216 protein-coding genes, 2 tRNA genes and 1 pseudogene (1 of these 219 running past the window's edge) are annotated in these 226,054 nt (G+C 58.8%); 116 read left to right on the plus strand and 103 right to left on the minus strand.

The features are described 5' to 3' along the window. The 3 genes from AB2L51_RS00515 to AB2L51_RS00525 all read left to right on the plus strand — a co-directional run. On the plus strand, window positions 1-135 hold the end of the coding sequence (locus AB2L51_RS00515) for a hypothetical protein (RefSeq protein WP_395580656.1). The gene continues 396 nt to the left of window position 1, outside the view; only the last 135 of its 531 coding nucleotides appear in the window; its start codon lies off the left edge, out of view; the stop codon is at window positions 133-135. A gap of 1,260 nt (window positions 136-1,395) precedes the next feature. Next, the gene (locus AB2L51_RS00520; protein WP_395580657.1) at window positions 1,396-3,420 is read left to right on the plus strand and encodes an autotransporter outer membrane beta-barrel domain-containing protein; all 2,025 of its coding nucleotides are present in this window, start codon (window positions 1,396-1,398) and stop codon (window positions 3,418-3,420) included. Further along, window positions 3,414-3,959: an autotransporter outer membrane beta-barrel domain-containing protein gene (locus tag AB2L51_RS00525; RefSeq protein WP_395580658.1), complete on the plus strand. Its 546-nt coding sequence runs from the start codon at window positions 3,414-3,416 to the stop codon at window positions 3,957-3,959. Before AB2L51_RS00520 ends, AB2L51_RS00525 begins: the two co-directional genes overlap by 7 nt. A 265-nt stretch (window positions 3,960-4,224) precedes the next feature. Here the strand turns inward: AB2L51_RS00525 and AB2L51_RS00530 are convergent, their stop codons facing one another. Genes AB2L51_RS00530 through AB2L51_RS00540 form a run of 3 tightly spaced genes read right to left on the minus strand, consistent with a single transcriptional unit; the run spans window position 4,225 to window position 6,457 of the window. Continuing rightward, entirely contained in the window at window positions 4,225-4,821 is a 597-nt protein-coding gene (locus AB2L51_RS00530) for a YdcF family protein (protein ID WP_400920314.1), read from the minus strand. Between the two features lie 11 nt (window positions 4,822-4,832). Then, the gene (locus AB2L51_RS00535) at window positions 4,833-5,780 is read right to left on the minus strand and encodes a cell division protein FtsX (RefSeq protein WP_395580660.1); all 948 of its coding nucleotides are present in this window, start codon (window positions 5,778-5,780) and stop codon (window positions 4,833-4,835) included. Next, entirely contained in the window at window positions 5,777-6,457 is a 681-nt protein-coding gene (locus tag AB2L51_RS00540) for a cell division ATP-binding protein FtsE (protein WP_395580661.1), read from the minus strand. Before AB2L51_RS00540 ends, AB2L51_RS00535 begins: the two co-directional genes overlap by 4 nt. Window positions 6,458-6,723: 266 nt before the next feature. Here AB2L51_RS00540 and AB2L51_RS00545 point away from each other — a divergent pair, with 266 nt between their 5' ends. Continuing rightward, on the plus strand, window positions 6,724-7,779 hold the full coding sequence (locus tag AB2L51_RS00545; protein ID WP_395580662.1) for a zinc-ribbon domain-containing protein: 1,056 nt from the start codon (window positions 6,724-6,726) through the stop codon (window positions 7,777-7,779). Between the two features lie 54 nt (window positions 7,780-7,833). Here AB2L51_RS00545 and AB2L51_RS00550 read toward each other — a convergent pair whose 3' ends face one another. After that, on the minus strand, window positions 7,834-8,247 hold the full coding sequence (locus AB2L51_RS00550) for a hypothetical protein (RefSeq protein WP_395580663.1): 414 nt from the start codon (window positions 8,245-8,247) through the stop codon (window positions 7,834-7,836). Window positions 8,248-8,503: 256 nt separating this feature from the next. Between AB2L51_RS00550 and AB2L51_RS00555 the strand changes: the two genes are divergently transcribed. The 5 genes from AB2L51_RS00555 to AB2L51_RS00575 are packed head-to-tail and all read left to right on the plus strand — an operon-like array spanning window position 8,504 to window position 14,676. Then, window positions 8,504-10,300, plus strand: a complete 1,797-nt coding sequence (locus tag AB2L51_RS00555; protein WP_395580664.1) for an ATP-binding protein — start codon at window positions 8,504-8,506, stop codon at window positions 10,298-10,300. Continuing rightward, window positions 10,284-12,278: a response regulator gene (locus AB2L51_RS00560; protein ID WP_395580665.1), complete on the plus strand. Its 1,995-nt coding sequence runs from the start codon at window positions 10,284-10,286 to the stop codon at window positions 12,276-12,278. Before AB2L51_RS00555 ends, AB2L51_RS00560 begins: the two co-directional genes overlap by 17 nt. Before the next feature lie 45 nt (window positions 12,279-12,323). Next, complete coding sequence (gene hslV, locus AB2L51_RS00565) at window positions 12,324-12,923, plus strand: ATP-dependent protease subunit HslV (protein WP_395580666.1); 600 nt, start codon at window positions 12,324-12,326, stop codon at window positions 12,921-12,923. Beyond that, complete coding sequence (hslU, locus tag AB2L51_RS00570; RefSeq protein ID WP_395580667.1) at window positions 12,923-14,236, plus strand: ATP-dependent protease ATPase subunit HslU; 1,314 nt, start codon at window positions 12,923-12,925, stop codon at window positions 14,234-14,236. The genes hslV and hslU overlap by 1 nt, the downstream gene beginning before the upstream one ends. Beyond that, on the plus strand, window positions 14,236-14,676 hold the full coding sequence (locus AB2L51_RS00575; protein ID WP_395580668.1) for a SufE family protein: 441 nt from the start codon (window positions 14,236-14,238) through the stop codon (window positions 14,674-14,676). Before hslU ends, AB2L51_RS00575 begins: the two co-directional genes overlap by 1 nt. 74 nt (window positions 14,677-14,750) lie before the next feature. On the opposite strand, the gene AB2L51_RS00580 is transcribed toward AB2L51_RS00575, so the two are convergent. The 4 genes from AB2L51_RS00580 to AB2L51_RS00595 form a co-directional block, all read right to left on the minus strand. Further along, entirely contained in the window at window positions 14,751-15,263 is a 513-nt protein-coding gene (locus tag AB2L51_RS00580; protein ID WP_395580669.1) for a hypothetical protein, read from the minus strand. A gap of 143 nt (window positions 15,264-15,406) precedes the next feature. After that, entirely contained in the window at window positions 15,407-17,737 is a 2,331-nt protein-coding gene (locus AB2L51_RS00585; RefSeq protein ID WP_395580670.1) for a xanthine dehydrogenase family protein molybdopterin-binding subunit, read from the minus strand. Next, window positions 17,730-18,206: a (2Fe-2S)-binding protein gene (locus AB2L51_RS00590; RefSeq protein ID WP_395580671.1), complete on the minus strand. Its 477-nt coding sequence runs from the start codon at window positions 18,204-18,206 to the stop codon at window positions 17,730-17,732. Before AB2L51_RS00590 ends, AB2L51_RS00585 begins: the two co-directional genes overlap by 8 nt. A gap of 20 nt (window positions 18,207-18,226) precedes the next feature. Then, window positions 18,227-19,555 carry a c-type cytochrome gene (locus AB2L51_RS00595; RefSeq protein WP_395580672.1) on the minus strand — a complete coding sequence of 443 codons (1,329 nt, stop codon included), beginning with the start codon at window positions 19,553-19,555 and terminating at the stop codon, window positions 18,227-18,229. 545 nt (window positions 19,556-20,100) lie between these two features. Between AB2L51_RS00595 and rpmI the strand changes: the two genes are divergently transcribed. From rpmI to pstS, 5 genes are all read left to right on the plus strand, one after another. Then, complete coding sequence (gene rpmI / locus AB2L51_RS00600) at window positions 20,101-20,301, plus strand: 50S ribosomal protein L35 (RefSeq protein ID WP_048853984.1); 201 nt, start codon at window positions 20,101-20,103, stop codon at window positions 20,299-20,301. Window positions 20,302-20,315: 14 nt separating this feature from the next. Further along, a complete protein-coding gene (rplT, locus tag AB2L51_RS00605; protein WP_166110272.1) occupies window positions 20,316-20,675 on the plus strand; it encodes a 50S ribosomal protein L20 in 360 nt (119 codons plus the stop codon). A 154-nt stretch (window positions 20,676-20,829) separates the two neighbouring features. After that, on the plus strand, window positions 20,830-21,900 hold the full coding sequence (gene pheS / locus AB2L51_RS00610; protein ID WP_395580673.1) for a phenylalanine--tRNA ligase subunit alpha: 1,071 nt from the start codon (window positions 20,830-20,832) through the stop codon (window positions 21,898-21,900). Between the two features lie 4 nt (window positions 21,901-21,904). Then, the gene (pheT, locus tag AB2L51_RS00615) at window positions 21,905-24,364 is read left to right on the plus strand and encodes a phenylalanine--tRNA ligase subunit beta (protein ID WP_395580674.1); all 2,460 of its coding nucleotides are present in this window, start codon (window positions 21,905-21,907) and stop codon (window positions 24,362-24,364) included. A gap of 28 nt (window positions 24,365-24,392) precedes the next feature. Continuing rightward, window positions 24,393-25,430 (plus strand): phosphate ABC transporter substrate-binding protein PstS, encoded by a 1,038-nt coding sequence (pstS, locus tag AB2L51_RS00620; RefSeq protein WP_395580675.1) that lies wholly within the window; start codon window positions 24,393-24,395, stop codon window positions 25,428-25,430. A gap of 83 nt (window positions 25,431-25,513) precedes the next feature. Here the strand turns inward: pstS and AB2L51_RS00625 are convergent, their stop codons facing one another. From AB2L51_RS00625 to AB2L51_RS00635, 3 genes are read right to left on the minus strand one after another with little or no spacing between them, the layout of a single operon-like run. Continuing rightward, entirely contained in the window at window positions 25,514-27,241 is a 1,728-nt protein-coding gene (locus tag AB2L51_RS00625; protein ID WP_395580676.1) for an ABC transporter substrate-binding protein, read from the minus strand. Continuing rightward, window positions 27,228-27,401, minus strand: coding sequence for a hypothetical protein (locus AB2L51_RS00630; protein ID WP_395580677.1), 174 nt, complete (start codon window positions 27,399-27,401; stop codon window positions 27,228-27,230). Before AB2L51_RS00630 ends, AB2L51_RS00625 begins: the two co-directional genes overlap by 14 nt. Next, complete coding sequence (locus AB2L51_RS00635; protein WP_395580678.1) at window positions 27,391-27,636, minus strand: hypothetical protein; 246 nt, start codon at window positions 27,634-27,636, stop codon at window positions 27,391-27,393. The genes AB2L51_RS00630 and AB2L51_RS00635 overlap by 11 nt, the downstream gene beginning before the upstream one ends. A 265-nt stretch (window positions 27,637-27,901) precedes the next feature. On the opposite strand from AB2L51_RS00635, the gene AB2L51_RS00640 reads away from it, so the two are divergent. Beyond that, window positions 27,902-30,544 (plus strand): cation:proton antiporter, encoded by a 2,643-nt coding sequence (locus AB2L51_RS00640; protein ID WP_395580679.1) that lies wholly within the window; start codon window positions 27,902-27,904, stop codon window positions 30,542-30,544. A 35-nt stretch (window positions 30,545-30,579) separates the two neighbouring features. Here AB2L51_RS00640 and AB2L51_RS00645 read toward each other — a convergent pair whose 3' ends face one another. After that, a complete protein-coding gene (locus AB2L51_RS00645) occupies window positions 30,580-31,110 on the minus strand; it encodes an HdeD family acid-resistance protein (protein ID WP_395580680.1) in 531 nt (176 codons plus the stop codon). Window positions 31,111-31,413: 303 nt separating this feature from the next. On the opposite strand from AB2L51_RS00645, the gene rpsD reads away from it, so the two are divergent. From rpsD to AB2L51_RS00665, 4 genes are all read left to right on the plus strand, one after another. Then, window positions 31,414-32,031 carry a 30S ribosomal protein S4 gene (gene rpsD, locus AB2L51_RS00650; RefSeq protein WP_025824941.1) on the plus strand — a complete coding sequence of 206 codons (618 nt, stop codon included), beginning with the start codon at window positions 31,414-31,416 and terminating at the stop codon, window positions 32,029-32,031. Between the two features lie 99 nt (window positions 32,032-32,130). Then, complete coding sequence (locus AB2L51_RS00655) at window positions 32,131-33,678, plus strand: peptide chain release factor 3 (RefSeq protein WP_395580681.1); 1,548 nt, start codon at window positions 32,131-32,133, stop codon at window positions 33,676-33,678. 15 nt (window positions 33,679-33,693) lie between these two features. After that, window positions 33,694-34,599 (plus strand): LysR family transcriptional regulator, encoded by a 906-nt coding sequence (locus tag AB2L51_RS00660; RefSeq protein WP_395580682.1) that lies wholly within the window; start codon window positions 33,694-33,696, stop codon window positions 34,597-34,599. A gap of 116 nt (window positions 34,600-34,715) precedes the next feature. Further along, window positions 34,716-36,632, plus strand: coding sequence for an FUSC family protein (locus AB2L51_RS00665; RefSeq protein ID WP_395580683.1), 1,917 nt, complete (start codon window positions 34,716-34,718; stop codon window positions 36,630-36,632). Window positions 36,633-36,712: 80 nt separating this feature from the next. Here AB2L51_RS00665 and AB2L51_RS00670 read toward each other — a convergent pair whose 3' ends face one another. The 4 genes from AB2L51_RS00670 to AB2L51_RS00685 all read right to left on the minus strand — a co-directional run bounded on the left by AB2L51_RS00670 (window position 36,713) and on the right by AB2L51_RS00685 (window position 42,849). Further along, window positions 36,713-37,744: an isocitrate/isopropylmalate dehydrogenase family protein gene (locus AB2L51_RS00670; protein ID WP_166110241.1), complete on the minus strand. Its 1,032-nt coding sequence runs from the start codon at window positions 37,742-37,744 to the stop codon at window positions 36,713-36,715. Between the two features lie 99 nt (window positions 37,745-37,843). Then, complete coding sequence (locus AB2L51_RS00675) at window positions 37,844-39,625, minus strand: M24 family metallopeptidase (RefSeq protein WP_395580684.1); 1,782 nt, start codon at window positions 39,623-39,625, stop codon at window positions 37,844-37,846. An 84-nt stretch (window positions 39,626-39,709) separates the two neighbouring features. After that, complete coding sequence (locus AB2L51_RS00680) at window positions 39,710-40,624, minus strand: 50S ribosomal protein L11 methyltransferase (protein WP_395580685.1); 915 nt, start codon at window positions 40,622-40,624, stop codon at window positions 39,710-39,712. Next, window positions 40,624-42,849: an ATP-dependent helicase gene (locus AB2L51_RS00685; RefSeq protein ID WP_395580686.1), complete on the minus strand. Its 2,226-nt coding sequence runs from the start codon at window positions 42,847-42,849 to the stop codon at window positions 40,624-40,626. Before AB2L51_RS00685 ends, AB2L51_RS00680 begins: the two co-directional genes overlap by 1 nt. Before the next feature lie 45 nt (window positions 42,850-42,894). On the opposite strand from AB2L51_RS00685, the gene AB2L51_RS00690 reads away from it, so the two are divergent. Continuing rightward, window positions 42,895-43,656 carry a JAB domain-containing protein gene (locus AB2L51_RS00690; RefSeq protein WP_395580687.1) on the plus strand — a complete coding sequence of 254 codons (762 nt, stop codon included), beginning with the start codon at window positions 42,895-42,897 and terminating at the stop codon, window positions 43,654-43,656. Beyond that, a complete protein-coding gene (locus AB2L51_RS00695; protein WP_395580688.1) occupies window positions 43,653-44,372 on the plus strand; it encodes a JAB domain-containing protein in 720 nt (239 codons plus the stop codon). Before AB2L51_RS00690 ends, AB2L51_RS00695 begins: the two co-directional genes overlap by 4 nt. 26 nt (window positions 44,373-44,398) lie before the next feature. Here AB2L51_RS00695 and AB2L51_RS00700 read toward each other — a convergent pair whose 3' ends face one another. From AB2L51_RS00700 to AB2L51_RS00710, 3 genes are read right to left on the minus strand one after another with little or no spacing between them, the layout of a single operon-like run. Further along, complete coding sequence (locus AB2L51_RS00700) at window positions 44,399-45,571, minus strand: 5-(carboxyamino)imidazole ribonucleotide synthase (RefSeq protein WP_395580689.1); 1,173 nt, start codon at window positions 45,569-45,571, stop codon at window positions 44,399-44,401. Beyond that, window positions 45,568-46,119 carry a 5-(carboxyamino)imidazole ribonucleotide mutase gene (gene purE / locus AB2L51_RS00705; protein WP_395580690.1) on the minus strand — a complete coding sequence of 184 codons (552 nt, stop codon included), beginning with the start codon at window positions 46,117-46,119 and terminating at the stop codon, window positions 45,568-45,570. Before purE ends, AB2L51_RS00700 begins: the two co-directional genes overlap by 4 nt. A 45-nt stretch (window positions 46,120-46,164) precedes the next feature. Next, window positions 46,165-46,371, minus strand: coding sequence for a YdcH family protein (locus AB2L51_RS00710; protein ID WP_395580975.1), 207 nt, complete (start codon window positions 46,369-46,371; stop codon window positions 46,165-46,167). A 230-nt stretch (window positions 46,372-46,601) separates the two neighbouring features. Here AB2L51_RS00710 and AB2L51_RS00715 point away from each other — a divergent pair, with 230 nt between their 5' ends. Beyond that, the gene (locus tag AB2L51_RS00715; RefSeq protein WP_166110217.1) at window positions 46,602-46,766 is read left to right on the plus strand and encodes a YdcH family protein; all 165 of its coding nucleotides are present in this window, start codon (window positions 46,602-46,604) and stop codon (window positions 46,764-46,766) included. 60 nt (window positions 46,767-46,826) lie between these two features. Here AB2L51_RS00715 and AB2L51_RS00720 read toward each other — a convergent pair whose 3' ends face one another. The 3 genes from AB2L51_RS00720 to rpmE form a co-directional block, all read right to left on the minus strand. After that, a complete protein-coding gene (locus tag AB2L51_RS00720) occupies window positions 46,827-47,417 on the minus strand; it encodes a DUF1013 domain-containing protein (RefSeq protein ID WP_395580691.1) in 591 nt (196 codons plus the stop codon). A 204-nt stretch (window positions 47,418-47,621) separates the two neighbouring features. Continuing rightward, window positions 47,622-48,167, minus strand: coding sequence for an Hsp20 family protein (locus tag AB2L51_RS00725; protein WP_395580692.1), 546 nt, complete (start codon window positions 48,165-48,167; stop codon window positions 47,622-47,624). Between the two features lie 174 nt (window positions 48,168-48,341). Next, the gene (rpmE, locus tag AB2L51_RS00730; protein WP_086638545.1) at window positions 48,342-48,572 is read right to left on the minus strand and encodes a 50S ribosomal protein L31; all 231 of its coding nucleotides are present in this window, start codon (window positions 48,570-48,572) and stop codon (window positions 48,342-48,344) included. Between the two features lie 303 nt (window positions 48,573-48,875). Here rpmE and mscL point away from each other — a divergent pair, with 303 nt between their 5' ends. Together mscL and AB2L51_RS00740 are read left to right on the plus strand one after the other, a co-directional pair. Next, window positions 48,876-49,367, plus strand: coding sequence for a large-conductance mechanosensitive channel protein MscL (gene mscL, locus AB2L51_RS00735; protein WP_395580693.1), 492 nt, complete (start codon window positions 48,876-48,878; stop codon window positions 49,365-49,367). A gap of 86 nt (window positions 49,368-49,453) precedes the next feature. Further along, on the plus strand, window positions 49,454-49,852 hold the full coding sequence (locus AB2L51_RS00740; RefSeq protein WP_395580694.1) for a hypothetical protein: 399 nt from the start codon (window positions 49,454-49,456) through the stop codon (window positions 49,850-49,852). A 69-nt stretch (window positions 49,853-49,921) separates the two neighbouring features. On the opposite strand, the gene secF is transcribed toward AB2L51_RS00740, so the two are convergent. Together secF and secD are read right to left on the minus strand one after the other, a co-directional pair. After that, the gene (secF, locus tag AB2L51_RS00745; RefSeq protein WP_395580695.1) at window positions 49,922-50,869 is read right to left on the minus strand and encodes a protein translocase subunit SecF; all 948 of its coding nucleotides are present in this window, start codon (window positions 50,867-50,869) and stop codon (window positions 49,922-49,924) included. Between the two features lie 18 nt (window positions 50,870-50,887). After that, window positions 50,888-52,447 carry a protein translocase subunit SecD gene (secD, locus tag AB2L51_RS00750; RefSeq protein WP_395580696.1) on the minus strand — a complete coding sequence of 520 codons (1,560 nt, stop codon included), beginning with the start codon at window positions 52,445-52,447 and terminating at the stop codon, window positions 50,888-50,890. Between the two features lie 264 nt (window positions 52,448-52,711). On the opposite strand from secD, the gene AB2L51_RS00755 reads away from it, so the two are divergent. From AB2L51_RS00755 to AB2L51_RS00765, 3 genes are all read left to right on the plus strand, one after another. Further along, window positions 52,712-53,692: a Gfo/Idh/MocA family protein gene (locus tag AB2L51_RS00755; protein WP_395580697.1), complete on the plus strand. Its 981-nt coding sequence runs from the start codon at window positions 52,712-52,714 to the stop codon at window positions 53,690-53,692. Between the two features lie 190 nt (window positions 53,693-53,882). After that, window positions 53,883-55,820, plus strand: coding sequence for a ribonucleoside-diphosphate reductase subunit alpha (locus AB2L51_RS00760; protein ID WP_395580698.1), 1,938 nt, complete (start codon window positions 53,883-53,885; stop codon window positions 55,818-55,820). A gap of 77 nt (window positions 55,821-55,897) precedes the next feature. Continuing rightward, window positions 55,898-56,914: a ribonucleotide-diphosphate reductase subunit beta gene (locus AB2L51_RS00765; RefSeq protein ID WP_166110194.1), complete on the plus strand. Its 1,017-nt coding sequence runs from the start codon at window positions 55,898-55,900 to the stop codon at window positions 56,912-56,914. 21 nt (window positions 56,915-56,935) lie between these two features. Here the strand turns inward: AB2L51_RS00765 and AB2L51_RS00770 are convergent, their stop codons facing one another. Continuing rightward, complete coding sequence (locus tag AB2L51_RS00770) at window positions 56,936-57,691, minus strand: tRNA1(Val) (adenine(37)-N6)-methyltransferase (RefSeq protein WP_395580699.1); 756 nt, start codon at window positions 57,689-57,691, stop codon at window positions 56,936-56,938. A 101-nt stretch (window positions 57,692-57,792) separates the two neighbouring features. On the opposite strand from AB2L51_RS00770, the gene AB2L51_RS00775 reads away from it, so the two are divergent. Continuing rightward, window positions 57,793-58,863, plus strand: a complete 1,071-nt coding sequence (locus tag AB2L51_RS00775) for a polyprenyl synthetase family protein (RefSeq protein WP_395580700.1) — start codon at window positions 57,793-57,795, stop codon at window positions 58,861-58,863. Between the two features lie 82 nt (window positions 58,864-58,945). Here the strand turns inward: AB2L51_RS00775 and AB2L51_RS00780 are convergent, their stop codons facing one another. After that, on the minus strand, window positions 58,946-59,809 hold the full coding sequence (locus AB2L51_RS00780) for a glutamate racemase (RefSeq protein ID WP_395580701.1): 864 nt from the start codon (window positions 59,807-59,809) through the stop codon (window positions 58,946-58,948). Between the two features lie 4 nt (window positions 59,810-59,813). Continuing rightward, the gene (locus AB2L51_RS00785; protein WP_395580702.1) at window positions 59,814-60,566 is read right to left on the minus strand and encodes an orotate phosphoribosyltransferase; all 753 of its coding nucleotides are present in this window, start codon (window positions 60,564-60,566) and stop codon (window positions 59,814-59,816) included. A 271-nt stretch (window positions 60,567-60,837) separates the two neighbouring features. On the opposite strand from AB2L51_RS00785, the gene AB2L51_RS00790 reads away from it, so the two are divergent. Continuing rightward, a complete protein-coding gene (locus AB2L51_RS00790; protein WP_166111222.1) occupies window positions 60,838-61,077 on the plus strand; it encodes a hypothetical protein in 240 nt (79 codons plus the stop codon). Window positions 61,078-61,270: 193 nt separating this feature from the next. Here AB2L51_RS00790 and gltA read toward each other — a convergent pair whose 3' ends face one another. The 4 genes from gltA to AB2L51_RS00810 form a co-directional block, all read right to left on the minus strand. Beyond that, window positions 61,271-62,581: a citrate synthase gene (gene gltA, locus AB2L51_RS00795; RefSeq protein ID WP_395580703.1), complete on the minus strand. Its 1,311-nt coding sequence runs from the start codon at window positions 62,579-62,581 to the stop codon at window positions 61,271-61,273. 150 nt (window positions 62,582-62,731) lie between these two features. Further along, window positions 62,732-63,277 carry a SixA phosphatase family protein gene (locus tag AB2L51_RS00800; protein ID WP_395580704.1) on the minus strand — a complete coding sequence of 182 codons (546 nt, stop codon included), beginning with the start codon at window positions 63,275-63,277 and terminating at the stop codon, window positions 62,732-62,734. 14 nt (window positions 63,278-63,291) lie between these two features. Then, complete coding sequence (locus AB2L51_RS00805; RefSeq protein WP_373318135.1) at window positions 63,292-63,612, minus strand: chorismate mutase; 321 nt, start codon at window positions 63,610-63,612, stop codon at window positions 63,292-63,294. A gap of 69 nt (window positions 63,613-63,681) precedes the next feature. Next, window positions 63,682-64,425, minus strand: a complete 744-nt coding sequence (locus AB2L51_RS00810) for a metallophosphoesterase (protein WP_395580705.1) — start codon at window positions 64,423-64,425, stop codon at window positions 63,682-63,684. A 307-nt stretch (window positions 64,426-64,732) separates the two neighbouring features. On the opposite strand from AB2L51_RS00810, the gene AB2L51_RS00815 reads away from it, so the two are divergent. Then, a complete protein-coding gene (locus AB2L51_RS00815; protein ID WP_395580706.1) occupies window positions 64,733-66,250 on the plus strand; it encodes an acetyl-CoA hydrolase/transferase family protein in 1,518 nt (505 codons plus the stop codon). Window positions 66,251-66,382: 132 nt separating this feature from the next. Here AB2L51_RS00815 and AB2L51_RS00820 read toward each other — a convergent pair whose 3' ends face one another. The 8 genes from AB2L51_RS00820 to AB2L51_RS00855 form a co-directional block, all read right to left on the minus strand. After that, window positions 66,383-67,159: a PI-PLC domain-containing protein gene (locus tag AB2L51_RS00820; protein WP_395580707.1), complete on the minus strand. Its 777-nt coding sequence runs from the start codon at window positions 67,157-67,159 to the stop codon at window positions 66,383-66,385. Further along, window positions 67,146-71,693 carry an AAA family ATPase gene (locus AB2L51_RS00825; RefSeq protein WP_395580708.1) on the minus strand — a complete coding sequence of 1,516 codons (4,548 nt, stop codon included), beginning with the start codon at window positions 71,691-71,693 and terminating at the stop codon, window positions 67,146-67,148. Before AB2L51_RS00825 ends, AB2L51_RS00820 begins: the two co-directional genes overlap by 14 nt. 47 nt (window positions 71,694-71,740) lie before the next feature. Continuing rightward, window positions 71,741-72,361: a DsbA family protein gene (locus tag AB2L51_RS00830; RefSeq protein WP_395580709.1), complete on the minus strand. Its 621-nt coding sequence runs from the start codon at window positions 72,359-72,361 to the stop codon at window positions 71,741-71,743. Window positions 72,362-72,431: 70 nt separating this feature from the next. Further along, entirely contained in the window at window positions 72,432-73,379 is a 948-nt protein-coding gene (locus AB2L51_RS00835; protein ID WP_395580976.1) for a hemolysin family protein, read from the minus strand. Next, window positions 73,376-73,918: an rRNA maturation RNase YbeY gene (gene ybeY / locus AB2L51_RS00840; protein ID WP_395580710.1), complete on the minus strand. Its 543-nt coding sequence runs from the start codon at window positions 73,916-73,918 to the stop codon at window positions 73,376-73,378. Before ybeY ends, AB2L51_RS00835 begins: the two co-directional genes overlap by 4 nt. Continuing rightward, window positions 73,902-74,999 carry a PhoH family protein gene (locus AB2L51_RS00845; protein ID WP_395580711.1) on the minus strand — a complete coding sequence of 366 codons (1,098 nt, stop codon included), beginning with the start codon at window positions 74,997-74,999 and terminating at the stop codon, window positions 73,902-73,904. The genes ybeY and AB2L51_RS00845 overlap by 17 nt, the downstream gene beginning before the upstream one ends. Next, entirely contained in the window at window positions 74,996-76,414 is a 1,419-nt protein-coding gene (miaB, locus tag AB2L51_RS00850; protein WP_395580712.1) for a tRNA (N6-isopentenyl adenosine(37)-C2)-methylthiotransferase MiaB, read from the minus strand. The genes AB2L51_RS00845 and miaB overlap by 4 nt, the downstream gene beginning before the upstream one ends. 173 nt (window positions 76,415-76,587) lie before the next feature. Continuing rightward, window positions 76,588-77,676, minus strand: a complete 1,089-nt coding sequence (locus tag AB2L51_RS00855) for a lysophospholipid acyltransferase family protein (protein WP_395580713.1) — start codon at window positions 77,674-77,676, stop codon at window positions 76,588-76,590. Window positions 77,677-77,923: 247 nt separating this feature from the next. Between AB2L51_RS00855 and AB2L51_RS00860 the strand changes: the two genes are divergently transcribed. Further along, entirely contained in the window at window positions 77,924-79,861 is a 1,938-nt protein-coding gene (locus AB2L51_RS00860) for an autotransporter assembly complex protein TamA (protein ID WP_395580714.1), read from the plus strand. Next, window positions 79,861-84,081, plus strand: coding sequence for a translocation/assembly module TamB domain-containing protein (locus tag AB2L51_RS00865; protein ID WP_395580715.1), 4,221 nt, complete (start codon window positions 79,861-79,863; stop codon window positions 84,079-84,081). The genes AB2L51_RS00860 and AB2L51_RS00865 overlap by 1 nt, the downstream gene beginning before the upstream one ends. A 58-nt stretch (window positions 84,082-84,139) precedes the next feature. Here the strand turns inward: AB2L51_RS00865 and AB2L51_RS00870 are convergent, their stop codons facing one another. Beyond that, window positions 84,140-84,940, minus strand: a complete 801-nt coding sequence (locus tag AB2L51_RS00870; RefSeq protein WP_395580977.1) for an exodeoxyribonuclease III — start codon at window positions 84,938-84,940, stop codon at window positions 84,140-84,142. A gap of 116 nt (window positions 84,941-85,056) precedes the next feature. Between AB2L51_RS00870 and AB2L51_RS00875 the strand changes: the two genes are divergently transcribed. The 6 genes from AB2L51_RS00875 (at window position 85,057) to AB2L51_RS00900 (ending at window position 90,403) form a co-directional block, all read left to right on the plus strand. Continuing rightward, window positions 85,057-86,139: a dipeptidase gene (locus AB2L51_RS00875; RefSeq protein WP_395580716.1), complete on the plus strand. Its 1,083-nt coding sequence runs from the start codon at window positions 85,057-85,059 to the stop codon at window positions 86,137-86,139. 247 nt (window positions 86,140-86,386) lie between these two features. Further along, the gene (uvrC, locus tag AB2L51_RS00880) at window positions 86,387-88,300 is read left to right on the plus strand and encodes an excinuclease ABC subunit UvrC (RefSeq protein ID WP_395580717.1); all 1,914 of its coding nucleotides are present in this window, start codon (window positions 86,387-86,389) and stop codon (window positions 88,298-88,300) included. A 120-nt stretch (window positions 88,301-88,420) separates the two neighbouring features. Further along, window positions 88,421-88,990, plus strand: coding sequence for a CDP-diacylglycerol--glycerol-3-phosphate 3-phosphatidyltransferase (gene pgsA, locus AB2L51_RS00885; protein ID WP_395580718.1), 570 nt, complete (start codon window positions 88,421-88,423; stop codon window positions 88,988-88,990). Window positions 88,991-89,060: 70 nt separating this feature from the next. Continuing rightward, complete coding sequence (locus AB2L51_RS00890; RefSeq protein ID WP_395580719.1) at window positions 89,061-89,594, plus strand: hypothetical protein; 534 nt, start codon at window positions 89,061-89,063, stop codon at window positions 89,592-89,594. Window positions 89,595-89,667: 73 nt separating this feature from the next. Continuing rightward, on the plus strand, window positions 89,668-89,931 hold the full coding sequence (gene moaD / locus AB2L51_RS00895) for a molybdopterin converting factor subunit 1 (RefSeq protein ID WP_395580720.1): 264 nt from the start codon (window positions 89,668-89,670) through the stop codon (window positions 89,929-89,931). Between the two features lie 7 nt (window positions 89,932-89,938). Beyond that, window positions 89,939-90,403 carry a molybdenum cofactor biosynthesis protein MoaE gene (locus AB2L51_RS00900; RefSeq protein WP_395580721.1) on the plus strand — a complete coding sequence of 155 codons (465 nt, stop codon included), beginning with the start codon at window positions 89,939-89,941 and terminating at the stop codon, window positions 90,401-90,403. A gap of 33 nt (window positions 90,404-90,436) precedes the next feature. Here the strand turns inward: AB2L51_RS00900 and AB2L51_RS00905 are convergent, their stop codons facing one another. Then, a complete protein-coding gene (locus AB2L51_RS00905) occupies window positions 90,437-91,708 on the minus strand; it encodes an adenosylmethionine--8-amino-7-oxononanoate transaminase (protein ID WP_395580722.1) in 1,272 nt (423 codons plus the stop codon). Window positions 91,709-91,766: 58 nt separating this feature from the next. On the opposite strand from AB2L51_RS00905, the gene AB2L51_RS00910 reads away from it, so the two are divergent. From AB2L51_RS00910 to bioD, 3 genes are read left to right on the plus strand one after another with little or no spacing between them, the layout of a single operon-like run. Further along, the gene (locus AB2L51_RS00910; RefSeq protein WP_395580723.1) at window positions 91,767-92,981 is read left to right on the plus strand and encodes an aminotransferase class I/II-fold pyridoxal phosphate-dependent enzyme; all 1,215 of its coding nucleotides are present in this window, start codon (window positions 91,767-91,769) and stop codon (window positions 92,979-92,981) included. Further along, complete coding sequence (locus tag AB2L51_RS00915) at window positions 92,978-93,670, plus strand: alpha/beta fold hydrolase (RefSeq protein ID WP_395580724.1); 693 nt, start codon at window positions 92,978-92,980, stop codon at window positions 93,668-93,670. Before AB2L51_RS00910 ends, AB2L51_RS00915 begins: the two co-directional genes overlap by 4 nt. Next, on the plus strand, window positions 93,667-95,067 hold the full coding sequence (bioD, locus tag AB2L51_RS00920; protein WP_395580725.1) for a dethiobiotin synthase: 1,401 nt from the start codon (window positions 93,667-93,669) through the stop codon (window positions 95,065-95,067). The genes AB2L51_RS00915 and bioD overlap by 4 nt, the downstream gene beginning before the upstream one ends. 69 nt (window positions 95,068-95,136) lie before the next feature. Here the strand turns inward: bioD and lexA are convergent, their stop codons facing one another. Both lexA and AB2L51_RS00930 read right to left on the minus strand, forming a co-directional pair. Beyond that, on the minus strand, window positions 95,137-95,790 hold the full coding sequence (gene lexA, locus AB2L51_RS00925; protein WP_166110121.1) for a transcriptional repressor LexA: 654 nt from the start codon (window positions 95,788-95,790) through the stop codon (window positions 95,137-95,139). Window positions 95,791-95,875: 85 nt separating this feature from the next. Further along, entirely contained in the window at window positions 95,876-97,147 is a 1,272-nt protein-coding gene (locus tag AB2L51_RS00930) for a molybdopterin molybdotransferase MoeA (protein ID WP_395580726.1), read from the minus strand. A gap of 69 nt (window positions 97,148-97,216) precedes the next feature. Here AB2L51_RS00930 and rpmG point away from each other — a divergent pair, with 69 nt between their 5' ends. Continuing rightward, the gene (gene rpmG, locus AB2L51_RS00935; RefSeq protein WP_003623017.1) at window positions 97,217-97,384 is read left to right on the plus strand and encodes a 50S ribosomal protein L33; all 168 of its coding nucleotides are present in this window, start codon (window positions 97,217-97,219) and stop codon (window positions 97,382-97,384) included. 112 nt (window positions 97,385-97,496) lie between these two features. Here rpmG and AB2L51_RS00940 read toward each other — a convergent pair whose 3' ends face one another. Next, window positions 97,497-97,826, minus strand: a complete 330-nt coding sequence (locus AB2L51_RS00940) for an FtsB family cell division protein (protein ID WP_395580727.1) — start codon at window positions 97,824-97,826, stop codon at window positions 97,497-97,499. Window positions 97,827-98,003: 177 nt separating this feature from the next. Continuing rightward, on the minus strand, window positions 98,004-99,284 hold the full coding sequence (gene eno, locus AB2L51_RS00945; protein ID WP_395580728.1) for a phosphopyruvate hydratase: 1,281 nt from the start codon (window positions 99,282-99,284) through the stop codon (window positions 98,004-98,006). A gap of 180 nt (window positions 99,285-99,464) precedes the next feature. On the opposite strand from eno, the gene AB2L51_RS00950 reads away from it, so the two are divergent. The 5 genes from AB2L51_RS00950 to AB2L51_RS00970 all read left to right on the plus strand — a co-directional run bounded on the left by AB2L51_RS00950 (window position 99,465) and on the right by AB2L51_RS00970 (window position 102,621). Then, window positions 99,465-99,941 carry a DUF3429 domain-containing protein gene (locus tag AB2L51_RS00950; RefSeq protein WP_395580729.1) on the plus strand — a complete coding sequence of 159 codons (477 nt, stop codon included), beginning with the start codon at window positions 99,465-99,467 and terminating at the stop codon, window positions 99,939-99,941. A gap of 106 nt (window positions 99,942-100,047) precedes the next feature. Then, the gene (gene thiO, locus AB2L51_RS00955; RefSeq protein ID WP_395580730.1) at window positions 100,048-101,016 is read left to right on the plus strand and encodes a glycine oxidase ThiO; all 969 of its coding nucleotides are present in this window, start codon (window positions 100,048-100,050) and stop codon (window positions 101,014-101,016) included. A 20-nt stretch (window positions 101,017-101,036) separates the two neighbouring features. Continuing rightward, the gene (thiS, locus tag AB2L51_RS00960) at window positions 101,037-101,234 is read left to right on the plus strand and encodes a sulfur carrier protein ThiS (RefSeq protein ID WP_086645874.1); all 198 of its coding nucleotides are present in this window, start codon (window positions 101,037-101,039) and stop codon (window positions 101,232-101,234) included. 5 nt (window positions 101,235-101,239) lie between these two features. Next, the gene (locus AB2L51_RS00965; RefSeq protein ID WP_395580731.1) at window positions 101,240-102,016 is read left to right on the plus strand and encodes a thiazole synthase; all 777 of its coding nucleotides are present in this window, start codon (window positions 101,240-101,242) and stop codon (window positions 102,014-102,016) included. Continuing rightward, complete coding sequence (locus AB2L51_RS00970; RefSeq protein ID WP_395580732.1) at window positions 102,013-102,621, plus strand: thiamine phosphate synthase; 609 nt, start codon at window positions 102,013-102,015, stop codon at window positions 102,619-102,621. Before AB2L51_RS00965 ends, AB2L51_RS00970 begins: the two co-directional genes overlap by 4 nt. Before the next feature lie 41 nt (window positions 102,622-102,662). On the opposite strand, the gene recG is transcribed toward AB2L51_RS00970, so the two are convergent. Beyond that, window positions 102,663-104,810, minus strand: coding sequence for an ATP-dependent DNA helicase RecG (gene recG / locus AB2L51_RS00975; RefSeq protein ID WP_395580733.1), 2,148 nt, complete (start codon window positions 104,808-104,810; stop codon window positions 102,663-102,665). A gap of 68 nt (window positions 104,811-104,878) precedes the next feature. On the opposite strand from recG, the gene AB2L51_RS00980 reads away from it, so the two are divergent. Both AB2L51_RS00980 and mfd read left to right on the plus strand, forming a co-directional pair. Continuing rightward, the gene (locus AB2L51_RS00980; RefSeq protein WP_395580734.1) at window positions 104,879-105,208 is read left to right on the plus strand and encodes an FAD assembly factor SdhE; all 330 of its coding nucleotides are present in this window, start codon (window positions 104,879-104,881) and stop codon (window positions 105,206-105,208) included. 50 nt (window positions 105,209-105,258) lie between these two features. Next, the gene (mfd, locus tag AB2L51_RS00985; protein WP_395580735.1) at window positions 105,259-108,735 is read left to right on the plus strand and encodes a transcription-repair coupling factor; all 3,477 of its coding nucleotides are present in this window, start codon (window positions 105,259-105,261) and stop codon (window positions 108,733-108,735) included. A gap of 65 nt (window positions 108,736-108,800) precedes the next feature. Here mfd and AB2L51_RS00990 read toward each other — a convergent pair whose 3' ends face one another. Beyond that, window positions 108,801-109,727 (minus strand): hypothetical protein, encoded by a 927-nt coding sequence (locus AB2L51_RS00990; RefSeq protein ID WP_395580736.1) that lies wholly within the window; start codon window positions 109,725-109,727, stop codon window positions 108,801-108,803. A 65-nt stretch (window positions 109,728-109,792) separates the two neighbouring features. Between AB2L51_RS00990 and AB2L51_RS00995 the strand changes: the two genes are divergently transcribed. Then, the gene (locus AB2L51_RS00995; RefSeq protein WP_395580737.1) at window positions 109,793-110,785 is read left to right on the plus strand and encodes a bile acid:sodium symporter family protein; all 993 of its coding nucleotides are present in this window, start codon (window positions 109,793-109,795) and stop codon (window positions 110,783-110,785) included. 39 nt (window positions 110,786-110,824) lie between these two features. Next, window positions 110,825-112,300, plus strand: coding sequence for a pyridoxal phosphate-dependent decarboxylase family protein (locus AB2L51_RS01000; RefSeq protein ID WP_395580738.1), 1,476 nt, complete (start codon window positions 110,825-110,827; stop codon window positions 112,298-112,300). On the opposite strand, the gene cobT is transcribed toward AB2L51_RS01000, so the two are convergent. The 3 genes from cobT to AB2L51_RS01015 all read right to left on the minus strand — a co-directional run bounded on the left by cobT (window position 112,297) and on the right by AB2L51_RS01015 (window position 115,923). After that, window positions 112,297-114,207, minus strand: coding sequence for a cobaltochelatase subunit CobT (gene cobT, locus AB2L51_RS01005; protein ID WP_395580739.1), 1,911 nt, complete (start codon window positions 114,205-114,207; stop codon window positions 112,297-112,299). The genes AB2L51_RS01000 and cobT overlap by 4 nt on opposite strands. A 30-nt stretch (window positions 114,208-114,237) precedes the next feature. Beyond that, window positions 114,238-115,245, minus strand: a complete 1,008-nt coding sequence (locus tag AB2L51_RS01010) for an AAA family ATPase (protein ID WP_395580740.1) — start codon at window positions 115,243-115,245, stop codon at window positions 114,238-114,240. 66 nt (window positions 115,246-115,311) lie between these two features. Next, window positions 115,312-115,923: a J domain-containing protein gene (locus AB2L51_RS01015; protein WP_166110082.1), complete on the minus strand. Its 612-nt coding sequence runs from the start codon at window positions 115,921-115,923 to the stop codon at window positions 115,312-115,314. A 51-nt stretch (window positions 115,924-115,974) separates the two neighbouring features. Between AB2L51_RS01015 and AB2L51_RS01020 the strand changes: the two genes are divergently transcribed. Beyond that, window positions 115,975-116,313: a BolA family protein gene (locus AB2L51_RS01020; protein ID WP_395580741.1), complete on the plus strand. Its 339-nt coding sequence runs from the start codon at window positions 115,975-115,977 to the stop codon at window positions 116,311-116,313. Next, window positions 116,310-116,867 (plus strand): LolA family protein, encoded by a 558-nt coding sequence (locus tag AB2L51_RS01025; RefSeq protein WP_395580742.1) that lies wholly within the window; start codon window positions 116,310-116,312, stop codon window positions 116,865-116,867. The genes AB2L51_RS01020 and AB2L51_RS01025 overlap by 4 nt, the downstream gene beginning before the upstream one ends. On the opposite strand, the gene lipB is transcribed toward AB2L51_RS01025, so the two are convergent. Next, window positions 116,845-117,555, minus strand: a complete 711-nt coding sequence (gene lipB, locus AB2L51_RS01030) for a lipoyl(octanoyl) transferase LipB (protein ID WP_395580743.1) — start codon at window positions 117,553-117,555, stop codon at window positions 116,845-116,847. The genes AB2L51_RS01025 and lipB overlap by 23 nt on opposite strands. Window positions 117,556-117,629: 74 nt before the next feature. Between lipB and AB2L51_RS01035 the strand changes: the two genes are divergently transcribed. The 4 genes from AB2L51_RS01035 to moaA all read left to right on the plus strand — a co-directional run bounded on the left by AB2L51_RS01035 (window position 117,630) and on the right by moaA (window position 121,500). Beyond that, a tRNA-Leu gene (locus tag AB2L51_RS01035) sits at window positions 117,630-117,715 on the plus strand. Window positions 117,716-118,047: 332 nt separating this feature from the next. Continuing rightward, window positions 118,048-118,932 (plus strand): UTP--glucose-1-phosphate uridylyltransferase GalU, encoded by an 885-nt coding sequence (galU, locus tag AB2L51_RS01040; protein WP_395580744.1) that lies wholly within the window; start codon window positions 118,048-118,050, stop codon window positions 118,930-118,932. Next, window positions 118,932-120,341: a phosphoglucomutase/phosphomannomutase PgmG gene (pgmG, locus tag AB2L51_RS01045; protein ID WP_395580745.1), complete on the plus strand. Its 1,410-nt coding sequence runs from the start codon at window positions 118,932-118,934 to the stop codon at window positions 120,339-120,341. Before galU ends, pgmG begins: the two co-directional genes overlap by 1 nt. A 142-nt stretch (window positions 120,342-120,483) precedes the next feature. Further along, window positions 120,484-121,500 carry a GTP 3',8-cyclase MoaA gene (gene moaA, locus AB2L51_RS01050; protein ID WP_395580746.1) on the plus strand — a complete coding sequence of 339 codons (1,017 nt, stop codon included), beginning with the start codon at window positions 120,484-120,486 and terminating at the stop codon, window positions 121,498-121,500. A gap of 30 nt (window positions 121,501-121,530) precedes the next feature. Here moaA and AB2L51_RS01055 read toward each other — a convergent pair whose 3' ends face one another. Next, entirely contained in the window at window positions 121,531-122,397 is an 867-nt protein-coding gene (locus tag AB2L51_RS01055) for a methyltransferase domain-containing protein (RefSeq protein WP_395580978.1), read from the minus strand. A 63-nt stretch (window positions 122,398-122,460) separates the two neighbouring features. On the opposite strand from AB2L51_RS01055, the gene AB2L51_RS01060 reads away from it, so the two are divergent. From AB2L51_RS01060 to AB2L51_RS01075, 4 genes are all read left to right on the plus strand, one after another. Continuing rightward, a complete protein-coding gene (locus AB2L51_RS01060) occupies window positions 122,461-123,243 on the plus strand; it encodes a double zinc ribbon domain-containing protein (RefSeq protein ID WP_395580747.1) in 783 nt (260 codons plus the stop codon). A 77-nt stretch (window positions 123,244-123,320) separates the two neighbouring features. Then, complete coding sequence (grxC, locus tag AB2L51_RS01065; RefSeq protein ID WP_395580748.1) at window positions 123,321-123,581, plus strand: glutaredoxin 3; 261 nt, start codon at window positions 123,321-123,323, stop codon at window positions 123,579-123,581. A gap of 42 nt (window positions 123,582-123,623) precedes the next feature. Then, entirely contained in the window at window positions 123,624-124,103 is a 480-nt protein-coding gene (locus tag AB2L51_RS01070; RefSeq protein ID WP_395580749.1) for a DUF1178 family protein, read from the plus strand. 113 nt (window positions 124,104-124,216) lie between these two features. Continuing rightward, window positions 124,217-124,732, plus strand: a complete 516-nt coding sequence (locus AB2L51_RS01075) for a DUF2147 domain-containing protein (protein WP_395580750.1) — start codon at window positions 124,217-124,219, stop codon at window positions 124,730-124,732. A 53-nt stretch (window positions 124,733-124,785) separates the two neighbouring features. Here the strand turns inward: AB2L51_RS01075 and ubiG are convergent, their stop codons facing one another. Then, window positions 124,786-125,526 (minus strand): bifunctional 2-polyprenyl-6-hydroxyphenol methylase/3-demethylubiquinol 3-O-methyltransferase UbiG, encoded by a 741-nt coding sequence (ubiG, locus tag AB2L51_RS01080; RefSeq protein ID WP_395580751.1) that lies wholly within the window; start codon window positions 125,524-125,526, stop codon window positions 124,786-124,788. 172 nt (window positions 125,527-125,698) lie between these two features. Between ubiG and AB2L51_RS01085 the strand changes: the two genes are divergently transcribed. From AB2L51_RS01085 to prfA, 6 genes are all read left to right on the plus strand, one after another. Continuing rightward, window positions 125,699-126,952, plus strand: coding sequence for an aspartate kinase (locus tag AB2L51_RS01085; RefSeq protein ID WP_395580752.1), 1,254 nt, complete (start codon window positions 125,699-125,701; stop codon window positions 126,950-126,952). After that, a complete protein-coding gene (locus tag AB2L51_RS01090) occupies window positions 126,945-128,033 on the plus strand; it encodes an NAD(P)H-dependent flavin oxidoreductase (protein ID WP_395580753.1) in 1,089 nt (362 codons plus the stop codon). The genes AB2L51_RS01085 and AB2L51_RS01090 overlap by 8 nt, the downstream gene beginning before the upstream one ends. A gap of 37 nt (window positions 128,034-128,070) precedes the next feature. After that, window positions 128,071-129,360: a helix-turn-helix domain-containing protein gene (locus AB2L51_RS01095; RefSeq protein ID WP_395580754.1), complete on the plus strand. Its 1,290-nt coding sequence runs from the start codon at window positions 128,071-128,073 to the stop codon at window positions 129,358-129,360. Between the two features lie 138 nt (window positions 129,361-129,498). Then, entirely contained in the window at window positions 129,499-130,659 is a 1,161-nt protein-coding gene (gene ispG / locus AB2L51_RS01100; RefSeq protein ID WP_166110046.1) for a flavodoxin-dependent (E)-4-hydroxy-3-methylbut-2-enyl-diphosphate synthase, read from the plus strand. Between the two features lie 123 nt (window positions 130,660-130,782). Continuing rightward, the gene (gene hisS / locus AB2L51_RS01105) at window positions 130,783-132,033 is read left to right on the plus strand and encodes a histidine--tRNA ligase (RefSeq protein ID WP_395580755.1); all 1,251 of its coding nucleotides are present in this window, start codon (window positions 130,783-130,785) and stop codon (window positions 132,031-132,033) included. Next, window positions 132,030-133,088 carry a peptide chain release factor 1 gene (gene prfA / locus AB2L51_RS01110; protein ID WP_395580756.1) on the plus strand — a complete coding sequence of 353 codons (1,059 nt, stop codon included), beginning with the start codon at window positions 132,030-132,032 and terminating at the stop codon, window positions 133,086-133,088. The genes hisS and prfA overlap by 4 nt, the downstream gene beginning before the upstream one ends. A gap of 5 nt (window positions 133,089-133,093) precedes the next feature. On the opposite strand, the gene AB2L51_RS01115 is transcribed toward prfA, so the two are convergent. Continuing rightward, the gene (locus tag AB2L51_RS01115) at window positions 133,094-133,438 is read right to left on the minus strand and encodes a hypothetical protein (RefSeq protein ID WP_395580979.1); all 345 of its coding nucleotides are present in this window, start codon (window positions 133,436-133,438) and stop codon (window positions 133,094-133,096) included. 159 nt (window positions 133,439-133,597) lie between these two features. Between AB2L51_RS01115 and prmC the strand changes: the two genes are divergently transcribed. Beyond that, window positions 133,598-134,488 (plus strand): peptide chain release factor N(5)-glutamine methyltransferase, encoded by an 891-nt coding sequence (prmC, locus tag AB2L51_RS01120; RefSeq protein ID WP_395580757.1) that lies wholly within the window; start codon window positions 133,598-133,600, stop codon window positions 134,486-134,488. A 260-nt stretch (window positions 134,489-134,748) separates the two neighbouring features. Beyond that, the gene (locus tag AB2L51_RS01125) at window positions 134,749-135,192 is read left to right on the plus strand and encodes a DUF4167 domain-containing protein (RefSeq protein WP_395580758.1); all 444 of its coding nucleotides are present in this window, start codon (window positions 134,749-134,751) and stop codon (window positions 135,190-135,192) included. A 157-nt stretch (window positions 135,193-135,349) separates the two neighbouring features. Here AB2L51_RS01125 and AB2L51_RS01130 read toward each other — a convergent pair. Both AB2L51_RS01130 and AB2L51_RS01135 read right to left on the minus strand, forming a co-directional pair. Beyond that, window positions 135,350-135,424, minus strand: a tRNA-Met gene (locus tag AB2L51_RS01130). A gap of 96 nt (window positions 135,425-135,520) precedes the next feature. Further along, window positions 135,521-135,979 carry an MlaD family protein gene (locus AB2L51_RS01135; protein WP_395580759.1) on the minus strand — a complete coding sequence of 153 codons (459 nt, stop codon included), beginning with the start codon at window positions 135,977-135,979 and terminating at the stop codon, window positions 135,521-135,523. A 129-nt stretch (window positions 135,980-136,108) separates the two neighbouring features. On the opposite strand from AB2L51_RS01135, the gene AB2L51_RS01140 reads away from it, so the two are divergent. Together AB2L51_RS01140 and AB2L51_RS01145 are read left to right on the plus strand one after the other, a co-directional pair. Then, window positions 136,109-136,957, plus strand: coding sequence for an undecaprenyl-diphosphate phosphatase (locus AB2L51_RS01140; protein ID WP_395580760.1), 849 nt, complete (start codon window positions 136,109-136,111; stop codon window positions 136,955-136,957). A 12-nt stretch (window positions 136,958-136,969) separates the two neighbouring features. After that, window positions 136,970-138,514 (plus strand): APC family permease, encoded by a 1,545-nt coding sequence (locus AB2L51_RS01145; protein WP_395580761.1) that lies wholly within the window; start codon window positions 136,970-136,972, stop codon window positions 138,512-138,514. Here the strand turns inward: AB2L51_RS01145 and AB2L51_RS01150 are convergent. Continuing rightward, window positions 138,504-139,586 carry an ATP-grasp domain-containing protein gene (locus AB2L51_RS01150; protein WP_395580762.1) on the minus strand — a complete coding sequence of 361 codons (1,083 nt, stop codon included), beginning with the start codon at window positions 139,584-139,586 and terminating at the stop codon, window positions 138,504-138,506. The genes AB2L51_RS01145 and AB2L51_RS01150 overlap by 11 nt on opposite strands. Continuing rightward, window positions 139,583-140,149 (minus strand): DedA family protein, encoded by a 567-nt coding sequence (locus AB2L51_RS01155; protein ID WP_395580763.1) that lies wholly within the window; start codon window positions 140,147-140,149, stop codon window positions 139,583-139,585. The genes AB2L51_RS01150 and AB2L51_RS01155 overlap by 4 nt, the downstream gene beginning before the upstream one ends. A 234-nt stretch (window positions 140,150-140,383) precedes the next feature. On the opposite strand from AB2L51_RS01155, the gene AB2L51_RS01160 reads away from it, so the two are divergent. Genes AB2L51_RS01160 through AB2L51_RS01195 form a run of 8 tightly spaced genes read left to right on the plus strand, consistent with a single transcriptional unit; the run spans window position 140,384 to window position 148,190 of the window. Continuing rightward, complete coding sequence (locus AB2L51_RS01160) at window positions 140,384-141,364, plus strand: lytic murein transglycosylase (RefSeq protein WP_395580764.1); 981 nt, start codon at window positions 140,384-140,386, stop codon at window positions 141,362-141,364. Then, window positions 141,361-142,212, plus strand: coding sequence for a septal ring lytic transglycosylase RlpA family protein (locus AB2L51_RS01165; protein WP_395580765.1), 852 nt, complete (start codon window positions 141,361-141,363; stop codon window positions 142,210-142,212). Before AB2L51_RS01160 ends, AB2L51_RS01165 begins: the two co-directional genes overlap by 4 nt. Before the next feature lie 3 nt (window positions 142,213-142,215). Then, on the plus strand, window positions 142,216-143,436 hold the full coding sequence (locus tag AB2L51_RS01170) for a D-alanyl-D-alanine carboxypeptidase family protein (protein WP_395580766.1): 1,221 nt from the start codon (window positions 142,216-142,218) through the stop codon (window positions 143,434-143,436). Window positions 143,437-143,439: 3 nt separating this feature from the next. Next, complete coding sequence (gene tmk, locus AB2L51_RS01175; protein WP_395580767.1) at window positions 143,440-144,078, plus strand: dTMP kinase; 639 nt, start codon at window positions 143,440-143,442, stop codon at window positions 144,076-144,078. Next, window positions 144,071-145,030, plus strand: a complete 960-nt coding sequence (locus AB2L51_RS01180; protein ID WP_395580768.1) for a DNA polymerase III subunit delta' — start codon at window positions 144,071-144,073, stop codon at window positions 145,028-145,030. Before tmk ends, AB2L51_RS01180 begins: the two co-directional genes overlap by 8 nt. Continuing rightward, a complete protein-coding gene (gene metG, locus AB2L51_RS01185; protein WP_395580769.1) occupies window positions 145,027-146,565 on the plus strand; it encodes a methionine--tRNA ligase in 1,539 nt (512 codons plus the stop codon). Before AB2L51_RS01180 ends, metG begins: the two co-directional genes overlap by 4 nt. Next, window positions 146,562-147,365, plus strand: coding sequence for a TatD family hydrolase (locus AB2L51_RS01190; RefSeq protein WP_395580770.1), 804 nt, complete (start codon window positions 146,562-146,564; stop codon window positions 147,363-147,365). The genes metG and AB2L51_RS01190 overlap by 4 nt, the downstream gene beginning before the upstream one ends. 18 nt (window positions 147,366-147,383) lie before the next feature. Then, a complete protein-coding gene (locus tag AB2L51_RS01195; protein WP_395580771.1) occupies window positions 147,384-148,190 on the plus strand; it encodes an MBL fold metallo-hydrolase in 807 nt (268 codons plus the stop codon). A gap of 30 nt (window positions 148,191-148,220) precedes the next feature. Here AB2L51_RS01195 and AB2L51_RS01200 read toward each other — a convergent pair whose 3' ends face one another. Both AB2L51_RS01200 and pdxH read right to left on the minus strand, forming a co-directional pair. Then, entirely contained in the window at window positions 148,221-149,099 is an 879-nt protein-coding gene (locus AB2L51_RS01200) for a universal stress protein (RefSeq protein ID WP_395580772.1), read from the minus strand. 65 nt (window positions 149,100-149,164) lie between these two features. Beyond that, complete coding sequence (gene pdxH, locus AB2L51_RS01205) at window positions 149,165-149,803, minus strand: pyridoxamine 5'-phosphate oxidase (RefSeq protein ID WP_395580773.1); 639 nt, start codon at window positions 149,801-149,803, stop codon at window positions 149,165-149,167. 190 nt (window positions 149,804-149,993) lie between these two features. Between pdxH and fabI the strand changes: the two genes are divergently transcribed. Together fabI and aroC are read left to right on the plus strand one after the other, a co-directional pair. Continuing rightward, window positions 149,994-150,833, plus strand: coding sequence for an enoyl-ACP reductase FabI (gene fabI / locus AB2L51_RS01210; protein ID WP_395580774.1), 840 nt, complete (start codon window positions 149,994-149,996; stop codon window positions 150,831-150,833). Window positions 150,834-150,841: 8 nt separating this feature from the next. After that, window positions 150,842-151,915 carry a chorismate synthase gene (gene aroC, locus AB2L51_RS01215; RefSeq protein ID WP_395580775.1) on the plus strand — a complete coding sequence of 358 codons (1,074 nt, stop codon included), beginning with the start codon at window positions 150,842-150,844 and terminating at the stop codon, window positions 151,913-151,915. A 6-nt stretch (window positions 151,916-151,921) separates the two neighbouring features. Here aroC and AB2L51_RS01220 read toward each other — a convergent pair whose 3' ends face one another. Then, window positions 151,922-152,356: an OsmC family protein gene (locus AB2L51_RS01220; protein WP_395580776.1), complete on the minus strand. Its 435-nt coding sequence runs from the start codon at window positions 152,354-152,356 to the stop codon at window positions 151,922-151,924. Window positions 152,357-152,632: 276 nt separating this feature from the next. On the opposite strand from AB2L51_RS01220, the gene AB2L51_RS01225 reads away from it, so the two are divergent. Beyond that, the gene (locus AB2L51_RS01225) at window positions 152,633-154,132 is read left to right on the plus strand and encodes a malate:quinone oxidoreductase (protein ID WP_395580980.1); all 1,500 of its coding nucleotides are present in this window, start codon (window positions 152,633-152,635) and stop codon (window positions 154,130-154,132) included. Window positions 154,133-154,192: 60 nt separating this feature from the next. On the opposite strand, the gene AB2L51_RS01230 is transcribed toward AB2L51_RS01225, so the two are convergent. The 4 genes from AB2L51_RS01230 to bioB are packed head-to-tail and all read right to left on the minus strand — an operon-like array spanning window position 154,193 to window position 157,085. After that, the gene (locus AB2L51_RS01230) at window positions 154,193-154,714 is read right to left on the minus strand and encodes a 6-pyruvoyl trahydropterin synthase family protein (protein WP_395580777.1); all 522 of its coding nucleotides are present in this window, start codon (window positions 154,712-154,714) and stop codon (window positions 154,193-154,195) included. Continuing rightward, window positions 154,707-155,435: a 7-cyano-7-deazaguanine synthase QueC gene (queC, locus tag AB2L51_RS01235; RefSeq protein ID WP_395580778.1), complete on the minus strand. Its 729-nt coding sequence runs from the start codon at window positions 155,433-155,435 to the stop codon at window positions 154,707-154,709. The genes AB2L51_RS01230 and queC overlap by 8 nt, the downstream gene beginning before the upstream one ends. Before the next feature lie 2 nt (window positions 155,436-155,437). Beyond that, the gene (gene queE, locus AB2L51_RS01240; protein ID WP_395580779.1) at window positions 155,438-156,076 is read right to left on the minus strand and encodes a 7-carboxy-7-deazaguanine synthase; all 639 of its coding nucleotides are present in this window, start codon (window positions 156,074-156,076) and stop codon (window positions 155,438-155,440) included. A gap of 10 nt (window positions 156,077-156,086) precedes the next feature. Then, on the minus strand, window positions 156,087-157,085 hold the full coding sequence (gene bioB / locus AB2L51_RS01245) for a biotin synthase BioB (protein ID WP_395580780.1): 999 nt from the start codon (window positions 157,083-157,085) through the stop codon (window positions 156,087-156,089). Between the two features lie 193 nt (window positions 157,086-157,278). Between bioB and AB2L51_RS01250 the strand changes: the two genes are divergently transcribed. After that, window positions 157,279-157,554, plus strand: a complete 276-nt coding sequence (locus tag AB2L51_RS01250; RefSeq protein WP_166109965.1) for a putative hemolysin — start codon at window positions 157,279-157,281, stop codon at window positions 157,552-157,554. A gap of 16 nt (window positions 157,555-157,570) precedes the next feature. Then, window positions 157,571-158,035, plus strand: a complete 465-nt coding sequence (locus tag AB2L51_RS01255) for a nuclear transport factor 2 family protein (protein WP_395580781.1) — start codon at window positions 157,571-157,573, stop codon at window positions 158,033-158,035. Between the two features lie 32 nt (window positions 158,036-158,067). Here AB2L51_RS01255 and AB2L51_RS01260 read toward each other — a convergent pair whose 3' ends face one another. Further along, window positions 158,068-159,132, minus strand: coding sequence for a YeiH family protein (locus AB2L51_RS01260; protein ID WP_395580782.1), 1,065 nt, complete (start codon window positions 159,130-159,132; stop codon window positions 158,068-158,070). Between the two features lie 113 nt (window positions 159,133-159,245). Between AB2L51_RS01260 and AB2L51_RS01265 the strand changes: the two genes are divergently transcribed. The 18 genes and pseudogenes from AB2L51_RS01265 to AB2L51_RS01350 all read left to right on the plus strand — a co-directional run bounded on the left by AB2L51_RS01265 (window position 159,246) and on the right by AB2L51_RS01350 (window position 177,534). Continuing rightward, complete coding sequence (locus AB2L51_RS01265) at window positions 159,246-160,130, plus strand: LysR substrate-binding domain-containing protein (RefSeq protein ID WP_395580783.1); 885 nt, start codon at window positions 159,246-159,248, stop codon at window positions 160,128-160,130. A 148-nt stretch (window positions 160,131-160,278) separates the two neighbouring features. Further along, window positions 160,279-161,238, plus strand: a complete 960-nt coding sequence (locus AB2L51_RS01270) for a threo-3-hydroxy-L-aspartate ammonia-lyase (protein ID WP_395580784.1) — start codon at window positions 160,279-160,281, stop codon at window positions 161,236-161,238. Between the two features lie 86 nt (window positions 161,239-161,324). Further along, window positions 161,325-161,654, plus strand: a pseudogene (locus AB2L51_RS01275) (hypothetical protein); the annotation flags it as partial. Window positions 161,655-161,690: 36 nt separating this feature from the next. After that, window positions 161,691-162,026: an RNase A-like domain-containing protein gene (locus tag AB2L51_RS01280; RefSeq protein WP_395580981.1), complete on the plus strand. Its 336-nt coding sequence runs from the start codon at window positions 161,691-161,693 to the stop codon at window positions 162,024-162,026. 803 nt (window positions 162,027-162,829) lie between these two features. Beyond that, a complete protein-coding gene (locus AB2L51_RS01285; RefSeq protein ID WP_395580785.1) occupies window positions 162,830-163,528 on the plus strand; it encodes a phosphoadenylyl-sulfate reductase in 699 nt (232 codons plus the stop codon). 59 nt (window positions 163,529-163,587) lie between these two features. Then, window positions 163,588-164,382 carry a sulfate adenylyltransferase subunit CysD gene (gene cysD, locus AB2L51_RS01290; protein WP_025825148.1) on the plus strand — a complete coding sequence of 265 codons (795 nt, stop codon included), beginning with the start codon at window positions 163,588-163,590 and terminating at the stop codon, window positions 164,380-164,382. 26 nt (window positions 164,383-164,408) lie between these two features. After that, window positions 164,409-166,289, plus strand: a complete 1,881-nt coding sequence (cysC, locus tag AB2L51_RS01295) for an adenylyl-sulfate kinase (protein ID WP_395580786.1) — start codon at window positions 164,409-164,411, stop codon at window positions 166,287-166,289. A gap of 121 nt (window positions 166,290-166,410) precedes the next feature. After that, the gene (gene cysT, locus AB2L51_RS01300) at window positions 166,411-167,262 is read left to right on the plus strand and encodes a sulfate ABC transporter permease subunit CysT (protein WP_395580787.1); all 852 of its coding nucleotides are present in this window, start codon (window positions 166,411-166,413) and stop codon (window positions 167,260-167,262) included. Next, window positions 167,259-168,062, plus strand: coding sequence for a sulfate ABC transporter permease (locus AB2L51_RS01305; RefSeq protein WP_395580788.1), 804 nt, complete (start codon window positions 167,259-167,261; stop codon window positions 168,060-168,062). The genes cysT and AB2L51_RS01305 overlap by 4 nt, the downstream gene beginning before the upstream one ends. Next, entirely contained in the window at window positions 168,059-169,123 is a 1,065-nt protein-coding gene (locus tag AB2L51_RS01310; RefSeq protein WP_395580789.1) for a sulfate/molybdate ABC transporter ATP-binding protein, read from the plus strand. Before AB2L51_RS01305 ends, AB2L51_RS01310 begins: the two co-directional genes overlap by 4 nt. Window positions 169,124-169,204: 81 nt before the next feature. Next, complete coding sequence (locus AB2L51_RS01315) at window positions 169,205-169,552, plus strand: DUF2849 domain-containing protein (RefSeq protein WP_395580982.1); 348 nt, start codon at window positions 169,205-169,207, stop codon at window positions 169,550-169,552. A 23-nt stretch (window positions 169,553-169,575) separates the two neighbouring features. Continuing rightward, complete coding sequence (locus AB2L51_RS01320; protein ID WP_395580790.1) at window positions 169,576-171,267, plus strand: nitrite/sulfite reductase; 1,692 nt, start codon at window positions 169,576-169,578, stop codon at window positions 171,265-171,267. Continuing rightward, window positions 171,254-171,745, plus strand: a complete 492-nt coding sequence (locus AB2L51_RS01325; RefSeq protein ID WP_395580791.1) for a DUF934 domain-containing protein — start codon at window positions 171,254-171,256, stop codon at window positions 171,743-171,745. Before AB2L51_RS01320 ends, AB2L51_RS01325 begins: the two co-directional genes overlap by 14 nt. Window positions 171,746-171,749: 4 nt before the next feature. Continuing rightward, the gene (locus tag AB2L51_RS01330; protein WP_395580792.1) at window positions 171,750-173,741 is read left to right on the plus strand and encodes a glycosyltransferase N-terminal domain-containing protein; all 1,992 of its coding nucleotides are present in this window, start codon (window positions 171,750-171,752) and stop codon (window positions 173,739-173,741) included. Window positions 173,742-173,743: 2 nt separating this feature from the next. Further along, complete coding sequence (gene lpxK / locus AB2L51_RS01335) at window positions 173,744-174,721, plus strand: tetraacyldisaccharide 4'-kinase (protein WP_395580983.1); 978 nt, start codon at window positions 173,744-173,746, stop codon at window positions 174,719-174,721. Continuing rightward, window positions 174,718-175,629, plus strand: a complete 912-nt coding sequence (locus AB2L51_RS01340; RefSeq protein WP_395580793.1) for a lysophospholipid acyltransferase family protein — start codon at window positions 174,718-174,720, stop codon at window positions 175,627-175,629. Before lpxK ends, AB2L51_RS01340 begins: the two co-directional genes overlap by 4 nt. Window positions 175,630-175,805: 176 nt before the next feature. Further along, window positions 175,806-176,606, plus strand: coding sequence for an inositol monophosphatase family protein (locus AB2L51_RS01345; RefSeq protein WP_395580794.1), 801 nt, complete (start codon window positions 175,806-175,808; stop codon window positions 176,604-176,606). A gap of 88 nt (window positions 176,607-176,694) precedes the next feature. Next, window positions 176,695-177,534, plus strand: a complete 840-nt coding sequence (locus tag AB2L51_RS01350) for a lipid-binding SYLF domain-containing protein (protein WP_395580795.1) — start codon at window positions 176,695-176,697, stop codon at window positions 177,532-177,534. 47 nt (window positions 177,535-177,581) lie between these two features. On the opposite strand, the gene mltG is transcribed toward AB2L51_RS01350, so the two are convergent. The 8 genes from mltG to AB2L51_RS01390 all read right to left on the minus strand — a co-directional run bounded on the left by mltG (window position 177,582) and on the right by AB2L51_RS01390 (window position 185,235). Next, window positions 177,582-178,616, minus strand: a complete 1,035-nt coding sequence (gene mltG, locus AB2L51_RS01355) for an endolytic transglycosylase MltG (protein ID WP_395580796.1) — start codon at window positions 178,614-178,616, stop codon at window positions 177,582-177,584. Continuing rightward, the gene (gene fabF / locus AB2L51_RS01360) at window positions 178,606-179,874 is read right to left on the minus strand and encodes a beta-ketoacyl-ACP synthase II (protein ID WP_395580797.1); all 1,269 of its coding nucleotides are present in this window, start codon (window positions 179,872-179,874) and stop codon (window positions 178,606-178,608) included. Before fabF ends, mltG begins: the two co-directional genes overlap by 11 nt. A 104-nt stretch (window positions 179,875-179,978) precedes the next feature. Then, entirely contained in the window at window positions 179,979-180,218 is a 240-nt protein-coding gene (locus tag AB2L51_RS01365) for an acyl carrier protein (RefSeq protein ID WP_025825175.1), read from the minus strand. Window positions 180,219-180,506: 288 nt separating this feature from the next. Continuing rightward, a complete protein-coding gene (gene fabG / locus AB2L51_RS01370) occupies window positions 180,507-181,247 on the minus strand; it encodes a 3-oxoacyl-[acyl-carrier-protein] reductase (protein WP_395580798.1) in 741 nt (246 codons plus the stop codon). A gap of 16 nt (window positions 181,248-181,263) precedes the next feature. Next, window positions 181,264-182,208 (minus strand): ACP S-malonyltransferase, encoded by a 945-nt coding sequence (fabD, locus tag AB2L51_RS01375; RefSeq protein WP_395580799.1) that lies wholly within the window; start codon window positions 182,206-182,208, stop codon window positions 181,264-181,266. Between the two features lie 382 nt (window positions 182,209-182,590). Further along, a complete protein-coding gene (locus AB2L51_RS01380) occupies window positions 182,591-183,850 on the minus strand; it encodes a class I SAM-dependent methyltransferase (protein WP_395580800.1) in 1,260 nt (419 codons plus the stop codon). 16 nt (window positions 183,851-183,866) lie between these two features. Beyond that, window positions 183,867-184,616 carry a glycine betaine ABC transporter substrate-binding protein gene (locus AB2L51_RS01385; RefSeq protein WP_395580801.1) on the minus strand — a complete coding sequence of 250 codons (750 nt, stop codon included), beginning with the start codon at window positions 184,614-184,616 and terminating at the stop codon, window positions 183,867-183,869. A gap of 193 nt (window positions 184,617-184,809) precedes the next feature. Beyond that, complete coding sequence (locus AB2L51_RS01390) at window positions 184,810-185,235, minus strand: hypothetical protein (RefSeq protein ID WP_395580802.1); 426 nt, start codon at window positions 185,233-185,235, stop codon at window positions 184,810-184,812. A 740-nt stretch (window positions 185,236-185,975) separates the two neighbouring features. On the opposite strand from AB2L51_RS01390, the gene AB2L51_RS01395 reads away from it, so the two are divergent. After that, window positions 185,976-186,671, plus strand: coding sequence for a cold-shock protein (locus tag AB2L51_RS01395; protein WP_166109894.1), 696 nt, complete (start codon window positions 185,976-185,978; stop codon window positions 186,669-186,671). Window positions 186,672-186,793: 122 nt separating this feature from the next. Here the strand turns inward: AB2L51_RS01395 and smpB are convergent, their stop codons facing one another. The 4 genes from smpB to AB2L51_RS01415 are packed head-to-tail and all read right to left on the minus strand — an operon-like array spanning window position 186,794 to window position 189,832. Beyond that, window positions 186,794-187,291 (minus strand): SsrA-binding protein SmpB, encoded by a 498-nt coding sequence (smpB, locus tag AB2L51_RS01400; RefSeq protein WP_275176562.1) that lies wholly within the window; start codon window positions 187,289-187,291, stop codon window positions 186,794-186,796. A 2-nt stretch (window positions 187,292-187,293) separates the two neighbouring features. After that, window positions 187,294-188,184: a 4-hydroxy-tetrahydrodipicolinate synthase gene (gene dapA / locus AB2L51_RS01405; protein WP_395580803.1), complete on the minus strand. Its 891-nt coding sequence runs from the start codon at window positions 188,182-188,184 to the stop codon at window positions 187,294-187,296. A gap of 11 nt (window positions 188,185-188,195) precedes the next feature. Next, window positions 188,196-189,092, minus strand: coding sequence for a prephenate dehydratase (locus AB2L51_RS01410; protein WP_395580804.1), 897 nt, complete (start codon window positions 189,090-189,092; stop codon window positions 188,196-188,198). Window positions 189,093-189,097: 5 nt separating this feature from the next. After that, window positions 189,098-189,832, minus strand: coding sequence for a 3-deoxy-manno-octulosonate cytidylyltransferase (locus tag AB2L51_RS01415; RefSeq protein WP_395580984.1), 735 nt, complete (start codon window positions 189,830-189,832; stop codon window positions 189,098-189,100). 108 nt (window positions 189,833-189,940) lie between these two features. Here AB2L51_RS01415 and AB2L51_RS01420 point away from each other — a divergent pair, with 108 nt between their 5' ends. The 4 genes from AB2L51_RS01420 to AB2L51_RS01435 all read left to right on the plus strand — a co-directional run bounded on the left by AB2L51_RS01420 (window position 189,941) and on the right by AB2L51_RS01435 (window position 194,130). After that, the gene (locus AB2L51_RS01420; protein ID WP_395580805.1) at window positions 189,941-190,459 is read left to right on the plus strand and encodes a c-type cytochrome; all 519 of its coding nucleotides are present in this window, start codon (window positions 189,941-189,943) and stop codon (window positions 190,457-190,459) included. Beyond that, a complete protein-coding gene (locus tag AB2L51_RS01425; RefSeq protein ID WP_395580806.1) occupies window positions 190,456-191,247 on the plus strand; it encodes an inositol monophosphatase family protein in 792 nt (263 codons plus the stop codon). The genes AB2L51_RS01420 and AB2L51_RS01425 overlap by 4 nt, the downstream gene beginning before the upstream one ends. 107 nt (window positions 191,248-191,354) lie before the next feature. Then, complete coding sequence (gene serA, locus AB2L51_RS01430) at window positions 191,355-192,614, plus strand: phosphoglycerate dehydrogenase (protein ID WP_395580807.1); 1,260 nt, start codon at window positions 191,355-191,357, stop codon at window positions 192,612-192,614. 22 nt (window positions 192,615-192,636) lie between these two features. Next, window positions 192,637-194,130: a YifB family Mg chelatase-like AAA ATPase gene (locus AB2L51_RS01435; protein ID WP_395580808.1), complete on the plus strand. Its 1,494-nt coding sequence runs from the start codon at window positions 192,637-192,639 to the stop codon at window positions 194,128-194,130. Window positions 194,131-194,133: 3 nt separating this feature from the next. On the opposite strand, the gene metC is transcribed toward AB2L51_RS01435, so the two are convergent. Beyond that, on the minus strand, window positions 194,134-195,345 hold the full coding sequence (metC, locus tag AB2L51_RS01440) for a cystathionine beta-lyase (protein WP_395580809.1): 1,212 nt from the start codon (window positions 195,343-195,345) through the stop codon (window positions 194,134-194,136). Further along, window positions 195,342-196,190, minus strand: coding sequence for a sulfurtransferase (locus AB2L51_RS01445; RefSeq protein ID WP_395580810.1), 849 nt, complete (start codon window positions 196,188-196,190; stop codon window positions 195,342-195,344). Before AB2L51_RS01445 ends, metC begins: the two co-directional genes overlap by 4 nt. A 213-nt stretch (window positions 196,191-196,403) precedes the next feature. Between AB2L51_RS01445 and AB2L51_RS01450 the strand changes: the two genes are divergently transcribed. Both AB2L51_RS01450 and AB2L51_RS01455 read left to right on the plus strand, forming a co-directional pair. After that, window positions 196,404-197,492 (plus strand): AI-2E family transporter, encoded by a 1,089-nt coding sequence (locus AB2L51_RS01450; RefSeq protein ID WP_395580811.1) that lies wholly within the window; start codon window positions 196,404-196,406, stop codon window positions 197,490-197,492. Continuing rightward, window positions 197,489-198,196, plus strand: a complete 708-nt coding sequence (locus AB2L51_RS01455) for an endonuclease/exonuclease/phosphatase family protein (RefSeq protein WP_395580812.1) — start codon at window positions 197,489-197,491, stop codon at window positions 198,194-198,196. Before AB2L51_RS01450 ends, AB2L51_RS01455 begins: the two co-directional genes overlap by 4 nt. Here the strand turns inward: AB2L51_RS01455 and cls are convergent. Further along, window positions 198,187-199,614 (minus strand): cardiolipin synthase, encoded by a 1,428-nt coding sequence (cls, locus tag AB2L51_RS01460; RefSeq protein WP_395580813.1) that lies wholly within the window; start codon window positions 199,612-199,614, stop codon window positions 198,187-198,189. The genes AB2L51_RS01455 and cls overlap by 10 nt on opposite strands. On the opposite strand from cls, the gene AB2L51_RS01465 reads away from it, so the two are divergent. Then, window positions 199,613-200,065 (plus strand): YraN family protein, encoded by a 453-nt coding sequence (locus AB2L51_RS01465; protein WP_395580814.1) that lies wholly within the window; start codon window positions 199,613-199,615, stop codon window positions 200,063-200,065. The genes cls and AB2L51_RS01465 overlap by 2 nt on opposite strands. 63 nt (window positions 200,066-200,128) lie before the next feature. On the opposite strand, the gene AB2L51_RS01470 is transcribed toward AB2L51_RS01465, so the two are convergent. The 9 genes from AB2L51_RS01470 to purB form a co-directional block, all read right to left on the minus strand. Beyond that, window positions 200,129-200,446 (minus strand): hypothetical protein, encoded by a 318-nt coding sequence (locus AB2L51_RS01470; protein ID WP_395580815.1) that lies wholly within the window; start codon window positions 200,444-200,446, stop codon window positions 200,129-200,131. Window positions 200,447-200,516: 70 nt separating this feature from the next. Beyond that, window positions 200,517-200,855: a Grx4 family monothiol glutaredoxin gene (gene grxD, locus AB2L51_RS01475; RefSeq protein ID WP_086645961.1), complete on the minus strand. Its 339-nt coding sequence runs from the start codon at window positions 200,853-200,855 to the stop codon at window positions 200,517-200,519. Window positions 200,856-200,894: 39 nt separating this feature from the next. Further along, on the minus strand, window positions 200,895-201,125 hold the full coding sequence (locus AB2L51_RS01480) for a BolA family transcriptional regulator (RefSeq protein ID WP_275176578.1): 231 nt from the start codon (window positions 201,123-201,125) through the stop codon (window positions 200,895-200,897). Between the two features lie 15 nt (window positions 201,126-201,140). Continuing rightward, window positions 201,141-203,345 (minus strand): phosphoribosylformylglycinamidine synthase subunit PurL, encoded by a 2,205-nt coding sequence (purL, locus tag AB2L51_RS01485; RefSeq protein WP_395580816.1) that lies wholly within the window; start codon window positions 203,343-203,345, stop codon window positions 201,141-201,143. Continuing rightward, entirely contained in the window at window positions 203,342-204,043 is a 702-nt protein-coding gene (purQ, locus tag AB2L51_RS01490) for a phosphoribosylformylglycinamidine synthase subunit PurQ (RefSeq protein ID WP_395580817.1), read from the minus strand. The genes purL and purQ overlap by 4 nt, the downstream gene beginning before the upstream one ends. After that, a complete protein-coding gene (locus AB2L51_RS01495; RefSeq protein WP_395580818.1) occupies window positions 204,040-204,411 on the minus strand; it encodes a Rap1a/Tai family immunity protein in 372 nt (123 codons plus the stop codon). The genes purQ and AB2L51_RS01495 overlap by 4 nt, the downstream gene beginning before the upstream one ends. Next, window positions 204,408-204,650, minus strand: a complete 243-nt coding sequence (purS, locus tag AB2L51_RS01500) for a phosphoribosylformylglycinamidine synthase subunit PurS (protein WP_086645965.1) — start codon at window positions 204,648-204,650, stop codon at window positions 204,408-204,410. The genes AB2L51_RS01495 and purS overlap by 4 nt, the downstream gene beginning before the upstream one ends. A gap of 28 nt (window positions 204,651-204,678) precedes the next feature. After that, entirely contained in the window at window positions 204,679-205,446 is a 768-nt protein-coding gene (gene purC / locus AB2L51_RS01505; protein WP_086645966.1) for a phosphoribosylaminoimidazolesuccinocarboxamide synthase, read from the minus strand. A 151-nt stretch (window positions 205,447-205,597) separates the two neighbouring features. After that, window positions 205,598-206,947: an adenylosuccinate lyase gene (purB, locus tag AB2L51_RS01510; protein ID WP_395580819.1), complete on the minus strand. Its 1,350-nt coding sequence runs from the start codon at window positions 206,945-206,947 to the stop codon at window positions 205,598-205,600. A 162-nt stretch (window positions 206,948-207,109) separates the two neighbouring features. Between purB and AB2L51_RS01515 the strand changes: the two genes are divergently transcribed. From AB2L51_RS01515 to AB2L51_RS01530, 4 genes are all read left to right on the plus strand, one after another. Further along, the gene (locus AB2L51_RS01515; protein ID WP_395580820.1) at window positions 207,110-207,718 is read left to right on the plus strand and encodes a YjbE family putative metal transport protein; all 609 of its coding nucleotides are present in this window, start codon (window positions 207,110-207,112) and stop codon (window positions 207,716-207,718) included. Window positions 207,719-207,801: 83 nt separating this feature from the next. Beyond that, window positions 207,802-209,781 carry a lytic transglycosylase domain-containing protein gene (locus AB2L51_RS01520; RefSeq protein ID WP_395580821.1) on the plus strand — a complete coding sequence of 660 codons (1,980 nt, stop codon included), beginning with the start codon at window positions 207,802-207,804 and terminating at the stop codon, window positions 209,779-209,781. Next, a complete protein-coding gene (locus tag AB2L51_RS01525) occupies window positions 209,778-210,260 on the plus strand; it encodes a phosphatidylglycerophosphatase A family protein (RefSeq protein WP_395580822.1) in 483 nt (160 codons plus the stop codon). Before AB2L51_RS01520 ends, AB2L51_RS01525 begins: the two co-directional genes overlap by 4 nt. Before the next feature lie 12 nt (window positions 210,261-210,272). After that, on the plus strand, window positions 210,273-210,791 hold the full coding sequence (locus AB2L51_RS01530) for a CinA family protein (RefSeq protein WP_395580823.1): 519 nt from the start codon (window positions 210,273-210,275) through the stop codon (window positions 210,789-210,791). Window positions 210,792-210,795: 4 nt separating this feature from the next. Here the strand turns inward: AB2L51_RS01530 and AB2L51_RS01535 are convergent, their stop codons facing one another. The 13 genes from AB2L51_RS01535 to AB2L51_RS01595 all read right to left on the minus strand — a co-directional run bounded on the left by AB2L51_RS01535 (window position 210,796) and on the right by AB2L51_RS01595 (window position 224,569). Then, window positions 210,796-211,095 (minus strand): hypothetical protein, encoded by a 300-nt coding sequence (locus tag AB2L51_RS01535; protein ID WP_395580824.1) that lies wholly within the window; start codon window positions 211,093-211,095, stop codon window positions 210,796-210,798. A 52-nt stretch (window positions 211,096-211,147) separates the two neighbouring features. Next, window positions 211,148-211,639: a type II toxin-antitoxin system RatA family toxin gene (locus AB2L51_RS01540; protein ID WP_395580825.1), complete on the minus strand. Its 492-nt coding sequence runs from the start codon at window positions 211,637-211,639 to the stop codon at window positions 211,148-211,150. After that, a complete protein-coding gene (gene lipA / locus AB2L51_RS01545; RefSeq protein ID WP_395580826.1) occupies window positions 211,639-212,613 on the minus strand; it encodes a lipoyl synthase in 975 nt (324 codons plus the stop codon). Before lipA ends, AB2L51_RS01540 begins: the two co-directional genes overlap by 1 nt. A 140-nt stretch (window positions 212,614-212,753) precedes the next feature. Further along, window positions 212,754-214,166 (minus strand): dihydrolipoyl dehydrogenase, encoded by a 1,413-nt coding sequence (gene lpdA, locus AB2L51_RS01550; protein WP_395580827.1) that lies wholly within the window; start codon window positions 214,164-214,166, stop codon window positions 212,754-212,756. Between the two features lie 30 nt (window positions 214,167-214,196). Continuing rightward, window positions 214,197-215,465, minus strand: a complete 1,269-nt coding sequence (locus AB2L51_RS01555) for a pyruvate dehydrogenase complex dihydrolipoamide acetyltransferase (RefSeq protein ID WP_395580828.1) — start codon at window positions 215,463-215,465, stop codon at window positions 214,197-214,199. Between the two features lie 11 nt (window positions 215,466-215,476). Next, on the minus strand, window positions 215,477-216,838 hold the full coding sequence (locus tag AB2L51_RS01560) for a pyruvate dehydrogenase complex E1 component subunit beta (protein ID WP_395580829.1): 1,362 nt from the start codon (window positions 216,836-216,838) through the stop codon (window positions 215,477-215,479). A gap of 7 nt (window positions 216,839-216,845) precedes the next feature. Continuing rightward, window positions 216,846-217,856: a pyruvate dehydrogenase (acetyl-transferring) E1 component subunit alpha gene (gene pdhA, locus AB2L51_RS01565; RefSeq protein WP_395580830.1), complete on the minus strand. Its 1,011-nt coding sequence runs from the start codon at window positions 217,854-217,856 to the stop codon at window positions 216,846-216,848. Between the two features lie 132 nt (window positions 217,857-217,988). After that, window positions 217,989-218,465 (minus strand): cyclic pyranopterin monophosphate synthase MoaC, encoded by a 477-nt coding sequence (gene moaC, locus AB2L51_RS01570; protein WP_395580831.1) that lies wholly within the window; start codon window positions 218,463-218,465, stop codon window positions 217,989-217,991. 2 nt (window positions 218,466-218,467) lie between these two features. Then, window positions 218,468-219,334 carry an indole-3-glycerol phosphate synthase TrpC gene (gene trpC, locus AB2L51_RS01575; protein ID WP_395580832.1) on the minus strand — a complete coding sequence of 289 codons (867 nt, stop codon included), beginning with the start codon at window positions 219,332-219,334 and terminating at the stop codon, window positions 218,468-218,470. Further along, complete coding sequence (gene trpD / locus AB2L51_RS01580) at window positions 219,331-220,461, minus strand: anthranilate phosphoribosyltransferase (protein WP_395580833.1); 1,131 nt, start codon at window positions 220,459-220,461, stop codon at window positions 219,331-219,333. The genes trpC and trpD overlap by 4 nt, the downstream gene beginning before the upstream one ends. Beyond that, window positions 220,454-221,050: an anthranilate synthase component II gene (locus AB2L51_RS01585; protein WP_395580834.1), complete on the minus strand. Its 597-nt coding sequence runs from the start codon at window positions 221,048-221,050 to the stop codon at window positions 220,454-220,456. The genes trpD and AB2L51_RS01585 overlap by 8 nt, the downstream gene beginning before the upstream one ends. Window positions 221,051-221,108: 58 nt before the next feature. After that, a complete protein-coding gene (gene trpE / locus AB2L51_RS01590) occupies window positions 221,109-222,644 on the minus strand; it encodes an anthranilate synthase component I (RefSeq protein ID WP_395580835.1) in 1,536 nt (511 codons plus the stop codon). Window positions 222,645-222,652: 8 nt separating this feature from the next. Further along, window positions 222,653-224,569, minus strand: coding sequence for a peptidylprolyl isomerase (locus tag AB2L51_RS01595; RefSeq protein ID WP_395580836.1), 1,917 nt, complete (start codon window positions 224,567-224,569; stop codon window positions 222,653-222,655). A 232-nt stretch (window positions 224,570-224,801) separates the two neighbouring features. Here AB2L51_RS01595 and tpiA point away from each other — a divergent pair, with 232 nt between their 5' ends. Next, a complete protein-coding gene (gene tpiA, locus AB2L51_RS01600; protein ID WP_395580837.1) occupies window positions 224,802-225,542 on the plus strand; it encodes a triose-phosphate isomerase in 741 nt (246 codons plus the stop codon). 27 nt (window positions 225,543-225,569) lie between these two features. Then, entirely contained in the window at window positions 225,570-225,914 is a 345-nt protein-coding gene (gene secG / locus AB2L51_RS01605) for a preprotein translocase subunit SecG (protein WP_395580838.1), read from the plus strand. Window positions 225,915-226,054 lie beyond the last annotated feature (140 nt).

Consider the following 226,054-nt stretch of genomic DNA (forward strand, 5'->3'; position numbering starts at 1 on the left):
GAAGTATTCTTTTGTGATTTTGGTGAATTGTCTATTCGACAAAGAGAGTTACTTTCTTCAGTATGGGAGACCTATGCTTCAAATTCTTGCTATGGCATGTCGTCAGGTGGAGGGTTCGAAAAACCTTCTGGTTGATGTGCTTGGCTCGTGTTTTTAGGTTTTTGGCGATTTGATTGAAGATTTCTGGAGCTAATTTTCTCTCTGTGTTCTGGGCAGATATGGGAAGATCACCCGCTGGATAGCTACGCGCTCGCTTTTAACCTTTCGAGGAAGAGGAAGCGGCGCATGTTGTAGACGATGTTGGCTAGGGCATGTGTCCGTAACGGACCGTGCGTGACAGACTGAACTTCATATTGCGTGGCCAGCCACAAACTGTGTCTTTCAGTCAACCATCAGTCGCATAAAGGGCCGAACAACCAGTCGCTGAACTCCAATCTGTTCCTGTAAAAATGTACGTACGTCATGTGGAGACTCTGCTTTTCGGGATAGTATACGCTCATATTCCAGTAGAAATGTAATTGATGACACTACGTTTAGAAAAAATAAACAAAATATAAAGTATTTATAAAAATCAATATTTTAAGTTGATTTGAATGAAGTGACATTTTATGTATTTTTGTAAATTAATATAATTTTTAATTATTTTTGGGATTGTCTGTATTCTGTGTTTTTCAGAAAAGCGAGAGTACTGATATGATAACCTGGATTTTATCCAGAGCGACTGCGAAACTGTCTTTGCCCTTTGTGAACGGGTTCAGAACATTGTTGCTGGGAAGTGCGTTCGGTATTGTTGGATATGCCATGCCCGCATCGGCCCAGACAGATGCTTATGGCAATAAAACGCCAGATGCATCGAATACGGGTGCGAATTACCTCTATAACCAACAGAGTTTTCCATCGTCGGATAATGGGTACGTCAGAGCCGATCCTTCAGGAAATACGGCTTTCATTCCGGCAGGAGGTCTGGCTTTCCTTGAATCGTCATATACCGTTGGCAACAATTATGTAGGCCAGACCGTGTCCGCTAGTGGTGCGAACGGGTTGCTGAGCATGCCGATCAACCCGCCATCATCCACGCCGGAAGTTTCCCTTCTGGCGGGCAATTACATAACCCCGTCTTCAGTGACGTTGGAAATCGAGAACACTGCGCAAAATTCCTATGTGGTCCTGTACCAGAATTATGTATCCGGTGTACACATTACCAATGAAAACGCTGGCGTGATATATCTTGACGGAAATACGGCAGACGGGGTGGTGCTGCGCAACGATGAATCCAGAATGTATGTTCTGAATAATTCAGCGAATAGTGCGCATATAAGTAATGAATCTGGTAGTTTTATGAATTTTATCGGGAATAGTGCTAAAGGTACATCCGTCAATAATGATGCATCCAGCATGAATTTCTTGAACAATCTGGCTAATAGCGCCGTAATAGTCAATAGTAATGGCGGCGATATGGTTATGGAAGATAACACGGCCAACAATGCGATTGTGACGAACGAGACCGGAGGTATTCTGTATCTGACAGGTAATACGGCGACAGGGCTAACAATAGGCAACACGGGAGCAACCCTGACTGCTGAAAATAATATCCTGTCCAATGCGATAGTAGTCAATAACGGTTCCGCCAATATGGTACTGAACAATAATAACATTGATGGAACATCGCTGAACAATAACGATTCAAACGTGAGCGTTGTTAATAATACGATACAGAATTCAGATATGATCAATGCAAATGGTGCGACGATGGTCGTTTCCGGGTCATCGACCACAGGAACGAAGATCACGAATGGTTCTGCATCCGATTCATCAAACACCACAACACTGCTGAACAATACAGCCTCAGGCATGACCATAGAAAATTATGGAACAATGGGCCTGTATGGCAACAGTATTTCTGGCTCGACACTGACGGCGGCTGCGAATACCCAGACGACGATTGGTGACTGTTCCACAGGTATGGGCTGCACCAGTAATACGGGAAGCGTTATTCAGAATACAACATTTACCAATAACGGTACTTCTACCGTAACTGGTGGTGTGCAGCTTTCCGGCTCAACAATTATCAATAATGCGGCCCTTGATCTGTCCAATACGGCGCTCACGGGTGGTGGTGATCTTACCAATGCAGGCACCATCACCATGTCTGGCAACAATTCCGTAGAGTCCGACATGGACAATAACGGAACGGTCAATGTTGTAAGCGGAGTTTCCGCCCTCAGTGGCGCACTGGACGGGAATGGGGCGATGTCCATCACGGATGCATCCGTTCTGCTGTCTGGTAATGGCGCTTACACGGGAAGCATCTCGGTTCAGAATGGCGTTCTGAATGTTTCGGGCGCAATTCCCGACGCCACGGTTGACGCGCTAAGCGGCGGGACCATTCTGGGGAACGGCACGATCGGCACGACCACGCTTGGCTCAGGTTCCATTATTTCTCCCGTGGCGGGGGGAAGTATCGGCACATTGACCATCAACGGGAACCTTACGGTGGAAAATGGCGCGAAATATATTGCTGATGGCGGGGCAGGGACGGTCATAGGCACTGTCACGCTGCCTCTCCAGAACGCGCGCCTGAACAGCATGGCCAGCGATCTGGTGTCGGTTACGGGTTCCGTCAATCTGGAAGGGGGGGATGTTTCCTTCGCCTCTCTGTCCGGTAAGGTGGCGCCGGGGCAGGTGTATCGCCTGCTGACTGCCGGGAGCGGGATCAGCGGACAGTTTTCAGGCCTGACCACACCGTATGCTTTTCTTTCTCCCACACTGCTTTATTCCACCAATGCCGTGGATGTTCTGATGACCCGCAATATGCTGAGCTATTCCGCGGTGGCGACAACACGCAATCAATTTATGACCGGGGTTGGGGTGGACGGGCTGAGTGCAGGCCATGATGTGGCTCTGGCGCTCGACGGCCTGACGGAGGCTCAGGTCCGGCCCGCGCTGGATGGCCTGTCTGGAGAAGTGCATGCCTCGGCCCGCACGGCTCTTATTCAGGACAGTTTTTTTGTCAGGCAGTCCGCGCTGGACAGGCTGGATACGGCGGATTGTGACGGAAGCATTGCGGACTCAACCCTGCATACGGCGTCTTTGAAAACCGGGCGCAGGGGAGGAGAGTGTCTGGCTGACCAGCCCGTGATCTGGGGGGAAGCGTATGGCAGCCTTGGTCATAACAGCGGCAATGGCAATGCCGCGAACATGAATCATTCCACCGCCGGATTCATCATGGGCATGGATACGCTCGTGGCGCAGACATGGCGTGTAGGGGGGCTGTTTGGCTATGGTCGTTCCATGTTTGATGTGGGGGGTGGCCGTGGGTCATCGGGCCATAGCAACAATGTGACTGTGGGTGGATATGCGGGTACGCACTGGGGGGGCTCAATCTACGGCTTGGTGCTGCCTATACATGGAATATGCTGAGCATGACCCGCAATGTTACGGTTGCGAGTTTCGGGGACCATCTGTCCAGCGACTACCTTGGTGGCACGGCGCAGGCATTTGGCGAATTGGGTTACAAGTTCCATATCGGCCACGGTATGGTCGAACCCTTTGGCAATCTGGCGTATGTCAATCAGCAGACCAACAGATACAACGAACAGGGGGGTGCTGCCGCACTCCATGGCAGAGGGATGGATACGGGGGTGACATTCTCAACCTTCGGTATCAAAGCTTCTTCCCTGTTCCATGTGGGGAAACTTGCTCTGGTTCCCCATGGAACGCTCGCGTACCGGCATGCTTTTGGCCTGTCCACACCAACCGCGCATGAAATGTTCAGGCAGGCCCGTTATGGCGATATGGATATTGCCGGGGTTCCGCTGTCTGTTAACGCGGCGGTGGTTGACGCAGGGCTGACCGCAAAACTGACCGACAGGATTGATGTTGGCCTGTCCTATACAGGCCAGTACGGGAACCAGTCTGTTGATAGCGGGGCAAGGGCACAGGCGCGTTTCCGGTTCTGAGGGCCGGAGGCTGCTGGCGCGAAGGAGGACAAGCGTCTCTTTCGTGCCAGCGTTCGTTCTGTTTATCCGAAGCGGATAAAGGACGCGCCAGTCGCCTGCCCCGGATGGGCCTGTTGGTCGCCATCCTGTTGCAGGTCTTGGGGCGCACCTCAAGAAGAGGCGTACTGCTGCTTCCAGATGCGGAAAAACCGCGATGTCATCTCCCGCGGTCATCTTCATCGCCCGCAGCAGTTGACTGGATCAAGTGCAGGCAGGGCCGCATTTTTCAGACCTGAAGGGACGGGTTACGCTTCATGCCCGCCAGCGCGCCAAGCCACTTCATGTATTCCATGCCCATCAGGCGCAGGGTAGACACCCGCCACGGGTGGTCCATGGCAGGGGGCATGACGGGGTAAGGTGTCAGGGTGACATCGGGCAATGTGCGGCCGAGTTCGAGCATGGCGCGGCGCATATGGTAGCCTGCGGTAACAATAATCAGGCTGTTGATGTGGTGATCCGCAACCCACGCAGCCGTTTCGGTTGCGTTGCCAATGGTCGAACGCGCCTGATAACCCAGTGTAATGCGGGCGGCCATGTCCGGTGGGATGGAGGCGGGCAGTACCGCGCGCACCGATGTCTGTAAATCCACGCCGGAAATAAGCAGGCGCGCATCGGGGTTGCTGGCAAGCAGGTGGAGCGATGCTTCCACCCGCCCTGTGCCCCCGGTCAGGGCTACAATACCATCGGCATGCATGGTGGGGGCGGGGGGCTGGCGTGCATCATGGACAAACCAGACAAACCCGGCCAGCCAGCATCCGGCCACCAGCAGACAGGTTTTTCGCAGCAGGGGCAGGAACCGTCGGCTCAGGCGGGGCACGGGCATGGTGTTGCGCATTATGGGAGGCGGAGCAGCCACAGGCGCACCATGACCTGCGTTGTAAACCAGCAGATGAATGCCGCGACAAAAGGTAGAAGTGCCAGCGCGCACACCATGTCAGACGGGATGGTGTTTGCTAGTGCCTGCCAGTTCTGGGGCAGGAACTGTTCGGGGGTAGTCAGTGGAGCGCTGGCGAAGGGGGCTGCCATTTGCAGGAGCAGCAGCAGGGGCAGGCAGGCCATAAGGGTTCCGCTCAGCCCGCCACCAAAACCAAGGGTTGCGGTCCGCCATGCAAAGCGACCGGCAATATAACTGTCCGAGGCCCCAAGCCCGTGCAGGGTTTTGATAATATCCTTGCGCGTGGCAAGGCCGGTGCGCGTGGCAAGGCCGGTTATCATGGTGGCAATGCCGCCCACACTCAGCAGGGCCAGCCCTGCGCAGGCCAGCAGGCTGTTGGCCAGTGCCCGCAGGCGTTCGCCCCAGCGGGCGTTATGCTCCATGATGGTGCCGGGAACATGGGTGCTCAGTGCCTGCTCCAGTGTGGCAGGCACACTGGCGTCTGGTGGGAGTTTTACGCGGATAATGGCAGGCAGCGGCAGGGCGGAACTATCGGTTTCTCCCAGCCACGGTTCCAGCAGGCGAGCCAGTTCGGGTGGGGTCAACTGGTGTACTTCCGTGCCGTCTGGCAGGCTGGCAAGGTCTGCCAGAACGGCCTGCACACGGGTTGTGGTGGCACTGCCGCTACCTTGTGCGGCCAGCGGGGCATTTGCATCTGGCACCTGAATGGTGAGCAACTGGGCTGCCCCCCCCGACCAGCGGGCGGAAAGTGCCCGCGCGCCACTGGCCCCGGCCAGAGTGAGTGCCGCCAGAAAGCCCATCATGGCCACCAGCGCGAACAGGCTGCGATCGGGCAGGGCTTCGGAAAGGGAGAGGCCATCCTTACGGCCGGAAAAAGGCCGTGTCATGCCTGTGCATCTCCCTCTTCCACCAGCCGCCCACGTTCAAGGAACAGAAAAGGCCGCTCAAGCCTGCGCACCAGAGATTCGTTGTGGGTCGCCACAATAACCGTGGTGCCCATGGCGCTGAGTTCGGCAAACATGTCAAGCAGGCGGCAGGCCTGACTTTCCTCCAGCGCGTTTGTCGGTTCGTCCGCCAGAATAAGGCCGGGCCGGTGGATAATGGCGCGTGCAATGGCGGTGCGCTGCTGCTCCCCGCCCGAAAGCCGGGTGGCGGGGACATCCACGCGCTCGCCCAGTCCCACCCATTTGAGAATGGCGTGAACCTCGTCCTGAATTTCGTCCTCGGGGCGGTTTTGCAGGCGCAGGGGCAGGGCTACGTTATCGGCCACGGACAGGTCGGGCATGAGCTGGTAGTCCTGATGCACCATGCCGATTCTGTGGCGCAGGCGTACAAGGGCTGCACGCTTTTCGTCCTGTGCAACGGTTTTACCCAGAATGGTCATCTGCCCGTCGGTGGGCAGGTTTTCAAGATGCAGCAGGCTGAGCAGGCTGCTCTTGCCCGCCCCGGAAGACCCAAGCAGCCAGCGGAATCCACCCTGCGGCACAGCAAAGGACAGGTGCGCCAGAACAGGCCCGCTATCCCTTTTGCCCCGGCGCCAGGATACATTGTCCAGACGAATCATTTACCGCTTTCCGGGCAAAAAAGCATAAAAATAAGGCAGTTCACTCATTCTTCCATTGTAGCGGATAGTTCCACGCACTGTCGATTGAGAAGCGTCCTTCAGTGCTGAATTGAAAAAGGCGTTCCGTGCCTTTAGGATCGGGGACTGGCACGGATTGCCTTTTCCTGTGATAGGAAGGGGGTTACGTCTGTCTTCCGTTCTGATGCCCAGCCTGCCGTTCCAGCCAGTTCGGGGCAACAGGGAGAGGCCCTGCTAAGAGAGTGTTCATGAAGATTGTCTGTCCTTCCTGCGGTGCGGCATATCAGGTTCCCGAAGCTCTTCTGGCTAAAAGGCATACGCTCAAATGTTCAGCTTGCGGGGTGAAGTGGCGGCTGACCCCGCCTGATGCACCAGAAGACGCACCCGCAGGCACGACCGCTCCTGCGCCGGACCCCGTCGCTGCTCCCGCAGCCACGACCCCACCCGTTGAGGACGTGCCAGCAGAGCCTCAGGTTCCGCCGTTGCCGGTGCAAAGTGCTGCGGACAGGCCGGAACTCGCCCCGGAGCAGGAGGGGAACGGGACAGAACAGGTTGCACCCACCCCAGCGGAAGCAGAGGACACGCAGGCCGAGCCGCAGGAGCCGAGAGCACCTTCTACCGCACCAGCCCCTCTGGAGACCGAGACAGCCGGGGAGGGGGATAATGCCGACGCTGCCATGGCTGTTCCTGCCCCATCTGCTCCACAGGTGGATATTCCCCTTGCATCCTCCTCCATTCAGCCCGAAAGTCGGCCAGAGCCAGAGCCAGAGCCAGAGCCAGAGCCAGAGCCAGAGCCAGAGCCAGAGCCAGAGCCAGAGGTTCCGGTTGTTGCCGCGCCGGTAACGCCGGTTGTGGCTCCGGTGCCACCTGCTGTGCCGCAGGTAGCCCTTCCCGTCCAGACAGTCTCCACGCCAGCAGATCCTGCGCCGACAGCCCCCGTGGTGGAGAGTGCTGTAAAACCAGTCCCTCCCGCGTCAGGCGCAGTTCAGACGCCGGGCAGGTTGCCAGTCCGTGCGGAAACAGACAAAAAAGAGAGTGCGCCGCTAGCGGCCCATATTGCGCGTCCAGCCTACAAGCTTGGTACAGGCTCGGCCTTGCAGATGGTGCGCGAAGCTGTGGTCAGCTTGTCCAAACGGATCGCCCGTACGGATATGCGCGCCCTGCTGCAAAGCGAGTTGTTCTGGCGCAGGGCCTGGATTGTCAGCTTTGTGCTGGCCGCACTGGTTGTGCTGGGTGTCTGGCACTGGTGGGCGGCGATTGTGGACGCATGGCCTGCCGCAGCCCGGCTCCACCAGCCGGGCTAATACCCATTTTATGCCCCGCAAGCCGTACGGGGCTGGTGGCTGCTGAGAAGAGGTTTAAAGCTTGCGGCCGACCAGCATGGCCAGCGTGGCGCCTGCTGCGGCCACGGCCATGAGTCCCAGACCATCGCAGATCAGCCCGATTGCGGTCAGTTCGTGCCCGGCAAGCACAATCTGTTCGGGAATGGCGCCGGCAACGCTGGCAATAGCGTCATGCGCCTGCGGGTCGGCTGATGCGGTGGTGCGGGTCAGGGTTTTGACCAGCGCTGGCAGTGCCGCCCATGCGGCCCCTGCAATGAGCAGGAGAGGGGCAAACAGTTCGGCCATCTGCTGCACAAAGTAGAAAACAAAATAACAGGCGGCTCCAATGGCCGTACGCAGCACCCGCAGCCCGGCGGAAGCCGATGTGTTCTGGCGGGAGGACATGGCAAGAGGCTGCTGGGAAGCGGGTATAGGTGTGCGCGTGTCCATGGACCAGTGTTCCTTCAGGTCATCCTAGGCGGAAATGTCAGTCAATCTGCCAATGGGGCAGGCTGCTCAAGTAAAGAGCGGCCTTTATACCGTTCTTGTGTGTGTCTTGCCACCTTGCTTGCAAAGGGACAGATACAGGCGCCATGGTGGTAACGCATTCGAGAGCAGACGGTGGATGTTTTTGTTTGGTATGGATCTAAAATCAGATTTAAGCGTAAAAAGGATGGGCCTAGGCGTCCAGCTATAGGCAGAATTTATGGATTTTCTTACCTGCACCATCCTGTTCGCGGGTGTAAATGCAACGTGCGAACAGCAGCTTGTAGCCGAACTGGACAAACGCGGTCTGGGCGTGCGTGTCGCCGCAGATGGTCGCACGGTTTTTGCCGGGTTTGATACCGAGCTTCCAAGCCTTCTGGTCGTGCAGGACCGTCTGCCCGATATGTCCGCCGCCCAGTTATGCCAGCGTTTGCGGCTGACATCGGCCACGCGGAGCATACCTGTGGTGGTGCTGGTAGATGCGCATGACCCCGAACAGGAGCGGGAAATTCTGGAACGTGGGGCGGACGCCTGCTTTTGCGCCACGGATGACCCGGTTTTTCTGATCTTTCGCATATGTGCGCTCCTGCGTGATTTCGGGAACGAAACCGCCGAGCGCGAAGGTGCCGTTTTCCGCCAGCCATGCGTTTCTGTTGTGACCGCGCCAGGGGGTATCCTATGGGCCTGGCCCGACGGGGCGAGCGTTGGCGAAGTGCCACGCCTTGTCCAGATGCTCCGCCAGAACGGTGAGGACGCAACGCTGGTGGAAGACCCGGACAGGCTTGAATTATCCAATGTCAGCGCCGGGCGCATCCAGCCTGACTGCATTGTGGTGGATCTGAGTTGCCCGGCCTTTAATGGTCTTGCACTGGCGCAGACAGTCGCCGCCTTCCGGCGCAGGAGCCGCCAGTGTACCCGTGTGCTGGGGGTGGTCGAGCGCGGTCAGCTGACAGCCGAAAAAATACGGCTGGTCTTTGACGCCGGTGTGGATGACCTGACGGACTCGGACATAACTCCCGCTCTGCTGGTTGCCCGCATAAGCAGCCTTGTGCGCCGCAAGACCTTGCAGGATGAAGCCCGGCGCGAGGAAGCGCATATAGAAAGTGCCCGCGCCCGTATGGCTCTGGCCGATGCCCTGCGCCGCGTGAATGCGGATCTGGCGGCCGCTAACCGTAAGTTGATTGATGCGCAGGTCAAACTGGTGCAGTCGGCCAAAATGGCGTCTCTGGGGGAGCTTGCTGCGGGTATTGCGCATGAGTTCAATAACCCGCTGGCTTTTGTTCTGGCGCATGAAAATACGGTCAAACGCAGTATGGCGCAGGCTTTGCAGGCTGTAAGGCAGAACGATATTGGCGTGGCCGAAGCCGCCCTGACCAAAGGGGCCGAGCGTCTGGCCTCCTCCCTTGTCGGGTTATCAAGGCTGCGGGAGCTGGTGGCCAGCCTGCGGCGTTTTTCCCGTCTGGAGGAAGGCGAGTTCCGCCGTCTGGACGTGCCTGAGGCCATCGCTATGGTGCTGACACTTCTGGCCCCCAAACTTGGGCAGGAAATAGCCGTGGAGTGCCGTCTGGAGGCGCCGCCGGAACTGGTCTGTCAGGCAGCGCTGGTTAATCAGGTGGTCATGAACATTGTCAGCAACGCAGCCGACGCCATTCTGGAACAGCGCGAAACAGCCCGCAAACAGGGTGGTTCTGCACCGGCCAGAGGCAAGGATCAGATTCTGATCGCCTCTTTTTTGGAAAAGGTGGAGGCCCAAGGGGCCGAAAATTATGTGTTGCAGATATCGGATACAGGACCGGGAGTGCCGCAGGAATTGCAGGAACGCGTTTTTGAACCGTTTTTTACAACAAAACCTGTAGGCTCGGGGACCGGGCTCGGTCTGGCAACGGCATATGGGGTTGTGCAGGCTCATGGTGGGAGTATTGTTATAACAAACTCGGAGGCTCTGGGTGGTGCCTGCTTTACCATTCGTGTGCCCTACAAATCAGGAGAGGAGAGGCGCGGTGAGCACGTTATATGAACCAACACAGCGCCCTTTTGTGCTCGTTGTGGATGACGAGCCGGAAATTCTGGTCGCACTGTCCGATCTGCTGGAAAGTGCCTACACGGTCCTGACCGCCTCCTCGGGGGAGGAAGGGCTTGAGCGCCTGCGCAGTAACCCCGGTGTTGCTGTTATTGTTTCCGACCAGCGCATGCCGGGCATGACGGGCGATGTGTTTTTGGCCCATGCGCGTGACCTGTCTGCGGCGGGGGCAATCCTGCTTACGGGGTATGCGGATATTTCCGCCGTGGAAGCAGCTCTTAACCGGGGCCAGATCTCCTTTTTTGCGTACAAGCCGTGGGATGATGAAACCCTGCTGTCCATGGTCGGGCAGGCGGCCGCGCGGTATTTTCTGGAAAAGGAGCTGGAGTGCGAACGCCTGCTGCTGCGCGGGCTTCTGGATAACCTGCCCTTTGGTCTTGCGGTCAAGGATCAGGCGGGCCGCTTTGTGCGGCTTAACCAGCAGATGGCAAGCCAGATGGGCCATACGGTCGCGCAGTGCATTGGCCAGCGTGAAGAGGATCTGGTGGACGGCCCACGGCTGGAAAGCCTGAAGGAAGCACAGGGCCAGCTTGCCCAGACCGGGCGCGACCAGCAGGTTCTCCAGCTCCCGGCACAGGATGGCCCCGCCCGTTGGCATGACCTGACGCGCGTCAGGCTGGATAGCCTGCGCAACACGCCTGTACAGTCCTCCATGCTCCTGGATTACTCCATTCTGATCGACCGGGATGTGAGCGAGCTTTTAAGTCTGGAGCAGCGGCTGCGGCAGGCGCAAAAAATGCAGGCCATTGGCACACTGGCCGGTGGCATTGCGCATGACTTCAATAACCTGCTCACGGCCATTCAGGGCTCTCTGGAACTGGTGCAGGACCTTGAGCCTCCAAAGGAAGCCCCGGTTGTCCGGCTGTATGAGAACGCCATGGAAGCCGCCCGGCGTGGCGCAGTGCTTACCCGCAAGCTGCTGGACTTCAGCCGGCCTAGGCATCTGGTCTGCCAGCGGGTGGATATGCATGATGTGCTGGAAAATCTTCAGACCTTCATGAAACAGGGGAAGGTGCCTGAGGAAATCCGTGGCGCGCTGGATGCGTCCCGGCTGGAGGGCATGAGCCGCTTTAGCAGCGTACGCTTCAATATCCCTCAGGAGCCGTTGCCGCCGGTCTGGACTGATGCCGTCCAGCTTGAGCTGGCGGTGTTCAGCCTGTGTGTGAACGCGCTGGATGCCCAGTCGGAAGGGGGGGAAACCTGCGTTTCCGTCCGTCAGGTTGCGCGCCTGCTGGGGCGGCATGTGGGGCGCGAGCATGCTGGAGCGTGGGTGGTCGTGCAGGTGACGGATCGTGGCATCGGCATGACCGAGGACATACGCGCCCGCATTTTTGACCCATTCTTTACCACGAAAGGCACAGGGCACGGTGTGGGGCTTGGCCTGTCCATGATTTATGGCTTTATCAGCCATTGCGGGGGAGAGGTGCGGGTAGATAGCGTTCCGGGGGGCGGCACGTCCGTTGAGCTATGGTTCCCCGCCATGGATCAGGAGATGGCCGCCGCCATTCCCGCCGTGCCTGCCAGTACGGTGCAGAGCATAGCTGCCGTCCTGCCTGAAAACGGTGCAGGCAGCACCATTCTGGTGGTGGATGACGAACCGGGTGTGCGTGCGGTAACCAGCGGCTTTCTGCGCCGTGCGGGGTATGAGGTCATGGAGGCGGCTAGTGGTACCGAAGCTGTGGAAAAAGTGCAGTCCACCCCCGGCGTTGCCCTTGTGGTCATGGATGTGATGATGCCGGGCATGAACGGGGGTGAGGCCGCACGGCGCATCCACGACGTGCGTGCAGACCTGCCGGTGCTGTTTGTCACGGGCTATGCGGATTTTGGCGTGCTGCCAGAAGGGGTTGCCGTTTTGCACAAGCCCTACACGCGTGATGCGTTGCTGGGAGATGTAAGGGCTATGCTGGCAGCATAGCCCACCCCCTTGTGTCCTGCGTCAGAACGCCTATTTCTTGGTGCTATGGATAGTTTTCATTCTGCTTCGTCTTCGCATGATCCCGTCGGCTGGCACGGGACCACCATTCTTTGTGTGCGCCGTGGCGCGCAGGTTGCCATGGCGGGGGATGGCCAGGTGACACTGGGCAGCACCGTGATCAAGGGCAACGCGCGCAAGGTCCGGCGCATTGGCCCTTCGGGCACCATTCTGGCGGGGTTTGCCGGTGCTACGGCCGATGCCTTTACCCTGCTGGAGCGGCTGGAAGCCAAGCTGGAGCGCTACCCCAACCAGCTGGAGCGCGCCTGTGTGGAACTGGCAAAGGACTGGCGCACGGACCGTTACCTGCGCAGGCTGGAAGCCATGATGGCCGTGGCCGATGCCGAGCATTCCTTTACCCTGACCGGCAATGGCGATGTGCTTGAACCCGAGGATGGTATTATTGCCATTGGTTCGGGGGGGAACTACGCCCTTTCGGCGGCGCGGGCACTGCTGACGGTAGAAGGGCTGGGAGCGGAGGAAATTGTAACCCGCGCCATGAAGATTGCTGGCGATATCTGCGTCTATACCAACCACTCCGTGAGGATAGAAACGCTGGATGCCAAAACGGCGGGAGACAGAGTCTGATGCAGGCCCCCCATCTTTCCCCGCGTGATATTGTTGCCGAGCTTGACCGCTACATTGTAGGGCAGGGTGACGCCAAACGGGCGGTTGCCATTGCCATGCGCAATCGTTGGCGCAGGGCGCAACTGCCAGAAGCCATGCGTGAGGAGGTTGTTCCCAAGAACATCCTCATGATCGGTCCGACCGGCTGCGGCAAAACCGAAATTGCCCGCAGGCTGGCCAGACTGGCGCAGGCCCCCTTCCTCAAGGTGGAAGCCACCAAGTTTACCGAGGTCGGCTATGTTGGCCGGGACGTGGATAGCATTGTGCGCGATCTGGTGGATGCCGCCATTGTCATGCTCAAGGACCTGCGCCGCAAGGATGTGGAGGAGCAGGCCGCTCAGGCGGCGGATGAGCGGATTGTAACTGCGCTGGCAGGTGAAGGTTCCTCGGCCGATACCAAAAGCAAGTTCCGCACCATGCTGCGCAGTGGCCAGCTTGAGGATAAGGAAATTGACATCGCCATAACCGATCCCGCCCCCACGAGCCCAGCGGACATGCCGGGTATGATGCCGGGGAGCGTGATCAACCTTGGCGAGATGATGAAAGGGTTTATGAATCGCGCCCCGAAGCAGAAAAAACTCCGGATTTCCGACGCCCGCAAACAGTTGCAGCGTGAGGAAGTCGAGCGCCTGCTGGATAGTGAGAGCCTGACGCGTGAGGCCGTAGCCCATGTGCAGAATAACGGCATTGTCTTTCTGGACGAGATCGACAAGGTCTGTGCCCGTTCATCCGAGAGCGGAGTAAAGGGGGGCGATGTCTCGCGCGAGGGGGTGCAGCGCGACCTGCTGCCCCTTATTGAAGGCACGACCGTTTCCACCAAGCACGGGCCGGTCAAAACCGACCATATCCTGTTTATTGCTTCTGGTGCGTTTCATCTGGCCAAACCGTCTGATCTGCTGCCGGAATTGCAGGGGCGTCTGCCTATTCGTGTGGAACTGCAACCCCTCTCGCGCGATGACCTGCGGCGTATTCTCACCGACCCGGAACATTCCCTGCTCAAACAGTACACCGCCTTGATGAAAACCGAAGGCGTAAGCCTGACATTTGCCGATGATGCCGTGGATGCTCTGGCCGAACTGGCTGCGGACATTAACGAACGGGTGGAAAATATAGGCGCACGCAGGCTTGCAACGGTGCTGGAAAAACTGCTGGAAGATATTTCCTTCACCGCACCCGAGCGTGGGGGTGAAAATGTTGTTGTGGATGGCGCCATGGTGCGTGACAAGGTGGCCCCACTGGCCCGCAAGGGCGATCTGAGCAGGTTTATTTTGTAATGGAAGCACCCTTTGTAACTCCGCAGGAAGACACCGCGGCAGAAGCCATCGAAGCCATTGGCGACGAACTGGACGTGTTTGATGACTGGATGGAACGCTACCAGTACATCATAGAAATGGGGCGTAAGCTGCCTCCATTCCCGCATGAATGGTGTAACGATGCGCACCGTGTGCCCGGCTGCCAGAGTCAGGTCTGGCTGGAGGCAAAAGAAGCAGATGGCAGGCTCTACTTTGCGGGCCTGTCCGATGCCGCCATTGTCAGCGGGTTGGTAGCACTCCTGCTGCGTGTGTATTCTGGCCGCACGCGGGAGGAGATTCAGGCAACTGATCCCGGTTTCCTGCGTGATCTGGGGTTGGTGCAGGCTTTGTCCACCAATCGCGGTAACGGGGTTGAAGCCATGGCCCGCGCCATGCGCTCGGCTGCTGCCGTATCTGCCTGATCAGGCCCGGCGGGTCTGCGCCCCCAGCCGGTGGGTTACAGGCTGGTTGGGGGGAGTGGTGGGGTACAAAGTGCTCAGTAGTCCACCACACCGGGGTAAAAACAGCCAGCAAGATGTTCAATAATCTGTTTGTAACGGGCTTTTTCAGCTTTTGGGTATCTTAGTTCAAAATTTGAGAACTGGTGCTTTTTCCAGAATACCTTGGCGTAAAATTCTGATTTTTCATCTATATCACCCGAAAGAACGGCCCAGTCCCGGTGAATAGACCTGTAGGTGATATTGCGCTTTCCTTCGGTGATAGAGGAAATTTCCTCCTCAAGAGTTTCCGGGGCGAAGGAGCCGTAAACCAGAAGGTCACCGCCATCTTTGGCCAGAAAATGCTGGCCGTCTCCATTCCCGGCCTCCCCCTGCGGCGTGAAGAGGTGAGCCGGGTAGCAGATCTGATACCCAAAACGTCCGTTTGTATAAGTCTGCCATGTAATGGCCTGTGTTCTGGCAGGTGCACAAAACGCAGAAGTAGACCCGGCACTTGCTAAGGCAAACGATAAGGCTCCCAGCAGGAGTATTTTTCGTACACTGACAGACATATCGGTTTTTCCTGCCGTTCCCTTGCAAAGAGCAGCCTACATGGTTCGGCTGTCTGGTGGAATGCAGGTGCTCAGTCACAAAAAAGCCGGCCCCCCCGTGTGGAGGACCGGCTTTTTTTAAAAAGTGCGGAAAGTCTGAAGCCTCAGGCGTTCCCTTTTTCCTTCAGCGCTTTCAACACATCCGCCGGGCGGATGGGCAGGTGGCGCAGGCGCACACCCACGGCGTTGAAAATGGCATTGCCTACGGCAGGTGCGATGGTTGTAACACCCGGCTCACCCAGACCCATGGGTTTTTCCGTGCTGGGCAGGAACTCAACATCCATTTCCGGCACATCCGCAATGCGCAGGGGGGTGTAGGTGTTCAGGTTACGGTCGCGCACGTTGCCATCCACAATTTCCGTCCCTTCAAACAGCGCCATGCTCAGCCCCCACAGGGCACCACCCTCGGTCTGGGCTGCGGCTCCGTCAGGGTCGATAATTGTGCCAGCATCCAGCACCAGCCAGATTTTCTGGCAGGTTACAACGCCTGTCTTGCGGTCAACATGCACCTGCACGGCACCAGCCGTCCATGTTGGCATGGCGCGTTCCTGCCCAAAGGTGGTGGCAATGCCAATGGCTGTATCCGCAGGCAGGGCAACCTTGCCATAGCCACATTTTTCCACCAGATGCCTGAGCACATTGGCCTGACGGCTGGCCCCACCCACGGAGTTGGGGGCGCTGCCGGCATTGCGGCCTTTGCTATCCAGCAGGCTCAGGCGGTAGTCCACCGGGTCCAGCTTACGGGCATGGGCAATTTCGTCCAGAAAGCTTTCATGCGCCCATGGGGTCCAGCCGGAACTGACCGAACGCAGCCAGCCGGGGCGGAAGGTTTCACTTGCCAGTTCATTGTCCAGCGCGCGTACCAGCATGGGGCCGACATCGTACCAGTGGTCGGCTCCTGCAATGGCAAACTGGTCATAAGGCTTGCCATCTTCGCCTTTTTCCATGAACGCGCTGGCCATAACACGGGTCGGCCAGCCAGCGGAGGCATGGTGCTGCCAGGCGGTAATTGCGCCATCCTGCCCTAGTGCAGCGCGGACCGTCTGCACGGAGGGGGAGCGGATGGAATCAAACAGCACGTCATCCGAGCGGGTGAAGATCAGCTTGACCGGCTTGCCCCCCAATGCCTTGGAAATAAGGGCCGCAGGCACTGCGTAGTCCCCGTTCAGGCGGCGGCCAAAGCCCCCGCCCAGCAGGTAGCTGCGCATGACCACTTCGGATTCAGGTACCTGTAGCGCCTTGGCAATAACGGGCAGGAACAAGGTCTGCCACTGGTTGCCGCAATGCACTTCCCACTTGCCTTCGTGCTGGCGGGCCAGCGCGTTCATGGGTTCAAGCTGGTAATGCAATACGGAGGAGCAGGTATAGGTCTGCTCCACCACCTTGGCGGCCTTGGCGAAAGTTTCGTCCACGCCGGGGTCGTTGAACACGCGCGAACCACCAGCCTTGTTCGCAATCTGCCTGCGGCCGTAGTCCAGAATATCCTGCTCGGTTACGTTGGCGGTCTTGCCCGGGGTCCAGACAACCTTGAGCGCATCCGTTGCACGGATGGCCGCAGGGTAGGAGGAGGCCAGAACCGCAACCCAGCCCGGTACGGTATCGGACGGGTCTTCGAGCACAATGTAGCGGATGTAGCCCTTGACCTTTCTGGCCTCGCTGTCATCCACCGAGACAACTTTGGAGCCATAGCGCGTGGGCGGTAGTTTGGGGCGGGCGTACACCATGCCGTCAAGCTTGGCGTCTATGCCGTAAATGGCGGTGCCGTTGGTTTTGGATGGAATATCCAGCGCCTTGACATCCTTGCCAATCAGCCGGCGCTCGGATGCAGGCTTGAGCGGCAGCTTGGCCATTTCTTCTGGTGTATAGGTTTTGGTCGGGTGCGCGCGGCTGACAATATCGCCGTAGCTGATCGACCGGCTGCCAGCAATAACCTGCCCGTTGCGGGCAATACAGGCAGCGGGGGAAACGCCCAGCAGTCTGGCGCCCTGTTCCACCATGACCGTGCGCGCGGCAGCCCCGGCCTGACGGAACTGGTCCCACGTCATCCACACGGACCATGAGCCACCTGTCACCATAAGGCCCCATTTGGGGTCTGTATCCACATAGGTAATGCGGACCTTGTTCCAGTCGGCTTCCATTTCATCCGCAATAATGCGGGCAAGGGCCGTGCCAATATGCTGGCCCATTTCCGCACGGATGATGTTCACGTTCACCCAGCCATCGGGGGCAATGGAGCACCAGATCGTGGGTTCAAAGGCGGCGGCTTCCTTCAGTGCTTCCGGTGCGCCCTGCGGGTAAACCTGCGCAGCCCTGCCCTGACGGGCAAACCCGAACAGAAAGGCAGAGCCCGCGGCGGTGAGCAGAAAACCGCGGCGCGAAGGTCCACGGCCCGCAGCCCGGTCCTGCTGTGCGGCAATACGTTCGAGCTTACCCATTGGATGCCTCCTCCTTGCGCAGGGCGGCAGCTGCTTTTTTAATGGCTTTGCGAATACGGACATAGGTCATGCAGCGGCACAGGCTGCCACCCATAACGCCATCAATTTCCTCATCCGTGGGGTCCGGGTAGTCCTTTAACAGGCTAACGGCCTGCATGATCTGGCCAGACTGGCAGTACCCGCATTGCGGAACCTGAATGTCCTTCCATGCCTCCTGCACGGCATGTCTGCCATTGGGGTCCAGCCCTTCAATGGTGGTGACATCAGCCCCTTCCAGCGCACTGAGCGGGGTAATGCAGGAACGGGTTGCCCGGCCACCAACCAGAACGGTGCAGGCGCCACACTGGCCTACGCCACAGCCAAACTTTGTGCCTGTCAGGTCCAGATCATCACGCAGCGCCCACAGCAGGGGGGTGTCGTCCGGCACATCGACAGAAACGTCACGGCCATTGAGTTTGAATTTTACCATCTCGTGCTCCGTGGTCCGTCTTAGTGCGATGAATTGACAGGAATGGTGGTAATGGTCTTGCGCACTGCGGCTGCTTTCTTTTCCAGATCCGTCCATGGTGGCAGGGTGGTGCGGGTGCGGCGCAGGTAGGCGGCAATCCGCGCCATATCCTGATCAGACAGGGCATTGTAGAAGCTGGGCATGGCTACGCCGGACTGGCCTTCTTCCGCTGTCAGCCCATGCAGGATGACCTGATAGAGGTTGGTGGGTTCATCCAGCCAAAGCGCGTTGTTCAGCGCCAGATCGGGGCGGCCCAGTACGGGGGAGGGGGCTGCATTGTAATGGCAGGCCGCGCATGCACCCTGATAAAGCTTGGCGTCGGGGTCCACGGTCGGGCCGATCAGGTCGGTCCCGGACTGTTCCATGGCGCGGGCAAGGGCGGCCTTGTCGTGTTTTTCACGCTCGGCAGCATGGTCCACATCGGCAAAATAATGCGCGATGGCGTGTACATCCTCCTCCGGTACGGTGGAGAGGAAGCGGTGCGGCACGGGGGACATGGGGCCGCCGGCTGGCCCATGGAGCGGCGCCACCCCATAACGCAGGTACTGGAACAGCTCGTCTTCCGTCCATGTGGTGGGTGTCGGATTATGCTCGTTCAGTGGGGGGGCAATCCAGTTGTCCACCACTGCGCCAGCGTAAGGAGCGCTCTTCTTTTCCGCCCCCATGGCGTCACGCGGGGTATGGCATGCGCCGCAATGGGCGTTACCTTCGGACAGGTAAGCTCCACGGTTCCACAAGGCATCATGCCGCGGGTCGGGTTTGTATACGCCGGGGGTGAAGTACAGCAGCTTCCAGCCAGCCTGCAGAATGCGCAGGCTGAGCGGGAAGGGCAGCTCGTTGGCGCGGTGCGTCATGTGCACGGCAGGGCGTGTCATCAGATAGGCATACAGGTCGGAGACATCCTGCTCGGTCATTTTGGTGAAATGATCAAACGGGAAAGCCGGAATAAGATGGACCCCCTTGCGGGAAACCCCAAGATGCATGGAGCGCTGGAAGGCTTCTTCCGACCAGTTGCCAATACCGGTTTCAAGGTCTGGCGTAATATTGGGGGAATAGATGGCGCCAAACGGTGTATCCATCTTGTAATCGCCAGCCAGTTCCGGCCCACCGCCCATGTCTGTGCGGGTGTGGCACTCCGCACAGTATCCTTCGGCGGCCACAATCCGGCCCCGTTCAATCTGCTCGGCAGAAAAACTGCCGCGGTCAGGGGGATCCACCGGTTCTATGGGGGGGTACCAGGCGTAATAAAGAAAACTCATGCCGCCCACGGCGCCAATGGCGGCTGCTCCTGCTAAAAGACGTTTGATCACTCTAATCCCCACCTTATGTGTAAACGTCCCGTCTGGAGGACAGATGGATCAAGTCTGCCCAACACAGCCAGAGGAACAGCATTTGCGGTCTGTCGTTGATTAAGATCAATCGTATCTGGATTTCTGTCGTAGATAAACGCATAGAAGTCATGTTATTACACGACAAAGTGTATATGATTTATCTATATCGCAAGAATATTACAAAAACTGGCCTTTTTTGGGTATTATCTATATTCGTAAAGATATAGATAAACGGAAAATTGCATGTGCGGCATGCATTTTATTCGGGTGAATGGCGGGGGTTCCCGTATGGAAAGAGGCTGGATAGGCAGTGGTGTCACATAGAATCCGACCGGTCGAAGAATCGGTTGCCCCTTGAGGAGCAGATTTGTTGCAAGCAAAGGCTTGAAAGCTGCCCCCCTTTCTTTTAAGGAAGCGCATTCGCGCACGCGTCCGGGCCTGTGGGGCATGCCCGGCCGTGCAGAAGCCACTTTACTTCTTCGGGGGTAGGGCGGTTATGTCCAGCGTATTTCAGGAGTAATGAAATGCCCAAAATGAAGACCAAATCGTCGGTCAAGAAGCGGTTCAAGATCACCGCGACCGGCAAGGTGCTCTCCGGCCCGTGCGGTAAGCGTCACGGCATGATCAAGCGTACCCAGAAGATGAAGCGCTCCGCTCGCGGCACGCAGGTTCTTCAGCCGCAGGACGGCCGTACGGTTAAGCAGTGGGCCCCCTACGGGCTGTAAGGAGCATCTAAGATATGGCACGTGTTAAACGCGGTGTAACCACACTCGCCCGCCACAAAAAAGTTCTGGAACTGTCCAAGGGTTACCGCGGCCGGTCTTCCACCAACTACCGTATTGCTCTGGAACGCGTTGAAAAGGCGCTCCAGTACGCATATCGTGACCGCCGCAACAAGAAGCGTGAATTCCGCGCTCTGTGGATCCAGCGTATCAACGCCGCTGTGCGTGAACACGGCCTGACCTACAGCCGTTTCATTAACGGTCTGGACAAGGCCGGGATCGAGATTGACCGCAAGGTTCTGGCCGCCATCGCATTTGATGACGCAGCAACCTTTGCCGAAATCGTCAAGAAGGCACAGGCCGCTCTGGCAGCCTGATTGCCGGTTCTGACAGATCCGGTATACAAGAAGGCCGTCCCTTACCGGGCGGCCTTTCTGCTTTCTGGCGGATGGTTTTTGAGCCTAAGGGCTTTTCTCCCGGAGCGGGAGATTGTATCCGCCCGGTAGTATTTTTTCCTCAGCGCGGGGTTCCATGAGCGACGATCTAGAAACTCTTCGGCAGGATGTCCTGTCCGAACTGGCTGGTGCCACAGACCTGCGGGCATGGGATGCCGTGCGCGTTGGCACTCTGGGCAAATCCGGCCGTCTGACCGGTCTGCTCAAGGCGTTGGGGAAAATGCAGCCCGATGAGCGCAAGGCGCGGGGCGTTGCCCTGAACCGCCTGCGTGATGAACTGACCCAGGCGGTAGAAGCCCGCGGCAAGGCGCTGGAAGCGGCTGCCCTGCAGGCCCGCCTGATCGCCGAAAAGCTGGACGTAACCGTACCTTCTCCGGCAGAGGTCGCAGGCTACATCCACCCGATCAGCCGCACGATTGAGGAAATGACGGCCATTTTTGGTGTCATGGGTTTTCAGGTTGCTGAAGGGCCGGATATCGAGACTGACTGGCACAATTTTTCGGCCCTGAACACGCCCGACCACCACCCCGCGCGGACCGACCACGACACATTTTACCTTCCGCCTGCGCCGGGGCTGGATGTGACCCGCGTCCTGCGGACCCAGACCTCGGGCGTGCAGATCCGCACCATGCTGGGGCAGAAGCCACCTCTCCGTATTATTGCACCCGGCCGGACCTACCGTGCGGACCACGATGCAACGCATTCTCCCATGTTCCACCAGTGCGAAGGTCTGGTTGTGGGGCAGGGGATTACTCTTGGGCACCTCAAGGGCTGCCTGATCGAGTTTTTGCGTGCGTTTTTTGGCAAGCCGTCCCTGCCGGTGCGCTTCCGCTCATCCTACTTCCCGTTTACCGAGCCGTCTTTGGAAGTGGATATTGGCTGGTCGCGCAAAACGGGTGAAATCGGGGCCGGGGAAGACTGGCTGGAAGTGCTGGGTGCAGGCATGGTCCATGCCCGTGTTCTGGCCAATTGTGGGCTGGACCCGCGTGTATGGCAGGGTTTTGCCTTTGGTATGGGGGTCGAGCGTCTGGCGATGCTGAAGAACGGCATCCCCGACCTGCGCTCGTTTTATGAAAGCGATATCCGCTGGCTGCGACATTACGGGGCAGACCCGCTCGCACCCGCACTGCTGCACGAAGGGGTGTGAGAGTATGAAATTCACGCTGTCATGGCTGTATGAGCACCTGGAAACACAGGCAACGCTGGCCGAAATATGCGCCATGCTCAACCAGATTGGTCTGGAGGTGGAAAGTGTCGAGAACAAGGGGGCTGCTCTCGAACCGTTTCTGACCGCGCGTATTCTGGACGCCCAGCCTCACCCCAATGCTGACCGTCTTCAGGTCTGCCGGGTGGATGCCGGTCCCGGTTTTTCGGATGTGCAGGTGGTGTGCGGTGCTCCCAATGCACGCAAGGATCTGGCGGTTATCTTTGCACCGCCGGGCGCTTATGTGCCGGGGCTGGATACAACCATCAAGGCAGGCAAGGTCCGGGGTGAGCTCAGCGGTGGCATGCTCTGCTCCCTGCGTGAACTGGGGCTGGGGGAAGAGACCAGCGGCATAGCCGAACTGCCAGCCGATACGTTGCCCGGCCAGTCCTACCCCGATTTTGCCGGGCTGGATGATGTGGTCATCGATATTGCCATAACCCCCAACCGGGGCGATGCGCTGGGTGTGCGTGGCATTGCGCGCGATCTGGCCGCTGCCGGGCTTGGCACGCTGCGCCCGTGGCTGGCCGAAACGGTGGAAGGCACGTTTGCCTCCCCCGTGGAATGGGCCATTACCTACCCCGAGGCCTGCCCGTGGGTGCTGGGGCGGACCATCCGTGGGGTCAGGAACGGCCCCAGCCCGGAATGGCTGCGTAACCGGCTGGAAAGCATTGGCCTGCGCTCCATTTCCGCACTGGTGGATATTACCAACTATTTCTGTTTCGACCTTGGGCGTCCGCTGCATGTGTTCGATGCGAACACAATTGCCGGTGGCAGGCTGACCCTGTGCCGTGGCGCGGGGGAAACCTTCCGCACGCTGGACGGGCAGGATTGCTCCGTAACGGCGGAAGACTGCGTTATTGTGGACCAGAATGGTGTGCAGTCCCTTGCCGGGATTATGGGCGGGGAAGCCACAGGTGCGACTGACACCACAACCGATGTGTTTGTGGAATGCGCCCTGTTTGACCCCGTGCATGTGGCCCTGAGCAGCCGCAGGCTCGGCCTGTCGTCTGATTCGAGTTATCGCTTTGAGCGTGGTGTGGATCAGGCACTTCCTGTAGCCGCTCTGGAAGCGGCAACCCGCATGATTATTGACCTGTGCGGGGGGGAAGCCAGCGAGGTTGTCTCCGCCGGGGAGCCGCCCGCATGGCAGCGCACGGCAACGCTGCGCTTTGACCGGGTGCGCGATCTTGGCGGGCTGGACGTGCCGGCTGATGAGAGCGTAAGCCTGCTGGAAAAGCTGGGCTTTGAGGTGCGCGAGCGGACCGCCGGGGAGGTGGAACTTGGTGTGCCTTCGTGGCGGAATGATGTGGCGCAGGCCCCTGTTCTGTCGCAGGGCAGGGACCTGCCCGCCGATGTGGCAGCCCTTGCCGCACAGGGTGTAGCGGCCATTGAGGCCGAGAGCGATCTGGTGGAAGAAGTTCTGCGGCTTAAAGGGCTGGATGCAGTTCCTGCTGTTCCGTTGCCTCCCATCAGCGTGGTGCCCGGTGCATCGCTCACTCCTGCACAGGGCCGTTTTGCACTGGCACGCCGCGTTCTGGCTGCCCGTGGCCTGACCGAAACCGTGGGCTTTTCCTTTGTCTCGCACGAGGAAGCCATGCATTTTGGCGGCGCACCAGAAAGCCTGCGCCTGCTCAACCCCATTGCCTCGGATCTGGACCAGATGCGCCCGACCCCGCTGGTTAATCTGGTGGCGGCCATCCGGCACAACAGCGTGCGCGGGTGGGGGGATATTGGACTGTTTGAGATTGGTCCGGCCTTTGCCCAGTCCGCACAGCAGACGCTGGCAGCCGGTGTACGTTCGGGTTTTACGCAGCGTTACCCCGGTGTGCCCGGGCATGCGGTGTCGCTCTGGGCTGCCAAGGCGGATGCGCTGGAGGTGTTGCGGCAGTTCGGGGTTAACCCCGATGCCATCACCACCACGGTGGATGCACCGGCATGGTACCATCCCGGTCGTTCGGGTGTGCTGCGGCAGGGACCCAAAAACGTTCTGGCGTATTTTGGCGAACTGCATCCTTCCGTGCTTCAGGCCGCGGGGATCGATGTGCCGGTTGTGGCGTTCGAAGTGTTTGTCGAAGGCGTGCCGCAGCCTAAAAAGAAGAAGAAAACCGCGCCTGTTCTGTCTGCTTTCCAGCCGGTGCGGCGTGACTTTGCGTTTGTGCTTGCACAGGATGTTCCAGTGGAAAGCGTGTTGCGCGCAGTACGTGGTGCGGACCGCCTGCTTGTGGCTGATGTCAGCCTGTTTGACATTTATACAGGGCCGCATGTGGCGGAAGGCACACGCTCGGTCGGGGTGGAGGTCACACTCCAGCCTACTGAGAAAAGTCTGACAGATGCTGAACTCGAAGCCGTATCCGAGCGTATTGTGGCTGCTGTCAGCAAGGCGACCGGGGCTGTCCTGCGTTAAGGGCAGGCCGCGGCAGAAGGAGCAGGTCATGGCATGTTATTCCCCCGCCCATGTAAGCCGCTGGGTCAAGGCCGGTTTTGCCGCTGTGCTGCTATGCGGTGGGTTTGCCCCGCCGCATGCCGTACGGGCGGACGAAATTACAGGGGCGGGCTCAAGCTTTGCCGCGCCGCTGTATCAGGCATGGTCGGCGGCGGCTCCTGCTGGCGTGGATGTGCGGGTGAATTACCAGACCATAGGTTCGGGTGCCGGGCAGAACCAGATTCTGGCTGGCACGGTGGATTTTGGCGCATCCGACGCCCCCATGGCTCATGCACGTCTGGTGGCTGGCGGGCTGGTGCAGGTACCCACAGCCATCGGGGGGGTGGTGATAACCGCCAATGTTCCCGGTGTGGCTGATGGTGCCCTGCGCCTGAGCGGGCCTGTGCTGGCTGCTATTTATGCAGGCACCATAACCCAGTGGAATGATGCCCGGATTGCCGCCCTTAACCCCGGCGTCAATCTGCCAGATCAGGTGATTGCCCCTTTGCACCGGGCGGATGGCTCGGGCACGACCTATGTTTTTACAGACTATCTGGCCCATGTATCCCCCGAGTGGAAAAATGGCGTGGGTAAGGGCACATCCGTGGCATGGCCGGTGGGCGCTGGCGCGCGTGGTAATGACGGTATTGCCGCGTATGTGCAGAATACGGCAGGCAGCATAGGCTATGTTGAATACGCCTATGCTGTGCGCAACCATCTGGCTCTTGTGCAGATGCAGAATCATGATGGTTTTTTTGTCAGTCCATCCGCCACAAGCTTTGCGCAGGCTGCCCAGTCCGCACGATGGGATGAGGCGGACCTGACCGCAGCCCTGAGTGATGTGGAAGGGGCGCAAAGCTGGCCCATTATTACCACCACCTATGTGCTGTTCCCAGCCACGGCGACCGCCGATAATCAGGGGCAGGCCGTGCGGCGCTTTTTCCGCTGGGGGTTGCTTGGTGGGGAGGCCGTAACCCGGCAGCTTGATTATGTGCCGCTCCCTGAGCAGATCCGTGCTCGTATTCTGCTCAGGCTTGGCGGGGAGTGAGCCATATGCAGGGGTTATCCCGCGCTCATTCCAGACTTGTCCTATATTTCATCCACAGATTCTGTGGATAACCGCTCCGGTGGTTAATGCAGCCAGACCTGAGAGAACAGGATCTGATTGACCTCGGTATAAAAAAAGTTCCGAACACGGGCGGATGTCAGCACCACGTTGTCTTTTTCAATCATGGGAGCGGCGGGTGCCTGCTCCATGATCAGCCTGTTGGCTTCCATCCAGAGCTGGTCGCGCTGGGTTGTGCTCAGGCTGGTATCCGTTTTGGCCCGCTCCATGACAGACTGGGCGTGGGGGTCGCAAAATCCCGGTATGTTAATCGAGCTGTCGGAATGGGGATGAAAATTCTCACACCCGAAGAGCGCGTCCACAAAGTTGGAGGCCGAGGGGTAATCGGCTGACCAGCTTGTGAGTGATATCTGCACATGGTTATCCGTGTTCTGGATGTAGGGCAGATGCAGGCTGCTGCTTATGGGGCGCAACACGGCCTGATAGCCAAGGGATTGCAGCATGTCGCGCACCCAGGCGCCCATGGCCATGTCTGCGCTGGTATTGTCCACGACTAGCGTAACCTTCTGCCCCGTGGTGCCACTTGCGCGGACCAGATTGCGGGCCATCTGCATGTCCGGCGCGGACCATTGCTGTGCTGGTGCGGTGGGCGAGGCCCCGCGCGTATAGGCACAGTTCTGCCCCGCAATATCCAGAGCAGACGGAACAAGCCCGCATAACGGGCGGGCAATACCCGGTCCACCGTACAGAATAACCAGCGCTTTGCGGTTGAGAGCATAATTAACAGCCTGACGCACCCTTATGTCCGTAAAAGGGGGTTCATGCATGTTCATGGGTAAAAAGTAGATCGAGGGATGGCGCATGACATGCGTCCGCTCCGCAAAGTGGCTGCCAAGCTCTCCCAGCCGGTCCAGGGGGATGGTATCGGCCATCCAGTCATACTGCCCGTTTTCCACTGCGGTTACGGCGGCTTCTTCGGGAATGCCAAAGGTATATTCAATTCGGTCGGGGTAGCCTGCGGGCTGTGCCTGCGGGTTCCAGACATGGAAGGCAGGGTTGCGGGCAAGATACAGAAAATTGTTGGGGTCGTAGGCTTCCAGCCGGTAGGGGCCGGTGCCGGGCAGGGGGGTATTGCCCGTATCGTGGTCGGGGGTGCTGGCTGGCAGAATAACAGCGTGGGTAAAGGCCAGCTTTTGCAGGAACTCGGTATCGGGGTGGGTCAGATGGAAGGTTATGCGCCGGGTGGCTGCATCGGCTTCTATCCCATGTTCGAGAGTGCAGTGTGTGGGGGTACGCAGGCAGGCATCCGCTCCGACAAGAGCGCCATAGAACGCTCCCGCTGTTGGCGCACCAATACGGAAAAGGCGCTGGAAGGAGGCAACAACATCCGCCGTGGTCACGGGCTGGCCGTTGGAGAAGACAATGTTGGGGCGCAGCGTAAACGTGTAACTCAGCCCGCCATCCTGCGGGGCAGGCAGGGCTTCTGCCAGATCGGGCACGACCTCTTTGCCCGCAGGGCCGGTAACTTTGCGAAAAGTGGTGAGCCCATCATACACATTGGCAAAAAGATTGATGTATTTGCCCGTGTAGTTGATCTGGGGGTCCAGTGTGCCGCCAGAAGCAGAGGCAACCAGCCGGAGTGTTCCGCCTGCATGTTCGGGCAGGGGGAGTTCGGGTGGAGGTGCTGGAGGGCTGGCGCATATCCCTTGGGGAAGAGGAGAGGCCAGCAGGCATGCCAGCAGTCCGCCAGCAAGCTGACTGTAAAAAGAGTGTCGCTTTTTAGCGCGGTACATTCTGGCCCATGGTCTGGGCGGGCTGCCCTGGCATGGGTTGGCCGGTCATAAGGGCGGCAAAGCCGGAATACATGGTGCTCAGGACAATAACGCCCACCATGACAGCCCCGGCGATAACGGCCAGACGGACAACTTTCTCCGTCTTGTCATTATCGGTCATATTGTACGCCCTGCGGGGCACCGACGGCCTGTTTTCTATACAAGTTCTGCGTCTTTGTGTATTGGGCGGTGTCTTGCGGGGTTGCTGGCGGCCTGTACCAGTCAGGTGTGACCTGTCCCTTGTGGATGCGTGCGTGGTAGTGGTGCGCATTGGGGTCTTCCGCGCAGGCCGAAAGGCCCGTGAGCATCAACACAAGCAGGGCAAGCTGGGTACGGGAGCGTGTGGACGTTTTCATGTTACCGAGCATACTCCCAATTTTCCTGTCGGAAAAGTCTTGCCCTCTGTGGCGCTGTGGGCACGCCATATGGCGGCGGCAGGTTTCGTAAAATGCGCAGTCATGCGCCGTGTGCATGTTCCTTACCTGTGCTTGCAGGTGTGGCATGGTTGCCTCGGGCCTGTTAAAAGCGGAGCCAAAGAGCGGAGTTTGCCATTTCCTTGCCTTATCATTGTGTTAGCAAGGAAGGAATCAGACAGGTTTTGGCAGTAAAAGGGACATGGGTATGGCGGTAACAGGGCTGGCTGCGATACTGCTTGTTATTGCGCTCCTGCTGGTTGTGGTGAGTGCGGTACAGCCCATTGCCCGCAAGCTCGAACTTTCCGAAACCGTTCTGCTGGCTATTGTCGGCATTATTATTGGTTCGCTGGCGGATTTTGCGCTGCGTACGTCCTATGCTTCCGCCCTGAGCGGGATAGCCGAAACCCTGCTGGATTTTCCCATAAGCAGTGAGTCGTTCCTGCTTATTTTTCTGCCCGTGCTGGTTTTTCAGGGTGCGCTGGCCATTGATGTGCGGCGTCTGGCGCACGAGGCCGCAACCGTGCTGCTGCTGGCCGTGGTGGCTGTGGCGCTCTCCACCGCCCTGATCGGTTTCGCCCTGATGCCCTTTGCGGGCATGCCGCTTGTGGTCTGCCTGCTGCTTGGCTCCATTGTGGCGACCACGGACCCGTCCGCTGTGGCCGGGATTTTCCGCGATATTGGCGCCTCCACCCGTCTGACCCGGCTGGTGGAGGGGGAGGCGCTGCTCAATGACGCCGCCGCCATTTCCATTTTTTCCATTCTGCTGCCATCGGTCACGCTGCATCGCGCCATCCACCCGGGAGAGGCCGTTGTTTCGTTTGTCGTCTCCTTTGCGGGGGCTCTGGTGGTCGGGGTGCTGTGCGGACGGCTGACACTGGCCATGATGTCGGCCATCGGCAGTTCCGCTGCCGAAATTACGCTCAGCGTCGCGCTGCCCTATGTTGTCTATATTATTTCGGACGAGTTTCTGGGGGTATCCGGTGTGGTGGCCACCGCGGCTGCGGGGTTGACGCTCTCGGTTTACGGGCCGTCCACCGTACGGCCACAGACATGGCTGTTTCTTAACCAGCTCTGGCAGCAACTGGTATTCTGGGCGGGGTCTTTGGTGTTTGTGCTGGCGTCCATGCTGGTGCCGCACCTGCTGGTGGGCATGACCCGCTGGGACTGGGTGCTGATCCTGATCGCCAGTGTGGCCGGGCTTACCGCCCGTGCAGCCGTGGTGTTTGGCATGCTGCCATTTCTGGCATGGTCGCGCCTTTCTCCGCCCGTACCAACACCGTTCAAGGTGACCATGGTGTGGGGGGGGCTGCGTGGGGCGATTACGCTGGCGCTGGCGCTGGCTGTGACTGAGAACGAGCATGTCGCAACCCCCATTGCCCATTTTATTGGTATTATCGCCACCGGCTTTGTGCTGATTACCCTGCTGGTCAATGGCACCACATTGCGCTCGCTTGTTCTGTTTTTAAAGCTCGACCAGCTTTCTCCCATTGATGAGGCTATGCGCCATCAGGTGCTGGGCATAGGTCTGGGGAATGTCCGCGAACGGGCGCAGGAACTGGGGAAAGAGCTCGGCTTTAGCGCGGACGCCACGCGCCCCGTGCTGGACCAGATCGAGCGGCGCTCGGAGGAGGAGCAGGCCGCCAATGTGTTCGATCAGGCTTTGTCCGATACCCAGCGTGTCAACCTCGCCCTGATCACCATAGCCAGTCAGGAGCGCTCTTTGCTGCTGGACCTGTTCCGCATGCAGGGTCTGTCCCGGCGGGTGATGGAAACCCTGCTGCGTTCCTCCGAAGCCGCCATTGATGGTGCAAGGCTGGAAGGGCGGCTGGGGTATGTGCGCGCATTACGGCGGCGGCTGAGTCCTTCCTTGCGGTTTGATCTGGCGCAATGGGTGCATAATTACCTGCACTGGGACCGGCCCCTGATGCTGTGCATGGCCGAGCGGTTTGAAATGCTGATGGTGGCGCATTTTATTTCCATCTCGCTGACCCGCTTCATGCGTGAACGACTCGAACCCACGCTGGGCAGTCGTATTGGGGAGATTGTGGCCGAGGTGCTCTCCCGCCAGCGCAAGCTGCTGGATGAGGCGCTCGAAACCTTGCGGCTGCATTACCATGGCTACGCCGAAGCGCTGGAAAACCGCATTTTCCGCCAGATATCCCTGCGTCTGGAAGGGGAGGAATACGACACCCTCCTCGCGGAATCCCTGATCAGTGATGAACTGAACCGTGAACTGCTCAAGGAACTGGAGCGCCGCAGGTACCGCCTGAACAAGCGCCTGAGCTTTGACCTGCGTAGCGGGATTGAGGACCGGATTAAAAACGCAGCCGTGTTCCGTGGGCTGCCGGGTGCGGAACTGCATGATCTGGCCACCACCACATCCCTGCGCTTTGTTGCACCGCAGGAACTGCTGTGCCGCAAGGGGCAGAAGATGCGCTACGTCTATTTTATCAGCGCCGGGCTGGTGGAGGCGCATGTGGCCGGGGTGGATGAACTGTACGGGGCAGGGGACCTGCTTGGCGCGCAGGAAGCTCTCCAGCGCTGGCGTTGTGTGGGCAATGTGCGTGCTGTGCAGTTCGGGCACTTTATGGCGATCAAGGCGTCGCGTTTCCGCCGTCTGGTAGATGACTACCCGGTTGTCATGCAGAACATCGAAACAATCCTGCGCAAGCGCGAGGCAGGGGAGCGTCCGACATCGCTTCTGCCAAGGCGGAAAATAGCCGCTATGGATGAGGATGGTCTGGCGGCCAGAGCCCTGCTTGCACCCGAAGGAGATGTGCTGGCTCTTATGCCGCCGGAAAAGCCCGATGCAGGAACATCAGACGATAAAGAGGCAGGCAAGGCGTAAGTCGCCTGCCTCTTTGGGGTATCAGGCAGGCAGGTCTAGCGCAGGTTGCTCTGGCGCAGCGCAAGGCCGAACTGTACCCAGCCAATGCCGCTTGCTATCAGTTCAACGGCGATAAAGGTGCCAATCAGCCACAGGCCGGACCAGGGCAGGCTGAGGTACAGGCACATGCCCACCACAAGGCTGATCAGCCCGCTGGCCAGAATAATGCCCCAGCCCGGTAGCCCACGGTACTGCAACGCCATGATCGAGCGCAGAACACCCACCACAACAAAACAGGCAGAGGCAAAAACCGTAATGGCCACGGAGCCGGAGACAGGTTCCCTGATCAGCAGGGCACCAGCAAGAACATAAAGCCCGCCGCAGAGCAGGGAAAACAGAAAGCCCCCCCAGTCCTTGACCGCAAGTGCATGTACACCCTGCATGATCCCGGCAAAAATAAGCAGGCCACCAATAAACATGGTGCTGGCGAGGGTAACGGACACCGCATCAAGGCAGGCAACAAAGCCCAGTATGACCAGCGCAACGCCCAATCCGACAAAGAGGGCCCATTTGTGTGCAAATGGCATGGTGTATATCCTTGCGTCCCAGAGTGAAGAGTAGTGCTGCCCTGATAGTATGTTGCTGCGTGTTAATACAAAATAAAAACGGCCCTGCACGCCTCTTGCCCCCTCATCCGCATGGCTTTTGTTGACAGGCCGGTGACGTTCTCGTAAACCCTGCGACCATTGCCGGGAATGTGGACAGACCGGCCAGCGCCTTTTTGCTGGTAATGCGGTGTGCGCCCGCTCCGATCCGTGGTGGACGGAGACTACCGGTGTAATGACGGGCTGTTTCTCCCGGCCCGCCTGTTGAGAGATGAAGAGCGCACTATGAGCAAGCGCCTTGAGAGCAAGTACAAAATCAACCGCCGCCTTGGCGTAAACCTGTGGGGCCGTGCAAAGTCCCCCGTTAACCGTCGTGAATACGGTCCGGGTCAGCACGGTCAGCGCCGCAAGGGCAAGCCTTCTGACTTTTCCGTGCAGCTGATGGCCAAGCAGAAGCTCAAGGGCTACTACGGCAACATCACGGAAAAGCAGTTCCGCCGCTACTATCAGGAAGCCGTGCGTCGTAAGGGCGATACGTCTGAAAACCTGATCAACCTGCTCGAACGTCGTCTGGACGCGGTGATCTACCGCATGAAGTTCGCGATCACGCCGTTTGCTGCCCGTCAGTTCATCAGCCATGGCCACATTCTGGTCAACGGCCGCAAGCTGAACATCCCGTCCTACATCGTTAAGGATGGTGACGTGATTGAAGTGCGTGAAAAGTCCAAGCAGCTTGCCATCGTTCTGGATGCAACCCAGTCCGCTGAGCGTGACGTGCCGGAATACATGGAAGTGGATCATCGCCAGATGAAGGGCACGTTCCTGCGTGGCCCGCAGCTTTCCGATGTGCCGTATCCGGTGCAGATGGAACCGAACCTGGTGGTCGAATTCTACTCCCGTTAATCGGGAACTCCGGTTCGACCTGTGGACGCCGGGTGGAGGGTTTTCTCTCCATCCGGCGTTTGCCGTTTTTATTCATGCCAGAAGCCCCGGAACTGATTTATGTCTGATACCGCCAATCCTGAACTGGGTAAGGAAATTGTCCGCCGTCGTACGTTTGCGATCATCTCGCACCCCGACGCCGGTAAAACCACACTGACCGAGCGCATTCTGCGCGCGGGGGGTGCCATTCAGCTGGCGGGGAACGTGCGGGCCAAAGGCGAGCGCCGCCGCACACGTTCGGACTGGATGGCCATTGAGCGCGACCGTGGCATTTCGGTTGTCAGTTCGGTCATGACGTTTGATTACGGCGGGTGCGTGTTCAACCTGCTCGACACGCCGGGCCATGAAGACTTCTCCGAAGATACATACCGGACCCTCACCGCCGTTGACTCGGCCGTTATGGTGATTGACGCCGCCAAGGGGATAGAAGACCGGACACGCAAGCTGTTCGAAATCTGCCGTCTGCGCGATATTCCCATCGTGACCTTCATCAACAAGATGGACCGCGAGGCACAGGACCCCTTTGCCCTGTTGGACGAAATTGCTTCCTCCCTTGCACTTGATACATGCCCCGCCACCTGGCCGGTTGGCCGTGCGGCCACATTTGTTGGCACGTATGACCTGCTGAACGGCAAACTCAACACGCTCACACCGCTGGCGGAGGACGATGCCCGTCTGGTGCAGATGCGTGAGGAACTGGAACTGGCCGAGGCTGCCTTGCCGGAGTTTGACCGCGCCTCGTTCGATGCCGGGCATCTGACCCCCGTGTTTTTCGGGAGTGCGATCAAGGAAATAGGCGTGACCGACCTGTTGGACGCGCTTGTGGCCTTTGGCCCGTCCCCCCGCGCGCAGGCGGCGGAAAGCCGCACAATCACGGCGGATGAGCCGGGTATGACGGCGCTGGTGTTCAAGATTCAGGCCAACATGGACCCTAACCACCGTGACCGCATTGCTTTTGCGCGCATATGCTCTGGTCGGCTAACGCGGGGTATGCGGCTCAAACACACGCGCACAGGCAAAAGCTTTGCCGTGCACACGCCTCAGTTCTTTTTTGCGCAGGACCGGCATCTGGCGGAAGAAGCCTTTGCAGGCGACGTTGTGGGCATTCCCAACCACGGCACCTTGCGTATTGGTGACACACTGACCGAGGGGGAGGACATCCGCTTTACCGGTGTTCCCCATTTTGCCCCCGAAATCCTGCGCCGTGTGCGTCTTGATGACGCCATGAAGGCCAAAAAGCTCAAACAGGCTCTGGTGCAGCTGGCGGAGGAAGGGGTCGTACAGCTCTTCAGGCCGCAGGATGGCGCGCCTCCCATTGTGGGTGTGGTGGGCACACTGCAGCTTGATGTGTTGCAGGCCCGGCTGCAGGCGGAATATGGCGTTGGTATCGGGTTTGACTCCACACCGTTCTCCCTTGCGCGCTGGATCACCGGACCACGGAGTAAAATTGAGGCGTTTGCCGCCTCCAACCGCTCTGCCATGGCGGATGATCTGGATGATGACCCTGTTTTTCTTGCAACGTCGGGCTTTATGATGCGCCGGACAGAAGAGCAGAACCCCGACATCAAGTTCCACGATATTAAGCAGATCGGGATCGAAATCGGCTAAGGGGCGCAGGCACAGGTGTTTTTGCGGCAACTCAGTTACCTGATCGCGCTGGACCAGCACCGCCATTTTTCGCGCGCAGCACAGGCCTGTGGGGTCTCCCAGCCAGCACTTTCCTCTGCGATCAGGCAGCTGGAAAACGAGCTGGGTATTACCATCATCAACCGCAACCGCCGGTTTTTCGGGCTGACGGAGGAAGGCCAGCGTGTGCTGATCTGGGCCCGCCAGACCTTGGCGGATCTGGATAGCCTGCGGCAGGAGGCCGCTTTTGCACAGGATGTGGCAGGCGGGTTTGTCTCCATTGGTATCATGCCGCAGGGGGTGCAGGTTGCGCCGCTGCTGCTGGAGCATTTTCGCAGCGCCGTGCCTGCCCTGCGGGTTGAGGTCACTGTTTACCCCAATGCGGAAATCCTGCATCAACTCAGGGAGCAGCGCATTCATCTGGGGCTGATGTATCTGGAGCAGGTGCCCAAGGATGGACCGTTCGAGGTCCAGCGCCTGTACGCCGAGCATTACGTGCTGATTGCAGCCCCTTCCATTCCATTGCCAGCGGAGCACAGATGCGGCTGGGCAGAGGCGGCCACCCTGCCGCTGGGGCTGCTCAACCGCAATATGCACAGCAGGCAACTGGTGGATGCCTGTTTTGCACAGGCTGGCGTGGTGCCGCAGGTCATGCTGGAAACCAATGTGCTGGAACTGCTGCATACGGAAATCATGGCAGGCAAGGTGGCTGGTATTATGCCCATATCCGCCTTGCCAGAGCGTACAGGTCCTATGGAGCCGTTGCAGGTATGCAGGCTGGACCCGTCCCCAGCGCCGGATGTTGGTGTGCTCCGGCTGAACCAGCCTAATTCCACCGCGCTGCTTACCCGCCTGTGGCATGTCGCCACGACTTTGGAACTGGACAGTATTTATACTGCTTAGCAGATTGTGGGTTCATCATAAATCCTGCTTATGATGTAATCAGAACAAACGCTTGGACTTATGCAGCCGATCTGAACATCGTGCGGTTTTTTCCGGCTGGCTGAGTACAACACACCATGAACAATATGGACCCAGACGCAGGCGTGCCCGGCCACCGGTGCGGGGGTACGCTGTTGCTGGCTGCGTGGCATGCGCTCAGCGCGCACTGGGCGGGCAAGCTTAAATGGCTTGTTGCCCCGTCCTACGGGGATGTCGCTTTTGCCGTACGCTCGGCCTTTGCCGCCGGGCTGTCCCTTGTCATCGCCATGGCCATGGAGCTGGACAGCCCCCAGTGGGCACCGCTGACCGTATGGGTGGTTGCGCAGTCCTCCCGTGGGGAGAGCTTATCCAAGGCACGGTGGCGTATTGCGGGCACAATTCTGGGCTGTTGTGTGGCGGTGGGGCTTATTGCCGCTTTTCCGCAAAGTCCTGCCCTGTTTTTTGGTGTGCTGGCCTGCTGGATTGGCCTGTGCTGCGGCATGGCCACCTTTTTGGAGGGGTATAAAGCTTACGGGCTGGTCCTGACCGGCTTTACCTCGGCCATTGTGGCTACCGGGGCCATTATGCAGCCTGATCAGGTGTTTGACATCGCCATGGCGCGCGGCACGTATATTGTGCTGGGCGTGGTGTGCGAGGCCCTGCTGGCCTTGCTGTTCATGCCCGGCCTGCAGGCCCATGCGCGTGCCCGGCTCAAAACCCGGCTGGAAAGCGTACAGGCGCTGGTGCGCAACCGTGTAACCTGTCTGGTGGAAGGGCACCCGACAACCGAACTGGACCAGAGTCCGCTGCTGGGCGAACTGACCGCCACAGGCAGCCGTATTGAATACGATGCGCTGGAAGCCGGGGGGTATGGCCATATGGCCGACCATGCCCGTGCCGCACTGGCGGGGCTGCTGGTGATGCTGGCCCGGGCAGAAGGGCTGGCTACCCTTAAGCTGCTGCCTGCCAGCACGGTGCCAACATCCATCCGCAAGGATGAGCGCAGTATTGACGAGCACGTGCAGGCCTGCCTGACACACCGGCGGGAGGACCATTTCCGTTTTCGTATCCGCTCGCGCAGGCATACGCTGGAAGCGGTGGAAAACGGTGTTCGTGCCTGTGCGGGTATTCTGGTTGGCTGGCTGCTGTGGGAGGTTACGGCATGGCCTGCGGGGCCAACCTTTATGTCACTGCTGGCACTTGTGTATGGCTTGCTGGCCACGCGGGAAAACCCCGTTGTGGCCTCGGCTCCGTTCTTTCGGGGGGCCGTATGGTGCGTGCTGGCGGCCGGGGTTTACGTAACGCTGGTTCTGCCCGCGCTCAGTACGCCTGAGCTGCTGGTACTGCTGCTTATGGTGCCTATGGTTATTGGCGGGCTTGCTGCGCGTAACCCGGCTACGGCGGGCTATGCGTTTTCGTTCAACATGTTTCTGCCTGTTCTGATGGGGCCGAATAATCAGGGACGGTATGACGAGATTTCATTCCTCAACACGGCCCTTGCATTTCTGGGGGCGGTTCTGGTGGCGGGGTGGACATACCGCACGGTTCTGCCGTTCAGGCCCGATTCCCATATGCTGCGCACGGCACGCTGGACCAGCAGGCAACTACGGGAACTGGCCTCTGCCAATAATCGGGTTTCGGTTTATCAGTGGTTGTCGGGCAATGCGGAGAGTCTGGTGCGGATTGTGCGTAATGCCCAGGGTATTGCCCTGCCGCAGCGCAAAGCCTTTGCCCGTCAGCAGTTCTCGAGCATGGTGAGTGGAATGCATGTTATTCTGCTGCGCGAGCTTGCTCTGGCCCCCACCACGCCGCGCACTGTGCAGCAGGCATTCCGGGCTTTTCTGCGGCACTGGGAGCAGGATGATGGGGTGGTGGTAACCCGGCAGGCAGCCATAACTGCACGCTGGCTTGGCAGGCAGGTCGCACAGATGCCCCCCCAGCAGCAGGAAATATTTGAGCACGCCTTGCTCAGTCTCCAGCTTCTGGCCTGCGCGCAGCCTATGGAACTGCCATAAAAAAAGGGGATGCCGAAGCACCCCCTTGTGGTCACCCTCCGCTGCCGGACCTGCCCGTGGCGGAGGAGGTGGCCTGTAACTTAGGCCAGACCCTGCTTGAGGGCTGCCGTCAGTTCCTTGGACGTGACATTGCCGCCCAGATCCTTGGTGCGGACGCCGCCTTCGGTGATCACTTTTTTGATCGCGGCATCAATCCGGTCAGCCTGCTTGTTGTGGCCAACGTGGCGCAGCATCATCACAGCAGCCAGCAGCAGGGCCAGCGGGTTGGCGATGCCTTTGCCTGCAATGTCGGGTGCTGAGCCATGGACGGCTTCAAACACGGCGGCTTTTTCGCCAATATTCGCACCCGGCGCCATACCCAGACCACCCACCAGACCAGCGGTCAGGTCGGACAGGATGTCCCCGAACAGGTTGGTGGTCACAATCACATCAAACTGCCACGGGTTGATGACGAGCTGCATGGCGCAGGCGTCCACAATCCGTTCGTTAAAGGCGATGCGGCCTTTGTATTCCTCGGCAACCTTGCGCCCTTCTTCAAGGAACAGGCCGGTCAGCAGCTTGAGGATGTTGGCCTTGTGCACGATTGTAACCGTCTTGCGGTTGTTTTTTTCGGCATAATCAAAGGCGTATTTGACAATCCGGCGGCATTCCGCGCGGGAGGTAAAGCCGGAGCTCAGAGCAATACCCTTGGGGTCTTCACCCACGGGAATGTAGTGCTCCATGGCGGCATAATAGCCTTCCAGGTTCTCACGGAAGAGAACGAGGTCAATGTCCTCAAACCGGCCACCGGGGACAATGGTCTTGGTGGGGCGCAGGTTGGCGAACAGGCCGAATTCCTGCCGGAGTGTCACATTAATGGACTTGAAGCCACCACCAACGGGTGTGGTCAGTGGGCCTTTAAGGGCAAGGCCCGTACGGCGGATGCTCTCAATGGTCTGCTTGGGCAGTGGGTCGTTAACCGCATCTACACCAGCCATGCCGGCCAGCTGACGGTCCCATACAAACGGGGCGTCAACCGCGTCCAGAATTTCGATAACCGATTCAACAATTTCAGGGCCAATGCCATCACCGGGAATAAGTGTGGCGGGAATGGTCTTGCTATGTGCTGTCATTCTGAGAAGCTCCCTTTCAACGTTCGGTGCCTGTTCTGCGCCTCTTTGGACGCACAGGCGATTCCCATTTACGTGACCATTGGTGGCCAGAGCCTGCTATCACGCCTTGTTGAGAGGCGCACAGGCTGTTTGCAGCCAATTTTTTGCATCTGCGGGCAGGTGCGGGCCAATCTGATGCAAGATTTCTGCATGGTAGCTATCCAGCAGGGCGGTATCTGCTTCTCCCATAAGGGAGAGGTCGATCAGTTTCCGGTCAAACGGGGCCATCGTCAGGGTTTCGAATTCCAGAAAAGACCGCGTGGAGTCTGCGACTTCGGCCGGGCGGACCAGAACAAGGGTTTCCAGCCGGATACCGTAAGCACCGGGCAGGTAAAAGCCCGGCTCGTTGGACAGAACCATGCCTGCCTGCAACGCAATGGTGGAAACCGCCTTGGAAATACGGGCAGGCCCTTCATGCACCGATAAGAAGCTGCCAACGCCATGGCCGGTCCCGTGGTCAAAATCCAGCCCTGCCTGCCAAAGGTCGTACCGTGCCAGTGCATCCAGCGCATGGCCTTTTGTGCCCATGGGGAAGCGCGCATGGCCAAGGCGCAGGTTGCCCTTGAGCACGCGGGTAAACGCGGCTTTTAGTGCTGGCGGGGGTGTGTTGGGGCCACACCAGAGCGTACGGGTGACATCGGTTGTGCCATCGGGGTACTGGCCACCGCTGTCGATCAGGTACACGTCATCGGCGGTTATGGCGCGGTTGCTCTGCGGGGTTACGCTGTAGTGGATAATGGCCCCGTTTGGCCCAGCGCCTGAAATGGCCGTAAACGAGTCCTCCACATAGTCTGCCGCGGCACGCCGGAATGTGGCGAGCTGTCTGGCGGCATCCAGTTCGGTTGTGGTGGTGGCGTGGGTGTCCATCCAGTGCAAAAAGCGGCACAGGGCCACGCCGTCGCGCAGGTGGGCTGCGCGCATGCCCTGCTGCTCAACCGGGTTTTTGCAGGCTTTGGGCAACAGGCACGGGTCGGGGGTAGTGGCAACGGTTGCGTTATGGCGGCCCAGTATTTGCGTAAACCACACGGCATTGCTTGCCGGGTCCACACCCACGGTACGCCCTGCCAGTGTGGCCAGCACCTGCTCCAGATCCGAGGGCGCATGGATACGCACCTCCGCACCCAGCCATGCGCGCACGTCTGCGGGTATTTTGTCAGGCTGGATTATCAGGTCAACGCCGGCATCGGCATGGATAATGGCAAAAGCTAGCACAACGGGGGTACAGGGAATATCCGTCCCACGGATATTGAGCAGCCAGGCAATGGAGGCTGAATCGCTCAGTACGGCGGCATCCTGCCCCAGATGGCGCAGGTCGTGCGCAATGCGCTCACGCTTGCTGGCCGAACTTTCGCCCGCATAACGCAGGGGGTGTATAAATGCAGGGCCAGCGGGCAGGGCAGGGCGGTCCTGCCAGAGTGTATCCACCAGATTATGCGCGGTGGGGGTAAGGCAAAGCTGCTCGTGTTGCAGGTAGGGAGCCAGTTCCGCGGCGCTCATAATGCGTGGGTCGTAGCCAATGCGGGCATCGGGCCGGGCGTTGGCGGCCAGCCATGTGGCGGGGGGCACCTGCCCGCCATGCACACGCTCCCAGCATGTGCCATCTACCTGCTGGTCCATTTGTGTGATGTAGCGACCATCGGAAAAAACGGCGGCCTTGTCTGCCAGCACAATGGCTGTGCCTGCGCTGCCGGTAAAGCCGCTTATCCATGCCAGCCGCTGTGCGCAGGCAGGAGTGTACTCCCCCAGAAACTCATCCCCATGTGGAATAATCACGCCATCCAGCCCGTTCTGGCGCAATACGGCACGAAGCAAGGCAAGTCTGCTCAGGGATAAGGAGGCCAAGATACTACTCCGCAGATGCTGGGCTAGGGTCGGGCGCAGGGTGGCTCAGGCATAGGCTGCCCTGCGCAAAGGAGCGGCAAAAGATCAGGCGGGGCGATACCCGCCGGGGCGGCGCAGGATCAGTGTTGCCCAGTCCCCTTCGGTCAGGACCTGCTCAAGCACCAGCCCCTGCCTGCGGTGGGCTGCCAGCACCATGCGGATTTGCGTTTGCAGCAGGCCAGCCAGAATAACCGTGCCACCGGGGGCCAGTGCCTGTGCCAGATCCTTGGCCATAAGGCAGAGCGGGCGGGCCAGAATATTGGCAAAAACCAGATCATACGGTGCGTTCCTGCGGATGGCGGGCGTTTGCCAGCCATTGCCAAGGCGGCAGGTGAGGGCACGGTTGAGCCGGTTGCGCCGCGCATTCTGGGCGGAAACACGGACCGACCATGGCTCGATATCCACCGCCAGCACCTTCTGGTGCAAAAGGGCTGCCGCGGCCATGGCCAGAATACCCGTGCCACAGCCAAGGTCCAGAATGCGGCGGGGGTGGCGGTGGGCAATGCGTTCCAGTGCGCGCAGGCAGCCACGGGTGGAACCATGCTCGCCCGAGCCAAAAGCCACGCCCGCGTCCAGCGTGAGCACAATACGGGTTGCCTCGGGTGCATCGGGCAGATGGGTGCCGCGCACCACAAAGCGTTTACCCACCTTCTGTTCGGGAAAAGCCTCATACGTGCGGGCAAGCCAGCCTTCGGCTTCGGTTGCTGCGCGTGCCAGCGGGGCGGAGACACCACTGGTCAGTTCGGCCAGTATAAGGGCCAGTGTCAGTTCGTCCTCACGGTGTCCCATGTCTTTTACGCCCTCAACCCGCCATTGGGTGCCTTCGGGGTTGGCCTCAAAAATACCAACCGTGGTGCAGATGCTGCCAATGGCGTTTTCGTACGCTTCCACCGCAGCTTCAGGTACGGTGACAGAAATGGTTTCCAGGCTTGTAGCGTGGCGGCGGGGTGTGGGAGCCATTATAGTTTCTCGATAAAGGAGGAAAGAAGCCGTTTTGTGCCCGCGTCTTCAAACGCGATTTCCAGATGGTTGCGGTCAGCCGCAATAACGATGCCCACGCCAAAACGGGGGTGGCGGACCTGCTGCCCCAGCTCAAAGGCCGGTTCCGCCTCGGGCGGGCGTTTGCGGCGGGCAACAACGGGGCCGCTGTCAAACAGGCTCTGTTCGGCAAACAGGCCGCGGCGGGCGGAGCCACCTTCGTTTTTGCGGCTTATGTGCTCCTCTGGCAGTTCATCCAGAAAGCGGCTGGGCATGGAAGGCTGCCAGTTGGCGTAAATGCGCCTGCTTCCGGCATGGAAGATCATGGCCTGTTTGCGCGCACGGGTTATGCCCACATAGGCCAGACGCCGCTCCTCCTCCAGCCCTTTAAGCCCGCCTTCATCCAGCGTGCGCTGGGAGGGAAAAACGCCTTCCTCCCAGCCGGGGAGGAACACCGTATCAAACTCCAGCCCTTTTGCTCCGTGGAGTGTCATGATCGAGAGTTTGGCATCCTGCGCTTTTTCGTCCGTTTCCATCACAAGGGAGACATGCTCCAAGAACTCGCCCAGCGTGCCAAAATCGGCCAGAGCGCGCACAAGTTCTTTCAGGTTTTCCAGCCGTCCGGGGGCTTCGGGCGAGCGGTCGAGGCGCCACATTTCAAGGTAGCCGCTCTCTTCCAGCAGATGTTCAACGGCCAGCACGTGGCCTTCGCGGCTCAGAATATCCCGCGTGGTGTTCAGGGCATTGGTGAGTGTGCGCAACTGGTCGGCCATTTTGCCCTTGAGCTGGCCGGTTTCGAGCATGGTCCGGGTTGCAACACTGACAGGAGTATTGGCAAAGCGGGCCGCCTCGCGCAGTTTTTGCAGGCTGGCCGGACCAACGCCGCGCTTGGGCACGTTGATAATCCGCTCGAACGCCAGATCATCCGCCGGTTGGCTGAGCACGCGCATATAGGCCAGAGCATCGCGGATTTCGGCTCGCTCGTAAAAGCGCACGCCGCCGACAATGCGGTAGGGCAGGCCGGTCTGTACAAGCCGCTCCTCAAACGCACGGGTCTGGAACCCGGCACGGACCAGAATGGCCATTTCCGCCAGAGACTGCCCTTTATGGTGCAGGCGCTCGGCTATGTCGCACACGCTACGGGCCTCTGCGTCTGAATCCCATACGCTGGTGACAAGCACTTTTTCCCCATCCGAGGGGTCATCCCGCCCCGAGCGCAGGGTTTTGCCCAGCCGCTCCCCGTTATGGGCGATCAGCCCTGCGGCGGCGCCCAGAATATGGCGGGTCGAGCGGTAGTTCCGTTCCAGCCGGACAATTTTTGCACCGGGAAAATCTTTTTCAAACCGCAGGATGTTTTCAACTTCCGCACCACGCCAGGAGTAGATGGACTGGTCATCATCCCCCACGCAGCAGATATTGGCCGTACCATCGGCCTGTTTGGCCAGCAGGCGCAGCCACAGATACTGCACGATGTTGGTGTCCTGGTACTCATCGACCAGAATGTAGCGGAACAGCCGGTGGTACTGGGCCAGCACATCGGGGCGGGTCCGCAGGATTTCGGTCACGTGGAGCATCAGGTCGCCAAAGTCGCAGGCGTTGAGCTGTATCAGGCGGGCCTGATAAGCCTCGTAAATGGCGCGGGCGTGATGATTGGCAAAATCCGTATCTTCGGACGGGGTGACGCGTGCAGGTGTCAGCCCCCGGTCCTTCCAGCGCTGGATCACCCCAAGCAGGCCGGGTGCGGGCCAGCGTTTGGTGTCGATCTGCCAGGGTTCCATAACCTGCTTGAGCAGGCGGAGCTGGTCGTCCGTGTCCAGGATGGTAAAGCTCTGGGTCAGTCCCACATACTCCGCATGGCGGCGCAGCATGCGTGCGCACAGGGCATGGAAGGTGCCAAGCCACAGCCCCTCCGCCGGTGCGCCAAGGAGCAGGGCAACACGCTCGCGCATTTCCCGCGCGGCCTTGTTGGTAAAGGTTACTGCCAGTATCTGCCACGGTTTGGCGCGCTCGGTCAGCAGGATATGGGCAAAACGTGTGGTCAGCACACGGGTTTTGCCGGTTCCTGCGCCAGCCAGAACCAGCAGCGGGCCATCTGTTGTCTCAATGGCCGCGCGTTGCTCGGGGTTCAGGCGCGCAAGGTAGGAGGAGCCGCTCTGCGGAGCAGTGTGGGAGGTGGGATGAGAAGGGGGCTCGAATGTCGTCACCATTCCCTTATATAGTGATGTTCGCCTCAGGCCAATCGGAGCAATAGGATGGCGAAAACAAAGATGTCGCCAACCCCTGCTTCTTCCGTTCAGGAAGGGGCGAGCGGGTTTGCATCAACCGGGCCAGCGGGGCACCGCGGGCGTATGCGCCAGCGGGTGCTGGCCCATGGTGCGGGCGGGCTGGCCGATTACGAATTGCTGGAAATGCTCCTGTTTTACGGTGTGCCGCGGCGGGACACAAAACCTCTGGCCAAAAGCCTGATCAACCAGTTCGGGTCTTTGTCCGCCGTGCTCGATTCCGCGCCCGCAGTGTTGCAGGGGGCCGGTGTGCCGCACGGCGCCGCAGCTTTATGTGCGCAGTTGCCGGATGTGGCGGCCTGTCTGGTGCGCGATAGTGGCAGTCGTCGCGTTTATCTGGGCGACTGGGACAGTCTTTTGCAGTATTGCAACACGGTGTTACGGGCTGTGGAACGGCCGCAGATGCGTATGCTGCTGCTCGATAGCCGCAACACCCTGCTGGCGGATGAGCCGCTGGCAGGAGCCATGCCAAAAGCAAAACCTGCGGCGGAGTTTGTGCAGCAGACTGTGGCTCATGTTCTGCAACGCGCGCTGGAGGTGCAGGCCTGTGCGGTTGTGAGCGTGTATCTGGCCGAACCGGGGCAGGACGAGCAGACCCTGCTCCAGACTTGCGCGCCTTTTGTTACGGGCCTGCGCAAGTCTGCTCCCTTGCTGGCGATCAGCCTGCATGACCATCTGGTGGTTGGGGCTAACGCATGGGCAAGTGCGCGCCAGAAGGCGACAGACTGGTGAGCCGTCCCCACACGCCACCGGGTATGGCCGATGGCGCGGCTTTTTTTGCAAGACCGCAGGAAGAACTGGCGCAGGTTCAACCTCTGGCCGGGGCGCTACCTGTGGGGCCGGATCACCGGCAATGCCTTGTCGCATTACTTGGGGCCGCAGGTATGGCGCCTGCGCAGGCATGCGAGAAGGCTGAAGCCCTTATGGGAGAATATGCCACCCTGTCTGCCGTGCTGCTGGCTGCGGCACAGCAGGAGGGAAGTGTACGTCTGCTCCCCGAAGCCGTGCGTGTGTTGCTGATCCTTGTGCGTGAGAGCGCCTTCCGCCTGCATCGCGCCCGCTTGCAGCGTGAGAGCGTTCTGTGTGAGCGTCCCGCCCTTAACGCTTATTTGTCAGCTCTTATGGCGCATGAAAAAACCGAGCAGATGCGTGTGCTGTTCCTTGATGCAGCCAGCCGGCTTGTGGCGGATGAAGTCATGGGGCGCGGTACGGTGGACCATGCGCCTGTTTACCCGCGTGAGATTGTAAGGCGTGCACTGGTCTTGCAAGCCAGCAGCTTTGTGCTGGTGCATAACCATCCGAGCGGGGATGTTCAGCCTTCCGCCGAGGATATGCGCATGACCGGGCAGATTATTGCCGCCGCCCGCGTTGTAGGGCTGAGCGTGGCCGACCATCTGATCGTGGGACGGGAGCAGGTCCTGAGCATGAAGGAGGCGGGGTTACTGTAACCACTTCTTCCGCTCAGGCCGTGGGGCTAGTCCTCGTCTGCGGGTGGGGGAGAGGCGCATTTGGTTGCCAGCGGGCCAAGAGCTGCCTGTATGCCCCAGTCCCCGGGGAGTGCGCCGTAGGGGAACAGAATATTCACATGCCCCATCTTGCGCCCTTCACGGGCTTCTTTTTTTCCATACAGATGCGGAATATGGCCCGGATAAGCCAGAATGGCGGGCCACAGGGCCATATCTTCAGGGCCGACAAGGTTTTTCATCACCGCATCCGAGTGGCGGGTGGCGTGGGGCAGGGGCAGGCCCGCAACCGCGCGGATGTGCATGTCAAACTGGTCCTGTGCGCAGGCATCCATGGTCCAGTGGCCCGAATTGTGGGGGCGCGGGGCAACCTCGTTCACCATCAGTGAGCCATCGCGCACAAGAAACATTTCCACGCCCATAATGCCAACCAGATCAAACCGCCCGGCAATCAGGGCGGCCAGTCGGCCCGCTTCTTCCGCAACGCTTTCGGGTACGGGGGCAGGGGCGAGAGTCAGATCCAGAATACCGTGCCAGTGGTGGTTTAAAACCGTGTCAAAGCACCGGGTTGTGCCATCTGTGCCGCGTACGACCATAACGCTCAGTTCGCAGGCAAAATCGACCATGCCTTCGGCCACCAGCGGGTGCGGGGCGAGTGCTGCAAAAGCTTCATCCAGTTCCGCGGCATTCTGCACACGGCGCTGGCCCTTGCCATCATACCCGTTGCGGGTAGTCTTGAGGATAAGCGGAAAACCCAGCCTGTCTGCCGCTGCATGCAGGGAGCTATGGTCCGTTACCGCATGCCACGGCGCCAGTGGCACTCCGGCTTCTGCCAGAAAGGTCTTTTCCGCCAGCCGGTCCTGACTGATACGCAGGATATTGCCAGACGGGCGCACAGGGCAATGCCTGCTCAGCCGGTCCAGTGCATCGGCACTAATGTTTTCAAACTCGAAGGTGACCACATCAACGGCTTTGGCAAAAGCGTCCAGTGCCGCGGGGTCATCATACGCACCAAGGGTTATGGCGCTGCAAACCTGTGCGGCCGGGCCATGGGCGTCCTGAGTGAGAATATGCGTTTTATAGCCCAGTCGGGAGGCTGCAACAGCAGACATGCGGCCAAGCTGCCCCCCACCCACAATGCCAATAACGGCGTTGGGGGCCAGAGCTGCGTGTGTGTGGGTCATTCGTTTTCTGTCACGGGTGTGTCGGCAACCGATGCGGTCTGTATCGCGCGCCATGCTTCCAGCCGTGCGGCCAGTTCAGGGTTTTGCAGGGCCAGAATGGAAGCCGCCAGCAGGGCCGCGTTCTTGGCCCCTGCCGCGCCAATGGCCAGCGTGCCAACGGGTACGCCACCGGGCATCTGCACAATGGAGAGCAGGCTGTCCATGCCCTTGAGTGCGCGGGATTCCACAGGCACACCCAGCACGGGCAGGCGGGTCCATGCCGCGCACATGCCAGGCAGGTGGGCCGCACCGCCAGCCCCGGCGATAATAACAGACAACCCCCGCTCCGCTGCCGTACGGGCGTATTCCGCCAACCGGTCCGGTGTACGGTGGGCAGAGACAATGCGGGTTTCGTACGGGATTTCCAGTGTGTTCAGAATGGCATCGGCATGGCGCATGGTTTCCCAGTCTGACTGGCTGCCCATGATAATGCCAACCTTGGGGGGGGCGGCCGCAGCGCTGTTATCTGCCGCGTGGGAGGTGGTGGTCTGGGGGGCTGTTGTGTTCACAGGGGGAGGGTATCCGGTCTTGCTAATGCTGGTCCTGTTGCAAAGTCAGGCAATATTGTCGGGTATCAGCTGGCTTTCAACCCGTGTTATGCGGTCTTTGAGCAGTAATTTCCGTTTTTTCAGCCGCTGAAGGTACAGCTGGTCGATAAAGGCTGTCTCATTGGTCATTCTGTTGATGACCGTATCCAGATCACGATGCTCGCTTCGCAGTTCAAGAAGCTGCCCCAGTAATGACTCGCGGTCCTGCATCATGGCGCTGGTTCTCCCTGTGTGCATCTGACTCGTGCGTTCAATCGGGTTACTCCGTTGTCGCATTTATGGCGCTCTTTACCAATCATGCATTGCGCGGCCAGCTTGTGCAAACTGGAAAAAGTTCCATGTGCGCAGCGCATATCGGTATGCAGTGGAATATGAAATTAACATGAAATTTCTAGCCGTCTGTACGCTAGCGTAAACGGGTCACTAACCGAATGGAGGCAGCCATGGCGCGCCTAGCAAGGATAGAGTCTCTCAAACACCGCCATTCCCATATTGACCAGAAGATTGCTTCCGAAGGGGGCAGGCCCAGACCGGATGAGCGTATTCTGATGTGCCTGAAGCTGCAGAAGCTCAGGATCAAGGAAGAAATTGAACGGCTGGCGGGCTAAACACGCAATGCGGATTGATCTGCCATGTAAGTAGCCACGGCAGATCAATCCGGCAGGATTTTATTCAGCAGAAAAATCGGTCTCGCCTGCATCCAGTGCCGGTACGGGAATTTCCGTCCCTTCACGTTCAAGCCGGGCATTGGCCTCGGCTACGGCCGCGTTCAGGTCTGTCTGGCTGCACAGGCCAACGGTCACCGGGTCACGCGGTTTGATGTTGGGTGTGTTCCAGTGCTGCTTGTCGCGCACCTTGGCAATGGTGTCCTTGGTGGTGCCAAGCAGTTTTACAATCTGCTGTTCGCTTAGCTGCGGGTAGTTGCGCAGCAGGAAGGCGATACCATCCGGACGGTCGTGGCGCTTGGCAACAGGCGTGTAACGCGCACCCTTGGAGCGGCGGCGCACGGGGTTGTTGGTCGCCATGATTTTAAGTCGCGCCGTGGGTGTGGCCTCGCAGCGGCGGATTTCTTCAAGTGCGAGCTGATGGTTGGCAACGGGGTCATAGCCAACAATGCCCTGAGCGACTTCACCATCGGCAATGGCCTGCACTTCCAGCGGGTGCATCCCACAGAAAGCGGCAATCTGTTCAAAGCTGAGCGCGGTCTTTTCGATCAGCCACACAGCGGTTGCTTTTGGCATCAAGGGTAAGGTCGTCATTTGGCTTCTATCCTGTCGTCGGGCGGCGCTCACGCAGGCACCGGTAAATTGACGGCCTGGAACCACTTCCGAAGCCTGCGTGCCTGCCGACGCGCATCTATGCCCCCGATATGGGGGGAGCAGCCCGCTCAGGTCAAGCCGCAAAAATACAACACAAGGGAGCGGAACCGGAGTTCCACTCCCTTTTTGGCCTGCAAGGCTGGTTCAGGCTGCGTTTGGTACGCTCTGGTTATGAGGTGGGGCCGAGGTTGCCAGCGTGGGATTGGGGGCAAAGGGCACGTGGTCCTGATGGGATGGTGCGGAAACCCTGCCCATGCTGTGCCCCTCTGTCTGGCCTGCATTGACAGGAATACGCCTTGGCTTGAGCGCTTCTGGCACAATCTGGCGCACGCTAATGCGGAGCAGGCCGTTATTCATGTCCGCCCCCGTGACCTCAACATGGTCAGCCAGTGCAAAACGGCGTTCAAAGGCGCGGCGGGCAATGCCGCGGTGCAGCACTTCGCCTTCGTCCTGTGGGGTAATGACCCGCCCGGACACCACAAGAGTGTTGTCCTGCACCAGAAGTTCAATATCATCCGGGGCAAAGCCTGCCACGGCCATGGTCAGGGCGTAGCTGTCGCTCCCGGTCTTGGCAATGTCATAGGGGGGGTAGCTGGGTGTGCCCGTGTTGCGGGCTGCGGTGTCCATTACCTGTGCCAGCCGGTCAAAGCCGATGGCGGTACGGAACAGGGGCGCAAAATCGTAAGTCATGTGGAACCTCCTCGTTCAGCAAGGTTCTGCCGTACAGCGGGCCCCATAAGGCGGCCTGTGTGGCAGGTCTTTCTGGCTAACCCCCTTGGGGCGTCAGCCATGCTCCAAACGTGGAAAGCCCCGCCTCCTTTTTCAAGAGGGCGGGGCCAAAAGCACACGGCAAGGCTTGAAAAATCAGCCTTTGGAGCGGGTGCCGATCCCGGCAAAGCGCTTGTTGAACTTGGCGACCTGGCCCCCGGTGTCCATGATGCGCTGCACGCCGGTCCACGCCGGATGGGACTTGGTGTCAATGTCCAGACGGATGGTGTCACCAGCTTTGCCGTAGCAGGAGCGGGTTGTGTATTCCGTGCCGTCGGTCATGATGACGGTGATTTCATGGTATTCGGGATGAATGCCGGACTTCATGGGACAGGTCTTTCTTTACAGCAGACGAAGGCCCGATACCGACCGGGCCGAATTGCCGTGCATATAACGGTATGCGGCAGCAGGATCAACCGTTGATTATGCACCTTTTGCCTGTAACTGGCGTTAAGGCCACAGCCAGTTACGGGGTAACGTCCTGAATAGACGGCACCAGTAACGGTGTGGCAGGGGCGGATATGGCAAAGATTTTTGGTTATTCCAGCAATAATGCTTGAGAAATGGCCAGTCAGACGGATACAGAACAGTATCTTTGCAGAAAATCCTTTAAAGCAGGACACTGAATTTATGGTTGATCTTAAAACTGATCTTAAAGCCCGCGTACGTACACCGGGCTGGGTGGGGGAGTTCCGCGCCTTCATCATGCGCGGCAATGTTGTTGATCTGGCAGTTGGTGTGGTCATTGGTGCGGCGTTTACAGGAATTGTAAACAGTCTGGTCAAGGATGTGTTCAACCCGGTTATTGGTCTTCTGGTAGGTGGGATTGATTTTTCCAACCTGTTCGTCACCCTTAAAGGTCCGCACGAAGCAACGCTGGACGCCGCGCAAAAAGCTGGCGCGGTAACCCTTAACCTCGGCCTGTTCGTGAATGCGGTTATCCAGTTCCTGATCGTGGCAATGGCCATTTTCTGGATGGTCAAGGCCCTGACCCGCCTGCATGTGCGTGAGGAAGCCAAACCCGCAGCACCGCCCGCACCAACCCAGACGGAAATCCTGCTGACCCAGATCCGCGATGAACTTGCCGCGCGCAACACGCAGCAGACCACCCCGCAGGGCTAAAGGCTGGGCCGTGGGCAGGTGCTTTGGCGTATGCCCCGGCAGGCACTGTGTTTTCGACAGGCGGAATATGGAGTAGGCTCTCAACCATGAAGCCCTCTGTATTCCGCTTTTTTTATAAAACGCCTCCGTTTGCCGCCCTGCTTGCCCTTGTTGGCGTGGCGGGGTGCCAGAGTGCGCCGTATCAGCTCAGGGTGGAGCAGACGCCCAGCACGCTGCTGTACAGCTACGCCATAGCCAACGGCATGGCGCGCGGGCAGTTGATGAGTGGTGGCCTGAGCCTGCCACAGATTGTCCAGATAGTTACGGCCGACCGCGAGGCGCTGGCCGCCATTCTGGTTTTTCGGGACCATCCGGGCAGCAACACGCTCAAGGTGGCAGGGCTTAAGGTAGAAGCTTTTCTGGCAACCATTGATGAACCCACCCCGTTAGGGAACAGCATGCTGGTGTTGCCCAACGGTGTGCCCGTTCCACTCTCCAGCCATTAAGGCGTAAAAAAAAAAACGGAGCCCTCAGACGGCTCCGTTTTTTGTATCAGGCTAAATTGTGGTGGGGATTCAGGCCGATGGGGCCGCGGCCTTGCCACTTTTGGCGCCGCGTTTGAGGCGACCTTCCCCCATGAACAGCAGCAGAGGCGCTGCGATAAAGATGGAGGAGGACGTGCCAACAACAATGCCAAACAGCATGGTCCATGCAAAGCCGGACAATGTAGCCCCTCCCCACAGGGCCAGCGGCAGGGATGCCAGAAAGACCGTGGAGGACGTGCCCAGCGTACGGTTGAGCGTTTCGTTGATTGAAAGGTTGATCAGGTCGATCAGCGGCATGTTGCGGTATTTGCGCAGGTTCTCACGCACACGGTCATAAACCACCACCTTGTCGTTGGTGGAATAGCCCAGAATGGTCAGGATTGCGGCCACCATAACCAGATCGAACTCAAAGCCGGTCAGGACCAGAAAGCCCACGGTCTTGGTCAGGTCGAGTATGAGAGTGATCACAGCACTCAGGGCGAATTCCCACTCGAACCGGAACCAGATGTAACCCAGAATCATGGCAAGGCTGAGGGCCAGAGCCAGCATGCCGTTGCGGAACAGCTCGGCCGAAACCGAGGCCCCGACCGCATCGGCCCGCAGGATGGTGGTGCCGGGCAAGGATTCGGCCACGGTGTGGCGTACCTTGTCCACAATGGCCTGCGTATCCTGCTCCGAGCCCGCATCCAGCCGGATCAGAACATCATTGGCAGCCCCGAAGGACTGGAAGGAGGCGTGCGATACCCCATGCTCGGCCAGAGCCGCGCGGATTTTGGCAAAATCAGCCGGGCCGGGGGTCTGGGCTTCCACCACAATCCCCCCCCGAAAATCCAGGCCCAGCGTAAGGCCGGGATGGAAGAACAGAATAAGCGATGCGATCGAAAGCACGGCCGAGACAATCAGCCCCATGAAGCGGCCGCGCATGAAGTTGATGTGCGTATCCTTGCGGACAAAACGCAGGAGAGGACGTCCGAACATAAGTAGCGCCTCGTTTCTTCAAACAGGCAGGCTGGTGGGGCGCGTACGCGCGTACCAGCGGGCCATGAGCATGCGGGAGAGCAGCAGGGTGGTGAACAGGGTGGTTACAATGCCAATGGTAATGGTGAGTGCGAACCCACGGACCGGACCTGTGCCAAAAACAAACAGCATCACATGGGCCAGCAGGGCCGTGGCGTTACTGTCGATAATGGTGGAGGTCGCTTTTTCAAACCCTGTCTGCATGGCTGCCAGCGGGGTGCGCCCACGGGCAATTTCCTCGCGTATGCGTTCGTTGATCAGAATGTTGGCGTCCACCGCCATACCCAGTGTAAGCAGCATGCCCGCCATGCCGGGCAGGGTGAGTGTTGCCTCAAAGAGCGAGAGAATGGCCACCATGAGCACAAGGTTGGCCAGCAGAGCAAAGTCCGCGTACCAGCCAAAGCGGCCATAGAACAGCACCATAAAGGCCACGACCATAATAAAGCCGACGCCAAGGCTGATCATGCCCGCGCGAATGGAATCCGCCCCCAGTGACGGACCAATGGAGCGCTGCTCAATAACGCTCAGCGGGGCGGGCAGGGCGCCTGCGCGCAGCATAAGGGCAAGGTCGGTTGCCTTTTGTGCATCAAACCCGCCGGTAATCTGGCCATTGCCGCCTGTTATGGGGCTCATGATCACGGGGGCTTCGATAATCTTGTTATCCAGCACAATGGCGAATCGCTTGCCAACATTGGCCTGCGAAACAGCGGCAAAAGCATGCGTGCCTGTCGAATCGAAAGAGAAGCTGACTGCCCATTTGCCACTCTGCTGGTCAATGACCGCACCGGCGTTGGTCAGGTCCGAGCCATCGACATCCACATGGTCAAAAACGGGGAGAGGCCCCCCCTCCGCCGGGTCGGCCATAGGCAAAAGGCTGACCCCTTGTGGTGGGTAGGTTGCGTGCAGCGGGTTGGCATCTACCAGATGGAAGCTCATCTTGGCCGTGGTGCCCAGCAGCGCCTTGATCCGCTCAGGGTCACTAATGCCGGGCAGTTCCACAACAATGCGGTCATCACCCTGACGGGTAATTTCGGGGTCAACAGCCCCCGTGCCGTCAATGCGGCGGCGCACGATCTCAATGGACTGGGTTACGGCCTCACGCGCACGGGTGCGAATGGATTCGGGGGCCAGAACAAGGGCTATGCTGCCATCTTCGCGCTTGCTGACGCTGAATTCGTTGGGCACTGCACGGGGCAGGGCGTTCAGGGCCGCTATGTCTGCCTCGGTTTCCGCAGCGGAGCGTGGCATGAACGAGATCGTGCCTTTGGGGGCATCCACCGCAATGTTCTGGTAGCCCAGATGCGCGTTCAGCAACGCATCACGCGTGTTTTCCGACAGGGTTTGCAGCCTGTCATGGGTCAGGCTTTGCAGGTCCACCTGCATGAGCAGGTAGGAACCGCCCCGCAGATCCAGTCCCAGATGGATCTGTCGCCATGGTATGGAAGGGAGCGGCTTGCGCATGCCGTTGGGCAGGCACAGCAGCAGGCCTAAAAGGCATATGCCCAGTACCGAGGCCAGTTTGAGGCGGCTGTAATACATTCTTACCTGATCGCTTGCGGTTTTGCTGCCCGGAACATGCCGCTCAACCCTGACAGATGCAACCCGTTCGCGTGCTTATGGGTGGAATGCTTTGCTTTTTCGCTCATTCTGCGTGGCTCAGGTGCATCACCCAGCCGTAAATGGGGTGGGTGGACATGGCAGGTAGCGCCTTGGCAGGAGCGGGGCTTGTTTGCATTCGGGGGTGAGGCTGCTACCCCTTGGGGGAAGCAAAACACAGGCCAGATCAGGCAGGGGCTGTAACACATGAGCACAACGCTGCGCGTAGGGGTTATTGGGGCAGGGCATTTTGGACGGTACCACGCCCTGAAAATACGTGATGTGCCGGGGGAGAGCCTGTCCGGCCTGTTTGACCCGGACCCCGCCCGCGCCCAACTGGTCGCGCGCGAGGCCGGGTGCCCGGTTATGGCGGATGTGGAGAGCCTGCTTGCCCAGTCCGATGCGGTGGTGGTGGCCGCCCCGGCAGAGTTCCATTTTGAACTGGCCGTGCAGGCCTTGCGGGCAGGGCGGCATGTGCTGGTGGAAAAACCGGTAGCGGCCACGCTGGAACAGGCAGACATGCTGGTAACGCTGGCGCAGCAGAGCGGGCTGGTCTGCCAGGTTGGGCATTTGCTGCGCTATTCCGCCGAGCATGCCGCCATAAGTGCTCGCATAACCCGCCCGCTTTACATAGAGGCCACGCGCATTGCCCCATACAAGCCGCGTGGAACAGACGTGTCGGTTATTCTGGACCTGATGATCCATGATCTGGATCTGGTTCTGGCCCTTGTGGACAGCCCGATTGCACAGGTGGATGCGCTGGGGGCTGCGGTCAGTTCCGCGCATGAGGATATTGCGAATGCGCGGGTGCGGTTTGAAAACGGGTGCGTGGCCAGCATTACCGCAAGCCGCATATCGCTCAAGACCGAGCGGCGGATGCGCCTTTTTTCCGAGGAAGGGTATCTGTCGGCTGATTTTGTTAAACGTGAACTGAGCATGATCGGGCGCGAGCGGGGCCTGCCGCTGCCGGGCACCGGCGGATTCCGGCGTGAGGGCATAAGCTGGGCTGAACATGATTCGCTGTTCGCGGAGCATCAGGCTTTTGTGGCGTCGTGCATGCAGGGCGCACCTGTTGTGGTGGACGCGGTGGCCGGGCGGCGCGCTCTGGCGGCAGCTTTGGCGGTGGCGGATGGAATCACCACCTCGCGCAGTCTGATGGAGCAGTCCGGACTGATCCGGGGAGGCTGAAAAAAGACGCGTTTGAGGAAGCGGGAAGAATCAGCCATTTTTTGAAGAAGCAAGTCTAAAATCGTGCACCATGAGTAAAAAAAATTCTAGATATGGGGGCAAAGTAGAGTAAGAAGCGCGATATATGGTGTATGCGGCGCATCAGCCCCATACCAATATGATCGTTCGCAAAAACCGGAGAGTAAGCGCCATGAGTCTGATTGACGTGCATGAGAATGACGTTCGTCGTTCCCATTCAGGAGCATCAGGCTCAGCTGAAGAACCGGACCTGTTCGGCGCTGAGCAGATGCAGGATATGGTGCAGCTTCCCGGGCACCATCAGGTGCGTGTTGACCGCTCGCGCGATGCGCTGCTGACCCCCTTTGGCAAAGCCACGCTTGATAACCGCTACCTGCTGCCTGATGAGAGCTATCAGGATCTGTTCGGGCGCGTGGCGTCCTATTACGGGGCGGATGCGGAGCATGCCCAGCGGATTTACGACTATATCAGCCGCCACTGGTTCATGCCCGCAACCCCGGTGCTGTCCAATGGTGGTACAACACGCGGTCTGCCTATTTCGTGCTTTCTGAACGAAGCCAATGACAGCCTCAAAGGCATTGTCGATCTGTGGAACGAGAATGTGTGGCTGGCCAGCAAGGGTGGGGGCATTGGCTCCTACTGGGGCAACCTGCGCTCCATTGGCGAGAACGTGGGTCGCAACGGCAAAACCTCGGGGGTTATTCCCTTCATCCGCGTGATGGACAGCCTGACACTGGCTATTTCCCAGGGGTCTTTGCGCCGTGGGTCGGCTGCGGTCTATCTGCCGGTCTGGCACCCCGAGATTGAGGAGTTCATAGAACTCCGCCGCCCCACAGGGGGGGACCCCAACCGCAAGGCGCTCAATCTCCACCACGGTATTCTGGTCTCCGACGCGTTCATGCGCGCGGTGGAAGCGGATGATGAATGGGCGCTGCTCTCCCCCAAGGATAACTCGGTTATCCGCAAGATTTCAGCGCGTGGATTGTGGATTCGTATCCTGACCGCACGCATGGAACAGGGCGAGCCCTATATCGTTTACTCCGACCACGTGAACAATGCCCGCCCCGAGCACCACAAACTTGCGGGGCTGGAAGTCAAGACCTCCAACCTGTGCTCTGAAATTACGCTGCCAACGGGCATAGACCATCACGGCAAGGCTCGCACGGCAGTGTGCTGCCTGTCCTCCCTCAACCTTGAGACATGGGATGAATGGTCAGACAATCCCCAGTTCATCGAGGATGTGATGATCTTCCTCGACAATGTTCTGCAGGACTTCATCGATCGTGCGCCAGAGGACATGGAGCGGGCCAAATATGCCGCCATGCGCGAGCGTTCCGTAGGGCTGGGGGTTATGGGGTTTCACTCCTTCCTCCAAGCCAAGAACGTGCCGTTTGAAAGCGTGATCGCCAAGGTCTGGAACCGCAAGATATTCAAGCACATCCGCGCACAGGCGGATGCCGCCTCCCGCCATCTGGCCGAGTTGCGTGGCCCTTGCCCCGATGCCGAGGAATACGGGATCAAGGAGCGGTTTTCCAACAAGATGGCCATTGCGCCTACGGCGTCCATTTCCATCATTGCGGGGAATGCCAGCCCGGGTATTGAGCCCATTGCTGCCAATGTGTTCTTGCAGAAAACCCTTTCCGGCTCGTTTACAGTGCGCAACCGGCATCTGCTGAAGCTGCTGGTGGAAAAAGGGCAGGACACGCCAGAGGTGTGGTCCTCCATTACCACCAGCAAGGGCAGCGTGCAGCATCTGGACTTTTTGACCCAGCAGGAAAAGGACGTGTTCAAAACCGCGTTCGAACTGGACCAGCGCTGGGTGGTGGAACATGCGGCCGACCGGCAGCCCTTTATCTGTCAGGCGCAGTCGGTCAACCTGTTCCTGCCCGCGGACGTGCATAAGCGCGACCTCAACCAGATTCATTTTCAGGCATGGAAGAAGGGGCTGAAATCCCTCTACTACTGCCGCAGCCTGTCCATCCAGCGGGCGGATACGGTGAGCAACGTGCTCGCCAAGTCCGAGGTGCTGGGGGCCGGTGTTGCCGAACAGGCGGCGGCTGAGCATGCCGCCAGTGGCAACACTTATGACGAATGCCTGGCCTGCCAGTAAGGGCAGGCTGGTCAGGGTCTATTTTGTAAAAAGTCGAGAGGCGGCCACCTCGGGGAGTGCCGCCCGATGGAGGCATCATGAGCGAGCATAAAGCCAGCCAGCAGCCGCAGGAAGAGCGTTTTGACCTGCTAACAGCCAATCCGGTGTACAAACCGTTTCGGTACCCGTGGGCGTATGATGCGTGGCTGACGCAGCAGCGCGTACACTGGCTGCCCGAAGAAGTGCCTCTGGCGGATGACGTAAAAGACTGGCACCGCGTGCTCAATGAGAGCGAGCGTCACCTTGTGACCCAGATTTTTCGCTTCTTCACCCAGTCGGATGTGGAAGTAAACAACTGTTACATGAAGCACTACAGCCGGGTTTTCAAACCGACTGAAGTGCTGATGATGCTCTCGGCCTTTTCCAATATCGAGACCATCCATATTGCAGCTTACAGCCACCTTCTGGATACGCTCGGCATGCCCGAGGAGGAATATTCCGCATTCCTTAAGTACAAGGAAATGAAGGATAAATACGATTACATGCAGTCCTTCAATGTGGACAGCAAGCATGAAATCGCAAAAACACTGGCAGCCTTTGGCGCGTTCACCGAAGGGCTACAGCTGTTTGCCTCCTTTGCCATCCTGCTCAACTTCCCGCGCTTTAACAAGCTCAAGGGCATGGGGCAGATCGTATCCTGGTCGGTGCGGGACGAAACCCTGCATTGCCTGTCCATTATCCGCCTGTTCCGCGTGTTCATTCAGGAAAACCCGCATATCTGGACAGATAAGTTGCGGCAGGAACTGACTGAGATCTGCAAAACCATTGTGGAGCACGAAGAGGCCTTTATTGATCTGGCGTTTGAAATGGGGCCGGTAGAAGGGCTGGATGCCGCACAGGTTAAAACCTACATTCACTTTATTGCCGACCGCCGCCTGACCCAGCTTGGGCTGGACCCGGTTTACAACACGACCACAAACCCGCTGCCTTGGCTGGACGATATGCTCAATGCGGTCGAACACGCTAACTTCTTTGAAAACCGCTCGACCGAATACAGCCGTGCCTCCACCCTGGGTACGTGGGAAGAAGCGTTTGAAAGCTCTGTCTTCTCATAATATCGGGCGGAGGGTGCGGGTTTACAGACCCGGCAGGGCTGTGCCGTTTTCCAGCACATCGCGCGCCTGAGGGGTAAAAGCGCCGTCCGCTTCGTGTAGTGTCAGGCCAGACAGTACACGGGCGGGGCTTTTAACGCCCAGTTTGGCCTGAATAAGCAGAATGCGCGCTTCCCGTCCTGTTTTGGGCCAGAAGGGGTAAAGGGTTACCCCCCCAAAGCCATGGGCGCTTAGTTCGGCTATGGCCCTGTCGGTCAGGGCTGTGGGGAGTGCGAGTGTCAGGCTGCCTTTGTGGCGCAAAACGGCAGCGGCTCCCTTAATCCAGAGTGGCAGGGTCTGCATGTCCATCCTGCGGGCAAGGTCCCGGCGCGGCTCGGGCGAGGCGGTGCCGGTGGAGGCATGCCATGGCGGGTTGGTCATGCAGTGGTCAAACCGCAGGAGGTCGGGCACCCCTTCGGGGAAAGATGCTGTAATTACCGAAGCTTGCACTTGTTTGTTGGTCAGCAGGTTGGTGCGGGCCAGTGCCGCTGTTTCGGAGTCTTTCTCTACCCCCGTTCCGTGCAGGTCTGGTACGCGGTGCATCAGGCATAACAGCCCTGCACCGGCTCCGCAGCCGATTTCGAGCACATGCTGGCCCGGGCGTGCGGCTACGGCCGCAGCCATCAGAATGGGCTCAAGCCCTGTGCGGTAGCCTTGCTGGAACTGGCTGTAAGCGATACGTCCACGCAAAAGAGTGCCTTGCGAGGTCGGTGGAAGGTGGAGTGATGGGGCTTGCTGCATCGCTGTATCTGGCTGGCTTGAATGTGTTGGTGCTTGACCGTTTTTCAGGTGCCTCGCATATAAGAGGACGTCAACTCATCCCGAGGCTGGGGGAATAGCATTTGGGTGTTGCAGTCAGTCTGTCGGAAATGGACAGTGCCGCGAGCCAGGATGGATCTGGAGTTTCTGTGAGTAAACCAGGGGAAGCTGGCCTTAAGGCGCTGGCTGATTATCTCGCTGCGGATATGCAGGCATGTAATCAGGTCATTGTGGACCGCATGCAAAGCTCCGTAGCGCTTATTCCGCAGTTAGCTGCGCATCTTGTGGCCGCTGGCGGCAAGAGGCTGCGGCCGCTGCTCACCCTCGCTTCTGCGCGGCTGTGTGGCTACAATAATCAGGACGGGCGCATGCGGCATGTGGAAATTGCCGCCTGTGTCGAGTTCATTCATACAGCAACACTGCTGCATGATGATGTTGTGGATGACAGCCAGTTACGGCGTGGTCTGGCCAGTGCCAACGCCATTTTTGGCAATAAGGCGTCCGTGCTGGTGGGGGACTTCCTGTTTGCCCGGTCGTTCCAGATCCTTACGGCTGACGCCTCGCTGGATGTCATGGCGATTCTCTCTGCTGCATCGGCTACGCTGGCGGAAGGTGAGGTTATGCAGATGACCACGCAGAACGACCTTTCCACTTCTGTTGAGCAGTATCTTCAGGTTATTTATGGCAAAACAGCGGCGCTGTTCGCGGCCGCATGTGAATCCGGTGCTATCATAGGCGATGTTACTTTCGCCGAGCGTGAGGCCCTGCGTGTTTACGGCGCCAATCTGGGCATGGCGTTCCAGTTGGTGGATGATGCGCTGGACTACTCGGCTGATCAGGCCGTGCTGGGCAAGGAAGTCGGGGACGACTTCAAGGAAGGCAAGGTGACACTGCCGGTACTGGCAGCATACGAGGCAGGCAGCGAGCAGGACCGCGTATTCTGGCGGCGTGTGATTGAGGAGTGCGAACAGCAGCCCGAAGATCTGGATGCCGCACTGGCTCTTATCGCCCAGACCAATGCGATTGGTGTGACACTGGCCAAGGCGGAAGAATACGCCGCATTGGCCCGTCAGGCGTTGCAGGGCTTCCCCGACAACGAGCTTAAGGCCCTGTTGCTTGAAACCGCGAGTTATTCCGCCAGCCGCGCCAGCTAGGCTCGCCTGTAGCCGGTTTGGCGAAAATGCCGAATTGTAATGCTCGAACGGCCTTTACCCGCCCGCCAGAGCTGGCCCGCGTTCAGGCTGTGCAGGCACGTTGCTGGCTTGCCGGTTCGGGCCAGAGTGTAATCTGGTTAAAACCAAAGGCAGGCAGATGCGCGCTCAGGGCGGCTGCGTCGGTTGGCGTGGCCGTAAACCATGCCTGCTCTGGTTGTGTGTCCGGGCTGGGCATGGGGGGCAGGGTTTGCAAAACCGTGCAGGTCTGCCGTGCGACCGCGTCTGCCGGGTCCAGCCATACCATGCCTGCCGGGGCTATCCTGCGGAGCTGATCAAGCATGAAGGTGTAATGGGTGCATCCCAGACCCACAGCATCAAGCCGTGCAGAGTCCGGGTGGCTGAGCAGACCTTCAATATCTTTATAAACAAGCTCATCGGGTACGGAACGCCCGCGAAAAACCTGCTCGGCATAGCTGGCCAGATGCGGAGCGGCATGGGCGATGAGCGTGCATTCCGGCGCATATAGCGTGTGCAGGCGGGACAGGTAGGGGCGGCGGATGGTTGCCCGGGTAGCCAGCAGGCCGATAACGCCGGTTTCTGTCCGGCGTGCGGCCCAGCGGATGGGGGGTACGCAGCCAATAAACGGCAGGCTGGGGCAGGTGGCGCGCAGGGCGTCCAGCGCCAGCGTGCTGGCCGTGTTGCAGGCTATGACAACAGCCTGTGGCCGCAGGCGCTCAACTGCGCGGGAAAGAAGGGAAATAATGCGTTGGGTCAGGACCGCATCATCCTGCTCACCGTATGGAAAAACGGCGGTGTCGGCCAGATAGTCCACCTTCACCGAAGGCGCATGTGCCCGAATGGCCCGCACAATGCCCAATCCACCAATGCCTGAATCAAACGCCAGAACACGGTGGAGGCCAGTCAGTGCGGGGCCAGTCGTCTGCACGGTGTTATTTGTCCTTGCGCGCCTTGAACGCGGCGGCTTCTTCCAGACTGCCTACGCCGCCACGGCGGGCGGACCAGCCACAGGGGTCTTCCAGAAAGCGGCGGACTTCAGATGCTGCTTCTTCGGAGAAATACGGACGGCTCGCGCAGGCTTCAAGCACATCCCACCATGTGCACAGGGAGTGCAGGGCCACGTTCATGTCTGTCAGCGTCTGCTGGGCACCGGGGAAAACGCCGTAGTAGAACACCACAAAGGCATGGTTCACAATAGCGCCTGCATTGCGCAGGGCATTGGCGAACTGCACCTTGGATGCGCCATCCGTGGTCAGGTCTTCCACCAGCAGGGTCCGCATGTTTTCGGGTACATCGCCTTCAATCTGGGCGTTGCGGCCAAAACCCTTGGGCTTTTTGCGCACATAGGCCATGGGGAGCAGCATGCGATCAGCCATCCATGCGGCAAACGGAATACCGGCTGTTTCGCCCCCTACAATGGCTTCAAGACTTTCGTAGCCAACGTGGCGGCCAATTTTCTCTACCCCCAGTTCCACAATTTTTGCGCGCGCGCGGGGGAAGAAAATAATCCGGCGGCAATCAATATAAACAGGGGATTTCCAGCCAGATGTCAGGGTGTAGGGGTCTTCGGGGCGAAAATTGACTGCCTTGATTTCAAGCAGCAGGCGTGCGGTGGTAAGGGCGGCGTCACGATCCCATTCGCTGGACTCTCCTGTGGGAGAGATAATGCCTGCTGGCGACATCATGGCAGATTCCTTGAAAGTTATGGGGTTAAAGTTGGATTGGCATACCGCTAGCCGGGCCGAAAATCCATGCCTCATCTGCCTGTATCTGTGATTTACCGCACAGTATGGGCTGTAAATAAGGAGGATTTATGCACGGAACAGCAAAACAATCGGACACACGCAGATTGTGATTTTATGTGTAAAGTAAAATAGAACTTAATCCTTGCGTTGGGGCTGGATGTGGCGTCTAATTACCGAAGTTGAGATCGATTATCAGTTAAGGGTGAATGTCGTGGCTATGGAAGCAAGTCGGATCGCACGGAAATGCGAGCGGGCCGTCATCACGGCTTACACAGAACTACGCGAAGTGGGGACAGCGGATGTTGCTGCGTTTAACGCCTGCACCACTCTGTACCGTATTCATCACCCCGAATCGTCTTTGAGCGAAGCGCGCATGCTGGTCTCCGAATGGATTGACCACCATATGGTGCGCAAGGTAGATGGCCCGACTGCCGGATGCAACTGCAGCTAAGTCATCAGGTGTGACCGGTCCGTCTGGCTGGCTGACAGTACAAGACAGGTTTGGCGGATGCTCATGGTGACATGAGCATCCGCTTTTTTTATGGTTAATAACGGTACGGCGTTAGTCTGGTTTCTGCCATGAATAAAAAAACTGGTCCGCGTTGCCGCGGACCAGTTTCTTATGACAACAGGGCAATCAGCTTTTAGCGCTTGCTGAAGGGAACAAAATCCCGCTCCGTAGCGCCCAGATACAACTGGCGTGGACGGCTGATACGCTGGCCCGGTTCCTCAATCATTTCTTTCCACTGGCTTACCCAGCCGGTAGTGCGGGCAACCGCAAACAGCACGGTGAACATGCTGGTGGGAATGCCCATGGCCTTGAGGATAATGCCGGAATAGAAGTCCACGTTGGGGTAGAGCTTGCGCTGCACGAAGTAGTCGTCGCTGAGTGCAATGTTTTCAAGCTCGACTGCCAGATCAAGCAGCGGATCATCCTTGATGCCCAGTTCCTTAAGAACTTCGTGGCAGGTCTGCTGCATGATTTTGGCGCGCGGGTCGAAGTTCTTGTAAACACGGTGGCCAAAGCCCATGAGCTTGACACCACTGTTCTTGTCTTTGACCTGAGCGATAAAAGCCGGAATATTTTCTTTTTTGCCGATATGGGCCAGCATTTTCAGCACGGCTTCATTGGCCCCGCCATGGGCGGGTCCCCACAGTGCGGCAATGCCTGCGGCAATACAGGCGAACGGGTTGGCCCCGGTGGAGCCCGCCAGACGCACGGTGGAGGTGGAGGCATTCTGCTCATGATCTGCGTGCAGGATCAGGATCCGGTTCATGGCGCGGGCCAGAACGGGGTTGACCTTGTAGGGTTCGGACATACGCGCGAACATCATGGACAGAAAGTTTTCTGCGTAGTTCAGGTCGTTCCGCGGGTAAATAAAGGCATCGCCCTGTGTGTATTTGTAAGCCCAGGCCGCAATGGTCGGGATTTTGGCGATCAGGCGCATGGCGGCCAGTTCCCGGTTTGCGGGAATGGCGATGTCGCTGGCATCAGGGTAAAAGGCGGAAAGAGCGCCAACCGTGCCACACAGAATGGCCATGGGGTGGGCATCGCGCCGGAAGCCATTAAAGAAGTTGCGGATCTGCTCATGGAGCAGGGTATGGTTTGTCAGCGTGGCAGAAAAAGTATCGTACTGCGTCTTGTTGGGCAGTTCGCCATTGAGCAGGAGGTAGATGACTTCTTCGTAGGAAGCATTTTCCGCCAGTTGGGCAATAGGGTAGCCACGGTGGAGCAGGATGCCCTTGTCACCATCAATAAAGGTGATCTTGCTGTTGCAGGAGGCCGTCTCGCCGTAACCGGGGTCGAACGTGAACACGCCCAGTTCTGAGGGCAGCCTGCGAATATCAATAACATCCGGCCCAAGGTTGCCAGAAAGTACGGGCATCTCGGCGGTTTTGCCACCGATCGAAATGGTAGCGGTGGACTGCTTACCCTCGTTCTGCGACACGCTCATGGTGTTTCCTTTTGCATAATGGGGTCACGGTCGCGGCTGCGGCCTGCTGTTTGAGTGTTGTCTCCCATTCAGGAGCAAACAAAAAGGTTCATCCTGATAAACCGCGCGTTATCACGCGCGCACATCGGCAGAAAACCGGGTTTTTTTCTCTCAGGGTCGCGTGAATGTGTGCAAAGCGAGGCTCAGACCGTCACAGTTTGCCCAGGAGGTCTGGTCAGGAACAAGGTCGCTGCCGATCATCTCGAAGACTGCGAGTGAAGCCGGAGCGAATCCCTGATCAAGCATTTCGTTCCTGCCATCCAGCCAGCGTGCAAAGTCTGAAATGCCGGGATTATGCCCGACGAGCAGAATCGTGCGGGCCTGCGGGGGAGCCTGCCGGAGCACACTGATCAGGCTACCAAGGTCGGCCTCGTATATTTCGGGGCGTAAAAACACGGTATCCGCGCTGGAAGGGGGGAGGGCGCTCTGCACGCAGGAAAAGGTCTGCTGTGCCCTTGCCGCCGGGCTGCACAGGACTGCATCGGGGGCCAGCCCGTTCTGGTGGAGCCACATCCCGCACCGCATGGCGGCGCATTCGCCATCATGGGTCAAGGGGCGCGCCATGTCTGATTCGACAGAAAAATTGCCCGGATCAGGTGCGACCGCCTCCGCATGACGGAGCAGAATCAGGCGGCGGGGTGTGGAGAGAACAGGCATGAAATCACATGATGTTATGGGGATGATGAGTGGGGAACCGCTGCAAGTGCGATGGCCTCATGGTGGCGGATCACCTCATGGATGATGAAGTTGAGGAACTTCTCCGCAAAATCAGGGTCAAGATGTGCATCTTCCGCAAGGCGGCGCAGGCGCGCAATCTGCTGAGTCTCACGCGCGGGGTCCGCAGGAGGGAGCTTGTACAGAGCCTTGAGGGCTCCCACCGCCTTGGTGCAGCGGAAGCGTTCTGCCAGCATGGCCACAAGAGCTGCGTCAATATTGTCTATGCTGCGGCGGAGGTCCTGCAGGGCTTCCGGGGGGCACGGCTGATTTGTCACGGTAATCAAGGTCTCTGGCTGCTGGTAAAGAACATCATGGGATCGTTATAAATGTGTAACGCCCCGACGTTAACAGACAAAAAGTTTTTCTTCCACAGGTGGGTAAGGAAGGTCCACCCATGCCAGATGTCCGCCTTTGCCTGCGCCCGTATCCACAAATATGGCGCGCCCACCGGCCCGGCCATGGATAGTCAGGGGGCAGCCGTTGGTCGAGCGCTGGTCGTGGCCACAGTAAACCGTATAGCCGCTGGGAATGTGGTTGACCCAGTTGAGCGTGCGTTCGGGGTAGCCATCGGCCTGTATGCGGCTCGTGGTTTCGCCAAACAGTGCGCGGGAGAGCAGGTACGTGACGCGCCCAAGTGGTGGGGGTGGGGGCTCGTTCAGCATGTGCGGCTCAAACGCACCGTGCACAAAAATGGTCCGTCCCATGATCAGCCATGCCGGAGCCTGTTCCAGTGCGGGGAGCACGTCCTGCAGGACATCCACATTATCCGGCGTACTCAACTGGGCCAGCGTTTCGTCCAGATGGGGGGAGGAGCGAAGTTTCTTGCCCATAAGCGCACGCCCCAGCTTGCGGTCGTGGTTGCCAATCAGGAACAGCCCGCGCCCTTCACGCTGGACCTGGAACATCAGGCGCAGAACGCCTGCGCTGTCTGGGCCGTAATCCACCAGATCACCTAGCTGGATGATAAAACGATCCGTGGCCACGGCATGGCGGAATGCTTCCATATCCCCATGCACATCGCCCACAATGCGGAGTCCTTTGCGCATTGCGTTCTTCACGTTTTCGTCATGCCTGGTATCCGTGAACATGCCACCCCTATCCGTTCTTTCCCAATCTTCATGTAGGCTTTTCGAGCGAAAACAGGAACGGTGCTGGCAAGTTTTTTTTGAAGGGGTTTATGCATGCACAAGTATGTGACGCGCCAGAGGCTTCTGTTTGCGCATAGGGTGCAAGAACTTTCAGGGGCGGAAACAAGCCTGAAAATGCGAAAGTACGGCAGAGCCACAGTCTGGTGGCGCATAGCTCCCGACCGGAGCATGACGCAGGAACTCTGGGGTGGTTTGCAGCTTTTGTATGTTCGGAACAGTTTGAGAAGAAAAAACAGGAAGGCCTCTCATGACAGAGCGCATTCGGAACGTCGCGCTGCGTAGCAAGGTTTGCCCGGCAGAAGCCGCGGCAAAGCTGATCCGAAACGGTGACGTGGTTGGCACCAGCGGTTTTACTGGCGCAGGCTATCCCAAGGCCGTGCCCATAGCCCTGGCCCAGCAGATGGAAGCCGCCCATAACAATGGGCAGGAACACCGGATCAGCCTGATTACGGGCGCATCTACCGGCCCGCAGCTTGATGGCGAGCTGGGCAAGGTGAACGGTGTTTACTTCCGCTCCCCGTTCAACACCGACCCGGCCATGCGCAACCGCATTAACGCTGGCGAGACGGATTATTTTGATAACCATCTCGGGCAGGTGGCCCTGCGTGCGGCTCAGGGCAATTACGGCAAGTTCGATGTTGCCGTGGTGGAAGCCACCGCCATTACGGAAGAAGGCGGCATTGTGCCGACCTCCTCTGTTGGTAATTCGCAGGCTTTTCTTGATCTGGCCGACAAGGTCATCATCGAAGTCAACGAATGGCAAAACCCGGGGCTGGAAGGCACGCATGACGTCTGGGATGGCAACAGCTATGGTGCCGCCCCGCGTGATATTATTCCGCTCTCCCGTGCGGACCAGCGTATTGGCCGCACCTTCCTCAAGGTTGATCCGGCCAAGATTCAGGCCATCGTCCGCACGAATGACAGCGACCGCAACGCCCCCTTTGCCGCACCCGATGGCACGGCAAAGGCTATTGCGGGCTACCTGCTTGATTTTTTTGAGCACGAAGTCAAACAGAACCGCCTGCCGCCCTCCCTCCTGCCGTTGCAGTCCGGTGTTGGCAATGTCGCCAATGCCGTGCTCGATGGCCTGAACGAAGGGCCGTTTGAAAACCTGGTTGGCTTTAGCGAAGTTATTCAGGATGGCATGCTTGCCATGCTGGATTCGGGGCGGATGCGTATTGCTTCGGCAACCTCGTTTTCTCTCAGCCCCGAAGCGGCGGAAGAGATCAACAACCGGATGGACTTCTTCCGTTCCAAGATCATCCTGCGCCAGCAGGATATCAGCAACAGCACGGGTGTTATCCGCCAGCTTGGCTGTATTGCCATGAACGGCATGATCGAGGCGGATATTTACGGTAACGTCAATTCCACCCGCGTCATGGGTTCCAAGATGATGAATGGTATTGGGGGTTCGGGGGATTTTGCCCGCAACGCCTACCTGTCCATCTTCCTGTCACCGTCCACAGCCAAGGGTGGCAAGATTTCTGCCATTGTGCCCATGGCAGCCCATGTGGACCACATCATGCAGGACACCCAGATTTTTGTGACCGAGCAGGGGCTGGCCGATCTGCGCGGGCTTTCGCCCGTCAAGCGCGCCCAGACCATTATCGAAAAATGCGCACATCCGGATTACCGCCCGATGTTGCAGGACTATCTGGACCGTGCCTGCAGGGACTCCTTTGGCAAGCATACACCACACCTGCTGACCGAAGCCCTGTCCTGGCACCAGCGGTTTATTGAAACAGGCTCGATGCTCCCCGCGTAAGCGGGCTGCATCATCCGGCCACAAGGCCCCTGCTCCTGTAAAAAGGGCAGGGGCTTTTTTATTGGGGCAGTTTAAGCCGCTACCCGACCCGCTATCCGGTTTTGTGGAGTGCAAAGGGTGCGGGTGTTGATGTTATTCGGAATGGGTGGTGGAAGATCCGGACACCGCGAGGGATGTGGTCAACTGGTAAGGCTGGTGGGTAATGACAATATCAACCGGCCTGTTTGCCAGAAAATCCGCCGTGGATATTTTGGCCGAAGGGGTATCGGTAATAATGGCCTCGGCATCGCGGTGAACCAGAGAGAACAGACTGGGGGCCGCAGAGGATGGCAGGTAGGCCGCGTAAGGGTGGCGCCCGGCTATGCGGTGTGCGTTATAGGCATCCCGCTCGGAGCTTATGGGAATGGCCACCATAACCTTGGAATCGGCTTTCAGAACCGCGGCAGTGCTTTTGTAGTCGGCTGGTACAAAAATGACCCGGTCACGCATATGGGCCTTGCTGACTTCCTGCGCTACTTCTCTGGGGTCTGTTCCATGCAGGTCGAGCATCAGCAGGGTGTTGGTGTGGCGGGCGGTGTCCAGAACAGTGGCAAGCGCGCTGCTGCCCGGCTCTACCGCAACCTGCCCATCCGCGCCACTGGTCAGGCCAAGGCGTACCATGCCGGGCTGCTCCGTGGAGGAAATGGTCGCAGCCTGTGCCACGCTTTGTGTGCCCGTATTGCTGGCGCAGACAATAAGCCCGTGATGAATGCGCGCCATAATACCGCTGGTTTTGGTGTGGTGGATGGCCAGCACGGCTATGGATGCAGCGCATAGGGTTGCCGCAAAGGCAATTTTTTTCAAACACCTGTGCGAGGTGGTGGCACCGCAGCAAACAGACATGTCAGCTCCCTTTTCAGGATGTGACATCAGTGGGTTCCTTGTCCTTCTGGCCGACCATGGAGGCCGCTTTAGCCAGATCAACAGAAAGAACGCGGCTTACTCCGCGTTCCTGCATGGTTACACCAAAAAGCTGGTCCATATGGGCCATGGTGAGCTGGTGGTGTGTCACGACCAGAAAACGCGTACCGGCTTCTGCAACCATGTCGCCCAAGAGGGCGCTAAAGCGGCCCACATTGGCGTCATCCAGTGGGGCATCCACTTCGTCCAGTACGCATATCGGAGCAGGGTTACAGCGGAACACGGCAAAAATCAAGGAAAGCGCGGTTAAAGCTTGTTCACCTCCGGACAGGAGCGAAAGTGTGGCCAGCTTTTTGCCCGGTGGCTGGGCATAGATTTCCAGCCCGGCCTCCAGCGGGTCATCACTCCCGACAAGGCCCAGATGGGCGCGCCCACCGCCAAACATGCGGGTGAACAGGGACTGAAAATGCTGGTCCACCTGTGTGAACACCGCCATAAGCCGTTCACGCCCTTCCTTGTTGAGCGAGCCTATGGAGCCGCGCAGGCGGTTTATGGCTTCTTCCAGATCATTCATTTCCGCCCCGAGGGTCTGGGCCTGAGTGGAGGCTTCCTCCGCTTCCAGCTCGGCCCGCAGGTTGACCGGGCCCATATCGTCGCGCTCGCGGGTCAGGCGGGCAATCTTGCGGCGCAGGGAGGTTTCGGCCCCTTCCGTCAGGTCGGAAACGGGTTGTCTGGGTGGGTTAGGGGTTTCTACCAGCAACTGGTCCAGAATGGCCTGTGCCTGTTCGCTCCTGCCTTCCGCCTTAAGCAGGTTTTCACGTGCGGTGGCCAGTTCGCCCTCTGTTTTGCGGCGCAACTCATGAGCAGTGGTCAGGGCTGCTTCGGCTTCTGCCCGCAGGCGGTCGGTCTGGGCAAAGTGTTCCTCTGCATCTTCCAGTGCGGCCAGTGTGCGGGCTTTTTGCTGCTGTGCCGCCGTGGGGAGTTCGGCCACCCTGTTGTGGTTGGCCCGCGCTGCTTCCAGCCGCTGGAAGGCATTTGTGGTGTCTGTCCGGGCAAGGCCCTCACGCGCGCTCCACTCGGCCTGTGCGGTGTTGAGCGTGTTAATCCGGTCTGCCAGCGTGGTGGATTCGGCCTGCAGGGCCGCACGGAGTTCGCGCGCGGCATCAAGCCTGCCCAGCAGGTCGGCCTTCTGGGCGTGCAGGTTGTCCAGTCTGGCCTGTGCATCTTCTGGCACCGCGGCGCAGGCGGCCTCCAGCGCGGCTTGTGCTGCAAGCAGGTTCTGCTGGGTGTCCGTGTGTTCGGCGTGCAGTTCGGCCTGCCGTGGAGCCAGCCCCGCCAGACGGCTGCGCAGGGTAAGGGCCTGCTCGTGCACTGCGCGGCTGGTCTGCGCGGTTGCAGCCATCTGCTCATCGGCCTGCAAGGTGGTCCGGGTTGCAGCCTGTAGGGCCGTACTGGCGGCGTTCAGCTTTTCCTGCGCTGCGTGCAGGGCATTCTGGGCCTGCTGCATGGACTGGGCAGAGGCCAGCTTATCTTCCATCTCTGCAACGGTTGTGGATTCCGTTGTCAGATTATGGCGCAGGCGTTCAAGCTCGGGGGTGAGCGTTTCCAGCCGCGTTGTGGCGGAGGCGTGCTGCTGTTCGGCGCGGGCCAGTTTGTCCCGGGCTGTTTGCAGGGCCGCCTGTGCCTGTTTGAAGGCAGCATGCGCCTGCTGCTCGGCGGTTTGTGCCGCGGTGTTTCTCTCGCGTGTGGTGGCGAGGGCACGCTGGATATCCTGTAAGGATGGCAGGCTCTCATGCGCGAGCCGGGCATTGCTGAGAGTGGCCTCGGCTTCGGCTAGAGCGGCCTGTGCGCGCTCATGCTGGGGGAGTGTGGCATCCAGCCTTGCGCGGTAGGAGGCGTAGCGGCGCTCTGTTTCGGTCTCATGCGCGCGGGCCTTCTGGAGTGCTTGTTCCTGCGTGTTGCGGCTGCTGCGCAGTTGCCTGAGCAGGTCCTCATTGGCCTGTACGGCGGCAGCACAGCTTGCAACGTTTGCCTGTATGGCGGGCAGGTCGGCCTGCAACACGCTCAGGCGGCTTTGGGTTTCGCGCAGAACACGGCGTTGGGCCAGCCTGCGCGCAGCCGTGCTGGTTCCCCCTGCCTGAGTGTAAAACCCGTCCCACCGCCACAGGTCCCCTGTGGTGGAGACCAGACATTGCCCCGGAGACAGCAAGGCCTGAAGCGCTCGCCCATCCGCACCTTCGGGCAGCAGTCCGGTACAAAGCAGGACCCTGTCCAGCTCGGGCGGGGCCGTAATGTGGTTTTTGAGCGGCTGTGCGCCGCCGGGCAGGGCAGGCAGGGATTCAGGCGGGAGATGCCGCCAGCCTTGGGGAGCGTCGGGGGTTGCGGGGGCGTCCAGCCCTTCCGCCAGAGCGGCCGCCAGAGCATTTTCATACTCTTCGGGAACGGTAATCTGGGCGGAAACCGGGTTCTCTGCCACAGCACTATCCTGCCCCAGAGCCTGATCCAGCCCTTCGGCCTGCGCCTGCAGGCGGGTCAGTTCGGTCTGGAGTGTGGTCTGCTGGTTCTGGGCTGTTGCGTACTGGGCCTTGTGCGCGCTCAGCGCGTGTTCGGCCTGCTCCAGTTCGGCCCCGGTCTGGGCCAGTACATTTTCCTGCTGGGTACGTGCCTGTCGGGCGCTGTCCAGAACCGTGTCGGCAATGGCCTCGGCCCGAACCTTGTCCAGTTCCCGCGTAAGGGTCTGGGCTTCGTGCTGCGCGCGTTGCTGCGTGGTGCTGGCCGTACGCAGGGCTTCGGCCGCACTGCGCTGGTGTGCTTCGGCTTCCTGCGCAGCGCGGCTGGCCTCGGTAAAAGCGGTGCTGGCGGCACGGCGTTCGGCCTCAGCTTTTTCCTGCGTTTGTGTGGCCTGTTCCAGCGTGGCGGCTGCCTGCTGGCTGCCGGTTTGGAGCGCATCCAGCACATCGGGGCTGATGAGCGCCTCCAGCGCTTCGGCATGGCGCTTTTCTGCCCCATGCAGTTCAGCCTGTAGGGCTGTCAGGCGCTGGCGGGCCTGTTGCAAGGCTTTTTGTTGCTCGTTTTGAGCGGCCTGTGCGGCCTGTGCATTATTTTTGGCAATGGAGAGGTCAATATTGCATTGCGCACAAAGGCGTTCGGCTTCCTCCTGCGCGACTTTGGCCACCTGCTGGGCCTGTGCTGCCAGCTCTGCCTGCTCCTGCGCCGTAGCCAGTGCCTGCTCGGAGGGGAGTCGGCTTTCCAGTTCCGCTAGTTCGGCCTGAAGCGTGTTGCGTGCGAGAGCAACCCGCTCGTGCCGTGTGCGGGCCGCGTTCAGGCTGTCTTCGGCCCGTTCCTTGCCTGCGCGGGCGGCACTCAGCTCGGCTGTCAGGCTGGCAAGGGCCTGTTCGGTTTCGGTCTGCTGGGTGCCCAGTCGCTGTATCTGCTGCTCGGCCTCGGCCGTGCGGGTGGGGAGCGAGGTCTGGGCGGCCAGCACTTCGGCCATATCCGCCTTGAGGCGTTCGAGCGTGTCCAGCACGTCCTGCAGGCGGGTTTGTGCGGCCTGGGCATCTGCCTCGTGCTGTTGCAGCAGTTCGGCTGCGGCCTGCGCCTGAGCCGCTGCGCGTTCTTCTTCCTTGACCACGCCTTCCGCCAGAACGCGGCAGCGCTCCAGTGCCGTACGGGCGGCATCGGCACTCTCGCGCAGCGCGGGGAGGGCTTTGGTGGCTTCAAATTCGGCCAGAACAGCGGTTTCTGCCGCTTCTTCATGCGTCGTCAGGGTTTTGCGGGCCTGCGCGGCGGCACTGGCCGCGCGTTCCACAGCCAGTCTGGCCCGTGCGTGCAGAACTGCCAGCAACTCGGTTTCCGCCTCCCGCAGGGCTGCCGAAATTTCGCGGTAGCGTGCGGCCTCGCGCGACTGTTCGGCCAGACCACTCAGCCGTTCTGTCAACTGCACGCGGCGGTCTTCGGCGCGGGTCAGGTTGCCCTCAGCAGCACGGAGCTTGATCTCGGCTTCGTGCCTGCGGGCATGCAGGCCGGTAATGCCTGCGGCTTCTTCGAGAATGCTGCGTCGCTCTTCCGGGCGGGCACCGACCAGCATGGCCACCCGGCCCTGACTGACCATGGCGGAGGAGCGCGCGCCAGATGCCAGATCGGCAAACAGGGTCTGCACATCCCTTGCGCGGACGGGGCGGCCGTTAATGCGGTAATCGCTCCCGGCACCGCGTTCGGCCCGGCGGGTAATCTGGAGTTCATCCAGATCGGCAAAGGCTGCGGGGCCAAAGCCTTTTGTGCCTTCCAGCGTTACGGTGACTTCCGCCAGAGAGCGGGCCGGACGCCCGCTTGTGCCAGCAAAAATAAGGTCATCCATTTCCCCCCCACGCAGGGAGCGGGCGGAGGATTCCCCCATAACCCAGCGAAGTGCTTCCACCACGTTGGATTTGCCGCATCCGTTAGGACCAACAACGCCGGTCAGACCGGGGAGCAGTTCCACGGTTATGGGGTCGGCAAAGCTTTTGAACCCCACAATACGGAGGCGAACAAAACGAACCGTCATACAGATCTGTGTTTTTCTGGTCGGGAGGGCTGACTGTTAAAAAACAGTCAGCTGGCCTTGGTCAGATATTTAACAAAGTCGTCGTAGGAGAGGGCGCTGGACACCTGCTCCTTGTTGTTGAAGCGGAAGGTGGGGGTGGACTCAATGCTGTATTTGTCCTGCGCTTCGCTCTGCTCGGTCATGATGAACTGGAGCAGTTTCTGGTCCGTTACCGCTTTTTCAAATGTTTCGGCGGGCATGCCGGCAAAAGCCGCCATTTTTTGCAGTTCGGCCTTGTGGTCAACGTCGTTATTGTACGCCCAGCGGTCCAGACTGGACAGTACGGCCGAGCAGAAAGGTTCGTACCGTTCTTCGGGCAGGGTGCGGGCGACCATGGCGGCAAGCGTTGCAAGCTGATCGGTGGGGAAGTCATGGAAAACGTAACGGATTTTGCCCGTATCGATCAGGTTTTTCTTAATCTGCGGGAAGGTTTCTTCCGCAAAATGCGCGCAGTGGATGCAGGTCAGGGAGAACCACTCCTCTACCACCACCTTGGCGTTGGGGTTGCCCAGCACGCGCGGGGTAAAGCGCGTATCGGCTGCATCGGCCGCAAAAGCCAGCCCGGGGAGTGAGCTGGCGGTGAGTGCCGCGCCCGTGGCGACAAGAAAAGAACGACGTGTAAAGGACATGAGGAACCAAGCCTTCCCGATCAATGGACCATAATGCTGCGAACAGGGATGGCGGCAGAAAGAACCGCCGTCAACCTGTTGTTGCAGGCAGACCTGCCTGAGTCTGTGGATTGGAGGGGTTTTCCCCCTCGCTGACCAGCTTGCGTACCCGCACCCGGCGGATATGCCGTGCATCCGCATCGAGCACGCGGAACAGATAGCCGTGTTCGTGCGTCAGCACCTCTCCGCGTGCGGGCACATGTCCGGCCATGCGAAAGACCAGACCGCCAATGGTCTCGATTTCGGCTTCTTTTTCGCTATCGGTCAGAATCGGGCCGATCTTCTGCTCGAATTCCTCCACCGGGCAGCGGGCATCCACGTCATACGATCCATCGGGGCGGGGGGTAATCAGCACCGCCTCGGGTTCGTCATGCTCGTCGGAAATATCGCCCACAATGGTTTCGATCAGGTCTTCAATCGTCACCAGACCGTCAATGCCGCCATATTCGTCAATCACGAGGGCAAGGTGCATGTGGCGCTGGCGCATTTGCAGCAGCAGGTCCAGCACGGGAATCTGCGGGGCAATAAACAGGGGCTGGCGGAGCAGGGGTTCCAGATTGAACGCCTCGCTGGTGCCCACATAGGCAATAAGGTCCTTTACGTGGATCATGCCAACAATGTCATCAAGCTGGTCGCGGTACACGGGCATGCGTGAGTGATTCTCGCGCCGCATCATGGCCAGAGCCTCGTCCAGAGAGATGGAAACCGGCATGGCCACAATATCGGCTCTGGGCACCATCACATCATCGGCCGAAATATTGCGCAGACGCAGGATATTGGCTATCAGCGCGCGTTCCTGCCGGTCGAGTTCGGGTTTTTCCCCGTCTGGTGCGCTTTCATCCCCCGCTTCGGCAGCCTGCTGTACAAGGGCTGCAATGGAACTGCGCAATCCCCCCGGAGGCTTCTTGCGATGAAAAAACGAAAACAGGCCACGTCCGGAAGGCTCCGCCCGCTCGGCTGAAGTCTCGTGCTCGTTCATGACCGGGTTTTCCACGGGTTAGGCACCTTCATGCGGGAAAGCAGGCGGGATTCCAGCATTTCCATTTCCCGTGCTTCACCCGGGTGGTGGTGGTCATAGCCAGCCAGATGCAGGCTGCCATGCACAACCAGATGCGCCAGATGGTGGCTGACTGGCCGCCCAGCCTTGCGCGCCTCGCGCACAACCGTTTCCAGCGCCAGAATAATATCCCCCCCGCCATAGCCGGGCGGGGGTTCAAAGGTCAGCACGTTGGTTGGTTTATGCTTGCCCCGGTGCCTGCCGTTGAGCCGCCGCACCTCCCGGTCGCTTGCCAGCACAACACTGCCGGGTTCAAGCCCATACTGCGCGCAGGCCGCCAGAGCGCGGCGCACGGTTTTTTCGGGTGTGGGGGCGTAGGAGCGCCAGCGTGCGTCCCGGATCAGCACATCCGGGCCATCCTGCGTTAACGCATCATGAAACCCTGCTGGATACGGGTCCGTATCCACAGGGTCGGCCACGTCCAGCGTCAGGACAGGGCCAAGGCTACTTCGCGGTTCCATTGTTCTCCTGACGGCCCTTGTGGCGGGAGTGCCCTTTTTTATCAGCCGTCGTCGTTTTTGCATCATAGGCTTCAATAATGCGCGCGACCAGCTTGTGTCGCACAACATCAGCCGCTTCAAAACGACAAATGGTAATTCCCTTGACGTTTTCAAGCGTATTGACCGCATCCTGCAGGCCCGAGGGCGTGTCATGCGGCAGGTCGATCTGGGTCAGGTCCCCGGTTACAACCATGCGTGAGCCCGGCCCGAGGCGGGTCAGGAACATCTTCATCTGCGCGATGGTGGTGTTCTGGGCTTCGTCCAGAATAACATATGCGTGCGAGAGCGTGCGCCCGCGCATGAAGGCAAGGGGGGCGACTTCAATCTCGCCAGCACTCATGCGGCGCATGACCTGATCACCGGGCAGCATGTCATGCAGTGCGTCATAGAGAGGGCGGAGGTAGGGGTCGATCTTGTCCTTCATGTCCCCGGGCAGAAAGCCGAGCCGCTCGCCTGCTTCCACCGCAGGGCGGGAGAGAATGATCCGGTCAATGGAACCTGCCAGCAGGAGGGAGACCGCCTGAGCCACCGCAAGGTAGGTTTTGCCCGTCCCCGCGGGGCCGATGCCGAACACAAGCTCCTTGGTGGCAAGGGCGCGCATGTAGCTGGCCTGTCCGGGGGAGCGGGGCTCTATGTTGCCCTGACGCAGCCGGATAACAGGCAGAGTGGGGTCCTGATTGGCAAAAGGAGTTGCCGGAGCAACAGACAGGGGGAGGGTAGGTCTGCTTTCATGCACTCTGGACATGCGTATGGCCGCCTCTACTGCGCTGATGTCTATGGTCTCGCCTGCTGCCAGTTTCTGGTACAGCAGGCTCAGGGTCGTGCGGGCAAGGGATGTGGTTTCTGGCAGACCCCGGATGGAAATGCGGTTGCCGCGTCGCGCAACGTCCACTTCCAGCCCTTCTTCCAGGCAGCGCAGGTGCCTGTCGTGGTCTCCGACCAGTCGGGCAAGCAGCGCGTTGTTTTCAAATTGCAGGGTTACGGGCTGAGCCAGCTCCGTAACCGCGACGGAAGGAGGGGGGGACGTGCGCGTGGTATTCAAGCGTATACATTCTCCTCTTCCAGAATACCGCCCAGCGAGTTTGTCAGGCGTTCTGTTATGCGGACTGGCACCGTCTGGCCGATCAGGCGGTCAGGGCCGATCACATGGACCGGCTGGAGCCAGGGTGAGCGTCCTGCAATCTGTCCGGGCTTGCGCCCTTTGCCAGTAAACAGGACGGGCACGGTCTTGCCAACCATGGATGCGTTAAACGCATCCTGCTGTTCGCGCAGGAGTTTCTGCAGGGCTTGGAGGCGGGCATCTTTTACGTCCTCGGGCACCTGCAGGGGCGCGCCCGCTGCCGGGGTGCCGGGGCGGGGGGAGTATTTAAAGGAATAGGCCAGCGCAAACCCCACATCCCGCACAAGCTGCATGGTGGCTTCAAAATCCTCATCCGTCTCGCCCGGGTGGCCGATAATAAAGTCGGAGGACAGGGCAAGGTCCGGCTTGGCCGCGCGCAGGCGGTGCACAAGGTCGCGGTATTCATCGGCCGTGTGGCCACGGTTCATGGCGCGCAGGATACGGTCGGAACCGGACTGTACGGGCAGGTGGAGGAACGGCATGAGTTCTGGCAGGTCGCGGTGGGCTGCGATGAGCGCATCGTTCATGTCCCGCGGGTGGGAGGTGGTGTAGCGGATGCGGGACAGACCGGGGATTTCCGCCAGCGCATAGGCCAGACGGGTCAGGTCCCATACCGCGCCATCGGGGCCATCACCGTGATAGGCGTTGACGTTCTGCCCCAGCAGGCTGATCTCGCGCACGCCGCTTTGGGCCATGCGGCGGGCTTCGGCCAGAACGGACTGCACGCTGCGGCTGCTTTCCGCCCCGCGGGTGTAGGGAACCACGCAGAAGGAGCAGAACTTGTCGCATCCTTCCTGAATGGTCAGGAAGGCTGTGTAATTTCCCGGTGTCTGCGGGGCTTCGGCTTCGGGCAGGAAGTCGAATTTCTGTTCGGTAGGGAAGTCGGTTTCGATAACGGCATTCCCCGCACGGGCCGCACGGGCCACCATTTCTGGCAGGCGGTGGTATGTCTGTGGGCCAAGAACGATGTCCACATAAGGTGCGCGGGCCAGAATTTCCTGCCCTTCGGCCTGCGCCACACACCCAGCCACGGCAATAATGGTCTGCTGGCCTTCCGCCTTGCGGGCTTCCTTGATCAGTCGCAGGCGGCCGAGTTCGGAAAAAACCTTTTCCGCCGCACGGTCACGGATATGGCAGGTGTTAAGGATGATCATATCCGCCGTATCAGGCGTATCCACCGGCTGGTAGCCTAATGGCCGCAGCACATCCCCCATGCGTGCACTGTCATACACGTTCATCTGGCAGCCCCACGTAATTACATGCAGGGCGCGTGATGGTGCTGTCTGGTCGAGGGTTCGGGTCATGATGGCTGCCACTCCGCTCTGCCGCAGGCCCATTCCATACGGCGGAAAGAGGACATCAGGCGTGCGGTGGCGTAGGTCAAGCCTCTTTTCTCACCGCTTGGTGGGGTGCGGTCTGGAATGGTGCGTAATAAGAGCCATGCCGTGCCGGACAGAGTGGCCTCCCGCCGTGAACAATGCGCAGGTCGTTTTGAGGCGACGGACGCTGGTTATGTCCTCTTTTTCAATGAAGCAAAAAATAGGGCTGCTCTGTCAAGCAGCAGTTTTGTTTTCTTCACATGCGCGGGCAAAAAATTGGCGGGCAGGGACGCGGGGTTGAACCGGCCGGGCTGAACGCGCGGCGTGCGGTTCTGCCGCATATCGGCACAGCCATCGGCCACGGCTTTCCATGCGGCTTCCGCCAGCGCCTTGCGGCTGGGGAACAGGTCGGGGTCCAGAGGCTCGTGCAGTACAACGGTTACGTGTGAGCGCTTCCACTGCAAAAGCTGCCAGAGGTGCGGGCCCAGATCCATATCCCCGTACCATGAAAAAACAGGGCGGCGGAACCGGCTGACCGGCAGGCCTTCCAGTTCGTCATAAACAAGGGAGACGGGCTGTATAAGAGGCGCCATGCCGGGTTTGTAGGTTACGGGCAGCAGGCTTGCGTCCATGCCGTCCTTGAGTCTGGGGAGTTTGGCAATGGCAAAGAAGGCGGACATGAACGGCAGAACGCGCGAGCCATCGGAGGATGTCCCCTCGGGGAAGAGGATCAGGTTATCCCCGTTCACCATACGCTGGATCATCTGGTCCCGTTCGCGCCCGGTGGTGCTGCGCTGGCGGCTGACAAAAATGGTGCGGCCGATATGGGAGACAAGCCCCATGACCGGCCATTTTTCAATATCTCCCTTGGCCACAAAAACAGAGGGCAGCAACGTGCCCAGTACGGGGACGTCCAGCCAGGACATGTGATTGGAAATATAAATAACAGGTCGCTCGCCCCGCCTGCGGGCCTTTATGCCGCCGACCGTGCCCACCCTTTTGCCCCGGACCGTTATACGCAGGCCAATGATGCGGCACAGCACACCCCAGATCACCCGTGTCCAGCGGATTTTGGCCGTGCCGGGTATGGGCAGCAGGCAGGCTTCAAACCCGACGGAAAGCGGCACCCATACCAGCATCCCGGCCAGACGTATGGCCGAGCGGGCCTGCCCTACACGACGGAACAGCATATCTACCCATGACGGAAGGGGTGAGATCGGAGCGGTGGCAGGCGTGCCCGGAGGCAGGGACTGCGTAGGTTGGTCAGGCTTGGTGCGCATGGTCCTGCTTCTGCCAGAGGCTGGCCGGGTGGGCCAAGGAGCGGGCAGCAATGTGGAAGAAACACATAAACATGCGTTCTCATACCGCGAAGAGGGGGGAGGGGACAATCCACCGTGTGAGAAGGTTTTTTTGGCGGAATACCCAATTTTTGTCATGGTTATGGTTGTAGGTGAGGGGAAACATGTAAAAATAAGCTTGGGCAACGGGCTGCATAGCCTTCATGCAGCAACAGACAGACAGGACAGAGTGGCCGTTTACAACCGCAACAGACTTGGCAGGTTTACTGGCTCTGCGAATCGGCTTCTGGCTGGAGTGGCGCTGTGGAGCGTTCTAACGTGTGGTGCGCACGCGGCAGACCCGCAACCTTATGTGACAAACCTTGACCCAACCGGGCAGAGCGATCTGGATACCGCGCTCAAGGCCTCGTCCGATCTGTTAAGCCTGCAATCCACGCGGGCGGTTGGCCCGTTTGCGCTGGCCGGGCGCGTGCGCAACGAATATGACCGCCTGCGCGGCGCGCTGGAAAGCTGCGGATATTACGACGGCACGGTGCATATCATGCTCCGCAATGGCCGGCAGGGTCTTGCCATGGATGGTATGGCCAGCGCTCTGGCGTCATGGCTTGGGGCTGTCCCCGAGCATGACAGGGTGGATATTACCGTTAACATTGATAAAGGCCCGCTCTTCCACCTTGGCTCGGTCAAGCTGGTGGAAAGTGCCACCGGCGTTGCGCCGCACCTTACTCCCGAACAGCAGAAAGCGTTTGGTCTGCACACAGGCCAGCCCGCCATAGCCGCAGATGTGCTGGCCGCGGGTGGCCGCCTGCTGGACGCGCTGCGCGAGAGCGGGCACGCGCTGGCTCAGGTGGACAAGCCCATGGCCTACCTGCGCCCGGACACCAGAACAGTGGATATTGTCTACCCCGTTGTTCCCGGCCCCATACTGGATGTTGGCAGGATCAGCATGGAGGGACTCAAACAGGTACACCAGTCGTTCGTGCGCAGGCGGCTGAGTGTGCATGAAGGGGAACTGTACCAGCCATCCCGCATAGAAGCCGCACGGCAGGACCTGACCTCTCTGGGTGTTTTTTCCAATGTCTCGGTCAGGGATGCCTCCAGCAAGGCGGTCAATGGCACCATGCCGCTGGACTTTTCCTTTCAGGAAGGAAAGCGCCATTCCATTGGAGGTGAGCTTGGGTATTCCACGGACCTTGGCGCGCGTGTGGGGGCGACGTGGACCCATAACAACCTGCTCGGCAATGCCGAGCGCCTGCGCCTGACAGCCCTGATTACCGGCCTTGGCGGATCTGCCCAGCAGGGGCTGGGGTATGATGTATATGCTGATTTTTTCAAGCCTGACTTTCTGGAAAGCAAACAGAACCTGAATGCCCGCATAGAAGGCCTGCGGCAGTTGTTCTGGTCTTACCGGCAGACGGCCCTGCTGCTGCGTGGGGGGATAACCCGCCCGCTGGCCAAAAACTGGAACGGCAATTTTGGCCTTGCCGCGGAACAGGAAAGAATCGAACAGTTCGGCGTTTCCCGCAGTTATACCATTCTCTCGGCTCCACTGTCGGGCATGTATGACAATACCGGGGTGGGCAACCCCATAGAACCCGCAACACATGGCGTGCGTGCGAGTATTAACGTGACCCCCTCCGTCTCTCTGGGCAGCAAGGGGGCGGGTACGTCGTTCTTTGCAATCATGAACGCAACAGCCTCGACCTACGTGGACCTGCATAAGCTGGGCATCAGCCGTCCGGGACGGAGTATTCTGGCATTCCGTGGGACCATTGGCAGTATTCAGGGCGCAAGCACATGGGACATTCCGCCTGACCAGCGCATGTATGCGGGGGGGAGTGCTACGGTGCGTGGTTATCGCTGGCAGGGCGTTGGGCCGCAGTATGGCCATACCAAATATGCCATTGGCGGCACCTCGCTGGATGCGGGAACGGTGGAATACAGGCAGCGCCTGTTTAAAAGTTTTGGTCTGGCCGCCTTTGCCGATGCCGGGCAGGTGGGCAGCAACAGCATGCCCTTTACCGGAACCCTGCGTGTGGGGGCGGGTGGTGGCGTACGGTATTACACACCTATTGGTCCGGTCCGGCTGGATGTGGCGGTACCACTTAACCGCGCGCCCCGTGGGGATTCGTGGGATTTGTATATCGGGCTGGGGGAAACGTTCTGATGCCAGAAATCACACCCACATCCACTCCCCCGCGCAGCCTGTGGCGGCGTGCAGGCCGTTTTGCGCTGATCATCGCAGGCTCGCTGGCTGGTATTGGTGTGCTGGCGACAGCGTTACTGCTGGTGGGCGTCAATACAGGGCCGGGGCGGAGGATGCTGGTGCGCCAGACCGCATCCCTGACCGGGGGCATGGTCACGCTGGAGGGGGTGTCAGGCCGTTTTCCCGATAACCTGCGTGTTAAAACGCTGGCGATCCATGACCGGCAGGGGGCATGGCTGACACTGCACGATGTCCGGTTCGACTGGTCCCCCATGGCCATGGTGTGGCGGCAGGCCCGCATTTATGTGTTTAGTGCGAGCGTGCTGGATATTCCACGCCTGCCTGTGTCCGACCCCACGCCACGGCCAGCCCAGCCCGAGTCATCCTCTCCCTCAGCCCTGCGTATGGGGGTGGATATCCGCAAGCTGGAAGTCGGGCGGATTAATGTGGGAGCGTCTCTTGCCGGGCAGGCTGCCAGTTTCCGTGTGAGCGGTCATGGCAGGCTTGCCAGTATTGACGCGATTATCAATGGGCTGAGCCTGCCAAAGCTCCCCCGCTCCGATATTGCCATACAGGTTACGCGGCTCGACCAGACCGGGCAGATCAGCCTGACCACAACAACGGGGAAAGGCAGACTTGCCCTGCACCTGAATGCGAGCGAAGGCGCGAATGGCGGGTTTGTGGCAACCCGGCTAGGTGTGCCGCAACTGGCTCCCATAGCGCTCAGGCTGGATATGCAGGGCCCGGTTACGGCCAGCACTCTGGCATTTTCGGCCTCCGCCGGAGCGGTGAGCGCACAGGCACGCGGCACGCTGGACCTGCTAGCGCAGCAGATGGCCCGGCTGGAAGTTTCCGCCCAGTCGCCACAGATTGATCTTGCGCCCGATATCGGGTGGCAGGCCGTGCGTCTTGCTGCCCGTCTGAATGGCAAAATGGTGGCGCCTCACGGGACGGCGCAACTGGAGGTAGACCAACTGGCCGCTTCGGGCGTGCAGGTGGGTACGGTGAATCTCCGTTTTGCGGGGGAGGGGGGGGACGCCGCCGCCGTGGCCGAACAACTTCACCTGACACTCACGGCCGACGGGCTGCGCCTGCCGGGTAAGGCGCCCACACTGCTGGCGGCGGCCCCACTCAGGCTGGACGCCGTAGCCAAACCAGCCGAGCCGGGGGTGCCGGTGGTCTTTACCCTTGACCATCCTGTTATTGCCCTTTCGGGGTCTGTGCAGGCTGCGGCTCCACAGCATGGCACACTCAGCCTGAACGTGCCTGACCTGCTGCCTGTTGGCGAGGCGGCAGGGGTGCCCCTGCGCGGGCATGCGAGCCTGAATGCGCGTTTTGACCGCCCCCGTGACCCGCAGGGGGAGACGCATTTTACCACCGATGGCCAACTGGCCATAACGGGTGGGCAGGCGCAGGCCGCAGGGCTTATTGGCCCGGATGGGCATTTTGCCCTTGCCGCAGCCATGCGTCCGCTCCCGGCGCAGGCGGGCATGGCCGCCGGACAGCAGATTGACCTGTCCTCATTCACCCTGTCGGGTCAGGCGCTGGACGCCAGGGTGCAGGGTCATGTGCAGACAGGCCGCAATGTGGACATAACGGCCAATATCGGCCTGCCCATGCTGGAAAAACTGGCCCCTGCCCTGCGGGGAGATACCAGTATGGTGCTTGCCCTCAAGGGGCCATTGCAGGATTTTGTCGCCACATTGGAAGCAAAGGCCAATCTGGGCACTGCCACAATGCCCAAGGGGGCTCTGGCGCTGGATGCGGCGGTTACCCATCTGCCAGCGGCCCCTCAGGGCACATTGGCTCTTGAAGGCACGCTGGACCGTGCGCCAGCGCAACTGGCTGTGGCGTTTGGGCAGGCAATGGATGGCACGCGCCATCTTGACCTGCAAAAGCTGTCCTGGAACAGCACAACAGGGGAGGGTGCGCTTACGTTCGCCCCCAAAGAAGTGGTGCCGCAGGGGGACCTGAACCTGAGCGTTGGCAGGCTGGCCGATTATGCTGCCCTTGTTGGCCAGAAAATAGCGGGTTCGCTGGTGGCGTCAGTCAATACCACCATGGTTGAGGACAAGCCGGTTGTTGCACTCAGGCTCAAAGGGAATGTGCTTACGCCCACCTTCAGGGTGGGGTCGATCGCGCTGGCTGGCTCCATTGCCGACCCGGTCGCCCACCCCACTCCAGACCTGACCCTGCGCCTTGGGGGGCTTGCGGCCGCCGGGGTAAGCGGGCAGGCGCAGCTGAGTGCTAAAGGGCCGGATACGGGTATGGTGCTTTCCGCACAGGTAGGGCCAGCAAGCTGGCTGGGCAGCCCTCTGATGCTGAACACACAGGCCGTGCTGAACCTGCCGGATAAACAGCTCAAACTCCAGAATCTGAGCGCTACGGCAAAGCAGGAAAGCCTGCGTCTGCAAGCGCCAGTGCTTGTTTCGTTTGGAGAGACACTGGGGATTGACCGCCTGCGTGCGGTGCTGAGCACGCAAGGCAGTCAGCCCGCCACGCTGGATGTGGCTGGGCGGATAAAACCCAGCCTGTCCGTTACGGCGGATATTCGCAATGTAACCCCGGCACTGGCGCACCCGTTTATGCGGAATTTTAACGCCACGGGTGTCGTATCACTGAACGCCAGACTTTCTGGCACGCTGGATAAACCTGAAGGCCAGGTACAGATCAGGGGCAGCAACCTGCGCATGGCGGATAGTTCTGCCGTGGCCTCTATTCCTGCAATGGAGGTGGAGGGTACGGCCAATCTTGCCCGCACACAGGCGCAGGTGCAGCTTGATGCGTCAGCCGGAAGCAAAATGGGCCTGCATGTGCGCGGCAATGCGCCCCTGTCCAGAACGGGGCCGCTGGATTTGCAGGCCAATGGAAATCTGGACCTGAGCATAGCCAATGGCATCCTCGGGGCGCAGGCCCGGCAGGCGCAGGGGAAGGTGCAGATGGCTCTTCAGGTTCGTGGAACGCCAGCTTCTCCTGCTATTATGGGGGCGATTGACCTGATCAATGCGGATTTTCAGGATTTTGCGCAGGGGGTTCATCTCAGCGCCATTAACGGGCGTGTGGTGGGGGCACGGGACCGGATTGTTATTCAGACACTTAGCGCAAAAGCAGGGAATGGCACGTTGGGTGCAAGCGGTTTTGTGGGTGTTGCCATGCCGGGTATGCCCATGGACCTGCATCTGTCTGCCAGGGATGCGCGCCCGGTTACAAGTGACCTGCTGACCGCCGTGCTCAATGCCGACATAACCGTGCGCGGGCAGGTGCAGACACGCATGGACGTGACAGGTGGGGTAGATCTGCGGCGTGTGGAAATCAATATTCCCAATTCGCTCCCCGTATCTGTTGCGCGTCTGGATATCATCCGCCCCGGTGAGGAAAAAAAGCGGCTGGAGGAAGCCATGGCCGCCTCCACGCATCGGTCCGTTATCGGGCTGGACCTCAAGCTGACATCACCGGGCAAGTTTTTTGTGCGCGGGCACGGGCTGGATGCGGAAATGGCAGGCCGCCTGAATGTAACGGGAACGGCACAGGCCCCCGTTGTAACCGGCGGGTTTGACCTCAAACGCGGTAATTTTGATCTGGCTGGGATTTCGCTCAACTTCACCAAGGGCCGGGTCGGCTTTAATGGCTCGGGCGTTGGGCACAAGCTTGACCCCACGCTTGATTTCGAAGCCGACCGCGCCGTGGAAGGCCAGACGGCTATGCTGAAGGTAGGGGGCACTGCCAGTGCTCCCAAAATCAGCTTTGATTCCGTACCTTCCCTGCCGCAGGATCAGATTCTGGCCATGCTGCTGTTTGGCACGGATGCCCGCTCGCTTTCTTCCACGCAGATGGTGGAGGTGGGCACAGCACTGGCGACCCTGACCGGGCTGACCACCTTTGACCCCATGGGCACCCTGCGTAAAACCCTGCATCTGGACAGGCTGGCTGTTGGCGGCGGTTCGGGCGTTGGTAATGGTGGCGCCAGTGTGGAAGCTGGCAAATACGTCATGAAAGGTGTTTACGTGGGAGCCAAGCAGGCCACCTCTGGCTCGGGTACGCAGGCGCAGGTGCAGGTGGACCTGACAAACCACCTTAAACTCAATACCACGGTGGGGACCGGTGGGTCCGTAACGGGCTTTACCACGCCAGAAAACGATCCGGGGAGCAGCGTGGGGCTGGTCTGGCAGTATCGTTATTAAACGGGCGTGAGTGTTAGTCACGCTCCGCGGCGTGCTGCATCCGGAGCCGCATTTTTGTTCAGGACTGAGGGTGAATGTCCATGACCACAGGCACATGGTCGGAGGGGGATGGCCAGTCTCTGGCCTCTTCCAACACGGACATGCTGGCCAGTTCGGGCACCAGGTCGGGGGTGACCCAGATGTGGTCCAGCCTGCGGCCCCGGTTGGACTTGCGCCAGTCCTTGTTACGGTAGGACCACCATGTGTACAGCTTGTCCGTGGGCGGGACAAAACAGCGCATGGCGTCCACAAAACCGGTCTGCTGCCACTGGGTCAGGCGCTGGGTTTCCGGCGGTGTGTGGCTGACAATTTTCAGCAGTTGCTTGTGGCTCCACACATCATGTTCAAGGGGGGCGATGTTCAGGTCGCCCACCAGCACCGTGCGGGCTGATTTCTGCTGTGCAAACCACTGTGTGGCTTCGTCCACAAAGGCAAGCTTGTGGGCAAATTTGGGGTTGGTTTGGGGGTCCGGTTCATCCCCGCCTGCGGGGACGTAAAAATCATGCAGGGTGATGTCGCCCCCCGGTGCATGCACGGTGGCGGCAACATGGCGGCAGTCTTCCTGAGCGTACCATGTCGGTGTGTCCACAACCGGGCTGAGCGGCAGGCGTGAGAGAATGGCCACGCCATTGTACCCCTTCATGCCCTTGTAGTGCAGGTGTTCAAACCCAAGGGCGCGCACGCTCTCAAGCGGGAAAAGTGCGTCCGTCACCTTGGTTTCCTGCAGGCAGACAACGTCTGGCAGCAAGGCGGTGGTCAGCTTTTCCAGCAGCGGCATACGCAGGCGGAGGGAATTGATGTTCCATGTCACAAGTCGCATGGGCAGGGCATGGCGTATTGTGTGAGGGAGGGCAAGCAAAAAGAGGGGCACCCCCACGAACACAGGGGCGGGAGGACGCTTGCATTTTCTGGCAACCACCCCATGATATGAGAAGCATGGATACCCAACGCCCCCAGCCCGCCCCCCCGCAGGATGCCGTAGCCCTGCACCGCGCCCTCCTGACACTCGATAGCCATATCGACATTCCATGGCCTGACCGGGCCGATGCGTTTGAAGATACCCCCCAGCGCAAGGTGGACCTGCCTAAAATGCAGCGTGGCGGCATGTCGGCGGGCTGCTTTGTGGCCTATACGGCGCAGGGGCCGGTTACAGCGCAGGCGCATGCACAGGTGCAGCGGGAATGTCTGGCCATGCTGGACGCCATCAACACCATGCAGGGCACGCATAATGGGGTAACGGCCCGTATCTGTTCCCGCGCGGCCGATATTCGGGCGGCCCACGCCCAGGGTGTGATCGCGGTTATTCCCGCAGTGGAAAATGGCTACGGCATGGGCGAGGACCCGGCCCAGCTTGGCGCGTTTGCCCAGCGGGGGGCACGGTATGTTACCCTGACCCATAACGGGCATAATGCACTGGCGGATGCGGCCATCCACCGCCCCGGTCTGGGGGATGCGCCGCAAAAACACGGTGGGCTTTCCGCCCTTGGGCGTGAGGCCGTGCGGGAGATGAACAGGCTTGGCCTGCTGGTGGATGTGTCCCATGCGTCCAGGCAGACCATGCTTCAGGCTGTTGCGGCCTCGGCCACGCCGGTTGTCGCCAGTCATTCCTGTGTGCGTACATTGTGTGATCATCCACGTAATCTGGACGATGAGCAGCTTGATGCGCTCGGGGCCAGTGGCGGGTTGATCCAGATAACCGCCATGCCTGCCTTCCTTAAACCCAAACCGGAGGAGGGGCGGCGCTCGGCCGGTGTTGCTGATCTTGTGGACCATATTGACTATGTGGTGCGCAGGCTTGGCCCTGCTTATGTTGGGATTTCCTCCGATTTTGATGGCGGCGGCGCGCTGGCGGACTGGCAGGATGCAACGCAGGGCGCCAACATTACCGCCGAGCTGCTGCGCCGGGGGTATGACCGCAGCGAGATAGCGGCCTTCTGGGGGGAGAATTTTTTGCGGCTGCTGGAAAAGGCGGAGCAGGTAGCGGAACAAAGCAGGATTACAGTTCACGCCGCAGGTTGAAAATTTTGTCCACTATTCCTCTTGACACGCTCTATTTTCAACAAAGAGTTTGAAAAAGCAATGACAAGTTAAGAGTGTTTTGGAGTAAAATCCTTTTAAATCAATGGCATGATGTGTTTGATTAAAAAATATGCAATCCGTTGGAAAGGCTGAAAATCTGCGGTTTGCACCCTTTCAGCCCCGCATCGTCCACAGACTTATCCACAAAAACGGTGGATGAAATTGATCGCCCCCCAAAGAGCGCCAGATGACTGCACAGAATTCGTCACAGGATAATGCGGAGGCTCAGACCAACGCCCAGCCCGGCCTTCCGGACAGAGGGGTGGAGGTCATACGCCACGCCCTGCGCACCATGCCTTTTGCCCCGGGGGTTTACCGTATGCTCGGGGGCAAGGGGGAGGTGCTGTATGTGGGCAAGGCGCTCTCGCTTAAAAAACGTGTCACGTCCTATACGCAGGTTGGCCGTCTGCCCGAACGCCTGCGGCGCATGGTGTCGGAAACGGCCTCCATGGAAATCGTGACAACCCATACAGAGGCCGAAGCCCTGCTGCTGGAGGCCAATTACATCAAGCGGATGAAGCCCCGCTTCAATATCCTCCTGCGTGATGACAAGAGCTACCCGTGGCTGATGCTGACAGATGGGCAGGACTTCCCCCAGATTGCCAAGCACCGTGGCAAGGCTGTCAAGGGGGCCAGCCTGTGGGGGCCTTTTGCGTCCGTATGGGCGGTCAACCAGACCCTGAACCTGATCCAGCGCGTGTTTTTGCTGCGTTCGTGTGCGGATTCCGTTTTTAACAGCCGGAGCAGGCCGTGCCTTCTGTTCCAGATCAAGCGCTGTTCCGCTCCGTGCGTGGAGCGCATAGACCGTCAGGCTTACGGGCAACTGGTGGAGCAGGCGCGGGATTTTCTGTCCGGCAGGGACACCGCATTGCGTGAGACACTGGGCGCGGACATGAACAGGGCGGCGGAGGAGATGGATTTCGAGCGGGCCGCCGTGCTGCGCGACCGTATTCGCGCGTTGGCGCAAATGCAGGATTCCAGCGTGATCAACCCTGCCTCCTTGCAGGATGCGGACGTGTTCGGGTTATGGCAGGAGGCCGGGCAGACCTGTATTCAGGTCTTTTTTGTACGTGGCGGGCGCAATAATGGCAGTCGCTCGTTTTTTCCGGCCCATGCGCAGGATGAGGCACCGGCTGATATTCTTTCCGCCTTTATCGTCCAGTTTTATGATGACAAACCTTGCCCGGCGCAGATTCTGGTCAACCATGCGCTGGCGGAAAGCCCGCTTATGGCCGAGGCGCTTGCATTGCGGCGTGGCAAAAAGGTGGAAATTCTCAACCCGCAACGCGGCGAGAAAAAACAGGTTGTCGATCACGCCGTAGCCAACGCACGGGATGCCCTCAACCGCAGGCTGGCCGAAACAGCAGGGCAGGCAAAGCTGCTTCAGGGTGTTGCGGATGTGTTTGCGCTGGATGCGCCGCCTGAGCGTATCGAGGTGTATGATAACAGCCACATTCAGGGCGCGCATGCCTATGGCGTGATGATTGTGGGCGGCCCGGAAGGGTTCAACCGCAAGGCGTACCGCAAATTCCGCATCAAAGGCCCCGTTACACCGGGGGATGACTTTGCCATGATGCGCGAAGTGCTGGAGCGCCGCTTTGGCCGCGCACTCAGGGAGGCGGATGCGGGAGATACCTCCAACTGGCCCGATGTGCTGCTGATAGATGGTGGTGCAGGCCAGTATTCCGCCGTGCGGGCGGTGCTGGATGAACTGGGTGTCACTGGCGTCAAGCTTGTGGGGATTGCCAAAGGGCCGGACAGGGACGCAGGGCGGGAGTGGTTCCATACCGACCATACGGAGCCTTTCCAGCTTCCTCTGCGTGATCCGGTTCTGTATTATCTGCAGAGACTGCGCGATGAAGCGCACCGCTTTGCCATTACCACGCATCGTTCGGGGCGCTCCAAGGCACTTGTCACGTCTGAGCTGGATGACATTCCCGGTATTGGCCCTGCGCGCAAAAAAATGCTGCTCAACACTTTTGGCTCGGCCCGGGCTGTCAGGCAGGCGGGGCTGGAGGCGCTGGAGGCGGCGCCGGGTGTCAGCCGGGAACTCGCACGGGTGGTTTACGGGCATTTTCACCCCGGCTGGTCGCCAGACTAGGCGGGGTGGGTGTTTTTTGCGTACCGATGGCTGCCTTGCAGTCAAATCGTGGATGAGTGACGACTTTGCGATAGGTCAAACCATTCCAGTATGGTGGAAAATGCGCTAGCATGCGTTCTAATGCTGACAGACCTGCCCAACGTCCTGACTCTTTCGCGCATTGTGGCCATTCCCATTGTGGTTGGATTTGCCGCATGGGGTGCGCCGCAAACAGATGCGCTGGCCTGTCTGCTGTTCATTCTGGCCGGTATTACCGATTATTTTGATGGCAAGCTGGCGCGCTCGCGCCACCAGTTGTCCGACTTTGGGCGCATGTTTGACTCCATAGCCGACAAACTGCTGGTAGGGGCCTGCCTTATGGTGCTGGCGGGCTTTTTGCGCCTGCCATACCTTAGCCTGTGGCCTGCGATTATCATTCTGTGCCGCGAAATTCTGGTATCTGGTATGCGTGAGTATCTGGCCGAGCGGCGCGCCAGCCTGCCCGTAACCCGGCTGGCAAAATGGAAAACCGGATTCCAGATGACCGCCATAGGCTTTTTGCTGGCGGGGGATGGAACGGGCGCGCTGCTGGGTATTCCCTGGCTGCCCGTTGCCCTGATCGGAGCGATACTGCTCTGGATTGCCGGTGTGCTCACAATGATTACCGGCTGGGATTATCTGACCAAGGGTTTGCAGCACGTCGATCTGTAGTAGCCTTTGCGCCAGAATGGGCAGCATTGGTCCTGTGGCAGACAATATTGGCGGAATGCGGAGTCTGGGTATGCGAAAAGCCGCTCTTCTTGGAGTGTGCATGATGATGAGCGGATGTGCAGGCTTTGAGAAAGTCATGTCCGACACCATCTCCCTACCCGGTGAAAACCCCAATGCCCCGGCTGGTTCGGACCTGAACATGCGGCGTGTGCAGGGGCAGGCCACAAAGGAAGTGCCTATTCTGCCCCAGGGGGGCAATATATGGCCCGGCCCACCTGAGCCGCTGCCAACGCTGGAAGATGTCGCCAGAGGCCGCATGAGCAGCCAGACAGGGGCGGAACTGCCAGCAACAGGCCCGCAACTGGCAGATGGGCAGGAAATCAGTCTGGGCGAGCAGGAGAGCATCCACAAAGGGGTTGTCAGCCCGGCCCGGTATGCCGCGCCAGAGCTGGGGCGCACCAGCGCCCAACCTGCAAACACAGGCAGGCCCGTGCCTGCACCCATTGAAATTCCCAATGGGGATGGCACAACAACCCTTGTTCATTCGGATGGCTCCATCAGCACTATTGGCGCACCCGGCCGTCAGGGGCTGCCTGTGCATTAATGTTAAGGCAGGTCCCGTAGCGCAGGCGGTGCGCAGGACGTGCTGGTAAGGTAAAAGGTTGGTAAGGCGGATTATGGCAGACCGGGTAACAGTTTTGTTTTTTGCGGCACTGCGTGAGCAGATCGGTCAGGAAAGCCTGAGCGTGGCCATACCCGCATCCGGGGTTTCGGTCGCCACCCTGCGCACCCAGATTGAAGGGGCAGACCCCGCCATTGCGCAGGCTCTGGCGGACCAGCCCAAACTGCGCGTTGCTGTGAACAGAACACTCAGCACGTTTGAGCAGATGGTGGTTCCGGGGGATGAAGTTGCCTTTTTCCCACCCATGACGGGGGGCTGAGCGGGCCATGGCGGTGCATGTTGCGGTGCAGGCCGCTCCATTTGACGTAGGGGTGGAGGCTGAACGCCTGAGTGCGCTTTCTCCTCTTACGGGTGGGGTGGGGCTGTTTGTCGGGCAGGTGCGTGGCGGGCAGGGACTCCGTGCCATGACGCTTGAACACTATCCGGGCATGACCGAAGCAATCCTGCATGCTCTGGCGCAGGAAGCACTGGCACGGTTTGACCTGACAGGCTGTACCGTAATCCACCGTGTAGGGCGGCTGGAGGTAGGAGCGGGCATTGTATTTGTCGGGGCGGGGGCTGCGCACCGGGGTGCGGCGCTCATGGCTACCTCCTTTTTGATCGACAGGCTAAAAACCGGCGCACCATTCTGGAAGCGCGAAGAATATGATGATGGTCGCATGATCTGGGTCGATGCGCGCGAGACGGATGAAGAGGCCGCCCGCGCATGGATGAATAACCCGCCCGCCTGAGCGGGTCCCTCCCGCCCGGCGCATAAGCCGGGCTTATTCTGCCAGTACGGTATGGATTGTGCGGCACAGGAACCGCAGGTCTGCCTCGGTTATGGTAAAGGCCGGGGTCAGGTACACAATATTCCTGAAAGGCCGTATCCACGCGCCGTGTGCAATCAGTTTCTGGCGCAGCCTGTCCGGATTGCCCAGTGCTTCCAGTTCCACAACGCCAATGGCGCCAAGTGTGCGCACGTCCCGCACACCGGGGAGCGTGCGGCATGGTTCCAGCGCTTCGGTCATGATCGTATTGATCGCGGCGACCTGTTCCAGCCGTGGTTCTGTTTCAAACAGGTCAAGGGCTGCATTGGCACTGGCGCAGGCCAGCGGATTGGCCATGAAGGTGGGACCATGCATCAGTGCATGCTCGGGGTTATCGGACAGGAACGCCTCAAACACATGTCGCCGTGCAACGGTCGCGGCCAGGGCCATGGTGCCGCCCGTAAGGGCTTTGGACAGGGTGATGATATCTGGCGTAATACCGGCCTGCTCGCAGGCAAACAGGGTGCCGGTACGGCCAAACCCTGTAAAAATTTCGTCCAGAATCAGCAGCACATCATAGCGGTCTGCTGCCTGACGGACTGTGCGCAGGACTTCTGGCGCATGAAAAAGCATGCCCCCAGCCCCCTGCACCAGTGGTTCCATGATAATCCCCGCCAGTTCATGCGCATGGCGTGCAAGGAGCGCCATAAAGGCCTGCGTGCTGGAGGCATCTACGGGCAGGGGGGCTATGACGTGCTCGGTCAGTGCGGGGCCGTAGAGATGGTGCATGCCTTCTTCGGGGTCGCATATGGCCATGGTGGCCAGTGTGTCCCCGTGGTAGCCGCCCCGAAACGCCAGTAATCGGGTGCGCTGGCGTTCGCCCCTGTTCAACCGGTACTGGATGGCCATTTTCATGGCGACCTCCACCGCAACCGAGCCGGAATCGGTAAAAAACACCCGTTCCAGATCGCCGGGCAGTAGCGCGCACAATCTGCTGGCAAGGCGCAGGGCGGGTTCATGCACCATGCCGCCAAACATGACATGGGGCATGGTGCCGAGCTGCTCCGTAACAGCCTGACGGATATGGGGGTGGTTATAGCCGTGGCAGGCCGTCCACCATGCGGCAACGCCATCCACCAGCACGCGTCCATCGGTCAGGGTAATGTGGCTGCCCTGCGTGCTCCGCGCCGCCAGAGGCGGGGAGGCTGTCTGCATCTGGCTGTAAGGAAGCCAGATATGGGGCAGGCCCTGCTGGTACCAGTCGGGCATGGAGGCGGGTGCGGACATGCTGTGGTGTTCCTGTAGATGATTGACCCGGAGGGCTGGCTCCGGCACCACAGATGTCATGACGCGGTTTGACAATCTTTTCCAGCAGGGGCTGGCCGGTTTTGCGGAGCAGGGGCGTATGCGTTCCTGCAAACAATGGCATGCGGTCGGCCCCGGTTTTTTGCAACGCCCCGATACGGGTGCTGTTCTGGTTGATTTTTCGTCCAATGATTATCTGGGCCTGCGCACCCACCCGCGCCTGCTTGAGCGGGCCGCTGCGTGGGGGCGGGCAGAAGGGAGCGGTAGCGGGGCTTCGCGCCTTGTCACGGGTACCCCACCCCAGACCATGGCGCTGGAGCAGCGGCTGGCTACGCTTAAAGGCATGGAGGCGGCCCGCATATTTTCGTCCGGCTGGCAGGCCAATGCATCCGTGGTGCCTGCTCTTGCCCGTTTTTCTGCTCAGGTTATGGGGGCGCGGGCCGTTATTGTGGCGGACAAGTTCATCCATGCCAGCCTCTACCATGGGTGTGCCGCCGCAGGGGTAACGCCCAGACGCTTCAGACATAACGATATGGCGCATCTGGATGCCCTTCTGGCGCAGGATGCAGGGGCAGGGCTGAAAATTGTCCTGACCGAGAGCGTTTTCAGCATGGATGGAGACCGGGCGGACATGGCCCAGCTCCGGGCCATAACCCAGCGGCACGATGCTTTTTTGTGTGTGGATGAAGCTCACGCCACAGGTATTCTGGGCGCGCAGGGCAAGGGGCTTGCCAATGGGCAGGCGGACCTTGTTGTCGCGACCTTCAGCAAGGCGCTGGGTGGAATGGGGGCCTTTGTAGCGGCATCCGATGCCGTGTGCCGTTGGCTGGACAACACGGCATCGGGCTTTATCTATTCCACGGCACCTTCGGCCATGGTGCTTGGGGCTGTGGAAGCCGCACTGGACCTTCTGCCCGATATGGAAGAGGCCCGCGTACATGTGGCGGAGCTTGCCTGTGGCTTCAGGCAGCGCATGGGGCAGGCCGGGCTGGAGGTTGGACCTTCCACGACCCAGATTGTTCCCGTTGTGGTGGGGGCGGAGCAAACGGCGCTGGCACTGGCGCAGGCGGTTGAGCAGGCTGGTTTTCTGGCGGTTGCCATTCGCCCGCCGACGGTGCCGCCGGGTGGCTGCCGCCTGCGGGTTGTTTTTCATGCTCACCATACGCAGGAGCAGATGCACGCTCTGGCTACTGCCATTATCGGTGCCGCGGCACAAAATGGCATTCCGCAGGCGCATGGAGCCTTGGGCGCATGAGGCCGGTTAAGCCCGTATTTGTGCATGGCTGGGGGTTTGGTCCGGGGTTCTGGGCACTGGTGGTGGACGCTCTGGGGTGGACGGATGCGCTGGTTCTGGACCTCGGCTTTCTGGAAGGTTCAGGCCCCGCATCCCCAATGCTTGCCGCGCAACATTTGCAGGCTGTGCAGGGGCCGGGTGAGACATTACTGGGGATCGGCCACTCGCTGGGCTTTTTGTGGCTGGCCGAGCATATGGCGCTTTCCCCCACAGACCGGCTGGTGGGGATTAACGCTTTTGCCGCCTTTGCCGCGCGGGAGAGCTTTGCCTCTGGCGTGCCAGCCCGGATTTTGCAGCGCATGTTCAAAGGGCTGTCAAACACGCCGGAAAAGGTTCTGGCCGATTTTTACAACCTTTGTGGCGCACCCGCTTCTGGCATGGTTCCATGTGTGCCTCATCTGCGCGAGGGGCTGGACCTGCTGCTGGCAGGCGATGCCCGACCTGCACTGGCAGCGAGGGCAGGGCAATACGGTATTCTGGCTGCCCGGCAGGACCCGGTAGCCACCCCTGCCATGACGGAGCAGAGTTTTGCCGGGTGTGCGGCCGTGCAATGGGTGGACGGTGGACACCTGCTCCCGCAAACGGATGTGTCAGCCTGTGCAACGTTCCTACAGGCTGCGCGCAGGACAATGGAACAGGACGTACAATGACAGACCCGCAGCACAGGGAGCGGATACGCCGCAGCTTTGACCGGGCCGAAGGGTATGACAGCGCCGCAACGGTGCAGCGCCTTGCCGCCCATAACCTTGCTGCACGGCTTGTCCGTGCGCTGGACGGCAGAAAACCTATCCGTATTCTGGAAATAGGGTGTGGCACTGGCCTGCTGACTGAACTGTTGGCCCGAAACTGGCCGGAAGCACGGATTGTCGCAACCGACTTTGCGCCGCGAATGCTCGAACGTGCCAGACGTCACGCTCCCCCGCAGGCAGAGTTCAAACTCATGGACGCCGCCAGCCCCACGGTTGAAGGCCCGTTTGATGTGGTCTGTGGTAATCTGGTCATGCAGTGGCTGGAGCAGCCCGGACAGGTGCTGGAACGGCTCGGCGGACTTTTGGCACCGGGTGGTGTGCTGGCGGTTTCTACCCTGCTGGATGGGACATTCGCGGAATGGAAAGCTGCCTGTGCGTGCGAAGGCGTGCAACCTGCCACACCGCATTATCCTCAGACCGGGCAGGTACAGGCATGGACGCCATGGCTGTTTGCAGGGCTGTGGGAGAGCGAGAGCTGTGTGCAGGCTTTTGGCTCTGGTCTGGAGTTTGTCAGGCACCTCAAGGCAACGGGGGCTTCTGTTCCGCAGGCCGGGCGTAAACCAATGGGGGCGGCAGCACTCCGGCGGGTTACGCGTAGGCTGGATCAGTCCGGGGCCGCCATAACGTGGCAACTGGCTTATGGCTGTTTTCGCAAACCGCCGGTTGCGGGTGTGTTTGTTACGGGCACGGATACGGGGGTGGGTAAAACCCTTGTTTCCGCCTGTCTGGTCCGGCGGTGGCAGGCTACTTACTGGAAGCCCCTGCAAAGTGGTCTGGCGGATGAGGCAGGAGATACCACCACCGTTGCGCATCTTGCGCAGGGGGCTGAGTGCTTGCCACCAGCCGGGGCGTTTCAGGCTTCGCTTTCTCCCCAGGCCGCAGCCGAGGCGGAGGGCGTGCATGTAAGCCGCGAGCAGCTTGCGTTGCCTGAAGTTGAGGACGGCAGGCTGCTGGTAGTGGAAGGTGCTGGTGGGGTAATGGTCCCCGCAACGGATGAACTGATGATGCTGGACCTGACCGCAATATGGGGGCTGCCGGTTGTGCTGGTGGCCCGCAGTGGGTTGGGCACGCTCAACCACACACTGCTTAGCCTACAGGCGTTGCGTAGCCGGGGGGTAGCTGTGGCGGGGGTTGTGCTGAATGGCCCGCCTAATCCGGCTAATAGCCGTACCATTGCGCAACTGGGCAAGGTCCGCATTTTGGCAGAGGTGGCACATCTGCCCGTGCTTTCACCCGCTTCCGTGGCGGAGGCGGCGGCCACATTCCCGGCGTGGGAGGCCGTCTGCACAAGGTCTTAACGGCATGTGCGCGCTTAAAGGCAGGAAAATTACAATGGCCACACCCTCATCAGGCGTGGCCATTGGTGTTTAGTACTGGCGGATCAAACCGGCCAGATGGCCCTGAATAACCAGCCGTTCAGCAGGAACAATGCGGGTTTCGTAGCGGGCATTGGCAGGCTCAAGGGCGATCATGTTGCCTTTGCGGCGCAGGCGTTTGAGCGTGACTTCCTGCCCGTCAATCAGGGCGACGATAATCTGCCCGTTTTCAGCCTGATCCGATTTTTTGATAATGACCTGATCGCCATCCAGAATCCCGGCTTCGATCATGGAATCCCCGGCCACTTCCAGCGCGTAATAATCTCCCGAACCCAGCATGTCTGCGGGGATGGAAAGGGTGTTGGACGTGTCCGCCATGGCCTCAATCGGCAATCCGGCGGCAATGCGGCCATAAAGCGGGATTTTAACCGGGTCCTGCTTTTGCCGGGTAAAACTGCCGCGGATGACGTTGGTTGGCAGTTCCTCTTTCATTTCGGGGAGTTGGATGACTTCCAGCGCACGGGCGCGGTGGTGGTGGCGACGCAGAAAGCCGCGTTCTTCCAGCCCTGAGATCAGGCGATGGATACCAGACTTGGAGCGCAGGCCCATGGCTTCGCGCATTTCGTCAAAAGAAGGAGAAAAGCCGGTCTGCTTGAGGTGCGAATCAATGAAAAAAAGAAGCTTGTGCTGTTTTCGGGTCAGCATGTCGCACCTCGGTCTGGCTGTTTGGAATGGAACATCAATCTTATGATTTGTTCTATGTAAGTTCTTGTTTTTGTCAATATTAAAATCAGGGCAGGTGCATAATCTGGCAAGGTGTGCCTGCTTTCTGGGCGGGAGCGTGGGGAGGGCGTACAATAAGTGCCTGACTTTTGGCCAGAATATTCAGTTGCGCAGATCCCTGCTGTTCAAACGGTGTGGCTACAGGCTGGCCGTCGGCGGTGGTCTGGAGTGTGGCCCGCAAAAAATCCTGCCGCTGGTCATTTTCGGCTACATCCGCGCCCAGTAATGCGGTCTGGGTCTCCAGAGTGTCTGTCACGCTGGCCCCCATGAGTTTGCGCAGGGCAGGCAGCACAAACACCATGCTGCAAACCAGCGCCGCAACGGGGTTACCGGGGAGACCCAGCACTGGCATGCCGTTGAGTGTGCCGGACATGAGCGGTTTGCCCGGACGCATGGCAATTTTCCAGAAGTTCTGGACAAGCCCGGCTTTTTCCAGCGTCGGGCGCACAAGATCGTAAGCCCCCACACTGGCACCACCAATGGTGATCAGCATGTCCAGATCACGGGTATGGGCAAATGCGTTGGAGAGTGACGTGGCGTTGTCGCGCGCAACGGGCAGCACAATGGAGTCTGCCCCGTTCTGCCCCAGCAGGGCAGCCAGCATGAAGGCGGCGGAGTTGAAAATACCATCAGGTGGGGCGGTATCACCGGGCAGGAGGATTTCGTCCCCCGTAGCCAGAATCCCCACACGGGGGCGGCGGAACACCGGCAGCCAGACCAGCCCGCCAGCGGCCGCCAGCCCTATATCCCGCGGGCCGAGTCTGCTGCCTGCGCTCAACAGCACGGCACCCTGGGCAAAGTCCTGCCCCTGTGGGCGAACGAACTGTCCTGCTGTGACAGCCTGTGTTAGCAGGACCTGCTGGTCTGTCCGCTGTGTGTTTTCCTGAATAATAACGGCATCCGCCCCGGCAGGTATCTGGCTGCCCGTAAAAAGCCGGATGCAGTCACCCGCAGCCACGGTGCGGGCAGACGGCCTGCCTGCGGGGGCCTCGTCTATAATCTGCAATACAGCGCCCGGCCGGGTGTCTGCTGCCCTTACGGCGTATCCGTCCATTGCAGACACATAGACCGGTGGGTTGGCCCTGCGTGCCTGCACGTCCTGAGCCAGAATGCGGCCACATGCAGCACTCAGGGCGACGGTTTCCTGACCGCAGGGCAGCAGATTTTCCAGAATTCTGGCCCGCGCGGTTGCCACATCCAGCATGAATTCGTCTCCTTTTGGCGTCCGTGGCGCCATATTGATGTAAGAAAGCTTGACCTTTTGCCTTTGTATGCGCATTTTGCCGCAACTTGAACACCGCCGGAGCCGTATGGACCGGCTCTGTAAATATGTTCTGCTGAGGAAGTCATGGCCAAGACCAACGTCATCAAGATCCGTCTCGTCTCGACGGCTGACACCGGTTACTTCTATGTGACCAAGAAAAATGCCCGCGCTCACACGGGTAAAATGGAACTGAAGAAGTACGACCCGGTTGCACGCAAGCACGTCGTATTCCGTGAAGCCAAAATCAAGTAATTCTGGCCAGATCGGTATCTTATAAAAAAACGGCGCCATTGAGCGCCGTTTTTTTATGTGGGCATAAAGGCTCACGCCTGATCAACCCGGCTGGCACATGTGCCGGGCAGGGTTAAAAAAGCGGGTCGCGCCGGTCGTAGGGGATAACAACATCATTGCGGTTGGCCATGTTCAGCATGGCACGGGCGCGTTCATCCAGAATATCTGTATCCAGCGTGTTTTCACGCAGGCCATTTACACGGCGCTTCCATGCGTTCTGTTCGGTCTGTGCGTCCGTGCGGGCCTGTTTGGCCTGTTCCAGCAGGCCAAGCTGCTGCTGGTAGGCCTGCATGCCGTGGTCACCCTGTGTGGCGTTCCAGCCAAAGTAACCGGCAATGCTTAAAAACGCCAAAGGTGGCACCACGGCGCGTACAACACGGCGAAAGAAACGGCCAATCTGCACTTTTGGTCAGCTCCTTGCCAGAGTCGTGGTTACCAAGAGACATGAATACAGCGTAATCTGTAACCCATGTTGCGCCAGATAGGGAAGGGCGTTGCAGACAAAAAAAGCCGGTCCCACAAGGGACCGGCCTGATCTGGCATTGCACAGGGGCAGAAAACCCTGCCTGCGCCCTAGTCTTTAGCTGTTTTTGAGGATCGTACGGCCTGCATACTGGGCGGCTGTAACCAGTTCCTGTTCAATACGGATGAGCTGGTTGTATTTGGCCGTCCGGTCAGAGCGGGAGAGCGAGCCGGTTTTGATCTGCCCGCAGTTGGTGGCAACGGCCAGATCGGCAATGGTGGAATCTTCCGTCTCACCCGAGCGGTGGCTCATAACGGCGGTGTAGCCTGCCCGATGGGCCATTTCCACGGCCTGAAGGGTTTCTGTCAGTGTGCCAATCTGGTTCACCTTGACCAGCAGGGAGTTGGCAATGCCAGCCTTGATCCCGCGGCTGAGGCGTTCAGGGTTGGTGACAAACAGGTCATCGCCGACGAGCTGTACTTTTTTGCCCAGTGTCTGCGTCAGCAGTGCCCAGCCTTCCCAGTCATCTTCGGCCATGCCGTCTTCAATGGAAACAATCGGGTAGCGGTTTACCAGATCTTCCAGATAAGCGACCATGCCTGCGGAATCGAGGCTCTTGCCTTCACCTTCCATGACGTACTGGCCGTTTTTGAAGAATTCCGTGCTGGCGCAGTCCAGTGCAAAGGTTACGTCCTGCCCGGGGCGGTAGCCTGCGGCTTCCACGGCGCGGGTAATAAAGCCCAGAGCTTCATCAGCAGATTTAAGGGCCGGGGCAAAGCCACCTTCATCACCAACATTGGTGTTCAGGCCCGCAGCGCTCAGTGCTTTTTTCAGATGGGCAAAGATTTCAGACCCCCAGCGAATGGCGTCCGCAACGGTTGGCGCGCCCACGGGCTGGATCATGAATTCCTGAATGTCGATCGGGTTATCCGCGTGCTGGCCACCGTTTACGATGTTCATCATGGGAACAGGCAGGACATGGGCGAACGACCCGCCAACATAGCGGTACAGCGGGACTTCCAGTTCCGCCGCCGTTGCCTTGGCCACAGCGAGCGAGACACCCAGAATGGCATTGGCCCCCATGCGGCTTTTGTTGGGGGTGCCATCCAGATCAATCATGGCGTTGTCGATGTCGATCTGGTCAGAGGATTCTGCCCCCTGCAGGGTGGGCAGGATTTCGCTCTCGATATTTTCAATGGCGCGGAGCACGCCTTTGCCACCATAGCGCCGTGCATCCCCATCGCGCAGTTCCACGGCTTCATGTGCGCCGGTTGACGCGCCAGAGGGAACAGCCGCGCGGCCTTTGGCACCGGATGCCAGTTCCACGTCCACTTCCACTGTGGGGTTGCCACGGCTATCCAGAATTTCGCGGGCGATAATGTCAACAATGGCGCTCATGGTGTTTGTTCCTGCTTGTCAGTGGCACTCGCTGGGGCTGGTGCCGTCGTTTCTTATTCTTGAATCTATGACGCTATCTTTATGGAGCTTTCCTCCACGCGGTTGCTAGTGGCAGCGTCTTGGGCTTTTCTGTCAACACTGAGAACAAGAAAATACAGAGAAAAGGGTGTCTGTTCCCCTATGAAGAAGCTTCCGTTTCTGGGTGTGGTTCTGATGCTGGCCGGGGTCGTGCCCTATGTTTTATGCACATGCGCCATCGTGTTTTACGATTCCCACGTCCCCGTGCCCAATCTGCTCATGGCCGAACTGTTTTACGGGGCCATCTCCCTTTCCTTTCTTGGTGCCGTGCACTGGGGGCAGGCACTGGAGATGGAACGCACCATTATTGTAGCGTCTGCCGCACGCACGGACCATGTGCGTCTGCTGGCGGGTGTTGTGCCTGCCCTGCTGGGCTGGGTTGCAGCCTGCACGGGGTTTATGTGGCATCCTCTGGGCGGGATTGCCGTGTTGATAGCTGCATTTGCACTTGTCGCCGTGGCCGAGCGCGCGGCATGGCGGCGCGGCTGGGTGCCGCCGGGTTATATGGGTGTGCGCTGGATTGTAACGGCGGTTACGGAGTGTTGTCTGTTGATGGTGCTGGTGGTTCGTTTTTTGTGAATGGCAGACGCTGGACCGGTGCGCTAAAAGTCACGTCGGATATGTTATAACACGCAGGTATCGCATTAAGGCGCGCATATCAGTCAGGAAGTGGAAAGCAGGGCTTATGAACGGCAAACCGCGCATTCTGGTAAAAGGTGCAGGTGTGGCGGGGCTGACCGCCGCCGTAACACTCGCGGAGCGTGGCGGGGTTGTAACCCTGTATGACTGCGCGGAGCGGGTCGGGGCTGGTGCATCATGGATGGCGGGCGGCATGCTGGCCCCATGGTGCGAGGCGGAATCGGCTCCGGCGGAAGTTACGGCCCAGTCGGTCGATTCGGTGGACTGGTGGACAACCCATGTTCCCGGTGTGGTACGGCAGGGCAGTCTGGTGCTGGCCCCCGCGCGTGATGTGGGTGAACTGGCCCGCTTCGGGCGGCGCACCTCGCATTACGAAACCGTGGGTGAGGCTGACATTGCACGGCTGGAGCCGGACCTTGCCGGGCGTTTTCAAAAAGGCCTGTTCTTTGCGGATGAAGGGCATGTGGACCCACGCAAAGCCCTGCCTGCACTGGCCCATGCGCTGGAGCAGATGGGCGGGCAGGTGCTGGTAGCCCCCGAGCCAGCACCGGACGAGGCCGGGTTTGACTGGGTGGTGGACTGCACGGGCCTGAGAGTAAGGAACCAGCTTGACCATCTGCGCGGTGTTCGTGGCGAAATGCTGCTGCTCCATTGTCCGGATGTTATTCTGCACCGACCCGTACGCATGCTGCATCCGCGTATTCCGGTTTACATCGTACCGCGTGATAACCATGTGTTCATGGTAGGCGCGACCATGGTGGAAAGCGAGAATGCGGGCGGCATGACCGTACGTTCCATGATGGAACTGCTCAATTCCGCATGGACCCTGCACCCCGGCTTTGCTGAAGCGGAAATTCTGGAAATGGGGACAGGCCTGCGCCCGTCCTACCCCGATAACATGCCCCGTGTGGTGCGGCAGGGGCAGCATATTTATGTTAATGGCATGTACCGCCATGGTTTTCTGCTCTCCCCCGCTCGGGCACGGGAGGCCGCAGATCTGGTTTTTGGGTCCTAAACCCCAAGGAGTAATGCCCGATGAAAATAACCGTCAATGACGAGGCACAGGACGTGTCCGCCACAACCCTGGCAGGGCTGATTGATGAGCTGGGATACGCTGGTGCGCGGATCGCCACCGCGCTGAATGGGCAGTTTGTCCCAAAAACCGAGCGTGAGCGTGCTGCGCTCGCAGCCGGTGCGCGGGTGGAAATTGTCGCTCCCATGCAGGGGGGGTAAAAGGCATGACGGCGTTATTTTACGGGCAGGCACTCTCCTCCGCCCTTATGCTGGGCACAGCGCAGTACCCATCCCCCGAAATCCTGCGTGATGCCGTTCTGGCCGCGTGTCCGGGGGTGTTGACCGTCTCCCTGCGCCGCGAGTCCGCCGGGGAGCGGGCCGGGCAGGCATTCTGGTCTTTGGTGCATGAACTGGGTGTGCCCGTTCTGCCCAACACAGCGGGGTGCCACACGGTCAAGGAGGCCGTAACAACCGCGCACATGGCGCGCGAGGTGTTTGGCACGGACTGGATCAAGCTTGAGGTGATCGGTGAGGCAGATACACTCCAGCCCGACGTGTTCGGGCTGGTGGAAGCCGCACGGATTTTGAACGAGGAAGGATTTAAGGTTTTCCCTTACACCACGGAAGACCTTGTGGTGGCCGAGCGTCTGCTGGCCGCAGGGTGCGAGGTGCTTATGCCGTGGGGGGCTCCCATAGGCTCTGGCAAGGGGCTGAACAACCTGTTTGGCCTGCGGGCCATGCGGGCACATTTTCCCTCCGTACCGCTGGTGGTTGATGCGGGCATTGGTGTGCCCTCCCACGCCGCTCAGGCGTTGGAACTGGGGTATGATGCCGTGCTGATCAACACCGCCGTAGCCAAGGCGGGGGACCCGGTACGTATGGCGCAGGCTTTTGGTCTGGCCGTGCAGGCCGGTATGCTGGCGCGTATGGCCGACCCGATGGAAGCGCGTGATATGGCCGCCCCATCCACTCCTGTTGCAGGAAAGGCATTTTTGGGATGAGCGCACTACCACAGAAGTTTTACCCGGTTGTGGATCACGCCCGGTGGGTCAAGCGCCTTGGCGCTGCGGGTGCGCGTTTTATCCAGCTACGGCTCAAGGACCTGCCGGATGAGGAACTGCGCGCACAGGTCCGTCTGGCGCGCACATACGCGGCAGAGCACGACGTTTGTCTGGTGCTGAACGATTTTTGGCAGCTCGCGCTGGAGGAGGGGATTTCCTACATCCATCTGGGGCAGGAAGATCTGGATACGGCAGACATGCCGACTATTCGCAAAGCGGGGCTGCGCGTGGGCATAAGCACGCATTGCCCGGAGGAGCTGGAGCGCGCTCTGGGCCTGACCCCCGATTACGTGGCGCTGGGGCCGATATGGGAAACCCGGCTCAAAAAAATGGCGTTTGGCCCGCAGGGTGTGGAAAAACTGCGTGAGTGGAAGCAACGTATCGGCACCATGCCACTGGTTGCCATTGGCGGCATAACGCTGGAGCGTGCGCCGCTGTGCCTTGCCGCCGGGGCGGATTGCGTTTCCGCGGTATCCGCCTTTACCCAGCACGCAGACCCTGAAGGACAGGTCCGGGCATGGCTGGAGGCCACGACAGGCGTGTGATGTTACCGCAGGCGCACAGCCTGCCCGCATGGTGGTGCGTTTTAACCGCCGCTAAAAATGCGGGAGGCATCCGCCTTGCCAAATAAAGTCAGCAGCACACGGGCCGAGGCCGGGAGCCGGTAGGTGCCGGTTGGTCTGGCCCCTGTGTCGGGCAGAATACGCTGGGCTTCGGCATGGGCGGTGTCGAGCAGCAGATCAACCAGAATTTCCGGGGCCATGCGGTATTCGGGTAGGCCAGATTGCCTGCGGCCTGTAGCTTCCCCCCCGCCGCGCAGGCGAAAGTCCTCATCCGCGATTAAAAAGCCATCTTCCGTCTCGCGCAGGCAGGCCAGACGGCGGCGGGCTGTCTGGCCCAGCCCCGCATCATGCAGCATCAGGCAGTAAGATGCCTTGGCCCCCCGGCCCACGCGCCCGCGCAGCTGGTGGAGCTGGGCTAGACCAAAGCGTTCGGCATGCTCAATGACCATGATGGTCGCACCAGGCACATCCACCCCGACTTCGATTACGGTTGTGGCGACCAGAATACGGGTGCGGCCGTTGGCAAAATCCTGCAAGGCCTGTTCGCGCGTGTTCGTGTCCTGCCGTCCGTGGGCGATGCCTACCAGATCACCAAACCGGTCGATCAGAGCGGCCTGCCGGGCTTCGGCTGCGGCAATGTCGAGCGCTTCGCTCTCGGACACAAGCGGGCAGACCCAGAATATCTGTGCCCCGGCCTCAAGGGCTCGGCTAATGCCCTCAAGCACATCGTCCATGGTGTTCAGGCTGTGCAGGGAGGTGCGGATAGGCTTGCGGCCAGATGGTTTGCCCTCCAGACGGCTGACCTGCATATCCCCAAACTGGGTAAGTAGCAGGGTGCGCGGTATGGGGGTTGCGGTCATGACCAGCATATCCGCCTTGTGGCCCTTTTCCACCAGTGTCAGTCGCTGGTCCACGCCAAAACGGTGCTGCTCATCCACCACGGCCAGCCCAAGGTCTGCAAACTTTACGCTCTCCTGCACCAGTGCGTGGGTGCCGACCACCAGCCTTGCTGTGCCGTCCGCCATATCCGCCAGAGCCTGCTTGCGGGCCTTGCCTTTGACCGAGCTGCATAAAAACGCCACCGGTACGGGGGACAGGCGCGTAAAGGTTGCAGCATGCTGGCGGGCCAGAATTTCGGTCGGGGCCATAATGGCGGCCTGTGCGCCTGCCTCCACCGCCCGGAGCATGGCCAGCAGGGCAACCAGTGTTTTGCCAGCTCCTACATCGCCTTGCAGCAGTCGGCTCATACGGTGGGGGGCGGCCATATCGGCCTCTATCTGGCGCAGCACATGGGCCTGCCCGTGTGTAAGCGGATGCCCGAAGGCGGCAAGAGCCTGCTGTTGCAGGTGCCCATTGCCCTGCATGCTGCGGCCGGGGCGGCTGCGGGTGGCCCGCTGGGCAATGCGCATGGCAAGCTGGTCGGCCAGGAGTTCGTCACAGGCCAGACGGGTCTGTGCGCGGGAGCGCTCTGCCTGCCAGCTGGTGCCTGTGTGGCTGTCGGGAATGCTGTCTGGCCTGTGCATCCATGTGAGGGCGGTGACAAAATCGGGCCAGTTTTTTTGTGCGATCAGGGCTGGGTCATGCCACTCGGGCAGGTCCGGGGGGAGCAGGGCCAGTGCTGCGGTCATGGCCTGGCGGACCTGCCCGGCAAACAGGCCCGCAGTCAGCGGCCAGACCGGGTCCAGCAGGGGAATGCGCTCAATCTGGCGGGCGGGAAGCAGGTAGTCGGGCGAGGTCATGCAGAGCCGATCGCCAAACCATTCGATTTTGCCCGATACGGCAATCTCCGCCCCGGTGGTGGCCTGTTTGGCCTGCCATGGGGAGAAAAAAGCGATTTCCAGCAACCCGGTCCCGTCCGAGAGCGTGGCCCGCCACGGCTGGCGGGTGCGTGGGGCAGGGGCGCGCACGTCCTGCACAATGCCGCAAACTGTTGCAATTGTGTCAGCCCTGAGTTGTGCCACAGATGGGCGCAGCCGCCTGTCCGTTACACTTTCGGGTAGGCAGAACAGCAGGTCCGTGACCCGAGATCCACCGGCAATTCTGGCCAAAAGCCGCGAGCGGGAGACATTAACGCCGTTCAGGCTGTCGAGCGGGGCGGTCAGGGCCTGCAGGGCAGGCACGTTTGCCCATTGCGGAACCGAAGCGGATGTGAAGGATGGGGGGCTGGACACGGACGGTATACAGGCCTCTGTTTGCAGGCTGACAGACAGGAACAGCCCCGGTATAGGACAGCAACGCCATGCAACACAATTTTACAACGTCTTCACACGCGCTTCCCTCCAATGCATCCGCCGGGGGGGAAGACGTTCTGGCGGCCCGCCGTCGTCGGCTCAAGTTCCGCGCCAACCATCGCGGCACGTTTGAAACCGATATCCTGATCGGTGGCTTTGTGGAGGAAACAGCAGACAGCCTGAACTCCGCAGAACTGGCGGATATGGAAACCATACTCGAAATGCCCGACCCCGACCTGACCGACTGGCTGTTTGGCCGTCTGCCCTTGCCGGAGGAAAAAGCAACCCCCATGTTGCGGCGCATGGTTGAGGCATGCCGCGCAAGGTGCGGAAAATAAAATTTTCTTTCCACAAGGAAAGATCAGGCAGGACAAGAGAAACAGGGCCTATGACAGCAGACACAGGTGCAGCACCAGACCGTCGGATTGCCACTATTTGGGGCGTGCCGGAGGGGTACGATGCCCTTTTGCTTGCCCGGCGCGCGCGTGAGCATAAGGGGCCTTTGCTGCACATAGCCCGCAACGATGCCTCCATGGCGCGGCTGGCCGAGACGCTGGCCTATGTTGCGGCTGATGTGGACGTGCTGCGTTTTCCCGCATGGGACTGCCTGCCATACGACCGGGTTTCGCCCAACCCGACAATCGTGGCCGAACGGGTGGCCACACTGACCCGCCTGCTCGAACCTTCGGGGGGTAAGCCGCGCCTTGTGCTGACCACGGTTAACGGCGCAATCCAGCGCGTGGCTCCGCGCAAGACCTTCCGGGGCCAGTCTCTCACTATCCGTACGGGGGAAAGCCTTGACCAGTCCCTGCTGATCGAACTGCTGATCGCCAATGGCTACACCCGCACCGATACGGTGATGGAGGCAGGGGAATTTGCAACGCGCGGCGGTATTTTTGACCTGTACCCCGCGGGTGCGCCCGAGCCTGTACGTCTTGACCTGTTTGGGGATGAGGTGGAGAACATCCGCGCCTTCGACCCCGGCACCCAGCGCTCGACCGAAAAGCGGGATGGGCTGGTGCTCTGCCCGGTATCTGAGTTTTCGCTCGATGCGGCCAGTATCTCCCTGTTCCGCACAGGCTGGCGGGATGCGTTTGGCCCTGCTGCGGCTTCCGACCCCCTGTACGAACATATTTCCGACGGACGGCGCTACCCCGGAATCGAACATTGGCTGCCCCTGTTCCATGAGCAGATGGAAACCCTGTTCGATTACCTGCCCGGTGCCGCCCTCTCGCTCGACTACCAGGTGGAGGAGGTTCTGGCCGCCCGGCTGGATATGATTGCCGACCACTATCAGGCCCGCAAAATGCCTGTGCGGGAGGGGGAAACACCCTACCGCCCTTTACCGCCGCACCTGCTGTACATGGATCTTAAAGGATGGGAAGCCTCCATTGCCCGCCTGCCTGCCGTGGCATTCAGCCCCTATGCGCAGCCCGATGGTGCGGAGGGCATGGATGTGGGCGGCAGACCGGGCAAGATGTTCTCCAAAATCGTACCGGGTGCGCAGCGCGAGCAGGTGTTTACCCTGCTGGGCGAGCAGGTGCGGGAATGGGCGCAGGTCAAACGCCGGACATATGTGGCCGCATGGAGCAAAGGCTCGCGCGAGCGGATTGGCGTGCTGCTCCGCGAACATGGCGTGGCGACAGATACGTTTGACACATGGGAGCAGGCAAGCAAGGCCAAGGCTGGCCCCGTAGGGCTGCTGACCCTTGGGTTGGAACGTGGTTTTGTGGCCGAGGATGTGGCGTTTGTGTCCGAGCAGGATCTGCTGGGTGAGCGCATAGGCCGCCCGCCACGCCGCCGCCGCCGCGCGGATGAACTGATTGCCGAGGCCAGTGAACTGTCTGCGGGGGACCTGATTGTTCATCAGGACTACGGCATAGGCCGGTATGACGGGCTGGAAACAGTGAGCGTAGGCGTGGCCCCACATGACTGCCTGCGCCTGTTGTACGATGGTGGGGAAAAACTCTACCTGCCGGTGGAAAATATTGAACTGCTCAGCCGGTTTGGCTCGGATCAGGCCGGGGTATCGCTCGACCGTCTGGGCGGGGTCGCCTGGCAGAACCGTAAATCGCAGATGAAAAGCCGCATCCGCGATATGGCGGGTGAGCTTATTCGCACCGCAGCGGCCCGTGCGCTCAAGGAGGCCCCTGAACTGCTCCCGCCCGAGGGGATGTGGGACGAGTTCTGTGCCCGCTTCCCCTTTGTGGAAACGGAGGACCAGTCCCGCGCCATTACCGATGTGCTGGAGGATATGTCCTCCGGCCGCCCCATGGACCGGCTGGTGTGTGGTGATGTGGGCTTTGGCAAAACCGAGGTTGCTCTGCGGGCGGCGTTTGTTGCCGCCATGTCCGGCGGGCAGGTGGCGGTTGTTGTGCCCACCACCCTGCTGGCCCGCCAGCACTACCGCACCTTTGCCGCGCGCTTTGAGGGCTTTCCCATCAAGGTGGCCCAGCTTTCACGCATGGTAACAGGCAAGGAAGCGACCGAGGTCCGCAAGGGGCTGGCCGATGGTAGCGTGAATGTGGTGATCGGCACCCATGCCCTGCTGGCCAAGACAATCAGGTTTGCGGCCCTCGAACTGCTGATTATTGATGAAGAGCAGCATTTTGGCGTCTCGCATAAGGAAAAGCTGAAGGCCCTGCGCGAGGATGTGCATGTGCTCACCCTTTCCGCCACGCCCTTGCCCCGTACGCTCCAGCTCTCGCTCTCCGGTGTGCGGGAGATGAGCCTGATCGCAACACCACCCACGGATCGCCTTGCCGTGCGGACCTTCATTATGCCGTTTGACAGTGTGGTCATCCGCGAGGCCATTCAGCGTGAACGCTTCCGTGGCGGGCAGATTTTTTGCGTAGCTCCCAGAATTGAAGACCTGGACCAACTGGCCGAACGCCTGAGCAGCATTGTGCCCGATGCCCGGGTGGTACAGGCCCATGGCCGCCTGTCTCCCACGGAGCTGGAACGGGTGATGACCGAGTTCTCCGATGGCCAGTACGACATTCTGCTCTCCACCAACATTGTGGAAAGCGGGCTGGATATGCCTGCGGTCAATACGTTGATCATCCACCGGGCCGACATGTTCGGCCTTGGCCAGCTTTACCAGCTCCGTGGGCGCGTGGGGCGTGGCAAGCAGCGTGGCTACGCGTACCTCACATGGCCGCAGACACATACACTTTCCGCCTCGGCGGAAAAACGGCTCGAGGTCATGCAGACGCTCGACACGCTGGGGGCTGGCTTTACGCTGGCCTCGCACGATCTGGACCTGCGTGGTGCGGGCAACCTGCTGGGGGACCAGCAGTCCGGCCATGTGCGTGAGGTTGGTATTGAGTTGTACCAGCAGATGCTCGAAGACGCCGTAGCCGACCTGCGTAGTGATAAGGGGCGGAGTAAGGAAAACGACCGGGACTGGACCCCCAATATTGTTATGGGGCTGCCCGTCCTTATCCCCGATGCATATGTGCCTGACCTGCCAGTACGTTTGGGACTTTACCGTAGAATCAGTGCTCTGGCGTCTGATGCTGAGCTGGAAGCTATGGAGGCGGAACTGGTGGACCGTTTTGGCTCGGTTCCTGAGGAAGTTAAAAACCTGCTCGATATTGTTGATCTTAAAAGATTTTGTAGGCAGGCTGGCGTAGAGCGGGTTGAGGCAGGCCCCAAGGGCATGGTGCTCCAGTTCCGCAATAACAGCTTCGCCAACCCCGGCGGCCTTGTGCAGTGGATGGGCCGCTGGAAAGATGGGGTGGTCCGCCTGCGGCCAGACCACAAAATGGCTGTTGTGCGGGAGTTGACCAACGTGCAGCGGATTGACCTTGCCCGTAAGGTGCTGCGTGAACTTGCCAATCTATGCGCGCGTGAAATGGCCTGACGGAATACCCGATCAGGTGAGTGCCCAGTGCCCTCCGCACGGAACAGCCCGTGCGGAGGATGTGGTTATTTGATGGGGAGGGGAAAACCGTTAACTGTAAGAACGCCACCTTCCCATGTGGTGTCCCACGTATTCTGCTCGCCCGAGCGGTGGCTGACCAGCCTGCCCAGCACAAGGCCTGCGGCCAGTTTCATCTGATGTGCAGCGCGGGCTTTTTCTATCAGTTCCTCCAGATTGGAAATTTCCAGATGCCCGGAGGCGGATGTGGCGGCAACATCCCCTGTTAGTGTGGCCTGACCATGCCCCTGTAATTCGACCGTGCCTTCGGATGCTTCAAAGCTGCTTATGGTGGCGTGCACGGCGGGGGCTGCGGTGCTCCGCCCGCCTATGGCGCTCATAAGTGCGGGCAGTTCCGATGTGGGGAGCGAAAACGCAGCATGGGCCGCAGAGGGCAGTAGTTGCTGGTTAAGCACGTTGTGGAAAGATAACCCGCTCATGCTCAGGGTTGCGGCACTGGTCCGCGGGGTGGCGGTACCCTGAATCTGGTAGTGCGCCATTGTTGCGTTGACGTGTGCAGCACCCTGTTCCACCGTGGCGTTGTTCCATGTCAGGTCGTAATGCCCGCCGGACTGGAGGCTGCTGGTCACCAGTGTGCCCTGTTCCATAAGCCACTGGGTGCAGGCTGGATTGTGATGCCCGGTCATGGCGGAAACCAGCAGCAGGGATGCCGCCTGTGCCAGATCCTGCGTGGCTTCCGGGCTGGACGCCTGACCGGTAAAGATCAGTTTTTTAACATGCAGGCTGGTTGTGCCGCCGGGGGCGCGTACGCTCAGGTCATGGTAAATCAGGCCTTTGGGTGTGTCTTCCTCCGCACTGGCGCTTACGGTTGCGCATGCGGTGGGAGGGGCTGCTAGGGCGGTTTCTGCGGTGGCGATGGTGCAAAGACTCACGACCCCGAGAAGATGGAGGGAAAAAGGAGAGTTCTGCTTCATTTCATCATGAAGGTGCCGTAAGTAAAAATTGCAGGCAACAAGATTATCATGGAAGAGCCCCAACCGTGCGCTTTTTGAAAATTGACCCCTTTTTGCTGGGGCTGCTGGCCTCTGTTCTGCTGGCAACGCTTGTGCCGTGCCATGGGGCCGCAGTGCCGGTTTTTCACTGGCTGTCTGTCGGGCTGATTGCGCTCATGTTTTTTTTGCAAGGTGCGCGCCTGTCACGCAAGGCCGTGCTGGATGGAATGGTGGCATGGAAACTGCACCTGCTTATCCTGAGTTGCACATTTGTCCTGTTTCCACTTCTGGGGCTGGCGGCTCATGCCCTGTTCCCCGGTCTGTTGCAGCCGGATATATGGATGGGTGTGCTGTTCCTGTGCTGCCTGCCGTCCACGGTACAGTCTTCCATTGCGTTTACCTCCATTGCCGGGGGTAACGTGCCTGCCGCTGTGTGTGCGGCCACGGCGTCCAACGTGTTTGGTATTTTTATTACTCCCGTTCTGGTAGGGCTGGTGCTGAGCCAGCATGGTCAGGCCACAGGGAACCCGCTGGATATTGTTTACCAGCTTCTGCTTCCGTTTATTCTGGGGCAGGTGTTGCAGCCATGGCTTGGGGCATGGGCGCACCGGAACAAGAAAATCCTTTCTTTTTCCGACAGGGGTTCGGTTCTGGTCGTTGTTTACGCAGCTTTCAGCGATGCGGTCATGCAGGGGCTGTGGCATCGCCTGCCCATGGCTGAACTGGGCATGATTGCCATTGCGGATTCAGTTCTGCTGTTCAGCGTGCTGGGCCTGACCATTTTTGGCGGCCGCCTGATTGGCCTGCCCCTGAAGGACGAAATTGCCGTGGTGTTCTGCGGCTCCAAAAAAACACTGGCATCTGGTGTGCCCATGGCCAACGTTCTGTTCCCGCCTGCTTCTGTGGGGGTTATTGTTCTGCCGCTCATGCTGTATCACCAGATTCAGCTTTTTGTCTGTGCCGTGCTGGCCCGCAGGTTTGCCCGGCTCAGTCAGGAGCACGATCATGCTTCCACAACGCCGGCACAGCAGTCTGGCTAGGGCGCATTTGTTGATGTCATGCAAGAGGAGTGCAAGGTTGTGGCGGGTCTGGATCCTGAAGACTGGGAAGAACTGAAAGCTCAGGGGCACCAGATGCTGGATGATATGCTGGAAAATATCCGTCATGTCTCCCAAGGCCCCGTCTGGCAACCTATGCCTGCTTCTGTGCGCGAGGGGTTCAGGGATGCCCCGCTCCCTGCCAGTGGGCAGGAACTGGGGGCACTGTACCAGCAGTTCACGCAAACCGTGCAGCCCTATGCCGTGGGCAACAGGCACCCGCGCTTTATGGGCTGGGTGCATGGTGGCGGTACCGCACAGGGTATGCTGGCGGACATGCTGGCCGCAGGGCTAAACGCCAATCTGGGCGGGCGTGACCACGCACCAGTAGAAGTCGAGCGGATGGTCATTCGCTGGGTTGCGGAAATGTTCGGTTTTTCCCCGGACGCCACGGGGCTGCTGGTAACCGGCTCCTCCATGGCCAACTTTATTGCCATCCTGACTGCCACCCGCAATGTGAGCGGAGGGCAGGACCTGCGGCAGCAGGGCGTTGGTGGCCGCAGGCTGGTGGGTTATGCAGGCGAGAGCGCGCATGGTTGCGTAGCCCGTGCGTTTGATATGGCCGGGCTGGGCGAGCAGGCTTTGCGCCGTGTGCCAATGGACGGCGCATTCCGCATGGATATGGCAGCCCTTGAGCGCATGGTTGCGCAGGACAGGGCGGCCGGGTTTGAGCCGTTTCTGGTCGTTGGTACGGCAGGAACGGTGGACACGGGCAGTATTGACCCGCTGAATGCACTGGCCGATCTGGCCGTGCGGGAGGGGCTCTGGTTCCATGTCGATGGAGCCTTTGGCGCGCTGGCCAAGCTTGCACCTGATCTGGCCCCCTTGCTTGCCGGTCTGGAGCGGGCCGATAGTCTGGCCTTTGATTTTCATAAATGGGCGCAGGTTCCATACGATGCAGGCTGCGTGCTGGTGCGCGAGCCGGGCAGGCAGGCGGCAGCCTTTGCGCAATCCCTCGCATATCTCTCACGCGAGGAGAGGGGGCTTGCTGCGGGTGCCCCATGGTTTTGTGATCTGGGACCAGACCTCTCACGCGGGTTTCGGGCACTCAAGGTCTGGTTTGCGCTGGCAGGGTTTGGCACTCAAAAGCTGGGGCAGGTCGTCACCCAGTCCTGTGCACTGGCGCAGGAACTGGCACGGCAGGTGCAGGCCACGGCCCAGTTGCAACTGCTGGCACCTGTAACACTGAATGTTGTGTGTTTCCGCGTAGTTACGCCTGACGTGGAGGACCTTGACCGGTTGAATGGAGAACTGGTCAAGGACCTGCAACTGAGCGGCGTAGTTGCGCCATCCACGACCCGGATCGGGGGTGTGCTGGCTATTCGTGTGGCTCTGGTTAACCACCGCACGACCAAGGCAGACATTGCTATCCTGCTCGACGCCGTACATTCCTTTACGGAAGTGCGTCTGGCGCATGCGAAGATGATGAAAGAACTGGCAGATACGCCGCAGGCTTAAGCCCGCTTGCGCATCCTTTTTTCATCAAACAGGGCGGAAAGGGACTGGAGCATGGTTCCGCCCAGTTCCTCCGCATCGCTAATGGTCACGGCCCGCTGGTAGTAGCGGGTCACGTCGTGGCCAATACCTATGGCGCTCAGTTCCACCGGGCTGCGGTTTTCAATCATGCTGATCACTTCGCGCAGGTGGTCCTCCAGATAAGAAGCCGGGTTGACGGACAGCGTGCTGTCATCCACCGGAGCGCCGTCCGAGATCACCATGAGAATCTTGCGGGCCTCGGGGCGGCTTTTAATACGCCGCCATGCCCAGAGCAGGGCCTCGCCGTCGATGTTTTCCTTCAGCAGCCCTTCACGTAGCATAAGGCCCAGATTGGTGCGTGCGCGCCGCCACGGTGTGTCTGCTCCTTTGTAAACAATGTGGCGCAGATCGTTCAGGCGACCGGGGTTTTCGGGTTTGTTGTTCTGCACCCAGAGTTCACGGCTTTGTCCGCCTTTCCATGCGCGGGTGGTAAAGCCCAGAATTTCCACTTTTACACCGCAGCGTTCGAGCGTGCGTGCCAGAATATCCCCGCAGGATGCGGCAACGGAAATGGGGCGGCCACGCATGGAGCCGGAATTGTCGATCAGCAGCGTGACCACTGTATCGCGGAACTCCGTATCTTTTTCCTGCTTGTAGGAAAGGGACAGGCGTGGATTGACCACAATGCGCGACAGCCTGCCAGCATCCAGCATGCCCTCTTCCAGATCAAACGACCAGGAGCGGGTCTGCTGCGCCATAAGGCGGCGCTGGAGCCGGTTGGCCAGACGGGAGACAACCCCGTGCAAAGTGGCTAATTGCAGGTCAAGCTGGTGCCGCAGACGGGAGAGTTCCTCGGGGTCACACAGGTTTTCGGCCAGAATTTCTTCATCAAAACTGGTGGTGTAGGCGTGGTAGCCCTTGGCGGTCTGGCCTTGCTCGATCTCTTTACGATTACCCGGCCCTGCGGCATCCCCCGTGCCTTCGGCAGAGCCGGATTCCTGTTCTACCTCAGGGGTGTTGTCGGCGGCATCCGCACTCCCCGCCATAAGCTGGGGTTCGGAAACCGCATCGGACATATCCGGTGCCGCGCCAGAGGTTTCGTCCTCCTGCTCGGGAGGGGGCTGTTCGCTGTCATCGTCATTGGTGTCTGGCGCATTGCCCGAGTTTTCGTCTTCTTCCTCCTGATCGGAGAGGGAGTCGTCATCAGTTAATGCGCAGGCGGCCAGTAGTTTGCGGGCCGCGCGGGAAAAGGCTTTCTGGCTGTCCTGATCAGCGGCCAGTGTGTCCAGTGCGGCCAGTGCATCTTCGGGCAGGCTCTGCTTCCACTGCTCCATAATGGCACGGGCTGATTCGGGCAGGGGTTCGCCTGTCAGCTTTTCACGCGCCAGCAGTTCCAGCCCCACAACGGGGGAAAGCTGGGCAGCATCGGTCATATGATCCAGCCCAGCGGCGCGGATTTCCCGCTCCAGCCTGTGGCGCAGGTTCGCGGCAACACCTTTCATGTGGCGGGCCCCTACGGATTCCACACGGGCCTGTTCCAGTGCGTCATACACTTCACGGGCAATGGTGTCTGCCGGACGGCGGGCAGCATGCAGGTCAAAGTCGTGGTGTTTAAGCCGCAGGGCCTGTGCGTCTGCTGCACCACGCAGGCGCTGAGCTTCTTCCTCATTCAGGTTGAGGGAGGGGGAGGAGAGGCGAATTTTCTCCCCCAGACTGATCGGGGCCATGGGCATGTTGCCACTGTGGAAGGAGACATTGGTCTCCTTCCGCCCACCTAGGGCGCGCAGCGTTGCCTCGGTTGCCTGTTTAAAGGCATCGGCCCGTTTTTCCGCCTCCTCGCGGGAGAGGCGGATGGACGGGTTGCCCGTGTTGTTTGCCTGATCAGCCATAACGCCCCCTGTCTGTGTAGATTATTTCTGTCAGGCGGGGCGCTTGGGCAAGGGGCTGCTGTTAAAACAACGCTGGTAATATTCCGCCACCATGCCGCGCTCGGCCTCGTCACACTTGTTGAGGAATGTCACACGGAAGGCAAAGGCCAGATCCTTGAAAATCAGGTCATTTTCCGCCCATGCGATAACCGAACGGGGGGACATGACCGTAGACAGATCCCCCGCCATGAACCCTACGCGCGTCAACTCGGCCAGAGCCACCATATTGCCAATTTTTTCACGCTCGGCCTTGTCATCCGCCGCAATGCCCAGACGGGAGCAGACAATGCCGACTTCCTGCGCATGGGGCAGGTAGTTGAGCGAGGTCACAATGTTCCAGCGGTCCATCTGCCCCTGATTGATCTGCTGGGTGCCATGGTACAAACCCGTGGTATCGCCCAGCCCCACGGTGTTGGCGGTGGCAAACAGGCGGAACCACGGGTTGGGGGTAATGACGCGGTTCTGGTCCAGCAGGGTCAGCTTGCCCTCGACTTCCAGAATACGCTGGATCACGAACATGACATCCGGACGCCCGGCATCGTATTCATCAAACACCAGTGCACAGGGGCGTTGCAGGCACCATGGCAGCAGCCCTTCCTGGAACTCGGTGACCTGCTGGCCATCCTTGACCACAATGGCATCCTTGCCCACCAGATCTATGCGTGAAACGTGGCTGTCCAGATTGATGCGGATACACGGCCAGTTCAGGCGGGCTGCAATCTGTTCCACATGGGAGGATTTGCCCGTACCATGGAAGCCCTGCACCATAACGCGGCGGTTAAAGGCAAAGCCTGCCAGAATGGCCAGCGTTGTATCGTGGTCAAACAGGTAGGCCGTATCAATCGGGGGGACATGCTCGGTACGCAGGGAGAAGGCGGGAACCTTCAGGTCGGAATCGATCCCGAATACCTCACGGACGCTGACTTCCGTATCCGGTACGGAAACCGCCGAAATGGGCGGAAGATCAAGAGCTGCTGTCTGGGGGCTGGAATCCGTCATGATTATCCGTCTGATCGTAAGGGGTTCAAAACAAAACCGGCGGGCATACCGGAGCAGGATACAGGATCAGCCTGCTTTTTCGAGTTCTTCCGTCTGCAGATGTGCCTTCACAATAGTAAAGGCAACGTTGATCTTTTTCAGACGTTCCTCTGCCGCAAGGTCCCCCTGATTGGTATCGGGGTGATGTTTGCGGGCAAGGGCGCGGTAATGTGTTTTGGCGTTTGCCAGCGTAACCGGCCAGTCCAGCCCCAGAACGGCGAGTGGTTCGCGCAGATGGGCAGGAATCCGTGGTTCGGCCTGTGCGCGGGCCCGGTCGGCGCGGGCGCGGCGGTTCTGGCCCAGTATGTCCAGCGGGTCCAGAATATCGTCTTCGTTGGGCATGGTGCGTTTGCTCTGGCCCGGCCCCTGGCCAAACGCCCATGTCGGCCGGTCCCAGCTTATATCGGCCCGCAGATGTGCTTCTATCTGGCCGGGAGACATGCCTTTGTAATAGTCCCACCGCGCATTGTATTCACGCACATGTTCCAGACAGAACCAATAATACTGGTTCAGGCTATCGCGGGAGCGGGGCGCGCGGTATCCTGCCGGGCTTGTGCAGTCCGGCATGTCGCAGCAGCGCTGCGGCGCGTTGGGATCAGGATCAAACGCGCGGGGACGGGTGTTCCTTCGCTTCATCATTCATCGTTATTTGCGTTGCAAATGCTTTGGTCGCAAGAGGTGAGTTGTCATATGACCAGTCTTTCAGAACCTACATCCCCCTCCATATCGGCTGCTACGCGCGCTTCGCGGATACGCAAAGTGCTGGAAACGGCGCTTTTCCCGACCAGACTGGACATGCAGGACGAAAGCCACCGCCATGCCCACCATGTGGAGAAGCCACGCGGCCCCAGTGCCGGCGCGACGGAAACGCATTTCCGCCTTTATATTGTCTCGCCTGTGTTTGAAGGCATGAGTCGCGTCGCGCGTTCACGCAAGGTGCATGACCTGCTGGCCCCCGAACTGGCTGATGGTCTGCACGCACTGGCGCTCACCCTGCGCACCCCGGCGGAAGAAGAGGCCGCTGCATGAGCAAGGGGGTCTTCAGCCGCCGTTCCCTGTTTGCCCTTGCGCCACTTGTGCTTGCAGCCTGTGCAACGCAGCAGGTGGGGAGTGGGCCACAAAACGCCACGGTCAGCCGGGTGGAGGCGTATTTCCGCACAGTTAACTTGCAGGATGCGCCGTTTACGCAAATATGGCCCAATGGTGCCAGTGGCGGCGGGCTGATCACTTACCGTCCCGGTTATCTGGATATGCGTTTTACCACCCCGCATGAGATGGAACTCAAGGCATCCGAGCGTTCAGCCGTGTTTACGGATGCAGCCAATGGATCGGTCACCCATATTGGTCTGGGCCATAGCGCGCTGGGGATGTTGCTAGGCAACCCTGTGCGCCTGTCTGGCCCGATTATGGTTTCCGACGTTCAGCAGCAGCGTGGCCTTGTCCAGATTTCGCTGACCAGAGCGGATAACCCTTCACAGGGGTTGGTCACGCTCCGGTTCAGGGATGAACAGGGTGCCTTAAGCCTGTATGATGTGCGCATTCTGGATGCGCAGCGCAAGCTTACGCAAATTCGACTGGACTAGGTGCCAACTCAACAGGTGTCAGGGCAGACGGCGTGCTGCCAAATACGGTGTGCCACGCCGCTGCCAGAGCGAGGTCAAGGTCCTGCATGCTGGCCTTGATGCCCAGTTTTTCAAAACTGGTCACGCCGTATTCGCGAATCCCGCAAGGCACAATGCCCTCAAAGTCTGGCAGGGCAGGGGCCAGATTAATGGCCACGCCATGCCAGCTTACCCAGCGGGAGACACGTACACCGATGGCCGCAATTTTTTCCTCTCCCCCTGTCTGCGGGTTGGTAACCCACACGCCTACCCGGCCTTCCCGCACCTCTCCGCGCAGGCCAAAACTGGCGAGTGCGGTAATAACCCACGCTTCCAGTGCCTGCACATAGGCGCGCAGGTCGCGCGCAGGGGTGTTGCCGTGGGGGCGTTGCAGGTCAAGCATAACATAGGCCGTGCGCTGGCCCGGCCCGTGATAGGTCCACTGTCCGCCCCGGCCTGCATGGTAGGTAGGGTATCCCGCAGGGTTGAACAGGTCCTCCGCCTTGGCAGATGTGCCTGATGTGTACAGGGGGGGGTGTTCAAGCAGCCATACGCGCTCGGCAGCCTCTCCCGCCCTTATGTCTTTGGCAATCTGTTCCATTCTGCTCAGGGCCGCAGGGTAAGGCACCAGTTTTTTGCTTATTTCCCATAAAATTTGTTCTTTGGTCATTGCCGCCTGCTTATGGTTCGGTTATAGGGCTTCCTAACACACGGTATCGCCTTTTTTGGTACCGTTTGTCACGTGCGGTCGTGGCGGAATGGTAGACGCGCAAGCTTGAGGTGCTTGTGGGGGAAACCTCGTGGAAGTTCGAGTCTTCTCGACCGCACCATTTTCTTTCATGACAAAATGTTGTGTTATGAACGGCAAAAGGCTGGTGCCTTGAGCCGTTTTTTTTCGTTTGTACGCAATTTTTCTGCAAATGGGGCGGAAGTTGTCATATTCACGCCGTTCTTTTGCTCTGTTGCGGTGTAGAAATATGGTTGTGATGATGTAAGAAAGACCATGCAGTCGGCCACGGATACAAGGTGCAATGTCAGCCAGCATTGTTGGCGGTTTTGATCTTTTTCCGGCACAGGTGGGTAGTGGGGCGGGTGCCTCCATGTTTTGGCCTGATCAGGTCGGATGGTCTCAGGTTTAACTTGATTTAAAGGTGTTATATTCGTGTCCAATCCCAAGCCTTTACGTAAAGCAGTCCTGCCAGTTGCGGGGCTGGGAACGCGCTTTTTGCCTGCCACCAAGGCCATGCCAAAAGAAATGCTGCCGGTCGTGGACAAACCCCTTATCCAATACGCAATTGATGAAGCTCGCGCCGCAGGTATTGAAGAATTCTGCCTGATTACCGGCCGCGGCAAAGATTCCCTGATCGACTATTTCGATATTGCCTATGAGCTGGAAAGCACGCTCAAGGAACGTAACAAGGTTGACTGTCTGGAGGCGCTGGAACCCAGCAGCATTCAGGCGGGTTCGCTTATTGCTGTACGCCAGCAGGAACCGCTTGGGCTTGGGCATGCCATCTGGTGTGCACGCTCCTTTATTGGCGACGAACCGTTTGCCATCCTGCTGCCAGATGACATGGTGATGTCGCAGAAAGGTTGCCTGAAGCAACTGGCTGAAGCGTATTACGAAACCGGGGGCAACGTGGTTGCCGTGTCCGAAGTGCCGCGTGAGCACACCAACCGCTACGGTATTCTGGACACTGGCAGGGATGATGGCCGTCTTGTGGAGGTTAAGGGGTTGGTTGAAAAACCCAAGCCCGAAAATGCGCCCTCCAACCTGTCCATTATCGGGCGTTATATCCTCACCCCCGATGTCATGCCGCATCTGGCCAAGCTGGAAAAAGGTGCCGGGGGCGAAGTGCAGCTGACAGACGCCATGGCCAAAACCATTGGCCACGTGCCGTTTCATGGCCTGCGGTATGAAGGTGTGCGTTACGATTGCGGCAACAAGCTCGGCTTTTTGGAAGCCCAGATCGCCTTTGCGCTCGAACGCCCCGAACTGGCTGAAGGCGTGCGCGAATTCCTCAAGAAATATGAGGGGCAGAACTAATGTCTTTTGCGCATGACTTTGAAGTAACAAGCCTGCGGGAATACGATATTCGCGGGATTGTTGGCAAAACGCTGAGTGCGGAAGATGCGTTTGCCATCGGTCGCACATTTGGCAGCCTTGTCCGCCGCAATGGGGGCAAAACGCTGGTGGTCGGGTATGATGGCCGCCTGTCTTCCCCCATGCTGGAAGAAGCTCTTGTAAAAGGGGCTCTGGAATGTGGTCTGGATGTAACCCGCGTTGGGCGTGGGCCTACCCCCATGCTGTATTATGCATCAGCCACGCTTGATGCGGACGGCGCCATTATGGTTACGGGTAGCCACAACCCGCCCAACTATAACGGCTTTAAAATGATGCTGGCGGGCAAGCCGTTCTTTGGCGCCCAGATCCGTGAACTTGGGGACCTGTCCGCCAAGGGGAATGTGGTCGCAGCAGAACAGGGCACCGTACGCACGATTGATGTGCGTGATGACTACGTCAAACGCCTTGTAAAGGATTATGACGGCGGTACGCGCAAGCTCAAGATCGTCTGGGACAACGGCAACAGCTCCGCAGGCGAAGTGCTGGAAAAAATGGTCGCGGCCCTGCCGGGCGAGCATATTGTGCTCAATGCCGCCATTGATGGCTCATTCCCAGCCCACCACCCGGACCCCACGGTTGCCAAAAACCTTGAGCAGCTTATTGCCGCGGTCAAGGATAACCACGCCGATCTGGGCATTGCTTTTGACGGGGATGCAGACCGAATCGGGCTGGTGGACAATAAGGGCGAGATCCTGTGGGGCGACCAGATTCTGGTTCTGCTGGCGCGGGATGTGCTCAAAAGCCATTCCGGGGCAACCATTATTGCCGATGTCAAAGCCAGTCAGGTGCTGTTTGATGAGGTCGCACGCGCTGGTGGCAAGCCGCTTATGTGGCGTACGGGGCATTCGCTCATCAAGTCCAAGATGGCGGAAACCGGCTCCCCGCTGGCGGGGGAAATGTCCGGGCACATCTTCTTTGCCGACAAATGGTACGGGTTTGATGATGCACTTTACGCCGGTGTGCGTGTGCTCGGCATTGTTGCGCGGTCCACAGAATCGCTTGCCGCATTCCGTGAGGCTCTGCCTGCAACGCTTTCCACGCCCGAAGTCCGCTTTGACTGCGATGACCATCGCAAGTTCAGGGTGATTGAGGAAGTAGCAGAACGTCTGCGTAAAGCCGGTGCCGACGTGTCCGAAATTGATGGCGTGCGTGTTAACACAACTGATGGCTGGTGGCTGCTGCGCGCATCCAACACACAGGCCGTGCTGGTTGCCCGCGCAGAAGGGCGCGACAGCGCAGGACTGGAACGGCTGAAGGATGCTCTGGTGGAGCAGCTTGAGCACTCCGGCCTCTCCAAGCCTGACTTTTCGGGTAACAACGCGGGGCACTAATCTCTATTTTTCAACTTGCCTGCTGCATACGGCCTGCTTAAAGCGGGCCGTATGTTTTTTACGGGGCAGGGTGCTGTTTCTGCTGTGCCGGGGTGCTCTTTTGCATTTAAAGCCGCAGAGGTTTCTGATATAAAGTGTACCTATGTTGTCCTCTTTAACGGACCCCGCCGGAAGGCGGATTTCCTACCTCCGTCTTTCTGTAACCGACAGATGCGACATGCGGTGTGTGTACTGCATGTCCGAACAGATGTCGTTTTTGCCGCGGGCGGATGTTCTGGATTTTGAGGAGCTTCTGCGCCTGAGCCGGGTCTTTGTGCTTCATGGCGTGCGCAGGCTGCGTATTACGGGTGGCGAGCCCCTTGTGCGGCGCGACATCGGGCTTTTCTTCAAGGAACTTGGGACGTGGCTGCGCCACCCGGAGCAGGCCGGGCGGCTGGATGAGCTGACATTAACCACCAATGGCAGCCAACTGGCGCATTATGCTCCCATTCTGGCGCAGGCTGGGGTCCGGCGTGTGAATGTTAGTCTGGATTCTCTGGATGAGCAGCGTTTTGCCAGACTGACCCGCCGGGGCAGGCTTGCCGCAACGCTGGAAGGCATCCGTGCCGCCCGTGCGGAAGGGCTGGCCGTGCGCATCAACACCGTGGCCATGGCCGGGGTGAATGATGATGAGTTTGATACCCTGCTCACCTGGTGCGGAGAAATCGGAGCCGACCTCTGTCTGATAGAAACCATGCCGATGGGGGAAACAGGGGAAGACCGTGCCGCGCAGTATCTCTCGCTTGATGCGGTAAGGCGGAGCCTGTCTCAACGCTGGACGTTAGAGCCTCTGGCCTACCAGACCGGAGGGCCTGCGCGTTACGTGCGGGTGGCGCAAACCGGGCGGCGTCTGGGCTTTATTACGCCCATGAGTCACAATTTCTGCGCGACCTGCAACCGCGTCCGCCTGTCCTGCACCGGGCAGCTTTATACCTGCCTTGGGCAGGAGGAAGGGGTGGACCTGCGCCACCTCATGCGCGAGGGGGCAACAGATGCCGCACTGGAAGTGGCCATACAGCAGGCCATAGCCCGTAAACCTGTAGGGCATGACTTTCTGCTGGATGGGCAGACTGGTGCTGTATCCGGCCCGCAAAGGCATATGAGCGTAACCGGGGGTTGATCTCAGCCTAGCTGGGCCGTGGGGCCAAGGTTAAGCAGGGGGTTTCTGCGAGTTCAGGGCATCATGCAGGGAGTGCTGGAACTGGCCGGGCTGTAGGGGAACGGGTTGGGTTGGAGCCGGTGCCCAGCCCGATAAAACAGCCATATGCAGGGGCATGGCAAAGCTGTCAGCCCCCTGTTTTTCCAGTTCTGCTGCGGCTGCGGGAAACATCATGCGGGGGGGTATGGTGCGTGTGCGCTGGGTCAGGGCATTTGTCTCACCCGCTGCACGCAGGTCGGCCATAAGCGCGCTGAGTGTGCGGTAGCGCAGGTCCAGGCATTCGGTGTCAATAACAGGGAGGGCAAACCCGGCCCGCTGCATAAGCTGCGCACAGCTCTGCTGTGTGGGAAAGGGTGATACACGGGGCGATACGCCATCACACACCGCCAGTTCAGCGGCTTCCAGCGCTGTGCGCAGGAGGCGCAATGTGGGGAGTATGGGCATGCTGGCCAGAAAAAGCCCATCGGGCCGTAGAACATGCCGGATCTGGGCAAAAACACCGGGCAGATCGTTCACCCAGTGCAGGGACAGATTGGCAATGACCAGATCAAAGCTATGCGGGGCAAACGGCAGCCATTCCTCATCCGCACAAACACGCATTCCCTCGGAACAGGCGACGAGTCTGGCGGAGAGGTCCATGCTGGTGGTGGCAATGCCCCGCGCGGCAAGGCGTGGGTTAATGGCACCGCGCCCGCCAATATCCAGCGCAGCGGAAAAGCTGCGCACCATATCGTCCAGTCGGTCGAGCAGCAGGTCGGCGGTAATGTCCAGCACAGGCATAATGCCATCCAGCCTGTGTGCCGCACGGTCCCTCTGCCGCCTGACGGCTTTGCGGTCAAAAATAACAGGTGTATCCATAAAGGCAGATGTGCGCGTATCCACACTTTTTGCCAAGCCACCAGCCATGACAAACCTGTGTTGATGTCAGGCGCGCGCGTTGTGGCGCAACTGCGTGCCCTTTGGCAGATGGGTCTGGGGACCCTTTACCCACCAGCCTGCCTGCATTGTGGGGCGGATGTTGCGCAGCATGGCCTGCTTTGTGCCGCCTGCTTTACACATTTGCGGGTTGTTGTTGCACCATTTTGCAAAGCGTGTGCCGTACCGCAGGTAAGTGCTGCAATGCTGGGTGTGAAGGATCTGTGCCCGGCATGCGAGCGGCATCCTCCCGTATGGGGGCAGGCCCGCGCCGCCTTTGTTTACGAAAGTGTGGCAAGGGAGCTGATTTTAAAGCTTAAATATGCCGATAAGACGGAAAACACATCTTTTCTGGCCCAGCAGATGGTGCGGATAGGGCAGGATATTATGTGTGGCGATGCGCTGGTGGTGCCCGTACCCGTGCATCGCTGGCGGTTGTTCAGGCGGCGTTATAATCAGGCTGCGTTGCTGGCGCATGGCGTGGCAAAACTGGGTGGCCTGCACTGCCTGCCCGATGCCCTGATCCGTGTCCGCTCTACGGTGCCTCTTGCGTCCTTTTCCCGTCAGGCGCGGCGGGAGGAGGTTGCTCAGGCCATGAGCGTGCGTGGTACGCGGGTACACAGGGTGCGGGGGCGTGATATCGTGCTGGTGGATGACCTGCTTACAACGGGTGCAACTGCTGCGGCCTGCACCAATGCCCTGTTACAGGCGGGTGCGCGCAGTGTCAGCCTGCTGGTGGCCGGGGTCGTGCCCGCCCGCCCGGAGGTGGATATTGCCCAACCCGGCTAGACAAGGCGCATGAAGCCCATAACATGGCCCAGCAAAAGCTGATTGAATCCATAGCCCGGAACCAGTAAGGACAATCCATGCCTGAAATCAAAATCTATACCCAGCCCGGTTGCCCCTACTGCATGCGTGCAGTTGCTCTGCTGGAGAGCAAAAAAATACCGTTTACCGAGATCAATGCCCCACGCGGCACGCCCGAGCGGGAAGAGGCCATAGCGCTGTCCGGTGGGCAGACAACCGTGCCCCAGACCTTTGTGGATGGCAAAGCCCTTGGTGGGTGTGATGACCTGATGCGGCTTGAGCGCACGGGTCAGTTAAACGGCCTGCTCGGGCTGGGCTGAGTGTTCATAACGACCAAAGGGTATCTGCCAGGGTAATACAATATGATCTGCTATCGTCTGCGTTGTGCCCATGACCATGTGTTTGAAGGCTGGTACAAAGACAGCAGTACATTTGCCATGCTCAGGCAGAAGAGCCTTTTAAGCTGCCCTGCATGTGGCACGTCCAGCGTGGATCAGGCTCCCATGGCTCCGGCCATTGTGGGGCGTGCATCTGAGCGTTTGCCACAAAGTGATCCCGCTCCCACACCGGACATGGCAGCGCCTCAGGTACCCGCAACAGGCCATATTCTCCCCGGCCTGCCAGATGCCATGCTGAGTGCCCTGCGTGACGTGCGGCGCAGGATTGAAGAGAATTGTGAAAATGTGGGCAACCGATTTGCCGATGAAGCCTTGCGCATTCATTATGGCGAAGCCCCCGAACGCGGGATTTACGGTGAAATGTCCCAGACCCAGAGAGAAGAGCTGGAAGAAGAAGGGGTTGCGTTCCACAGCGTGCCCTGGGTGCGGGATACGGAGAGTTGAATGTCTGGGCTGACCATATACAAATGGGGGTGGTGCGTAAGAAGGTAGTCCCCCACATTTTGACGGGCTGGGTTGGTAAGCCAGACCGCCGCCCGCATGAGGGAGAGGCAGATATGACAAAGAACGGAAAATGCGGCGCGGGGCATAAAGTCAGGGTGGGATTTGCTGCCCTGCTGGCCATTTTGCTGGCTGGTGCGCAGGCTGTACCGTCATCTACCGCAGAACCGATGTCAAACGATGCCACCCTAATGGGGTACTGGCTTAGTCAGGACCATGACGGCGTGTTTAAAATTGACCACTGTGGGCAAAATCTGTGCGGCCATCTGGTTGGCCTGCGTTACGATGGTACGGATGTACCCCGTGGGCATGATGGTAAATCCGAGTGTAACCTGCTGATGTTAACGGATTTTCACCCTATGGGCGAAAGTAATGCAGGGCGCTGGGCCGGGCATATTCTGGACCCCGATACGGGGCATCTCTATGATTCTCAAATCTGGCTGGCTCAACCCGATGTGCTCAAGCTGCGTGGCTATATAGGGCTGCCTATTTTTGGCGAAACCCAGACATGGACCCGCTATGGCGGCCCTGCCATGGGGGCTGTGTGCAAAATTCCCGATTCAGTCAAATAGGTGGGCTGGTCTGGAGTGGGTGTTGAGTCTCCAGACCATAAAAAACTTTAAAATCAGTATTTTGTGAACGCCGCGATGTAGTTGATGCCGAGGTCGCGGGTTTCCTTCCAGCCCATGGGACCGGGCATCATACCTGCTATGGCGGTCATGCGCAGGCCCGCCGCACGGGCATACTGGCCTAGTTCGGATGGCTGGATGAACTTGCGCCATTCGTGTGTGCCTACGGGCAGCAGGCGCAGAATATACTCGGCGCCAATCTTGCCAACCGCAAGGGAGCGCAGGGTGCGGTTCATGGTGGAAACAATGACCGTACCCTTTGGCCCTGCGAGCTGGGCCAGCATGTCCATAAATGCCGCAGGATCAGTGACATGCTCTATAATTTCTAACGCTACAACCGCGTCAAATTCGCAGCCTTCAGCCACAAGGTCTTCTGCGCTGCCATTGCGGTAGTGCAATGGCCCCGCGTGTTCGGGCAGCGGGCAGGCTGCCAGATGCTCCTTGGCGGCGGCAATACCGTTGGCCGAGGCATCCAGCCCCAGCACGTCGTAGCCTGCTTTGGCCAGAGCTTCGCTCGCAAGCCCCGCGCCACACCCGATGTCCAGAATTTTTGCGCGGCGCGTGGTGCGGCCACGCAGGGGCAGGTGGCGGCTTGCCCAGTCTATGCGCAATGCATTCATGGCGTGCAGTGGGCGCATGGGACCGGAAGGATTCCACCACTGCTCCGCAAGGGCGCTAAACCGTGCGATTTCTTCATCAGAGACGGATGAGGGCGCGTGTGGCGTGGTGGCGTTCATGCAACAAAATCCTTTCCTGCTGGTCTCCCCGCTGGACGAAAGGGGGCCGGGAAGGTTATGTGACGCGCCTTGTAAAGCTGTGCAACCATTCCTGTTCGACTTTTCTGGCAAAGCTGGGGTCGAACTGGAACTGGTGGCATGTTCTGCGGCTTGTCTGGTGGAGAATAAAGCTATGTCCGGTTCCGCACCCCGGATTGTCATGAAATTCGGCGGAACGTCTGTCGGCGACCTTGATCGTATTCGAGCCGTGGCCGAGCGCGTCAAAAAACAGAAAGACGCAGGATGTGATGTTCTTGTTGTCGTTTCCGCCATGGCGGGGGAGACCAACAGGCTTGTCGGTTTCTGCCAGTCCCTCTCCCCCCTGCATGATCCGAAGGAATACGATTCCATCGTCGCCACGGGTGAGCAGGTAACCAGCGGCCTGCTGGCCATTGCGCTGCAAAAGCTCGGTGTGTCCTCACGCTCGTTCGCGGGGTGGCAGGTTCCTATTCTGACCGATTCGGCACATGGCAAGGCCAGTCTGGATACAATTGATGGCACAAAGCTGCTTGGCTGCATGGCCGAGGGTATGGTGCCGGTTGTTGCGGGCTTTCAGGGCGTTGCACCAGACGGGCGTGTTTCCACCCTTGGGCGTGGCGGGTCAGATACCTCGGCCGTAGCTCTTGCCGCAGCAATCAAGGCGGACCGGTGCGATATTTATACGGATGTGGACGGGATTTACACAACCGACCCCCGGATTGTGCCCAAAGCCCGCAAGCTTGATAAAATTACCTATGAAGAAATGCTGGAACTGGCGTCAGTCGGTGCGAAGGTACTGCAAACCCGCAGCGTAGGGCTTGCCATGCGCGAAGGGGTGCGGGTGCAGGTGCTTTCCAGCTTTGCAGATGGTCCGGCAGTTATGGAAGGGCACCTTCCCGGGTCTTTGGTGGTGGATGAGGACGAAATCGTGGAAAAGAAACTGGTTACCGGCATTGCCTACTCGCGTGATGAAGCCAAGCTGTCGGTCCGGCGCATTCCGGACCGCCCCGGCATTGCCGCAGCAATTTTTGGCCCCATGAGCGAAGCGCATGTGAACGTGGACATGATTGTGCAGAGCACAGGCGCAGACGGCACCACCAACATGACCTTCACAACCAGCAAGAGCGACCTGCCGCAGGCGATCAATGTGCTGGAAAGTGTTCGGGACTCCGTGCAGTACGAAGAACTGGCAACAGACCCGGATATTGTTAAGATCAGCGTTGTTGGCACGGGTATGCGCTCGCATGCCGGTGTGGCCAGCACCATGTTCCGCACACTTTCGGAACGCTCCATCAACATTCAGGCCATTTCCACCAGCGAAATCAAGATTTCGGTGCTGGTGGCGGCGGAATACGCAGAGCTTGCCGTGCGGGCCCTGCATACCGCATATGGGCTGGATAATGTCTGAGCAGAACAACACGGTTGCCGTGACCGACGCCCCCACACAGCCCGAACTGCAACGCGCGCGCAAGCGGCTGGATGCGTTGTGGCGGCGTGGGACCGACTTTTTGGGAACGCAGTACGCCATTCTTGGCGGAGCCATGTCCTGGGTGAGCGAGCGCAATCTTGTGTCCGCCATTTCCAACGCAGGCGGGTTTGGCGTTATTGCCTGCGGGGCTATGGAGCCTGCGCGTCTGGCGGAGGAAATTCAGGCAACCCGCGCCCTGACCGACCGCCCGTTTGGCGTAAACTTGATAACCATGCACCCGCAGCTGACCGAGCTGGTACAGGTCTGTCTGGATGCAGGTGTTGGTCATATTGTGCTGGCTGGTGGCATCCCCCCCGGTGCGGCTATCAAGGCCATCAAGGATGGCGGAGCAAAGGTTATTGCTTTCGCCCCGGCGCTGGTGCTGGCCAAGCGTCTGGTCAAAATGGGTGTGGACGCGCTGGTTATTGAAGGGGCGGAAGCAGGCGGGCATGTTGGCCCTGTTTCGCTGACCGTTCTGGCGCAGGAAATTCTGCCGCATATCCAGAGTGTTCCGGTTTTTGTAGCCGGTGGTCTGGGGCGCGGGGATGCTCTTGTGTCTTATCTGGAGCTTGGGGCTTCGGGTGGGCAGCTGGGGACGCGCTTTGCCGCGGCGGAAGAAAGTATTGCTCACGAAAAGTTCAAAAAAGCGTTCGTGCGTGCCGCCGCACGGGATGCCGTAACCTCCGTGCAACTGGATGACCGTTTTCCAGTTATTCCCGTACGTGCCCTTGGTAACGAGGGCGGGCGGCAGTTTGTTACCCATCAGGCCGATGTGATCCGCCGCTTTCAGTCGGGGGAACTCACGCGTGAGGCGGCCCAGCTGGAAATTGAACATTTCTGGGCTGGTGCGCTGCGCCGTGCGGTTATTGATGGCGATGTGGAACAGGGGTCTGTTATGGCAGGCCAGTCTGTTGGTATGGTAACGTCGGTTCAGCCTGTGGCGCAGATCATTGACGATCTGGTGGAACAGGCGACTGTGGCTTTGGTACGTCAACAACGTCGTATGGATGCGGATGGCTGAATACGCCCAAGGTTCTGATCAAGAGCAAGGCTCGCCTTTGCCTCCGCTTCCCGATGTGGAGGTGCTGGGGGTAGGCGAAGCTTTGCGTAAACGCCGTGAGCAGCTTGGCTGGAGCATCGAGGATGTTGCGGACTGGCTGCGGATTCGCAGCGTTTATCTGGAAGCGCTGGAAAATGGGAATGCCAGCGTATTACCAGCAGAGGTCTACGCTCTGGGCTTTTTGCGGGCATATGGGCAGGCTCTCGGGTTCAATCCCGACCAGATGCTCAAGCTTTATCGTCAGGAAGGGCGGCTGGGTACGCGCAAGCCGGATCTGGATTTTCCTGACCCTCTCCCAGACCGCCGCCTGCCGCCTGCCGTTAGCATTTCCCTTGGACTGGCCGTTATTCTGGCAAGTTATGTGGGGTGGTACTGTTTTGTGGGGCATGCCCCACCCGTGCCCGAGCGCGTACCGCCGGTTGCAACCCTGATGCCCGGTGAGAGTGCAAAGAATGCGCCCTCGCCACAGGTTGCTTCCATCCTGCCGGATCATAACATGGCGCAGCTTCCTCCCTTGCCGGTGGCGACCCAGCCTGCACCGGCACAGAGCACGCCAGTAGTGCCCACAGGGCCAGATGCCTCCGCACTGGCTAATGCGACCAGTGTGGCGAACGCACCGGTGCCATCACAGGCAGGTAAACCGGTTTCAGCAGAAGCAGCTTCCGTGCCTCCTGCGGTTGAGCAGCCTGCTGCCAGTGTGCCAGGAACGGCCAGTGCCAGTGCCAGTGCCAGTGCCAGTGCCAGTGCCAGTGCCAGTGCGGATGCGCCTCTTATGCTCAGGGCGCAGGCTCCAAGCTGGGTGCAGGTCAGGAATGCGGCAGGAAAGGTCGTGTATGACCATGTTCTGCAACCCGGTGATGTCTGGACTGTTCCTGCCGATAACGGGCCATACAGCCTGACTGTTGGTAACGCAGGCGGCGTAATTTTTGCCCAAGGGGACAAGACAACCCCACCATTGGGGCGGAACGGCGCGGTTCTGCGGCATATTGCCTTAACGCCGGAAGTGGTTCAGCAGGTCCGCGCCGGTGGAGGAGTGAGTGCTGCAGGAACAGCTACGGTTGTACCTTTACCTGCCGGGGCGGCAGTGCCTGCCAGAACCAGCACGGTTGCAACGCCTGCGGCTGATGCGCCCGTAGCACCCGTAACACCGGAAAGTGGGGCAGGGCATGTTGCCCAGTCTGCGGTCGAGGTGCCCAAACCACCACCGCACCATGCGGCCCCGCCGCCTGCCGAAACCAGTGCGGATGACCTGAACGCCCGCCAGTTGAATGGGGCTGGCGCGCACTGAATGGCTCTTTCCATGCTTTATGTGTAGCCAACCGGACTTGATTTTGGCAGGAAAGCACCAAACCTAGAGCGGGAGACACCGTAGCGCCGAACTGCGGCCAGACCTCCCCCAACTGTCGTTTCGACAAAAGGATGCAAGATGAGCGGCTACCGGCCTTACCAGCATATCGAGCGTCGGAAATCTCGGCAGATCCACGTCGGCAAGGTAGCCGTCGGTGGTGATGCCCCGATTTCCGTCCAGACCATGACCAATACCCTGACCAGCGATGCACAGGCGACCATTGAGCAGATCCGCCGTGCCGAACTGGCTGGGGTGGATATTGTTCGTGTTTCCTGCCCGGATGAGGATAGCACGGCAGCACTGGCGGAAATTGTAAGGGAAGTGAATGTGCCGATCGTGGCCGATATTCACTTCCACTACAAACGCGCCATTGAGGCCGCCAAGGCCGGGGCCGCCTGCCTGCGTATTAACCCGGGCAATATCGGTAGCGCCGAGCGTGTGCGTGAAGTTGTGCAGGCCGCCAAGGATTACGGCTGTTCCATTCGTATCGGCGTGAATGCCGGGTCGTTGGAAAAGCACCTTCTGGAAAAGTACGGTGAACCCAACCCCGAAGCACTGGTGGAAAGCGCGCTCGAACACGCCAAAATTCTGGAAGATCATGACTTCCGTGAATTCAAGATCAGCGTAAAGGCATCGGACGTGTTCATGGCGGTTGCGGCTTACCAGCAACTGGCTGATGCGTGCGATTACCCGCTGCATATTGGCATTACCGAAGCGGGCAGCAAGCGCGCAGGTACGGTCAAGTCCTCCATCGGGCTGGGCAACCTGCTCTGGGCTGGTGTGGGGGATACCATGCGTGTTTCCCTGTCCGCCGCCCCGGAAGAAGAAGTGCTGGTCGGCTGGGATATTCTTAAATCCCTTGGCCTGCGGCATCGTGGGGTTAAAATCATTTCCTGCCCGTCCTGCGCACGTCAGGGCTTTAATGTGGTGGAAACGGTTCAGACTCTTGAAGATCGTCTGGCCCATATCAAAACCCCGCTTACGCTTTCCATCATTGGTTGCGTGGTCAATGGTCCGGGTGAAGCCCTTATGACCGACCTTGGGGTGACCGGGGGTGGTTCGGGCCGCCATATGGTCTATTCCGCTGGCAAGCAGGACCACACAATTGCTGCGGATGACATGATCAACCATGTTGTTGATCTGGTTGAAGAGCGCGTGGCGGCCATTGAGGCAGAAGAAGCCCGCGCAAAGCAGGAAGGGGTAACCCCTGAGCTGCCGGATATGGCGTCCGCCAACTAGGTTCGCCTATCACCCGCCACGCGCTCCGGGCATGTTCGGGGCTGTGGCGGGTTTTTATTTGCCCAATAGACAAAGATCAGGGAGCAGCCCGCAAAGTGCTGCTTCAATCAGGAAAAACAGGCCGTGAGCAGCATTCAGCCCGTAAGAGGAACGCACGATCTTATTGGAGAAGAGCAACGCCGCCATGCGCGCGTGGTCAATACCGCACGCCATATTGCCGGGCTCTATGGGTTTGATGAGTGGTCCACCCCCATTTTTGAAGAAACCCGCGTCTTCTCCCGCTCTTTGGGCGACACATCGGACGTGGTTTCCAAGGAAATGTATTCCTTCAATGACCGCGATGGGGATAGCCTGACCCTGCGGCCAGAAGGTACGGCTGCCGTCTGTCGTGCGCTGGTGACCAACGCGCTTACCCAGTCGCTCCCGCAGAAGGTGTTTTATACAGGGCCGATGTTCCGGCATGAGCGGCCACAAAAAGGACGTTACCGCCAGTTCCACCAGATTGGTGCAGAACTGCTGGGTGCGGCCGAACCTCTGGCCGATGCAGAAGCCATAGCTCTGGGTTATGCCGTGCTTGAAGCACTGGGTGTTGCCCAGTACGTAACGCTTGAGTTGAACACGCTGGGTGATGCAGCCAGCAGGGATGCGTGGCGGCAGGCGCTGGTGACGTATTTTTCCGCCCATAGCGCCAGACTGTCTGAAGATAGCCGCGTCAGGCTTGAAAAAAATCCGCTGCGTATTCTCGACAGCAAAGACCCGAGTGATCGTGAACTCGTGGCCAACGCGCCCCTGATGGAAGACTTCCTGACCCCAGAGGCCCGTATATTCTGGGAGGAACTGCGCCACAGGCTCGACCTTTTCGGCATTGCCTACACAGTTAACCCCGCCATTGTCCGTGGGTTGGATTACTACAACCACACGACGTTTGAATTTGTAACCAACCGCCTTGGCTCGCAGGGTACGGTGCTGGCCGGTGGGCGGTATGATGGTCTGGTCAAGCAGATGGGTGGGCCGGAAGTGCCCGCCATTGGCTGGGCCGCCGGGGTGGAACGCCTTGCCATGCTGCTTGAAGAGGCGCCCCCGGCCCCGCGTTCCGTGGTGCTGATTCCGGTAGGCTCGCCGGATGAAAAAGCCGTGTGCCAGATTTTGCAGGCATTACGCCAGCAGGGCGTGCGGACCGAAATCGGCTACAAGGGTTCGCTGCGTAAACGCATGGAGCGGGCAGGCAAGCAGAACGCAAGCTATGTGCTGTTTCTGGGTGAGGATGAACTGGCCCGTGGTGTGTTCCGTGTCAAAAGCATGGAAACCGGGCAGGAAAACGAAGTGGTGACACAGGCCCTTCTTTCTGATGCGCGGAGCATTTTTGCGGAATGAATCTTGATGAACGGCTGGACCGGATTGCCAGTCGCGCGCTTGAACTGGAAGCGCTTCTGGCAAGTGGCCTGAGTGGGGATGCCTTTACTCAGGCGTCCCGCGAATATGCGGAAATTGAACCGGTTGTAACCTGCATTAACGGCCTGCGTGCAACAGAAAAGGGCATTGCTCAGGCAGAGGCCCTTATGGCCGACCCGGAAATGCAGGAACTGGCGGGCGAAGAACTGGCAGAACTGCGTGAACAGTTGCCAAGGTTGCAGCGCGAAGTGCGGCTGGCACTGCTCCCCAAGGACGTAGCGGACGAACGCAGCGCCATTCTGGAAGTGCGCCCCGCCGCTGGGGGGGATGAAGCAGCCCTGTTTGCGGCTGAATTGTTCGATCTGTACCGGCGGTATGCGGACCTTAAGGGCTGGCGCTTTACCGTTATGGATTATGACGAGAGCGAGCTCGGTGGCCTGCGCTGTGGCATTGCCGAAATTAACGGCAAAAGTGTTTTTGCACGGCTTAAATACGAATCCGGTGTGCACAGGGTGCAGCGCGTTCCCGCAACAGAAGCACAGGGCCGTATTCACACATCCACGGTTACGGTGGCCGTTCTGCCAGAGGCGGAAGAGGTGGACGTGACCATTAACGAAAGCGAACTGCGCATAGACGTTTTTCGGGCGTCAGGGGCTGGTGGGCAGCACGTTAACAAAACTGAAAGTGCGGTGCGGATTACCCATCTGCCGACCAACATTGTTGTGTCCATGCAGGAGGAAAAAAGCCAGCACAAGAACCGCGCCAAGGCGATGAAGATCCTGCGTGCCCGCCTGTATGAGCGTGAGCGCGAGCAGGCTCACGCCAATCGTGCGGCGGACCGGCGCTCTCAGGTTGGTACGGGGGATCGGTCCGAGCGGATACGCACGTATAATTTTCCGCAAGGGCGGGTCACGGACCACCGGATCAACCTGACCCTGTATAAAATTGACCGTGTTATGCTGGGCGAACTGGACGAGTTTGTGGATGCGCTTGCGCAGGAAGAGCAGGCCGCTCTTCTGGCGGATGCGGGGTTCTAGCGTTTTCAGCTAATCGGGGCGGAGCAGACTTCGCCCCGGCCGGGGAGCCGCTCTGCGGCCTCTGGGGCCTGTGGGTCCACCAGAAAGAAGTCCTTAAATCCATCGGACCCCAAAGCATCAAAATGGTGGCCATCGGGGTTGTGCAAAAGACCGCTGCTGCTCACTTCATGCGTTTCTGTCCGGCCATCCGCGGTGCGAATGGTAATTTCCCCGCACAACGTATAGGTGTGGTCCAGACGGCCCAGTGGGGTAGGGATACGCACGGTTTTGTACCGCGTGGCATCATCAAGCCGGAATTCGGATACGAGCTTGCCGTCCAGATAAATGCGTGAGACTTCGGAAATTTCCATGTCAGCTTTTTCATCCGTTACCGTAAATTCGCCAGCCAGAGCCGGGCGCAGGGGCACCGCCACAGCCAGCAGGCTTATGGCGCTCAGCAGCACGGCAGTCGGGAGAGTGAATGAAAAGCGTGAAACGGGCATGGATATTGGGTCAGGTGATTTGTTGAAATGACGCATCCGAGCAAAGCAGAAAAATCCCCACACCACCAGTCTCTACACGACCTGCTGAGCCGTGGTGCGCAACTTTTGCGCGATGCAGGGGTGGAAAATCCCCGGCGGGAAGCACGTCTGCTTTTGCAGCATGCTCTGGGTATAACGCCCGAGGCTCTGCTGGGTCTTTCCCCGCGTGAACAGGTTGCCGCCGAACCATTCTTGGGCTGGGTTGCCCGTCGGGCAAGGCACGAGCCGTTTGCCTATATTACGGGTCGCAAAGGGTTCTGGAGCCTTGATCTGGCGGTATCTCCTGCCTCTCTTGTGCCAAGGGGGGATACGGAAACCCTGATTACCGCCCTGCTGGATGCTTACCCGGACCGCAATGCGCCCTTGTCGTTTCTGGATCTGGGGACGGGGTCCGGCTGCATTCTGCTGGCGGCTCTGGCGGAGTACCAACAGGCTTGGGGGGTGGGGGTGGATGTTCATCCGGCTGCCGCCAGTCTGGCCCATGCCAATGCCCGGCGTTGCAATATGGCCGGTCGTGCGCTGGTTATGGCAGCCCGCTGGGGGGATGCGCTGGCGCCTCAGACCCGTTTTGATGTTGTGTTCAGCAACCCCCCCTACATTCCCACATCAGACCTAGGGGGACTGATGGAGGAGGTCAGGGCGCATGAGCCCGTGCGCGCGCTGGATGGTGGATATGATGGTCTGGACGCCTATCGTGACCTGTGTGCCCGGCTGCCCTTGCTGTTGCGTGACAACGGGATTGGTATCTTTGAAATCGGGATAGGGCAGGAACTGGCCTTGCGGGACATAGCCGGGCAGAACGGGCTGAGTGTTGTGCGTGTGCTGGCCGATCTGGCCGGAATAGCCCGCTGTGTTGTACTGGGCCAGAGGCCGGCATAAACTGGAATACAAAAAAATCGGTTGGCTTTGTGGTTGTGCGTTGTTATTATCCGCAGGCTCAGTCCTGCGGCAGTATTCAGATTAGCCAGATCTGCCACGGTGGATGAGCGGTAAGGGCCTTTCTTCCGGCAATAAAAACAGGTTGCCGCCAAAAGCCCATTCCGAAAAAACAATTCGGCCTTCATTCAGGAACATGCCTTTTGTATCGGACTGTTTCTTCATGCAAAGTGCCATGAACAGGAAAGCGCTGTGACAAACCCATGAATGTAAAACGGATGCGTACCAGACACCATCGCTCCAACGGGAGCGGTGGAGCGTCCAGGCAATTAAATGGCCAGATTCCGATGAACCGGAATCATGTTTTTGACAGTCATGGCCCCGATGTGCGGGTCAGAGGCACAGCACAGCAGCTTTTTGAAAAATATCTCCAGCTCGGCCGTGACGCGACGGGAAGTGGTGACCGCGTGGCGGCTGAAGCCTATTTCCAGCATGCCGAACATTATTTCCGTATTCTGAACGCCATGGCGCAGGCTGCGCAGCAAAACCAGCAGGAACGTGCGGAGCGTCAGACGGCGAGGCAGCAGCGCGTATCATCCAACATGTCCGAGGATGATGAAGACGACCAGACGGAATCCGAGAACGAAGCAATGGCTGAGGTCAAGGACCTGTCGAGCGAACCGCAGCCTGAACTGTCCGAAGGCTGATCCAGCGCGCCGCGACCCTGTATTCGCCCTGTTGACCATGAATGTGGAACAGGGTGGAGCAGGTCCATTCCATGCGAAGAGAGAGGCGCAGGATTAACAGTGCCTGTTTGATCTTTTTGATCAAAAGGTAGATTAATACTTTGATTTTTTGGGAATTTGGTAGCGGCGGAAGGATTTGAACCTCCGACCAAGGGATTATGATTCCCCTGCTCTACCACTGAGCTACGCCGCCATTGGTTGGTGGCGGTTATGTATCCGCTCCTGAGGGGGGCGTCAATCCATCTTGCCAGATTTTTTTGAAAAAACTGATTGGTTGGAGGGAATTGGCTTACTGTCCCAGATTGCCTGCACCAAAAATGTAGTTGCTCACCTGCTGTTCAAGGCTTGAGGGTTCCAATGTGTGGGTCATCATCTGCCCGGAGCGGGCCTGTGTTGTGGCTGTTCCCGGCTCGATCATCAGCGCATTTTCGGAGGAGAGGGTGCCACTGCCGATGGTCAGGGTGCTGTCTGTGGGCAGGTGGAGTGCGCTATCCAGCCGGAAGCGGACAATAGCCATCTGGGAAGTAGGGTCCAGTGTAATGCTGGACACGCGACCGACCTTGACCCCGGCGATATCCACATCCGCTCCACGCGCCAGACCATTGGCCGAAACAAAGCGGGCTGTGAGTTCGTAGGATGATTTGCCCGGTGTTTTCTGGGTATTGATCGCGTACATGCCAAACCCTGTTGCCGCAGCCAGAACCAGAGTGCTGCAAAGAATAGCGCCTATGTGGTTTTGTCGGCTCATGGTTGGCTCAGGCCCTTATCAAAAAGTGTGCTTGCGCAAAAAGTTAAACAGGACGAAATCCTTGCAGCACTTAGGCGCATGGTGCAAGGACAGCAGTAGATAACAGACCGTTTGGAACGCTAAACATACATGTCCCTTTTTCAGGCACTTATCATGGCGCTGCTGCAGGGCGCTACAGAGCTTTTTCCTGTCAGCAGCCTCGGGCATGCCGTTGTCCTGCCGTCATTGCTGCACTGGTCGTATGATCTGCATGACCCGACCTTTCTGCCGTTTCTGGTCATGTTGCACATGGGGACATCCGTCGCCCTGCTGATCTTTTTCTGGCAGGACTGGCTGGCTCTGTGCAAAGGGGCGTTCGGCGCGTTCGGGCACCGTACCCAGTTGGAAAGCCTGCATATCCTGTGGCTGATCTGTCTGGCAACCGTGCCTGCGGTGGTTGTTGGCGGTCTGTTTGAGCACTGGTTGCGCAGTGTGTTTGGCTCTGCATCCTCTGCGGCGCTGTTCCTGTTCCTTAACGGGGTGCTGCTGCTGGTCGTTGAAAAACTGCGGAACCGTGTCGTCCGCAAGGATGTTCGGTATCTGGCCAGCCTGACATCACGCGATGCGCTGTTTATCGGTTTTTTCCAGTGCCTTGCCTTTTTTCCCGGTCTGTCGCGCTCGGGCGCAACCATCTGCGGGGGCCTGCTGCGTGGATTGCACCATGATGCGGCGGCGCGTTTTTCGTTTCTCATGGCCCAGCCGGTCATTATTGCCGCAACAGTGCGCGAAGCATTTAAAATGCGCCACACACCCATTGACCCGGCCCAGATGCATATTGCCCTGCTGGCGGCTGTTGTGTCGGGGGTGACGGCTCTGGCGAGCACGGCTTTTCTGATGCGCTATTTCCGCAAGCATGACAGTTGGGCGATGTCGCCTTTTGCATGGTACTGCATGGTGGTTGGCGGGGCTGCGTTTCTGATCTTCCATTTCGCACGGTAAGTGGTGGGCGGGATGAAACGGGTGCGTGCTTCCCTGCTGCGCAAGTCACTTGCCAGAATAGAGATGGAAAACGGGCAGCAGCGCCTGAAAAAAACGCTGGGACCATTGCAGTTAACCATGCTGGGCGTGGGCTCAACCATTGGTGCGGGCATTTATGTCATGACCGGGACTGCGGCAGCCAATTATGCTGGTCCCTCCATCCTGCTGTCTTTTATTATTGCGGGTATTGCCTGCCTTTTTACGGCTCTGTCCTATGCGGAGCTGGCATCTGTTATGCCGGTATCGGGGTCGGCCTATACCTATGCCTACGTGTCCATGGGGGAAGGGTGGGCATGGGCCGTTGGCTGGCTGCTGTTGATGGAATACGGCATTTCCTGCGCAGGTGTTGCTGCCGGTTTTTCGGGGTACGCTGCCAGTCTGCTGGATGATCTGGGGATGCATGTTCCACCAACTCTGCATACTACAACTCTGGAAGTGGTTTATCAGGGGGCGAACCGGCATATCATGGGCCATTGGCAGTGTGACCTGCTGGGGGCCTTGTCCATTGTGGTTGTGACCGGGCTGCTGGTCGTGGGTGTGCGGGAATCCTTTAAAATCAATTCACTCATTGTGATGCTTAAGGTGGGTGTGCTGGCGGTTTTTGTGGCTCTGGGTGTCTGGCAAATGCACCCGGCCTACTGGACCCCGTTCATTCCTGCGTATCAGGGTGGTTTTCGCTATGGTGTTCCCGGTATTTTTCGGGCGGCGTCCGTTATCTTTTTCGCCTATGTCGGGTTTGAGGCCGTTTCTACCGCAGCGGCCGAAGCCAGAAACCCCAGACGGGATGTGCCGGTCGGTATTGTGCTGTCACTGGTGATCTGCACGGGGGTATATATGGTGGTGGCTGCCGTGCTGATAGGCGTTGTACCATGGCGGACGCTGGATGTGGCAGACCCGCTGGCTATTGCGGTTAATGCCATGCATCAGCCGTGGCTTGCCCTGTTTGTTAAAATTGGCGCGGTCGTTGGCCTGTGTTCGGTACTGATGGGCCTATTATACGCCCAGAGCCGCATTTTTTTTGCCATGGCGGAAGATGGTCTGCTGTTTTCCGTTTTTGCGCGTTTGCACACGCGTTACCATACGCCCTGGCTTGGCAGCATCATGCTGGGGAGTGTGGTGGCTCTGGCGACCGCCGTCCTGCCAATTGATATTATTGGTGATCTGGTCAGTCTGGGAACGGCAACGGCGTTTGGTATTGTCTGTTTTACCGTAATATGGATGCGCAATACGGCCCCTGACTATCAGCGCACCTTTGTTGTGCCTTTTGGCGGGTTTGTGCTGCGCGGCATATGGGTTGGGTATGTGCCGTTGCTGGGCATGGTGTTCTGCGGGTTTATGGTTGCCCCGCTCTGTTGGGAAATGGTGTTGTCCTTTATGGGCGGAGACCCCGTGCCTGCTTTGCTGCTAATGGTTTATGCGCTGTGTGGCTGGGGATGCTACCGCTTTTACGGTCGGCGTCATTCCCGTCTGGCGCAGGAGCATCGGGCCGCGTTGGCGCAGGATGCGCTCAGTCATTAAGCGGGTAGGACGCCAACAGTTTTTTATGTTCGCGCCACAGGCGTAGCCCGTACCACAGGTTTGTGGGCTTCCAGCCTGCGGCCTTGTTTTTGGCGCCTATGCGGTAGCTTTCTCCGTAATGCAGGAACTGTGCTGCATAGGCCTCGCGCAGGGTCGTTCTGGCATCCCAGATATGGATGGCTTCCGCGCCAACACCGTTGATTTCTATGATCTCAAAATTCTCGCCACGGGCGAGGTCTTCCATACTGCGGAATTTCAGATCAATGCGCCCGAAATAAAAGTCGGGGATATCCTGCATGATCTGGTCGATCCGCTGTGTCAGTTCCGGCGTAATGTCGGCTATGCCATTGCGGAAAACCGCCCCTTTGCAGTGATTGCCGGCAAAAACCAGATCAATCCTTTCCCCCGGTTCGGGAATGGTGTGCAGGCGGTGCTGCAGGCGAGGGGTGTAAATATGCAGCACCTTGCTGGTGCGGGCGTCCTGTTTGAGCAGTTCCAGAATGGTGTTCCTGCCATTGCCGATCAGGAAGGGGATATCCTTGTATGTCAGGGAGGTCAGGCGGCCTGTGGGTTCATCCGGGTGGCGGATGTAAAACACTCCGGCTTCATGCGGCCATGTGATCAGTTTTTGAATGACAAGTTCCACATTGCGCGGGAATGACGCACAGACCTGCGCCAGCTCCTCCTGCGTGTGTACCAGCTTGACCCCCGTGCCGTTGCACCCGATGTCGGGTTTGACAACAACAGGGAATGCCAGCCCTCTGGCGTGCATGACCTGCGTGGCCCGTGCCAGATCGTTCTCGCCAGTGGTCAGCGTGGTATATGGCGCAATCCATTGGGTGGCATATGGGCCGGCCATGTCCAGCAGGTCGCTTTTCTTTTCTCCGCACAGGCCACCGGTGGTTATCCGGGGGTTGGCGGCGGTAGGGAGTGTGACATCCCGGTAGCGCAGGCCAAGCAGGATCCAGTAGGCCACAACAGGTGTGTAAAACACCCAGCGTGGCCAGAACTCGAAGAGTGAGAGAGGGTTGGGGTGCTTGTCTTGCTGGGAGGGGGGCATGGGTAAGGTCATATCTTGTGTTTTTGGGTGCGCGCAACAAGCCGCCCCACCAGAATGATGGCCGCCACAAAGCCAGCCACGCCAACCCAGCGCCATGCGCCAAGATGGGCCAGAAGTACTCCCCCCACACGCAGGGAGAGCATAAAGAGTGCCGTTGTCCACAGCAGGGTGGCACAGAAGGTGGCTGCCGTAAAAACAGCCAGTCCGGCCCGGAAAAAACCGCAGGCCGTGTAAAGGGGCAGGCGTGTGCCCGGAATAAACCGGCTGACAAACACAACGACAAACAGGTTTCTGCTCAGCCATGCCTGCTGCGTCCGGGCGGAGGGAATGTTAACCCAGCGTCGTGCGGGTGGCCATTTGGCGGCCAGCGCGCCCAGAGCGTAAAGGCCCACATCGCCCAGAACAATGCCCGTGTACAGGGCGCTCAGGGCAACGGGAATACTGATCGTGTGGAGATGAACCTGAATGGCCGTAATGACGGTTGCCGCGTCCTCCAGCACAAAAGTTGCCAGAATAACAATCAGAACCTGCAGAAGAGGTTGTGTGGCCGTCAGTTCCAGAAAATGGTCAAGCACAGCGGAGCCTGCTCTCCAACACGGTAGATATGGTCTGGTTTATACGCAGGACCTGCGGCAACAGGCTCTTTTACGCGGCGCATGTCAAGTTTTTGGAAGATGCAGATAAAAACTGGCATTGCATATGGTTAGCCGGAGTTCCTGCGTGGATTAAAGCGGACAGCACGGCCTGACAGATATGCAAAAGCAGGATAGTGTGTTTGCCTGTGTCGTCTGCAAAGCGGGTCGTGCCTCATGTTACGTAGAAAACTTTTACTTGGTGGTGGGGCTTTGCTGGTGGCCTCACCTGTTTGTGTGCGTCATGCCGCGCAGGGGGCGACTGGCAGCTATGCCGCATTTCTGGCCGGGGTCAGGCGGGAGGCTGTGGGGCAGGGTGTTTCTGCTTCCGTGGTTGCGCAGGCACTGGCACCGTTGCATGGCCCTAACCCCAAGGTCTTGCAGGCGGACAGGCACCAGCCGGAATTCACCCTGACATGGGCGCAGTACAAAGACCGTGTTCTGAGCGAGAAAAAACTGAATGATGGCCTGACCGCCATTCAGCAGCGCACGGACCTGCTGGGGCGGATCAGCGGGCTTTATGGTGTTGCTCAGGGTGCTATTGCGGGCATATGGGGGCTGGAATCCGCATATGGCACCCGCATGGGTACGTTCTCGGTGATCGATGCGCTGGCAACGCTGGCGTATGATGGCCGACGCGCCAGTTTTTTCCGCACGGAACTGCTCAAGGCGCTTCATGTGGTGGAACAGGCCGGGGTTGCCCCTACCCATATGCTTGGCAGTTATGCGGGGGCCATGGGGCAACCGCAGTTCATGCCCAGCGCCTATATGCGTTACGCGGCCAGTTACCCCGCAGGTGGGCGGGCGGATATCTGGCATAATGAGGGCGATGTATTTGCCTCCATCGCCAACTATCTGGCCGGATGTGGCTGGCAGGCCGGACAGCCATGGGGGGAGGGCGTTGTACTGCCTGATACTCTGGAGCAGTCCCTTCTTGGCCGCAATCACGTAAGACCGCTTGCATGGTGGGAGCAGCACGGAGTAAGGCCCCGTGCTGGGGAGTTTGGTGCCTCCGTGCAGGAAGGGGCGGTGATCCGCCCCGATGGGCCGGGGGGCGAGGCCTTTATTGTTTACCACAATTTCAACGTGATCCGACGGTACAATCCATCAGATTTTTATGCATTGGCCGTAGGGCTTCTGGGTGATGCCATAACGTGAAAAAAGTCGTTTTCTGGGGCTGTCTGCTGCTGGCGTCGTGTTCTCCAGCACCCACACCCCATCCGGATGTGCATTATACGGTTGGGGCTGCGTGGCATGTGCCGGGCCAATGGTTTTACCCGCGGGAGGAGTTTGCCTGGCAGGGAACAGGCCTTGCCGTACGTCAGGATGGGCGTGAGGGAGAACTGACCGCCGATGGCGAGGTACGCAGCATGGCTACCATGACGGCCAGCCATCCCACGCTCCAGTTGCCTGCCATTGTTACCGTGACCAATCTGGAAAACGGACGGCAGGTGCGTGTAAGGGTAAACGACCGTGGCCCTGCGCAAATGGGTCGCGCACTGGCTTTGTCCACGCAGGCGGCCAATCTGCTTGGCATGGGTGCGGGGCCAGCACAGGTCCGGATTGTGGAGGATGAGGTCGCCAGCCGTCAGTTGGCAGAGACCCTGCCCGGAGGGGTCGCCCTGCAAATTGAAGCAGCACCCCGGGAGCAGGTTGTTCAGTCCAGTCTTGGCGGGAGTGGTGGCGTTTCGGTCGTGGCGGTTGGTGGTGGGGCGGAGAGTGCTCCTGCATCCACAGGTGTGCGGTTGCCTGATCTTCCGGTGGCCTATGCGCAGGGTTATGCGGCTCCGGGCATGCTTTGGATAGAGACCATGGATTTTACGTCCCGCTCCGCTGCCGTCATGCAGGCTGGTGGCCATGGTGGTGTGGTCAGGCCCGTTATGTCTGGTCAAAGCACGATGTGGGCTGTCCGGCAGGGACCGTTTGCGACTATAAGTGCCGCCGACGCGGCCCTTAAACGGGCATTGGCTAATGGTTTTAATGGTTCTCACATCGTCGTCGAATAGGGAATGACTTTGCAGACTCGACGGTTTTTACTTGCAGGGGGCGCAGCCCTTTTTTCTGGTGGTTTTGCTGGGGGTGCGGTGGCGCGCCCCAGGCACAAACCTGCCCCTTCAGCCGCGCCTGAGGCGCCCGCAGCCACCGGAGGTACGGTGCCTGAAACACCGGCGACCACGCCCGTAGGGCCGGTGGATACAATGGCGCGCTGGGCCTGTATTCTGGATTACGGCAGCGGTGCTGCGGTGCTGGAAAAAAATGCGGATGAGCGCATGCCGCCCTCGTCCCTGACCAAGATGATGACGGCCTATGTCACATTTGGCATGCTGCGTGCAGGGCGGCTCAAGCTTGACCAGATGCTGCCGGTCAGCGAGCGCGCGTGGCGCATGCAGGGGTCCAAAATGTTCGTCCCTCTGGGGCAGAGCGTTGCTGTGCAGGACCTTGTTCAGGGTATGATTATCCAGTCCGGCAATGACGCGTGTATTGTGCTCGCTGAAGGGATTTCCGGTTCTCAGGAGCAGTTTGTCACGCTGATGAACGATACGGCCGCCAAGCTGGGGCTGACCAATTCGCACTTCATGAATGCAACGGGCTGGCCTGCGGATAATCACTATATGTCCGCGCGGGATGTGGCGTATCTTGCTTTGCGTCTGATCCATGATTTTCCCGAATATTACCATTTCTTTTCGGAAAAAGAGTTCGTTTTCAACAAGATACATCAGGAAAACCGCAATAGTCTGGTGGTCAAGGGGCTGGCCGATGGGCTGAAGACCGGCCACACGGATGCTGGTGGGTTTGGCCTGTGCGCCTCTTCCGAGCGGGATGGGCGGCGTGTTGTCATGGCCATTAACGGCCTGCCGAGTGATGGCGCACGCGGGCGTGAAGGTGAGCGCCTGATGGGCTGGGCATTTGCGAATTTTGAAACGGCCCAGATCATCAACAAAGGTGAGATCGTAGAGCAGGCACCCGTCTGGATGGGGGTGAGCCAGACCGTGCCGCTGGTTGCTGCTCAGGAGTTCAGGATGCTGCTGCCTCATGGCTGGAAAAACAGCACGCACGTCGCCATAGACTACGACAGCCCACTTATTGCACCTGTGAGCGAAGGGCAGGTTGTAGGGCAGTTGAGCGTGGTTCTGCCCGGCGGCAGAAAAGCCAGTATTCCACTTGTGGCAGGGCAGGCGGTGCCTGCTCTTGGCCTGCTCGGCCGGGCAGCCCGACGGCTGCACCTCTAAGCCATGCAGTCTGGCCTGTTCATAACGCTTGAGGGCGGGGAGGGCGTTGGCAAGTCCACGCAGCTCCGCCTGCTCAGGGATGCCCTGCAATCGCACGGGTACAGGGTGCTGGCTACGCGGGAGCCCGGCGGGTCAGCGGGCGCGGAAGACCTGCGGCAGTTGCTGCTGTTTGGCAAAAACCCTCTTTCCCTTCGTGCCGAGATACTGACGCATTTTGCCGCACGGTTTGACCATGTGGATACGGTTATCCGCCCTGCTCTGGCAGAAGGGCAGATTGTGCTGTGTGACCGTTTTACGGACTCGACCATGGCGTATCAGGGCTATGGCCGGGCGGAGGGGCAGCCTGCCATTCTGGACCTGATTGCCGCGTTGCAGGCCCAGTTGGGGCTGATGCCGGATATGACCTTTCTGCTGCAGGCACCAAGGGAGATCACGCGGCAGAGGCTGGCCGTGCGCGGAGTACCCACAGACCGTTACGAAAAGGCAGATGAAGCCTTCCACGCCCGTATTGCCGCAGGGTTTATGAAAATAGCGGACCAGCAGCCCGGGCGTGTAAAGTGCATTACAACTGCTAAGCATAGTCAGGAAGCCGTGAGCAGTCTGATCATGAAGGAAATTTTGCCCCGATTGCCCCATGTCTGATGCGTCTGCCCTGTCCCCCCGCATAGCTTCGCTTCAGTTGCAGGGGCATGGGGCTGAACTGGCATTGTTCAGGGATTCTCTTGCCAAAGGCCGTATGCCCCATGCCTGGCTGGTAAGTGGGCCGCCCGGTGTTGGCAAGGCCACGTTTGCTTTTACTCTGGCCCGTATCCTGCTGGGGGGTATGGAAGCGGACAATCCGGTTGCCCGGCGTATTTCTGCCGCCAGTCATGCCGATCTGCTGGTGGTGGAACGTGGGTATGATGAAAAAAAACAGCGTTACCGGCAGGAAATTGTTGCCGATGATGTGCGTCCGATTAACGCCTTCTTGCGCCGGACCGCAGCCGAAGGGGGCTGGCGTGTCGTTATTGTGGATGGCGCGGAATGGATGAACCGCAGCGCGGCTAACGCCGTGCTGAAAATTCTGGAGGAACCCCCGCCCGCCACCGTGCTGATACTGACCAGTTCCGCACCGGGTCGGCTGTTGCCAACCATCCGCAGTCGTTGCCGCAGGCTTGAGCTTTCCCCCCTGCCAGATGCGGCGATGCAGCGTGTGCTCCATCTTTTGCGGCCGGACCTGCCTACGCAGGATTTTGTACGGATTGTGCAACAATCCCATGGAGCGCCGGGTAAGGCTGTGGCATTGTTGGCAGACACAGGCGGTAGCATGACCGCTCTGGTTGCCGAGGTGCTGCAAGGAGTACCTCCACTGCGGGGTTACGAAATTGCAGAGGCCGTTTTACGCAAGGATGAGGGCTTTGGCCTTTTCTTTGCCCTGTTGGCGGACCAGTTGCAAAGCATGGCGCGTCAGGCCGCAAAGGCAGGAAACCGCCAGTGTATGGCCCTTGCTGCGGCATGGGAGCAGATTATGCGCGTTCATACCGAGACGGAACGCTTTAATCTGGATAAACAGGAAGCCCTAATTGAAGCCATGACGATTGCGAGCCCAGAATGACCCGTCGTTTCTATGTGACCACCCCCATTTATTACGTGAACGGAGCACCGCATATCGGCCACGCCTACACGTCCATTGCAGCGGATGTTATGGCGCGTTTTCATCGTCTGGCGGGGGATGATGTCTTTTTTCTGACGGGTACGGATGAACACGGGCAAAAAGTGGAGCAGGCCGCGCAGGCGGCAGGTGTTGCCCCCAAGGAGTTTGTGGATAACGTTTCGGCCAACTTCCGCGCCATGGCCGATGCCATGGCCATTTCCTACGATGATTTTATCCGCACGACCGAGCCCCGGCACATTGCCAGCGCGCAGGCCCTGTGGCGCAAGGTTGCGGATAACGGCGCCATTTATCTGGATGCGTACGAGGGCTGGTACGCCCTGCGCGATGAATGTTTTTATGGTGAAGACGAACTGGTCGCAGGGCCGGACGGCAAAAAGGTCGCTCCCACCGGTGCGCCGGTAGAGTGGGTCAAGGAGCCATCCTACTTCTTCCGTCTGTCCGATTATCAGGACCGTCTGCTGGAACTGTATGAGCAGCACCCCGAGTTTCTGGGCCCGCATGGCGCACGTAACGAGATTATCAGCTTTGTCAAACAGGGCCTGCGTAACCTGTCCATCAGCCGCACGAGCTTTAAATGGGGTATCCCCGTTCCCGGTGATGAGCAGCACGTCATGTATGTGTGGTTTGATGCGCTGGCCAATTACCTGAGTGCGCTGGGCTACCCGGATGCAGATGCCCCACGCATGGCGTACTGGCCTGCCAGCCTGCACCTTGTGGGTAAGGATATTGCACGCTTTCATGCCATTTACTGGCCTGCCTTCCTTATGGCTGCGGGGATTGATCTGCCCAGAAAGATTTTTGCCAACGGCTGGTGGACCATTGAAGGCCAGAAGATGAGCAAGTCTTTGGGCAACGTGGTGGACCCCAGGGAACTGGTTGCAGAGTTCGGGCTGGATGCGGTTCGCTTTTTTGTGCTGCGGGAAGTTCCCTTTGGTGGGGATAGCGATCTGTCCCGCAAGGCGCTGATCACACGCAATAATGTGGAACTTGCCAACGATCTGGGCAATCTGGCGCAACGGACTCTCTCTCTGGTCGCGCGTAACTGTGGCGGTATTCTGCCAGAACGCCGGACCCTGACGGAAGAAGATGAAAAGCTTCTGGGTCAGGTTGTGGTTCTGCCGCAGTTGCTGGCCGCACAGTTTGAGCGGTGTGCGCTCACCGATGCGCTGGAAGATGTGTGGAAGGTCATTCGCGCCTGTAACGCCTATATCGACCATCAGGCCCCATGGGCGCTGCGCAAGACCGATGTGGAGCGCATGGCGGACGTATTGCGCGTTCTGCTGGATGCGCTGCGCGGAATTGCCACCATGCTCCAGCCCTTTATGCCGGACAGCATGGCCCGTATGCTCGACCAGCTTGGTGTGACGCAGGACGAACGGACATTCGCAGCCCTTGAGGTTGCTTTGCCCGGCGGTCGGCAACTGCCCGCGCCGCAGGGCATCTTCCCCCGCTATGTTGAGCCGGAACAGTCATGACCGATGTCATCACGCCTGGGCTGATCGACTCCCATTGCCATCTTGATCATTTTTCGGACGCGGAGCTGCCAGCCCTGCTTGATGCCGCCCAAGAGGCTGGGCTGGGCGGCATGGTCACCATTGGCACACGCCTGTCCAATGCGGGTGAGCAGAAGCGGCTCACACAGTTCGCCCGCCCGGATATGCGGATATGGTGCACCATTGGCACACACCCCGACCATGTGGAAGAAGCCCCGGTACCGCAGGTGCAGGATATTATAGCACTGGCCGATACGCCCGAAGTGATTGGCATAGGAGAGACTGGGCTGGACTACTTCCATGGGCAGGAAGGTGTTCGTCCTCTCCAGCAGGAGAGCTTTCGCAGGCATATTCAGGCTGCCCGTGCGCTGGAAATTCCCGTTATCATCCATGCGCGGCAGGCTGATGCGGATGTGGTAGCCATTTTGGAGGATGAGAGCGCTCAGGGTGCTTTTCCCATCCTGCTCCACTGTTTTGCCTCTGGCCCCGAACTGGCCAGCCGGGTAGTGGCCCTTGGTGGGTATGTCAGTTTTTCCGGCATTGCGACTTTTCCCAAATGTGAGGAAATCCGCAGCGTTGCGCGTGACCTGCCCATAGAGCGTATTCTGGTGGAAACAGATGCCCCCTATCTGGCTCCCGTGCCCCAGCGGGGTAAACGGAACCAGCCCGCTTTTGTAGCGCATACGGCGCGCCGCATTGCGCAGGAACGGGGGCTGGACGTAGCCGCATTTGCCGAGCAGACAACGCGGAACTTCCACAGGTTGTTTCGCAAGGTGCGTTAAAGCGGGGGGAAGCCGGGTATGAAGGTCAGTGTGCTTGGGTGTGGTGGGTCATCCGGCGTGCCTGCCCTTGGTGGGCCGGACGGGCATGGCCAGTGGGGTGCGTGCGACCCGGCAGAACCTCGCAACAGGCGCAGCCGTGCATCCATTTTTTTGCGAATGGAAGATGGGTGCGGCGTTCTGGTCGATACCGGGCCAGACCTGCGCGCCCAGTTGCTTGCACACGGTATTAGCGCGTTCGGGAACGTGATTTACACCCATGCCCATGCGGACCATGTTTCCGGTCTGGACGAGTTAAGGGGCATTAACCGCCAGATTGGCAAGGCCATTACCGCGTATGGTACCGCCGAGGTGCTGGGAGAGTTGCAGGAGCGGTTTGGCTATGTTTTCAAGCCTCATACGTCGCCGCATTTTTTTCGGGCGACACTGGATGCCCACCCTGTTCCGTGGGGGCAGCATATAAATATTGGCGGGTACGCCTTTACCCTGTTCGAGCAGAACCACGGTTATGTCACGTCCACGGGGGTGCGGTGCGGGGCGTTTGCCTACAGTACGGATGTGGTGGAATTGCCAGAACCATCTGTGGCGTGCCTGCGCGGTGTCCATACATGGATGGTGGACTGTTTTCAAAAAACGCCACATGGCGCACATGCTTGGCTCGACCGGGTGCTGGAATGGAAAGCCCTGATCCAGCCAGAGCGCGTTATTCTGACCCATATGGGGGCGGAAATGGACTGGGGCTGGATGCGTGAGCACCTGCCTCCGGGGGTGGAGGCCGCATGGGACGGCATGAGCTTTGAACTCCCTGACCCTCCCCGCGCCGGGTGAGGAGGGACGGGCATTTTACACAAGAGCGGCCTAGCGGCTCATCAGCACCGTAATGTCAGCATTTTCCAGCACATGGCGGGTAACACCACCTAGAATAAGCTGGCGCAGGCGGGAGTGTGAGTAAGCGCCCATGGCCAGCATGTCAGCCTCGAACTCCCGGCAGGCTGCGAGCAGCCCTTTCCCGACATCACGCTCAACGGGCTGAAACTCGGCCGTATCCGCCTTGATGCTGTGGGCGGCCAGATATTCCACCACGTCTTTTGCGCTGGGACCACGGCGCTGGTAGTCCCCGCAGTGCAGCACCCGCACGGCTTCAGCCGTTTGTGCCCAGGCCAGTGCGCCACGCAGGGCCGAGGAAGACTCGGCCGTGCCATTCCAGCCAATACAGACACGCCTGATCAGCCCGACCGGTACGGTGCGGGGGGCCATCACCACGGGGCGTCCGCTGTCAAACAGAACAGCATGGAGTGTTTCGGAGGAGGAGACTTCATCACCGGAATTGGGGTGGGGCACCAGAGTAAAGTCTGACAGGCGGGCCTGTGCGGGAATAATTTCGCTTTCCGCGCCACGGATAACGGTAAAGCTGATGCTGGGAGTCGCATCCGGATAGGGGCTGTGTAGCGGGACAATCTTTATGTCAGGGTTGGCGGCGGTGTAACGTTCGAACAATGTGTGCACGTCGTGGGCATGGCGCGCACTCTCATGGTCAGCCGAGCGCATCAGGTCTTCCACCATGGCGCCGGACATGCCCTCCCCGGCCAAAGGAGCAATGTCACGCCCGTCGGGGCGTACGTGCAGGACAGCAAGGTGCGCGCCAAAACGGCGGGCAAAATTGCCTCCACGCACCAGAGCGGCCTCGGCATTGGAGGTGCTGGGGAGTGGAAGCAGAATTTTGCGGACGTCTTTCATTGTGTCGCTCCTTTAAATATCTGTGCGCGTGGTGCGCTGAAAGGGGAAAGAGAGTGCGTGATCGCTTATGGATATAACCGCGTTACGTCCCATCCGTTCCCATGGTGTTCCCATATGGCCCGATCATGCAGGCGGTATGGGCGTTCCTGCCAGAATTCAAAATGCTGCGGGCTGACCCGGTAGCCCGACCAGTTTTTGGGGCGGGGAATGGGGCCGCTGCCATATTCTTTTTCCGCGTTTTTCAGGCGCTGTTCAAAAATATCGCGGTCGGCCAGCGGGCAGGACTGGTCGGAGGCAATGGCCCCTAGCTGGGACATGCGGCTTCGACTCGCAAAATAGGCGTCAGCTTCTTCGGAAGAAACGGGCGTTATGTCGCCTTCGATTCGGATCTGGCGGCGCAGGCTTTTCCAGTGGAACAGCAGGGCCGCGCAGGGATTGGCTTCAAGCTCGCGCCCCTTGCGGCTGAACATGTTAGTGTAAAAAACAAAGCCCCTGCGGTCATGCCCCTTGAGCAGAACAATCCGTGCGGAGGGGCGGCCATCGGCTGTGGCCGTGGCGAGCACCAAGGCGTTGGGGTCACAGGGTTCCGTTTTTTCTGCGTCGTGCATCCATGCATCAAAGAGTGTAAACGGGTCTGCACTCAGGTCGATCAGAGGGTAATCAACAAAAGGGACAGTGGGGGCGGCGGGGTCTGTTTCCGGCATGGTTCGGACTCTTGTCTAAATGTCATGGAAAGGGGCGGCGCTTGCTTTCCTGTGTGATTCCATACTCCCGCCAGATACGAGTTTAAAGCGTGTCCATGCGTGTTAGGGCTTGTTTCACGCGCCGGTGTATGCGACCACCCCTACAGAAAACCCAGAATTTTTTCCGAAACAAGTAGGTTGAGGTTCCCGCATGTCTTCTCCCAACGCCGAGCTGCCCGTAAAAGGTACGCTGATGAAGGGCAAAAAAGGTCTGGTGATGGGTGTTGCCAATGACCGTTCTCTTGCATGGGGCATTGCATCCGCAGTGGCCGCACAGGGGGGCGAACTGGCTTTTACCTATCAGGGCGAGGCGTTGGGCAAGCGCGTACAGCCTTTGGCGGACAGTGTTGGCGCCAGTCTGGTGCTGCCATGCGACGTGACCGATGATGCCGCCATAGACGAAACATTTGCCACGATCGAACGTGAATGGGGCGAACTCGACTTTGTTGTTCACGCCATTGGCTGGGCAGACAAGCAGTTCCTGCGCGGGCGCTATGTGGACACCCCCCGGGACGCATTCCTGACCGCGCTGGATATTTCGTGCTATTCCTTCACGGCGGTAGCACGGCGTGCGGCGGCCCTGATGAAGAATGGCGGCTCGCTGCTGACCCTCACCTATCTGGGTGCGGAGCGTGTCATGCCGCATTACAATGTCATGGGTGTTGCCAAGGCTGCCCTTGAGGCTTCCGTACGTTATATGGCTGCGGATCTTGGGTCTGAGGGTATTCGCGTGAACGCGGTGTCCGCAGGGCCGGTCAAAACACTTGCCGCCAGCGGTATCGGGGATTTCCGGTATATTCTGAAGTGGAACCAGTACAACGCACCGCTTGAGCGCAATGTCATGCTGGAAGAAGTGGGTGGGGCAGGGCTTTATATGCTCTCCGACCTGTCCTCCGGCGTTACGGGTGAAGTGCATCATGTGGACTGTGGCTACCATATGGTCGGTATGAAAAACCCGGCGGCTCCCGATATCTCTGTTGTTGGAGACTAAGCTCAACCGTGTCCTACAATACTTTCGGGCATATGTTCCGGGTTACAACGTGGGGCGAGAGCCATGGCCCCGCGATTGGCTGCGTGATTGATGGTTGCCCGCCGCGTATTGCCTTGAGCGAGGCGGATATCCAGCCTTTTCTCGACCGCAGGCGGCCCGGGCAGTCGGCCTTTACCACGCAGCGGCAGGAGCCTGACCAGGTTCGCATTCTGTCCGGTGTGTTTGAGGGGCAGACAACGGGGACACCCATCTCTCTGGTGATCGAAAACACGGACCAGCGTTCGCGCGATTATGGGGATATTGCCCAGACCTATCGCCCCGGCCACGCGGACCTTGTTTATGACCTGAAATACGGTATCCGCGATTATCGTGGTGGTGGCCGCTCTTCCGCGCGGGAGACGGCCTGCCGTGTTGCCGCGGGAGCTGTTGCCCGTAAGGTGCTGGGGCAGAGCGTACGCGTGCGTGGGGCCTTGGTTCAGCTTGGCCCCAAGGATATTGACCGCACCCGCTGGGACTGGGCTGAGGTGGAGCGGAATCCCTTTTTTGCTCCTGACCCCGGAGTGGTGGAAGACTGGGCGGCCTATCTGGCAGCCATTCGCAAGGATGGGTCATCCATTGGTGCTGTGATCGAGATTGTGGCCGAAGGCGTGCCTGCCGGGCTGGGTGCGCCCATTTATGGCAAGCTTGATGCGGATATTGCCGCAGCGTTCATGAGCATTAACGCTGTTAAAGGGGTGGAAATAGGCGACGGCTTTGCCTCCGCCTCCCTGACCGGGCCAGAAAATGCCGATGCCCTGTTCATGCGCAATGGTACGCTGGAGTTTGGCTCCAACCATGCCGGTGGCGTGCTGGGCGGTATTTCCAGCGGCCAGCCCGTGGTGGCCCGTTTTGCGGTTAAACCCACCAGCTCCATGTTGACCCCTGTGCCATCCATTACCAGAGACGGAGTGGAAACACAGGTCATCACCAAGGGGCGGCATGACCCATGCGTGGGCATTCGGGCTGTTCCCGTGGGGGAAGCCATGATGGCCTGCGTACTTGCGGACCATCTGCTCCGCCATCGTGGGCAGGCAGGGGGCTGACGCCTCCTACCCGATCAGGGTGGCATCCAGCGTAATGGGTGCCCTGAACAGTTTGGAAACAGGACATCCTTCCTTGGCTTTGTTGGCCAGCTCCGCAAACTGCTGCTGTGTTGCGTTGGGCACTTTGGCCCTGAGGGTCAGGGCGATGGATGTAATTTCAAAACCTCCCTCCTTTTTGCTCAGGCTGACATCCGCCTGAGTGTCAATGCTGGTGGCAGTGAGCCCCGCATCCCCCAGAATGAGCGACAGGGCCATGGAAAAACAGGCCGCATGGGCAGCGCCCAGAAGTTCTTCGGGGTTTGTGCCGGGTTGCCCTTCAAAACGGGTATTAAAACCGTAAGGTTGCTGCTTTAGCGCACCGCTCTGGGTGGAAATGGTACCTTTACCGGTTTTGATTGCTCCTTCCCAATGGGCGCTGCCATGTTTGATAATGCTGCTCATATGCGCTGTATCCGTCTCTAATGTTCGCCTGAACTGCGTGGCAGGCATCGTATGCCCCGAACGCCGGGGTAGTCGATAAAGTTCATGCAGGGCGGTCTGCTCTCGCAGAGATGAAAAGGCGTTTTGGGTGGAATGTGCCTATACTGCATTTAACAATATGGCCGTGAACGCTCTGTAAAGCCTTGCAAGCAGGGAGGATGAGAGGCATTCCGGCTTATATCTTTAGCCCCGTTTCCATGCGCAGACGCGGCGGGCGAGGCTGATAACGCGGAGACCATAATGAGTTCCACCACGACCGATACCGCCTCTTCCGTTGATGTCGTCCTGATCGGCGGCGGCGTCATGAGCGCTACGCTTGGGACATTGCTGCGTCAGCTCCAGCCGGAATGGAGCATCAGCGTTTTTGAGCGTCTGGGCAGCGTTGCGGAAGAAAGCTCCAATGCGTGGAATAATGCAGGGACCGGGCATTCCGCTCTGTGCGAACTGAATTACACCCCCCAGGGGGCCGATGGCACGGTGGATATTACCAAAGCTGTGGGCGTGAACGAACAGTTCCAGATTTCCCGCCAGTTCTGGTCCTATCTGGTGGAAAGCCAGATTATTGTTTCCGCCAAGAGCTTTTTAACGCCCGTCCCGCATATGAGCTTTGTGTGGGGGGAGGATAACGTGGCCTTCCTGCGCAAGCGCTACGAGGCGCTTTCCCAGCACCCGCTGTTCTCCGGCATGGAATACACGGAAGACACAGCCCAGATCACGCAATGGGCACCGCTGATCATGCAGGACCGCCCTGCCGGGCAGAAGCTGGCTCTGACCCGTAGCCTCAAGGGGACGGATGTCAACTTTGGCGCACTGACCCGCCTGCTGTTTACCTATCTTGCCAGCACTCCGGCCTGCACGCTGCATACGCAGCATGAAGTGAGTGACATGACCCGCAATGGCAGTGATGGCTGGCGGCTGAAAATACGCGACTTGCGGCAAAATACCCAGCGTGAGGTCAATGCCCGCTTTGTCTTTATCGGCAGTGGTGGGGGAGCCCTTTCCCTGCTGCAGAAAACGGGCATACCTGAGGCGCGCGGTGTCGGTGGTTTTCCAGTCAGTGGGCAGTTCCTGCGCTGCACCAACCCGGACCTGATTGCCCAGCACCATGCCAAGATTTATGGCAAGGCATCGGTCGGGGCCCCGCCCATGTCCGTGCCGCACCTTGATACACGCATGATTGATGGCAATCCGGCCCTGCTATTTGGCCCATATGCCGGTTTTTCCACGCGCTTTTTAAAACAGGGCTCCCTTATGGACCTGCCGCTCTCGGTACGTGCCGATAATATTGGCCCCATGCTGGCCGTTGCGCGGGATAACTGGGCTCTGACCAAATACCTGATCGAGCAGGTCATGCAGACTCAGGGGGCGCGGATCAAGGCCTTGCAGGATTTTATTCCCAACGCGCAGGCTAAAGACTGGGAACTGGTTGTCGCAGGCCAGCGGGTGCAGATTATTAAAAAAGATGCTGCTAAGGGTGGCGTTCTGCAATTTGGTACGGAAGTCATTGCCAGCGAAGACGGCTCGGTTGCCGCATTGCTGGGGGCATCTCCGGGCGCATCCACCGCGGCCCCGATCATGCTGAACGTTCTGCAGAAATGCTTCCCCACCAAAATGCCGGAATGGACAGAGAAACTGCACGAGATCATCCCCTCATTCGGGCAGAAACTTTCCCGGCATCCCGAAATGTGTGAGGAAATTTTTGATAAGACAACGCAGGTGCTCGGCCTGACCCAGTAAACTGCGGCTATCCCCTGCATGCTGTTTATGCGGGGGATAGCAGGCCACAAAACCTGGGTGTTAGTCGGCTATGCTCATATCCGCCCGGTTCCACCAGTTCTGCTGTAAACTGGTGTGGGGGATAAAGTCAGCCGGGTTGCCTGCAAAGCTGACTGTATTGGTGGGTGTTTCCTCAATACTGAGTTCCGAGCAGCGTAAAACGCCCCCTTCGTTCAGCAGGAAGGCGTTGATCTTGGCCATGAGTAGGCAAACCATCAACTCGGTTGTCGGGTCCCCGGGGGTCACTACAATACGTGTGGCCCGTGTGGGTTCATGTGCCTTAAACCATGCCAGGAGCGGGTCGTTCCCGGCAAGCTGGAGCGCGTGGTCCAGCCGTTCGTCCACAAAGCGGTGCCAGGTCTGTTTGGCTCGCTGAAAAGAGACAGGCATGTTCCCACGCCCATCCAGCCGCGTGGGGCTGGTGGGTTCAAGCCTTACGGTGACAAATTCGTTGTGCCCATGGGGTAGGGCGCAGCTTTCGCTGGCACCGTGAATAAGGCGGTGCCCCATGGAAAAGCGGCGTGTAAAAACAAGGTCAGGCATGTTGGTCTTCTGCTCTGTAAGCTTCCCACCCCGCGCGGCGAAGCTGGCAGGCGGGGCAGGTGCCACAGCCATACCCCCATGCGTGGCGCACGGTACGGTCCCCCATATAGCAGGTATGGCTCTCATGGTTGATGAGTGTCACCAGAGGTTTCCCACCCAGTTCGTTAGCTAACGTCCAGGTTTCGGCCTTGTCCAGCCACATCAGGGGGGTGTGCAGGACGTAACGGCTGTCCATGCCCAGATTAAGGGCAACCTGTAGGGCCTTTATGGTATCATCGCGGCAGTCAGGGTAGCCGGAATAATCGGTTTCGCACACACCGGTTACAATGTGGCGCATGCTCCTGCGGGCTGCAAGAGCCGCAGAAAACGTCAAAAAGATCAGGTTGCGGCCGGGCACAAATGTATTGGGCAGGCCGTTCCGGTTCATGGCAATTTCGGCATCCCGTGTGAGCGCCGTATCGGAAATATCGTTCAGGGCATGCAGGGGGAGCGTATGGTCTGGCCCCAGCCGCTCCTTCCATTGCGGGTTCAGGGCTGCAAGACCTTCGCGTATGGTCTGGCGGCATTCCAGCTCAATGGCGTGGCGCTGGCCATAATCAAACCCTACTGTTTCCACATGTTTGAAGCGCGCCAGAGCCCACGCCAGACAGGTTGCGGAGTCCTGCCCTCCGGAAAAAAGCACAAGTGCGGATTCGGTCTGTTCCTTGGAGGACAGGGGCATGATCAGGGTATTCCCGTCAGCTTGTGGGTTTGCAGGGATAATGCCCATTTGGGGTTTTGCAGGCAGTAGGCAATAGCGGCCTGCGTATTGGCTGCCTGCTCTGGGCCATCCATGGGCTGGAGCCAGAAATGGGCAAAATCCAGCCCGGTCAGATCCGCCGGGTCAAGCCCGGGCTGGGGGTAAACCAGCTTGAGTTCGGTCCCGCTGGTTTGCGCAAGTGGTGCGCCGGCCTTGGGGCTGATGCACAGCCAGTCGATCCCTTCCGGGGCCAGCACGGTGCCGTTACTTTCCACCGCAATTGCAAAGCCTTTGTCGTGCATGGCGGCAATAAGGGGGACGTCAAGCTGGAGCAGCGGTTCTCCCCCGGTAAACACCACGAGGGGGTGGCCGGGAGAGGTGGATGCAGGCCAGAACCCGGCAATGCGCGCGGCCAGTTCCGCAGCATTGTGGAACCGCCCCCCCCCGGTGCCATCGGTGCCAATAAAGTCGGTATCGCAAAACTGGCAAATGGCCTGAGCCCGGTCTTCTTCCCGACCGGACCACAGGTTGCAACCGGTAAAACGGCAGAACACGGCCACGCGCCCTGCCTGCCCGCCTTCACCTTGCAGGGTAAGAAAGATTTCCTTGACCGAGTAAACCATTTGTAAAGTCTTACAGGCCAATCCCGATCGTATGCATGCCCAGACTGTCCAGCAGGGCACGGTCACGCTGTGCCTGCGGGTTGGGAGTGGTCAGCAGCCGTTCGCCATAGAAAATGGAGTTGGCGCCGGCCAGAAAACACAGGGTCTGTGTTTCATCATTCATGTTCTCACGCCCCGCGGCAAGGCGTACGCGGCTTTTGGGCATGGTAATGCGGGCTGCCGCGATCATGCGCACAAAGTCCAGAGGCCGGACTTCATCCGCCTTGGCAAGCGGGGTACCTTCCACGCGGACCAGCAGGTTGATGGGTACGCTCTCGGGGTGGGCGGGCATGTTGGCGAGTGCGGCAATCAGGCCCGCGCGGTCAGTCTCGTTCTCGCCCATGCCGACAATGCCACCGCAGCAGACACTGATCCCTGCATCACGCACGTTGGAGAGGGTGTCCAGCCGCTCCTGATAGGTGCGGGTGGTGATGATCTGGCCATAATATTCGGGCGAGGTGTCGATATTATGGTTGTAAAAGTCCAGACCAGCCTGCTTGAGCCGCTGGGCCTGAGAGTCATCAAGCATTCCAAGCGTTACGCAGGTTTCCATCCCCAGTTCTTTTACGCCCTCAATCATGGCGCAGACTGTTTCCATGTCCCGTTCTTTGGGGGTCCGCCATGCCGCACCCATGCAAAAGCGGCTGGCCCCTGCGGCCTTGGCTTTTTTTGCTTCGGCTAGCACGTTTTCAATGGCCATAAGCTTTTCGGCTTTTACGCCGTCTTCGTGCAGGGCGCTCTGGGGGCAGTAGGCGCAATCTTCCGGGCAGCCACCCGTCTTGATGGACAGAAGGGTGGAGATCTGTATCTCGGTCGGATCAAACGTCGCACGGTGTATTGCCTGTGCCTGAAACATCAGTTCCGGGAACGGGAGGTCAAGCAGCGCCTGCACTTCGGCAACGCTCCAGTCATGGCGGATGTCCATTGCTGGAGTGGCAGGGCGGGAAAAGGAGGGCGAACCATCAGGCATGGAATGTGAACCGAACCAGATATGCTAGAGGGAAGTGCAATGCAGCATATCGTGTTTGTACCGTCAAAGCCAGTTTTTAGCAGAGAGGTAAAAGGTACCCGTCTGTGCGCCCCATCTTCACACTTCACAACAGGGGCAAAGTGCTTCCATAGTGACACCAAGCTCGTTTGAATACAAAGCCAAGGTAAACAAGATGACAAAAAAGAACTCGGTTGTGGGGCTGGTGCTGGCCGTGGGTGCGCTGGGAACGCTGGGGGCCTGTGAACACTACCCACAGGAGCGCTCGGGCCGTGGGGTCGGGCTTTTGCGCATGCCCAACCCGGCCTCTGTTTACTGTGTTAAAAAAGGCGGTGAACTGAAGATGGAAATGACCGATAAAGGACAGGTTGGATACTGCCACCTGCCAGATGGCCGCGTGATCGAGGAATGGGTTCTGTTCCGGCAGGATAATCCCCGTCAGGGTAGCTGAGTAAGGTTCAAAGCAGATGTCCCGCCCTCCATTCCCGCCGTTTGATGCCGCGAGTGCTGCGTCCAAGGCCCGCATGGCCGAAGATGCATGGAACTCTCAGGAGCCGGAAAAAGTGGCTCTGGCTTACACACCGCAGAGCATATGGCGCAACCGGACCGATTTTGTGCATGGTCGGGCGGAAATTATTGCCTTTCTGACCCGCAAATGGACGGAGGAGCTGGATTACAGGCTGATCAAGGAGGTCTGGGCCTTCAAGGATAACCGTATTGCCGTGCGCTTTGCCTACGAATGGCATAACGCGGCAGGGCAGTGGTTTCGCTCTTATGGCAATGAAAACTGGGAGTTTGATACTGCCGGACTGATGCAGAACCGGCATGCTTCCATTAACGATCTGGCCATTGCCAGTGCGGACCGCCTGTTCCTCTGGCCCAGGGGCCGCAGGCCGGATGGACATCCGGGCCTGAGCGAACTGGGGTTGTAGGCCGTAAGGCGGTGCAAGTGCCCTGCTCAGGCTTATGCTCCAAACAGAAGCCTGACCAGTACCAGGCTGGCTCCGACCAGCCCGAGCAGGGACAGAAATACGCTCAGGGCTAGTGGCCTGCCCGCATGCAGCACAGCCCGTAACTCCACGCTCAGGCCCAGTGCCGCCATGGCCATGGTGGTCAGGCAGGTGGCGGTCGTGCTCAGGGGAGCCAGTGCAACATCTGGCACAAGGTTGCATGAGCGGGCGGTCATCATGGCGGCAAAGCCGGTAATATACCAGGGCACCAGCCGGGCGAAGGAGGCTCCGCGCATGGTGTCCTGTCGGGTCTGGCTTTGTTTTGCACAGAAAACAGCGAGTGCAAGGCAGACTGGTCCCAGCATGAGCACACGCATAAGCTTGACCAGTGTGCCAACATGGAGGGCCGTCTGGCCAAAAGGAGCTGCCGCGGCAACAACCTGTGGCACAGCGTAAACGGTTAATCCTGCCAGAGCGCCCTGTGCATTGGGGGTGCTCAGCAAGGATGGCGCCAGCAACGGCAGCCCCAGAACCACCACAAGACCACCCGCTGCGGTAAAGGCAATGGTGGAGCCTATATCCTCTTCCTTTGCCCCGATGACTGGGGCTGCTGCCATTATGGCGGAGTTTCCACAAATGGCGTCACCACAGGCGACCAGCAGAAGCTGATGTGTGGGCAACCCCGTTGCGCGGCCAAGGATGATCGTAAAAACCATGCTGAACAAGACAAGCCCCATCACCCCCAAAAGCAGCGCGGGCCCGGCGCAAAAAACGGCATGAAGGCTGAAGGATGCCCCCAGACAGACAATGGCAACGTTTAGCAGGGTTCTGGCGCATAATCTGATCCCCCCGGTCCATATGGGGCCGGGCGTTCTGACCGCTCTGATCAACACCCCGAGCAGGAGGGCCAGATTAAGGCTTTCCAGCCAGGCTTTGCCCAGCAGGTGCGTTTCCGCTCTTTCAAGGACTATGGCCAGCCCCGAGACCAGCAGGCAGAGCAGCACGCCCGGTCCAGACATGCGTAAAAAACCGACAGGCTTGAGGGGGTGAATACAGGCAGGGGCGGTGTGTGCTGTCATGGTGTTTTTCCTTCAGTCCGCCAGAACTTAGTGAAAACCCAATCCATCAATCCAACTCATAGTTTTTGTTATTCTGATCGTAAACAATGATTGGTTATGCTAGGCAAGAGGGCATGACACTGGAGCAACTCCGTATTTTTGTGGCTGTGGCCGAGCGGGAGCACGTTACGGCCGCCAGCCGCGCCTTGCACGTGACGCAATCAGCTGTATCTGCCGCCATTGCAGCGCTGGAAGAGCGCCATGGTGTCAAGCTGTTCCACCGTGTGGGGCGTGGAATAGCGCTGACAGAAGCAGGGCGTCTGTTTCTGCCCGAAGCCCGCGCGGTTCTGGCCCGCGCCGCTATGGCGCAAACCGTGCTGGAGGAGGTGGGCGGGCTTAAACGGGGCAAACTGCGCCTTGTAGCCAGCCAGACCATTGCTGCTTACTGGCTGCCGCCCATTCTGGTCGCATTCCGCCGACTTTACCCTGATATTGAGGTGGAACTGGCAATCAGTAACACTCTGGACGCCGCAGCCCGTGTGCGGGATGGAGACGTAGAGCTTGGAATTGTTGAAGGTCTGGTGGATGACCCCGCTCTGGCGCAATGGCCAATAGGGGAAGACCACCTGACAATTATTCAGGCGGATGCGGAGTTTCCCCACAAAATCAGTCGTGACTGGCTTTGCGCGGCGCAGTGGGTCATGCGGGAGGAGGGGTCTGGTACCCGCGCGGCGCTGGAGGACTACCTCGCCCAGTTCGGGGTTACGCCGCAGGATATGACCATAAGCCTCGTCCTTCCTTCGAACGAAGCTGTACGCACGGCCATAGAGGCCGGGGCAGGGATAGGGGCACTGTCCTCGCTGGTGGTTGCTCCCGCATTGCTGGCGGGCACGCTCCATGCCGTGCCGCAGGACGTGAAGCCCCGCTCATTTTACGGTCTGCGGCATAAGGAGCGTTACCGGAGCCGGGCAGCAGATGCTTTGCTGGACCTTATTGCGCAGCAACGCACAATGGAATGACTGCTGTAGGCGGAGGCTTTTTTGCGTGGAAACTGTCGGCAGACCCTGCTTTGGGGCATAACGGTGGGGACGTATCTGTGCTACGTAAACGCCGTCTCCAACTGCCCTCCGTATGCGCATTGCGGTGGATGAAACCGGAAAATTGAAGATGACAGTTCTGCCGACTTTCAGTGACGTGGTTGCGGCTTCGGCCCGCATAAAAGGGCGGGCTCAGCGCACACCTGTTCTGAGGTCACGCTACCTGAATGCGCTGAGCGGTGTTGAACTGTTCTTCAAGGCTGAGAATTTCCAGCGGGTTGGGGCCTTCAAGTTCCGGGGGGCCACAAACGCGATTCTGGCTTTGCCCGAAGATGTGCGGCAGAAAGGTATTATTGCATTTTCGTCCGGTAACCATGCTCAGGCCATAGCCTGTGCCGCGCGTGAGGCCGGCGTGCCTGCGGTCATTGTCATGCCCGAAGATGCTCCCGCCGTAAAACTGGCCGCAACACGGGGCTACGGGGCGGAGGTTGTGACCTATGACCGATATTCCCAGGACCGGGAAGAAATTGCCGCAAGGCTTCTGGCCGAGCGGGGTGGAACGTTACTGCCGTCTTTCAATCACCCGGACATTATTGCGGGGCAGGGCACGGCAGCACTGGAACTTATGGAGGAAACTGGACCGCTGGACGCATTGTTCGTGCCTGTTGGGGGGGGGGGGCTGGCCTCGGGCTGCGCGCTTGTCGCGCATGAGGTGGCGCCCGACTGTGCGGTGATAGGGGTGGAGCCCGCAGCCGGGGATGATGCCCGGCAGTCCATGGCGGCAGGGCATATCGTAAAAATTGCCACACCGCGCACAATTGCAGATGGTGCGCAGACAACAAGCGTGGGCGACATAACATTCGCACTCATGCAGCGGTATGTCCGCGCCATTGTGACGGTGGACGATGCCGCTTTGGCCGCCACCATGCGCCTGCTGGCAGAGCGGATGAAAATTATAGTGGAACCCACTGGCTGCCTAGCTCCGGCAGCGGCCCTTGCTGCTGCCCCGCAATGGCAGGGGCGGCGTGTGGGTGTACTTTTGTCGGGCGGGAACATCGATATCACCCGATTTGCCCAGCTTGTAGGTTAAGAGACATGGATATGGAACTTGAACCTTGGTTAAGGCCATGCACCACAATAGTCTTATCGCATCACACCGATGACGACATTCTTGATATGTTCCCGCGCCTGAAAAACCTTGGTGCGAGCGCATTTGGTGAAGATGCCGATACTTTTGGTGAAACGCTGTACGATGTTATTCACGATGAACCGTACACGCGGGATCTGACGTTTAAAGTTCAGACAGTTCACGAATTAGAGACATTGCTGGCATACAGCAAAGAGGACTTGCAGCGGGTCAGTTCGGTTGTGCTGGGTATAGACCCGACAGCTAAGGTTACAGACCCGCCTGACTGGGGGATTTTGCCCAACCTGTGGGCATTCTGGTGTGCGGTCCTGTTTAGTTTCCAGAATGATCCTGAAGTGGAAGCGGGAAAAAAGATCGATCTGGAACCGCTCAACCACTTGGGTGCGGGTGGTTATGTGCTGTCCAACCATGTCGCTCTGACGGATGAACGCATCGTACATCGTTTTATCGCGGAAAAACGGCCGGCTGTCTCATGCTTCGCATCGGCGAGAGAGGCGGAGGATGTGATCGGTCGGGTGCTTGGAGAAAACGGCCATCAGATTGACAATTGGCTCAAGACCGCGAGAAGGGGAGCCAAGCTGGAGGTCGGAGGGCGTGTCTCGGAAGAAGGGGCGTTTATTATCCGTGCCGCAGACCGGGCACGCAGGCGTGCACGATCCATACAAATTGTTATCGTCAATGAAGTATTGAACGGACTGGCCTATTATATCCACACGTTTAAGCTTTATTAAGTCAGGCATTTTCCTGTTTTATGGGTGTTTGAGGCTGGTGTGGTCAAGGGACATTGAACAAGCCTGAACCACATTGGAAACTCAGGACAGGAAGATGAGGAGCAATCCCATGGGAAGGGCACTCCTGCACGCATTTGAATATGCTCCTCAAGATAAACCGTGGCGAAAAAATCAGCCCGAACGAGGGGAGGAGGGGGCTGTGAATCTGGTTTTTTGTTCCATTTTGGGCAACCACACCCTCACAATTCCTGCAACATATGCCTGTGATGGCTTTCCGGTGCAGAATGGTCTAGCGCGAGGCCATGGCAGGAAGAATATTTCCGCCCCGCAAAATGGGACTGTTCACTTTCATACGCACAGCCAAATATCGCATAAGATATATTATGCCAACAAAACAGGATAGGCAAATGGGAGCCTGTGGCTCGCTTGTCGTGTTCAGGTCTATGGCATCGGATGGACCTGAACACGCAGCGTAAAGACTTAATCCTGACCTGATTAAGTGATTGTCCCGATGGATTGGAGGCATTGCAGTGGTTGTTGGCTGCGTTCTGGCCCTGATTGGGTCATATCAAACGCCCAGACAATGCCTCTCGCCCTTTGCTGGTGAATAAGTCGTGGTTACTGGCTGATGGTCCGTTGGCTGCTAGCGTCCCGGAGGCGGGCCTGGAGCACATATTGCACAAAATAAAATAGTGCAATATGGTGCGTGATTGGGAATATTGTCTATTTTTAGGTGTTGTTTTTGCGGGAATATATCTATAAGGAGTGGTTATATAAGGTTCTGTCATTCACTGTGATGGGTTGTGGATATTTTGTCTTCTGACAATACAGGTGTTATCGAGCAGTTGCGTGCCGTGCAGGATGACCCCGTTCGTCTGCTGCGCACGGCACATACCCTGCTGGGTAACCGGCTGGCGGTTATGTCGTCCTTTGGCGCGGAATCCGCCTTGCTGCTCGCCTTTGTGGCGGAGGCTGAACGCGACATGAAGGTGTTGTTCCTGAATACGGGCAAGCACTTCCCCCAGACACTCGCATACCGGCGCGAACTGGCCGATGTCCTGGGGTTGAGCAATGTTGAAGATATTGGCCCGTCCCCCGAACAGGTCAGCGATCGTGACCCAACGGGAGAACTCTGGGCCTTCGACCCCGATGCCTGCTGCAAGCTGCGCAAGGTGGAGCCACTGAATGTTGCCTCCTTGCCGTATGACGTGCTGGTAACCGGTCGCAAGCGTGGGCAAGCCGCCACACGCGCGGCAATGGAGATTGTGGAAGAGCGTGGCGATGGCCAGATCCGCATCAATCCGCTGGCCTTCTGGAGCGCGCAGGATATTGCCGCAGAAATGCAGCGCCGCGCCTTGCCGCCGCACCCGCTGGTGGCCGAGGGATATTTATCCATCGGGTGTGCGCCATGCACACGTCCGGTGGATGGGCATGAAGATGCCCGGTCAGGCCGTTGGTCTGGCCTGAACAAAACCGAATGTGGGATTCACGTTGCAGGATAACCTGCGTGCTGCATTCTAAAACATTAGCCTTACCCGTTAAAACTACAGGGTCGTGGAACATGGATCATCTTGATCAACTGGAAGCTCAGAGCGTTTTTATTCTGCGGGAGGCTTATCGTAAGCTAAAGCCGCTTGCCATGCTGTGGTCATTGGGGAAGGACTCCAATGTTATGGTCTGGCTGGCCAAAAAGGCGTTTCTCGGGCGCGTCCCCTTCCCTGTCATGCATGTGGATACGGGTAAAAAATTCCCCGAAATGTACCAGTTCCGGGATGAATATACCAAAAAATGGGAACTGGATCTGCTGCTGGGTGACTGCCCGCCGGTAGAGGAAATGGACCCCTCCCTGCCGCCTGCCGCCCGTTCTGCCGCCCGCAAGACCGCAGGTCTTGCCGCCATGATCGAAAAGCACAAATTGCAGGGTGTTATTGCCGGCATCCGCCGTGATGAGCAGGGTACCCGTGCGAAGGAACGCGTGTTCAGCCCGCGTGGTGCAAGCCACAAATGGGATATTCGCAACCAGCCGCCAGAATTCTGGGACCAGTATGCCACCCCGCACGAGGACGGTATGCATATCCGCGTGCATCCGCTCCTGTCCTGGCGCGAGATTGATATCTGGCGTTACATCGAGCGCGAAGGCATTCCGCTGGTTGACCTGTATTTTGCCAAAAACGGCAAGCGTTACCGCTCTCTGGGCGATGCGGACATTACCTCCCCCGTGGAAAGCAATGCCGCAACTCTGGCGGAAGTTATTGCAGAGCTGGAAACAACCAAAACGTCTGAGCGTTCGGGCCGGGCCATGGATCATGAATCCGAAGATGCCTTTGAACGCCTGCGCGTGGCTGGTTATCTCTGATAGAGCGTGGATCGGAAAAAACGAAAATGAGTGATACGATTTCTTCCTCTCAGGATGCCGCAACCCCTATCGTTATTGTGGGGCATGTTGACCACGGCAAATCCACGCTTATCGGGCGTCTTTTGCATGACACGGATAACCTGCAGGACGGCAAGGTTGCCCAGATCATTGAATCCTCCAAAAAGCGCGGCCTGAAGATTGAGTGGAGCTTCCTGCTCGATTCCTTGCAGATTGAGCGTGATCAGGGCGTTACGGTTGATTCCACGCGCATCCCCTTCCGGCTGGGGTCGCGCGAATACGTTATTGTGGATGCCCCCGGCCACCGCCAGTTCCTGCGGAACATGATCACCGGAGCGGCCGATGCGGAGGCTGCCGTGCTGGTGGTCGATGCAGTGGAAGGTGCGCGTGAGCAGACCCGCCGCCACGCCATGCTGCTGCATCTGATCGGGATCAGGCATGTTATCGTTCTGCTTAACAAGGTGGACCTGCTTGAGTTCGATCAGGTCAGGATTGAAGCTGTTGAGGTGTCGGTCAACGAACTTCTGGGCAAGCTGGGGCTGGAAGCCGCCTATTTTGTTCCCGCCTCCGCCCGGGATGGGGACAACATTGCCAGTCGTTCCGACCGCATGCCCTGGTACAACGGCCCAACCCTGACCGAAGCACTGGCACGTGTGCCCACGCCCGCTTCCCGTTCAGAACTGGCGCTGCGCCTGCCCGTGCAGGACGTTTATCGCTTTGGGGACAAGCGTTACGTGGCTGGCCGTATTGAGCGCGGTCGGGTGCGTGTGGGCGATACGGTTGTTATTGGCACCCAAAAAACCCCTGCCCGCATTGCCTCGATTGAAGGCTGGCACACTGCCCCGCATGTGAGTGCCTCGGCAGGCCAGTCCATCGCGGTTACGTTGGAGCCTGACGTTATTCCCGATCGGGGCGATCTGCTGCATCATGTGGACACCCCGCCTACTCTGGCATCGCGTGTGCGGACCCGCTTGTTCTGGCTGCGGCAGGAACCTTTGCGTGTGGGCGAGAGCTTCCGCCTGCGGCTGGCCACGGCCGAACATGCGGTGACCGTCACCAGCATTGAGTCCGTTGTTAATCTGGACGACCTGACCATGCACCCCGGCACGGAAGTGCCGCCCGAAGGCTTTGCTGAAATCACGCTTGCCGCAGCAGAGAACATTCAGTTCGATGCCTTTGCACCGGGCACGCCGGACGGGCGTGGTGTTCTGGTGGACCTGCAACAGCGTATTGTAGGGGGTGCCCCCCTTATTGGCCCGGCGGAAATTGCCGTGGGTGATAAAGCCATTCACCCGAGTGCCAGCGCTGTGACCTCGCAGGATCGCCAGCGCGTTAAAGGCCATAAAGGCAGTGTGTTCTGGCTTACCGGGCTGTCGGGTGCGGGTAAAAGCACCTTGGCACGGGCTGCGGAAAATGCCCTGTTTGCCGCAGGTGTGGACGTGAGCGTGCTGGATGGAGACACGCTGCGTGCGGGTCTGTGCAAGGACCTAGGCTTTACCGAAGCTGACCGGACGGAAAACGTGCGCCGTGCGGCCGAAGTCGCGCGTATCCTGCGCGATGCCGGGCAGGTGGTGCTGGTTGCCCTGATCTCCCCCCTACACTCGGACCGTGAACTGGCTCGCCAGATTATTGGTGAAGGATTTGAGGAAGTGTTTGTGGATGCCGATCTGGGCACATGCGAACAGCGTGACCCCAAAGGCCTGTATGCTGCGGCCCGTGCAGGGAAAATTAGTGGCTTTACGGGGATTGATGCTCCATATGAAGCCCCACAGGCTCCTGCCCTGCGTGTGGCAACCGGTAATGGGAGCGTGGAAAAAGCGGTCTCCCAGCTTGTTTCCTTCGTGGAAGGCAGTGTGCGTTCCAGTGGCAGTGTCCGCGCACGGTCCTGATATTATAGCTAGAATGGCCGCTGCGGCGTAAAGGCCGTGGCGGCTGCTTTTCAGGCGCTCTTGTTCGCCTGTAAGGTACGATTTTTAAAAGGTGGGCAGGCAGATATATGAGCGCCATGTCATGACTCTGTCACGTCTTGCTTTTTTTAGGGCTGGCGGTTCCGCCCTGCCCGGCTACAGGCTGTCGCTCACGCTTACACTGGCGTGGACAGGCTTTTTCATCATTCTGCCCCTTTCTACCCTGCTGGTTTATCCGTGGCAGGGTGGCACCGGCTCCATGCTGTCCGCCTTGCATGACAGCCGCATGCTGGCGGCATTATGGACGAGTTTTTCATGCGCAGGGATTGCCGCGGCATGCAACATACCGTGCGGGCTGCTGCTGGCCTGGGCTCTGGCGCGGGGTAACCTGCCGGGGCACCGTCTGGCAGATGCGTTGATTGACCTGCCGCTGGCCCTGCCTACGGCGGTTTCAGGCATTACGCTTGCAACGCTCTATGGGCCGCACGGATGGCTGGGGTCCATGCTGTCGATTTTCGGTATCAGCGTTTCCTACAACAAGGCTGGCATTGTGCTGGCACTGATGTTTGTGGGGCTTCCCTTTGTGGTGCGTGCAGTGGAACCGGTCCTGCGCAATCTGCCGCATGAACTGGAGGAGGCCGCACATCTGCTGGGGGCAAGACCATGGCAGATTTTTGTGCGCGTGATCGCAGCCCCCGTTCTGCCCGCGCTCATAACCGGGTTTGGTCTGGCTTTTGCCCGTGGTATCGGGGAATATGGATCTGTTATTTTTATTGCGGGCAACCAGCCGTTTAAAAGCGAAATCGCACCTCTGCTGATCGTGGTCAGGTTGCAGGAGTTTGATTATCCGGGTGCGACCGCCATTGCCCTTGTGCTGTTGTGTGTCTCGCTTCTTTCGCTTGCACTGATTGCTGGTGTGCGTCGTCGCTTTGCCGTGTGGAGTGAGCCAGCATGACCCGTTATGTGGTATGGGCTGCAAGCTGGCTTTTTATTCTTGTCGTGCTCGTTACACCCCCGGCACAGGTGTTGACTGAAGCACTCAAGGATGGTGTCGGCGCGTCTCTGGCGACTTTGTCGGACCCTGATGCGCAGGCTGCTATCTGGCTGACACTCCGTGTGAGTGTGGTGGCTGTCATACTCAATACCCTCTTTGGTATTCTGGCTGCGTGGGTGCTGGTCAAGTTCCGCTTTCCGGGGCGGCAGTTCCTGCAAATTCTGGTGGAACTGCCGCTGAGCATTTCGCCTGTTGTTTCGGGGCTTGTGTGGTTATTGCTGTTTGGTGCCCAGGGGTGGTTTGGTCCGCTGCTGGAGCGGTGGAATATCCACGTTGTGTTTGCTGTGCCGGGTATTATTCTGGCCACGCTCTTTGTCACGCTGCCTTATGTCGTGCGCACGGTCATGCCGGTCATGGAGGTGCAGGGACGCGACGCGGAGGAGGCTGCCGTTCTGGCGGGAGCCGGGTTCTGGCAGGTTCTGTGGCATGTCACGCTGCCGGGTGTACGCGGGGCTCTGCTCTCCGGCGTGTTGCTGACGACCGCCCGCGCTCTGGGGGAGTTCGGGGCGGTATCGGTCGTGTCTGGCCATATACCGGGTGAGACGGAAACCATGCCGCTGCATATTGAAAATCTTTATAACGGCTACCAGTCAGTTGCGGCCTTTACCATGGCTGCTCTGCTGGCGCTTATGGCCATGAGTGCGGTTCTGTTCAGGTCCGCACCGGAATGGTTTGCAAGATTGCAGGAGAAAAAGGCGTGAGTATTGAGGTCTGCAATCTGGTTCGTCTGGCACCGGGCGCGCGGCAGCCACTGCTGGATAACGTGTCTCTCAAAGTGCCTGATGGCGCATTTGTCGCGCTGGTTGGGCCTTCGGGGGCGGGTAAAACAACCTTGCTGCGCGCCATAGCCGGGCTGGATAACTGCAATAGTGGGTCCGTCCTGCTTGATGACAGGCCCATGACCAGCGTAAAAGACCGTGCGGGCCGCATGGGGTTTGTGTTCCAGAACTATGCCCTGTTCCCGCATATGACGGTTGCGCGCAACATTGCCTTCGGGCTGGATGTGCAACCCCGTGCGGAGCGCCCTGCCCGCGCCCGGATTGCCCGGCGGGTGGAAGAACTGCTTGAGCTGATGCAATTGCAGGGCATGGGGGACAAACACCCTGCCAAACTGTCTGGTGGCCAGCGGCAGCGTGTGGCGCTTGCGCGCGCGCTGGCAACAGGGCCGCGTGTTCTGCTGCTGGACGAACCTTTTGGCGCGCTGGACCCCATCGTGCGCCGGTCTATCCGGACATGGCTGCGTGAACTGCATGATACGCTGGGCCTGACCACCATTCTGGTCACGCATGATCAGGAAGAAGCCCTTGAGGTGGCGGACCGTATTGTAGTCATGCAGTCCGGCAGAATTGTGCAGGATGCCTCCCCCATGGATCTGGATGAACAGCCCGCGACCGAATTTGTCATGGAGTTTCTGGGGGAGGCCGTGTCTTTCCCCGGAGAAGTCCGGCATGGCCGCATGATCCCGGATGACGCGCTGGCCCTGCCTTTTACCGTTCCCGAGGGTGTGACAGACGGTCCTGCCGTTGCCATGATACGCCCGTATGAAATGAACATACAAAAACCCGTATCCGAACAGGATGTGCTGAGTATTTACGCAGCTCCCCGGGGCATGCGGAATGGTTACAGACATTATACGCTCCAGCTTGGGGAGCGGGTTGTGCCGTTCTATCGCCCGGTGGATGAGGCCGATGTGCAGGTGCAGGGTGTCGCGCTGGACATCAGCCGCTCCCGTCTGTTCCGTCAGGGACTTTTGTGTGCATGATACGCATCAGATGCGTGATATGTTGATAAAGACGAAAATTTATGTAATTTTCTGTCGTGGAATACGCGGAAAGGTATGAGCGTGGATCGCAGGAATAATCGTCGTGATACTGAAGGCTGTAGTGTTGTGACAGCCAACCGTCTGCTTGATGGCCGGATTGTCTGGCTGGATGCACAGGGAAAATGGCAGTTGACCATTGGTCAGGCATGCCTGTTCCCCAATGACGGAATGGAAGACGTGCTACGCTCCCAAAATGCCCGTGCAGGGGCGGATAATGTGGTGGGGGTTTACGGTGTGCAGGTGAAACAGACCGCGCACGGGCCATGCCCCCGCACCACGCGCGAGCGTATCCGTGCCGCGGGCCCGAGTATTCATGCTGAATTTACGCCCCTCTGGCAGCCTGTCCCCGCGGCTGCAAGTAGCTCCTGAATAAAACCCGACGGACCAGAACCATGCCCCACTCTCCCCAGCCCCCAGCAGACGTCGGCCGGTATGCGTATGACGCGGTTGACCGTACATTCCTCAAACAGCGGGTCGAACAGTTCCGCGATCAGGTGCAGCGCCGGATTTCTGGCGCCCTGAGCGAGGATGAGTTCAAACCCCTGCGTCTGATGAACGGCCTTTACCTGCAACTGCATGCCTATATGCTGCGGGTGGCTATTCCCTACGGTATTGTCAGTGCCAACCAGATGCGCACGCTGGCCTATATCGCCCGGCGGTATGACCGTGATTACGGGCACTTTACCACGCGCCAGAATATCCAGTTCAACTGGATCCGGCTGGAAGATACGCCTGATATTCTGAATATTCTGGCTGATGCGGAAATGCACGCCATCCAGACCAGCGGCAACTGCATCCGCAACGTCACATCCGACCAGTTTGCCGGTGCCGCGCGTGATGAAGTTCTGGACCCGCGCGTACATGCGGAAATCCTGCGTCAGTGGTCCACTCTGCATCCTGAATTTACGTTTTTGCCGCGTAAATTCAAAATTGCCATCTCCGGCAGTGCGCAGGACCGTGTTGCTGCCCGTTTTCATGACATCGGGCTGCTCGCACGCAAGGGAGAAAACGGGCGCGCGGTGTTCGAGGTCTATGTTGGCGGTGGTCTGGGGCGTACCCCGGTTATTGGCGTAAAACTGCGCGATGACCTGCCTGAAGAAGACCTGATCGCGTATCTGGAAGCTGTTCTGCGCGTCTATAATGCGTACGGGCGGCGCGATAACATTTACAAGGCCCGGATTAAAATCCTTGTGCAGGCTCTGGGCCTTGGTGCGTTCCGTGATGAAGTCAATGCCGAGTTCATGGCCATGGACCGCAGCCGGTACCGTTTGCTGCCCGAAGTCGTGGCAGCCATTCGCGCCCGCTTTGCCAACCCTGTGTTTGAGGACGCCTCTGCCGGTACTGCCCAACTGGCAGCGCAGACCAAAGCCGACCCGGCCTTTGCCGCATGGGTCGGCACCAATACCCACCCGCACCAGCAGGACGGGTATTGCAGCGTCACTATTTCGTGCAAGCCTGCTGGCGGTATTCCGGGGGATGTGACATCCGCCCAGATGAACCTGCTGGCGGATATGGCGGACCAGTACAGCTTTGGCGAGTTGCGGATCACACACCTGCAGAACGTGGTGCTGGGGCATGTGCGCAAGGATAACCTGTTTGCGCTGTGGCAGGTGCTCGGCGCCAATGGTCTGGGCACCGCCAATATTGGTATGATCACCGATATTATTGCCTGCCCGGGGCTGGATTACTGCGCACTGGCCAATGCACGGTCCATCCCCATTGCCCAGAAGCTGAGCCAGCGCTTCTCCAACGCCGCCCTGCAGCAGGAAATTGGCGCGCTGCGGCTGAATATTTCAGGCTGCATCAATGCCTGCGGTCATCACCACGCCGGACATATTGGTATTCTGGGCGTTGATAAACGTGGGGAAGAAGCATTCCAGATCACTCTGGGTGGCAATAGTGGGGAAGATGCCTCCATTGGCCAGATTATTGGTTCGGCCATGTCGGAGGATGAAACGGTTGATGCAATTGCCAGAATTGTTGATACCTATCTGGTCCAGCGCAAGCCGGGCGAACGTTTTATTGAAACCTGCCGCCGCCTAGGTGCCGCGCCATTCAAGGACGCAGCTTATGCCACTGCTTGAGAACGGTCAGATTGTACAGGATGGATGGACGCTGGTTGAGGATGGCCAGCCCCTACCTGATGGCGACATTCTGCTCCCTCTTTCCCGGTTGTCCGAAGGGCTTGGGCGGAATGGTAAAGGGCGTCTGGGCATTGTGCTCAAGCCTGACGAGCGGGTGAGTGACCTCAAGGAAGCCCTGCCCCGCCTTGATGTGGTCAGCCTGAACTTTCCTGTTTTCCGGGATGGACGGGCATTTACACAGGCCCGCTCCTTACGCGAGCATCTGCATTTTGCCGGTGCCGTGCGTGTGACGGGGCATTTTTTACCGGATCAGTATGAGTTCCTGCTCCGCTGTGGTGTTAGCCAGCTTGTTATTCCCGAGCAGAGCGATCTGGCGGTGTGGCAACAGGCGCATGAGCGGATAACGGTTGCCTACCAGCCTTCCGTTCTGAACGAACGCCCGGCAGGATTTGCATTCAGGCGGTTCCTGACACCCTGAGGGCATGGTTGTGCCATGGGTGTGGAAGAGTGCACGCGGGCTTTTTCGTGCCATTGCTGTGGGGGCCATCCGGGCTTACCTGGGTTTTGTGTTGCGGACCACGCGATGGACCTTCAGAATTGACCCGCAATCCTACCTTTACCTGACCAGTCAGGAGGGGCGGACGGCCATTGTGGCTTTCTGGCATGAGGTGTTGCTTCTCACTCCCGCCCTGTGGTGGTGGGCTGAGCGCCAGAATCCCGCAGTACATCTGCGGGTTCTGGTGAGCCGCAACAGTGATGGCCGGGTGATAGCAGATGTGGTTGCTCCGTGGCGGATCTGGTCCATAGCCGGTTCATCAAATACAAGAGGCAAAAGCAAGGGGGGCGCTGCGGCCGTGCTGCGTATGCGCGCCAGCCTGCTGCATGGCTGTCTGGTTGCCATTACCCCCGATGGGCCATGTGGACCACGCAGGCAGACACAGCAGGGGGCTGAAGCGCTGGCGCGGCTGGCGGGTAAGCCTGTTATCCCCATGGGGGCGTCCTGCCGGGCCATACGGCTTAAATCATGGGATAAAATGTTTTTCCCTCTTCCTTTCGGGCGCGGTGTATTTGTGAGCGGTGCACCTTTATGGCCTACCCCGGATTGCCAGATGCAGGACCCTGCCTTTAACCTGCAAACCCACATGAACAACCTTATGGAGCAGGCTCAGGTGGAGCAGCAGAACGCGACCGCCGGGCCTATTGCTCTCAGGCCGCAGGTCACATGCCCTTCGCATATATGGAACGGTGTGGGTGCGTTGCTGGCACCAGTTCTTCCGCTTTATCTGCGCTGGCGGCAGAGCAAGGGGAAGGAAGTTGCCGGGCGGGTGCGTGAAAAAATGGGTTTTGCCACCTGTCCCCGTCCGTCTGGCAAACTCTTGTGGTTCCATGCCGCCAGCGTGGGAGAGACCTTGTCTATTCTGCCGCTGGTGCAGGCTTGCCTGCGGCAGAATGCACATATCACTATACTGGTGACAACGGGCACGGTTACGGCCAGCACCATTGTGGCGCAGCGTTTTGCGCCCGACCGGGTTGTACACCAGTTCATGCCCCTGGATGTGCCAAGGTGGTGCCAGCGGTTTTTAAACCATTGGGCTCCACAGGTCGCTGTTTTTACCGAGAGTGAGTTGTGGCCCACGGTACTGGGGGCATGCCACGCCCGTAACCTGCCTGTCGTGCTGGTCAATGGGCGGATGTCTGCATCGTCCTTTCGGTTCTGGCAGCGTGCGCCCGGTGTTGCGCAGCGGATTCTGGCCCCGTTTGCATGGGTTTCCGCCCGGACGGAAGAGGATGCACAGCGTCTGCGATCTTTGGGAGCGTTTTCGCAACTCTCTCCGGGGGACCTGAAAACCGCAGCCCCTCCTTTGCCGGTGGATGCTCAGGTTCTGGCCGATTTGCGCGCAGTCATAGGGGAACGTCCTGTGTTTGTAGCCGCATCCACCCATGCGGGGGAGGAGGAGGTCATAGCGCGTGCAGCACACACTATTCGCCAGACATACCCCAACCTGCTGAGCATTATTGTGCCGCGTCACCCCGAGCGTGGGGCAGACATCGCGTCCCGTTTAAACTCAGCGCCAAGGCGGGCACAGAATGCCCTCCCCACAGAGCGGGATGCTTTTTGGGTGTGTGATACGCTGGGCGAACTGGGACTATTTTTCAGGCTGGGGGATTGTACCTTTATTGGCAACAGCCTGCCTGTCTGCCCCGGTGGAGGACATAACCCGTTTGAGCCCGCACGCCTTGGCTGTGTGGTGGCAACGGGCCCGCGGGTCCAAAATTTTGAGGAGGCCTATCAGGCATTGCATGAGTGTGTGCAGGTTGTGCACAATGAGCAGTCTCTGGCCGCATGGGTTGTACGGATGCTCTCCTTCCCTCAGGAGCGGGCAGTGCTGGCACAGCAGGCGCAGGCCGTGGCAACGGTTAACGCAACCCTGCCCGATGATCTGGCCCACCAGATTCTGGAACTCATATGGTAAGGCTGACCCCTCCTGCATTCTGGGGCAACCCTCAGGCCCGCTTCTGGTCCACGCTGCTTGCGCCTCTGGCTTGGGGTGTTGCGGGTATTGCGCGCCGCAGGATGCGCAGGTCAGGCTGGCAGGCTCCCGTGCCGGTCTTGTGCTGTGGCAATGTGAGTGTGGGGGGCGTGGGTAAAACCACGGTGGTTATTGATCTGGTGCAGCGCCTGAGCGCGCGGGGGCGTAACCCGCATGTGTTGACGCGCGGTTATGGCGGGCGCGAAGCTAATGGCATCCGGGTTAACCCTGCCCGGCACACTGCGCGGCAGGTGGGGGATGAACCGTTATTGCTGGCGGAGTATTGCCCGGTCTGGGTTGGCGGGGACCGTAGTATTACTGCACGCCATGCCGTGCAGGCCGGGGCTGATTGCCTGATTATGGATGATGGGTTTCAAAACCCGTCTTTGCAGAAAACCGTCTCGCTTCTGGTCGTAGATGGAACCGTGGGGTTTGGGAACGGGCACGTCCTCCCCGCGGGGCCATTGCGTGAGAGGGTTGGGGATGCTCTGGCCCGAGCTGATGCTCTGCTGGTGATCGGGGCGGATCAGACCGGAGCCGTTGAGCATACAGCCGCCCTGCCCATTTTATGGGCTGATCTGGAACAGTGTGATATTCCGCCACGCGTTGTGAACCGCCCATGTGTGGCGTTTGCTGGCATTGGTCGGCCGGAGAAGTTTTTTAAGGGTTTGCGAGGGGCTGGTCTAAGCCTTGTCCGCACCCTTCCTTACCCCGACCATTACGCGTATAAACTGCGCGATATCGAGCGGCTTCTGGCATTGGCCAACGAGCTGGACGCACAACTTGTTACAACCCCCAAGGATGCCATGCGCCTGCCCCTCGATTTTCGTAAAAAAGTGGTTGAGGTGGGTGTGCGGCTGGTCTGGCAGGACCCAAAGGTGCCGGAACGCCTGCTGGATATGTTTCTGGCCTCCCCGGCATGAAGGCCCGGAGCGTGGCCATACGTTACCGGCTGGAGGCCTGGGGTGCATTTGCGCTTCTGTGGCTGCTGGAGCGTTTGCGCCCGGACCATTCTTCCAGCCTGCTTGGTCTGTTGTGCCGTGCTCTTGGTCCGTGGCTTCCTACATCGCGGATTATCAGGCGCAATCTGGAACTGGCTATGCCGGAACTGGATCATCAGGACCACAAGCGGATTGTACGCGGTGTGTGGGAAAATCTGGGCCGGACCATTGGCGAACTGCCGCATCTTGCTGCCTTGCAGGAGAACACCCCCGCAGGACCGGGGTTTGAGGTGCAGGGGGCAGAACATCTGGCGCAGCAGGCCTTGCGGGGTGGGCCTGTTCTGTTCGTATCAGGCCATATTGGTAACTGGGAAATGCTGCCCCCTGCCGTGGCGCGGCATGGCACGCCTTTTGCATCTTTTTACCGTGCGGCTGCTAACCCGCTGGTTGATGCCCTGCTCCGTGCACTGCGGAACAAAGCCATGGGCGATACGCCTGTTCCCCTTTTTGCCAAAGGGGCAAAGGGCGCTCGGGGAGCCCTGGCCTATGTGTCTGGCGGAGGGCGTGTGGGCATGCTGGTGGACCAGAAAATGAATGACGGGATTGAAGCCACATTTTTCAATCGTCCGAGCATGACTGCCCCAGCACTTGCCGCCATGGCGTTACGTTACCGCTGCCCGGTTATTCCCGGTTATGTGGAACGTCTGGGGCCTGCCCGCTTACGGATTGTTGTGGAAGCCCCGCTGGAACTCCCCGATACAGGGGATAAACGGCAGGATTTGCAGATACTGGTGCAGATGGTGAATAACCGTCTGGAAGAATGGATCCGTAAAAATCCGTCAAGCTGGCTCTGGTTGCACAGGCGCTGGGCTAAAGAGCTGTACCGTTAAGGCGCGTTGCCGTCAGGTCGTGCAGTTCGGATGATTGCTGCCATAGATGGTCCGTCACGAACGCTGTTTATAAAAATATCTGACATGCAAAAGGATGGCGCATAAAGCGGGTCGCCCTGTCACGGGCTTGGCGGTATGGTGGCGGCGTGTGAATTTTTGTTGGAGTAGCCATTTCCATGCCAGCCCTCCCCAGCCCTGCCCTAGCCTATCGACTGGAAGCCGCCCGGGCTGTTGTGCATGATGCTGCCCGACTGGCCATGTCCATGCGGCCACCGCCGGGCGGACCACAGGGAGAACTCAAGTCAGCACAGGATTGGCTGACAGAAACTGACGGCGCGGTCGAGGCCTTTATTGCACAGCGCATGCAGGCGCTTTTTCCCGAAGATGGCTTTCAGGGGGAGGAAGGTGGCGTAAGCCGCACAGGGAGCCTGCGCTGGGTTGTGGACCCGATTGATGGCACGTCCAATTACGCCCGTGGCCGCTGCCGGTGGTGTGTCTCCCTTGGCCTGATGGACGGAGACGAACCCGTGGCCGGTGTTATAGACGCCCCGGCATTGGGCGAGGTTTACACGGCGTTACGTGGGTACGGAGCTTTTTTGAACGGGAAACCCATCAAGGCTTCCCCCATAAAGGACCCTGCCCGCTCCATGATCGAAATGGGGTGGAGTGGCCGTGTGCCCAAACCCGTGTTCATGGACAAGATGGATGCTATTATGGAACTGGGCACCATGCCCCGTTCAGGCGGATGTGGCGCACTGGCACTGGCCGATGTAGCCAGCGGTCGGCTTGATGGATACATCGAAATTGTTATCAACCTGTGGGACGTGGCAGCAGCCCTGCCCCTGCTGGCCGAAGCCGGGGCGGTTGTTTCCCCCTTCCTGCAAAATGGCGGGTTAACAGGTGGGGCGACCATTCTGGCGGCCAACCCGCATATTGGCCCGATACTGGCCAAAGCTGTTTCCATTCCACTGGAATAAAAACAAAACAAAAACTGGCCTTTCTCGCGCCACAAAAGCATGCTTTTTTACACGCCAATTTACCGGACTTATCGTGGAGAAACCCGGAATGCATTTCTTTAAACGACTGTCTTCAGTTTCTCTGATTCTGGCTGCAACCATGCTGGCTTCCGGCGCGGGGGCGTATGCGCAGGCAGCGGACACTGCGCAGGCTACTGTTGATAAAGCAGCCCTGACTGTGCAGGATATTTTTCTGGGCGCAACCGGCCAGAGCGCATTGGTGAGCAATCTGGCCAAGGCGCGCGCGGTTATGGTCTGCCCGTCCATGTTCCGGATGTCCATCGCCTTTGGCGGTGCACATGGGGAATGCGTGCTGCTGGCAAAAGATGCGCGCGGGTCCTGGTCAGACCCGGCCTTTTACAAGCTGAGTTCTGCGTCCTTTGGCGTCCAGTTTGGTGTGCAGAGTTCCCAGATCGTTTTCTTCGTCATGACCGATCGTGGCCTTCAGGCGCTGTTGGACAGCCAGTTCCAGTTTGGCACCAATGCTGGTGCCTCTTTTGCCAATATGAGTTCTGCTGTTGCCAGTTCCAATGCCGGTGCCAGTAATACGGATATTCTGGTTGCACAGAAGTCTCAGGGCGTTTTTGCCGGGGCATCACTCGGTGGCAGCAAACTGACCGTTAACAGTGATGAAAACCGGGCGTATTACAAGCAAAGCGTTGGCCCGGAAGATATTGTTGTAAGCATGCGCGTGAATAACCCGGATGCGGACCCGTTGCGCAGCATTCTGATGCGTTATGCCCGTAGAGCGCAGACCGCTTCTTCAACAGCGCCTCGCGCAGCGGTTCCGACGACGGATGGCATTGATAGTGACAGCACGGGTGTGACTGCTCCAAGTGGCGGGATCGTGCAGGAAAATCTTTCCCCCGCCCGTTCAGGCTCCCGCTAACAACAATACGCGCTCAGACTGCACCAGCCACTTTACGCCGTGTGGTGTTAGTGGCTGGTTTTCTGTTTGCGTAACAGCAGGACGTTATGATTGTGGTCTCCCAGTGTGGCCGCAAAATTATGCCCCCCCGTACCATTCGCCACAAAATACAGCATATCGCCTTTTGCAGGGTGGGCCGCAGCCTCAAGTGCTGCCTTGCCGGGTGAGCAGATCGGTCCCGGTGGCAGGCCAGTATAAACATAGGTGTTGTAAGGGCTGGTCGTCTGGAGGTCTGTGTGAGTCAAGGGCCGGTCCAGCGGTGGTTTTCCCTGCGTAATGGCGTAGATTACCGTCGGGTCTGTCTGTAATTTCATGTTTTTTTGCAGGCGGTTGTAAAAGACACGGGCGACCGATGGGCGTTCATCTGGCTGGGCTGTTTCTTTTTCAATAACAGATGCCAGCGTAAGCAGTTCTTGCGGGTTACCCAGCGGTAAATTGCTCTCTCTTTCTGCCCATATCTGTTTTAATGTCTGCGCCATGCTAGTTTGCATATGGGCCAGCAGGTCCTTGCGCGCGCTGTTGCGCAGGTAGGTATAGGTCTGCGGGAGAGTGCTTCCTTCCTCAGGTAGAGGAGTGTCCCCCGTCAATAACGGCGCAGCTTGGATCAGGGCTTGAATCTGCCATGCTGTCAGCCCTTCGGGGATGGTCAGCTTATGCTGGACAGGCTTGCCGTGCCGCAAAATCCATAATGTCTGTTCAATGGAGGCATAGGCGGGGAAGTGCAATTCCGCCGCATGCAGTTGTCCGTCCCGGCGGGTCAGGACAAGAGCGATTGAAAAGACCCGGCTGCTCCACCAGTTTGTGGGAACAACACCTGCATTTTGTAGGGCAGATAAGGTCGTGGCATAGTTGCCGTGAGGGACCACAATATCCTGATCAGTGGATAATGGTCCGGGGCGGGTATAGCTTTGCCAGCCTGAAAAGGCGGTAAGCCCCATGCCTGCTACAAAAACAAAAACGCCTCCCCCAGACCACTTGAGAAAACTGGAAAGTTTACTGCGGCCTGAAGGAGGAGAAGATATTTTTTTACGTTTAGACGCCACGCACGATCAGGCTGGCATTTGTCCCGCCAAACCCAAAGCTGTTAGACAGGGCAACATTAATCGGACGCTGCTGCGCTGTATGCGCTACGCGGTCGATCACACTCTCGCGGGAAGGGTTGTCCAGATTAAGCGTGGGCGGTGCCACGTTATCCCGGATGGCAAGAATGGAGAAAATGGCCTCTATCGCCCCTGCCGCGCCGAGCAGATGCCCCGTAGCCGATTTGGTAGAAGACATGGCCAGCTTTTTGGCGTCATCACCAAACAGACGTTCCACGGCTTCCAGCTCAAGATCATCTGCCATGGTCGATGTGCCATGAGCATTCACGTAGTTGATGTCGGCCGTGGTCAGGCCCGCACTTTGCAGAGCGGAGCGCATGGCGCGGTAAGCACCGTAATGCCCTTCCGAGGGTGCCGTAATATGATAGGCATCACCGGACATGCCGTAACCAATAACCTCACCATAGATTTTGGCGCCACGGGCTTTAGCATGCTCGTATTCTTCAAGCACGACAATACCCGAGCCTTCGCCCATGACAAAGCCATCACGGTCTTTGTCCCACGGGCGGGAGGCCTGCTGCGGGGTTGCGTTAAAGCCTGTGGAAAGGGCGCGGGCGGAGCAGAACCCGGCGATACCCAGAGGGCACACCGTGGCTTCAGCCCCACCGGCAACCATAACGTCAGCATCGCCGAACATGATCAGGCGGGCTGCGTCACCAATGGCATGAACGCCAGTTGCGCAGGCGGTCACAACCGAATGGTTGGGCCCCTGAAAACCGTATTTGATGGAAACGTGCCCGGATACAAGATTGATCAGGGCAGAAGGAATGAAAAACGGCGACAGCCGCTTTGCCCGTCCTTCATGCACGGTAATGGAGGCGTCATAGATGGTTTGCAGGCCACCAATGCCAGAACCGATCATAACCCCGGTGCGGCATTTTTCTTCTTCGGTCTGAGGTTTCCAGCCGGAGTCCTCGACCGCTTCCGTTGCGGCAACAAGCCCCATATGGATAAAGCGGTCCATCTTGCGCTGGTCTTTGGTTGGCACCCACTCGGATAGCGTGAGTTTACCTTCCTCCCGCGGCCCGTCGGGGACTTCCCCAGCAACCTGTGCAGGCAGATCGCTCGCATCGAACTGCGTGATTGTACCAATCCCGCTCTCGCCTGCGATCAGACGTGACCATACGTTTTCGACACCGAGGCCGAGAGGCCCGACGATGCCCATGCCGGTGACGACAACGCGTCTCCGTCCAGAATTCATTCCGGCCGAAAGCAACAAACCAGCCCGCTCCCCATTCGACACATATCTGGTCCCTCAGCCATCTGAGGGACCATAATCCTGTAATTTAAGGCAATGGCCTGAAATCAGGCGGCTTTCTGCTTTTCGATATAGTCGATGGCGTCTTTCACCGTGGTGATTTTTTCAGCGGCATCTTCAGGGATTTCGACATTGAAGGCTTCTTCAAACGCCATCACCAGCTCAACAGTGTCAAGGCTGTCTGCGCCCAGATCGTCAATGAAAGACGCTTCCGGTGTGACCTTGCTTTCCTCGACGCCGAGATGCTCGACCACGATTTTTTTAACCTTATCAGCGATTTCGCTCATCTGTCTTTCTATCCCATATGCCTGCCTACCGAAAATGGCAGGTTGTTCAGGTGTTTAATCCGCGACGGACCTTGTCACTGGCAGAGAACCGGGTGGCAGATGCCCGCCCCATTCCGGCCCAGCAGTAAGGTGTTGCGCGCGATTAGCACGTTTTATCTCTCCACGCCAAGGCAAACCGGACAAATACATCTGTCGAAAGCCCAAAACAGCATGGTTGCGCTGCATGTGTGGCACATCTTAAAGCATTTTGCACCACCTGTTCTAGCGGTGCATATGCTTTTCGTGTGCTCAGGCCATAACCATGCCGCCATTAACATGCAGCGTAGCACCGGTTACCCACCGAGCCTCATCCGATGCCAGGTACAGCACGGCAGACGCAATATCTTCGGGCTGGCCAAGGCGTGCGAGCGGAATGGAGGACAGAAGCTTTTCCTTCTGTGCATCTGGCAGCACGTCTGTCATGGGGGTGACAATAAAGCCCGGAGCCACCACGTTGACCGTGACCCCGCGTGAGCCAGCTTCCTGCGCCAGGGATTTGCTCATGCCCACCATGCCAGCCTTGGCCGCGGCATAATTGGCCTGCCCGGCATTGCCGGTTGTGCCAATAACAGAGGCGATATTGACAATGCGGCCTGCCCGGCGGCGTAGCATGCCCTTGAGTGTGGCCCGGCACAGGCGGAATGGGGCTGCAAGGTCAACATTGAGAACCTGATTCCAGTCCTCGTCCTTCATGCGCAGGGCGAGCGTGTCACGCGTAAGGCCCGCATTGTTGACCAGAATATCCAGCGGTGCGCCGGCAACTTCTTCTGCCTTTGCAATCAGGGCGTCTGCTTCTGATGGCTCGCTCAGGTTGGCTGCGGCATAAAACGCCCCCTGCCCCAGTTCTTCCGCCAGTTCGCGGATAACGGCCTCACGCGTGCCAGACAGAACAACTTTGGCACCCTGAGCATGCAGCGTTTTGGCAATGGCGCTGCCAATGCCACCAGAAGCACCCGTTACGAGTGCGGTTTTTCCATCCAGTCGGAACATGTTGTGTAAACCTGCTTTAGAGGGATTTCAGAAAGGTTTCGATATCCGCCGGGGTGCCGATGGAAAGGGTCGAAACTTCGGGGTCAATGCGTCGTACCAGACCGGACAGAACCTTGCCTGCCCCGATTTCCACAAACGTATCAACGCCCAGACCGGTCATGGTGGCCACGCTTTCGCGCCAGCGGACACGCCCGGTTACCTGCTGGATCAGATTGCTGCGAATCGTGTCCGCATCAGTTTCGCGCTCCGCGGTGACATTGGCGATCACGGGCACAACCGGTGCGGCAATATCCGCCTTGGCCAGCGCGTCGGCCATGGCGTCTTCAGCGGGTTTCATGAGTGAGGAATGGAACGGGGCGGAAACAGGAAGCTTGACCGCGCGCTTGATCCCCATTTCCTTTGCTATGGTAATGGCAGCATCAATCCCGGCCATTTTGCCCGAAATTACAATCTGGCCGCCACCATTGTCGTTAGCGATTTCCGTGCTGCCGCTCTCACTTGCGCGGGTGCAGACTTCTTCCGCCTGAGCCAGCGTTACGCCAATAAGTGCTGCCATGCCGCCTTCTCCCGCAGGAACCGCGCGTTGCATGGCCTGCCCGCGCAGGCGCAGCAGCCGGGCGGCCCGTGCAACGTCAAAAGCCCGACCTGCCGCGAGAGCCGCGTACTCACCCAGTGAATGCCCGGCAAGCAGGCTTACGCGGTTCGCCAGATCCAGCCCGCCATCCTGTTCCAGCACGCGCAGAACTGCCATGGAAACAGCCATGAGTGCAGGCTGGGCATTTTCTGTGCTGGTCAGGGTTTCTATCGGCCCTTCAAAAATCGTTTTTGACAGATGTTCGCCCAGAGCATCGTCAACTTCCTGAAAAACTGCACGTGCGGCGGGAAAAGCGTCCGCAAGCTCCTGTCCCATACCAACGGACTGGCTGCCTTGTCCGGGAAAAATAAATGCGTAAACGGCCATGATACTCACTGTTTCAAAAACGATGCCCAAAGGCGGACAGATTGCAAGGAATGGAAGGAAAGAACGCAGCAAAAAGCGGGCCATCTGTGCCGTGGTGGCCGCATGCTGCCCAGTGGTTCTACCCTTCCGGCAGGCAAAAGTGCGGGCAGAATAGGCCCTGCGTTAACGAGGCACAATATGCCAGACCGGAAGGAGGGAGGCAGCTTACGGTATTGCAGGGGATTTGCAGGCACCGCAGCACGCTTTTGCGCGCAGGGTTCAGGCAAACCAGCCGGGCTCGGAGCCAAATGGTACTATAGTGTATAGACCGGCAGGGCTGGAGCAGTGGCGATAGCAAGTGTGTGAGTGCATATGAGGAGTAAAATTATGCGCTCACATATGCTCAGGCTGGAGAGCGGAGTAGCACGCGATTCAGTCGTTCCAGAATGCCAAAGCTTTCCTGCCAGACATGCTTGAACTTTTCTGCGCTTACGCCGCGTGTGGCCAAAATCTCGGCCAGTTCACCCACGGTTCGTTCTCCATCAATCAGGGGGAGAATGCCGCGGGTCTGGGGCGGGAGCGGGATAGGCACAACAAGCGTGCCAAAGTGGAAGGGCAACATGTTATCAGGCGTCATCTGCTTGGCCAGTTCCGCGCCAGGAATTTCGCGCATGATCGGCACTGCCTCTGGATTCTGTGGATCAGGTTTTTCGGGGGCTGCGTGTTTGCGCACGACATAGGCAACATGCGTTGCCATGTTGCCAGCAAGGTCCTCGGCAATGGCGGCCTGTGTCTGCCAAGGCAGGGTGGACAGGCGCGCACGCAGGCGTGGGTCTGGCAAAAAGAGGCCCGGGTCGTACCGCGCTGGTTCCATAAGAGCCGTGGGTTCAAGCCCGGCCTGATCCAGAAGGGCCAAAAAATCGGTAATGGTGTAGGAGCGGTCTCTGGGGTTCAGGAGCAGATCGTAAAGCCCTGCATCCCCGCCAGAGAGATGGTCCCCAAAATTACCGTTCTGGTGCAGCCATGCCGTTGCAGGCAGGGTGCGCATGACGCGGCGGGCCACGTCCAGCCGTTCCTGTGGTGAATGCGCGAGGGGCGCCAGTTTTTCCAGAGCGTCCTGCACCATGTACACGCCGGTACGGCCATAGGGTGCATAAACCATCAGCCCCATGCCGCCATGGGGGGCAAGGTGGCGTTCCAGAGTCTGGAGTGCCGCTACAGGGTCTGGCAGATGGTGTAGAACTCCGCAGCAATCAATGTAATCGAATAGTCCCAGTTCAAGCGATTCCAGCTCGGTCAGGGAGCCCAGAACGAACCGGATATTGTCCAGTGAGCGGGTTTTGGCACGGGCCTGTGCAATGGACAGGGCTTTTTCCGAACGGTCCAGACAGACAACTTCCGCCGGGCGTGCAACCCGTGCCAGCTGTGTTGCCAGCATAATCGCGCCATCGCCCGTACCGCACCCGGCTACCAGTACCCGCAATGCCTGACTGCGGGGGCGTTGTGCGCCAAAAACCCAGTAATCCACTTCTCGCAGGTGGCTGGGGCTGCCAATGAGCAGGCGGCGGTTTTCGTTCTGCGGGTCACGCTCCGGGTAGGGGTATACTTCGTACTGGGCGGCTAGCCCGGCATCACGGTCATCCGCTGCTATGCTTTGTGTCATGGACCGGCACCTCTATCTAGCGAGGCAAAAGCTTACCGCGCTGCCATGCTTCGGCAGCTTCATCCGCGCTCATGCCTTCCACCCGCATGGCATAGTCCATGGCGCTGATGATTTTGGCGCTCAGCATCAGTTCATCCAGTTCATCCACCAGATCTGTTTCCAGCTCATCACGCAGCCCATCGCGGAGCAGAAGGGTTGCTTCCATCTCCCCGCCCATTGCTTTGTGGGGGTCATTCAGAATACGCAGCCCTCCCTGATGGAACAGGAAGCAGGGCTGGAACAGGGGCAGAAGGCTAGGCTGCTCGGCACCGAGTGCCGCATTATGCCTTGCCAGAGCTTCTTCATCGGGGAGCACGTCAAGGGTAAAGCCTGCTTCTGCCAGATTATAGGTGCGCAGAACCTGCTCCATGCGTCTGGCAAGGGACTGGGGCGTTACAATCGTGCGGGTAATGCCCTGCCCGGCCTGCACCAGATCGCTCAGGGATGTGAGCGGGCTGTTCTCGTCCGAAATGCAGCAGCAGGCTTCGGGCTGGAATAGTCGGCCCAGTTGCGTGGTGCCCGCGCCGAGGAGGTCGGAATCCTCATCCGGCAGCCATGCGGCAACATAGATATCGATTTCCCCTTTGCGCAGCAGGTCGGCCAGAGCCTGCTTGGGGCCGGTGACAATTTCGGGCTCAATATCGTTGGCTTCGAGAACCCGAATGATGGTGGCCGCCGTCGCCTCATGAATGGTGGACTCAGGATAGGCGAGTGTCAGGGATGTCATTTCGGGTTCCTCTGGATCAGTCGGGACAGCAAGATGTCTGTCCTGTCCTTGCCGCACGGCAAAGTGCAGTGGCAATCCCTCAAATGGAAATATCTGCTTCCATCAGGCATTTTATTAGGTTCAGGATAAAGAAAAACCGCCACCCCGGTAAGGGAATGGCGGCGGAAAAGCACCAGAAAATGGCTTGGGGAGTTTAGGCGGCCACAATATCCTGTTTGGTCGGCAGAACGGGGCGGATCATGTTCAGGGCATCGGCAAAAGAGGCAAACTGGCCCAGAGTGTTGTCACGCACGGCGTCCATAACAATCCAGCGGTTGCCGCGGGAGTAAACCTTGTAGGCCGGGTTTGATGTTTCGCGCACCCATACCAGAACGTAACCGGATGAAACACCGGCCTGTTTTTCTTCAGCAGGGAAAATATCGGCGTCGCAGATGCCCATGGGCTGGCTGGCCGCAATCCAGCGATCCAGATAGTCGCGGTGGCGACACATGATTTCCATCTGGAACGGGATAATCTGACAGACGTTCTGTGTTTCCGACTGGCGCAGCATAAGTTCTGTATCCCCTACATCAAAACCCGGTGGCTCTTTCTGATTTTGAGAGTAAGGGCGAAACTCCATGCCGCGCTACAGGAAAGAGAGCGCTTTCGCCTCATAAACGGGCAGGTTGAAGAGGTAGTGACGAAAAAAACACAGAAATGCAAAATTTGATAAGAATTTATGCACAAAAATAAATCACCTGCCTAAATAATATGCACTATTTTAGGGTCGGTGCGCCGGAGTGTGAGCGCCAATCAAACACAAAGTCTGAATTGAGGGGGCGTTGCCTGTTAGTGTGCGCCTGATTGCCTGGACTTGCTGCGGGATGGTCGGGGTTGCCTGAATGAAAGCGTGTAGTGCGATACGTGCTTTTGCCCATGGGGGAGAAGTGCAGTGCTGGCCGGGCCGAACGCGGGCGGGGCGTACAGGCTTGATGCGATTCCATGAGGTGTTCGTGTCTGCCCCTTAAACCTGTCCGGATAGTCGTTAAGATGACCCTACTCACCGTTGCATAATTATGTGCAGTGCATGGTCGTTGTGGATGTGTGTGAGAGGTGTGGGATGGGCCCGAAAAGGCTTCTGTATCACAAATTTGTGATACGAAGAAAAGTGCGTGAAGCCGGCGCGGTTTTCATGCTTTGCTGTAGCAGCACGGTGATGACTGTGCTACGCATGCGTTGGGCATGTTTGCACTATTCAGGAAGGGGAATGATGGGCTTTTTGTTCAAAGCACGTAATCCTGTCAACCCGTTCTGGCAGTTTGCCCGTTTTTCAATATCCGGAGAAGTTTCCATCTTCTCCGCACTCCAGGATCAAGACCGTTGAAAAGTAACAGGACCGACCGCAGCCCCCGTTCTCCTCGCCGCGGCGGATTTGATGACGACAATTATATGTCGATGCCTTCTTTCGGTGAGCGTCCCGCTTATGGTGGTGGCGGCGGTGACCGTGGTGGGTTTGCTCCGCGTCGTCCCGCTGGTGGCCCGCAGGTTATCGCTTCCGGCCCGGAAGTGGGTGCATCCGTCAAGTGGTTCAATGGCGAAAAAGGCTTCGGCTTTGTCGAACTCGCTGATGGATCGGGCGATGTGTTCCTGCACGCCAACGCGCTTTCTCAGGCTGGTGTTCAGGGTGTAAACCCCGGCGCTACGCTGGTTGTGCGCATTGGTCAGGGCCCCAAGGGTCGCCAGGTTGCCGAAGTCATCTCTGTTGATGAAAGCACGGCTCAGCCGGAACGTCCGCGTAGCCCCGCTGGTGGTCGTCCGGGCTTTGGTGCGCGTCCTGCTGCCCGCCCCGCTCCTGACCTGTCTGATGCTGAAGATACACGCGGTACCGTTAAGTGGTACAACGCTGTTAAAGGCTTTGGCTTCATCACGCCTGAAGGCGGCGGCAAGGATATCTTCATCCACGCTTCTGCTCTGGAACGTTCCGGTCTGCCGGGCCTGAATGAAGGTCAGGGCGTGAACGTTAAAGTTGTTCAGGGCCAGAAAGGTCCGGAAGCCGCTGAAGTGACTTCTGCCTGAGGCACTGCTTTTTAGCGGTAAGTTAAGAAAAAAGCCTCGGTTTTAGAACCGAGGCTTTTTTTATGGCCGTCTGCATCTGCCAAAGTTGTGTAGAACTGTACGTATGTCATAGCCGGAACGGGTTAGTAGTCGCCCTTCCCCTTGTTACGGATCAGGCGGGCTTTGTCGCGTTGCCAGTCCCGGTCTGCTACGGTCTGGCGCTTGTCTACACTCTTTTTGCCAACGCCCAGACCAAGGGTCACCTTGGCTAGTCCGCGATCGTTGAAGTGAATATCCAGCGGAACAAGGGTTGCCCCCTGCTTGGCAATGGCGCCCATAAACTTCTGGGCCTGCTTGCGGTGCATAAGCAGCTTGCGGGGGGCGCGCGAATCAAAGCGGGACAGAACTCCGCCCTGATATTCAGGGATGTAGCTGTTAAACAGCCAGAGTTCACCATTACGTTCGCCAGCAAAGGCTTCGCCAATTGTTGCGCGGCCCAGACGCAGGCTTTTTACTTCCGGTCCTTTAAGCACAAGCCCGGCCTCAACCGTTTCCTTGATGGTGTAGTTAAAGCGGGCCTTGCGGTTCTGTGCGACCATGCCGTGGGAGATCATGGTGCTTTTGCTGGATTTTGTGGACATGATCAGCCCAGCAACCCGACATCAACCAGAGCCTGCCGGACTTTATGGCGCGATTCATCGCTCAGGGGAGCCAGCGGCAGACGGCAGGTTTCCCCCGCAAGGCCCAGCAGGCTTGCGGCGTATTTGGCTGGTGCAGGATTGCTCTCGCAGAACAGGGTGTCATGCAATGGGGTCAGGCGGTCCTGAATGGCAATGGCTTCCTGCGTTTTCCCTGCTTTCCACGCGCTCTGCACGGCGGCGCACAGGGCGGGCGCAATGTTGGATGTCACGCTAATGCATCCATCCCCACCGGCTGCCAGAAAAGCTACGGCTGTGCCATCTTCGCCCGAGAGCTGGTTAAAGGGTTTGTCCACGGCCCGGCGCACCTGCAGGGGGCGGAACAGGTTTGCTGTTGCATCCTTTACCCCCATAATATTGCCGTGCTTTGCCAGACGGGCCGTTGTTTCCACGTTGATGTCAATAATGGAGCGGCCGGGAATGTTGTACAAAATCACCGGGATGGAAACAGCATCTGCCACGGCCATAAAGTGCCGGTACAGACCTTCCTGCGTAGGCTTGTTGTAATACGGAGCCACAACAAGGGCGGCGGCGGCACCGGCCTGCTCTGCATGGCGCGCCAGATCAACCGCTTCGGATGTGCTGTTGGAACCCGCCCCGGCAATAACCGGCACGCGACCATTGGCAACTTTTATGGTGCGTTCAACAACAGCATGGTGTTCCGTGTGTGACAGGGTGGGGCTTTCCCCCGTTGTGCCAACGGCACACAGGCCTGCGGTGCCTTCCTTGATCTGCCAGTCCACCAGTTTTTCAAACGACTCAAAATCCAGGCTTCCGTCCCGGTTCATGGGGGTGATGAGTGCAGTAATGGAGCCGGAGAAGAATGTATGAGGCATGGAGCGGTCACTTATCCTGGAATGGCATCTGCTGGAGCGGAACGCGGGATGTCCTGCCCTTGGGTGGAAGCCTGGTGCCTGAATGGCGATTGTTGATAGACGCCTAGAATTGTGGCGTTTTTGGAAAAAAATTCAAGTTCTGCCAAAGCCTTGCCTAGGCGGGAATCGCCGGGGTGGCCCTCTACATCCATCAAAAAACGTGTAGCGGCAAACGTTTCGCCCGACATGTAGCTTTCCAGTCGGGTCATGTTGACGCCATTGGTGGCAAACCCCCCAAGCACTTTATACAGGGCGCCGGGGCTGTTTTGCACACTAAAGAGCAGCGTGGTCATGACATGGGGTGTCTGTGGTGTGGGCACCTGCGGTGTGCGCGCGGTAATATAGAACCGTGTCGTATTGTGGGAGGCGTCTTCCACATTCCGTTGTAGAATTTCCAGCCCATACAGTTCCGCAGCAAGGGCGGAGGCGACGGCGGCTTCTTCAGGCTTTTGCCAGAGTGCAACCAGTTCTGCAGCACCTGCCGTATCAAACTCGGTTACGGGTGTCAGGTTGTTGTTTTTGAGCAGATTGCGGATCTGGGCCATGGCCACAGGGTGCGTATGTACGCGGCGGATCTGCTCCATACGGGTGCCGGGCACCACCAGCAGGCAGTGTTCAACACGCTGGAAGTACTCACCAATAATATGCAGCCCCGCAGCGGGCAGGAGCGAATGAATGTCGGGCACACGGCCTGCCAGACTGTTTTCGCATGCCAGCATGGCCTGCTCGGCCTTGCCTGCATGAACTGCGTCGATGGCATCTGCAAAGCTATGGCATGGCAGGGTGGTCCAGCCGGGTCGCGCCGCGCGGCAGGCCATGTCGGAATACGCACCGTGCATGCCCTGAAAGGCTATAACCTTGTCCATCATGGCCTTTAAGCTCCAAGCAGGCGGCGTGCCCGTTCCAGATCCTGTGGTGTATCAACCCCAAAGGGCGCGATTGCAAGACGCGCGCAGCCAATACGCATACCATCCTCCAGTGCTCGGAGCTGTTCCAGACTTTCACGCTGTTCCAGACCAGATGGAGGAAGCTGGACAAAGCGGGCCAGAGCCGCCCGCCGCCATGCGTAAATCCCAACATGGTGCCATAGTGGTCCCTGCCCTGCGGGAATGGGCTGGCGGGAAAAATAGAGGGCGACCGCATGATGTGTGGCCTGCTCGAAATGGCATGCGACCTTGACTACAGAAGGAGCAGTTGCCTCTGCTTCCGTGCTAACGGGGGCGACAAGCGTTCCAATATCAAATGCAGGATGATCCAAGACCCCGCACACCGTATGCAGGGCATCTGGTGCCAGTGTGGGCAGGTCCCCTTGCAGGTTGATAATGGTGGAATACTGCCCCTGTGGGTCCAGCGTTTGCACGGCCTGCCAGACCCGGTCCGAGCCTGATGGCAGGTCAGGCTCGGTCAGTATGGCTGTCCCGCCTGCATTGGTAACAGCATCACAGATTTCGGGCTCGGCGGCGGCAACCACAACCGGACCAATTTCGGCCTTGAGTGCGGCATTAAGCACATGCACGATCATGGGCTGCCCGGCAATATCCGCCAGGGGCTTGCCGGGCAGCCTTGTTGAGGCAAGTCTGGCAGGTATGACAACAAGGGGCGGCATGATCAGCTTGCTCCAGAATACAGCGCGGCTTATAGGCGTGGAAAAGCGCCGCGCAGTCTAGAAAAGCTGCAATGCAAACGCAACCAGTGATCAGCAGGGGCAGAAGTGCGGATGGATGGCAGGTTCCTGAACAGGGTGGCGGTTTCGGCGCTGATAAGTGTAGTGGCCATGGGCAGTGCTCTGGTGGTGGCACGCTCTATTGTGCCGGACACGGCCCCTGTTGCCCCGGTTTTTCGCCTGCCGGACCTGCGGGCGGTTTCTATTGAGCCTTACATGTCGCGCGCCAGTCTGGCTCATGGCACTGTGCTGGCGGGGCGTATTTGTGCCCAGTGCCATGGTTTTACCCTCGGGAGCGAAGGCACTGCTGGCCCGGTTCTGGCAGGTGTTGTGGGGCGGAATATAGCCACCCTTCCCGGCTACGCCTATTCCGCTGCGTTGCGCCAGCATGCAGCGCAGATATGGGACGATCAGAAATTATCTGACTGGCTTATGGCTCCTGCCAGATACGCACCTGGTACGCACATGTCTTTTGCAGGTCTGCACGACCCGCAGGACAGGGCGGATGTGATCAGCTATTTGTACACACTGCATACCCCGGCCCCCACCCCAATAACAGGAACTCCCCGATGACCCCGCAGATAACAGACCAGTTTGTGGACGTGGCAACCATGCTGGCGGATACGGCGCGGAGCGTTGTCCGGCCATGGTTCAGGCGTGGTGTGGGAGTGGAGAGCAAAAAGGATGCAAGCCCGGTTACGGTCGCGGACAGGACGGCAGAACGGGTCATGCGGGCTATTCTGGCCGAACGTCTGCCAGACCATGGCGTGTTTGGTGAGGAGTTCGGGCAGGACAACGCTCAGGCGGATTACCAGTGGCTGCTGGACCCGGTGGATGGCACGCGGGCATTTGTAACCGGACGCCCGCTCTTTGGCACCCTGATTGCCCTTTTTTACAAAGGGGAGCCGGTACTGGGTATTCTGGACCAGCCGGTTCTGGGCGAGCGCTGGGTTGGGGTAAAGGGGCGTGCAACCGTGTTTACGTCCTCTTTGGGGGGGCAGGCCCATACCCGGCAGAATGTAGCACTTGGCGAGGCTGAAATGTCATGCACATCTCCCGAAATGCTGGAACTGGCCCCGCATGACCGCTGGAAGAACCTCAAGCAGCAGGCCCGCCGCATGACATGGGGGGGGGATTGTTATGCCTATGGGCTGCTTGCTCTGGGCCAGATTGACCTGATTACCGAATGTGACATGAACCCCTGGGACTGGGGAGCGCTTGTGCCCATTGTGCAAGGTGCTGGCGGAGTTATGAGCGCATGGGATGGGACCCCCCTGCGGATGGATGGAGATCGCACGGTTCTGGCCGCCGGTTCCCCTGCCCTGCACCGTGAGGCAGTGCGCATTCTGCGGGTGGATTAACAAGATTTATTGGTGGGGATAGTGCCAAATCTGGCGCGCCAGACTATGCACTGCCCCTGTTTTGCGATAGGTCTGCGCTTCGGTACAACAGCGATGGTCAGTCCAATATGAGCACGAGCACGCACCTGTCCCTCTCCAAGGACAAGATCCGTATTCTTCTGCTGGAGGGTATCCACGATAGTGCCGTCGCCCTCCTCAAGGCCTGTGGTTACGAGAATGTCGTACGCCACAAAGGCGCGCTTGAGGGCGATGCGCTCAAAAAAGCGCTGGAAGGCGTGCATATTGTTGGTATCCGCTCGCGTACGCAGCTGACCAAGGAAGTGCTTGAAGGTGCTGATCGCCTGATGGCTATTGGCTGCTTTTGCATTGGCACCAATCAGGTTGATCTTGAAACCACACGCCTGAACGGGATTCCGGTTTTTAACGCACCGTACAGCAACACGCGCTCCGTGGCCGAACTGGTCATGGGGGAAATTGTTATGCTGATGCGTCGGATTTTCCCTCGCTCGGTTGAGTGCCATAAAGGCGAGTGGACCAAATCTGCCGCCAATAGCTGGGAAGTGCGCGGCAAAACGCTTGGGATTGTGGGGTATGGCTCCATTGGCTCACAGCTTTCCGTTCTGGCGGAAGCCTTTGGCATGCGGGTTGTTTATTACGATGTGATGGATAAACTCGGCCACGGTAACGCCCTGCCGGTTGATACACTGGATGACCTGCTGGCGCAGAGTGATGTGGTAAGCCTGCATGTACCCCAGTTGCCCACTACGGCGAATCTGATGGGTGCGGAGCAGATCAGCAAGATGAAGAAGGGGTCCTTCCTCATCAACAATGCCCGCGGCAATGTTGTTGATCTGGATGCGCTGGCCAAGGCGCTGGAAAGCGGGCACCTGCTTGGTGCCGCCATTGACGTGTATCCCAAAGAGCCCAAAGGTCCGGGTGATCTGCTGTCCACCCCGATCATGGGGCTGGATAACGTTATTCTCACCCCTCATATTGGTGGTTCGACGGCGGAAGCTCAGGAACGTATTGGCGTGGAAGTAGCACGCAAGCTGGTGGAATATTCGGACGTGGGTTCCACGTTTGGTGCGGTTAACTTCCCCGGTGTCCAGCTGCCGCAGAGCCCGCGTGGCACACGCTTCATGCACGTGCATCATAACATGCCTGGTGTTATGATGAAGCTGAATGAAATCTTCCTGCGCGAAACCTGCAACGTCACCGCCCAGTTCCTCCAGACCGATGGAGAGATCGGTTATGTGGTGATCGAGGCCGATACGGGTGGGGATACGGATCTGGATGACCGTCTGCTCAAGGCTCTGCGTGAACTTGATGGCACGGTCCGTGCCCGCCTGATTTACAAGGGCCGTTAAGCATGGGCTACGGAGCGCGGGAATGATCTATTCCCGCATCCGCAGTTTTGCTTTTTCGGGTATCGAGGCCAGACCCGTATGGGTTGAAGTGCAGATATCCTCTGGTTTACCTGCATTTCTGGTTGTCGGTCTGCCAGACAAGGCGGTGGGTGAAGCGCGCGAGCGCGTTCGGGCCGCCTTGACGGCCATAGGGTTGGCGCTTCCCGCCAAGCGTATTCTTGTTAACCTTGTTCCTGCGGACCTCCCCAAGGAAGGGTCGCATTTTGACCTGCCCATTGCGCTGGCCCTGCTGGCCGCCATGGGGGTTATCTCCGCAGAGGAAGTGGGCCGTTATGCGGCTCTTGGCGAACTCTCGCTTGATGGACGGCTTAACCCTGTTTCAGGCGTGCTTTCGGCTTCTCTGGAGGCGGCCTCCATGGGACTGGGGCTTGTGTGTCCCGCTTTGCAGGGGGAGGAAGCCTTATGTGGTGGTGATATTGCCATTCTCGCGGCTCCTGACCTTCTGGCGTTAATCAACCATTTTGCTGGTCTGCAAATCCTCAGCACACCTGTTTTTTCCCGCTCGGAGCCTCTTTCCGCAGGTGTTGAGCCTGACCTTGCGGACATCCGGGGGATGGAAACAGGGCGCAGGGCGCTGGAAATTGCTGCCGCTGGAGGGCATTCCCTGCTGCTTTCCGGCCCGCCAGGTGCTGGCAAATCCATGCTGGCCGCCCGGTTGCGCGGGTTGTTGCCGGATCTGTTGCCATCGGAAAGTCTGGCGGTTTCACGTATCTACAGTGCGGCCGGGCTGTTGCCCGATGGCAGGCCCATACGCCGCCCGCCTGTCAGGGACCCGCACCATTCCGCGAGCCTGCCTGCACTGGTGGGGGGCGGAGCGCGCGCCAGACCGGGGGAAATCAGTCTGGCGCATCATGGTGTGCTGTTTTTGGATGAACTGCCCGAATTTTCGCGCGCAGCACTTGAGGCTTTGCGCCAGCCGCTGGAAACCGGGCAGGTCAGCATTGCGCGCGCAGCTGTGCATATTACCTACCCTGCCCGCTTCCAGCTTATAGCCGCCATGAATCCCTGCCGTTGTGGTTATCTGGGGGATGCAACGCGTGAATGCAGCAAAGCGCCCCGCTGTGGCGCGGATTATCTGGCGCGTCTGTCTGGCCCACTTATGGATCGTATTGATCTGCATGTAGCCATGCAGCCGTATGAACCCCTTGGTTACATGACACAGGCGGGTGGAGAAAATACTGCAACAGTCGCCGTACGGGTGGCTCAGGCCAGAATGCGCCAGACAGAACGACAGGGCGTGCAAAAAAATGCCGAGGCGGCGCTGAATGTGCTCTCTCTTACCGGGAGTGCTCTGGAACTGGCGCAGGCTGTGGCGGAGCGGTACCGTTTTTCCGCGAGGGGTTATACCCGTCTGTTACGGGTTGCCAGAACCATTGCCGATCTGGTGGCTGCGCCGGATGTAGAGCCCCAGCATATTGCCGAGGCTGCCACATTCCGTGTCCGTTCTGCGTCGTAAGGTTCAGGCTGCGTGGTGCAGGGCGTCAAAGGCCTGATCCAGATCATCAATAAGATCCTGCGCGTTTTCCAGACCGATCTGTAGCCTGAAAGCGGGAGATTCTGGCTGCTCAGCGCCAAAGTTCCGCGTTATGCCTCCTGTGGTCGGGAGCACCAGGCTTTCATACCCTCCCCATGACGCACCAATACCAAACAGACGCATGGCGTTAATCATGTGTTCCATGCTCTGGCAGGTGTATGGAGCGTTCAGAACCACGCCAAACAGGCTACCAGCCCCTGTAAAATCGCGTTTCCAAAAGTTATGGCCCGGGCAGTCTGGCAGTGCGGGGTGCAGGACCTGCGCCACTTCGGGGCGCTGTTTGAGCCATGTGGCAACCTGCAGGGCGGTGCGGGCCTGCTGCGCCATACGAACCCCCATTGTGCGCAGACCACGCAGGGTAAGCCAGCACTCGTCCGGTCCGGCAACCTGACCAAGCTGGATGGAGGCGTCCCGCAGGATATGCCAGCTTGCCGGATCAGCTACAGTGATGGCTCCTGCAATCACATCGGAGTGGCCGGAAGGGTATTTGGTCAGGGCCTGAATGGAGACATCCACGCCATGTTCAAATGGGGCAAAAATGCCGAACCCCCATGTGTTGTCCAGAAAAAGACGGGCGCCATGCTGGTGGGCAACTTCCGCCAGCATGGGAATATCCTGCACTTCAAATGTATGGCTGCCCGGACTCTCGGTAAAAATGATGCGGGTGTTGGGCTGGACGTACTCTTCCACTTCGGGCCGAGTGGCACAGGGCGGAAAGTAGGAAATATCCACCCCAAAGCGGCGGAGCATGTTTTCAGCAAAGCGGCGGGTTGGGCCATAAACGCTGTCGGCCAGCAGGCAGTGATCGCCTGCCTTTAAAAAAGCCAGTAACGGCGTGGTGCATGCCGCCAGACCGGAGCTGACAATCTGACAGTCTGTGCCACCTTCTATGCGTGCAATCAGTTTTTCCAGTTCATGCTGGGTGGGAGAACCCATAGCGCCATAGATGCTGGAGTGATCATAACGCTCCTGCCCTTTGCGGCTCATGCTCTTGAGGGAGGGAAAGAGCACAGTGGAGCCTCGCTCCAGCGGTGGATTGACGTATGTCCCCATCTCGGGAGGGGGCGCCCTACCTGTATGGGTCAGGGATGTGCCAAGTTTCTGCCACCCGGCATCCACACTGTTGCGTTCTGTCATGGATTTTGGCCAGTTGTAACGGGTGTACCGGGTGTGCTGCCCCACTCGGCCCAAGAACCATCATAAAGGGCGTTGGAGGGAAATCCCGCCAGTTCCAGCGCAACGTTCAGAACCGCGGCGGTCATGCCGGAACCACAGGTGGTAATGGGGTGCGTTGTGGCGGAAACCCCCGCCTGTAAAAACAGGGTTTGCAGTTGTGCGGCGGGAAGGAAAAAGCCATTTTCGTCCAGCACGGTTTTATAGGGAATGTTACGCGCGCCGGGCATGTGCCCGGACTTTACACCCGCGCGTGGTTCGGGGTCTGTGCCATAAAAACGTGCAGCACTCCGGGCGTCCAGTATGGGGCGGTTTTGCTGCCGCACATGTTCAAGCATATCCCCAAGACCGGCCAGACGGGAATATTCTGTTCTGGGATGGTAGACCTGTGGGGCATACGAAGCGCTCTCCCCCTGTTCCACCGGCAGGTTCTGCTGTCGCCAGGCATTGAGGCCACCTTGGATGATCTGGGTTTTTTCATGCCCGAATAGCCTGGTCATCCACCAGGCCCGGCAGGCAGAAGCTACATTGCCCTGATCGTAAAAAACAATATGGGTCTGAGGCGTAATGCCCATCTGGCCAAACAGATGGGCAAAGCGTGCGGCGGATGGCACGGTATTTGGCAGGGTGCTCTGCGGGTCAGAAAAAACAGAGATGTCAAAATACTGGCTACCCGGAATATGGCAGGCTTTAAATTCAGCCTGCGGGTCAAATGTCTCTCCGGGCAACAGGGTGGTGGCATCCAGAAAGCGGATTGTCGTGTCCTTGGCGAGCGCTGGCAGGAAGCTGCCGGGAATGAGAGGAGACATGACCAGAGACCTCATGTTTTTTTAACAGGACAATAACGATCACATAGTCCTTCGAAACTGGCAAATGAGTTATGATATGTGAAAGGGCTTCACTAAAGCCTCTATCCGAACCGGCTGGAAACTCGGTGCGGAATGCGCCATACCATACAACTGATATGCCATGTTCCTGTCAGTAGGACATAACAGTAAGGCGTTCGGTGGTTTGTTGCGCGCATGACAGATAGTCACACATTGACGGCTGAACGTATTCTCCGGTTTTTATTGCTGGCAGGCATTGCCTATGGATGCATTGCCGTGCTGGTTCCTTTTTCCTCTGCCCTGCTCTGGGCGGGCGTGCTGACCTATACCACATGGCCTTTTTTCCAGTATCTGCGGCGGAGCATGGGGGCCAATGCGGCCAGCCTGATCATGACGATCCTGTGCGCTGTGTGTGTGGTGTTTCCACTCGCGCTTCTGGCATCGGCCTGTGTGGCGTCTGGCCCGCGCTGGGCTTTGCAGCTGACATCCCTGTTCGGGCAGGTCAACCAGTTGCCTCCCCTGCCGAGATGGCTGGACAACCTGCCTGTTTTTGGACCGGATATCCATCATCGCTGGGCGTTGTGGAGCCGTAACCTCGGGCTTGCTGCGGCTGAATTGCGCCCCTATGCGGGAGGAATTATCCAGTCTGTTCTTGGTGTGCTCATGCAAATGGCCAATGGAGCACTGCATCTTGTAACGGCTTTGTTCATTTCCTTCTTTTTCTGGATCAGCGGCTCCATTCTATGGGACACGTTGCAGGCCGTTATCCTGCGGATTGCCGGCCCTCAGGCGGGGCGGCACCTGTCCATTATTGCCAGTACAGTGCGCGGCACCGTGTATGGCATTCTGGGCACCGCCATTATTCAGGGTATTCTGACCGGGCTCGGGTTGTGGTTCTTTGGTGTGGCCGAGCCGGTTATTCTGGGCGGAATTGCAGCCTTTCTGGCGGTATTCCCTGTTGGTGCGCCTTTGGTGTGGATCCCGGCCGCGGTGTGGTTGTTTGTAACCCATCACCAGCTCAAGGGGATTTTGCTTATCATCTATGGCGTGGCGTTTATTTCTGGTGCGGATCATCTTATCCGTCCGCTATTTATAGCGCGTGGGTCCAAGCTGCCTTACCTGCTTACCGTGCTGGGGGTCATAGGTGGATTGCTGGCTTTTGGTGGGGTGGGTATTTTTCTCGGGCCGGTCCTGCTTGCTACCGGCTTTACGCTGACCATGGAATTTGCGCAGGGCGGGCCGGCGCGGCCACCACTGGATGATACAAGGAATATCGCATCATGAAGAGCCGTCTGGCCCGTTTTGTTGAGCTTGCATCCAAAGGGCGGCGCAGGCATGTGGCTGCCAATGACACACCCGGGGTCCGCATTATCAGTTGGAACCTGCTCCGTCGCACAGGGGCGACAGTGCATGATGTGGCCGCCCTTATTGAGGCCGAACAGCCGGATATTCTGCTCATGCAGGAAGCCACGGTGGAAATAGACGTGCTGCCTGATGTGATTGGTGGCCACTATGCACGCTCCCCCCTGCCGGGGCGTATTCATGGTGTCGCATGCTGGAGCCGCATGCCTTTTGCGCGGCCGCCACGGGCATGCACCATTCCGTCAGGACCAATCGTTAAACGACACGCCCAGATAATAGATTATCCCCAGTTTTCTCTGGCTAATGTGCATCTTTCACATGGGCAGATGCTTAACCGCAGGCAGTTGCGGCGGATTGCATCCCTGCTTTCTGCGCCATGCGCTATTCTGGGGGATTTTAATCTGGTGGGGCCAACCCTTGTTCCGGGATTTGCCGATGTGGGGCCAAAAGCTCCGACACACCGCATGATTGACCTGCTGCCCATTCGTCTGGACCGTTGTCTGGTGGAGGGCATGGTCTGCTCGGACGCGCAGGTGCTGCCCATTTTTGCCTCGGATCATCGGCCTATAGCGGTCACACTCCAGCCAGAAATTGGTCGGCGTACACTGGCGAGTGCTTACAGGTAAGGCATGAACAGTCTGGCAAAGGAATCCCGTATGCGGGTTGGGTAGTTCCGCTTGTCCAGATCATAATGTGTTAGCCGCTGGTTGCGGTGCTGGCATATGAATTCATCCATGATTTCCGCCATGGTGACGTCATATGTCTCCATATTGATTTCAAAGTTCAGACGCAGGCTGCGAATATCAAGGTTGGAACTGCCGACAAAAGACCATGCCTTGTCCACAACCATCAGTTTGGAATGGTTAAAGGGAGGATTGGCGTGCCAGACCCGTGCTCCTGTATCCAGCAGAGGGGATATATTGGCGGCACAGGCCCAGTCCAGCGGACGATGGTTGCTGCGGAGTGGAATAATAATATCTACCTGTACGCCGCGTAAGGCTGCCAGCCCGAGTTCGGATAAAAAGCGGGCACCCGGTAAAAAATAAGGTGTCATCAACCGTATGCTTTTGCGCGAAAGCGTAATGGCCTGAAGCATGGTATATTCAATTTTTTCCAGATCTGTGTCCGGCCCCGCAGTAACAATCCGGGCCAGCGAACTCCCTTTACTGGCATGTTCTTGTAAAAAGAGATCCCGGTTCAGTTGTTCCCCGGTTGTAAAATACCAGTCCCATGCGGCAACCTGTGCCAGTTGGTGCACAACTGGCCCTTCAATTCGGAAATGCGTGTCAGATACAGGGTGCCGGGGCTTGCGCGCGACCAGATTGTTGTCGGCAATGTTGAGCCCCCCCATAAACCCAATGCGACCATCCACAACCAGAATTTTGCGGTGGTTCCGTAAATTAAGGAACGGCATCCGCCAGGGGAGAAGTGAATGCATGAAGCGTGCGCAGGGAACCCCTTCCCTTTTCAGATAACGGTAGATGGGAGATAAAAAATATCCACTGCCAATACCGTCCACCAGCACACGGACGTTGACCCCCCTTTTATGCGCGGCAATCAGCTTGTCTGCGAATAATTGCCCGCTGGCGTCATGCCGGAAAATATACGAACATAGCAGAATGCTTCTGGTCGCTGTTTCTATGGCGTCCAGCATATGCGGGTAAGCGCCATCGCCATCATGCAGGCTGGTGATGCTGTTATTGCCAACAACGGGGCGGGTTGTCAGCTTGCCCACCATTAATGCCAGGGGAGCAAACTGGCCATCAAGCTCCCTGTTCCATGCAGACAGGTCAGCCCCATCCGGCCTGTGTGTCGTTCTGTCCCCCACCAGCTTTTTGGCTAGTCGGGTCACACGGTTGATCCCGAACATGAGGTAGAGAACTGTTCCCAGAAACGGCATGAGAACACATATGCCAATCCACCCGATGGCGGATGACGTATTCCGTTTTGTAAGCAGAATATGCAAACTCACGCCGGTAACCAGACACAGGCGCACACACGCAACAATCAGGACTGTTGTGGAAAACTGGAGATCAAAAAACATGGTGGAGAGAAGGCTTACACAACAGGTGGCTGACGTCCACAACATAGCGAATAAGTGTTCTGCACAACAGCGTCCAGTCTCTGCCGCAAAACGGGCGAGAGGTTATGCGTCCTACCACAATGGTCTGGCGGCGGAGGAGGCTGTTTGCCAGAAATTGCGGGGTTCAGGGTGGCACATTCTGCTCCAAAGGGCAAAAACCCGTCGGGGAGAAATTGATATTGTTGCACAAAATGGCGCAACAATCTGTTTTATTGAAGTCAAGCAGCGCCAGACATTGCGTGGAGCGGCGGAATGTCTTTCCGCAGCGCAGTCCCGAAGAGTATACAAGGCCGCAGAGTGTCTGCTGCAAAGCCACCCACAGTGGCAGTATGAAAACCTGCGATTTGACCTGTTTATGCTGGACGCAAAAGGCCAGATGGCATGGCTGGAAGATATTATCCGTCAGATGTAAGGCGCAGGGGCAGATTAAGGACTACCCTGCCCAGAAACGTGGCCCGTTTAAACCAGACGGCATTCAGGTACGGCGGTGGGGCTTGCTGCCGTGTATCGCGGTATGTGCGCTGGGATGGTAGCTGACCAGATGCACCATTTTACCATGCTGGGCAGAGGCCAGTACTACCTTGTGCGGCGCATGGCTTGCTGTTGCCGTATGGTGCACAATATGGCGAACATGCACGACAGGTGGTGGTGCGGTCAGGGAGGCAAAGGTTAATTTACTCGCTTCCAGATCGGAAAGAACACGTTCCGCATGCACAGAAGAACTTGTGGCCATTACACTCAGACCGATACCGGCCAGAGCAAAAAGCCCGCGTACAAACGGCACTCGCGTCATTAACCTTAACCCCCTGATCTTATGTCTGCCTGAAACTATACAAAGCAATTACAGGCTGACAACCCATAATTCAGGCGGATGCGTTGCAGGCGATGTTTTTTTCCTGCAGCAGTTTTTGCAGTTCACCGGTCTGGTACATTTCGGTCACAATGTCACACCCACCAACAAACTCACCTTTGACGTAAAGCTGGGGAATGGTGGGCCAGTTGGAATAGTCCTTAATGCCCTGACGCAGTGCGGAATCTGCCAGAACATTGGCGGCTTTGAACGGTACGCCAATCTGCTGCAGAATCTGCACTACGCGGGCAGAAAAGCCACACTGTGGGAAATCGGCATCCCCTTTCATGAAAAGCATGACAGGGTTTGAATCAATATCCTGCTGGATGGTCTGTTTGATGGAATCAGTCATCTGTCTGTTATCCTTGCTCGTGTAGAATCCGGGCTCTGGTCAGGGAGCGGACGTGCGGAGAGCCAGCGCATGCAGCTTGCCCCCCATATGTCCTTCAAGCGCATTATAAACGAGTTGATGCTGCCTTACACGCGGAACATCACGAAACGCCTCGCTTACAATCGAACAGGAATAGTGATCCCCGTCTCCTGCCAGATCATCAATCTTGATCTGGGCATCGGGGAACGCCTTCAGAATATAAGCTTCAAGTTCTGTGGTGGACATGGCCATGGTGCTGTCTCTCCCCTATTGGTCCATCAACGCAGGAAAAAAGATTTCATGCGCGGATTTAAGGCGTGCGGCAGATATGGTGACGCCGCTGGGAAGAATCAATTCATTTCCTCCGGAGCGACCCATCAGACGTGCAGGTACTCCGACCTGTGCGGCTCTGGCGCAAAAAGACTTGGCATCGGCAACGCATACAAGGTAGCGGGCCTGATCCTCACCAAACCAGAAGGCTTCTGGCCGGATGCCGGAATCCGGGCTTTCCAGTTCGCAACCCGTGCCTGACGCCATGACCATTTCGGCCGCGGCAACCAGAATGCCGCCGTCGGCAATGTCATGGCATGCGCTAATCTGGCCTGCCTGAATTTCGGCCCGGACAAAATCCCCGTTCCGCTTTTCTGCTGCCAGATCAACCGCTGGTGGAGCGCCTTCTTCACGTCCCAGAATCTCACGCAGCCAGATGGACTGGCCAAGTTCACCCTTGGTCGCGCCAATCAGCACCAGATCGCTGTCGGGCTGCATGCCAAGACCGACGGCAGAGGACACATCATCCAGCACACCAAGCCCACCAATGGCGGGTGTTGGCAGAATGGCCTGTGTTGTGCCGTCAGGCAGCCGGGTTTCGTTATACAGGGAGACGTTACCGCTCACGATGGGGAAGTCGAGAACCTTGCAGGCCTCTCCCATGCCCTCAAGGGCCGCAATGAACTGGCCCATGATCTCCGGCTTTTCGGGATTGCCGAAGTTCAGGTTGTCCGTCACCGCCAGAGGGCGTGCGCCGGTTGCCGTAATATTGCGCCATGCTTCAGCCACAGCCTGTGCGCCACCTGTGCGCGGGTCCGCCTGACAGTAGCGTGGCGTGCAATCTGTTGTCAGTGCAAGACCGAGCTGTGTATCTTCCACCTTAACAATGGCGGCATCCGCAGCGCCGGGGCGGCGCACGGTCTGCCCCCCTACGGTGCTGTCATACTGGTTCCAGACCCATGCGCGCGACGCCAGATCGGGCGAGGCCACAAGCTGGAGCAGCATGGCATCAAGCGAGAGCGGTGCGTGGACACTGCCCAGCTCTGCGGGTTTTTCCGGCGCGATGGAAGGACGGTCATAAACCGGGGCTTCATCGGCCAGAGGTTCAAGCGGAATATCAGCCTCAAGCTGGCCTTTGTGCTTGATGACAATATGGCCGGTTTCGGTCAGGTGACCGATAATGGCAAAGTCCAGTTCCCACTTTTCAAAGATCTGGCGTGCCAGTTCTGTCCGGTCAGGGCGCAGGACCATGAGCATGCGTTCCTGACTTTCAGAAAGCATCATCTCATATGCGGTCATATTGGGTTCGCGCTGGGGCACGGCATCAAGGTCAAGCTCGATACCAACGCCACCCTTGCCAGCCATTTCCACGGCGGAAGAGGTCAGGCCCGCTGCACCCATGTCCTGAATGGCAACAATGGCATCTGTTGCCATCAGTTCCAGACAGGCTTCAATCAGCAGTTTTTCAATGAAGGGGTCGCCAACCTGCACGGTCGGGCGCTTGGAAAGCGCGTCTTCATCAAACTCGGCGGAGGACATGGTGGCACCATGGATACCGTCCCGCCCTGTGCGTGAACCAACATAGACAACAGGGTTGCCAACACCAGCTGCGGCAGACAGGAAAATACGGTCCTGCCGGGCAATGCCCACGGTCATGGCGTTGACAAGCGGGTTACCGTCATATGCCGGGTGGAAGTTGATTTCCCCCCCGACTGTCGGCACGCCCACGCAGTTGCCATAGCCACCAATCCCGCGCACCACGCCATCCACAATACGGCGGGTAATGGGGTTTTCAGGGCTGCCAAAACGCAGGGCGTTCAGGTTGGCAATCGGGCGTGCACCCATGGTGAACACGTCACGCAAAATGCCGCCAACACCTGTGGCCGCGCCCTGATAGGGTTCGATAAAGGAAGGGTGGTTATGGCTTTCCATCTTGAAGATGGCGGCATAACCCTGCCCGATATCCACAACACCTGCGTTTTCACCCGGCCCATGGATAACCCAGGGGGCCTTGGTTGGCAGGCCACGCAGCCATTTGCGGGAAGATTTGTAGGAGCAGTGCTCCGACCACATGACGGAAAAAACACCCAGTTCCGTCAGGCTGGGCGTACGGCCCATGATAGACAGAACACGGCCGTATTCCTCGCCCGTCAGGCCGAATTCACGCGCCAGGGATTCATCAACGGTTACAGGCTTATTCACCGGACCAGAGCCTCCACCAGACCTTCGAACAGCGGCAGACCATCCTCGCCCCCCATCAGCGGATCAACCAGATCCTCGGGGTGGGGCATCATGCCGCAGATACGTTTGTTTTCGCTCAGAACACCGGCAATGCTGTTCACGCTGCCGTTGGGGTTGCTTGTTCTGTCATCCGCGCACACACGTCCCTTGGCATCGGCGTAGCGGAATGCAACGCGGCCTTCGCCTTCAAGCATGGCAAGGGTCTGGGCATCGGCTGTGTAGTTGCCATCCCCGTGTGCCAGTGGAGTGCGGAAGATGTCGCCCTTTTTCCAGCGCCGGGTAAAAGGAGTGCCTTCAACCTCCACGCGCAAATGGCAGTCTTGCGAGAGGAACCGCAGGTCCGCATTCCGCAGGAGCGCGCCGGGGAGCAGGTTGCTCTCGGTCAGGATCTGGAAGCCGTTGCACACGCCCAGAATATGCCCGTCTTTGGCGGCAAAGTCGCGCACGGCCCCCATGATCGGGGAATGCGCGGCCATTGCGCCACAACGCAGGTAGTCACCATAGCTGAAGCCACCGGGCAGCACGACCAGATCCACACCGCTCAGATCTGTCTCATGGTGCCAGATCATACGAGGGGCCTGCCCGGTCACGCGCCGCAGGGCAATGGCCATATCTCGTTCCCGGTTCGTGCCGGGAAATACGACAATCGCTGCTTTCATTTTTTCACGTCACACGGATAAGAGTCATGCAGGGCGGTAAAAACGCTCTCTCCCACTGGTTTGCCCAGTGAGTCGGTATGCGCTTTCAGCCAGGTGAGCACCTTGGCGCGGATAGCGGCAATGTCTTCGCTTGCCGGCACACAAAAGCCTGTGGGGGGGGAGGTATCACCCGTATTATGCGCGTTGATCTGGGCAAGGGTTACGCCATCGGTCAGACCGCTCAGATAAGCATCGCACGCGGTGTGTGAGGCCGAGCTGGAGCACATCTTGCCAAGTGCGCCCGCCTTCATGGGGGCCAGCCGCTGGGCATGTGCCAGACCGGGGACCGCCAGCGCACCAGCAAGGGCGATCAGGGCAAGGCGCTTCATGCCACAACCTCTACCGAGTAGTCCTCGATGACCAGATTGGCGAGCAGGTTGCGGGCCATTTCCCCCGCTTTTTCGTGCGCTTCTTCTGCTTTTACACCATGCAGTTCCAGCTCTATGACCTTGCCAACGCGCACGTCCTGCACGCCTTCAAAGCCCAGTGTGTGCAGTGCGTGACCAATGGCCTTTCCCTGCGGGTCCAGAACGCCGTCCTTAAGCATGACGGTTACACGTACTTTCATTCTCAAACTCCCAAAGTACCCGTAGGGGTTACTGAACTGTTTCTGGGCCTTTCATGTCACCCCCGGCACCGTTTTCCGGCAGGATGCCCATGCGGCGTGCAACTTCCTGATACGCTTCCTTCACGTTGCCCAGATCGCGGCGGAAGCGGTCCTTGTCGAGCTTTTCGTTTGTGTGAAGGTCCCACAGGCGGCAGTTATCAGGCGAAATTTCGTCAGCAAGAACAATACGCATGTCCTCACCTTCCCAGCACCGGCCGAACTCGAGCTTGAAGTCCACGAGCTGGATACCGATGCCGCTGAACAGGCCACAGAGGAAGTCGTTCACGCGCATGGACATGCCCGTAATATCTTCCAGATCATGCGGGCAGGCCCAGCCGAATGCGATAATGTGATCTTCCGATACCAGCGGGTCACCAAGTTCGTCGTTCTTGTAATAGAACTCAACAATCGGGCGTGGCAGGCGCTGGCCTTCGGGAATATTGAAGCGCTTGGAAATGCTGCCAGCGGCAACATTGCGGATGACCACCTCAAGCGGGATAATCTCCACTTCCTTTACCAGCTGCTCACGCATGTTGATGCGGCGGATAAAGTGAGTGGGGATGCCGATTTCCTGCAAACGCAGCATCAGGTGTTCGCTAATGCGGTTGTTGAGCACACCTTTGCCGGTAATCACACCGCTTTTGGCACCATTGCCAGCCGTGGCATCGTCCTTGAAGTATTGCACAAGGGTCCCCGGTTCCGGACCTTCAAAGAGGATTTTGGCTTTACCTTCATAAAGCTGGCGGCGACGGGCCATAATGATCCTTACCTGTCGAAATGTGTGCGGGTGGTTGGGTGACCGCCCCAAAAAACGGGGGAACCAAGCTGGTGGTTCACCCCTTTATTGCTCCCGTGTTCATAGCAGGCTTCCCGCGTGGAGGATACAGCCTGTGCAAACCGGGCTGCGGTTACTGTTTGGGGCCAGTTTCGCCGAAGATTTTTTCAAACTGGAAGTCCAGCGCCTTCAGGTGCTGGCGGCTGTCCATGGCGGCATCCAGCACGTCGGCGGGAATACGGCCCGAAATTTCGGCATCATCGGCCAGATTTTCGCGGAATGTTTTGCCTTCGGGCGTGCCCAGTCTGGTCCATGTTGCCATCGCGTTGCGCTGGACAATACGGTAGGCATCCTCGCGCGACAGGCCAGCTTTTGCCAGTGCCAGCAGAACTTCGCCCGAATGGACCACGCCGCCAAGGCTTTCGATATTCGCAGCCATACGGTCGGGGTACACCACAAGCTTGGAGATCATGCCGGACAGGCGGGCCAGGGCAAAGTCCAGCCCGATGGTGGCATCGGGGCAGATGTTGCGCTCGACCGAGGAATGGCTGATGTCTCGCTCGTGCCACAGTGCCACGTCTTCCAGTGCCGGAATAACGGCCGCGCGCACCAGACGGGCAAGGCCGGTCAGGTTTTCGGTCAGCACGGGGTTGCGCTTGTGGGGCATGGCGGAAGAGCCCTTCTGCCCCGGATGGAAGAATTCCTCCGCTTCGCGCACTTCGGAGCGTTGCAGGTGGCGGACTTCCGTTGCAAGCCGCTCAATGCCGCTGGCAATAACGCCCAGGGCGCAGAAGAATGCAGCATGGCGGTCACGCGGGATAACCTGAGTGGAAACTGTTTCGGCCTGCAGGCCAAGGCGTTCGGCCACGTAGGCTTCCACGCGCGGGTCAAGATGGGCATATGTGCCCACAGCACCGGAAATGGCGCAGGTGGCAATTTCGGCCCGTGCGGTTTCAAGGCGGGTTCTGTTCCGGGCGAACTCGGCGTAATGGCCAGCAATCTTGAGGCCGAAAGATGTGGGCTCGGCATGAATGCCGTGGCTGCGGCCAATGGTCAGGGTGTGTTTGTGTTCAAACGCACGTGCCTTGAGGGCGGCCAGAGTTTCGTCCAGATCCTTGAGCAGCAGGTCAGTGGCCTGCACTAGCTGCACGGCAAGGCAGGTGTCCAGCACGTCCGAAGAGGTCATGCCCAGATGGACAAACCGGCTTTCGGGGCCAACTTTTTCTGCCAGCCATGTCAGGAACGCAATAACGTCATGCCGTGTTTCGGCTTCGATCTCGTCAATCCGTGCGAGGTCCGCATCGCAAAAAGCAGCCATGGCGGCGTTGCCTTTTTCGCGGACCACTTTGGCGGCTTCCTTGGGGACCGTCCCGTATTCCGCCATGGCTTCACAGGCCAGAGCTTCGATCTCGAACCAGATTCGATAGCGGTTTTCAGGGGACCAGATTGCGGCCATGACGGGGCGGGTATAGCGCGGCACCATAACGCGAATTCCTTAACCAGAACAGTTTAAACGTCAGACAGGTGGCGTCTCTCTAGCGGATTTCGCGCATGTCGTCTGCCCGCAATGCGGAAAACTTTGACATTTTCTGCCGCGTGCCAGAAATACACGCCATTCAATGCATGTTCCGGAATCGGAGTTATTGTGGCCAACCTATTTGATTCTGCCAGTTTTCCGGCAGTTGCCGCCCTCTTGCAGGTTGTGCTGATTGATGTGACCCTGGCCGGGGACAACGCGGTTGTCATTGGTATGGCCGTACGCTCCCTTGGCGGGGCACAGCGGCGCAAGGCCATTTGGGCCGGTGTGGGGCTGGCTGCGGTCATCCGGGTGCTGCTCGCACTTGTGGCGGTCAAGCTGCTGAGCATTGTCGGCCTGACACTGGCTGGCGGGCTGCTTCTGCTATGGGTCTGCTGGCGCATGTACCGCGAAATGCAGCACAGCAACGCTTCCGATGGGGAAGCGGGCAGCGCACCGGGCAGTCTGCGTTCGGCCATCATCAAAATCCTGATCGCTGATTTATCCATGAGTCTGGATAACGTGCTGGCCGTGGCCGGGGCTGCACGTGAACACCCCGGTATTCTGGTTATGGGGCTGGCCCTGTCTGTTGTGCTTATGGGGCTTGCGGCCTCCCTGATTGCGCGGCTGCTTGAACGTTATAAGTGGATTTCGTGGGTGGGGTTGCTGGTTGTGCTGGCTGTTGCCGTGGAACTGATAGTCAGTGGCGGCGGAGAGGTCTGGGGCCACCTGCTCTGAGCCTGACGCAGGTGTGTCAGGCAGGCCGTCCCTGCCTGACAAAAGAACTTGCTAAATTGCAAAAAAACCGTTGAATTTCGGGTATGACCCGTTCTTACCCTTCATGGCGGCGGCAGCTTGTTGCCGCGGTATCTCTGGTCGGGTTTTCCCTGACCGCCTGCTCTGGTCCATCTGCCCAGCCGGTGTCTGCTCCCGAGGTGAGTGCGGGAGCAGATGATGTCGTCTCCCCAGCCCGCAGCACCATGCAGACTGGCAACCTGAACGACCGGCTGGATACATGGCTCCGTCTTGTCGGGCCAGCACATGCCAGTGCTCAGGATTATGCTGACTTTTTACAATCCGGCAGTGTGTGGCCCCGCTGGTCGGTACTGGTCCTGCGTATGCAGCAGGCTCTGGCAAGCGAGACAGATACACAAATGCTGGCCCGCTTGTGCCACAGCCAAAAACTGACTTATGCTCCGGCACTGGTGCAGTGTGCTACGCAACTGCCAGATGATAAATCCCTTCAGCAGCAGCTTGTGGCCGAGGCCATAACCGCATGGACCGATGGGAGCGACACACCAGCCGCAGCGACTGCACTGGCGGGTACATTTGGGGCAAGCCTTACTCCCCAGAGTTCATGGTTACGTTTTGACCGGCAGGAACGTGCTGGGCTGATCAATGCAGCCCAGCAGACCCTGCCCTATCTTTCCGCCAGCAGGCAGCCTCTGGCGCAGGCCCGGCTGGCGTTAAGAAACAACGATGCAGCGGCGCAATCCCAGTTTGATGCCCTGCCTTCTTCTGCGCGCACTGATCCATGGCTTGTGCTGGATCTGGCCCGCTGGCTGCGTAAGCAGCAACGCTATGACGAAGCCGTTGCCCTATGGAAAGCCGGGGCCGTTGAGGCTGAACGAACAACCCGCTCCAAACTGTTCTGGCGTGAGCGGGACGGGCTGGCCCGTGAGTTGATCCAGCAGAATCGGGCCGGGGATGCCTTTGCTGTGGCGAATGACACGACTGCTCAGGATGAGAGCCGTCTGGAGGCCGTGTTCCTGAGTGGGTGGATAGCCCTGCGCCTGCAGCATGATGCCGCGACCGCAGAGGATTTTTTTCGTCAGCTTACTGAGTCTTCCTCACTTATTACACGCAGCCGTGGATTTTACTGGCTTGGTCGCGCCCGCGCCGCTGCGGGCAATATGGCTGCGGCGCAGGCGGACTGGACGCGCGCCACAGCCTACCCCGGCACCTATTACGGTCAAATGGCGGCCGCTACTCTGGCAGGGCAGGCCAATGCTCTGTTAGAGCCCGGGCAGGTGCCTGCACTGATCGTACAGAATCTCAGGAAGGCGGATAACGTAATCCCCTCTCCTTCTGAAGACGCACTGCCAACGGGTAACGATCTGCTTCTGGCGGCTCTCAGGCTGGCGGCCATGGGGGATAAAGACCACACACGCGATTTTTTGAACCTGTTTGAAAAACAGGTCACGCAAACCCCGCAGCGTCAGGCGCTTTCATCTCTGGCACTGCGTCTGGGTGTGCCCGATATTGCCGTGACCATAGCGCGCCATGCCGGGCGGGATGGCGTGTTTATGCTGCGTTCAGGCTGGCCCCTGCCTTACACACCGCCCCAGAGTTCTTTGCCCAAGGATTTTGTCATGGGCCTCATACGGCAGGAAAGCAGCTTTAACCCTGATGCAGTCAGCCCTTCCAATGCCATAGGTCTTATGCAGATCAAGCCTTCCACTGCGGCGGATATGGTGCGCGCTGCCGGGGTGGCGCCATCTGCCGCTACGGCTCCGGGGCTGCGGAATGCACAAAATAACATGCAACTGGGTACAGCCTACCTGCTCCACCTGCAGGACCGGTTTGGCCCCATAGTCCCCTATATGGCGGCTGCTTATAATGGTGGCCCCACCCGTTTGGCCAAATGGCTGACCACGGCAGGGGACCCCGCCCATAATGGAGGGGACATGGAGCAGATGGTCGACTGGGTGGAAAATATTCCTTACGCTGAAACACGTAATTACGTGCAACGCGTATGGGAAAACATGATTGTTTACAAAGCGTTGGAAACTCAGGAATGACCCCTGCCCGTCTGATCGCAACGTTTGGAGGCTGTGGCCTGTCCCCCCGTGCGCCCGGCACCGTTGGCTCCTTTGCTGCTCTGCTGGTTGGGCTGCCTTTGCTAAAGCGACCCCGTACGCTGGCCTGTGCTGCTGTAGCGGCAACCGTTGTGGGCTGGTGGGCCACCGCACGTGCGGGCAAAGGGGAAGATCACAGCTGGATTGTGATTGATGAAGTGGCGGGTATGTGGATCGCCCTGCTGGCCTGTTTACCCGATAGTGACCAGAGCGAGGAAGCAACCAGAGCTACGTACCGGCTGCTATGGCCCATTGTGGCGTTTGGGCTGTTCCGGGTGTTTGACATTACAAAGCCCGGCCCCATAGGCACGCTGGACAGGCGGCATGATGCTCTTGGCGTTATGGGGGATGATGTGCTGGCCGGGTTTGCCAGTGCAGGCTGTGTGCACGCACTACGCAAAGTATGGGCAGCACGGAACTAGAAAGGGTTGAACATGCTCGAACAGACAGAAGGATATGGCGGCACTGCGGTTCTGGCCGAAGCCGAGCGTGTTCTGGCTCTGTTGCGCGCAGCAGAACTGCGGGTTGTTACGGCTGAGAGCTGCACGGGCGGGCTGGTCGCGGGGGCATTAACGCATTTTGCCGGGTCATCGGATGTGACCGAAGGTGGTTTTGTCACCTACTCCAATAGCATGAAGCAGGCTGTGCTGGGTGTACAGGCCAGCACATTAGCGGCCCATGGCGCAGTGAGTGCGCAAACGGTAGAGCAGATGGCTGAGGGAGCGCTGAATGCCTGTTCCAACGCTGCTGTGGCCGTGTCTATTTCCGGTATCGCCGGGCCGGGAGGAGGCAGTGTGGACAAACCGGTGGGTCTGGTCTGGTTTGCCACTGCACTACGTGGAGGCCCAACACGCGCGGACCAGCAGATATTCTCCGGAGATCGGGCACAGGTGCGCGAGCAGGCGGTGTTACATGCCTTAAGGCTTGTTTCTGCCCGTTTGCTCCATCAGTAGCAGGTTATTGCCTGTCGGTCGGGTTATAAACAGGGGCTTCCTGTAAATCCGGTGCCATAACCCCAGTGCCTTTGGCTATGGTGCCATCCGGCAATGCCGGAGTGGGGGTAGGCTGCACAATAGGCTGGGGACGCTGTATATGCGCCAGACTCTGGGTGTTTAACGTATCCGCTGTTACGCTCCCACCACGAGACTGATCTATGGGGGCTGTGCGTTCTGTTCGCTGTGGCCGTGTGTCTGCCATGGTCTGTGCAACTGGCACCAGCATTCCACCAAGCAGAAGCAGATAAAACAGTACGGGCATGTGGTTGTCCCCTGTGTTCAAACTCTGGGTTCTGCGTGATGGAGGGTAAGGCTCAGGTTGCCGTTTTCTGGCCCGAAAGAGCGGCTGGGGTGGTGGTGCCAGCCTGTAGTACGGGAGGGCCATAAACCTCTTTGGCGCGCTTGATAAAAGCGGAAACCATAAGGCGGGTTGCTTCGGTAAAGACCACACCAATAGCCGCTTGCAGAATCCGGGAATTGAACTCGAAATCGACAAAAAAATCGACCTGACACCCGCTGGCATGGGGTGTGAACTTCCACACATTACGCAGGTAGCGGAAGGGCCCGCGCTCGTAACGCACGGTAATGGTGGACGGACGGTCCAGTGTCACACGGGAGGTAAAACTCTCCCTGAACGGCCCGAAGCCAATGGTCAGGTCGGCAACAAGTTCTGTTTCGGTGCGGCTGCGCAGGCGTGCGGCAACACACCAGGGTAAAAAGGCAGGGTAGTGTGTAACGTCCGCAACCAGATCAAAAATCTGGTCGGGGCGATAGGGCAGAACACGCGTCTCTGCGTGTTTAGGCATTACAGAGCCTCCTTCAGGCGCGTGTTGCGTGCTTCGCGCAGCTGCGCAAAATCTGTGTCAGCATGGTAGGAAGACCGCGTAAGGGGGCTAGAACTGACCTGCAAAAATCCTTTTACGCGTGCCATGGTGCCGTATTCCTCGAATTCTTCCGGTGTTACAAAGCGCGCAACGGCAGCGTGTTTGACCGTGGGCTGCAAATACTGCCCCATTGTAATAAAATCCACATCAGCAATACGCAGATCATCCATGACCTGAGCGAGTTCCATTTTTTCTTCACCCAAGCCCAGCATCAGCCCGGATTTGGTGAAAATGGAAGGGTCAAGCTGCTTGACCCGGTCCAGCAGACGCATGGACTGGTAATACCTCGCACCGGGCCGGATCGTGGGGTAAAGGCGTGGTACGGTTTCCAGATTATGGTTGAACACGTCCGGGCGGGCTTTAACAACCACTTCCAGAGCCTTGTCTTTACGTAAAAAATCCGGCGTCAGGATTTCAATGGTCGTATCGGGGGATGTCGCGCGTATGGCGGCAATGACACGTGCAAAATGCTGCGCGCCCCCATCGGCCAGATCATCCCGGTCAACAGAAGTAATCACTACATGGCGCAGACCCAGCTTGGCTACGGCTTCTGCCACACGCTCAGGCTCACCTTCATCCAGTGCATGAGGCATGCCGGTACTGACATTGCAGAACGCACAGGCGCGGGTGCAGATTTCCCCCATGATCATCATGGTGGCGTGGCGTTGTGACCAGCACTCCCCTATGTTGGGGCATGCGGCCTCCTCACACACAGTGACCAGCTTGTTGTCACGCATGAGGGTTCGTGTTTCGTGATAAGTCGGATCGTTGGGCGCTCTAACGCGTATCCATTCCGGCTTGCGGGCAATGGGGTTGTCCGGCCGATGGGCTTTTTCGGGGTGCCGTAACCGGCTTGTCCCACCTTTCCGATGATCGATCTCGACACGAGTAGACATGACTTCGCCCATTTATACCCAAGAAGTTCAGATAGAACTGGAATGCCCCTGCATACGCGTCAAGGCGGTGGAGAGGCGATAACCGGGAATGGGGCATCAAACCCGCGAGAGTGATGCCCTACCCTTTTGAAAACAGAAGACTAAAAGTGCAAAGCGCCGTCATAGGCCGCAAGAACGGCCTCATGCATGGATTCAGAAATGGTGGGGTGCGGGAAAATGGTTTCAGCCAGTTCCGCTTCCGTCAGTTCCCCTGTGCGGGCAATAACGTAACCCTGAATCATTTCAGTCACTTCAGCGCCAATCATATGCGCGCCAAGAAGTTCGCCGGTCTGGGCATCAAAAACCGTTTTGATCAGCCCATCGGGCTCACCCATTGCAAGGGCTTTACCATTGGCGATGAGCGGGAAGCGGCCAACACGTACCTTGTAACCAGCCTCCAGCGCTTTTGCTTCCGTGTAACCAACAGAGGCAATCTGCGGGCGGCAGTAGGTGCAGCCGGGTATTTTGGTCGGGTCAATGGGGTGGACTTTTCTGCCCGCAATGGCCTCCACACACATCACGGCTTCATGGCTGGCCTTGTGGGCAAGCCATGGCGCACCGGCCAGATCACCAATGGCGTACACACCGGGCTCGCCCGTGCGGCAAAGCGCATCTGTGACCACATGCGTCCGATCGACCTGGATTTTGGTCCCTTCCAGTCCGATTTTTTCCACATTGCCAACAATGCCAACGGCAGAAATTACCCGTTCGGCAATCAATGTATCGGTTTTACCATTGACGGTAACGGGAATGCTGACCCCGGTTGCCGTTTTCTGCAACGTGCCGATCTTGGCGCTGGTTAGCACCCGAATGCCCTGTTTTTCAAAGGCTTTGCGTGCAAGCTGGCTTATTTCCACGTCTTCTACGGGCAGAATGCGCTCGGCAACTTCCACCAGTGTCACGTCAGCACCCATGTTACGGTAGAAGGATGCAAACTCGGTGCCAATAGCGCCAGAACCAATAACCACAAGGCTTTTGGGCATGGTTTCTGGCACAAGGGCTTCCTTATAGGACCAGATGAATTGACCATCCGGTTCCAGCCCCGGCAGCACCCGTGCGCGTGCGCCCGTTGCCAGAATAACGTGCTGGGCGGTGAGCGTAGTGGAGGCCGCCCCATCCTTGCTGACGAGTACTTTACGGCGTCCATTGGCCAGTGTGCCGTCCAGCTTGCCGTGGCCGTCAAAAACCGGAACCTTGGCCTTTTTAAGCAGATGCGCAACACCTGCGGACAACTGCTTGGAGACGGACCGGGAGCGAGCAACAATTTTTTTAAAATCAAAGCTTACGCCATCGGCCTTAAACCCATAGGCGGACAGGTCGTGCAGCAGATGATTGATTTCCGATGCCCGAAGTAGCGCCTTGGTGGGGATGCACCCCCAGTTAAGGCAGATGCCACCAAGATGCTGGGCTTCAACCACCGCAACGGAGAGTTTAAGCTGGGCAGCGCGCAGAGCGGCAACATACCCACCCGGCCCGCCACCAATGACGATCACATCAAAATCTGTCTGGCTCATGATGCCAAATTTCTCCCGCAAAAAGCTGCGTTACAGAACAAGAGCCAGAGGTGCCTGCACAATGTTACGGAAGGCCGAGAGCCATTTGGCTGCCATGGCCCCGTCCACCGCACGGTGATCGACCGAGAGTGTTACAGTCATGACTGTAGCCACTTTAATCTCGTCACCACTCACAACAGGTTGTCTTTTACCAGCGGCAATGGCCAGAATGGCGGCCTGAGGGGGGTTCACAATAGCTGCGAATTCCTTGACGCCAAACATCCCCATATTGGAAATGGAGAACGTACCGCCCTGAAACTCTTCGGGCTTCAGCTTGCCTGCTCTGGCGCGGGAAACCAGAGATTTGGCCTCCTGACTGATCTGCTTGAGGCTTTTGCGGTCAGCAGCCCGCACAATGGGGGTGATCAGCCCGTCATCAAGGGAAACCGCCACCGAAATATCTGCATCTTCATGCAAGATCATGGCGTCTTCCGTAAAGGAGGCGTTGACTTCGGGCACCTGCTTGAGGGCAAGAGCCGCCGCCTTGATCAGCATGTCATTAACCGACAGTTTGAATGCATCCTGCCCTTCATCATGAGACAGGGCGTTGAGCTGTGAGCGTAATGCCATAAGCGCATCAAGCTCCACATCCATGGAAACATAAAAGTGCGGAATGCTCGCCTTGGATTCACTCAACCGGCGGGCAATCACCTTGCGCATGGTGGTATGTGGCACCGTACGGCTTGTGCCCGTGGGGAGAGGTGCATTTGTCTGTGCGACGGGTTTGGGAGCAGCCGCTGGCTGCGCGGCAGCAGATTCCACATCGCGTTTGACTATGCGCCCGTTAGGCCCTGTTCCCTTGACGGTGGACAGATCCACTTTTTTTGCAGCAGCAATGCGGCGAGCCAGCGGGGAGGCAACAATGCGGCTGGCCGGGCGCGAGGTCTGTGATGCATCCGCCGGGGTAACCGGCGCACTGGCTGTTGTGGCGGATGGTGCTTCAGCACCTGCTTGCGCGGGTACCTGGGCAGGCACTGCGCTGGTGGAAGACGGTGTGGCAGAGTCCGGCACAGCCTCCCCTTCTTCCACCATAATGGCGATGGGCGTATTGACCGCAACACCCTCGGTCCCTTCGGGAACAAGGATGCGGCCAAAAATGCCATCTTCAATGGCTTCTACTTCCATTGTGGCCTTGTCGGTTTCGATCTCGGCCAGAACATCGCCATTGCTCACCGTATCGCCCTCTTTTTTCAGCCAGCGGGCAATCTTGCCCTCTGTCATGGTGGGAGAGAGGGCGGGCATCAGAATTTCAATTGCCATCTTTCATCACCTCAGATCAGGCTGCGCACGGCTTTAACCACGTGCTCAGACTGTGGCAGGGCCAGTTTTTCCAGATTGGCTGCAAACGGCATGGGCACATCTTCACCAGCAACACGCACGGGGGGCGCATCCAGCCAGTCAAAGGCATGTTCCATAACCTGCATGGCAACTTCGGAGCCAATACCAGCAAACGGCCAGCCTTCTTCCACTGTTACAAGGCGGCTGGTCTTTTTAACGCTGTTGACAATTGTGGCTGTATCCAGCGGGCGAATGCTGCGCAGGTTGATTACTTCGGCCTCAATCCCCTGCCTGGCAAGTTCGGCTGCTGCATCCAGTGCTGTGCCTACGGCAATGGAAAAGGCAACAATGGTGACATCGGTGCCAGCCCGTTCGATCTTTGCCTTGCCAATGGGCAGAATGAAATCTTCATCAATCGGGCAAGGGAACTTCTGCCCGTAAAGAATCTCATTTTCCAGTACGATCACCGGGTTCGGGTCGCGGATAGCAGCGCGCAACAGGCCCTTGGCGTCCGCTGCGGACCATGGGGCAACGACTTTAAGCCCCGGCACATGGCCGTACCAGCTTGCATAACACTGCGAATGCTGGGCACCCACACGTGCGGCAGCACCGTTAGGGCCACGGAACACAATGGGGCACCCCATCTGCCCGCCGGACATATAGAGCGTTTTGGCTGCGGAGTTGATGATGTGGTCAATGGCCTGCATGGCGAAGTTCATGGTCATGAACTCGACAACAGGTTTAAGCCCTGTCAGGGCTGCGCCAACTGCCATGCCGGTAAAGCCATGCTCGGTAATGGGCATGTCCAGCACACGCTTGTCCCCAAATTCCTGCAACAGGCCCTGCGAGATTTTGTAAGCACCCTGATACTCGGCCACTTCCTCACCGAGCAGGAATACGTCTTCATCACGGCGTAGTTCTGCCGCCATGGCGTCGCGCAGGGCTTCACGCACGGTAATCTCCTGCGTTTCACCCCAGTCCTGTTCGGGTTCGGTTGTGCCCAGAGGCGTGGCGGGCGCGGTTGCGGGCGGAGCCGTGCTGACTGCCGGTGCTGGCACGGGAGCGCTGGTGGTGGGCGCATGGTTTGCGGTACCGGTGTCGGGTACGGCCTCACCATCTTCAACCACAATGGCTATGGGGGTGTTGACGGCAACGCCTTCAACACCTTCGCCGATCAGCACACGGCCAAGAATACCGTCTTCAATGGCTTCAATTTCCATTGTGGCCTTGTCGGTTTCGATCTCGGCCAGAACGTCGCCAGCGGTAATGGTGTCCCCTTCCTTTTTCAGCCAGCGGGCAATCTTGCCTTCGGTCATGGTGGGGGAAAGGGCGGGCATTAAAATTTTAGTCGCCATAATCTGCTCAGGCCTCCAGCACAACGTCCGTATAAAGTTCAGAAGGATCCGGTTCCGGGCTGGTCTGCGCGAATTCGGCTGCGTCGTTCACGACGGTTTTAATTTCGGCTTCCATGGCTTTGAGCGTGGCGTCCTCAACCCCGGCGTCCAGCAGGATATGCTTGACGTGTTCAATCGGGTCACGCGTCTTGCGCACCTGATCAACTTCCTCACGCGTACGGTATTTGGCCGGGTCGGACATGGAGTGACCACGGTAGCGATAGGTCATCATTTCCAGAATGTAAGGGCCTTTGCCCGCGCGGCAGTGTGCCACGGCCTGAGTGGCGGCGTCATGCACGGCGGCAACATCCATACCGTCCACCTGCATGCCGGGAATGCCCCAGGGCTCGCCATTTTTGTAGAGATTGTGGGAAGCCGAAGCCCGCTCGATGGCCGTGCCCATGCCGTATTTGTTGTTCTCGATGACAAAAATACAGGGCAGCTTGTGCAGGGCGGCCAGATTGAAGCTTTCGTAAACCTGCCCCTGCCCCGCTGCGCCATCTCCAAAATAGGCGACAGACACTTCATCCGTACCGCGATATTTGTTGGCGAAGGCCAGACCAATGCCAAGAGCTACCTGAGCGCCAACAATGCCATGTCCGCCATAAAAGTTCTTCTCGCGTGAGAACATGTGCATGGAACCGCCCTTGCCATGCGAGTAGCCCGTGGCGCGGCCTGTCAGTTCAGCCATAACGCCCCGTGGGGACATGCCTGCGACGAGCATCTGCCCGTGGTCGCGGTAGGAGGTGATCAGCTTGTCCCCATCCTTGAGGCACATCTGTAAGCCGACTACAACCGCTTCCTGTCCGATGTAAAGGTGGCAGAAGCCCCCGATCAGCCCCATGCCGTAAAGCTGTCCGGCTTTTTCTTCAAATCGGCGGATCAGCAGCATGTCATGATAAGCTGTTAAAAACTGTTCCCGGGTCAGTGATGGGCCGTTGCCACCGACTGCGCCGATCAGCTCAGATGTTGTTTCCATGTATGGACCCTCTACGATACATAGGTAAATGCGTCTCAAACGTAATGTCTTGGCGGCCAGGGACTACTGGGCGGTTCGAGCATTTTATCGTGTTTTTTGCATAAAAAATGCTGTCTGATCAGGGCACCTTGCTTATCTGGCGTTATATTCTCCTGACCTGCCACCGCTTTTGTGCCGTAGCCGGATATTGTCGATGCGCATGCCACGGTCAACGGCCTTACACATGTCATAAAGTGTGAGAGCCGCGACAGACACCGCGGTCAACGCCTCCATTTCCACTCCGGTTGCGTCTTTTGTTGTAACAGAAGCGGTGATCTCGATTTTGTCATCTGTGGCGACAAGATCAAGCGTGACAGATGTCAGGCGCAGCGGGTGGCACAGGGGGATGACATCAGCCGTTTTTTTTGCGGCCATAATCCCCGCAATCCGGGCTGTGGCCAGCACATCCCCCTTGGGCATGGAACCCGAGACGATCAGATCCAGCGTATGGCGCTGCATATGCACTTCTGCCGCCGCAACAGCCTTGCGGAAGGTCTCGTCCTTGTCGGATACATCCACCATCCGGGCATGCCCGGATGAATCCAGATGGGTCAGGGGCTGTTCGCGCACTGTTACTTCAGTCCGAGCAATGCGCGTGCAGCAGCTCCGGGGTCTGGCTGGCGGAGCAGGGTTTCACCCACCAGAAAGCCCGTGACACCAATGGCGGCAAGCTGGGTAATTTCCTCGTGTGTTTTAATGCCGCTTTCGGAGATGATAATCCGGTCAGGCGGCACCAGAGGGGCAAGCAGGCTGGTGGTGTTGATGTCTGTTGTCAGGGTTTTGAGGTTACGGTTGTTAATACCGATCAGAAACGTGTCCAGCGCCAGAGCGCGGTTCAGTTCGTCCTCGTCATGCACTTCCACCAGAACGTCCATGTCCAGACCCTTGGCGTGATCAACCAGTTCCAGAGCCATTTCGTCTGTCAGAATGGACATGATCAGCAAGATGCAGTCAGCACCGATCATCCGGCTTTCGTAAACCTGCCACGGGTCGAGGATAAAGTCCTTGCGCAGGACGGGCAGCGCGCAAGCGGCCCGGGCCGTTGCCAGATCCTCGTTTGCGCCGTGGAAGCATGAACTTTCCGTCAGCACGGAAATGCAGGCCGCTCCCGCCTGTTCATACGCAAGGGCGATCCGTGCGGGGTCGTACTCTTCTTGCAAGATACCGGCAGAAGGAGACGCCTTCTTGATCTCGGCAATCAGGCCCACGGCGCGGTCGGCGGCTTTTTCCTTGAGCGCACGACCGAAGCCCCGTGGTGCTTCCTTGGTTTCCTGCGCTTTGGCCACAACTTCCTTTAAGGGATGCAGTGTGGAGCGATGTTCCACTTCCAGCCGTGTCCGCGCACAGATGCGGGCCAGAACATCTGGCAGTTCATCTACTTTGCAGTCAGGTGTGACGGCAGCGGAAGCTACAGTGGACGTGGAGGATGTATCGTTCATGATTGTCCTGTCATGTCTCCGGCGTGTGCATCCGAACGGGATGCACGTAAACCATTAAGCACCGCAAGGGCAGTGCCGTTGTCGAGTGCGCATGCGGCGGTTGCCACATTATTCCTGAGGCGGGCCGGGTCAATCCGGCCATTGTGCAGGACAGTCTGTTGACCGGCAACATGCAGCGCAAATGCCGCGTTCAACAACACAGTATCACGGTATGCCCCATGTGCGCCACGCAGGAGTGCTTCCAGCGCCTGCGCGTTATGCTGGGCATCGCCCCCTTTAATGGCGGATACGGGGGCGTAAGGCAGCCCCGCCATGTCCGGCTCAATCAGGTAGGACTGAATCTGCCCGTTTTCAAGCGCTACAGCCTGTGTGGGGCCTGCCAGTGTTACTTCGTCTATGCCGCCCTGCCCGTCCTGTGGCTGGCCGCAGACCGTCCACACACATTCCGACCCCAGACGGGCCAGTACTTCCGTAACGGGCCGGAGCCACTGGGTGGAAAAAACCCCCATAAGCTGGCGTTTGACACCAGCAGGGTTAACCATGGGACCAACCAGATTGAACAGCGTGGGTAGCGCCAGCACTTTTCTGGCACCCGCGGCATGCCGCATAGCGGGGTGGTGGTGCGGTGCGGCCATAAATACCACGTGGTGGCGCGCAAGCTGTTCGGCAAGAACCTCTGCATTGGAAGACAATGGCACACACAGGGCCGCCAGCACGTCGGAGGCTCCGGCAAGGGAGGAAATGGCTCTGTTTCCATGCTTGGCTACAGGCACGCCAAGGGCAGCCAGCACAAAGGCTACGGCGGTGGAAACATTCAGAGTGCCGTAATTATCTCCCCCCGTGCCACAGACATCAATCGTGTTGTCGGGGGCGTTGGGGACGGGGTACATCCGTTGCCGCAGGGCGGTTACAGCGCCAAGCAGTTCATCCTGCGTTTCCCCGCGCACGCGCAGCGCCATTAAAAAGGCGGCAATCCGTTCGGGTGGAACGTTGCCATCCATAATGCTGCCAAATGCGGCTTCCGCCTCTGCGACACTCAGGTTTTTGCGCTGTGCAAGAGCCTGCAGAACCCCGGAAAAAAAAGCCGGGCTGTCCGCGCTGCCAATCGTCGCGGCGGGCTCAGGCATGGAGCAGGCTCGCAGTCCATGCCCGTGCGTGGGTCAGAAAATTGCGGAGCAGATCATGCCCGTGCTCCGATGCAATGCTCTCGGGGTGGAACTGTACGCCCGAGATGGGGTACTGCTTGTGCCGCACGCCCATAACCACGCCATCGGCCGTCCATGCCGTAACTTCCAGATCATCGGGGATGCTGGAAGGTTCAAGGGTCAGGCTGTGGTAACGGGTCGCATTGAACGGACTGGGGAGCCCTTCAAAAACATCAGTCCCATTATGGAAAACAGGGCTGATCTTGCCATGCATGGGGGTTGGAGAGCGTACAACCTGCGCCCCAAATACCTGCCCAATGGACTGGTGACCAAGGCAGACGCCAAAAACGGGCACCTTGCCAGCGGCGGCGGCTATCAGGTCACAGCAGATTCCTGCCTCGTTCGGGGAGCAGGGGCCGGGGGACAGAACAATGGCGTCCGGGGCAAGGGCCATGGCCTCTGCCACGCTGAGCGTATCGTTCCGGCGGACGTCGCACTCCTCACCCAGTTCGCCCAGATAGTGAACCAAGTTGAAGGTAAAGCTGTCATAATTGTCGATCAGTAGGATCATGGCGGAATGATGACCTTTTCGTGCGCACGGGTCAAATGACGTGTCGGAAAGGCGCGGTTTAACCGCGACCTGTCCGTGCCATTATCAAGGCTTCCTCGGCTGCGCGGAACACAGCGCGGGCTTTGTGCTGAGTTTCCTCATACTCTGATTCCGGCACACTATCCGCCACAACCCCGCAGCCTGCCTGCACATGCATGGCGCCGTCTTTGACAACGGCCATGCGCAGGCCAATGCAGGTGTCCATATCACCCCCTGCACCAAAATAACCTATGCAACCGGCATAGGTGGCGCGGCGGGTCCGTTCGACCTCGTCAATAATTTCCATGGCGCGGATTTTAGGGGCGCCAGTCAGGGTTCCTGCAGGAAAAGCCGCAACCAGAGCATCCAGCGCCTCCAGATCAGGCTTGAGTGTGCCCTCCACATTGGAAGAAATATGCATGACGTGGCTGAACCGCTCGATCACGAACCGTTCCGTGACCTTCACGGAGCCGGGGGAGCATACGCGCCCGACATCATTCCGGCCCAGATCAATCAGCATCAGGTGCTCGGCGATTTCCTTCTGGTCGGCCAGAAGATCCTGCTCAAGTGCCAGGTCCTCAGCCGCGGTTTTACCGCGTGGGCGCGTTCCCGCCAAAGGCCGCACGGTCATTTTGCCGCCCCTGAGCCGCACAAGAATTTCGGGGGATGACCCGACCAGCGAGAAGTCCCCAAAATCCAGATGGAACAGAAAAGGAGCTGGATTTATGCGCCTGAGCGCACGGTAGAGAGAGAGTGACGGCAGCGCAAAAGCTGTTGAAAAGCGCTGGCTTGGTACAACCTGAAATGCATCGCCCGCAGCAATATAGTCCTGAATACGGGTAATGGCGGCGCAAAAGTCCTGATGTGTGAACGTGGAGGTGGGTTCGGCAAAGGCTGGTACATCCGCAGGAATGTCTGCCGGGGGGAGTGCCCCGCTCAGGCAATCTCTGGCGCGCTGGAGCAATGCCTGTGCGCGTTCCCATGCTTCTGGCGCTGTTTCGGTCGCATTGGGGCGGACGGGGGCCGCCAGAATAAGCTCGTCCGTTACCGTATCAAAAACAGCAAAAAGGCCCGGGCGCATCAGAATGGATTCTGGCAGGTTCAGGTCGTCTGGTGGTGCGTCTGGCAGGTGTTCCATCTGGCGCACCATGTCGTACCCCAGATACCCGAACAGGCCGCCAATCATGGGGGGGAGTTCGGGCGGGAGGTCCATGCGGGACGCGTGGATAAGGGCACGCAGGCTGGCCAGTGGCGCGGTACCTTCGTCTGGTACGGCTTTTGTGGGCAGGCCGTTGTGGCATGTACTGGTGCTGACCTTGCCGTTATGGCAGGTCCATACCAGATCGGGCCGCAGGGCAATAACGGAATAGCGCCCGCGGGTTGTGCCGCCCTCTACACTTTCCAGCAGCAAGGTATATTGCCCTGTGCCACCTTCCAGATGTGCCAGCCGCATGTAGGCGGAAACCGGGGTCAGCAGGTCAGCAGGTTCCACAGAGTAAATAATGGAACCCCTGCCCGCTTCCCATGCCGCAAAACAGTCCTGTTTGCTGGGGGAAGCTGCCGTGTGGGCCTTCATGCCCGGATTCACTGGACTGGTCCTCCAAATCCGGCGGCAGACAGGGCTGCCTGAATGGCGGCGTTGTTAATGTGCGGGGGCAGACGCTTGTTAAGGTCCTGCACATAGCTGGCCGCCAGATCATCACCATAGGCCTGAGTCAGGTTGTTTTTCAGCTTTTGCAGAACATCAATGGGTGCCGGAGGATTGGGTACAAAAACCTTGGTCACCACAGCGACAAAAAAAGTGTCCGTATTTTCAGCCATAACGGCCTGCCCTGCCTTCATGCGGGGGATGTAGCTGGCAACTTCGGGCGGTAAGGCCTTGTCGGGGTTGGCCAGAGAAAACGGAATATCACGGGTAATCTGACTGCCAGAATTAGTCTGACCTGCAATGCTTCCCTTCTGGCGGGCGGCCAGAAACAGGGATGTTGCCTGCTGGTCTGCCGTATGGTGGCGGGTATCGGCCTGCCATGCAGCCAGCACATCGTTCCTTGCCTGCTCAAATGATCGGGGGGTGGCGGGTGTTATGGAATCAACCTCAACCGCAAACCAGCTATTATCCGGGCCTTCAAGCAGATTAGGCGGATCTCCGGCTTTCTGGACAAATATCTGATGCACAATGGCATCGCGCAGTTTACCCGAAGCCGGAATCGGAGCGGGCTGTTTTTCAGCCGTATTGCCCTGCGCGTCCAGTGAGCCGGAAATGGCAGCAGCACCAATCGTATCCGGAATGGCATCCAGCCCTTTGCCCGCAATAGCGTCCTGCAGCTGCCTGCGGCGTTCGGTTACAACCGACGGTGCTGCCGCAGTCCGGTACTGCTGCAAAATTTCCTGCCGGGCCCCTGCAAAGGAGGTACTATGCGCGGGTAGGATTTTGGTCACCCGGAAAACAGACCAGCCCATTTCGGTTTTAACCGGCCCCGTAACCTGCCCTTGCTGTGCCTGAAACAGAACCTGCTTGAGTACGTCAGAGGGAATGGTTGCGGGGCGCGCGCCCGGCATTTCCACCGACGCGGCGCCTTTGATGGCACCTTGCGCGGCCTGCCAGTTCCCTTTGAGTTTCCATGCGTCGGCAATTTTCTGGGCGTCAGCTTCGGATGTGGCTGTGATGAGCTGAATATCGCGGGTTTCTGGCACGTTGTAGTGGCTGCTTTGTGCATCATACGCGCGCTTGAGCTGCGTATCATCTACTGTAATCGTATCCGCTACGGTCTGGGGGGACAGGACCACAATGCGTGCATGCCGCAATTCCGGAGTGCTGAACAGCCACAGATGGTTCGTATAATAGCGCTGCAAGGTTGCAGTGTCCGGTGCAGGTGGGACCGGCTGTGCAGCAACAGGAATGCTGATCAGGTCCACCATGCGTGTGGTTGCGCCGTAATCGACCAGGGTCTTGAGCAGGGTGTTGGAGACGCGGCTCCCCTGCGCCAGGGGTTGCAGCAGGGTACGTACGGTCAGGTCATCGCGGATCATGTCCAACACCTGCTGTTCGCTTAACCCCTGTGCACTCAGGCGCTGGTTGAACACGGCGCGGTCAAACTGGCCAGTCGGCCCTTTGAAGTAAGGGAGGGAAAATACTTCCTCCCTGATGGCGGAGTCCGGCACAATGATTTTAAGCTGGCGAGCGGCCTCAAGCAGTTCGGCCTGCGCAATTAGGCGTTGCAAAATCTGGCGCGCAATCTGCCCCTGCATGATGGGAGACAGGGCTGAAGGGTCCTTGACCCCCATCTGCTGGGTGATTGTCGGCATTTCAGAGCGCAGGGCCATGGCCAGGTCACGCGTGGGTATGCGGTGCTGGCCAACCCGGGCCACCACATCCGTCTCTTCGCTCATGAAACCAATAACGTCGCCAATACCCCAGCCGACAAAGGCCAGAAAAATAACAATGGCAACAACGCGGCCCAGCCACGATTCAACAAGTACTCGGCGCAGGTAGGAAATCATGACCCTATGGATCCACAGCTCATCATAAATGGTTTATGCTGATTGCAGCACATCTTGGGGCGGCACCATAAGCGGAGGTGTGTCGCTTGACCAGACATAACCGTTGTGGGGCAGCAATAAGGTATAAACCCTCTCTTGCGCCTGAGTGTGCGTGTATGGTTTAGCCTGTTGCCAACAGTGCCATGGCAGACGCACATGCAGCGCGTGGCAGCACAGGAACTGGAGGAAGGGTATGAGCAGGCAGATTATTGTCGGCAATTGGAAAATGAATGGGACACGCCAGGATGCACAGGCGCTGGTACAGGCGCTGGTAAGCAGCCTGCCCGCGACTGCGCCGGATGTGGTTGTCTGCCCTCCCTTTACACAGCTGGCGCTTGTGCAGCCCGCGCTGGCTGCCTCCCCTATCGGCCTTGGTGCGCAGGATTGCCATAAGGACGTTGCCGGAGCGCATACGGGCGATATTTCTCCCACCATGCTGGCCGATCTTGGCGTCAGCTATGTGATTCTTGGTCATTCAGAGCGGCGGCAGGAACATGGTGAACTGGACGAAACCGTGCGTGAAAAAGCCGTGGCTGCTACCAAGGCGGGCCTGACCCCGATTGTCTGCATTGGCGAGACGGAAGACCAGCGTGAGAGCGGTGAGTATGAAGATGTGCTCGGCTGGCAGATCAAGGGCTCGCTTCCCGATGGTTTTGCCGGTATTGTGGCATACGAGCCCATCTGGGCCATTGGAACGGGGCTTGCCGCGACAACCGACCAGATAGCCCAGACCATGTCTTTCCTGCGTGCCGAATTGGTCCGACAGTTTGGTGAGGCTGGAAAAACTATCAAAATCCTGTATGGAGGGTCCGTAAACGCCGGGAATGCTGTTTCCGTTCTTTCCATTCCCGAGGTTGCGGGCGCACTGGTTGGTGGCGCGAGCCTTAAGGCGGATGCATTTCTTTCTATTGTCAACGCAGCATCCGCTGCCTGACATTGCTGCTTTGATCTGGAACCCGACATGACGACAGCCCTGCTGATCCTGCATTTCTGTGTCACCATTGCTCTGATTGGCGTTGTGCTGATTCAGCGGAGCGAAGGTGGCGGCCTTGGTATTGGTAACAGTCAGGGTATGGGCGCCTTTATGTCCGGCCGCGGGACGGCCAACCTGCTGACCCGCACAACGGCCGTGCTGGCAGGGCTGTTCATGCTGCTCTCTCTCCTGCTTGCCATGCTCTACAAAGGTGGCGTAACCGGTGCCGGGCACGACATTCTGGCTCAGCCCCCGGCGGAAACCGCCCCCGTGGCAACATCGGCTCCGCCCGCGGTCCAGACAAAAGCGCCCCCTGCGGCTCCCAAGCCCTGAAAAATGCTGACATCCTTCTCTGATATCCGGTTGGTTTACAGAGAAGGTTATGAGTTTTTGTCCCCCGCATGCAGCAATGCATGCGGTGGATTGTGTTTGTTTATCCTTCTCCACCCGCTCCAGTCCGTGTAGGAATTCTG

It is taken from the genome of Acetobacter fabarum (assembly GCF_040702925.2).
In the GTDB taxonomy this organism is placed as follows: domain Bacteria; phylum Pseudomonadota; class Alphaproteobacteria; order Acetobacterales; family Acetobacteraceae; genus Acetobacter; species Acetobacter fabarum_B.

Excerpts from the sequence above, each read along its gene's own strand:
- AB2L51_RS00520 (WP_395580657.1), top strand. The coding sequence starts at position 1,396 with ATGAATTTCTTGAACAATCTGGCTAATAGCGCCGTAATAGTCAATAGT.
- AB2L51_RS00525 (WP_395580658.1), top strand. The coding sequence starts at position 3,414 with ATGCTGAGCATGACCCGCAATGTTACGGTTGCGAGTTTCGGGGACCAT.
- AB2L51_RS00530 (WP_400920314.1), bottom strand. The coding sequence starts at position 4,821 with ATGCCCGTGCCCCGCCTGAGCCGACGGTTCCTGCCCCTGCTGCGAAAA.
- AB2L51_RS00535 (WP_395580660.1), bottom strand. The coding sequence starts at position 5,780 with ATGACACGGCCTTTTTCCGGCCGTAAGGATGGCCTCTCCCTTTCCGAA.
- AB2L51_RS00540 (WP_395580661.1), bottom strand. The coding sequence starts at position 6,457 with ATGATTCGTCTGGACAATGTATCCTGGCGCCGGGGCAAAAGGGATAGC.
- AB2L51_RS00545 (WP_395580662.1), top strand. The coding sequence starts at position 6,724 with ATGAAGATTGTCTGTCCTTCCTGCGGTGCGGCATATCAGGTTCCCGAA.
- AB2L51_RS00550 (WP_395580663.1), bottom strand. The coding sequence starts at position 8,247 with ATGGACACGCGCACACCTATACCCGCTTCCCAGCAGCCTCTTGCCATG.
- AB2L51_RS00555 (WP_395580664.1), top strand. The coding sequence starts at position 8,504 with ATGGATTTTCTTACCTGCACCATCCTGTTCGCGGGTGTAAATGCAACG.
- hslV (WP_395580666.1), top strand. The coding sequence starts at position 12,324 with ATGGATAGTTTTCATTCTGCTTCGTCTTCGCATGATCCCGTCGGCTGG.
- hslU (WP_395580667.1), top strand. The coding sequence starts at position 12,923 with ATGCAGGCCCCCCATCTTTCCCCGCGTGATATTGTTGCCGAGCTTGAC.
- AB2L51_RS00575 (WP_395580668.1), top strand. The coding sequence starts at position 14,236 with ATGGAAGCACCCTTTGTAACTCCGCAGGAAGACACCGCGGCAGAAGCC.
- AB2L51_RS00580 (WP_395580669.1), bottom strand. The coding sequence starts at position 15,263 with ATGTCTGTCAGTGTACGAAAAATACTCCTGCTGGGAGCCTTATCGTTT.
- AB2L51_RS00585 (WP_395580670.1), bottom strand. The coding sequence starts at position 17,737 with ATGGGTAAGCTCGAACGTATTGCCGCACAGCAGGACCGGGCTGCGGGC.
- AB2L51_RS00590 (WP_395580671.1), bottom strand. The coding sequence starts at position 18,206 with ATGGTAAAATTCAAACTCAATGGCCGTGACGTTTCTGTCGATGTGCCG.
- rpmI (WP_048853984.1), top strand. The coding sequence starts at position 20,101 with ATGCCCAAAATGAAGACCAAATCGTCGGTCAAGAAGCGGTTCAAGATC.
- rplT (WP_166110272.1), top strand. The coding sequence starts at position 20,316 with ATGGCACGTGTTAAACGCGGTGTAACCACACTCGCCCGCCACAAAAAA.
- pheS (WP_395580673.1), top strand. The coding sequence starts at position 20,830 with ATGAGCGACGATCTAGAAACTCTTCGGCAGGATGTCCTGTCCGAACTG.
- pheT (WP_395580674.1), top strand. The coding sequence starts at position 21,905 with ATGAAATTCACGCTGTCATGGCTGTATGAGCACCTGGAAACACAGGCA.
- pstS (WP_395580675.1), top strand. The coding sequence starts at position 24,393 with ATGGCATGTTATTCCCCCGCCCATGTAAGCCGCTGGGTCAAGGCCGGT.
- AB2L51_RS00625 (WP_395580676.1), bottom strand. The coding sequence starts at position 27,241 with ATGTACCGCGCTAAAAAGCGACACTCTTTTTACAGTCAGCTTGCTGGC.
- AB2L51_RS00630 (WP_395580677.1), bottom strand. The coding sequence starts at position 27,401 with ATGACCGATAATGACAAGACGGAGAAAGTTGTCCGTCTGGCCGTTATC.
- AB2L51_RS00635 (WP_395580678.1), bottom strand. The coding sequence starts at position 27,636 with ATGAAAACGTCCACACGCTCCCGTACCCAGCTTGCCCTGCTTGTGTTG.
- AB2L51_RS00640 (WP_395580679.1), top strand. The coding sequence starts at position 27,902 with ATGGCGGTAACAGGGCTGGCTGCGATACTGCTTGTTATTGCGCTCCTG.
- AB2L51_RS00645 (WP_395580680.1), bottom strand. The coding sequence starts at position 31,110 with ATGCCATTTGCACACAAATGGGCCCTCTTTGTCGGATTGGGCGTTGCG.
- rpsD (WP_025824941.1), top strand. The coding sequence starts at position 31,414 with ATGAGCAAGCGCCTTGAGAGCAAGTACAAAATCAACCGCCGCCTTGGC.
- AB2L51_RS00655 (WP_395580681.1), top strand. The coding sequence starts at position 32,131 with ATGTCTGATACCGCCAATCCTGAACTGGGTAAGGAAATTGTCCGCCGT.
- AB2L51_RS00665 (WP_395580683.1), top strand. The coding sequence starts at position 34,716 with ATGAACAATATGGACCCAGACGCAGGCGTGCCCGGCCACCGGTGCGGG.
- AB2L51_RS00670 (WP_166110241.1), bottom strand. The coding sequence starts at position 37,744 with ATGACAGCACATAGCAAGACCATTCCCGCCACACTTATTCCCGGTGAT.
- AB2L51_RS00680 (WP_395580685.1), bottom strand. The coding sequence starts at position 40,624 with ATGGCTCCCACACCCCGCCGCCACGCTACAAGCCTGGAAACCATTTCT.
- AB2L51_RS00685 (WP_395580686.1), bottom strand. The coding sequence starts at position 42,849 with ATGGTGACGACATTCGAGCCCCCTTCTCATCCCACCTCCCACACTGCT.
- AB2L51_RS00690 (WP_395580687.1), top strand. The coding sequence starts at position 42,895 with ATGGCGAAAACAAAGATGTCGCCAACCCCTGCTTCTTCCGTTCAGGAA.
- AB2L51_RS00700 (WP_395580689.1), bottom strand. The coding sequence starts at position 45,571 with ATGACCCACACACACGCAGCTCTGGCCCCCAACGCCGTTATTGGCATT.
- AB2L51_RS00710 (WP_395580975.1), bottom strand. The coding sequence starts at position 46,371 with ATGATGCAGGACCGCGAGTCATTACTGGGGCAGCTTCTTGAACTGCGA.
- AB2L51_RS00715 (WP_166110217.1), top strand. The coding sequence starts at position 46,602 with ATGGCGCGCCTAGCAAGGATAGAGTCTCTCAAACACCGCCATTCCCAT.
- AB2L51_RS00720 (WP_395580691.1), bottom strand. The coding sequence starts at position 47,417 with ATGACGACCTTACCCTTGATGCCAAAAGCAACCGCTGTGTGGCTGATC.
- AB2L51_RS00725 (WP_395580692.1), bottom strand. The coding sequence starts at position 48,167 with ATGACTTACGATTTTGCGCCCCTGTTCCGTACCGCCATCGGCTTTGAC.
- rpmE (WP_086638545.1), bottom strand. The coding sequence starts at position 48,572 with ATGAAGTCCGGCATTCATCCCGAATACCATGAAATCACCGTCATCATG.
- mscL (WP_395580693.1), top strand. The coding sequence starts at position 48,876 with ATGGTTGATCTTAAAACTGATCTTAAAGCCCGCGTACGTACACCGGGC.
- AB2L51_RS00740 (WP_395580694.1), top strand. The coding sequence starts at position 49,454 with ATGAAGCCCTCTGTATTCCGCTTTTTTTATAAAACGCCTCCGTTTGCC.
- secF (WP_395580695.1), bottom strand. The coding sequence starts at position 50,869 with ATGTTCGGACGTCCTCTCCTGCGTTTTGTCCGCAAGGATACGCACATC.
- secD (WP_395580696.1), bottom strand. The coding sequence starts at position 52,447 with ATGTATTACAGCCGCCTCAAACTGGCCTCGGTACTGGGCATATGCCTT.
- AB2L51_RS00755 (WP_395580697.1), top strand. The coding sequence starts at position 52,712 with ATGAGCACAACGCTGCGCGTAGGGGTTATTGGGGCAGGGCATTTTGGA.
- AB2L51_RS00760 (WP_395580698.1), top strand. The coding sequence starts at position 53,883 with ATGAGTCTGATTGACGTGCATGAGAATGACGTTCGTCGTTCCCATTCA.
- AB2L51_RS00765 (WP_166110194.1), top strand. The coding sequence starts at position 55,898 with ATGAGCGAGCATAAAGCCAGCCAGCAGCCGCAGGAAGAGCGTTTTGAC.
- AB2L51_RS00770 (WP_395580699.1), bottom strand. The coding sequence starts at position 57,691 with ATGCAGCAAGCCCCATCACTCCACCTTCCACCGACCTCGCAAGGCACT.
- AB2L51_RS00785 (WP_395580702.1), bottom strand. The coding sequence starts at position 60,566 with ATGATGTCGCCAGCAGGCATTATCTCTCCCACAGGAGAGTCCAGCGAA.
- gltA (WP_395580703.1), bottom strand. The coding sequence starts at position 62,581 with ATGAGCGTGTCGCAGAACGAGGGTAAGCAGTCCACCGCTACCATTTCG.
- AB2L51_RS00800 (WP_395580704.1), bottom strand. The coding sequence starts at position 63,277 with ATGCCTGTTCTCTCCACACCCCGCCGCCTGATTCTGCTCCGTCATGCG.
- AB2L51_RS00810 (WP_395580705.1), bottom strand. The coding sequence starts at position 64,425 with ATGTTCACGGATACCAGGCATGACGAAAACGTGAAGAACGCAATGCGC.
- AB2L51_RS00815 (WP_395580706.1), top strand. The coding sequence starts at position 64,733 with ATGACAGAGCGCATTCGGAACGTCGCGCTGCGTAGCAAGGTTTGCCCG.
- AB2L51_RS00820 (WP_395580707.1), bottom strand. The coding sequence starts at position 67,159 with ATGTCACATCCTGAAAAGGGAGCTGACATGTCTGTTTGCTGCGGTGCC.
- AB2L51_RS00825 (WP_395580708.1), bottom strand. The coding sequence starts at position 71,693 with ATGACGGTTCGTTTTGTTCGCCTCCGTATTGTGGGGTTCAAAAGCTTT.
- AB2L51_RS00830 (WP_395580709.1), bottom strand. The coding sequence starts at position 72,361 with ATGTCCTTTACACGTCGTTCTTTTCTTGTCGCCACGGGCGCGGCACTC.
- AB2L51_RS00835 (WP_395580976.1), bottom strand. The coding sequence starts at position 73,379 with ATGAACGAGCACGAGACTTCAGCCGAGCGGGCGGAGCCTTCCGGACGT.
- ybeY (WP_395580710.1), bottom strand. The coding sequence starts at position 73,918 with ATGGAACCGCGAAGTAGCCTTGGCCCTGTCCTGACGCTGGACGTGGCC.
- miaB (WP_395580712.1), bottom strand. The coding sequence starts at position 76,414 with ATGGGCCTGCGGCAGAGCGGAGTGGCAGCCATCATGACCCGAACCCTC.
- AB2L51_RS00855 (WP_395580713.1), bottom strand. The coding sequence starts at position 77,676 with ATGCGCACCAAGCCTGACCAACCTACGCAGTCCCTGCCTCCGGGCACG.
- AB2L51_RS00865 (WP_395580715.1), top strand. The coding sequence starts at position 79,861 with ATGCCAGAAATCACACCCACATCCACTCCCCCGCGCAGCCTGTGGCGG.
- AB2L51_RS00870 (WP_395580977.1), bottom strand. The coding sequence starts at position 84,940 with ATGCGACTTGTGACATGGAACATCAATTCCCTCCGCCTGCGTATGCCG.
- AB2L51_RS00875 (WP_395580716.1), top strand. The coding sequence starts at position 85,057 with ATGGATACCCAACGCCCCCAGCCCGCCCCCCCGCAGGATGCCGTAGCC.
- uvrC (WP_395580717.1), top strand. The coding sequence starts at position 86,387 with ATGACTGCACAGAATTCGTCACAGGATAATGCGGAGGCTCAGACCAAC.
- pgsA (WP_395580718.1), top strand. The coding sequence starts at position 88,421 with ATGCTGACAGACCTGCCCAACGTCCTGACTCTTTCGCGCATTGTGGCC.
- AB2L51_RS00890 (WP_395580719.1), top strand. The coding sequence starts at position 89,061 with ATGCGAAAAGCCGCTCTTCTTGGAGTGTGCATGATGATGAGCGGATGT.
- moaD (WP_395580720.1), top strand. The coding sequence starts at position 89,668 with ATGGCAGACCGGGTAACAGTTTTGTTTTTTGCGGCACTGCGTGAGCAG.
- AB2L51_RS00900 (WP_395580721.1), top strand. The coding sequence starts at position 89,939 with ATGGCGGTGCATGTTGCGGTGCAGGCCGCTCCATTTGACGTAGGGGTG.
- AB2L51_RS00905 (WP_395580722.1), bottom strand. The coding sequence starts at position 91,708 with ATGTCCGCACCCGCCTCCATGCCCGACTGGTACCAGCAGGGCCTGCCC.
- AB2L51_RS00910 (WP_395580723.1), top strand. The coding sequence starts at position 91,767 with ATGACGCGGTTTGACAATCTTTTCCAGCAGGGGCTGGCCGGTTTTGCG.
- AB2L51_RS00915 (WP_395580724.1), top strand. The coding sequence starts at position 92,978 with ATGAGGCCGGTTAAGCCCGTATTTGTGCATGGCTGGGGGTTTGGTCCG.
- bioD (WP_395580725.1), top strand. The coding sequence starts at position 93,667 with ATGACAGACCCGCAGCACAGGGAGCGGATACGCCGCAGCTTTGACCGG.
- lexA (WP_166110121.1), bottom strand. The coding sequence starts at position 95,790 with ATGCTGACCCGAAAACAGCACAAGCTTCTTTTTTTCATTGATTCGCAC.
- AB2L51_RS00930 (WP_395580726.1), bottom strand. The coding sequence starts at position 97,147 with ATGCGCATACAAAGGCAAAAGGTCAAGCTTTCTTACATCAATATGGCG.
- rpmG (WP_003623017.1), top strand. The coding sequence starts at position 97,217 with ATGGCCAAGACCAACGTCATCAAGATCCGTCTCGTCTCGACGGCTGAC.
- eno (WP_395580728.1), bottom strand. The coding sequence starts at position 99,284 with ATGAGCGCCATTGTTGACATTATCGCCCGCGAAATTCTGGATAGCCGT.
- AB2L51_RS00950 (WP_395580729.1), top strand. The coding sequence starts at position 99,465 with ATGAAGAAGCTTCCGTTTCTGGGTGTGGTTCTGATGCTGGCCGGGGTC.
- thiO (WP_395580730.1), top strand. The coding sequence starts at position 100,048 with ATGAACGGCAAACCGCGCATTCTGGTAAAAGGTGCAGGTGTGGCGGGG.
- thiS (WP_086645874.1), top strand. The coding sequence starts at position 101,037 with ATGAAAATAACCGTCAATGACGAGGCACAGGACGTGTCCGCCACAACC.
- AB2L51_RS00965 (WP_395580731.1), top strand. The coding sequence starts at position 101,240 with ATGACGGCGTTATTTTACGGGCAGGCACTCTCCTCCGCCCTTATGCTG.
- AB2L51_RS00970 (WP_395580732.1), top strand. The coding sequence starts at position 102,013 with ATGAGCGCACTACCACAGAAGTTTTACCCGGTTGTGGATCACGCCCGG.
- AB2L51_RS00980 (WP_395580734.1), top strand. The coding sequence starts at position 104,879 with ATGCAACACAATTTTACAACGTCTTCACACGCGCTTCCCTCCAATGCA.
- mfd (WP_395580735.1), top strand. The coding sequence starts at position 105,259 with ATGACAGCAGACACAGGTGCAGCACCAGACCGTCGGATTGCCACTATT.
- AB2L51_RS00990 (WP_395580736.1), bottom strand. The coding sequence starts at position 109,727 with ATGAAGCAGAACTCTCCTTTTTCCCTCCATCTTCTCGGGGTCGTGAGT.
- cobT (WP_395580739.1), bottom strand. The coding sequence starts at position 114,207 with ATGGCTGATCAGGCAAACAACACGGGCAACCCGTCCATCCGCCTCTCC.
- AB2L51_RS01010 (WP_395580740.1), bottom strand. The coding sequence starts at position 115,245 with ATGACGGATTCCAGCCCCCAGACAGCAGCTCTTGATCTTCCGCCCATT.
- AB2L51_RS01015 (WP_166110082.1), bottom strand. The coding sequence starts at position 115,923 with ATGATGAAGCGAAGGAACACCCGTCCCCGCGCGTTTGATCCTGATCCC.
- AB2L51_RS01020 (WP_395580741.1), top strand. The coding sequence starts at position 115,975 with ATGACCAGTCTTTCAGAACCTACATCCCCCTCCATATCGGCTGCTACG.
- AB2L51_RS01025 (WP_395580742.1), top strand. The coding sequence starts at position 116,310 with ATGAGCAAGGGGGTCTTCAGCCGCCGTTCCCTGTTTGCCCTTGCGCCA.
- lipB (WP_395580743.1), bottom strand. The coding sequence starts at position 117,555 with ATGACCAAAGAACAAATTTTATGGGAAATAAGCAAAAAACTGGTGCCT.
- pgmG (WP_395580745.1), top strand. The coding sequence starts at position 118,932 with ATGTCTTTTGCGCATGACTTTGAAGTAACAAGCCTGCGGGAATACGAT.
- moaA (WP_395580746.1), top strand. The coding sequence starts at position 120,484 with ATGTTGTCCTCTTTAACGGACCCCGCCGGAAGGCGGATTTCCTACCTC.
- AB2L51_RS01055 (WP_395580978.1), bottom strand. The coding sequence starts at position 122,397 with ATGGATACACCTGTTATTTTTGACCGCAAAGCCGTCAGGCGGCAGAGG.
- AB2L51_RS01060 (WP_395580747.1), top strand. The coding sequence starts at position 122,461 with ATGTCAGGCGCGCGCGTTGTGGCGCAACTGCGTGCCCTTTGGCAGATG.
- grxC (WP_395580748.1), top strand. The coding sequence starts at position 123,321 with ATGCCTGAAATCAAAATCTATACCCAGCCCGGTTGCCCCTACTGCATG.
- AB2L51_RS01070 (WP_395580749.1), top strand. The coding sequence starts at position 123,624 with ATGATCTGCTATCGTCTGCGTTGTGCCCATGACCATGTGTTTGAAGGC.
- AB2L51_RS01075 (WP_395580750.1), top strand. The coding sequence starts at position 124,217 with ATGACAAAGAACGGAAAATGCGGCGCGGGGCATAAAGTCAGGGTGGGA.
- ubiG (WP_395580751.1), bottom strand. The coding sequence starts at position 125,526 with ATGAACGCCACCACGCCACACGCGCCCTCATCCGTCTCTGATGAAGAA.
- AB2L51_RS01085 (WP_395580752.1), top strand. The coding sequence starts at position 125,699 with ATGTCCGGTTCCGCACCCCGGATTGTCATGAAATTCGGCGGAACGTCT.
- AB2L51_RS01090 (WP_395580753.1), top strand. The coding sequence starts at position 126,945 with ATGTCTGAGCAGAACAACACGGTTGCCGTGACCGACGCCCCCACACAG.
- ispG (WP_166110046.1), top strand. The coding sequence starts at position 129,499 with ATGAGCGGCTACCGGCCTTACCAGCATATCGAGCGTCGGAAATCTCGG.
- prfA (WP_395580756.1), top strand. The coding sequence starts at position 132,030 with ATGAATCTTGATGAACGGCTGGACCGGATTGCCAGTCGCGCGCTTGAA.
- AB2L51_RS01115 (WP_395580979.1), bottom strand. The coding sequence starts at position 133,438 with ATGGAAATTTCCGAAGTCTCACGCATTTATCTGGACGGCAAGCTCGTA.
- prmC (WP_395580757.1), top strand. The coding sequence starts at position 133,598 with ATGACGCATCCGAGCAAAGCAGAAAAATCCCCACACCACCAGTCTCTA.
- AB2L51_RS01125 (WP_395580758.1), top strand. The coding sequence starts at position 134,749 with ATGAATGTAAAACGGATGCGTACCAGACACCATCGCTCCAACGGGAGC.
- AB2L51_RS01135 (WP_395580759.1), bottom strand. The coding sequence starts at position 135,979 with ATGAGCCGACAAAACCACATAGGCGCTATTCTTTGCAGCACTCTGGTT.
- AB2L51_RS01140 (WP_395580760.1), top strand. The coding sequence starts at position 136,109 with ATGTCCCTTTTTCAGGCACTTATCATGGCGCTGCTGCAGGGCGCTACA.
- AB2L51_RS01145 (WP_395580761.1), top strand. The coding sequence starts at position 136,970 with ATGAAACGGGTGCGTGCTTCCCTGCTGCGCAAGTCACTTGCCAGAATA.
- AB2L51_RS01150 (WP_395580762.1), bottom strand. The coding sequence starts at position 139,586 with ATGACCTTACCCATGCCCCCCTCCCAGCAAGACAAGCACCCCAACCCT.
- AB2L51_RS01160 (WP_395580764.1), top strand. The coding sequence starts at position 140,384 with ATGTTACGTAGAAAACTTTTACTTGGTGGTGGGGCTTTGCTGGTGGCC.
- AB2L51_RS01170 (WP_395580766.1), top strand. The coding sequence starts at position 142,216 with ATGACTTTGCAGACTCGACGGTTTTTACTTGCAGGGGGCGCAGCCCTT.
- tmk (WP_395580767.1), top strand. The coding sequence starts at position 143,440 with ATGCAGTCTGGCCTGTTCATAACGCTTGAGGGCGGGGAGGGCGTTGGC.
- AB2L51_RS01180 (WP_395580768.1), top strand. The coding sequence starts at position 144,071 with ATGTCTGATGCGTCTGCCCTGTCCCCCCGCATAGCTTCGCTTCAGTTG.
- metG (WP_395580769.1), top strand. The coding sequence starts at position 145,027 with ATGACCCGTCGTTTCTATGTGACCACCCCCATTTATTACGTGAACGGA.
- AB2L51_RS01190 (WP_395580770.1), top strand. The coding sequence starts at position 146,562 with ATGACCGATGTCATCACGCCTGGGCTGATCGACTCCCATTGCCATCTT.
- AB2L51_RS01195 (WP_395580771.1), top strand. The coding sequence starts at position 147,384 with ATGAAGGTCAGTGTGCTTGGGTGTGGTGGGTCATCCGGCGTGCCTGCC.
- AB2L51_RS01200 (WP_395580772.1), bottom strand. The coding sequence starts at position 149,099 with ATGAAAGACGTCCGCAAAATTCTGCTTCCACTCCCCAGCACCTCCAAT.
- pdxH (WP_395580773.1), bottom strand. The coding sequence starts at position 149,803 with ATGCCGGAAACAGACCCCGCCGCCCCCACTGTCCCTTTTGTTGATTAC.
- fabI (WP_395580774.1), top strand. The coding sequence starts at position 149,994 with ATGTCTTCTCCCAACGCCGAGCTGCCCGTAAAAGGTACGCTGATGAAG.
- AB2L51_RS01220 (WP_395580776.1), bottom strand. The coding sequence starts at position 152,356 with ATGAGCAGCATTATCAAACATGGCAGCGCCCATTGGGAAGGAGCAATC.
- AB2L51_RS01230 (WP_395580777.1), bottom strand. The coding sequence starts at position 154,714 with ATGCCTGACCTTGTTTTTACACGCCGCTTTTCCATGGGGCACCGCCTT.
- queC (WP_395580778.1), bottom strand. The coding sequence starts at position 155,435 with ATGCCCCTGTCCTCCAAGGAACAGACCGAATCCGCACTTGTGCTTTTT.
- queE (WP_395580779.1), bottom strand. The coding sequence starts at position 156,076 with ATGGTTTACTCGGTCAAGGAAATCTTTCTTACCCTGCAAGGTGAAGGC.
- bioB (WP_395580780.1), bottom strand. The coding sequence starts at position 157,085 with ATGCCTGATGGTTCGCCCTCCTTTTCCCGCCCTGCCACTCCAGCAATG.
- AB2L51_RS01250 (WP_166109965.1), top strand. The coding sequence starts at position 157,279 with ATGACAAAAAAGAACTCGGTTGTGGGGCTGGTGCTGGCCGTGGGTGCG.
- AB2L51_RS01255 (WP_395580781.1), top strand. The coding sequence starts at position 157,571 with ATGTCCCGCCCTCCATTCCCGCCGTTTGATGCCGCGAGTGCTGCGTCC.
- AB2L51_RS01260 (WP_395580782.1), bottom strand. The coding sequence starts at position 159,132 with ATGACAGCACACACCGCCCCTGCCTGTATTCACCCCCTCAAGCCTGTC.
- AB2L51_RS01265 (WP_395580783.1), top strand. The coding sequence starts at position 159,246 with ATGACACTGGAGCAACTCCGTATTTTTGTGGCTGTGGCCGAGCGGGAG.
- AB2L51_RS01270 (WP_395580784.1), top strand. The coding sequence starts at position 160,279 with ATGACAGTTCTGCCGACTTTCAGTGACGTGGTTGCGGCTTCGGCCCGC.
- cysD (WP_025825148.1), top strand. The coding sequence starts at position 163,588 with ATGGATCATCTTGATCAACTGGAAGCTCAGAGCGTTTTTATTCTGCGG.
- cysC (WP_395580786.1), top strand. The coding sequence starts at position 164,409 with ATGAGTGATACGATTTCTTCCTCTCAGGATGCCGCAACCCCTATCGTT.
- cysT (WP_395580787.1), top strand. The coding sequence starts at position 166,411 with ATGACTCTGTCACGTCTTGCTTTTTTTAGGGCTGGCGGTTCCGCCCTG.
- AB2L51_RS01305 (WP_395580788.1), top strand. The coding sequence starts at position 167,259 with ATGACCCGTTATGTGGTATGGGCTGCAAGCTGGCTTTTTATTCTTGTC.
- AB2L51_RS01320 (WP_395580790.1), top strand. The coding sequence starts at position 169,576 with ATGCCCCACTCTCCCCAGCCCCCAGCAGACGTCGGCCGGTATGCGTAT.
- AB2L51_RS01325 (WP_395580791.1), top strand. The coding sequence starts at position 171,254 with ATGCCACTGCTTGAGAACGGTCAGATTGTACAGGATGGATGGACGCTG.
- AB2L51_RS01330 (WP_395580792.1), top strand. The coding sequence starts at position 171,750 with ATGGTTGTGCCATGGGTGTGGAAGAGTGCACGCGGGCTTTTTCGTGCC.
- AB2L51_RS01340 (WP_395580793.1), top strand. The coding sequence starts at position 174,718 with ATGAAGGCCCGGAGCGTGGCCATACGTTACCGGCTGGAGGCCTGGGGT.
- AB2L51_RS01345 (WP_395580794.1), top strand. The coding sequence starts at position 175,806 with ATGCCAGCCCTCCCCAGCCCTGCCCTAGCCTATCGACTGGAAGCCGCC.
- AB2L51_RS01350 (WP_395580795.1), top strand. The coding sequence starts at position 176,695 with ATGCATTTCTTTAAACGACTGTCTTCAGTTTCTCTGATTCTGGCTGCA.
- fabF (WP_395580797.1), bottom strand. The coding sequence starts at position 179,874 with ATGAATTCTGGACGGAGACGCGTTGTCGTCACCGGCATGGGCATCGTC.
- AB2L51_RS01365 (WP_025825175.1), bottom strand. The coding sequence starts at position 180,218 with ATGAGCGAAATCGCTGATAAGGTTAAAAAAATCGTGGTCGAGCATCTC.
- fabG (WP_395580798.1), bottom strand. The coding sequence starts at position 181,247 with ATGTTCCGACTGGATGGAAAAACCGCACTCGTAACGGGTGCTTCTGGT.
- fabD (WP_395580799.1), bottom strand. The coding sequence starts at position 182,208 with ATGGCCGTTTACGCATTTATTTTTCCCGGACAAGGCAGCCAGTCCGTT.
- AB2L51_RS01380 (WP_395580800.1), bottom strand. The coding sequence starts at position 183,850 with ATGACACAAAGCATAGCAGCGGATGACCGTGATGCCGGGCTAGCCGCC.
- AB2L51_RS01385 (WP_395580801.1), bottom strand. The coding sequence starts at position 184,616 with ATGACATCCCTGACACTCGCCTATCCTGAGTCCACCATTCATGAGGCG.
- AB2L51_RS01390 (WP_395580802.1), bottom strand. The coding sequence starts at position 185,235 with ATGGAGTTTCGCCCTTACTCTCAAAATCAGAAAGAGCCACCGGGTTTT.
- smpB (WP_275176562.1), bottom strand. The coding sequence starts at position 187,291 with ATGTCCACAAAATCCAGCAAAAGCACCATGATCTCCCACGGCATGGTC.
- dapA (WP_395580803.1), bottom strand. The coding sequence starts at position 188,184 with ATGCCTCATACATTCTTCTCCGGCTCCATTACTGCACTCATCACCCCC.
- AB2L51_RS01410 (WP_395580804.1), bottom strand. The coding sequence starts at position 189,092 with ATGATGGACAAGGTTATAGCCTTTCAGGGCATGCACGGTGCGTATTCC.
- AB2L51_RS01420 (WP_395580805.1), top strand. The coding sequence starts at position 189,941 with ATGGATGGCAGGTTCCTGAACAGGGTGGCGGTTTCGGCGCTGATAAGT.
- AB2L51_RS01425 (WP_395580806.1), top strand. The coding sequence starts at position 190,456 with ATGACCCCGCAGATAACAGACCAGTTTGTGGACGTGGCAACCATGCTG.
- serA (WP_395580807.1), top strand. The coding sequence starts at position 191,355 with ATGAGCACGAGCACGCACCTGTCCCTCTCCAAGGACAAGATCCGTATT.
- AB2L51_RS01435 (WP_395580808.1), top strand. The coding sequence starts at position 192,637 with ATGATCTATTCCCGCATCCGCAGTTTTGCTTTTTCGGGTATCGAGGCC.
- metC (WP_395580809.1), bottom strand. The coding sequence starts at position 195,345 with ATGACAGAACGCAACAGTGTGGATGCCGGGTGGCAGAAACTTGGCACA.
- AB2L51_RS01445 (WP_395580810.1), bottom strand. The coding sequence starts at position 196,190 with ATGTCTCCTCTCATTCCCGGCAGCTTCCTGCCAGCGCTCGCCAAGGAC.
- AB2L51_RS01450 (WP_395580811.1), top strand. The coding sequence starts at position 196,404 with ATGACAGATAGTCACACATTGACGGCTGAACGTATTCTCCGGTTTTTA.
- AB2L51_RS01455 (WP_395580812.1), top strand. The coding sequence starts at position 197,489 with ATGAAGAGCCGTCTGGCCCGTTTTGTTGAGCTTGCATCCAAAGGGCGG.
- AB2L51_RS01465 (WP_395580814.1), top strand. The coding sequence starts at position 199,613 with ATGGTGGAGAGAAGGCTTACACAACAGGTGGCTGACGTCCACAACATA.
- cls (WP_395580813.1), bottom strand. The coding sequence starts at position 199,614 with ATGTTTTTTGATCTCCAGTTTTCCACAACAGTCCTGATTGTTGCGTGT.
- AB2L51_RS01470 (WP_395580815.1), bottom strand. The coding sequence starts at position 200,446 with ATGACGCGAGTGCCGTTTGTACGCGGGCTTTTTGCTCTGGCCGGTATC.
- grxD (WP_086645961.1), bottom strand. The coding sequence starts at position 200,855 with ATGACTGATTCCATCAAACAGACCATCCAGCAGGATATTGATTCAAAC.
- AB2L51_RS01480 (WP_275176578.1), bottom strand. The coding sequence starts at position 201,125 with ATGGCCATGTCCACCACAGAACTTGAAGCTTATATTCTGAAGGCGTTC.
- purQ (WP_395580817.1), bottom strand. The coding sequence starts at position 204,043 with ATGAAAGCAGCGATTGTCGTATTTCCCGGCACGAACCGGGAACGAGAT.
- AB2L51_RS01495 (WP_395580818.1), bottom strand. The coding sequence starts at position 204,411 with ATGAAGCGCCTTGCCCTGATCGCCCTTGCTGGTGCGCTGGCGGTCCCC.
- purS (WP_086645965.1), bottom strand. The coding sequence starts at position 204,650 with ATGAAAGTACGTGTAACCGTCATGCTTAAGGACGGCGTTCTGGACCCG.
- purC (WP_086645966.1), bottom strand. The coding sequence starts at position 205,446 with ATGGCCCGTCGCCGCCAGCTTTATGAAGGTAAAGCCAAAATCCTCTTT.
- purB (WP_395580819.1), bottom strand. The coding sequence starts at position 206,947 with ATGGTGCCGCGCTATACCCGCCCCGTCATGGCCGCAATCTGGTCCCCT.
- AB2L51_RS01520 (WP_395580821.1), top strand. The coding sequence starts at position 207,802 with ATGACCCGTTCTTACCCTTCATGGCGGCGGCAGCTTGTTGCCGCGGTA.
- AB2L51_RS01525 (WP_395580822.1), top strand. The coding sequence starts at position 209,778 with ATGACCCCTGCCCGTCTGATCGCAACGTTTGGAGGCTGTGGCCTGTCC.
- AB2L51_RS01530 (WP_395580823.1), top strand. The coding sequence starts at position 210,273 with ATGCTCGAACAGACAGAAGGATATGGCGGCACTGCGGTTCTGGCCGAA.
- AB2L51_RS01535 (WP_395580824.1), bottom strand. The coding sequence starts at position 211,095 with ATGCCCGTACTGTTTTATCTGCTTCTGCTTGGTGGAATGCTGGTGCCA.
- AB2L51_RS01540 (WP_395580825.1), bottom strand. The coding sequence starts at position 211,639 with ATGCCTAAACACGCAGAGACGCGTGTTCTGCCCTATCGCCCCGACCAG.
- lipA (WP_395580826.1), bottom strand. The coding sequence starts at position 212,613 with ATGTCTACTCGTGTCGAGATCGATCATCGGAAAGGTGGGACAAGCCGG.
- lpdA (WP_395580827.1), bottom strand. The coding sequence starts at position 214,166 with ATGAGCCAGACAGATTTTGATGTGATCGTCATTGGTGGCGGGCCGGGT.
- AB2L51_RS01555 (WP_395580828.1), bottom strand. The coding sequence starts at position 215,465 with ATGGCAATTGAAATTCTGATGCCCGCCCTCTCTCCCACCATGACAGAG.
- AB2L51_RS01560 (WP_395580829.1), bottom strand. The coding sequence starts at position 216,838 with ATGGCGACTAAAATTTTAATGCCCGCCCTTTCCCCCACCATGACCGAA.
- pdhA (WP_395580830.1), bottom strand. The coding sequence starts at position 217,856 with ATGGAAACAACATCTGAGCTGATCGGCGCAGTCGGTGGCAACGGCCCA.
- trpC (WP_395580832.1), bottom strand. The coding sequence starts at position 219,334 with ATGAACGATACATCCTCCACGTCCACTGTAGCTTCCGCTGCCGTCACA.
- trpD (WP_395580833.1), bottom strand. The coding sequence starts at position 220,461 with ATGCCTGAGCCCGCCGCGACGATTGGCAGCGCGGACAGCCCGGCTTTT.
- AB2L51_RS01585 (WP_395580834.1), bottom strand. The coding sequence starts at position 221,050 with ATGATCCTACTGATCGACAATTATGACAGCTTTACCTTCAACTTGGTT.
- trpE (WP_395580835.1), bottom strand. The coding sequence starts at position 222,644 with ATGAAGGCCCACACGGCAGCTTCCCCCAGCAAACAGGACTGTTTTGCG.
- AB2L51_RS01595 (WP_395580836.1), bottom strand. The coding sequence starts at position 224,569 with ATGATTTCCTACCTGCGCCGAGTACTTGTTGAATCGTGGCTGGGCCGC.
- tpiA (WP_395580837.1), top strand. The coding sequence starts at position 224,802 with ATGAGCAGGCAGATTATTGTCGGCAATTGGAAAATGAATGGGACACGC.
- secG (WP_395580838.1), top strand. The coding sequence starts at position 225,570 with ATGACGACAGCCCTGCTGATCCTGCATTTCTGTGTCACCATTGCTCTG.